Genomic DNA, 228,553 nt, shown 5'->3' with positions numbered 1-228,553 from the left:
ATCGACCACATCAACGCTGCTGATCCTATGTTGATCGGCCTGCTTGCCGAGGAGCGTGTGTTGGCTCATCCCTATGTGATTGGCGAGATTTCGCTGGGTAGTCTGCGTGACCGTGACGTCGTGCTTGGCGCGTTGCTCGATCTGCCGCGTGCGCCGGTTGCAACGCCCGAGGAGACGTTTTATCTGATCCAATGCGAGAGTTTGTTCAATCGTGGCATCGGATATGTCGACACGTCACTGTTGGCGTCGGCGCGCCTGCAACCCGGCGTCACCATCTGGACGCGCGACAAGCGATTGAAGAAAGTTGCCGATGAACTCGACTTGGGTGCGGTGCTCGCGCATTAGATAACGGAAAAGGACTTGTGTGGGAGACCGGCACATTAGAGCGACAGGATCGGTTCGGCGGCAACGCAGGCCGTTTGACTCAACGGAAAAACATGAAGGGTATCAGCCGTTGGCCGTTATAGTTCCGGATGCGCTCCAGAAAGTTCAAAGTTGAGCGAACCAAAGGCCAGATAGTTCAAACTTAAGTGAACCGCGGGTTCAAAGTTGGCTGAGCGGCACGCCCCGAAAGCCTTATCCAAGCGGCACGATCAGTTCAAAGTTAAGTGAATCTCGACACTCACCCTGAAACGTGATTCGCTCGGACTTGAACGCCGCCCCGTGCGGAACGTCTGCCGTTCGGCATTTTCTCTAAGAAAACAATAATTTACCGACATGTTGCGTTGAGATTCGGCCCTTCGTGAAGGAAGAGGCGAGCCATGACGAGGCAGCGACTTGTGAGCGGAGCGCCCGCTCGAAACGTCAAACCCAGGGAAATCCCCCATAAGCGCGGGCCGTTACGATAGTCAGCCTTCAGGCAAGTCGAGGGGCTCGTGAATGTGCTTCACGGCTGAGGCACCAGTCGGGTCCAGGTATATCTGGACCGTTGCAGCGGCCGTTGATAGTGGGACTGTGAAATTGATAGCAGCTGCAAGGACGATACTTGCAGAGCCGTAGCGCTATAACTGAGTTCGAAAGATTTGAGATCTTTCCACTCTGAAGATCAGCGACAAATATGTCCAACTGACCAGTCGGTAATTGCGCTCCTCCAGATAGCGAAATATGGCGGAATCTATTACTTCCCTTATCGAAGTCAGCGTAGACTCCACAATGATGATCTTTGGTTTATACCTGCTGATATCAATCGATCGCAAGACTTCGTAATCGTGACCTTCCACGTCGATGGAAAGCAGATCGATTTCCTGACCGGCGTACGGGGTGTGCTCGAGAACGTCGTTCAATGTGGTGGTTTCAACGGTCCGGACGGAGATAGGCTTCTGGACTTCGGCCGCAGCCACTATGGGATCTATGGCCGAAGTCAACCCATAATTTGAAAAATTATAGACTTCCTTGAGCTGTTTCTCGTTCGAGACGGCCGCACATACATTGACATCACCAGACCGCGCAAGAGAAAACGTTTCAATTTTCACTGGATCCATGTCTATGTTGATGCCGCGCCAACCACGCTTGTACAGCGCATGTGTGTTCGAGAACTTGACAGGGTGGTATGCACCAACGTCGACATAAACACCCTTATTGCACCGGGGACTGATTATCTCGCGCAACACCGCGTCCTCTCCAAACTGCGAGTAGTACAAACGCGGCCCGCGTGTTATCCACGTCTTGCGGACGAGCCAAAGGAAGTGTCCGAACGTCTTCGGGTTCAACATAATCGCTCCTCACTTCGAAACGATAACGGCAAAAGGTCAAACAGCGTTTGATCTGGAAACTTGCCCAGCAGAAGGTCGGTCCGGCATTACGTTAGCTAATATTCGCATAGCAGGCCTCATTACCGCCGCAAATGTGCCGCAGTACGGACAAAACGATATTCGCGAATTAGTTACATGCTCGAAAAGTCGTTGAGAGTTACATCTGCAGACTACTCGACGGTTAGCCGACCATTAATCGAAAGTCATAATAATGTGGATTTTTGGCCGAAACCGTCGAGTGATGCAAAAAGCTTCCGGTTCCAGTCGGTTCGCATGTCGCGGAATACAACCGCGCGAGATTCAGACCGGCGAAGCCTTCTGCATGAGGCCACGATCCGCCAGTTTCGGTCGCCCGACAGCGCGCTCGTTTCACTTCACTTCTGCGCAGGCCGGTGCAACGCATTACCCGCCATCCACTTGAGCCGTTCGCAATTGACCTTGATGCGCGCCGCGAATTCCTTCGGATCTCGCTCGCGCAGTGCGTTCATCTGGCTATTGGTGATGTCGGCGCGGTGCCAGCCCGTGTCCCAGTGCTGATCGAAATCGGTCGCACCGGTCAGGACCTTTCGGAGCCGCTCCTTATAGGCGCCGATCCGCTCGGGCGACACGTCGCAAAACGCCTGCGCGAAGCTTGCGCGCTCGCCCGCCGTCTCCGCGCTCATGTTGGCGTCGCTCGCACCGCTCGCGAGCGGCGCGGCGAGCGACAGCACCGACAGACAGAACGCTGCGCAAAGCGGCCGATAGCGATACGATAGGTTTTTCATCTTCGACTCCTGACGATCCTTCGTGGCGACCAGGGATTGTCCCGATCTTCAACGCCGCCGCGCCGATTGTGTCCTGATTGCACTGCACGATGGCGTTTTCGCGCGCTATCCGATGCATCGCGTGGCCAAACCGCGGTGCTACGCTCGTCAAAGCGGCATTCGCGACGTGCCCGTTCCGGGGAGCCGTGGCGCAAGCACCGCAACGCCACGGCCTATCGGCAGGCCGCGACAGAAGCACGAGCGCCAGGCATGAGAACGAGCTCGAACACGACGCGCAACGAGCACAGAACGAAAGCACGACACGAAATCAAACACAAAAAGGCGAGACATCGCTGCGGGAGTGACTGCGATGGCATTTAGAACATATACCGTACTGACGCTGTTGGTGACGAGCACTGCCGCGTTCGCGTGGCGGCCTGTCACCTATCCGATCCGAAGTCAGAGCCCTTACGAGCGCAGCATCGACAACGCGATGTGCTACGCCGAGGCGAACCGCGTGACCGGGGTCAACATGGCCCACGAGTCGCAGATTCCGCCGCGTCAGCCGCCCGCGGCCAAAGGTGCGTCGACCGGCGTACCGTCGAAGCCGCCGCTTCCGCCTAGTTCCTTCTCAGCCACGCCGCTGCCGTGGAGCGCGAGCGCGCCCGAAGCCGCGAGCGCGCCGTTGGCTGGCGCGCAAGCGCCTGGCGGCGCATCGTCGGCGAAACCGGTGAACGAAGCCGCGGCCGGTGCCAGCGCGCCAGGCGCACCGGCCACCGCGGCGGCGAATGCACCGCCGAACGCATCGGCGGCGGCACCGGGCGCGAGCGCGAACGCGGCACCCGGCGCGTCGGATGGCGCGGCCGCTTCGCTGCAGGCCAACGCGGCGTCGAACGTGAAGCTGCCGCCGCTGCCCGCGCCCGAGCCGCCGATGACCCGCTATTGGGCCGCCTACGGCGCGTGCATGCAGGCGCGCGGTTACGTCGTCCAGTAGTCCGGCCGACGCCGCTTGCGGGCGTCGTTGCATTCATTCTTTTTGATGGCGCCGCCCTTCGGCGCCAGTGGAGCAACACGGCCATGCCGCGCGACACGACCTCCGACCAGCCGTTTTTCCATCACTGCGCATACTGCGGCGTGCCGCTGCCGGGCCGCTTTTCGCCGTGTCCCGCATGCCATGCGCTGCCGATCGATTCGTTCGATACGGACGACAAGCCCGGCGAGCGCTCCGCGCGATCCCGGGCGCCGAGCGCATCGCGCACGCAACTCGAACCGCTGCCAGCGGCCGCGAGCTTGCCCGCGGACCGTTCGTCGCGACGCTCCGCGCAAACGAAGATGAGCCCCTACGATCTGATCGACGAAGCGACGTTCGAGCCGGGCGGGCGTCGACGGCGGCATCCGCTCGCGCTTGCCGCAGCCGCGCTCGCGACGCTCGGCGTCGTGTACGTCGGCTTCGTTCTACTCAACGACGACGATGCGAGCGTCGACACGCCGGTCACGGTCTTCGGCACGGTGCGCCCGGACAACCCTGGCCAAGCCCCTGCACAGAACGTTGCGCAGAATGCGGCGCCGTCGGTTGCCGCGGCGCCGAAGCCGGCGTCGATCGTCGCGCAACGGCCGCGTCCCGTTGTCGTCGCGCGGCAGCAACCGGCGAACGTGCACGCGGCCCCCGTCGCGCCACCGGCACCGCCCGTCGTGGCGACCGCGCCGACCGTCGCGCCATCGTCAACGCAGGTCGTTGCGACCGCGTCCACCGTAACGCGATCGAGCCCGCCCATCGTGGCGACCGCACCGACCGTTGCGCCATCGTCACCGCCGGTCGTTGCGACCGCGCCTGCCGTAGCGCGATCGGCTCGACCCGTCGTGGCGACCGCGCCCGTCCCAGCGCGACCGTCAACGCCCGTCGTTGCGACCACGCCGACCGCAGCGCGGCCGACACCGCCCGTCGTCACGACCGCGCGCGCCGTAGCGTCAACGAAGACATCGAGCGCGGCCGTCTCCGCGCCCACGCCGCGTGGCACGGCGGTCGCGTCGACCAGCACCAACACCAACACCGACACGATGGCCGCCCCGCTCACGCAAGCCGACAAACAGCGCGCCGACGCCGAGCGCAATCTGAAAGCCGCGCACGGCTATCTGCAACGAGGCAATCTGGCGGCGACCAGAGCACGCCTCGCCGCCGTAACCACCGCGCAGCCCGACAATCGCGACGCGCGCAGCATGCGCGCCCAGGTGAGCACGCTAGAGCAGCAACGCGACGCGTTGCTGAGCCTCGCGCGCGGCTGCAGCAACGTGGGACATTGGGAGTGCGCGTCGCACAACGCCAACGAAGCGTTGCGGATCGATTCGAGCAGCAAGGCCGCGCAACGGCTCGTCGCGCTCGCGTCGCACGAGTCGGCGTGGCAAACCATGCAGCCGACGGCGGAAGAGTCGCGCGCATTGCGCGATCTGCTGCGTCACCACTAAGGATTGCGAGGTATCTCGCGGGACGGCGGCACGGGCGTGCAGTCGATCACGCCCGCCCGCGCGGCGCCCCGAAAGACGCGCGCGCGGGCAGCAGTGTCAGCCGGCGATGCTGTCGTAGCCGTAATAGCCGCCCTGATACCCCGAGCCGAGAAACGCCGCTTCCTGCGGCACGTCGGTGAGCAGCACGCCGCGCAAACCGACGCCACCGTTACGCAGGCGTTTGGTGGTTTCGATGATCTCATGCAGCGGTTGACGCCCATGCCGCACGACGAGCAGCGTCGTCGCCGCGTATTTGCCGATCAGCGTCGAGTCGGTCACGGCGAGCACCGGCGGCGTGTCGATGATCACGACGTCGTATTGCGGCTTCAACACCTCGAGCATCGCTTCGAAGCGTTTGCTCATCAGCAGCTCGGCCGGGTGCGAGGGCAGCGTGCCTTTCGCGAGCACGTCGAGGTTGGGCAGCACGTCGCGCTGGATCATCGCGTTGAGATCGCCGCCGCACAGCACGTCGGACAGTCCCGGCCGATGGCTGACGCCGAAATGCGAATGCACGTCGCCGCGTCGCATGTCGCCGTCGATGATCAGCACGCGCTTGTTCGCCGACGCGACCAGCGTCGCCAGATTCACCGACAGGAACGACTTGCCCGCATCGGGCCGCGAGCCGGTGATCATCACGACGTTGTTGGCCGCATGATCGAGCGACAGCTGCAGCGAGGTGCGCAAATTGCGCACCCCTTCCACCGCGATATCTTCGGGCGCCTGTTGCGCCAGCACATGCTGCCCGCGCTGGCGCAGCGACACCTTTTCCTGCAGGCGCAACTGCGTCTGGCTGCGCGGCACCACCGCGAATACCGGCACGCCGAGCATCCCCTCGAGTTCGTCCGGGCGCTCCACGCCGCCGCGCATCGCGCGCCGCAAGAAGACCAGCAGCAAGCCGAGCGCGAGGCCGCCGCCGAGCGAGATCAGGATCACCAGCATGCGCTTCGGCCACACCGGATCGTCGGGCGTTTCGGCGAAGTCCACCACGCGCACGCCGCTCACCTGCCCCGCCTGCGCGACCCGCAGTCGCTGCACGCTGTTGAGCAGGTTCGTGTACAGATCGGTGTTCACGTGCACGTCGCGCTGCAGACGCAGCGCGGTCTGCTCGGTGTCGGGCATCGTCGAGACGCTGTGGTTCATCGTGCTCTGCGCGCCCTGCAACGCGGCGATCTGCGCATCGAGCGCGGCGACCATCGGATGATTCGGCGTAAAACGCTGCAACAGCTCCGCGCGCTGCTGCTGCAGATCGAGCAGCTTCGTCTTGTTGTCGACGATCTGCTGCAGCAGCAGCTTGCTTTCTTCACCGAGATCGACGGCGCCATGTGTATTGCGGAACTTGCCGTAGCGCTCTTCCGCGTCGTCGAGCGCCTTGCGCGCGTCGGGCAGTTGCTGTTCGAGATACGCGAGCGTGTGGTCGGATTCGGTCGAACGGCTCGCGAGATCCTGCCGCACGAACTGGCGCGCCACGTTGTTGACGATCGCCGCGGTCAGCGCCGGATCGGCGCCTTCGAGACTCACGCGGATCACGCCGGAGTCCTCCGCCGTTTCCTGCACGACCATCGTCTTCGCCAGACGCTCTACCGTGCCGAGCGTCGACGCGCGCGTCAGCTCGAAACGCGAGCCGGGCGCGCCGACCAGTGTGTCGACGTGCAGCGTGACCGGGCCGACCGCGGTATCGGTTTGCACGGTCTCGCCGACGCGCCCCGACAGGATCGCGCTGCCGTGAGGATCGCGCAGCATGAAGGTGTTGCCGGCGCCCGCGACTAGCGTGAAGGTCTCGCCATACAAGTCCTTCGACATGTCGAAGCGCGACACCGCGATGCTCTCGTTGCCCCACGCGAACCCGCGCAGGTTGAAGAACGACGGCAGCCGGAACCACCAGTGCCCGTTCACGAGTCCGGCGATCTTGCTGCCGATCACCGGCAGATAACGCGGCTTCGCCGTGATGTCGAGGTGCAGCGCGCGGACCGCCTCCTCGGTGACGAGACGCGACTTCAAAAGCTCGATCTGCGCCGCGGTCGACGGCTTCGAATCGTACGCGCCGGGAAGCGGCGCCGCCGCGTCCCGGCCGTTCGCATTGACGTTCACCGCGTTCGCCGTCCTGTCCTGGACGTGAAACAGCACGTCCGAACGATAGACCGGCGGCGTGAGGAACGCGTATGCGCAACCGAGCGCGAGCGCGATCAGCGTCACGGTGAGGATCGTGCGCCAACCGCGCACGATCGTGCGCACGTAGTCCGACAGATGCAACTGCCCCGGTTCATACACGCCGGCGTAACGGTTTTCGTAATTGATTGCCATGTTTTCACCCAACAAGGCCTGCCGGTTCAGATATCGCGTCACGCATGCGTCACTTCGACACGACGACTCCCGTCACCGCCGCGTTGATCGCAGGCAACAGCAGGTTCAACACACGGTTGAAGCGAACCAGACCGCCCTGACCGACGTACACGATGTCCTTCGGCTGCAGCTCGAACTGGTTCGCAAGCAGCATCGCCACCGGCGAGGTCGCATCGAGGTGATAGATCTGCGGCGAGTCGCTGGTCGAATTGCGGATCACGAACAGCTGCTGCCCCGAGGCCGTGTTCGAGTCGAAGCTGCCGCCGTCGGAGATCGCCTGCGACAGCGTCAGCGAGCCGTTGCGCAACGGCAGCACCGTGGCCGGCTTGTTGACTTCGCCCATCACGTAGACGCCGCTGTCTTCGCGCGCGTTCACGCGCACGGTATCGCCCGGCTGCAGATAGATATCCGACGGATTGAGGCCGCGCTTGATGAGGTCGTCGATGTTCAGCCGATAGGTCTTGCCGTCGCGGATCAGATCGACCCGGCTGCGATCCGCGGTCGTGTTGAAGCCGCCGCTCAGGCCGATCGCGTTCGTCAGCGACATCGGAATGTCGTTGATCGATTGCGTGCCCGGTGTGCGCACTTCGCCGTCGATATACACCGTCGCGTTACGGAACGACGCGACGCGCACCGTCACCTCGGGCTTCTGATAAACCTTGCTCAGCCGCGAATGCAGCTCGCGCTGGATCGTCGCGACGTCCTTGCCGGCGACGTGCAGGTTGCCCGCGTACGGAAACTGGATGTCGCCGTTCTCGTCGATCAGGAAGCCCGGACTTGCATCGGAAGGGCGCGAGGTCGTCGGCGGCTGTCCCAGCGCGGCCGCGAGTTCCGGGTGATCCCACACGACGATCTGCAGCACGTCGCCGGGGCCGACCCTGTACATGGCCGGCTTGCCGAACAGACCCGTCGTCGTCGGCGGCAACACCGAGGCACTCTGGTCGGCATTCAGCTTCTTCAGCAGTTCCAGATTGATATCGGTGATCGGAATCTGCTTCTGCTGCGAGGCTTCGGTACTGAATTCGCCACCCGTCTCCTGAATCGCGGCCGGCGTGACCATCCGTTGTCCCGGTACGACCTGACATCCGGAAAGCAATGCTGCGCTTGCGAAAACCACAAGACTTCCTGTGCGAAAACCAAGTGAGCTCATGATCTTTACTCCTTCGCCCCGAGGCGTTGTTATCGACTTTCTAGTAAGCGTTTCGATGCACCAGTCCGGCGACAATCGTCGCGCCGATGATCCGCATGTCGAGTGCGAACGACCAGTGTCCCAGGTAGTACAGGTCATGTTCGACGCGACGCTCCATCTTCTCGATGCGGTCGGTTTCGCCACGGAAGCCGTTGATTTGCGCCCAGCCCGTGATTCCCGGTTTGATCCGGTAGCGATTGATATAGCCCGCGACCACCTTCTGATAGAGGTCGTCGTGCTCGAGCGCATGGGGACGCGGCCCTACGACCGACATGTCGCCACGCAACACGTTGAAAAATTGCGGCAGCTCGTCGAGGCTCGTGCGGCGCAGAAACGCGCCCACTTTCGTCACGCGCTTGTCGTTGCGCGTCGCCTGGCTCAAAGTGCCCTTCGCTTCGGTATGCACGCGCATCGAGCGGAACTTGTAGATCGTGAACACTCGGCCGTCCGCGCCCTTGCGCTTCTGTCTGAACAGCACCGGTCCGCGCGAGGACAGCTTGACCGTGATCGCGATGCCAAGCAGCAGCGGCGCGAGGGCAACGATCGCCGCCGCGGCGAACAGCCGGTCGAAGATTTCCTTTTTCAGCATCGCGTTGGCCGACAGCGGCGAGGCGACCAGATTGATCGCCGGCACGCCGAGCAGATCGACCACGCCACTGCCTTCGAATAGCGCATGGCTGCGCACGTCCGGCATGAAGCGGATATTCACGAGGTCGTCGCGGAACTCGTCGATCAGCGCGCAGATCAGCGGCTCCTCGGACAGCGACAGCATCAGCCATAGCTCGTGCACGTCGTTGGTGCGGATGTAGTCGGCCAGCAGATCGACGCGATCGAACACCGGCACGCGCGGATTCGTTATGCCGGTGTCGTCCGGGCGCGTGTTGTAGACGGCGGTCGCGCGAAAGCCCGCGGTCGGCGCCGACTCGATGCGGCGCAGGAGCGCATCGCACTGCGAACCGCTGCCGACGATCGCCACCTGATGCAGGTTCATGCCCGCGCCGCGCGCACGCGCGAGCACCGCGTGCGCGATCACCCGATTCGCGATCAGCAGGCCACCCGTCGTCGCGGTCCAGTACGAGAACCACAGCCGCGACACGATATCGATGCGATGCAGCGAGTACATCAGCACGAGCGCGCAGGCCTGCACGATCAGCCACGCGAGCGACACCTGACCGGCGAGCCCGAGCTTCGAGCGGCCGCGCCATGATTCGTAGACGCCGAACGCGGGGAAGATCGCGAGCGCGAACGCAGCCGAAAACATCACCAGCGCCCAGTAGAAACCCGACTGGCCGAGATAATCAAAGCGGATCCGCGACGCCACGGTCGCACCCGCCAATACCAGAGCGACATCGAAAATCCGCGCGAGCAGATCCTGAAACTTGCGCATTTTACTTACCTCGTTCTGCCGTTCCTGTACGCAAAAAGGGGCGTGCATGGGCTGCCTACGGGCAGCGGCCGTAGTTGTCGTCAAACCTCACGATGTCGTCTTCGCCGAGATAGGTACCCGACTGGATTTCGATGATTTCGAGCGGCACCCTGCCGGGGTTTTCAAGCCGGTGACGCGTGCCGAGCGGAATGTAGGTCGATTCGTTTTCGCTGAGCAGGAACTGCTCTTCGCCGCGCGTGACGAGCGCGGTGCCGCGCACGACCACCCAATGCTCAGCGCGATGATGATGGAGTTGCAGCGACAGCTTTGCGCCGGGCGTCACGACGATGCGCTTGACCTGGAAGCGCTCGCCGCGATCGATCGAGTCGTAGAAGCCCCACGGGCGCCGCACCTTGCGATGCGCGTCGGCCTCCGGCGCGTGCTGCGCCTTGATGCGCGACACGAGCCCCTTGACGTCCTGCACATGCGAGCGATCCACCACGAGCACCGCGTCCGCGGTCTCGACCACGACGACGTTCGCGGTGCCGACGCACGCGACGAGCCGCCCTTCCGAATGCGCATAGCAGGACACCGCGCCTTCGAACGCCACGCGGCCGCGCCCGGCGTTGCCGTTCGGGTCCTTCTCCATCGCGGCCCATACCGCGTCCCATGAGCCGAGGTCGGACCAGCCGGCTTCGAGCGGGATCACGACGCCGGGCGGAATGACCGTGGCTCGACTTTGAGCTTGCATATCGTTCTGTGCCGCGCCTTGCGCTTCGACGTTGCTCGCGCTGTCGTCTTGCGCCGGCGGCGGTTCGGTCAAACGCTCCATCACCGCGTAGTCGATCGAATCGGCGGGCACGTCGAGGAACGCGTCGTGCGATGGCCGGAATACGTCGCCGTCCTGCTTGCCGCTCGCGAACGCGGTTGCGCACGGCGCATGCATGTCGGGCCGCAGCGCCGCGAGCGTGTCGAGCCACACGCGCGCACGCACGACGAAGATGCCGCTATTCCACCAGTAGGTGCCGGCCGCCAGGTATTGCCTCGCGATTTCCTCGGCGGGCTTCTCGACGAAACCGTCGATCGCGTGGCCGCCAGCGGCCAATGCCGCGCCGATCCGGATATAGCCGAAGCCGGTGTCGGGGCGCGTCGGCGGCACACCGAGCGTCGCAATCGCGCCCTCGCTCGCGTGGTGCGCCGCGCACGCTAGCGCGCGCTGCAGGGCAGGCAGGTCCGCGATCGCGTGGTCGGCCGGCATCACGATCAGGATCGCGTCGTCGCCGGCCGCGCACGCGAGCGATGCCGCGAGCGTCAGCGCGGGCGCCGTATCGCGGCGCGCGGGCTCGACGATCAGACGCGCGTCGACGCCGTTTTCATGCAACTGTTCGGCGATCACGAAGCGATGCTCCTCGCCGCACACGACGATCGGCGAAGCGTCGACGCTCCAGCCCGCCGGGAAGCCCTCGAGGCGCCGCGCGGTCGCCTGCAGCAGCGAGTCGGAGCCGACCACGTCGATCAGCTGCTTCGGAAAGTTTTCGCGCGACACCGGCCAAAGCCGCGTGCCCGAGCCGCCCGCGAGAATGACCGGGACGATGTGTGCGCAGCGCGCGCCAGCAACCCCGGCGCTTGCGCCGTTCGGCTCGACGGATCGGGCGCTCACACCTGCCTGCGTCAACATATCGGGAATCCTTTTCGATCTGCAAGGTACGACGAACAACGGACCGGTCCCCGCCTGTCACGCGCGGTTACCGGGCTGGCTCCGTCGGTGCTACTCGCCTGCCATGCGGCGGCTTTGAATCCTGAACTCGGTCGGCGAAATCCTCATCCGCTTGCGAAACACTTTCGCGAGCCGGTCGCCGTTGCCCATCCCGGTGCGCCGGGCGATCTTGTCGACCGGCAATTCCGATTCGGTCAACAGGCTGCACGTCACCGCGAGGCGCTCGTGCAACAGGAAACTCGACGGCGTGATACCCATTTCCATCTTGAAGCGGCGCAGAAAGTTGCGCTCGCTCATCGCCGCGAACTGCGCGGCATCCGCAATCGAAATTGACTGCTGGCAGTTTTCCTGCAGCCAGCGCGCCGCCGCGCGAACCTTGGCGCCGGGACTCATGCCGCCGTCCTCGCCGAGCAGCGGCGCGAGGTTCGTGCACGAGTCGGACAGCAGCCGCTCGGCAGCCGAGCGCGCGGTCGCGTTGCCCAGATCGCGCTTGATCATCGCGAGCGCGCTGCGCATCGATTCCAGCCGGTCGCTAAGGTCGACGACGCCCTGCTCCGCCGAGCCCGCGCCATTTCTGGCCAAGGCCGGCTGGTGCGGGTCGCTCTCTTCCTTGTCCTCGGGCAGGGCCGCCGCGTCGAGCACCGCGCGCCCTTCGGCGATCGGCCGGATCATCGCGGTGTTGCGACGCACGCGCCGCAGCCATCCAAGCAGACGCTCATCGCGCGCCGCCGCCGCCGCGCCCTTGCCGCCCGCCACATAGAGCGCGTCGAAGCCGCCGTAATGGCGCGCGTCGAGTCCGTCGGTCCAGACGCGCAAACCCGACGACGAAATCACCATGCCGCCGCCGGCGGACAAGAACGACACGTCGTACAGCCACGCGCCCGAACCGGAGGTGGCGAGTTCGTTGGCAGCCTGGAACACCTCGGCGATCACGCCCGCCCCTTGCAGCGAGCAGTCGTTGAACAACAGAATCGCGACACGACGCACGCCCTTGTTCGGAGCGTGCACCCAGCGCAGCATTGCAGACTCCAGACTCGCGCAGGTCATAGTCATCCTCTCGACAGAAAACGATCTACTACACCTTTTACGATCACGCACAATGCGAACTCCGCGCAGTGCATCATAGCGACGGCCTCCGGCGCTCTGCCGTCATGTCCGAAAGTGCAGACATATTGGCACTATGAATACGTGATCGGCCAGTGCAATTCGGCACAATACCGAAACGACCGTCTTTTCACTGAATTAATCGTCTAACCGCATATGGTTGAATATGCACTCGCAAATCTTAATGCAATTTGAAAAATGAATGCGTACGCCAGCGCACACTGCGCGGCTACTCGAAAAGCGGCGTGTCTCCGGCTTATGTACCCACCGAAGCGTATTTTAAAAGAGTTTTTTTGCCGAGATCGGCTATTGATGAGTGGAACACCCCCGCCCCTACCAAGCGGGCCCGGCTCCATCGACAACGTCCCCTGAGGATCCGCGCAAGCGCCGCGCAACCGACCCTTGCGCCGTCCAATGCAAGCACTCAACGCGCCAGAAAAGATTATTTAATTCATTTTTACTGATGGCGGGAATATAAACGTGGCGATTAACGTTTCAAACCTGAAACACGGATATCGGACGACTTTAGCGCCCCCGCAATAGGTGGGCCAATGGCGGAATAAGTCGGGTGCGAGCGGGTGCATTTCCGCCAACCGATTGCGGAAATGGACTACGAGGTTTCCGCAAGGGGGATCGAGGACAGCAAACGAAGTCCGCCATCCCTACGCAACGACTGTGACACCCGGGCAAAACGCGCCGCGTAATGGCACGACGCGACGATAGTTCGGCGTCGCCTGACAGGTTTACGGCGGGCAAGCGCACATAGAAGTGGTTCTGAACGGGTTACGATGCCCCCGACAAACGCGCTGGACCGCACACATGAACGGCATTTCATGGATCACGCTGATACTTGCCACGATGATCGGCGGGTTCCTGTTCGCAATGATCGGCGTGGTGCTGCTCGCGCTGCTGCTCGGCAACGTATCGGACCGGCTGTCGAGCAACGACGAGACTCGCCAGGACTCCTAGCTACTTCGAAAGATCCTCGAGCGCGACATCGCGCGTCTTCGGTCCCAGCGTACCGATCGCGACCATGACGATCGCCATTGCCCCCGAGATGAACACGAACACGCCGTTCACGCCGAAGCGGCCGAGGCAGGCGGCGATCACGAACGCCGAGAACATCGCCGAAATCCGGCTCCACGAGTAGACGAAGCCGACCGCGCGCGCGCGGATGCCGGTCGGAAACAGTTCGGCCTGGTACGCGTGATAGCTGTATGAAATGATGTTGCCCGCGAGCACGAGGCACACGCCGAGACTCACGAGCAGCACCGTCTCGCGCGCCTGGCTGAACGCGAGTCCGCACACGACGTTGACCGCCGCCATGCAGACGATGACGGTCTTGCGCTCGAAGCGATCGGCGATCAGCAGCCCCAGCAACGGCCCGAGCGGCGCCGCGATCGCGATGATGCTCGCGTACATCAGACTCGTCGTCACCGTGATGCCCTGCTTCATCAGCAGCGTCGGAATCCAGTTCGCGAAGCCGTAGTAGCCCATCGTCTGGAACACGTGAAAGATGATCAGCATCAGCGTGCGCCTGCGATACGGCGGCACCAGCAGATCACGAAACGCGGCCCGCGCGCGCACCGGTTCGGGCAGCGCGGGCTCGGGCAACGGCAGGCCGCATTGGCGCCGATACTCGCGCGCGACGCGTGCTTCGAGACGCGTCATCACCGCGTCGGCTTCGTCGAGGCGGCCTTTTTGCGCGAGCCAGCGCGGGCTCTCCGGCAAGCCGCGGCGAATCCACCACACCACGATCGCGCCAATCGCGCCGATCAGCACGACCACACGCCAGCCGTCGAGACCGAACAGGCGTTGCGGCACCAGCAGATACGACAGGAACGCGACGATCGGCACCGCGCAGAAGCCGACCGCCTGCGAGCACGCCGAAGCGCGCCCGCGAATGTGCTTCGGCACGAGTTCGGAAATATACGTGCCGATCGTGACGATCTCGACGCCGATGCCGATCCCCGCGATAAAGCGCCAGCAGTTCAATCCGAGCGCCGTATGCTGGAAAGCCATCACGACGTTGGCCGCCGTGTACCACAGCAGCGACCAGGTGAAGATCGCGCGCCGGCCGAAGCGGTCGGCGAGAAAGCCGCACGCCGCCGTGCCGATGAACAGGCCCGCGAACAGCGCGGCGATGAAACTCGCGACGCCGCTCGTGCCGAACAGGCCGCGCGTCGTGGCCGTCAGCAGGCCGCTGTGCACGAGTCCCGGCGCGATATAGCCGGAGTACATCAGGTCGTAGAGTTCGAAGAACATGCCGAAGCTCAGCAGCATCACGAGCTGCCAGATCGTGCGGGTCGCGGGTAGCCGGTCGAGCCGCGCGGAAATGCGCGCGCCGTCGAGCGCGATCGCGCCGGCGCGGTCCGAGCCTGCTGCATCTGCGCCCGCGTCCGTGGGTGAGCCGTCGAGCGCGCCGGCATCGCCGAGCGCCGTTGAGTACATCGCCTGATTCGACGATTTCATCGTCTGTCTCCAGAATTATTGGTCTATTGCCCGCTGCAGCGGGTCAAGCGCGGCACGACGCTCACGCAGCCGCGCGCGGCGCCCGCGATTGCACGCCACCGCCGAACTCCGCGATCCGCGCGTCGTCGAACCCGAGTTCGCGCAGCACCTCGACGGTGTGCTCGCCGATCTTCGCGATCGGCCGACGCGGCCCGAGACGCGCACCGTCGAGCGAAATCGGCAGCAACGGCATCGCGGTTTCGCTGCCGTCGTCGAGCGTCAGCGGCACCAGGCCGCCGCTCGCGTTCAGGTGCGGATCGTCGAACAACTCCTCGGGCTTCGTGATGGACGCGAACGGAATGTGATTGCGCTCGAACAGCGGCACGAGCGTCGCGCCGTCGAGACGGCTCAGGCTTTCGCCGAGCGTCTGCAGCAGCCAGCCGCGCGCGAGCACGCGGTCGTTGTTGGTCGCGAGGCGCGCATCGGCGAGCAGATCGTCGCGTTCGAGAATCGCGCACAGCGCGCGCCACTGCGCGTCGCCGGTCGCGGCGATGAACATCTGCTCGCCGTGCGCGAGCGTAAACACGTCGTAGACGGCCCAGGCGCTGATGCGCTCGGGCATCGGCGCGGCGGCCACGCCGGTCGCCGCGAACTGCTGCATGTGCTGCGCCGAGAGCAGCACGCAGTTCTCGAACAGCGCGCTCTGCACCTCCTTGCCGCAGCCGCTCGCGTGCCGTTCGTGCAGCGCCGCCAGCACGCCGATCGCGCCGAACATGCCGCCCATGATGTCGTTGACCGAGCTGCCCGCGCGTAGCGGACGGCCCACCGGACCGGTCATGTACGCGAGGCCCGCCATCATCTGCACGACTTCGTCGAGCGCCAGACGATGTTCGTACGGACCATTGAGAAAGCCCTTGTGGGACACGTAAATCAGCCGCGGATTGCGCTCGCGCAGCGTCGCGTAATCGAGGCCGAGACTCGCCATGCGGCCGGGTTTGAAGTTTTCGATGAAGACGTCGGCGCTATCGACGAGTTGCTTCAGCGCGGCGAGACCGGCTTCACTGTCGAGATCGAGCGCGACGCTCTTCTTGTTGCGATTGAAGGTGCGGAAAAAGCCCGCGCCGGTGCCGAGCAGCCGGCGCGTGCTGTCGCCGCGCGGCGGCTCGACCTTGATCACTTCGGCGCCGAGGTCGCCGAGAATCATGCCGCAGGTCGGACCCATCACCATATGCGACAACTCGATCACGCGGATGCCCGCGAGCGGCAAGGTACCCGGCTGCGGCGAGGACGTCGACGACGAAGCTGAAGTAGCGGAGGAAAGCGGAGTCATTGCGGCACCTGCGGAACGGAAGAATGGGGACAACGCAAAGATTCGGCGTAGCTGGCGGAGTCGCGCGCGACCGCTTGCGCGTGCGCGAACTGTTTCGGCAATCCCGCTCGCGCGAGATAGCCGTACAGCGGCTCGCCCGGCAGCGCTTGCGCCAGCACCGCGCGCGATGCGAGTAGCCGCGCGATGTCGATACCGGTGTCGTAGCCCATGCTGTGGAGCATGAACACGAGGTCTTCGGTATTGACGTTGCCGGTTGCGCCCGGCGCATGCGGACAGCCGCCGAGACCAGCCAGCGACGCATCGAACTCGCGGATCCCGTGCTGCAGCGCGACCAGCGTGTTGGCGAGCCCGAGGCCGCGCGTGTCGTGGAAATGCAGCGAGCGCAGCCTGTCGCCCGCGACGTCCCGCACCAGCTCGATGACCTCGCCGACCTGACGCGGCGTCGCTTCGCCGGTCGTATCGCCGAGCGCGATCACGTCGGCGCCGGCCTGCACCGCGGCGCGCGCGATCGCGGCGATATCCGCGTACGGCACGGCGCCCTGCAGCGTGCAGCCGAACACCGTCGACAAACCGGCGATCAACTCGGCGCGGCGCCCACCTGCCGGGGACGCGCCATCGATCAGCTCGCGCATCGCGGCGAACGCGTCGATCATCTCGGCGGGCGTCTTGCGCACGTTCGCGACGCTATGCGCGGCGCTCACCGAAATCGGCGCGACGATGCGCTCTACGCCAGCCTCGAGCGCGTGCTGCGCGCCCTTCAGGTTCGGCACGAGCGCGCTCACGCTGAGATCGTCGAAGCTACGGGCGTGGGCGACTACCTCGGCGGCGTCCGCCATTTGCGGCAGCAGCTTCGCCGGCACGAACGACACGACCTCCATGTGGCGCACGCCGGCCGCGTAGGCGGCGTCGATCCAGCGCCGCTTGTCGTCGGTGGACATGATGCGGGCAATGCTTTGCAGACCGTCGCGCAGACCGACCTCGGTCACGACGACGCGCTCGCGGGTTTCATTCATTGGTTGGAATCCTGGTCGTGGACGCGGGCTTCAGAGGCCCGTTGGATGGAAGTGATGCGCTGACTGGGTCACAGCGTGCCCGCGTGACGACGCGCGGCAAAGTCTGCTTTGACGAAGCACACCATCGCCGCTCGCGATGGCCGCTCAGGCCGATGGGGCGGGCTTTGGCGCTCGCCTGGGTGAAATGCCTAGGGGTTTGTCTGGGGAGGTGGCGAAGGCGTGGGTGACGAGGTGCGTCGCCCGTCTTATCTGGCGCTCAGCAGATGCTCGAGCAATCGCGCGGCCGCCAGCGTCAACGCCGCGCGATCGCGCATGCAGATCACGAAGCGCCGCGCGGCCCAAGCCTCGCGCAACGGCACGGCGACGATGCCGTACTCGTCGGCCGCATGGCGCGACAGCGCCTCGCGCGGCAGGATCGCGACCGCGAGACCCGCCTGGATGAAGCGATAGGCGGCGTCGAACGTCGATACATAGGTGCGGTAATTCAACTCGCTGCCCTTCTCCAGCGCGATGCGCTGCATCAGCGCATTGACCGACGCATTCGATGCGAGCCCCAGATGATCGAACCCGAGCGTCTGCTCGAAGCCGATCTGCGTCTCGCCCGCGAGCGGATGCGCGCGCGGCACGATCAGCGCGAGATGGTCGGCGCGATACGGCAGCGTGTCGAGACTGCCGAGCGGCACCGTGTCGCGGCAGATGCCCAGATCGGCGACGCCCTCTTCGAGTCCGCGCACGATGTCCGCGCTGACGCGCTCCTCGACGTCGACGCGAATCGCCGGATTCGCCTGCAGAAACGCCGACAACGCCTTGGGCAAAAACTCCACCATCGACGACACGTTCGCCAGCACGCGCACATGCCCACGCGCGCCGGCCGCGTACTCGCTGAGCTCGGCCTGCAGGCGTTCGTGGCCGCGCATGATGAGCCGCGCGTGGCGCAACAGCGCTTCGCCGGCGGCGGTGGCGCGCACGCCGCGCTGGCTGCGCGACAGCAACGCGACATCGACGAGCGCTTCGAGATCGGCGAGCCGCTTGCTGACCGCCGACGGCGCGATGAACTCACGCTCGGCCGCGCGCGCGATCGTGCCTTCCTCGCACACGGCGATGAACAAGCGCAGCGTCACCTGATCGATTTGCCACATCGGCGCAGCGGATTCGTGGATTGGGGGTGGGGGAATTATGGGTCATCGTTGAAAGCCGCGGAGGGGTTTCTGGCACTTGCGTAATCTGGCACCTGGATTCTGGGGAGTTGGGAGGAAATTGCTGGATCGTCCAACTGAAGGAGGTGCTCGCGGCCACGCATCAACGAAGCACACCTTCGGTGCGTTCACGCTTCCCACGCTTGACGCTCGAACGGAAAGCCCCGTAAAGCGAGGCGATTATTGCAGCCGTACCGTTCGGAAGCTATTGGGCTTCGGGTGGCTCGACTCCGATAGACTCCAGCGTTTCCGTAATTGAGGTGGTTTCGCGTAGATCGCTGCCGGTTATTTGCCGACGGTGGCTATCAAAAAACTCCGTCTTAGTATCGATTACAAGAGTAATAGGAGTGCCGCCATGCGGACTATGCCAGATAGCCTGGAACCTGTATGGCCCCATTCGCGCGCCGCCCATATGGGGCATTGTCGGACTATCTATTCGGACTCCCCATCCCGTATCTGCAACCGAAAACGATTGCAATATAAATTCCTTGAATTGCGGGCGATCCTTCAGCATTGGCACGATATTATCGTTGAAGCTAACCGCCCCTTCTGCGTAGGCAGTCGGCACAAGCAACGTACAGAACAACCAGGCGCTGAGTGCCTGTGCTAAACGTTGTTTATCCATAACCCTATTGCTCAATGGTGGCGCCGGTTTGCGTGACCCGACTGCGTGGAGCCACGCCTGAACGAGGCAGCATCGCGCGCTATCTGCCGCGTTGGCCATTCTTTTCCGAGCACGTCTGTGGCTCGATACTGTGCTTTAGTCCACCGGGGACAGATTCCGGCTGGTCTTTTTCCGGCGGCTCTATCGTCACACTCTCGATGTATTCTTGAATGCGAATCGCCTTTTTCAAATCGCCTCCCACCTTCTTCCCGCGCGCGTCGATAAAATCAGTGTGCGTATTTATAGTGAGAATCACTGGCTTTACACCGGAATTCCCGTGCCAATTTGCCCACATTGAGTAAGGCCCGATTCTATCCCCTCCTAGAGCCTTCGATTGAATGTCGCCGATTCGCGTCCCCATTGGATCGCCGACGATATCGAAGTTACAAAGCACGAGCTCTCTCAAAACGGAGTTTTTATTCAATAGCGGAATGATTGTCGAATCAAAATCGACCGATCCCGTCCCATCTAGCGCGAAAGAGACAAATGGAAAAAACAACAGGAGAGGAAAAGCTTTTTTCATTTAATAACCCAGGAATTTGACACGGGCGTTCTGGAGATCCCCTCCGGATGCTTGCCATGCGCGCGTCGCCGCGCTTCCGGGACCACTGAAGTGGTCGATATGTGCGCCGCGAATGCCACCGCCCGTATCATCGGCAGACCGCTCGCCGACTATTCGCCTACCGTCGCAAGAGGCAATATAAACCCGCGAACGCCCGGGAATAACGGTAGGATCAATAGCTATCGAACGATTCGCCACTACATCAGCAAACCGACCATGTGCGGCGTCAGTTTCACTCAGGCGCGCTTGTGCAGGCTTGTTAAGGATATCCGGATTTCCGGCTGCATTTTTATGCCATCCGTTGCCGCCACCATTCCACCGGACGAAACGATGATCCAACGTCTCGCCTGTTCCCTGCATTGGTACGCCGGTTGCACCATATAGGAAGTCTTGCCGATGGCTTCCAGACACGCCAAGCGCCTGAACCATTGGGCCGTGCGCATCACGTTCGTCTGCAATGATGTAATGCGTAACCTGAAAGCCAGCTTCGTACCATGCTTCTTTCAGCTTTATCCGCAGAGGAACCGCCGTTATATCCTCGTCGGCGACCGCAAGTGTCAAGTCTCCTGATTCGCGCGATTCGAGAATAACCGTCGCGCAACCGTCTAAATCGGTTGGGCCCGAGACCTGTACTGTGTCGTTCGGACGGCTACTGCTGATAGATATGGTGCGACCGAAAACAGAATTTCGTCGACGACTTTTCACTATGACTTTGATAGCCAGACGGTACAGAATCCTTCCGCGCATCACACGCGAGGATGAGGGAATGATAGGCAACTTGTCGCCGTAACTGTTGTCTGGAATATTCCACGACAACAGGTTCGCTGCAATCCGAACTTCAACGCACGAGTCCGGGTTTGTGTTCGTACACGCGGTGTCGTGAACCGTTAGCCAATCCGGACTTTCCGGCATTCCTATTTCTCCAATTGAAGTTTGAGGCTTGCTGTTCCGCGAGTAACTACGCGCACAGTGTGTCCGCTCTGGCTTGTGGTTCCCGCTATCACCCGTTTACCGTCAACAACAATTCTGTAACGCACGTTGGCGAGGGGTTGGCCATCGCTTTTTTTGAGCACGTAATACTCGTCGTGAGTGCGAATTTTCGACGTCAGCGCTGAGGCTGCCGTGCGACCGCGGCAATCGCACGCCCATGCATAACCCAGGGCGTCGGCCATTTCGTAACCGTTCGAATACGACCGAAGCCTATCCTGCGGAAACCATTCGCCAGTTTCGACGTTCATCGCCATTGCAGACGGCATTGGCGGGAAGTTTGAGTATATTGAATAGGTGACACGACAAACTTGACACTCTTCCTCGCCCGCGGCACCTGCCTGTTTCTGCTGTCCCATTTGACCTATTTTGATTTTCCAGAAAACACTCGGCGAATTAAGCATCTAAACGGGAGCACGGTCAATGATTTTAATTTGAGACAAAACTTCATTGACAGATATTAACGATTGCTCTGGCCATCTCATTTTTAGGCGATTTTTTCCCGATATCACGGCCAAACAAAAAAGCGGCATTGAGCGGCATTTTTGTTTTTCTGACAAAAAAGCCGTTGTAAGCGAGCGGGGCGATGTTAGCTTTCATCGCCATGCTGGCCGATCCGCTGAAGCGAGTCATCGCGCGTCGAGTCTCACCCATCCCCGCCCTTGCCCGCAATTTCCGGTCTGGCTATGCTGGCGGGTGCGCCGGCTGCCCGCAGGCGACCGCCCCAACCAGAACAACGCTCGAGAACCCGCCCATGTCCACCACCAGTCTGTTTTTCACGGCCGCCGGCGTCGGCCTCGCGATCGCCGCGCCGGTCGGCCCGATGGGCATGCTGTGCATCCGCCGAACGCTGAGCGGCGGTCCGCGCGCGGGACTCGCGATCGGCTTCGGCATCGCCAGCGGCGACGCGGCCTACGGGCTGATCGCGGCGCTCGGCCTCGTCGGCATTTCGCAGTTCATGCTCGCGTACGACCGCCCGCTGCATCTGCTCGCGGGCCTGTTCCTGCTGTATCTCGGCGTGCGCGCGCTGCTGCAGAAGCCGCCCGCTGAAACCGCCGACGGCAATGGCAATGGCAATGGCAACGGCAAGCTCGCGCAGATCGGCCGCGCCGGCGCGCTGCGTGCGTACGCGAGCGCGCTGCTGTTAACGCTGACCAATCCGCAGACCGTCATCATGTTCGCGGCGCTATTCACGACGCTCGCGCCACGCGGCGCGTTCTCGCCGGCCATCGCGCTGACGACGGTCGGCGGTGTGTTCGCCGGCTCGATCGCGTGGTGGTGCTGTCTGGTGACCATGGTGTCGCTCGCGCGTCATGCGATCGGCAGCAGGCTACGCATCGCGATCGATCGCGTGGTCGGCTTCACGCTCGCGGCGTTCGGCGTCGTCGAAATCCGCCGCGCGCTCTGAGCGGCACCTCACACGCCACGCGGCACATCAGCGCCGTACACGCCGAACGCAGCCCGCTGCCAGCCGCGACGCGCTCCCCCTGAACAAGTGGCGCACGCCGGCGCGGCAGTTTTGCGACAATAGCGCCTTTCGCCGCTGAGGCGCCGGCCGACGCGGCCGTGCAGCGCACCGCACGCCGCCGCACCCACCCGGCGCGTCCGCCGGCCTTGCCGCCCCAACCCTTCACCCGCGCTGCGTCAGCTGTCCGTTCAATGGCTCTACCCCACATCGATCTGCTGTACTCCGTCTCCGGCCTGTTCGTCGGCTTTCTGGTCGGGCTGACGGGCGTCGGCGGCGGCTCGCTGATGACGCCGATCCTCGTCCTGCTGTTCAAGGTGCACCCTGCCACCGCGGTCGGCACCGACCTGCTGTACGCGGCCGCCACCAAGGCGACCGGCACGCTGGTGCATGGGCTGAAGGGCTCGGTCGACTGGCAGGTCACGCTGCGCCTCGCGGCCGGCAGCGTGCCCGCGGCGACCGTCACGCTGATCCTGCTGCATCGCTATGGAATGGATACGCCTGGCGCGGGCCGGCTGATCCAGGTCGTGCTCGGCGCGGCGCTGCTGATTACCGCGATCGCGCTGGTGTTCCGTCCGCAGCTCGCGGCGCTCGGCGCGCGCAAGCAACGCGCGCCGAGCCAGGCACGCACGCTCGCGCTGACCATGCTGACCGGCGCGACCCTCGGCGTGCTGGTGTCGTTGACGTCGGTGGGCGCGGGTGCGATTGGCGTGACGGTGTTGATGCTGCTGTATCCGATGCTGCCGACGACGCGCATCGTCGGCTCCGACATCGCGCACGCGGTGCCGCTGACCTTGCTCGCGGGCGCCGGACATTGGCTGCTCGGCTCGATCGACTGGTCGATGCTGCTGTCGCTGCTGGTGGGATCGCTGCCCGGCATCGCGATCGGCAGCTATCTGGCCTCGCGCGCGCCGGACGCGCTGCTGCGCAATCTGCTCGCCGCGACGCTGACGCTGGTCGGCGTGCGGCTGGTGTTGTCGTGAGGCGCTGAAGACGCGTCAAGCGCGCACACCGCAACCCGTGTCTATTTGAAAAACCGGCAGGTCAGATCCGCCTCGAACTGCCTGACCCACTGACCGTGGCGGTCGTAATACGACTGTGACCAGCTGCCGCGCCGCACGGTGACGACCCGCTCGTGCGCCGGCTCACCGGGTGCCGCGCTCGCGCTGATGTCGAAATGCGCGGGCGCGAAACCGTGTCGCGCGCACACCAGTTCGAATGCCGCGCGATCGCCGATCGGCAGATCGATATAGCGAAACAGCGTGGTTTCCATGACCTTGGCTCCCCCTTCCCTCTTGGTCACAGTACGCCTCGCGATGCGTCGGTAATGTGTCGCAGCGCACGAATCCGCGACGGCCGCGCCTCCATCAGGACCTGTGCGTGCGGCAAGCCGCATTGCTGCGGTCCCGCAAATCTCGCGAGTGCCACGCCATAAAACCGGCGGCGAAAAAAAGCTCCGGCGAACATGCCGGAGCCTCCAGGTTGATAGACCTCGCGACGCGATGCAAGCGCGGCGTCAAACCGTCTACGCGACGCCGGTGACGGCGCCCATGCACCAAGCCGCTGCGCACCACCGCGCGACGCGGGCCTTGCGGCGCCGCGCGCACGCGTACCGCTTACTGCTGCACCACTTTGAGCTTGTTCGACACTGACGTTACGCCGTCGACACCCTTGGCGGCTTCGCCGGCCGCATCGATCTGTCCCTCGGTCGGCACCGAGCCGGTCAGCGTCACTGCGCCGCCGCGCGCGCGCACGGCGATGTGCGACACGTCGAGACCCTGGGTCTTCGTCAGCGCGTGGCGCACCTTACGGCCAAGTTCGTGATTCGCTGCCTTGCCGGCCTTGACGGCGGCTGCCGCCGACGCCGTATCGGTTGCCGGAGCGTTTTGGGCGTACACGTTGCACGCCACCACTATCGCCACAACCGGACCCAGTGCTTTCAGAAAACCGACCGTCTTCATAGCTCTCTTCTCCTTGGTTTCACATTGGACCGCATGAACAAGCGGCATCGTTACGACTACGGGCGGCCGTCATCGCGCGAACGCGCGCGTGAGCGACGGCCATCAACGGCTGTGACACGATGTGCAAGAGGCGAGAGAGGCTGAATACCAGCAACCGGCAAACCGCGACGTCCGCCGACGCACCCGGTTCTTGTCCGTCTTGCCGGGGTCGCGCCGCAAACGTTGGATCGCGGTAGCGATGCACAATTTAATCTAGCCGGCACAGAAGCGCAAAGGATTTAGCGCGCGGCGTGGCGCGCCGACAGCGGGTGCGTCATGCGTGCCGGATAGAAGCAGACACGCTCCGTGGTCACGCAAGAATTTGCACGGGCATCATGCCAGCGCTCATGCCGGCGTTCACCGCGGTGCTCACCATTTGTTACGCGTTTGTCGGCGTGACGGGCGGCTACGCGTTTCGCGGCCGCGCCAATCTCAGGTACCATCGGCGCGACGCGTGCTGGCGCGCGCCGCCCAAGCCGCCTTCGCGCATTCGAGCCCGATCGACCGCCGCTTTCAGATGATCCGATGAAGCCTGACACCGGCCGCACCCGCCCTACCCATCTCGTCGCCCGTTTTGTCGCGATCTCGTGGCGCGACCTGGCGGTCTCGTTCGGCCCGCTCGTGCTGCTCGTGATCGTCGCAATCTGGGCCGCCGTGCGGCTGATCCAACCCGCCCCGCCGAATACGCTGACGATTAGCGCCGGTCCCGTCGGCAGCACCTTCTGGATCGCCGCGCAGAAGTACAAGACGATCCTTGCGCGCAATCGCATTACGCTGAACGTGCTGGCCTCGCAGGGCTCGCAGGAAAATCTGAAGCGGCTGTTGGACCCGAACGCGGACGTCGACGTCGGCTTCGTGCAGAGCGGCATCGCGCCCGCCGGGCTCGACAAGGACAAAAGCCTGATGTCGCTCGGCAGCGTCGCTTACGTGCCGCTCGCGATCTTCTACCGCGGCGCCCCCGTCGACTGGCTGTCCGGGTTCAAGGGCGAACGCCTCGCGATCGGCCCCGAGGGCAGCGGCACGCGCGAGCTCGCGCTCGCGCTGCTGAAGGCCAACGGCATCGTGCCGGGCGGTCCGACCCAATTGCTGCCGCTAACGGGCGACGCCGCCGCCGACGCGCTGATCGACGGCACCATCGACGCGACCTTCCTCGCGGGCGACTCGGCGCAGCCGGCCGTGATGGGCAAGCTCTACCGCACGCAGAACGTGCGCTTCTACGATTTTTCGCAGGCCGACGCGTACACGCGCCGCTTTCCGTACCTGACGCAGCTGAAGGTGCCGATGGGCGCCTTCGACCTCGGCAAGAACCTGCCGGCGAACTCGATCAGCATCGTCGCGCCGACCGCCGAGCTGATCGCGCGCGATTCGCTGCATCCGGCGCTGTCCGATCTGCTGATCGAAGCCGCGCGCGAGGTGCATGGCGGCGCGACGACGATGCAGCGCGCCGGCGAATTCCCCGCCCCGCTCGCGCACGACTTCCCGCTTTCCGACGACGCCGCGCGCTACTACAAGTCGGGCAAGAGCTTCCTGTACCGAACGCTGCCGTTCTGGATCGCGAGTCTCGCGGACCGCCTGCTGGTGATCGTCGTGCCGCTGATCGTGCTGCTGGTGCCGGCGCTGCGCATCGTGCCCGGGTTGTACGCGTGGCGCGTCAAATCGCGCATCTATCGCTGGTACGGCGCGCTGATCGCGATCGAGCGCAGCGCGCTCGGCGAACATTCGTCGGCCGAACGCGCGTCGCTGATCGAGCAGCTCGACGCGATCGAAGACTCGGTCAACGGCATGAAGATGCCGCTCGCGTACGCGGACCAGTTCTACGTGCTGCGCGAGCACATCGGCTTCGTGCGGCGGCGGCTCACGGAAAGCCGCGACACGCGGGGCGAGCTGGACGAGGCCGACGAGCAGGCGGCCGAAAAAGTCAAAGGCTGAGCGCCCCTGACGACACCGCCGGAACCTACGCCCACCTGCCGCCACCAGGGGATATCGACCGGTGCAAGCCGGGACCGCACCGCGTAAGATCGCTACAATTTTGATCAGATAACGGACGCGCCCTCCGCGTCGTCCGACACCATGCAATCCGGGAGAAATTTATGACCGTTGGCATCGACGCCCAACAGCGGCAGTGGTTTTACGATTTCGTCTCGCCGTTCACCTACCTGCTGCTCGAGCAATACGACAAATGGCCCGGCTTCGACTTCGCGTTCACGCCGGTCGTGCTGAACGATCTGTATCGCCACTGGAGCCAGCGCTCCGCGTACAGCGTGCCCGCCAAGCGCACCTTCATGTACCGGCACGCGCTGTTTCGCGCGGAGCAGCTCGGTATCCCGTACAAAATGCCGCCCGCCCATCCGTTCGATTCGATGAAGCCGCTGCTGCTCGCGACCGCCGCGAACGGCGACGTGCAATTCGTGCGCGAGATTTTCCGCTTCATCTGGCGCGAGGGGCGCGATCCGTCGAGCGACGAAGCGTTCGCCGAGCTGTGCGAGCGCGTCGGCAAGCCGGACGGCCCGGAACTGATCCAGGACGAAGCCGTGAAGGCGCAATTGCAGCGCAATACCGCCGATGCGGTCGAACTCGGCGTCTATGGCGTGCCGACGTTTCGTCTGAACGATCAGCTGTTCTGGGGCGAGGACGCGCTGCCGATGGTGCTGTACTGCGCGCGCACGCCGAACTGGCTCGAATCGCGCGAGGTGAAGCGGATCAGTTCGCTGCCGTGGGGGCTGCCGGACAAACCAACACCGGCATGACACCGCGGTCGCTGCGGGCCGCGCCCTGGTTGCGGCTTCGGCCCGAACGAATCGATGCCGGCAGGCGTCGCGCTGATGCCGGCCATACCGTGCCCGCTATGCCGCCGAAGCGCAAACGCGCCTAAGGTTAAGCTTTCGCACCCCACGCGCGCGCCGCGCGGCGAGCTCATCGGCAGCGCCCGCGCCACCACGCTTCGATCATGGACGACACCGCCGCCTCACTCGATATCTGGCTCGTGCGCGTGCTGCGCACGCTGCTCGTCGAGCGCAGCGTCACGCAGACCGCGTTGCGGCTGAACCAGACCCAGCCCGCGATCAGCACCGCGCTGCGCAAGCTGCGCGAAACGCTCGGCGATCCGATTCTGGTGCGCGGCAAGTCGGGCATGGTGCCGACCGAATACGGCGAGTCGCTGCTCGCGGCCGCGCAGCGCGTGTTGCGCGATGTCGATTTCGTCGCGACGCCGCATGGCGATTTCGACCCGGGCCGCTCGCGCCGCACTTTTCGCGTCGCCGCGCCCGACTATCTGAACGACTTCTTCATGCCGACCGTGATCGCGCGGTTTCGCGAAGCGGCGCCGCATGCGCGGCTCGAAATCGAATCGCTGGGGCCGCGGCTCGATCATTCGGCCGCGCTCGACGCCGGCGAACTCGATCTGGTGATCGGCAACTGGCCGAAGCCCGATCCGCGCTTCGAGCGCAGCGACCTGTTCGCCGATACCGTCGTGTGCATGATGCGCGCGGACCATCCGCTGACACACGAGCCGCTCACCCGCGAAGCCTATCTGGCCGCGCCGCATCTCGCGCCGACACCCTACAGCGGCGCGCGCGGCGGCGCGATCGATACCGGCTTCGCGCGGGCGAAGGCGAGCCGGCGCATCGTCGCGACGCTGCCCTACTTCGGGCTCGTCGCGCAAACGCTACTGCAATCGGATCTGATCTTCACGACGACGCGGCGTTTCGCGATGCACTACGCGAGCATGTTGCCGCTCGCGGTCGTCGACGTGCCGATCGCATTTCCGCGCATCCGCTGCTATCAGTTGTGGCATCCGCAGCCGGATCGGCCGAGCGATATCGGCTGGCTGAGGACATTGATGTCCGAGGTGTCGGGTGAGCTGGTCGCGCGCAAGCCCCCGTTGCGCCGTATGGCCTAAACCGTGATCTGCTTCGTTGCGCGGACGTGGTTCGCGGCCTGCCCCAACGCATGAACCGTCGCGGCCTGCCGTGTCCTCAGTCGCAGCAGTTGCGCGCATACCGCAATCGCGATCGCGGCGGGCGCCTTGTCGACGATCCCTTCGACGCCGATCGGGCAGGTCATCTGCGCGAGCCGCTCCAACTCCACGCCTCGTTCGAGCAGTCGCCGCTCGAACTTCACGCGCTTCGTGTTCGAGCCGATCATGCCGAAGTAGCTGAAATCACGCCGTCGCATGATGCGCGAGGCCAGCGAAAAATCGAGCGCATGGTTGTGCGTCATCACCAGAAACCACGCGCCGGGCGGCGCCGCATCGACGATCGCCTCGGGCGTGTCGGTCGCTTCGACCTGCACGTTGGGCGGCGTTTCGTCGGGGAACAGCTCGTCGCGTTCGTCGACCCACTGGACCACGCACGGCAGGCTGCCAAGCAGATGCGCGAGCGCATGGCCGACGTGTCCCGCGCCGAACAGCACGATGTGCATCGGCGCCGGCCGCGGTGCAAGCTCGGACCCGGTCCCGCCCGGACAATAATTCAGGCGTGCTTGCATATTGCGCTCCCAACTCGTTTGCCAGTCGCCATCACGCCTGCCGCGCGGCCGCCGTCGCGGCCCGCACCGCGCCGACCGCTTTCAGGATTTCCTCGCTGGTCGCGGGCGCATTGAGCGGCGGATTGACCTGATGGCCGCCGACCGCCGACACCGCGTCGCGCACCGCGAAGAACACCGAGAACGGCAGCAGCAGCGGCGGCTCGCCGGTCGCCTTCGAACGATGGATGCTGTCTTCCGCGTTGCGGTTCCTGAACAGCCTGACATTAAAAACCGGCGGCACGTCGTTGACGGTCGGGATCTTGTACGTCGAAGGCGCGTGCGTCATCAGCTTGCCGCCGGCGTCCCACCACAGCTCCTCGGTGGTGAGCCAGCCCATGCCCTGAATGAACGCGCCTTCCACCTGGCCGACGTCGAGCGCCGGATTCAGCGAGGCGCCGACGTCGTGCAGCGCATCGGCGCGCAGCACGCGCATTTCGCCGGTCAGCGTGTCGATCACGACTTCCGATACCGCCGCGCCATACGAGTAGTAGTAGAACGGCCGTCCTTGCAGCTTCGACTGATCCCAGTAGAGCTTCGGTGTCGCATAGAAGCCGTCGGACCACAACTGGATGCGCGCGAGATAAGCCTTCGCGACCACTTCCTCGAACCGCACGGCGAGCTCGCCGACCATCACGCGATCATGCGCGAAGCGCACGTCTCGCGGATTCACGCTGCCCGCGCCGAAGCGCTCGGCCGCGAACGCGGCGAGCCGCTCGCGCAACTGGCGCGCGGCGTCCTGCGCGGCTTTGCCGTTCAGGTCGGACCCGGTCGACGCGGCCGTCGCAGACGTATTGGCGACCTTGCTGGTATCGGTCGCGGTCACCCGAATCCGGTTGAAGCCGACGCCGAGTTCATGCGCGACGACCTGCGCGACCTTCGTGTTCAGCCCCTGGCCCATTTCGGTGCCGCCGTGGTTCACGAGCACCGAGCCGTCGGTGTAGATATGCACGAGCGCGCCGGCCTGGTTGAAGTGCGTGACGTTGAACGCGATGCCGAACTTGACCGGCGTGAGTGCCAGGCCCTTCTTCAGGATCTCGCTGTTCGCGTTGAATGCGTCGATCTCCTTGCGGCGCGCGCGATAGTCGCTGGTCGCTTCGAGTTCGTCGATCAGCTCGTGAATCACGTTGTCTTCGACCACCTGGCCGTACGGCGTCTGGTTGCGCTCGGTCTTGCCGTAGAGATTGCGGCGGCGCACGTCGAGCGCATCGATGCCGCACGAGCGCGCGACGTTGTCGAGGATGTACTCGATCGCGAACGCGCCCTGCGGGCCGCCGAAGCCGCGAAACGCCGTGTTCGACTGCGTGTTGGTCTTGCCGCAGAAGCCGTCGATCGAGACGTCCGACAGCCAGTACGCGTTGTCGAAGTGGCACAGCGCGCGCGTCATCACCGGGCCCGACAGGTCGGCGGAAAAGCCGCAGCGCGAGGTCATGTCGACCGCGACGCCTTCGATCACGCCCTCTGCGTCGTAGCCGACTTCGTACGTGTAGTGGAAATCGTGGCGCTTGCCGGTCACCATCATGTCGTCGTCGCGATCCGGGCGCAGCTTGACCGGGCACAGCAGCTTCCACGCGGCGAGCGCGGCGCAGCACGCGAACAGCGCCGACTGCGATTCCTTGCCGCCGAAACCGCCACCCATGCGCCGGCATTCGATCAATACGTTATGCGATGCAACGCCCAACGTGTGCGCGACGAGGTGCTGCATTTCGGTCGGATGCTGGGTCGAGCAGTAGACGTGCATGCCGTCGTCGTCCTTCGGCACCGCGTACGAGATCTGCCCTTCCAGATAGAACTGCTCCTGGCCGCCGAGCCACATCTCACCGGCCTCGCGATGCGCGGCACGCGCGATCTTCGTGCCGGCGTCGCCGCGCGCGAGCTTCATCGGCGGCAGCACGAACTGGTTCGCGGCGCGCGCCTGCTGCGCGCTCAGCACCGCCGGCAGTTCCTCGTAGACCACCTCGGCGCGCCGTGCGCCGAGACGCGCCGCCTCGTGCGACGTCGCGACCACGATCAGCATCGGCTGGCCGACGTATTGCACGACGCCGTCGGCGAGGATCGGATCGTCGCCATGAATGATCGGGCCGACGTCGTTGACGCCGGGGATGTCGTCGGCGGTGAAGACCGCGACGACGCCGGGCGTCGCGCGCACCTTGTCGAGCGCGATCGAGACGATCTTCGCGTGCGCCTTCGACGACAGCCCCAGCGCCGCGTGCAGCGTGCCGGCCAGCTCGGGAATGTCGTCGGTGTAGGTCGCGCGGCCGCTTACGTGCAGATGCGCGGACTCGTGCGGACGCGACACGTGCACCTGGGTGAAGTCGTCGAGTTCCTGAACCTCTTTCAGGAACGGTTCGGCTTGCTGGTTCATGGTTGTGTTCTCCGTATCCTTGAACGCGCGGCGCTCAGGCGCTCGCGCCGGCCGGCGCGACCGCGCGCACGTCGAGCGCGCTCTTCGGCAGCGGCTGCCGCGCGCGCGTTTCGAGCCAGAAGCGGTACAGCGTGTTCTTCGCCGCTTCGAGGCGGTAGTCGCTGCTCGCGCGCATGTCGGTGAGCGGCGCGTAGTCAGTGCCGAGCGCGAGCATCGCGGCCTGCGCGGTCGCCTCGTGCCATTCGGCGTCGCGCAGCACGGCTTCGGCCTGGAGCGCACGCTTCGGCGTCGCCGCCATGCCGCCGAACGCGATGCGCGGCTCGCGGATCGCGTCGCCGTCGGCGATGAACGAGAACGCCGCGCAGACGGCCGAGATATCCGAATCGAAGCGCTTCGACAGCTTGTAGGTACGAAAGCGCAGGTTCGCGCGCGCACCGCCGCGCGCGGGCACCTTCAGGCCGACGACGAACTCGTGCCCGGCCATGTCCTTCTTCTGATACGCGAGGTACAGGTCTTCGAGCGGCATCTCGCGCTCGACGTCGCCGCCCCGCACGATCACGCGCGCGCCGAGCGCGATCAGCCCCGGCATCGAATCGCCGATCGGCGAGCCGTTCGCGATGTTGCCGCCGAGCGTGCCGGCGTTGCGGATCGGCAGCGACGCGAAGCGCTGCCACATTTCGGTCAGCTCCGGGTACTGCTTCGCGATCTCGGCATACGCTTTTTCGACGCTGACGCCGGCGCCGATCTCGATCCAGTCGTCATTGGTTTCGAGCTTTTGCAGCTCGGCGATCTGTCCGACGTAGACGAGGTCGCCGAGCTCGCGCATCTGCTTGGTGACCCACAGGCCGATGTCGGTGCTGCCCGCGAGCAGGCGCGCGGCCGGTTCCTGCTGTTTGATCCGCGCGAGCGCCGCGACCGTGCGCGGCGCGGCGAAGCGCTGGCCCGCGTGCTCGTACTGAAACGTGTCGCGGCGTTCGAGCGTCGCGAGCGTGTCGGCGAGCGCCTTTACGTCGACTGGCGCTTGCGGCGCGGGCGCGTCGAACATGCGCTCGGCCGCGTCGACGATCGGCCGGTAGCCGGTGCAGCGGCACAGGTTGCCGGTCAGCGCATTGCCGATCGCCTCGCGCGACGGCACCGTGCGGTTCGCGCAGCCATGCTCGTGGCCGTGCTTCTCGTAGAGCGCCCACATCGACATGATGAAGCCCGGCGTGCAGAAGCCGCACTGCGAGCCGTGGCAGTCCACCATCGCCTGCTGCGCCGGATGCAGCGAGCCGTCCGGCTGGCGCAGGTCTTCGACCGTGAAGAGCGCGCGGCCGTCGAGGGTCGGCACGAACTGGATGCAGGCGTTGACCGCCTTGAACTCGACGCCGCCCGCCGGATTGCGCTCGCCGATCACGACGGTGCAGGCGCCGCAGTCGCCTTCGGCGCAGCCCTCCTTGGTGCCGGTGCAATGCGCGTCCTCGCGCAGATACTGCAGCACCGTGCGGGTGACGGGCGCGTCCTCGATTTCGCGGATCGCGTTGCGGTGATAGAAACGAATCGGCTCGGTCATGTCTCGGTGCTCTCGTCTGTTCCGTGTTCGCGCGGACACGCCGCGTCAATGGTTTGAAAGCTATCACCGTCAATAAACCTAACCCATAGCCTGATTCGCATGGGGGACATATTGTTCGCGCGATATGACCCGCCATTGATTCGTCCCATTTTTTAAGCAAACTCTGCAAGGGAATCGGTTCCATGGGAGAATCACGCCTTCCCGCCGAATTCAAGTCTCGTTTTCCCGATGTCCACCGACTCCGCGTCCGCCCGCAGCGAATTTGCGACGACCCTGCAGATCATTCCGGTCGTCTTTTTCACCTTTCTTTGCTACCTCGCGATCGGTATTCCGCTCGCGGTGCTGCCCGGTTATGTGCACGGCGACCTCGGCTACAGCGCGGTGCTGGCCGGCGCGGCGATCAGCGTGCAGTACCTCGCGACGCTCGCGTCGCGGCCGCTCGCGGGCCGCTCGGCCGATACGCTCGGGCCGAAGCGCACGGTGTCGATCGGTCTGCTCGGCTGTGGCGCGAGCGGTGTGCTGCTGTTGCTCGCCGCGCTGACCGGTCGCTGGCCGGGACTGAGCCTCGCACTGCTCGTGTGCAGCCGGCTCGTGCTCGGTTTCGGCGAGAGCCTGTGCGGCACCGGCGCGATCCTGTGGGGAATCGGCCGGGTCGGCACCTCCAACAACGCCCGCGTGATTTCGTGGAACGGCATCGCGACCTACGGCGCACTCGCGATCGGCGCACCGCTCGGCGTGATGATCTCGCGCTCGATCGGCTTTACCGCGCTCGGCATTCTGGTGATCGCGCTCGCGGGGCTCGGCTATTACCTCGCGCGTCTGATCGCGCCGGTGCCGGTCGTGCACGGCGAGCGGATGTCGTATCGCAGCGTGTTGACGCGCGTGCTGCCGCACGGTATGGGTCTCGCGCTCGGCTCGGCCGGCTTCGGTTCGATCGCGACCTTCATCACGCTGTTCTATGCGGCGAAGCACTGGCCGAATGCGGCGCTGTCGCTGACGCTGTTCGGCACGCTGTTCATCGGCGCGCGCCTGCTGTTCGCGAACACGATCAAGACCTACGGCGGCTTTCGTGTCGCAATCGCGTCGTTCTCGTTCGAATGCGCGGGTCTGTTGATGCTGTGGCTCGCGCCCGAGCCGCATATCGCGCTCGCGGGCGCCGCGCTGACCGGCTTTGGCTTCGCGCTGGTGTTTCCGGCACTCGGCGTCGAGGCGGTCGGGCTCGTGCCGCCGGCGAGCCGCGGCGCAGCGCTGTCCGCGTACTCGGTGTTTCTCGATCTGTCGCTCGGCATTACCGGGCCGCTGGCGGGGTATATCGCCGGCGAGTTCGGTTACGGCTCGGTGTTCCTGTTTGCCGCGATCGCGGCTGCCGCGGCGGTCGTGCTGTCGACGGTGCTGTATCTGCGCAACGCGAAAGTAACCGGTCTGTCTACCGCGCAGTAAGCACTCGCAGTGAACGCGCGCAACGAACGCGCGGCGCTGACGCAAAGGCCGCGACGCGCAAAGTCTTCACGACGCGCGCCGCGGCCATTCGATCCCGCTGTCCATCCTCGCGGCTAATCTCTCTCCGCCGCCATCTCCTGCTTGATCGTCGTCTGCGCGCGCACCGCGATCTGGCCGTGATTGATTCGGCTCGACACGTTGTACACGCCGATCAGCATGAACAGCTCGGTGGCGGCCACCGAGCACGCGGTGCCGACACCGCCCCAGAAGTAGATGCTGATCGGTGCCTGCACCAGATGGAACAGCGCGCCGTAGATATAGATCCGCTTCAGCAACGACTGATTGCCCGACGCGATGATCGTCAGCATCACCTGGGTCGTCGTCATGCCGACGATCGCCGGCACGAACACGAGAATGCGCAAAATGCGGAACGTCTCGCCGAACGCCTCGCCGAGAAAACGTCTGACGAACCATTCGCCGAGCACCGTAAAGCCAACCAGAATCAGCACCGCCGACGCCGCGAACGCGACCATGAAGCCGCGGTTGACCTTGTGGATATAGGCGATGTCGTTGCGCTCGTAAGCGACGCAGATCTTCGGAAAGAACGCCTGGATGGCCGGCGCCGTGCACGCGCGTAGCGCGTTGGTGAGTCGCTCGGCCGCCACGTAATAGCCGACCGCGCCCGGGCCGCTGATCATGCGCAGCATGATCACGTTCGCGTACATGTACACGGACGTCAGCGCCGAACCGAGAAAGATGTGATACGCCTCTTTCGCCTCGGCCATCACGTCGGCCCAACTGACCCGCACGGTCAGCAGGATCTCGCGCTTCCAGATCAGCGCGCCCATCAGGATCACGCCGCACACGAAGGTCGGCGCATATTGCAGAGCGGCCGCGAGCATCACGTCGTCGCGAGTCCTCACGAACAGGAACAGCGGAATCAGCAGACCCACGCGCGTCGCGAGCAGCGTGCCCGCGAGCACCGGCAGGCGCTGTGTGCCTTCGTAGAAGCAGCCGGGCGTCAGCACGCCGCCCCAGATCACGAGCGAGCCCAGCAGCGTCGCACCGCGCTCCTGCGGCGACATGTGCGCGGCGAAGGCCCAGCCGACCAGCACCAGCGAGCACAGCAACGCGAGAATCGCGCGGCCGATCGTGGTCGACCAGTAGATGCGGTTCACGACCGCCGGGTTATCGATGTGCACCGCCACCTTGCGCGCGCTCGACAGGCCGAAGCCGAAGTCGACGATGACGAGAAGAATCTGCGAAATCGATTGCGCGTAACCGATCACGCCCAACCCGGCCGGCCCAAGTACGTGCGACAGATACGGCAACGTAACGAGCGGCAGCACGTAGTTCAGTGCGTACACCGAATACAGCGCGATGATGACGTTTCTCGTCGACACAATCGTCCTGTTTGCAGTAGGCGGTTAAAACTCAGGTCGAAAAAACGGAATACGACACGAAAGCAGGTTCACTTAGTGCGATATTGATCTTGTTGTAGCGATCGTCTTCGCCATTTGCGTTCAACACCGCGCTCTTCACCGCATTGCCGATCAGATTGCTTACCACGGTCTTGTAGTTGGCGTCGGTGGCGTCGGTTGCGAACAGGATTTCGGCGAGTAGAGCATGGCCGCGCGTGGCCGCGCGCAACACCACGCGGCCCGAGGTCGAGCGCAGCACGTTGATTGCGATGCGCGTCGTCTCCTGCGACACGGTCTGGTTTCCGCAATGCAGCGCCGCCGCGACGCCGCCGCGTTCGTAGCCGACGCCGAGATTCAGCGCATGCACGAGGCTCGCGTCCTTGCCGCCCGCGATCGCGCCGCCACCCGGATACGCCTTGGCGTAACCGACGATCGTGTCACCCGCGCGATCGCCGAAATTGCCCTGAATCGTGATGCCGTCGAGCGGTGTGCTGCCCGGCGCGGTCGAACTGCCGTACACGAACTGCGGGCCGTCGCAGCCGGCGTTCTCGTCGTCCTGGCCGGGACGGTAGCGATTGCCCACGATCGTCGCCCCCTGCTGGTAATCGATCTGGATGTGGCAACTCTGACCGGGCGGCACATCGAGGTACGACGGATGGCCGCGCGTCGAGAATTTCCAGCGGCCGATCTTGCCGTCGCCGCCGCAACCGTTGCGCGAGAAGTAATTGCCGTTCACCACCTTGCCCCAGTTGCCGCTCTTCATATAGATGCCGGCAAAGCCATTGCGATCGAACACCGCGCCGACGATCAGCGACTCCGCGCCGAGAATCACGCCGTGTCGCGCGTTCCATTCCCAGCGTCCGCCGATCACCTGCCAGAAGTTGTCGACGATATCGGCGCCGGCCGTATGGCAGAACATGCCGATGCAATTGATCAGCGAGCCGTCGGTGTGCTCGGTCGCGTAGAAGCCGCGCTCGCACATGTACGCATAGCAGCGCTCGAGCGTCGAGGTGACGCCGAGTTCGTAGCCCGCGCGCGAAAAACCGATCGCCGTGCAACGACTAGCCCCGGCCGACGTACCGAAGTGGATGCCGATCGCCGTGTTGCCGGTGTGCGCCGGATAGTTGGCGAGGTAGTAGATGACCTTGTCGTAATGCGCGGGCCGCACCTGCACATGCTCGACGAACGCCGAGTCGCCCAGCGTCAGCGCCGCCGACCTCGGGCCGCCCGAGTCCTGTCTCTCCAGCACGGTCGCCGCCATCGCGATGTCGGTGATCACCACGTATTCGCCGCCGCCGTCGCCGCGCAGTCTCGAGCCGTTCGCGGTGGCCAGGTCGCCGGTGTAACGCCAGATGCCGCGCGGTAGATACAACCCGCGCGCACCGCTCGCGAACGCTTCCCTGAGTTCAGCGCCGCAGTCGTAACCGGACGCGCCGCGCTGGATCGCCGCCAGCCGGTGCGGATCGACGAAGCGCGCGACGCTGACCTCGAGTCCCGCGACGATATCGCTGAGCGTCTTCAGATAGCTCGGCGCAACCGGTTCCGATGCGGCACGCTCGGGCACGGACGCGGCGACGCGCAGGATGCCGCCGGCGCCGTCGTCCGCGCCGTTACCCATACTCGCGAACGCGCCGCGCTCGCGCGGCGCGTGCCCCGTCGCGCGCGCGATGCCCAAATCGGCTGTGCTTGCACTGGCCCCGGCCAGGCCGCCGAGCAGGAACGTCTTGAGCGCCTGTCGCCGGGTTTTCATCTAGCCTTCCCCCATTGCGTTACTCCGTTCTTTTTTCACGTCGAGACATCGACAGGCATCAGTCCACCGTGATGCTTTGCCCCTGCTCGGCGGCCGCCGGACGCGCGCTCACGGTCATGGGGACCGGCACCGCACGCGCCTTCGCGCTGCGACTCAGGCCCTGCACGCCTGGCGGTCTGAACAGCGGCACACGATACTTGCGGCTGAAACGCCACAAGCTGTTCATATGCCGGCGCCCCGCCTTGCTCAGGAAGCCCGCTGCCGACGCACGCTGATGCTCGTGCGTGAGTCGCGCGCCCGGCACGCACAGCACGCGGTAGCCCGCCTGCCAGATGCGCGCGCAAAAATCGACGTCCTCCATATAGAGAAAGAAGTGCTCGTCCATGCCGCCGAGTTCGCCGAATAGCGCGCGCCGCACGATAAAGCCCGTGCCCAGCACCCAGTCGGCCTCGAACGGCGTGCCCGCGGCCCACGCTTCGCGCATCATGTGGTTGTCGATGCGGCGCTTGAACGCGCCGAGCCGCCCGAGCGGCGAACGCCGGCCGAGTATGTCGAGTACCGAATAAAAGCGCCGCGCGGAAAACTGCCGCTCGCCATCCGGATAGACCAGATCGAGACCGACGAGGCCGACATCCTTCTCCGTTCTGAACAACTGCACCGCGTTTTCGAGCGATGTATCGACGAAATAGGTGTCCGGGTTCAGCACGAGCACGAGTTCGCGCAGACAACCGACCATGCCGAAATTGACGCCGGCTCCGAAGCCGCGATTGATCGACGTTTTGACGAGCCTCACTCCCGTCGGAAGCGTCTCCCTCAGATAGGAAAACGAATTGTCGGGTGAAGCGTTGTCCACCACGACGATGTCCTCCTTATCCGCAATCGAAAGTTCTAGTACGGAGCGCACGCAATTTCCGACCAGTTTTGGCGTGTTGTAATTGACGATCACCACGCTAAACATTCCCTTCAGGTTCATCCCCACCTCCTGCTTTACATCTGGTGTTCGTGGAATTACCCCCAAACACGGCTTTCTGGTTCTTGCACCTTGCTTCGCGCTGTTCACGCGCACTACCGACTACCCACTGCTCGTCCGCGCGATGCAGACGATCTGGAGCGCACTGCCTTCTGGTTCGCTACGTGCTGTCTGGACGCGGTCCGCCCACGTAATCGAACACTGGCAATGTCATCAGGATGAAGACAAACGGAATCACTTCGATCGATTGATAGAAGAGCGTTTGAAATAAAGCGGCCCACATGCACAACGAAATCCGGCTCGCGCTGCTCGCGAGTTTCGTCACCGATATCAGCACGCCGTAATAGAAGATCGCGCCCATCAGGCCGATATTCAGAATCTGCTGCAGCACGCTCGATTCGACGACGCCGAACTCCTGTTTCACCGGCTCGGGTGCCGAGTTCGTGACGAGCCCAAAGTACGTGCCGGCGATCACGTTGACCGGCAATACGAGCGACTTGGCCTTTTCCCATGCTTCGGTGCGGCCGTCGTTGCCGTCCGATTGCAGATCGGTCGCGCCTATCATCCGTTCGGTGCCGACGTTGACGACACTATCGTTCTGACTGCTCACCGCGACGCCGAAGATCATGATCGCCATCGTCGCGAACACGGTGGCAACGATCAGTTTCGCGTTTCTCGTGATGAACTGGATCGGCGCCTGCAGGAACGCGAGCCCGAACGTGCCGAGAATGATCAGCATGCCGCTGCGCGACAGCGCCGAGAAAATCGCGAAGCTGAGCACCGCGCACGCGAGGCCCGACAGCACGTTCTTGCGCACCAGATAGTCGACGCCGCACAGCGACGCGGCAATCGCGACGAACAGCGGGTAGTGCAGATAGCTGCCCGTCAGCGACGGCGCGCGCAGATTGTCGAAGCCGTACGTCGCGCCGGGCAGATCGATCGGGAAGACGTTCTGCTGCTGCGCGAGCGCGACACCCGCCTCGATCAGCGCGATCAGCACGAGCCCCGCATAGGCGACGCGCGGCTGCACGAAGCGCCTCTGATAGTTCGAGATCGCGTAGAAGTAGATGAACAGCGTGAAGATGAAGACGAACAGATAGGACGGCCCGAACTCACCGGTGAGCGCGAGCGTCGCGACGATCGACAGCCCGGTCGAGAACAGCATGCCCACGAGGAAGCCGAACGACAGGCGCCCTTCGTCGCGGAAGTAAGCGGCGATCGCCGTCGGCGAGATGTACCACACGAGCAGCCCGACGATACCGCCGACCTGGATCAGATAGGCGGCGTCCTTGCCGATCAGATACTCGAGCACGCCGCGCGAGGCACACAGCACGACGGCCAGCAGATAGGCGATGGTTGCGATCATGGCGTCAGGCCTGATACGCCACGGAGGCGTTGACGTTGACCGGATCACCGCGGTAGATGCGCTCGATCACGTCCTGGAACTCATCGATTTCGCAGACGTTGAGCAAGGTGCCGTCGTGCTCGACGCCTTCCGCGCCGAGCGGCGTCGAGACGACCGGCAGTTTCGCCGCGAGCATTTCGAGCGTCTTCAGCTTGACGCCGGCGCCCGACAGCAGCGGCACCACGCCGATATCGGCGGACTCGAAGTACTTGCCCGGATTTTCGACGAAGCCGGTCACGCAAATATCGTCGCCGTTCAGGCGCTTTACGCGGTCGCTCGGATCGGAGCCGACCACGAACAGCTTCAGTTGCAGGCCGCGCCGGCGCAGCGGCAGAAAAATCGCGTCGATGAAATTGAGCAGCGCCTCTTCGTTCTCACGGCGTTGCATCGCCCCCCAGAACAGGATGTTGCCTTTCTCGACCGTGTCTTTCGAGCGCCGCACTTCCTTCAGAAACGCCGGCAGTGAGATCGGCACGACCTGCAACGTGCCGACCCCGGGGTACAGGCCGTTGATCAGCTGCGCGTCCTTGCTGGACAGCACGAGCACCTTGTCCGCCAGCTTCAGCAGACGCTGCTCGAGCATGAAGGTCTGCCGGGTGAACAGCCATCCTTCGATGGACTTGACGCGCAATATGACCTGGATCTGCAAGTCATGCGCGCACATCACGATCTTCACGCGGTCGTGGAAACGCTCGCGCAGATTCTGGGCATACGCAAAGCATTGCGAGAACTCGAGCCGCACGGTGTCGTATCGGTTCCTGTCGACGAGCTCGCAGAGGAACTTACCGATCGCGGGCTTATAGCGCGAGAACAGGCGCGGTGAAAAAGTCAGCGGATTCGCGAGGAACGACGGAATCAGCTCGAACCGGCTCACGTACTGGATGTACACGTTGCGCACGTTCGCGCGAAACTCGATGGCTTTTTCGTCGACCGGCACGCGCGACACGATCAGCACGTCGAGCTCAGATTCCGCGCTCAGTTTGATCAGGTAGTCGTAGGCCAAACGGTGGCCAGCTTGCGGCGCGTTTTTCTGAGGCAGAAAAGGCGTGACAAATAGCTGTTTCATCCGGGTAGTCCCTTGCCTGTACGGTATGCGCTCGGCAGGCGCGGCCGTAAGATCCCTTCGCATTGCCATGTTGCTGTTCTGATCGGTCCAGTCGGGCGCTACGCCCCGCACCGCGGGCGCGTCGCGAACCAGGCGCCCGGGCTTATCTGTCGTACGGTTTGTAGATGTAGGCCGCGTAGCGATAGCGTCCGTAGCCGTAGCTGTAGCGTCCCGGCCGCATCCGCAGTCCGTTCATGATCACGCCGCGCACCGGCAGGCCGACCTTCTGCATCTGGCGGACCGACTCACGCAGCTCGCCGATGCCCGTGACACCCTGACGCGCGACGAAGAACGTCGTACCTGCCACGCAGGCGAGCCGGACCGCATCCGCGGCGAGCAGCACCGGCGGTCCGTCGAGCAGCACGACGTCGTAGCCGGTCGCGACCTGGCGCAGCACCGCTTCGAGCCGTGTGTTCGACAGCACGTCGCTCGGGCTCGCAACCTGGCGGCCGCTCGCGATGAAGTCGACACCCTGGAAACGGGTCGCGCGAATCAGCTCTTCGGGACGGTACGCGCCCTGGATCAGATCGGTGAGGCCAGGACCGCGATCGCCGCCGAGATGCCGATGCAGGAAGCCGCGACGCAGGTCGCCGTCGATCAGCAGGACGCGCTTGCCGGTCGCACCGATTACCGCGGCGAGATTCAGCGACACGAACGACTTGCCGATGCCCGGCGTCGGGCCCGTGATCAGCACGATATGGTTGCGCGCCTTGGTCATCGTGAATTCGAGCGCGGTGCGAAAGCCACGCAGACTTTCGATGGCCGGATCGATCACCGCTTCGCCCGCAAGCACGAGCGCCTTCGATTCCGGACGGCGACGGCTGTGCGCGAACCGCTCTTCCTGACGGCTGAACGGCACGCTCGCGTAGACCGGCAAACCGGTGCGCAGCTCGACTTCGTACGGATCGTCGATCGCGTCGAACAGACGCTGACGCACGAGCGCGATCACCGCGCCGACGAACACGCCCAGCATCAGCGCGCCGATGATGATCAGCAGCGGCTTGGGCCGCACCGGCGTATCGGGCGCGACGGCGCCGTCGACGATGCGCACGTTGCCGGACTTACCCGCCTTGATCAGCTTCAGCTGTTCGAGCGTATTGCGCAGCGACGTATCGAGCTCGGTGCCGACCTGCACGTCGCGCTGCAGGCGCAGCACGTTCTGCTCGAGCGGCGGCAGCGATTGCGTCCGGCTCGCGAGATCTTTCGCTTCCTGTTGCGCCGCATGCAACTGCGCGTTGACCGACTGCACGGCCGGATGCTGGTCGGTGAAGCGCGTCAGCAGTTCATTGCGCTTCTGTTGAAGTTCCGCGAGCCGCGTCTGCGCCTGAACCGACAGCTGCAGCAGGTTGGTCGCTTCCTCGCCGAGATCGACGGTGCCATGCTTCGCGCGGAAGTCGTTGAAGCGCGTTTCCGAAGCGGAAAGCTGCTGGCGCATTTCCGGAAGCTGTATTTCAAGGAAACGGATCGAACGCTCCGCTTCCTCGGATTTGCGCTTCAGGTTCTGGCTCACGTATTCGCCAGCGATGGTCGCGAGAATCGCGCTGATCTTCTTCGGATCGCTGCCTTCGAGCGACACGCCGAGGATGTCCGATTCCTTGCCTTTTTCCGAGATCGTCAGTTCCTTGCGCAGCTTTTCGGTCGTCGTCAGCGCGGACTGGCGCCGCACTTCGAAGGTCGCGCCGGGATTCGCCTCGATCCGGTCGACGACGAGCGTGAGCGGCCCGTAGTTGGTCGTCGCGCTCAGCGGTTGGCCGACCGTGCCTTCGAGCTTCAGCTTGCCGTATTGCAGCTCGTAGCTCGATCCCTCACCCATCTTCAGCACGAACGGACGGTCGAATAGCTCTTCGGGGACGTCGAATTTCGACACCGTGATGCTCTCGTTGCCGTACACGTAGCCGTGCGGTCCCGGCGTCGAGAGGTGATCGGAATGACGGGCGAGCCAGCGGCCGAACAGCGGGAAGTAGCGCGGCGCCGCTTCGATGTCGAGATTGAGCTTATCGACCGCGCGGCCCACCACCATGCGCGAGCCGATCACCTGTGCCTCGCCTGACGTCGCGGTCTTCACGTCGAACATCGCGGACACGTCGCCGATCACGCTCCTGGACGAGGTACCCGCGTTCTCCTCGACCTGCACCAGAATGTCCGCGCGATACACGGGTTGGGAGAACACCGAATAAGCGATGCCGAGCGCGACCGCGATGGCCGTCGTGATGGCAATCAGCTTGCGATTGTCGTACAGCGCATCCAGATAATTCGCGAAGCCTGCCGGCGCATGTTCGCTGTTGTTGGTCCGGCTATCGAATGGTGCACTGCTTTGGTTCATGCGAGTTCTCCCAAAGTCTCGACGGTTTGCCACTTGTTCTTGGCGCCGGGACCGGCACGTCGCCGCATCCAGTCACGCCTGTGTCCAGCGAGCTGACCGCCTCGATCGGACGGGGGTAGCTGATTTACGCCACATCGGCTACCTTTGTGTGTAACAGCGCCTATGCGAGGTCGGCTCTTTTCCCTAACATCGCACCACATGCTTTCTTACGGATCCCGAAATGAAAAAACTTCTTGCCGCCGTAATGCCCGTATTGCTGAGCGCCCAGGTGGGTTACGCCCAGAGCATCGTGTCCGCCGCCTCTTCGTCTTATGCGCCGAGTTATGTCGCCAAACACTCGCAACTCGACGCGATGACGCCTCATGCGGCCAGTTCCACCACGCTCTACGGCTCCTCGTCGGATTTCGCGTACGCTAAAAGGAACCGCTATGTCGCGCCCAACGTGTACACCCAAACCAAAAACAGCCTTCCGAAGCAGAAACGTACAAGCGTTGCACAGCCTGTCCGCGGCAAGAACTCAGCGGACCCCTACGGCAGCGATTTGTGGAATTCAGACCAGACCTACGCGTCTCCCGAGACCGCCGATCCGTACAGCGTGCGCTGAGCTGTAGCGCATCACCGTCTGGACCCCCCGTATCGCCGATGTGGCCGCTTGCGGCCACATTCCTGTTTGGTTTGAACTGACTGCCGGGCCCGGTCGCGAAGATTCCCCGATTAGCCGCGTCTCGTCCGCCGTTTTTCCACGCAAACGCTCACGACATGCACATGCTTTTGTTCTGATGAGTCTGGCTTTTTCGCCGACCCATTGAGTCGGTCATCGCCAACTCCGCGCCGTCACCGCGGCTTCGTTTACTCTGTCGAGCCACGCGCTTCAGCGCTCGATAAAATGCCTTTCCTTGGCGATCATAATATTCAGAGAGCCCGTCCTTACAACGTTCGGCAGCGCACACAAAAGCCGATTGCTACAGGATTGCTTCAGACAAATCACGCGATAAAAAACACGTGTTTAAAGCGACGATAACGGCACGGATATACACGCCGTTTGCCACAATCAGCGCCGACTATTTTCAGGGCGCCGGACGCGGATTATCCGCATAGCGCGCGCGACGGCGCGACGGCGCGACGTGCGTCGAACTTTCGCCGATGTGCATGATTTCAGCCAGACGCCGCGCGTAATGCTCGGGCAGATATTCTTCGACGTCGTACTTTCTGTGCTCATCGGCCAGATGAATGGCGAGTTCGCCGAGCGCCTGTTTCAGACTGCCCGGATCGAACTTGAACTTGATCTTGTTGCCGACCGATTCCGCGGTCACCGCCATGCTGCCGCCATCGCGAACCAGCACCGGCAGACCGAGCATCGCCGCCTCGATCACGACAAGCGGCGCGTTCTCCGCGCCCACCGACGGCACGACCACCGCATCGGCGAACTCGCGCACGGCGGGAAACAACTGCTGCTGCGGCATCGTGCCGAACAGGATCAGCTTGCGCTGCGCGATCAGCGACGCGTAGCGCTGCTCGATCGCCGCGCGGTCCGGACCGTCGCCGTACACGCCGATGCAATTGATGCGCTCGAAGCCCGTCGCCTCGCAGAGCGTCAGAAATTGCAGCAGGCCTTTCTCCGGCGAGATCCGTCCGACGAACGCGATGTTGAAGCGCTCCTTGTCACGCACCGTGACGATTGGCATCGCGCTCGGCACCGCCGACGGATTGTGCACGATGACCGTGTTCTCGATGCCGACGCGATGCAGCGCCTGCTGCATGAACAGGCTCGGACACAAGATCCTGTCGAACACGCGCGCCGGCTGATAGGCCGCACGCACCGCGTGCCACCACGCCTTCGTCATCAGATCGTGCACGAGGCCCTTCGGCGTCGGCCGCAACGTGAAGACCGCGCGTGTGCGCAGCACGTCGAGCGGCAGAATGATCGGACGCTTATCCTTGTCGAAGTACTGCAGCGACGGGTTGTAGTAGACGAGGTGATAGTCGTGGCAGGTGTGATACGCGCGATAACCGAACTGACGCTCGTGCCGCGCGATCACGCTGAGAATCGAAGGCGACAGCACGTTGTGGTAGTTGTGCACCATCAGCCGATGCGGCCGGAAACGATGCAGCGCCTTTTCGAGCGCGCGCGCGGCGGTCGTGTTCCAGGAGCGCGACAGCATCGTCGAGCGCGCGGAAAACTGGCTATCGTCGAAACGCTCGACCTCGACGCCGGGCAGCGTGCCCAACAGCTCGGCCGATTGTTGATAGACCACTTCCGCGCCGCCCATGTGCGCGTAATCGTTGATCACCAGTACCCTGCAGCGCTGCATGTCCCCTCCTGTCGTATGCCCCTCGTGCCGTCTCGCGAAACAGCCGGACGGCGTTGTCCGGACGAATCGCTTCGTCCAGGCGCTCCCTCTGTTCAAAACTGCGGAAACTTGCCGCGCCAGCCTCCACCCTCGCGCAGATAGCGCAGAAACAGCGCAATGCCGCTCAATTGCGCCGCGAAGCGCAGCGTCGATGCCGCATCGTCGATGATGATCGTGCGCAGCCGGTACGGATCGGTGTGCTGATCGTTCCAGCCGATGTCGCAGGTGCGCGCGGTTTTGAAGCCGGCGGCCCGCACGAACTCCACTTCGCGTTCGCCGTAATTGCCGTTCGGATACGCGAAGTGCTCGCACGGTTGTTGCAGCAGCGCCGCGATCTCATGGCGGCTGTCGCGGATTTCGGCCTCGCTTTCAGCGTCGCTGCAATGCGTGAGGATCGGATGGAAGCGCGTATGCGCCTGGAAGTCGATGTGCTCGCGCATCGCCTGCATCGCTTCGATCGACAGGCCGGTCGGCCGGTCATCGCCGTCCTGCTGGTAGCCTTGGGCCGCCAGTGCGGCGAGGCGCTCGTCGTTCGTCATCCGCTTCAGACGTTCATGGCCGACGCGCAGCGAGCCCGGATGCAGCCACCAGTGACTGCGCGGCCGTCCGACGATGCGGCTGCACAGGAAGATCGTCGGGCGCACGTTGTGCTTGATGAACACCGGCAACAGCTTCGCGTTGCCCGCGTGGCCGTCGTCGAGCGTGATCGCCACGCGTGGCCGGCCGCGGCCGGGCGCGCTGACGTCGGTCAACGGCACGAACTCGCACAGCTTGCCGAGATAAGTCAGGTGACGGTCGAGCGTGTCCGGATCGGGATCGTGATAAAGCAGCACGGCCACGCGATCGCGCCACAGCACCTTGCGCGTGAACCACGCGAGACCCGAAATCAAGACGAAGCCCGCGAGCATCTCCTTCACGAGCATCTTGTAGCGCTTCATGCGGCGCCCGCGGTAGCTGTCGGACAGGTGCGAGCGCGCAGGCGCGCCCGTTGCTTGGGTTTTATTCACCTGAGCGCTCCGGCATGGGTGCATGGGCGACGGGCCACGTGCGTTGCCGCGCACCCGCTTTCAACGAACCGATAATGTGCCGCGCCACGGTCGGCGACGCGTGCTTGGTTCCATAGACGAAGCGCATCACGGGCCCGAAGCTGTGCGCGCACGCGGGTCCGATCACATAGAGGCCGCGCACGCGCGTTTCGTAGTGCGACGTCAGGTCGGGCATGCCGCCCTGATTCGAAATCGCGTCGGCCAGATCTTTGGACAGGAACGCGTGCTGCCGCATGTCGGTTTTGAAACCGGTCGCGGCGATCACGTGATCGGCGCTCACCCGCGCTTGCTTGCCATCGCTCAGCACGTTCAGTACGACGCGGTCGTTTTCGATCGCCGCGGAGCGCACCACGGTGCGATGCGAGATCTGCACCTTGCCGACCACGCGATCGTGCAGCCACCACGCGCCGGACGCGCCGTACGTGTGCTCCATGATCTGCTTGCGGCGTCGCGGGTCGAGCATGTGGAACACGCCGGGAAACTCGGACAGGAACAGCGAGCGCCAGCCGCGCCCCAGTCCCGCGTCGGGCCCCTTGATGCGCGACAGGATGTTGCGACCGCCCTGCGGCCGCTCATGCCACACCACGCTGCTCTCGCGCATCAGCACGTGCGCGCGCGCGCCGAGCTCGTTGAGCAGCGCGGACAGCCCGAGCGCCGACTGCCCGCCGCCGACGATCGCAATGTCCTTGCCGCGCGCCCACTCGAGGTTCCCATACAGCTCCGAATGCGACGCATATTGCGCCGGCAAGTCCCGCAGCGCCGGCGGGGTTTGCGCGAAGCCCTTCAGGCCGAGCGCGATCACGACCCTGCGCGCGGCGAGCGAGCGGCCGTCGCTGAGCGACAGCTGGAACTGATCGCCGACGCGGCGCAATGCGAGCACGTCGACCGGCTGGATTTCGCCGACCAGATTCGCCTGGAACCACAGCCCGTACTCGACGAAGGTTTCGAGCGTCAGCGCCATGCCGAGCGGTTGGTAAGGCAGCCCTGTCAGGCGGCAGTAGTCTTCGACGGTAAAGCCGCTGCGCGGCGCGTGCAGGCTCGACGCGAAAGCCTCGGAGCGCAGCAGCATGCCGGGCGGCATGTAGTTGCGCCACGCTCCCATCGGTTCCCCGAGGATCTGGTGATCCACGCCGGCGGCCTTCAGATGCGCGGCAAGAGATGACCCGTAGGGCCCCGCGCCAATGATGATGGTATCGGTCAAAGACATGCTGGTCTCCAGGGGAACGGCATTCGTTGCCAGCGTCAGGCTTTGGCCTGACGCGACTCGGGCGCCCTGATCGCTTTTTTCCAGCTGCGCTTCATGCGTCGCAGCGGATTCATCACGACATAGTGCTGCAACGCTGGGAGCGGATCGTTCCAGCGGAAATAGCCATCGAAAATTTTCGTGCGCTCGCTCAGCAATTCGGGCGGCGGCCGGTCGGAAAACGTCGCGCGCCACGCGACCGGTTGCCGGCTCAGGCGCTCGACGGGCAATGGCAGGCCGAGTTCATGGCGGTACGCGGCAAGCGGAATGTTGACGCCGCACAGCGTCGCGATCTCCTCCTGCCAGTCCGTGCGGCCGACCGTGGGCTCGACCATCACGAACTCGTTGTAGTTGTCGTCCCACTTGTACTCGATGCTGCCCATGCCGTCGAAACCGGCCAGTTCGGCGAAGCGCCGCGTCAGCGGTTCGAGCGTCCCGCGCGCTTCGGGCGCGGCCACGCAGATCGCGGTATTGCCGACACCCGGCGGCGAGCTCAACACCTTGCGGCCGGTGAACATGCTGACCATGTTGCCGTCGGCGCCGCGATAGAACAGCGTGAAGTGGATGTTGCTGTCAGGCCCCTCGATCCACTCCTGCGCGATGATGCCGCCCGGCGTCGCGAGCATCGCGATAGCGCGATCGCGTGCATGCTGCAGCATGTCGACGCGCACCGCGCGTTCTTTCTCGCCGCGCAGCACGTTGCGCTTGTCGTCCGGCTTCAGCACGCACGGGTAGCGCAATTCGGCCAGCCTTTCGATGTCGGCAAGCTTGTCGAGCACGACCGAGCGCGGCACCGGAAAGCCATGCCGCTGCGCGAATTCGTGAAAGCGCGCCTTGCTCGACAACATCTTGACGGTGTCGTCGGCCGGCAAGCGGAACCGATACCAGTGCGACAAAGCCGCCCGATTCTCCGACACCGCATGCACCGCGTCTTCGTCGGTCAGAATCAGAACTGGCAGACGATCGAACCGCTTGCCGAGTTCGATCATTTCATCAACGAATATTTTCCCGACAAAACTCTTTACCTGATGCGCATGAACGTGTCGGCACCACGTCGCCGCGCGGGTCCTCGTATCGACTGCGATAACCGGAACGCGGCCCTGCGCGAGCGACCGCGCCACCCCCAGTCCGTTCAACTCTGCTCCAACGATAACCCCTGCCGATTGACCTGAGTCGTATGCGCTCGACATAGTGTTGATATCCTTGCTTCGTACGTGCGCGGACCCTCGAAGACAGGCTTCGAGACTCCACGCGATCGAATTATCGAATCGGATAGAAATCCTTTTTTGTCGCCTCGCGGGGGCGCTTTGGCGTTAAAGCTTTGTTCCGGCGGCATGCATGCATGAGCGCGGCAGGCACGTCCTGGCACGCGCCGTGTGTCGAATCATGGTCTTGCGATTTACCGCAGCGTGAGCATTGCGCTGCTCTTGCCTTGACCTACTTTACGTTTCGGCCTGATCCCGATACGTGCGCCGGCGCACAGAGAACAATAGAAAGTAAGAAAGGAAGAAAACCCTTTAGAAAGGCGCAGAGCCTTATTCCGTAAGGGTTTCGGAGTTTTCGCCATTGTTATGTAAAAAGGTTGCGAAGCATTAATTTATTGCAACGCAATAATGGCGGGAAAAAACTTTCTAATGGGACTATAAAGTGCTGGATCGCACAAAAGATATGCGCTGCGAATGCTATTCGTAGCGCATCGGAAAAATGCTTATTTACCTTCGCTCAAGCCGCGCTCGAGCGCCGCGACACCCGCCGGCAGATCGACGTTGACGCCGAGATCGACCATCGTGCGGCCCAGCGCATGTACGGTGCGAAACAGGTTGTGCTCGCGGCACTGTTCGCCCATCTGGCCGATACGCACGATCGGCAGACCGAACGAGCCGGAGATTTCCACCTGATGCTGCCGCGAGATATGCGCGCAGACGTCGGCGGGACTGAGGCCGTCCGGCACTTCGATGCCGACCACCGAATTCAGGCGGCAATTCTCCGGCGCATACAGTTGCAGGCCCATCGCGGTGACGCCTTGTTGCAACGCGAGCGAGCATTTCAGATGGCGCGCGAAGCGCTTCTCCAGCGTCTCCGCGCAGACGAGCCGCAGCGCCTCGTGCAGCGCGAGCACGCCCGACACCGGCGCCGTGTAGTGATACCCGGCGTTGTGCCAGAAGTTTTCCGCCAGCGACGCATCGAGGCACCAGTGCGTATTGGGCGCCGTGCGGCCTTTGACACGCGCCCAGGCCGCGTCTGAAAACGCAATCAGCGACACGCCCGGAATCGATGACAAGCCCTTCTGGCCGCCGGTGATCACCGCGTCGATGCCCCAGGTATCCATTTCGAGCGGCATCGTGCTCAGCGTGCAGACGGCGTCGACGATCACGAGCGCGCCCGCTTCCTTCGCAAGCGCGGCGATGTCTTTCAGATGATGATTCCACACGGTGTTCGAGGTCTCGCCCTGCACGACCGTGACGACCTCGGGACGCTCGCGGCGCAGCGCGTCGGCGATCTGGTCGAGACTCGCGACCGTGCGGTCCGCGACTTCGAGCATGCTCACGCGCGCGCCGACGCGCCGGCCCATTTCGCCCATGCGGTCGCTGAAGAAGCCGTTCTTGATGCACAGCATGCGCGTGCCTTCCCACGCGAGATTGGAGATCGCCATCTCCATCGCGCCCGATCCCGGTCCCGCGACGCCGAGCACCCACTTCGACTGCGTCTGGAACACGTAGCGCGCCATCGTTTTCACCTGGTTCACCACCTTCGCCATCGTGCCGCCCAGATGGTTGATCACGATCGCATTGGCCTTCGCGACCGCGGCGGGAATCGGCACGGGGCCGGCGCCCATCATCAGCAGCGGTTCTTCGGGAAGGATGGCGTCGAGCGATTCGACAATCGGACAGGGGACGGACGAAGCAACGGTAGTGGAGGTTGAAGTCGGCATGATCGGTATATGAATGTGAAGCGCAAAGGAACGAACGGCCTCGCGGCAGGTACGCCGCTCGAGGCCGTTCGTCCGATCATTCACCGAACCGCGCGATCGCGCAAGTTTTTTGGCCAGCGTAGCCGGCCGCGAAGCGCGACCGGCGCCCGTGGCCGGTCGCGCGTGAGTCACTTCATCACCTTTGTCTTGTCGAGCTTGCTGCCGGTTGCCGCGTTGTAGCGCTCGACATAGTCCTCGATCAGCCTGCGCATCGCGCGACCGATCTTGCGATAGTCCGACTCGTTCAGGTTGGCGAGCGACACACGCCCCGACGGATGCTGCGTGCCGAAGCCGCGGCCCGGCAGCAGCACCACGCGCGCCTCGCGCGCGAGCCGGAACAGCAACTCGGACGGCTCGGTGTTCTTCAGCAGCCAGTCGACGAACTCGCGCCCGAAGGCTCTTTCACCGAGGAATTCGATGTCCACGATCGTGTAGTAGTCGACCTTGTTCGGATCGTCGTCCTCGAACGCGATGCCCACTTCCTCGTACAGAGCCTGCTTGCGCTTACGGATCAGGCGCTTCAGCGCGTTCTTGTACGCGTCGGGCGTGTCCATCAGCGAGAACAGCGAGAACAGCACCATCTGCACCTGCTGGGGTGTCGACAGCCCGGCCGTGTGATTGAGCGCGACTGTGCGGCTATCGGCCACGAGCCGGTCGATGAACTTCAGCTTGTCGGGCTCGGTCGTGATCGACTCGTAACGATGGTGCAACTCCTTTTTCACGTCCGCCGGCAGTTCGCCGATCAGCTTGTCGAGCACGTTGTCGCGATGCGTCGCGACCGCACCGAGACGCCAGCCGGTCGCGCCGAAATACTTCGAGTACGAGTAGACGAGGATCGTATTCTTTGGCGCGAGCGCGAACAGCGAAACGAAGTTGTCGGCGAACGTGCCGTATACGTCGTCGGTCAGCAGGATCAGATCGGGCCGATCCTTGACGATGCTGGCGATGTGCTCGAGGCTCGCATCGTCGATCTTCACCGACGGCGGGTTGCTCGGATTGACGAGGAAAAACGCCTTCACTTTCGGATCACGCAGCTTGTCGAGCTCCTTCTTCGAGTATTGCCAGCCGCTCGCGACGTCGGCTTCGAGATTGACCACGTTCAGCTGATAGTCGTTGAGCCGCGGAATCTCAATGTACGGCGTGAAGATCGGCATGCCGAGCGCGATCGTGTCGCCCGCCTTGATCAGGTGATTCTCGCGCATCGTGTTGAAGATGTAGGTCATCGCCGCGGTGCCGCCTTCGACCGCGAAGACGTCGAACTCGCCGATGAACGGATGCTTGCCGATCATCTCGCGGCGCAGATACTGGCCGACGATGATTTCCGACAGCTTCAGCATCCGGTCCGGCACCGGGTAATTCGACGCGAGAATGCCCTCGCACATCTCATACAGAAAGTCGGTCCCGGACAGCCCGAGCTGATCGCGCACGTACGACACCGCGCCGCGCAGAAAGTCGATGCCGGGGACGCCCCGGTTCTCGCGCAGAAACAGGTCGAAGCGCTCTGCGAGTCCGTCGCGGCGCGGAAAACCGCCGACGCCTTCCGGCATGTACGCGAACGAGCGCTCGGACTCGCGCATCGCGAACAGGCCGAGTTGCCAGAAGCCGTGGCGGGGGATCGTCGCGAGAAAGTTCGGGTTGCCGCGGCCCGCGTTCAGCATCGCGAGGTTGGCGGCCCGCTCGACCGCGCCGCCGCCGGCGGCCTTGATCAGTTCGTCCTTCAGTTCGAACGGGCTCAGCGCGGCAAGACCCGCGTCCACGCTCGAGCGTTTCTTGTCGCCCTTCTCTTTTGCCATGATGCGTTCTCCAGTGAAGAGGTGAAACACGCCGGCGTGGCGAGGGGTCCCGATTGCGGCCGGCTATAGAGATCGATACCGAACTGCGTTCGACAACAGTGCGGCAAACGCGCGCTAAACGTGCAATCAGCCGCTACACGAGCCCGACCACCAGCGGCCCGAGCAGCGTCAGCGCGACGTTCGCGATCGCATAGGTGATCGCGAACGGTACGGTCGGCACCGCGCTTTCGGCCTTGTCGAGCACGCCGCCGAACGCCGGGTTGGCGCTGCGCGAACCGGACAGCGCGCCGGCCAGAAGCGCCGCGTTGTTGTAGCGTAGTACGTAGCGGCCGAACAGCATCGTCAGCAGCAGCGGGAACAGCGTGACGAATACGCCGAGCAGGAAGATGGTCACGCCGCTCTGCTTGACCGTGACGACCGCCTGCAGACCCGAATTCAGACCGACCACCGCGACGAACGCGGCGAGCCCGAAGTCCTTCAGCAGTTGCGAGGCGGCCGACGGCATCACGCCGTACATCGGATGCTTGCCGCGCATCCAGCCGAACAGCAGGCCCGCCAGCAGACAACCGCCGCCCGAGCCGAGCGTGAGCGGCACGCCGCCCACCTTGACGACGATCAGCCCGATCAGCAGACCGATCACGAGGCCGACGCCCATGTAAATGAAGTCGGTCTTGTTGCTGTACGGCAGTTCGTAGCCGGCGGCTTCGACCGCGCGCCTGGTGTCTTTCGGCGAGCCGTAGAAGGTGATCACGTCGCCGTGCTGCAGTTCGGTTTCGGGCAGCACCGGCAGCGGCTGCCCGGCGCGCGAGATGCTCTGGACGTAGACGCCGTGCCGCGTGTCGCGATCGATCAGTTGGCGCGCGGCCGCGATCGTCGTGTGATTCATGCCCTTGCGCGTGAACACGCCCTCGCGCGTTTGCATCACCACGCCGATGTCCTCGGCTTCGCCGACCTCGTTGCCTTTCGCGCCGAACGCGACGACCGCCTCGCGTCGGCCCACGACGAGCACGATGTCGCCGGGTTGCAGCACGAAGTCGGGCTTCGGCTCGATCTGCTGGCCGCCGCGCTTGATGCGCTCGATCGTCAGGCCTTCCCCGTGCAGCGACTCGACCGCCTGCACGCTCTTGCCGGCGCTGAAGTCGATCCGGTACGCGCGCCCGATCAGTTCGGGCAGCGCGGACACCTGCCCCGGCCCGCGCGTCGGCGCACCCGACGACAGCTCGCGCTCCGCCTCGATCGACGCTTCGCGCAAGCCCTGTCCCATGAACTTCGGCAGGATGTTCACGCATACGATGATCGCGCCGAGCGAACCGAACACGTAGGTGACCGCGTACGCGATCGCGACGTCCGACTGCAGCGATTTGACCTGATCGGCGGGCAGGCCGAGCCGCGCGATCGCATCGCCCGCCGTGCCGATGATCGCCGACTGCGTGAGCGCGCCGCCCGCGAGCCCGGCCGCGAGCCCCTTGTTCAGATGGAACAGCTTCGCGCACACCACCACCGTGATCAGCGCGCTGACCGCGAGAAACACGGCCATCGCGATCTCACGCAGCGTCTTGCGGTTCAGCGAATTGAAGAAACCGGGCCCGGAGTCGTAGCCGACCGCGTAGATGAACACCGCGAACATCACCGCCTTCACACCGTTGTCGACCGTCACGCCCGCCTGGCTGATCACGACTGCCGCCAGCAGCGAGCCGCCCACGCCGCCCAGCTGGAACTTGCCGAATTTGATCTGCCCGATGAAATAGCCGACCGCGAGCGACAGGAACAGCGCCATCTCCGGTGACTTGTGAAAGATGTTGTGTAGCCAGTCCATCGTGCCCTCGCTGAGTAGTTGCCGGGTTCGTTGGCGAGACCCGGTACGAATACGGCGCGCGCCTGTGCCGCGCGAGCGCCTGATTTGCCGCGCGGTGCGAAGCGCTGCGCGGCATGCGGCTTCGGCAAGTCCGGCTAGCCGAGCTTGCCGGCCAGGCCCACCACCACGGGTCCCATCAAAGGCAACAGGATGTTGGAGAGCGCGTAGGTGATCGTGTAGCCGATCACCGGCGTCGAATTGCCGGTCACGCCAACGAGCGCGCTGATCGCCGGCGTACTGCACTGCTGGCCCGCGATCGCGCCAAGCAGCATCGGCGCTTCGAGCTTCAGCAGCGCATGCCCGATCCATAGCGACAGCAGGCCCGGCACGAGCACCATCAGGATGCCGGCGAGCGGCAGTGCGAGTCCGTATTCGCGCACGAGCTTGATCGCGTCGGGCCCGGCCGACAGCCCGACCGCTGCGATGAACGTCGCGAGTCCGAAATCCTTGATGATCTGCGCGGCCGCCGACGGCAGCGAGCCGACGAGCGGATGGCGCGAGCGCACCCAGCCGAACAGCAGCCCCGACAGCAGACAGCCGCCGCCCGTGCCGAGCGCGAGCGTCACGCCGCCGATCGTGCCGCCGAGCCGCCCGATCGCCATACCGACCAGCACGCCGAGGCCGAGATAGACGAAGTCGGTCTTCTGGGTCGGCGGCAATACGTAGCCGAGCCGCTTCGCACCGCGCTCGACGTCGGCTTTCGCGCCGACCAGCGTCAGCACGTCGCCGCGATGCAGCTCGGTGCCGGGCAGCGCGGGAATTGTCGATTCGAGCCGCGTGATCGCGGCGACATAAACGCCGCGCGCGTTTTCCGGCTTCGCCTGCGCGCGCAGCTGCGCGACCGTCATCCCGCTGACGTCGGGCCGCGTCAGCACCACGTTGAGCCGTTGCGCGAACACCTGGCCGAAATCGGCGCCAAGCACCTCTTCGCCGAGGCTCGCTGACGCCGCGACGACCGCGGCGCGCCGCCCAGCGACTAGCACGACATCGCCGGCCGCGAGCCGCGTCTCCATGGCGACCGGCAGGTCCGCGCCGTGGCGCTCGATCTGCTCGACGGTCAGGTTGTAGCCGTATTGCTCCTCGAGCCCCCGCACCGTCAGGCCAGCGGCGTCGCCGATGCGAAACGCCCGGCCGACGAGTGCCGGCGCGGCCGCCCTCTGCCCTTCGCTGAACGCGCCCTCGCCGCCGAGCTTGCGCCACACGCGCTCGGCTTCTTCGCGCAGATTGACGCGCAGCATCAGCGGTGCGAACTGGCTCGTAAACAGTACGATCGTGATCAGGCCGAACAGGTAGCTGACGCTGTAAGCGGTCACGATATTGGCCTGCAGACGCTGCGTGGCCGCGTCGCCGATACCGAGCCTCGCGATCGCCTCGGACGCGGTGCCGATCACCGCCGACTCGGTCGCCGCGCCGGCGAGCAGCCCGGCCGCGGTGCCGACATCGAGCCGCATCACGCGGACCGCGATCATGATCAGCACCAGCACCGAGACGATTTCGATCAGCGACAGCACCCCATAGCGCCAGCCGCGCCCGATGTTCGCGAAAAACTGCGGCCCGCCGGTAAAGCCGAGCGCGAAGATGAACAGCGCGAACGCGATGTTCTTCAGGTCGGGCGCGATGCGCGCGCCGCTCTGCCCGAGCACGAGCGCGACGATCAGCGTGCCGCACACGCCGCCGAGCTGAATCGGGCCGATATGAAACGAGCCAATGAAATAGCCAATGGCGAGACACGCGAAAAGCGCGATTTCGGGTTGCGATCTCAGCAATTCACCGATCATGTTGGCTCGCCGATTTACAGGTTGATTAAAGAAAAACAGAACACCAACCGCTCGAAAACCGAATCAAACCGTCCGACAGAAGGTGACGCGATGGTGACGTCGCGCGCGCAACAAGCGCGATGCACGGCACATCAAATGGCCGATAGCGGGAAGCAGAAAAACACAGCTATGAAAGGAGAACCACGCGATGGGTGCTGGAAGAGCCGCACAGCGGGGCATCAGGACGCACGGACGCACGCACCGCCTGGCGATACCGGCGGTGAAACGATTTCCCGAACGCTCGACAGTTACTCTTTCATCGCGAAGTCGCCTAACATCGTGAAAAGGATAATCTGCTGTTTGGCCAGTTTCTTGCAGCATGTTTGTACATGCTTTGTTCGGAATGCTCGTTATTTAATATTGCAGTTCGGCACCCTTGTCAATGTTATTTTTTGCGAGAAACCGACTTCCCGAAACACGTCTAAAGCACGCTTCTTCGGAGCCCGATATGCGCACGATCCTGTTCAGCAGTCGTCAATACGACGTCGATACATTCACCGAGGCCAATGCCGCGCATGGCTATGAACTGCATTTCCAGGAATCCCCTCTCGACAGCGAGACCGCGATCCTCGCGCATGGCTACGACGTGGTCTGCCCGTTCGTCAACGACAGCGTCGACGCCGCCACGCTCGAACGGCTTCATGCGGGCGGCACGCGCATGATCGCGCTGCGCTCGGCGGGCTTCAATCACGTCGACCTCGCGGCGGCCGAGCGGCTCGGCATGCCGGTCGCACGCGTGCCGGCGTACTCGCCGTACGCGGTCGCCGAACATGCGGCCGGGCTGATTCTCGCGCTGAACCGGCGCCTGCCGCGCGCGGTCGCGCGCACGCGCGAAGGCGACTTCTCGCTGCATGGGCTGCTCGGCTTCGACCTGCATGGCAAGACGGTCGGCGTGATCGGCGCGGGCATCATCGGCCGGGTGTTCGCGCGCATCATGGCGGGCTTCGGCATGCAGGTGCTCGCCTACGATCCGGGGCCGCCGGCCGACGAACTGCTCGCGCTCGGCGCGCGCTACGTGCCGCTCGATACCTTGCTCGCCGAATCGGACGTCGTCAGTCTGCATTGCCCGCTGTTGCCCGACACCTATCACCTGATCGACCGCGCCGCGCTGGCGAAGATGAAGCGCGGCGCGATGCTGATCAACACCGGGCGCGGCGGGCTCGTCGAGGCGAACGCACTGATCGGCGCGTTGAAGGACGGCCAGCTCGGCCATCTCGGGCTCGACGTGTACGAGGAAGAAGGCGGCATCTTCTTCGAGGATCATTCGAATCTGCCGCTACAGGACGACGTGCTCGCGCGTCTGTTGATGTTTCCGAACGTGATCGTCACCGCGCACCAGGCGTTCTTCACGCGCGAGGCGATGACCGAGATCGCTCAGACCACGCTCGCGAACATCGCGGCGTGGCAGGCGGGCACGCCGCGCAACGTCGTGCAGGCGGGGTAGCCGTGATAACCGTGGCGTACGCGAATTGCCGCGGACCGCGAAAGTTAGACGTCGCTGTCGCTGCCCGACTGGGTCGCGCGAATCGCGGTGCGGGCATCATCGGCCGCGCCGCACAGCTCACGCAGCAATCCCGCCTCGCGCTCGTGCACTTCGACCGGACACCAGCGCGCGCCCGCCTCGGCCAGATAGCGCGCGCGATGCTGGCCGTTGCGAAACGCCACCACCCCCTCGCGCTCGATGCCGACCCAGCCGAGCAATCCCGGCGCGCGACGCGTGGAGATCGTCACGTACGGCATCTGCGGAATACGCGGGCTGTCGGGATCGAGAAACTCGCGAATGCCGCGGACCTTGCCCGAGTGCCATTCGGCGACCGGCTTCAGCACGTAATCGGTGTTGTCGCGATCCGCGCACACGAGCAGCTTGCGCAGATCGACGAGCACGACCTGGTGACGTGTGCCGTCGGTGACGAAGACGCGCTTCAGGCGCACATGGTCGTACCACGAGTGGGCCTGCAACGGCACGACCCACACCGTTCCGGCGCAGGCTGGCGCGGCGGCCGGCGATGAATTGGGCAAAGGCAAGGACAAAGGTAGGCTCGGCAAGCTGGCGACAGGACGCCAGCGCATCAATAGAGCGCTAACGCTACGAGCCGGATGTGATGGAAACATGACAACTCACCGGATTAATTACGCTGCATGAGCGTGCTGTAACACTGCCGGATCAACAGGCCAGCAGCGACCTTCAGGTACCCTTAAGGTACATAACGATGATAGCCAACCAATATTGCAATAACCATGTGCGAATCGAGTCGAATGACGGCAACGGCGTCGCTACGATCGTGCTGGAGAGGCCCGCGCAGCGCAACGCGGTCGATCGCCAGGTGGCCGATGCGTTGAGCGCTGCGTTCAGCCGCTTCGAGGCGGAGCCCGCGTGGCGCGCGGCCGTGCTGTTCGGCGCGGGCGGCACGTTTTGCGCGGGCGCAGACCTCGGCGCGCTTGCCGACGACGCGCGCCGCAACGAGTTGCATGCGGACGGCAGCGGCCCCGGTCCAATGGGACCGACGCGCATGCATTTCAGCAAGCCGGTGATCGCCGCGATCGCCGGCTATGCAGTGGCGGGTGGGCTCGAGCTTGCCGCGATGTGCGACCTGCGCGTCGTCGAGGAAGATGCGGTGCTCGGCGTGTTCTGCCGGCGTGTCGGCATTCCGCTGATCGACGGCGGCACGATCCGGCTGCCGCGACTGATCGGTCTGTCGCGTGCGCTCGATCTGATCCTGACCGGCCGCGCGGTCGATGCGCGCGAGGCGCTTTCGTTCGGGCTCGCCAACCGCGTGGTGCCGAAGGGCGAAGCACGCGCAGCCGCCGAGCAACTGGCTGCGGAGCTCGCCGCGTTTCCGCAGGCGGCGCTGCTCGCCGATCGTCACTCCGCGCTCGAGAACAGCACGCTGGACGAACTCGCCGAGGCATTGCGGCGCGAAGGCGCGGGCGGCTACGCGGCGGTCTTCGCCGAGGGCGTGGCGGGCGCGGCGCGTTTTGCGTCCGGCGCGGGCCGTCATGGCGACACGTTCGACGCGGATCGCGGATAAGACGGCGCCGCGCGATCGGTGAGAGGTTTGCAATCGCCGGTCGCGACACCCCCGCGCGCACGAGACCTGGGTTACCCGAAACGAACAGGAGGAAGTGCGATGGCGACGATCTACCGGGAAATCGCCGTGGCAACCACCGCGGCCGATGCGTGGTCCGCGCTGCGCGATCCCGCCGGGGTCGCCCGCGTATTCGCGGGCGTGCTGATCGCGGCGCGCATGGAAGGCGACCTGCGCTGGGTCACCTTCGCCGACGGCACCGTGGTCGAGGAACGCGTGATTGCCGTCGACGATGCCCACATGCGGCTCGCCTACTCGGTGGGCGGCGGGCGCTTCGAGCATCATCATGCGACGCTGCAGGTCGTGGCCGACACGTCCGCACATTGCCGCGTGATCTGGATCGCCGACTTCAAGCCCGACGATCGCAGCAACGTGGTCGAAGCGCTGACGGATGCGGGCTGCGCGGCACTCGGGCGCAACCTCGCGCGGCGCTGAACGCCGCCCGGCGGCGCGGGCTCCCGCCGCGTTCCACAAAAAACAACAGCTTTCCGGACAGCCTGCAAGCCAGATTTGACTTAGGTAGAATCCCCTACTGTTTTTCCCTAGCTGGTGACAGCGTTTCCGCCTTCGGAATCGCCCGCCCGGCGCCCGTTGTTCGCGCCGCTTCACGCGTCACGCCCCATCATCGCCATGCCATTGCCTCTGCTTGCCCTTGCCGTTGCCGCGTTTGGAATCGGTACCACCGAGTTCGTCATCATGGGCCTGTTGCCCGATGTCGCGCGCGATTTGTCCGTGTCGATTCCGGCGGCTGGCATGCTGGTGTCCGCGTATGCGCTCGGCGTCACGATCGGCGCGCCGATCGTCGCGATCGCGGTTGCCAACATGCCGCGCAAGAAGGCGCTGATGAGCCTGATCGGCGTGTTCATCGTCGGCAATCTGCTGTGCGCGATCGCGCCGGGCTACGCGGTGCTGATGGCCGCGCGCATCGTCACCGCGTTCTGCCACGGCGCGTTTTTCGGCATCGGCTCGGTGGTCGCGGCCGGGCTCGTCGCGCCGAATCGCCGCGCGCAGGCAATCGCGCTGATGTTCACCGGCCTCACGCTCGCCAACGTGCTCGGCGTGCCGCTCGGCACCGCGCTCGGCCAGGCGGTCGGCTGGCGCGCTACTTTCTGGGCCGTTACCGGCATCGGCGTGCTGGCGGCGGCCGCGCTCGCGGTGTGCCTGCCCGCGAAGATCGAGATGCACAAGGCGAGCCTCGTGCGCGAATTCAGCGTGCTGAAGAACCCGCAGGTGCTGATGGTGCTCGGTATCAGCGTGTTCGCGTCGGCGAGCCTGTTTTCGACCTTCACCTACATCACGCCGATTCTCGAAGACGTGACCGGCTTCACGCCGCACGCGGTCACCCTGGTGCTGCTCTTGTTCGGCCTCGGCCTGACGGTCGGCAGCACGCTCGGCGGCAAGCTCGCGGACTGGCGGCTGATGCCCTCGCTGGTCGCGTTCCTGATGGCGATCGTCGTGATCCTGTGCGTGTTCGCGGGCACGATGCACGCGCGCACTCCGGCGATGCTGACCGTGTTCGTGTGGGGGGTGCTCGCATTCGCGATCGTGCCGCCGCTGCAGATGCTGATCGTCGATCGGGCGAGCCACGCGCCGAATCTGGCGTCGACGCTGAATCAGGGGGCGTTCAACCTCGGCAACGCGACCGGCGCATGGCTCGGCGGCATGGCGATCGGCGCCGGCGCACCGCTGACGACGCTGCCGTGGGTCGGCGTCGCGACCGCGCTCGGCGCGCTGTTGTTGACGTTGTGGTCGGTGTCGATCGAGCGGCGGGTGGCCGTGGCGGGGTGAGCTGGCCGGCTCGAAGTCATGGTTCGAGAGAGCGATTACACCGTTCTGCACTTTGCCTATAAACCTCTTCGATGAAGCATCCCACCGTCTGCACGACTCCCCCTGCCACCGGCGTTTCGGCCATCGTGCGGTGGGATGAACAAAGCTCCACGCTGACCTGTGAGGTCAAATATCCACCTTTGGCTTCGCTGCCGGAACCGCAAAACAATCTCAGCGACTTGCTGGATGCGCGCTTCCGCATTGGCGCGCCCTCTTATGTCCTCACGGCGGGCACCTTGTCGATGCTTGTCGATCAGCATCGCCGGTTGATCGGATTGGACTTTTACACGAATCCCGGGCGATGGACCGTCCGCACGTCCGAACTCGCAGACCCAACCGACGAAACTCCGCACATCGAGTCAGAATTCGACGCGCACGGACATGCGCACGACATGGGAGCGCCAGAGGTCTTTTACGAGCCTCGCGACGGCACCCTTTATCTGTCGTGGGGTACCGTGTCTCACTGGTGCGGTATTGCGTCAGCGCTCGCGATCGGCGTCGATGAGGACAAGCGCCTCACGCAGATCCGGCTGCGCGGCCTGACGATACCGCCGCGACGCGGCAAGGATGTGCGCGACCCACACGCGTAGTAGCATCCCCGCCGATGAAAGTCATCTTCACCCGCGATTTCCTCGCGCTGATCCTGAGCGTCGCTGTCGTCGGACTCGGCAGCGGCGCCACCCTTCCCCTCACCGCTCTCGCGCTCGCTCAAGCCGGTTACGGCACCGACGTGGTCGGTCTGTTGACCGCCGCGCAGGCGGGCGGCGGTCTCGCCGTGGTGCCGCTCGCCGGCTGGATTGCGGCGCGCTTCGGTGGCCGTCAGGTGATCGCCGGCGCGTTGATGAAAACGGTCGGCCACGAAGCGGCGGTCGGCGTGCTGTTGTGCGCGGCGCTCGCGTTTCTGGCGGCGGCGTAATGGGAGCGTCGGCGGATCGCGCTGCGGGCGCCGAGTTGACGAATAGACGCTAATTGCTGGCTTTTACGATCTATACGCACGGTGATAATCTCAACCCACGTTGCGCGGACACTCGACAAACGGCCCATATTTCGTGGCGCCGCCGCAAGCAACGGGGAGTCCGCCATGGTCTCGATGCGCCTGTTGCTCCGTGCCAGCCTGTTGGGCACGGCGATCGCGGTAGCCGCGATCGCCGCGGCGAACTGTGGAGGCGGCGGAGGCGGAAACAGCAGTGCCCCGACGGGCGCGAGCGTCGGCGCCGGCGGTAGCGGCGCTTCCGGCGCATCGGCCCCGGCCGCAGCGAGCGGCGGCAGCACCACGAGCGGCGGCACCACCGGTAGCACCGGCGGCTCGGGCAGCGGCGCGGGCACCCCGATGGGCGGCACATCGGCGACAGCCGTGCACGACGTGCTCACCTATCACGACGACATCGCGCGCACCGGCCAGAACCTCGGCGAAACCACGCTGACGCCCGCCAACGTGGCGGCGTCGACGTTCGGCAAGGTCGGATTCTTTAGCGTCGACGGCAAGGTCGACGCGCAGCCGCTATTCGTCGCTGCGCTGGCGATCGCGGGCGGCACGCACAACGTGCTGTATGTCGCGACCGAGAACGACAGCGTGTACGCATTCGATGCCGACACCGGCGCGACCCTGTGGCAGGTGCGCACACTCGGCACCGGCGAAACCCCGAGCGACGATCTCGGCTGCAGCCAGATCGTGAACACCATCGGCATCACCTCGACACCGGTGATCGACCGTTCGCGCGGCACGCACGGCACGATCTACGTCGTCGCGATGTCGAAGGACGCGGCCGGCGGCTACCATCATCGCATTCACGCGCTCGACCTCGCGACCGGCGCCGAGCTGCTGAACGGTCCCACCGAAGTCGCCGCCTCTTACCCGGGCAGCGGCGCGGGTAACACGAACGGCGTCGTGCCATTCACCAAATCGTTGTACGCGGAGCGCGCGGGGCTGCTATTGCTCGGCAACACGGTCTACACGACGTGGACCTCGCACTGCGACGACGGCGGCTATACGGGCTGGATCATGGGCTACGGCGCCGACACGTTGCAGCAGACCACCGTGCTCAACCTGACGCCTAACGGCATCGGCGGCGCGATCTGGATGAGCGGCGCGGGACCGGCGTCGGACGGCTCGTCGATCTATCTGCTCGATGCCAACGGCACGTTCGACACGACGATGACGTCGAGCGGCTTCCCCGCCAGCAAGGATTTCGGCAATACGTTCCTGAAGCTCGGCACGGCGGGAGGCCTGTCGGTGGCGGACTACTTCGCGATGACGAACGTCGTGCAGGAGGCCCACGACGACATCGACCTCGGCTCCGGCGGCGCACTGGTGCTGCCGGACCTGACCGACGCGAACGGCACCGTACAGCATCTGACGCTCGGCGCGGGCAAGGACAGCACCATCTACGTGTTGAATCGCGACTCGATGGGCAAGTTCAACCCGGCGGCCGACAACATCTATCAGGAGATTCCCGCGCAGCTGGCCGGCGGCGAGTTCGGCATGCCCGCCTATTTCAACGGGCGCGTGTATTTCGGCTCGGTCGGCGATCATCTGAAGGCGTTCACCGTGACCAACGCGAAGCTGTCGATCACACCGACCGCGCAAAGCGCGATGACGTTCGCCTATCCCGGGACGACGCCGAGCATCTCGGCGAACGGCACCACGAACGGCATCGTGTGGGCCGCCGAAAACGGCACCGTCGCGGCCTTGCATGCGTTCGACCCGAGCACGCTCAACGAGCTGTACAACAGCAACCAGATGGGCACGCGCGATCAGTTCGGCACGGGCAACAAGTTCATCACACCATTGATCGCAAACGGCAAGGTGTATGTCGGCACGACGAATGGGGTGGCCGTATTCGGGTTGCTGGGTGGGTGAAGCGGACGACGCGCCGATTCATTTAGACCCGGTACGCCCAGGGTCTCGCACAAACGACGAGGGCCGGCATACCGCGCCGGCCCTCGCTCATCGTGACTGCCGCGCGCTCACGCTCGCGCCGGCAGAATCTGTCCGGCACACGCGCCGAACCCCACGCGATACCCGTCGCCCTGGCACCAGCCGACGAGCGTCAACTCATCGCCGTCCTCGATGAACGTGCGCGTGCCGCCCTCCTTCAACGCCAGCGGCTTCTTGCCGTTCCACGTCAGCTCCAGCAGGCTGCCGTACGAATCCTCGGTCGGCCCGCTGATCGTCCCCGAGCCCATCAGGTCGCCCACCCGCGTATTGCAGCCCGCCACCGTGTGATGCGCGAGCTGCTGCGCCATCGTCCAGTACATGTATTTGAAGTTGGTCCGCGCGATCGTGCTCGCTTGCCGCGCGGGTTGCGCGCGCAATGTCACTTCGAGGTGAATGTCGAACGCATGCTTTCCTCGATGCCGCAGATAGGCGAGCGGCTCTGGCTCCTGCACCGGCTGCGCGACGCGGAAGGGTTCGAGCACATCGAGCGTGACGACCCACGGTGAGATCGTCGTCGCGAAGGTCTTCGCATTGAATGGGCCGAGCGGCACGTATTCCCATTGCTGGATGTCGCGCGCGCTCCAGTCGTTCAGCAGCACCATGCCGAAAATGTGCGCCTCCGCGTCCTCGCACGCGATCGGCTCGCCCAGCGCATTGCCGCCGCCGATGATGAAACCCGTCTCCAGTTCGATATCGAGCTTGCGGCTCGCGCCGAACACCGGACGCTCCTGGTCGGGTAACTTCAGCTGACCATTCGGACGACGCACCGGCGTCCCGCTCACGACCACCGACGACGCCCGTCCGTTGTAGCCGATCGGCATCTCCGACCAGTTCGGCAGCAGCGCATTCTTCGGATCGCGGAACATCGCGCCGACATTGGTCGCGTGTTCCTTCGATGAATAGAAATCCGTGTAGCCCGGAATCTGCACCGGCAGATGCAGACGCGCATCGGCCGCGCGCACGAGGACCTTCGCGCGCAACGCGGCATCGTCGCGCAGCGTCGCAGCGTCGCGCGCGAGCAGTTGGCTCAGCTGGATACGCACGCTGCGCCACACGTCGCGGCCAAGTGCGATGAAATCGTTCAGCGCATCGCGCGCGAACACGTTGTGCGCCGGCACGTTCAGCAGACCCGCGGCCTGCAATCCGGCGAGATCGACGATCTGATCGCCGATCGCGACGCCCACGCGACGCGCGTCGTTGCCACGGTCGCTGAAAATGCCGAACGGCAGGTTCTGGATCGGGAAGTCGCCAGCCGGGTCGTTGGCCGACTCGATCCAGCTCTTGCGCGACGCATCGAGCGTCGCCTGGAGATCGTTCACCGCGTTCATCGTTGCTCCGGATTGAAGTGTTTCTTGAGGCCTTGCCAGCACTCGTAGTAACGCGCCTGCAGTTGCGCGGTTTCGAGCGCGAAGCGCGTCGGCTTGATCAGCGTGCGGGTCTCGAACATGAAGGCCATCGTGTCGTCGACCTTCTTCGGCACCGAGGTATCGAGATGCGACGCCTTCTCGAACGTGTCCGCGTCCGGGCCGTGGCCCGTCATGCAGTTGTGCAGGCTCGCGCCGCCGGGCACGAAGCCCTCGGCCTTCGCGTCATAGACGCCATGCACGAGGCCCATGAACTCGCTCGCGACGTTGCGATGGAACCAGGGCGGCCGGAACGTATCTTCGGCGGCGAGCCAGCGCGGCGGGAAGATCACGAAGTCGATCGTATCGACGCCCGGCGTGTCGCTTTGCGATTGCAGCACGAGGAAGATCGACGGATCCGGATGGTCGAAGCTGATCGAGCCGATCGTGTTGAAGCGGCGCAGGTCGTATTTGTACGGCGCATAGTTGCCGTGCCATGCGACCACGTCGAGCGGCGAATGGCCGATGTCCGCGCGCCACAGATTGCCGTTCATCTTCGCGACGAGTTCGAATGCGCCTTCGCGGTCTTCGTATGCGGCGTGCGGCGTCAGGAAATCGCGCGGATTCGCGAGACCGTTGGAGCCGATCGGCCCCAGTTCCGGCAGACGCAGCAGCGCGCCGAAGTTCTCGCAGATATACCCGCGCGCGCTGCCGTCCGGCAGGCTGACCGCGAAGCGCACGCCGCGCGGAATCACCGCGATCTCGAACGGCTCGACATCGACTCGGCCCATTTCGGTCGCGATATGCAGGCGCCCCTGTTGCGGCACGATCAGCAGTTCGCCGTCGGCGCTGTAGAAGAAGCGATCGTGCATCGAGCGGTTCGCCGCGTACAGATGGATCGCGCAACCGCTCATCGCTTCGGCCGAGCCGTTGCCCGCCATCGTGACCCAGCCGTCGATGAAATCGGTCGGTTCGCTCGGCATCGGCAGGGGGTCCCAGCGCAGCTGGTTCGGCGGCGTCGGCGGCACCTCGGCGAAGTTCGCGACGAGCCGCTCCGACGGCATCGAAGTGAACGGCTTGTGCATGGCCGCCGGACGAATCCGGTACAGCCACGAGCGACGGTTGTGACCGCGTGGCGCTGTAAACGCCGTGCCCGAAATCTGTTCGGCATACAAACCATAGGCCGCGCGTTGCGGCGAATTGCGGCCGGTCGGCAGCGCGCCCGGCAATGCCTCGGTCGCGAATTCATTCGCGAAACCCGACTGGTAGCCGGGCTCGATTTCAGGCCGCAGGCGTTCGTCGGCCGGCGTACGTATTGAGGTATCCATACAAGGTTCTCCGCGAGTTGCCCGATTCTTTCCCGGTTGATACGTGATCTTTGCTGTCAGGCTCAGGCCGGCTCCGCTTCGGACGCGCGGCTGGGTGGCCGCGTCGCACCGGCGAGTACGACCACCAGCAGCGCCGAGCACAGCACCGGCAGCGCCGCCGCATGAAACAGCGCGACATTCGACCAGTTCAACGCGATCAGCATTGAGTCGTCCCCTCCGGCTGGCCAAAATTGCGTTTTACGAATAGTAAAACGAATTACGAATAGTGAAACTAACGTATACCCTTGGAAACACGCCCGCGAACCTCGTCATTCCGCGCTCAGCCCCGGCCGATAAGCGTGAGGCCAATAACGATATGAGCATTTTGTTAATCTGCGCAGGGCGCGTACTGCTACCATCAATGAATGCGGCCATCGCGTCGCGCTGCCACGCGCCCGGTGCGCGTTCATCGTCGCCTTTCATTTGCCTTCATGATTTCGCCGACCATCCCCGATCTGATCGCCCGCGCCGCTCATCACCCGTTTCTCGGCGAGCATCTGGCAATGGGACAAGGCGGGCGCGCCGGCATCGCGCTCGCACATTTCGACGGCATCGAGCTCACGAGTGCCTACGAGCCGATCTTCGACATCAGCGTCCACGGGCTTGCGCAGTCGCTATCATGCGGCGCGGAAGGGGTCGACCGCTTCGGTGATGAACTCGGCTTTCAGGCGGTCACGCACCGGCTCGACGCGCCGCCATTCGAGGTGTTCGATCCGTTCGACAACATCGCCGACGATCAACAGCTGGTCGCGCTAGACCGCATGTCGCGCGCGCTGCACGCAATCAACTTCTTCGGCCCGCAGCGGCATGGATTGCTGTTTCTGCGGGTGCACGAGAGGCTGTTGAAGAGCGTGAAGTACGACCACGGCCGGCATTTTTCGAGCGTGCTGACCTCGTTCAATTTGAGTCCGGCGCGCATCGTGATCGAGTTGCCGGCGGCGGCGGTCGCACACAAGACGTTCCTGGGCTATCTGACGCGCAGCTATCAGCACTACGGGTTCAAGGTGGCGGGCAATCTGTCGAACGCGGGGCAGATCCTGTCGGTATCCGAAACCGCGCGGCTCGACTTCATCAAGATGGATGCGGCGGCCGCATTGCGCGACGCGACCGTGAAGCCGCTCGTCGGCTACGCGGGCCGGCTGCGGGTGCCGCTGATTTTCAATCGCGTGACGGATGAGGCGCAATTCTCCGCGCTACAGCAGTACGACGTGCGGTTCGTGCAAGGGCCATTATTCAACGCGCATTATCACGACCGGGCGGCGTGACACGGTGTGGGCCCGGTTAGCCGGGGCGCCCCGGCATTACCTCAGCCCGGCTCCCCCAGCCGCGCCGCGAGCGCCTTCAGGCGCGGCGCGACATTCTCGCGAAACACTTCCTCCCCCATCGACGACGCCGGCCCGCTGCAGCTGAGCACGAGCCAGCGGTTTTCGCGCGGCTCGCGAAACGGCACCGCGACTGCGTTCACGTCGTCATGCCACGCACGAAACGAGTAGCAGCATCGCTCGGTCGCGAACGCGGCGATCTCCTGTTCGGCTTCGGCGACGAGCATCGCCCCCACTCTGCCAGCCGCTTTTTTCAGTTCCGCGAGTAACGCGGTACGCGCGTCGGGCGGCTGCACGGCGAGATAGGCGCGGCCCATCGAGCTCGTCAGCATCGACAGTTTCGAGCCGGATGCCAGGCCGAGCGTCAATGCGGTTTCGCTGCGAATCGTCTCCAGATACACCATGTCGAGCCCGTCCCGGCACCCGAGCGAGACCGCCGCGCCGACCTCGCGCGCCAGGCTGCGCAGGTGCGGGCGTGCCAGTTCGAGCATGTCGGTGCCCGACAGCAGCGCGAAACCGAGCGACAGCACGCCCGCGTCGAGCGCATATTTGCCGTGTCTCTCGTCCAGCCGCAGATAGCCGAGCACGGTCAGCGTGTAGGCGAGCCGGTTCACGGTTGCCTTCGGCAAACCCGTGCGTTCGACGAAATCTCGATTGCCGAGCATCGTCTCGCCTGGCCGGAACGCGCGCAACAGGTCCAGCCCGCGAGCAAGGGCGACGACGAATTTGCGTTCGTCGAGCGAAGCGGAGAAAGTGGATGGCGGCGTCATAGGGTGATACACTCGGGCGTCATTTGCAAAACATTGTTTCGCAAAGCGGAACTCTAGTCAAGCTGGTTCTGAGCGAGAAATCAGGAGATACGTCATGGCCGTAGCCGCGCAGTTTCACTGGGAAGACCCGTTGCTGCTGGATCAGCAGCTCACCGAAGACGAACGTATGGTGCGCGATGCCGCTGCGGCTTACTCGCAGGACAAGCTGCTGCCGCGCGTGCTGGAGGCGTTCCGCCATGAAAAGACCGATATCGGGATCTTTCGCGAAATGGGCGAGCTTGGCCTGCTCGGTCCGACGATTCCCGAACAGTATGGGGGCCCCGGTCTGAACTATGTCGCGTACGGGCTGATCGCGCGTGAAGTGGAACGCGTCGACTCCGGCTATCGCTCGATGATGTCGGTGCAGTCGTCACTGGTGATGGTGCCGATCTACGAATTCGGCTCGGACGCGCAGAAGGAAAAATATCTGCCGAAGCTCGCGCGCGGCGAGTGGATCGGCTGCTTCGGCCTGACCGAGCCGAACCACGGCTCCGATCCGGGCAGCATGGTCACGCGCGCGAAGAAGGTCGATGGCGGCTACTCGTTGTCGGGCTCGAAGATGTGGATCACCAATTCGCCGATCGCCGACGTCTTCGTCGTATGGGCGAAGCTCGAGGAAGACGGCAAGGACAACATCCGCGGCTTCATTCTCGAGAAGGGCTGGAAGGGTCTGTCGGCACCGGCGATCCACGGCAAGGTGGGTCTGCGAGCGTCGATCACCGGCGAAATCGTGCTCGACGAAGCGTTCGTGCCGGAAGAGAACATCATACCGGGTGTCAGCGGCCTGCGCGGTCCGTTCACGTGTCTGAACTCGGCGCGCTACGGCATCGCCTGGGGCGCGCTCGGCGCGGCCGAAGCGTGCTGGCACATCGCGCGTCAGTACGTGCTCGATCGCAAGCAATTTGGCCGGCCGCTCGCCGCGAACCAGCTGATCCAGAAGAAGCTCGCCGACATGCAGACCGAAATCACGCTCGGGCTGCAAGGCGTACTGCGCCTCGGCCGCATGAAGGACGAAGGCACGGCCGCGGTCGAAATCACCTCGATCATGAAGCGCAATTCGTGCGGCAAAGCGCTCGACATCGCCCGCCTCGCGCGCGACATGCTCGGCGGCAACGGCATTTCGGACGAGTTCGGCGTCGCGCGTCATCTGGTGAACCTCGAGGTCGTCAACACCTACGAAGGCACCCACGACGTTCACGCGCTGATCCTCGGCCGTGCGCAAACCGGTATTCAGGCGTTCTTCTGATTCCGATGCTGGTGTATCGATAATGCCAAAAAGCCGGTTCCTTCGAACCGGCTTTTTGGTTCATGCCGCGCCGCTTACCGGTTCGGCTGCGGCGTCAGGCGCAGGTACGGACGCAACGCCTTGTAGCCCTTCGGGAATTTCTGCTTGATGACTTCCTCGTCCTTCAGCGACGGCACGATCACGACGTCATCGCCCTGCTTCCAGTTGCCCGGCGTCGCGACCGAGTGACTGTCGGTCAGTTGCAGCGAATCGATCACGCGCAGCACTTCGTCGAAGTTGCGGCCGGTGCTCGCCGGGTACGTGATGATCAGACGCACCTTCCGGTTCGGATCGATGACGAACAGCGAGCGCACCGTGAACGTTTCGTTCGCGTTCGGGTGAATCATGTCGTACAGCCCGGAGACCTTGCGATCGCCGTCCGCGAGAATCGGAAAACCGACGTTGGCGGCCTGCGTCTCGTTGATGTCCTTGATCCACTCCTTGTGCGACTCCGCGCTGTCGACCGACAACGCGATCGTCTTCACGTTGCGCTTTTCGAACTCGCCCGCGAGCTTCGCGCTCAGGCCCAGCTCGGTCGTGCAGACCGGCGTGAAGTCGGCCGGATGCGAGAACAGCACGCCCCAGCTATTGCCGAGCCACTCGTGAAACCTGATGCGGCCAATGCTCGACTCCTGTTCGAAATCCGGCGCAATGTCGCCAAGACGTAGACTCATAGTGCATCTCCTGTAGGTCTTCGGAAGGTATCGGGATAAGGTCGCGGGCGTGTGCCCGCGGCGGCCAGTCACGATAAAGCATAAGGCCGCGGTGGTACATGGCGAACCAACATCGCGTCAGTACTTTATGTGTTTTTGTAATTTTCTCCCGTTTGACGGAAACTTTGCGGGACAGATCAACTCAATCCAGATACCGGTCTGGAGCAGAGTGCCCTCAAACGGGTGTCTTGACGCCACGCGCTGGCGGGAACGAATCGTGCAGCGGCGGCATGCAACCGGCACTATGCTCGCCAGCGACCGTTTCTTTGGTTACGATTTACGCGTAGCGTGAGACAAAGGGAGCTGTCAATGTCGGAAGTCAACAAGGAGAGATTGATGTCGGATATCAAAACCGTCCTCGCGGACGCTGAAGACCTGCTGAAACAGGCCGCGAGCGCTACCGGCGAACGCGCGTCGGAACTGCGCGAAACCGCGCTGACGCGCCTGAAGCAGGCGAAAGAAAAGGCAGCCGACGTTCAGGTCGTGGTCGTCGAAAAAGGCAAGAAGGCCGCCCGCGCCACCGACGACTACGTGCACGAGCATCCGTGGGCGTCGATCGGCATCGCCGCGGGCATCGGCGTGGTGGTCGGTCTGCTGATCAATCGCAAGTAAAGGCCGGTGAGGCCGCCGGAGCAGGCAGGTCCGGCGCACCGGCGACACGGGCGGACCGGCGCAAGCCTCGCCGGTCCGCTTCTGCTGGCGCGCGCGCGCCGGCCAGGCCCTCACGCGCAACGCCCACAGCCATGACGACCGAAACACACTCGCAGCGCGCAGAACGCAGCCCGTTGCGCCGTATTCTCAGTTCCGTGTTTGCGATCCTGCAGACGCGGCTCGAACTGGTGGGCATCGAACTCGCCGAGGAAAAAGACCGCCTGCTCGGCGTGCTGTTTCTCGGTCTTGCCGCGATGATGCTCGCCACGATGGCCTTGATCGCGTTGACCGCACTCGTCGCCATTGCCTTCTGGGACACCTACCGATGGCAGGCGCTTGCCGGCATCACCGCGGTCTACGCGATTGCCGGGCTCGCCTGTGCGCTGAAGGCGCGCAGCGGTTTGCGCAACGCGCCGATGGTATTCGAAGCGACCATCGCGGAGTTCGAAAAGGATCGCGAAGCGTTTCGCAGCCGCGACTGATGGGAAAGTTCGTCTGCATCCGATCCATCGCCTCACCCTCACTGCCGCCGACACGCCATGAGCCCTTCCCGTCCTGATACCGCCTTTCGTAACAAGCGCCATCCGTCGAAGGATCTGAGCGCGCCGCATCTGCGGGCGCTGCGCAAGGAATTGCTGCTCGTGCGCGCGGACGTCGAGCGCGTCGAGCTTGCACAGGCCACCTTCGAACTGCGCCAGGCCGTCACGCATTTCAGCTGGCTCAGGTTCGTGATCCCCGGCTTCGGCGGCGTGCGCGTCGGTAAAGGGCCAAAGGCGAGCGTGCTCAACGCAGGCACGATCGGCGCGTTGCTCAAGCAGTACCCGTTCATCAGCTCGATCGCTTCGCTGTTGCTCGCCAAACCGCTGCGCGCGAGGGTCGTCGCGAGCGCGAAGCCCGTGCTCAAGTGGGGCAGCCTTGCGCTCGGCGCGTGGGAAGCGTTCCGGATCTGGCAACAGATGAAGAACGAGTCGGCGGCGGCGCGGGCGGCCGCGGCGGCTTCCGCTACGGCGCAGTCGCCGGCTGCGCAGGACGATTCGTTGCGAAGCGGCTATTGAGGTCGTGGCCGCTGCGAGTGGCAGCAATCTATCGGACCTCCCGCTCGCATGGTTGCGTGTGTCGGACTTCAATCACCGCTAACTGGTATTCCAGCATTCGCTGCTCGTGGGCGTCGCGCCGCTCGCATCGTTTCTATTGCCTCGCTGACCCGTCGCATCCAGCGTGAACGTGCCGCACGGGTCGTCGCGCATCGGGCCCGCTTCCGCGGGCGCCGCTTCGATCGAATAGCCGCCGTTCGTGTCGTCCGCGGGCAGCACGCGCACTCGATACACCGGGGCGCCGAACTGCGGCGCCTGATCGATACCCGCTGGCAAGGCCGGCACGCCATCGCTCGCCGCGGCCTCGACGAATTGCGCAGCCCGATATAACGCCGACGCCGCATCGATGCGATGCGTGCGCGCAATGTGGCTGCGATACGAAGGGATCGCAAACGCGGCGAGCGTGGCGGCAATCGCGAGCGCGATCACGAGTTCGAGCAGCGTGAATGCGGATGTGTTCGGCCGTTTCATACGTGTCCAGTCAGTGCGTTCCTCAGAATGGTCTTGCTGCAACGCGCCGCCAATGACGTTCGATCGCGCCATCTTCTGTCACGACCTCCATCTGCAACCAGATCTGCGACTCGCTGCTCCGCCCGAAGCCGCGCGCGGTCAGCAGATAAGCGCTGGCGTTGGGTCGACTCGCGAGACGCCAAGGCTCGATCAGGCATTGCGGCGCGCGCGATGATCCCGGCCATTGCGCCACCGGCGTGATGGCGCCTGCGTCGAACGCGGTTTCAAGCCTCCATTGAGTCGGCTCGCCGGATGTGAGCGGTGCATCGCGCGGGTCGCCACTTGCCGATAGCACGTTGCGCTCGCACAAGCTCAGCGCCGAATCCGCCGCGTGGAAAGCCTGCAGATAGTCACGCACATTGGTCGCCGCGCGAGCGGCCGCTAGCGATGTTTCGAACCATATCGCGGACGTGGCGAGCATCATGGCCGAGATCAACAGCACGATGGCTAGCACGACGCCGCGTTGATGTGCCCGTCGGGCACCGCCCTGACAATTTCGCCTACCTAAGTGTTTCGCTGTTCCGCCTGGCCCGCCGCATATGTCGTACGCGCGGCCGCGTTGCGTTGCTGTGCCGCGATCCATCACGACGACACCTCCGCGCGATTCCGCAGCGCAACGCGGCGGGAAAACACCTGTCGAGGCCGCAGGTCGGTACCGAGTGTACTCACGCCATCGCAGTCGATGTACTTCGAACGCTGTCCTTGCGGCGCGCCGCGCACCAGCACGCAGACATCGACCGCAACGACGTTCGCCCATTGATCCGCCGCCACGGCCGACGCATTCACCGCATCCGCCGCGCCGTCCAGCCAGTAGCGCAACCGCACGCGCTCGACGCCTTCGATCAGCGGCTGCGCGGACCCCGCATTGCCGCTGCCCACGCAGTAAAGCTCCGGCTCGCCGGTCGAGCCGCTGACGTTGGCGAAGTAGCGATTCACCACCGGCGCGCCCTCATCGCCAAGGACCGCGTCGCTGCTTTTGACGGCCTGTCCGACACAGTCGGTGACCTGACCGCTCGACGATGGCCATGTCGATACGACGTCTGCGACGTAACGGATCGCGACGCCATCCGAGCCGGTGCTCAAGGTGGTGCAAGCGAGGCTGTCGTCGGCGCCGGTCGGACGACCGCCCGAGCAGCCGAATAACGCAGGCGCCGCGTTGTAGCCAATGACATTGGCAGGGACGAAGCCGGCCATCTGCAATTGCTGGCCGATCAGCATCAGCGCGGTCAAGCCCGCTTCGCGAATCCGGGTCGCGTTGCTCGCCTGCACGAACGCGTTGCGCTGCGCCGTGTAAAGGGACACGGCGCCCGCGATCACGAGCAACCCGAGCGCCATCGCGATCAGGAATTCGATTAGCGTATGACCGAGTGGGCAATGCGGCCGCTTCATTTCGCGAACGCCAACGCGACACACGACGATCCAGCCGGTGCATCGACGTCGCCGCAAGGCTCCGCCGGCTGGGCGCTCGCATCGCCCAAAGCGGGGCGGTCCCGCACGGACGCCCACGTCACGCGCGCCGCCGCGACCGCGCCGCTCTCGCCAATCGATGCGTTGCCGTGCGGCAGCAGAACGCTCGCCCAGGTGCGCCATTGATTGAGCGCGACATCGCCCGTGGAAGGCGTGCGCGTCGCTTCGGCAATCGAGTCGGCTATCCACGCGGCGCTCTCGCGCAGCGTCATCGCGCGCGCTTCGCGTGCGGTCCACACCTGAACCGCGATCAAACCCAGCGCGCTCACCGCGACCAACGCGACCGCCAGCATCACCTCGATCAACGAGCTGCCATTACATGTCGATGGGTGCACACGCAAACCGGTGTTGAATGCGGGCTGTCTCATGACGTCGCTCCGCACGCGCCCTCCGAGATCCGCGCGCGACCTCCTGCCGCGACACTGATGCAGCGCCGCCACGAGTTCCCCTGCATCGATTTCGATGGGCTTCGCGGCGCGATATCAAAACTTCGAAACGCGCCGATCAGTTGCCCAGCCGGCGGCGTGAACGTCATATCCGTCTGCACGCCGGCGATGCTCACCGCCGCGAGCGCCGGCTGCGCGCGCAACAACGACGGCTTGCCGCCACGTTCGGCGAATACGGCCCAGCCGCAGGCCCAGTCGGCGATGCCGCCGGCGCAGGCTTGGCCCGACGCGAGACAGTCGCGCGCTGCATCGACGCGGCACACCGTGATGCGCGCACCGCGCCGCAGCGCCTCGCTGCGCGCGTAGGCGAACGTGGACAGCAGCGCCTTCGAGCGCGCGTCGACCTGATCGCGCATATGCCATGCGGCGAACGACGGCACCGCCATCACGGCCATCAGCATCACGAGCGCTATCACCGCCAGCGTTTCGACGAGTGTGAAACCGGCGCGCGATGGCCGGTAAATCCCCTTGAATTTCATCTGCATCCCTGAGCGTTACGAACGGATGCAGCCAATCTAGCGATTTGCGAGCGCGCCGACCATCGTCCGAATGGCCAGGTGGCATTCAGACGTTAGCGCGCGCAACAATGCACGTGACGATCGATCACGGAGGCGGGAGAAGCGATGCGTAAAAAAAAGCGCGAAATGCGCGAGGCGATGGACGTGAATGACCGCAGCTCAGCTGCGACACGCGTGCGCTCAGCGCTTGCGGGAAGGCTTGGGCGGGGAAGAGGCGCGGCGGAATTCCTCGATCACGTCCTCGAATTCGGAGACGTCTTCGAAGCGCCGGTACACGGAAGCGAAACGGACGTAAGCGATCGTGTCGAGCGCGCGCAACTCGTTCATCACGAGTTCGCCGAGGCGCTCGCTACGCACCTCGCGCTCGCCGCTGCCGAGCAGCTGATACTCGATACGGGCGACAGCCGCTTCGATCGCGTCCACCGCAACCGGGCGCTTGCGCAGCGCCAGTTGCATGCTCGCGACGATCTTGCGGCGATCGAATTCCGTGCGCGTACCGTCCTTCTTGACGACCGACGGCAACGCCAGCTCGACCCGCTCATACGTCGTGAAACGCTTGTCGCAGGCCGGGCAGCGGCGGCGCCGGCGGATCGTCGCGCCGTCTTCGGATACGCGCGAGTCGACGACTTGCGTATCGGCATGGCGGCAGAAGGGGCAATGCATGGTTTAGCCGTAAACCGGAAAGCGCTTGGTCAGATCGGCGACCTGAACCTTCACGCGCTCGATCGTCGCGGCATCTTCCGGGTTGTCCAGCACGTCGGCGATCAGGTTGCCGACCTGCTCGGCTTCCTTCACGCCGAAGCCGCGCGTGGTCATGGCCGGAGAACCGAGGCGGATACCCGAGGTCACGAACGGCTTTTCCGGATCGTTCGGGATCGCGTTCTTGTTGACCGTGATGTGTGCCGCGCCGAGTGCCGCTTCCGCAGCCTTGCCGGTGATCTTCTTCGCGCGCAGGTCGACCAGCATCACGTGGCTTTCGGTGCGACCCGACACGATGCGCAGACCGCGCTTGACCAGCGTTTCAGCAAGCACACGCGCGTTCTCGACGACCTGCTGCTGATACGCCTTGAATTCCGGCGAAAGCGCTTCCTTGAACGCGACGGCCTTCGCGGCGATCACGTGCATCAACGGACCGCCCTGGATGCCCGGGAAAATCGCCGAGTTGATCGGCTTCTCGAACTCGGCCTTCATCAGGATCACGCCGCCGCGCGGGCCGCGCAGGCTCTTGTGCGTGGTGGTGGTGACGAAATCGGCGTGCGGCACCGGGTTCGGATAAACGCCCGCGGCGACGAGACCGGCGTAGTGCGCCATGTCGACCATGAAGTACGCGCCGACCGACTTCGCGATCTTCGACATGCGTTCGAAATCGATGCGCAGCGCGAACGCGGACGCGCCCGCTACGATCAGCTTCGGCTTGTGTTCTTGCGCGAGCTTCTCGGCGGCGTCGTAGTCGATGTCTTCGGCTTCGTTCAAGCCGTAGCTGACCACGTTGAACCACTTGCCCGACATGTTGACCGGCGAGCCGTGCGTGAGGTGGCCGCCGTGCGCGAGGCTCATGCCCATGATCGTGTCGCCCGGCTTGAGCATCGCGAAGAACACGCCCTGGTTCGCCTGCGAGCCCGAGTTCGGCTGCACGTTCGCGGCTTCGGCGCCGAACAGCTGCTTCACGCGGTCGATCGCCAGCTGCTCGGCAACGTCGACGTATTCACAGCCGCCGTAATAGCGCTTGCCCGGATACCCTTCGGCGTACTTGTTCGTGAGTTGCGAGCCTTGCGCGGCCATCACGGCCGGGCTCGTGTAGTTTTCCGACGCGATCAGTTCGATGTGCTCTTCCTGACGGCGGTTTTCCTGCTCGATGACCTTCCAGAGTTCAGGATCGACGTTGGCGATGGTGCTTTGGGCTCTGTCAAACATACGGGTTCCGTTGAGTGTTTTCAGGTTGACCGGATCGTGCGCCGAATCCTGCGTAGAGGGTACACAGCGGGGTACGCAGCGCTTTGGGCGGCGAGGCTTGCCCTGACGTGGCGAGTGGAGAGTCGCCGCACACGCGAGGCGAGCCAGCCACCGTCAGCGCAGATTAATGCGCGCGGTTCACGGCTGCCCAGGCGAACGGCAAAACGGCACCCTGCGCTTCACGGTGGGTTGTTCCACCTTGAACCCGATTGGTTGAATCGGCTGAGTCGGACGACTCGGTTCTATCGCCAGTCACGCAGGGTCGAGCGCGTTAGTGTATTGGAAGAGGCCCGAATAGGCAACCGACTTGCGGGTGCTCCGGCGGCCGCTGGCGGGGCCTCCGGACGGTTTGGCGGCCCCGCTGCGCAACCATCTGAGGAAAGCGCGCCGGTCGCGCCGCGCACCCGTTGCGCGCCGCCGCGGCAGCCGCCGATCCGGCTCGTGCATCCTTGCCGCAGCGTGCCATTGGAAGTAGGCTTTGGGCCTTTGTCTCTTACCGACCAGGGAACTGCAATGATCGTGTTTGTCACAGGAGCGTCGGCCGGATTCGGCGCCGCCATCGCCCGCTCGTTCGTCAAGGGCGGCCATCGTGTCGTCGCCACTGCACGCCGCAAGGACCGTCTGCAAGCACTCGCCGACGAGCTCGGCGACGCGCTGCTGCCGTACGAGCTCGACGTGCGCGATCGCGCCGCCGTCGAAGCCGTGCCCGCCTCGCTGCCGGCGGACTTCGCCGCGATCGACGTGCTCGTCAACAACGCCGGCCTCGCGCTCGGCACCGAGCCGGCTCACAAGGCAAGTCTCGATGAATGGAACACCATGATCGAGACCAATTGCACGGGCCTCGCGCAGGTCACGCATGCGCTGTTGCCCGGCATGGTCGAGCGCAACCGCGGGCATATCTTCAATCTGGGTTCGGTGGCGGGCCGCTGGCCGTACGCGGGCGGCAACGTGTACGGCGCGACCAAGGCGTTCGTGCGCCAGTTCAGCCTGAACCTGCGCGCCGACCTCGCCGGCACCGCGCTGCGCGTGACCGACATCGAACCGGGTCTGTGCGGCGGCACCGAATTCTCGAACGTGCGATATCGCGGCGACGACGACAAGGCCGCCAAGGTCTACGAAAACGTGCAGCCGCTGACGGCCGAAGACATCGCCGATTCCATCTACTGGATCGCCACGCGCCCAGCCCACGTCAACATCAACACGATCGAGCTGATGCCGGTCGCGCAGTCGTTCGCCGGTCTGTCAGTGCATCGCGGCTGAGTTTGAAGGCGGGCGGCCGCGGCCGCCGCTACCGTTGGTCGCGCCGCCGCCCCTCATCGTGCTGGCTTTCTCCTGCGGCACGTCGATAGCCCGCTCCGCCAGTCCCGGCCCGGCCCGGCCGGCAAAGCCGGCTCCCATCGCCGCCGACGCCCGCCACAAGCAACTCACATTTCGAAACAGACCCCGGGTTGTGCGTTCCGGTAGAATGCGCCGCATGAATATGTCGACCAGCCAGCCAGGCACGGAAATCGGCTATACGTGGCCGATCCGCGTGTACTACGAAGATACCGACGCCGGCGGCATCGTGTTTTACGCCAATTACCTGAAGTTTTTCGAACGCGCTCGCACCGAATGGCTGCGCGCGTGCGGCGTCGACCAGCACCGGCTTGCGGAAGAAAACGACGCGATTTTCATCGTGCGCAGTACCGCGGTCGATTACCGGGCTCCGGCCCGACTCGACGACATCGTGAAAATTATCAGCCGGATCGAGCGTCTTGGCCGAGCTTCGGTAGACTTCGTGCAGGAAGCATGGCGCGAAGGCACGCTGCTTGCCACCGGTTCGGTCCGGATTGGCTGTGTGGACCGCGCGACGCTGCGGCCAGCCGCGATCCCGCCGTCGGTTCTCGCCGCGCTGCGGCACGGGCCGGGCACTAGCGAGAGCGCTGACTGAACGACGGCGGCATGTCAACGGACGATCCCTGAGCCTCGTTGTTACGGGGCCAGTGAACTCATACCGGTCAGGTAACACAAAGCATGGTTCGGCTTCGATATCGCCGAAGCTTCCGTTTTGCCCACGGCAAGCTTGAAGCGGCCTTGCAGCCGGACGCCCCCTTTCCGGGACGTTAAAACGAACCTTTATGAACACTACACAAGATCTGTCGATCGTTTCACTCGTACTCAACGCGAGCCTGCTGGCCCAGGCCGTCATGGCTCTGCTGCTGTTGCTGTCGCTACTCTCCTGGACTTTCATCTTCCGCAAGTGGTTTGCGATTCGCCGGGCGCGCGCGCAAACTGAACGCTTCGAGCGTGATTTCTGGTCGGGCGGCGACCTGCAGGCGCTGTATCAGAGCGCCGCGAACAACCGTCACAGGATCGGCGCGCTCGAGCGGATTTTCGAGTCCGGCATGCGGGAATTCCTGAAGGGCAAAGAGAAGCGCCTGAACGATTCGGGCGCGATTCTCGACGGCGCCCGGCGCGCGATGCGCGCGGCGTTCCAACGCGAAATGGACGTTCTCGAAGCGAATCTGGCGTTCCTCGCGTCGGTCGGTTCGGTCAGCCCGTATATCGGTCTGTTCGGCACGGTGTGGGGGATCATGAATGCGTTCCGCGGCCTCGCCAACGTGCAGCAGGCCACGCTCGCGAACGTCGCGCCGGGCATCGCCGAGGCCCTGACCGCCACCGCGATCGGCCTGTTCGCCGCAATTCCGGCCGTGGTCGCCTACAACCGCTACGCGCACGACATCGACCGTCTGGCGATCCGTTTCGAAACCTTCATCGAAGAGTTCTCGAACATCCTGCAGCGCCAGGCACACTGAGGAGGCCATGATGGCAGGCTCCCGTTCCTCCAGCATGCGCGGCTCGCGCTCGCGTCGCGCAATGGCCGACATCAACGTCGTGCCGTACATCGACGTGATGCTCGTGCTGCTAGTGATCTTCATGGTCACGGCGCCGCTCGTCGCGCCGTCGATCGTCAATCTGCCGACCGTCGGCGGCGCGGCGCCCCAACAGCAGACACCGCCCGTCATCGTCAACATCCGCGCGGACGGCAATATGAGCGTCAAGTACAAGGACGACTCCGGCACGCAGCAGCAGGAAGACATGACGAAGGCTGGCCTCAACGGTTTCATCGCCGATCGGGCACAATCGCACCCCGATCAGCCCGTCGTGATCGCCGCCGACAAAACCGTGAAATACGAAGTCGTGATGAACGTGATGTCCGATCTGAAGGCTCGGGGCGTCAAGCGCGTCGGATTGCTCGTCAAATCGCAATGATCCGCAAGAACTCCGAATACCCGCTTCAGCCGCCGCGTGAACGCGGCACCGGGCGAGCTTTTCTGTTCGCGCTGGTGATGCATGCGCTGCTCGGATTCTTCCTGTATCGCGGCATCCAATGGCAGAACAGCACGCCCGAGGGCGAGCAGGCGGAACTGTGGACAGAGGTGCCGGATTCGGCGATTCCGCGTCCCGTCGTCACGCCGCCGCCCACGCCGGTCGCCCCTGCTCCGCCCGTGCGCGACGAACAGGCCGACATCGCGCTGCAGGAAAAGAAGCGCCAGCAGCAGGAAGCGGCTCGCGCGGCCCAACTGGCCGAACAGCAGCGCCAGTTGAAGCTGAAAGAGCAACAGGAAGCGGAAGCGAAGCGGCAGCAACAGCTGGCGGCCGAACAGGCGGCCCAGCTCGCGGCGCAGAAGGCCGCGAAGCTCAAGCAGCAGCAGGCGCAACAGCAGCAACAGCAGCAACAGCAGCAGGCCGAGAAGCTCAAGCAACAGCAGCTCGCCGAGCAGCAGAAGCAACAGCAACTGAAAGAACAGCAGGAGCAGCAGCAAAAGCAGGCTCAGGCAGAAGCGCAGAAGAAGGCTGAGGCGGAGAAAGCGGCGAAGGCCAAGGCGCAAGCCGATGCGGCCGCGCAGGCGAAAAAGCAGCTCGACAACGAACGTCGCGCGCGGCTTGCGCAGATGCAGGGTCTGGCTGGCGGCGTGGGCGGCAGCAGTTCGAGCAGCAACGGCCTGGGCAAGAGCGGAACGGGTAGCGGCTCGGGCGGCACGGCGGCATCGCCGGGTTACGCGGACAAGGTACGACGGCTGGTGCTTCAGCATGTGAACTGGGGCGGCGAAACGGAAGGTCTCGAGACCGTGATCGCCGTGCGTTGTTCGCCGGACGGCAATCAGCTGAGCGCAAACATTACCCGCAGCAGCGGCAACGCCGCGTGGGACGCCGCCGCATTGCGGGCGGTGAAAGCCTCCGATCCGATGCCTCGGGACGTCAATGGCAAGACGCCGGACTACTTCACTATCACGCTGCGTCCGGCGGCTTGATGTGCAGGCTGACAGCCGACCGGCGGCCAACGCCGCGCCCCACCCGGCGCGGCGTTGCGCGGGAACGAAATAGCCGTTTTCCGGTCTGTCTGCTGTCTTCGAGTATTAAGTAAAACCGTTTTTGAGGAACCCATACAGCATGAGTTTGATGACCAAGCTAGGCCTGCGAACCCTCGTGGCAACGTGCCTGATCGCCGTCGGCGGCGCCGCCAACGCACAACTCAACGTCCTCGTGACGGGCGTCGGATCCACTCAGTTTCCGATCGCAACGGCGAATTTCGCCAATGAAGCGAACTCCCCGCAGCAGGTCAGCACGATCGTGCGTCAGGATCTGCAACGCAGCGGCAAATTCACGAATATCGACGCAGGCTCGACGCCGGTGTCCGAGACCGATTCCGTCGACCTCGGCGCATGGAAGGCGAAGGGCGCCAACGCGTTCGTCGCGGGCAGCGTGAACCGCCTGCCGAACGGCCAGTACGAAGTGCGCTTCAAGCTGTACGACACGGTCAAGGGCGAAAGCCTCGGCGGCCTCGTGCTGGTGAGCCCGGAAAGCGGTCTGCGCATGAGCGCGCACAAGGTCGCGGACTACATTTACGCCAAGCTGATGGGCAATCGCGGCGTGTTCGCCACGCGCCTGTCGTATGTGATCAAGTCGGGCAACCGCTACCAGCTGCAGATCTCGGATTCGGACGGTCAGGACGCGCACATCGCGCTGTCGAGCCCCGAGCCGATCATCTCGCCGGCCTGGTCGCCCGACGGCACCAAGGTCGCTTACGTGTCGTTCGAGAAGAAGAAGCCGATCGTCTATATCCACGACCTGCCCACGGGCCGGCGCATCGTCGTATCGGACCAGAAGGGCAACAACAGTGCGCCGGCGTGGTCGCCGGATGGCCGCACGCTCGCCGTCGCGCTGTCGCGTACCGGCAATACGCAGATTTTCGCGGTCAACGCGGACGGCAGCGGTCTGCGTCGTCTGACGCAAGGCAGCTCGATCGACACCGAGCCGACCTACTCTCCTGACGGTCAGTGGATCTATTTCACGAGCGACCGCGGCGGCGCACCGCAGATCTACAAGATGCCGGCGCAAGGTGAAAGCGCGGGCGGCGCGGAACGCGTCACGTTTACGGGCAGCTACAACACCAGCCCGCGTGTGAGTCCTGACGGCAAGGAGCTTGCCTACATCTCGCGCGTCGGCGGTGCATTCAAGCTGTACATCCAGGACCTGCAAGGCGGATCCGCCACGGGCCTGACGGACACGACACATGACGAATCGCCGAGCTTCGCGGCGAACGGTCAGTACATTCTTTACGCCACTCAGGTGAACGGCCGTGGCGTGTTGGCCGCAGTATCGACCGACGGTCGCACTCGGCAGGTCCTGTCCGTTCAGGGGGGCAGCGTACGCGAGCCGTCCTGGGGCCCGTTTATGCAATAACGTTGATGCAATAACACAAGGAGAGTAATCAAATGATGTCCAAACTTCGTTTCGCATTCGCCGTCGTGATGGTCGGTGCACTGGCCGCATGTCACTCGGGCGTCAAGCTCGACGAAAACGCCAACAAGGGCGCAGGCTCGGCCCAACCGAACCCGACCGACGTCGCGACGGTCAACGTCGACCCGCTGAACGATCCGAACAGCCCGCTCGCGAAGCGCAGCATCTACTTCGACTTCGACAGCTACTCGGTGAAGGATGACTATCAACCGCTGCTGCAACAACACGCGCAATATCTGAAGAGCCACCCGCAGCGTCACGTGCTGATCCAGGGCAACACCGACGAGCGCGGCACCAGCGAATACAACCTCGCACTCGGCCAGAAGCGTGCTGAAGCCGTGCGTCGTTCGCTGTCGCTGATGGGCGTGTCGGATTCGCAAATGGAGGCCGTGAGCCTCGGCAAGGAAAAGCCGCTGGCAACGGGTCATGACGAAGCGTCGTGGGCACAGAACCGCCGCGCCGACCTCGCGTATCAACAGTAAGTCAACGGGTGGTGAACCGAATGACGCATCGTTTCTCCTGGCTGCGGTTTGCCGCAGCGGCCTGCGTCGCAGGCACGGCCCTCACGGCCGTGCCCGCCCATGCGGGCATGTTCGACGACGATCAGGCCCGCCAGGCCATTCTCGATCTGCGCTCGAAGACCGATAGTCTGTCGAGCCAGCTATCGGCGGCGCAACGCACGATCCTCGATCAGTCCAACCGTCTCGACCAGCTCAACCAGCAGGTCGCGACACTGCGCGGACAGAACGAGGACATGGCGAACCAGCTCACGACGCTGCAAAAGCAGCAGAAGGACTACTACACCGATCTCGACACGCGCCTGAAGAAATTCGAGCCGCAGCAACAGACGGTGGACGGCGTCCAGGGCGAGGTGCAGCCGGGTGAAACCGATGCGTTCAACGCGGCTTCACAGCAATTCCGCAGCGGCGACTTCAAGAACGCGGCGGCATCGTTCCGCAGCTTCATCTCCAAATATCCGAACAGCCCGTATCAGCCGATCGCGCAATACTGGCTCGGCAACGCGCTGTATGCACTGCGCGACTACAAGGGTTCGACGACTGTCTGGCAAGGTGTCGTGAAGAACTATCCACAGCATCCGCGTGCACCGGAAGCGCTGCTCGCGATCGCGAACAATCAGCTCGAACAAGGCCAGAAGGCCGCGGCGAAAAAGACGCTCGAGCAGATCGTCGCGCAATACGCCGGCTCGGACGTCGCGCAGTCGGCGCAGAACAAGCTGTCGCAGATCAAGTAGATCGTGGTGTTGGATTGATCACGTTTTGATGTAGTTGGCAGTAACGCGCAGTGTCCGAAGTGATAGCCACGCGCGCCTCTCGCTGGAAAGCCCGGGTAGTGATGCCCGGGCTTTTCATTTTGGGCGACGGTCTTGCCGAGTTGACAGGGCATTGGTGCGCCGATATAATTTCGCTTCTCTTTTGGGTCGTTAGCTCAGCTGGTAGAGCAGCGGACTTTTAATCCGTTGGTCACAGGTTCGAATCCCGTACGGCCTACCAAAAGATTCGAGGGCTGACATGCGAAAGCATGTCGGCCCTTTTCTTTTTCCTTTGCCCGCGTGTGCAAACAGGTACGCGCGCGGCAAACGAGCCGCCTCTTCCCGCCCGCCTCAACGTAGCCTTCCGTTCAGGCACTGCCCTCCGCCCTCCAACGCCGCCCAAAAAAACCAGGCATCCCGCAACGACATCGCGCCAACGCGCCAGCGCATTCTTATCTTTTTAGTAATTTTCGATTCATGTTTGTGCCACGGGTGGTTTGTAGCCTCGCGACTTGCAATACCGGCTGCAACTTTCAAAAAATTTCACCCACCCTACTCAAACACACAGAATGCAAACCACCCTGAAGGCGCTTCCGATCGCGGTTCTGATCTCCGCCATCTACGGCTGCGGCGGCAGCACCCAAAACACGAGCACCACGAGCAGCACCCCGGCCACGACGACGACGCCCTCGACTTCCGCCAGCAACTACACGGCTGGCAACCTGCTGGTCTCGCGCACAGCCTATGACCCGGCGTTCGCTCTGAGCGGCACACTGCCTTATAACGCGACGCCCACGACCACCAATGCAGCCCCCGTGACCGCAGTCACGCCGGGCACCTTTCCGAATGTGTTCACCAACGACGCGAACGACGCCAACTTCGGCGTGACGTCGGAAGCGTATCTGGATCAGTGGGCACCGAACGCGACGAGCCCGTCGCAAACGCTGGACATCACCGCGCAGGCCGCGAAAAGCAACGTGAATTTCGCCACCAGCTTCGCCTCGAAGTCGGAGCTCGCGCTGAACGTGTCGGTGGATCAGAAATCGCTGACCTTCACCGGCTACAACACGTCGATCGACCAGGCCGATATCTCGAACACGAATACGCCGGGCGTGGTCGACACGACCAACACCGACATCGCAACGCCTACCTACCGTACCGTCGCGCAGCTGAATTTCGCCGATAACAGCCTGTCGTTCACGAACACCAACGCGTACGCCGGCAACAACAGCCGCGCGGCCGTGCTCGCCAACGGCATGTACTACATCGTCGGCAATGCCGGCAATTCGGGCAAGAATCCGAAGCCGACGACGGCCCAGCTCGACATGCTGACGATGAACACCGGCGTGCAAAGCATCGCTCCGGGCAGCCAATGCGCGTTCACGCAAGTGATCGGCGCATTCCAGTCCGGCACGGGCACCGGCACGTACGCGGTCGCACCGGCGGGAACGGCGTGCTCGCTGGCATCGATGGGTTCGATCACGGGCGGCAGCTCGACCGGCGACCAGTTCGGCTTCTCGATCGCGAGCCTGCCGACGACGCCCGCGACCGCCGCCGACAAAACCGGCAAGGACGTCAACCTGCGCGGCCTGTTCGTCGGCCCGGACGGCACGATGTACGTCTCGAAGGGCAGCGGCGGCAATGGCGTGAACACCGTGTACCAGGTGGGCGCGACCGGCGCGCTCGCCAATGGCGGCAAGTTGCCGCAAAACGCCGCGACGACGATCGTGCCTGGTTTCCCGACGACCCTCGCGACCAACCTGACGGCGCTCACGTCGCCTAGCCAGGTGACCGGCACGGTCTATCCGTTCGGGATGTGGATCCCCGCGTCGAATCCGTCGATCATGTTCGTCGCCGACGAAGGCGACGGCACGCCGGGCGACCAGGTGAGCGGCAGCGGCGGCCTGTGGGTCTATCAGAACCAGAACGGCACGTGGATGCCGCTCGCCAACCTGACGACCGGCCTGAACCTCGGCACGGCCTACACGGTGACGGACACGACCGGCGCGTACGGTACGAAGGGCGCGAGCTATACGACGACGCCTGACGGCTTGCGCAACATCACGGGCCAGGTCAACAGCGACGGTTCGTTCACGATCTACGCGGTGACCTCGACGATCGGCAACAGCCTCGGCGCCGCGTTCGATGCGGGCGCCGACTCGAACCAGCTCGTCAAGATCACCGTGAGCATCAACGGTTCGACGGCGACCTCGACGCAGGGTTTCACCGTGATGCAGACCGCGCCGTATGGCCAGGCGCTGCGCGGCGTCGCACTCGTGCCAAAGTCCTGAGCGGGTTAGTAGATTCAAAAGAAACGACCTGCCATCCGGCAGGTCGTTTTTTCTTGCACGCTCCAACGTAAAATCCGTCACGAGCAATCGCCGTCTCGCCTCAACGCGCCGGCAGTCCCGCATTGAACCGCAACACGATCCTGCAGCCTGGCGTGTTGTCGTGAATCTCCACGACGGCCTCGTGCACCCGCGCGATCGCGGCCACGAGACTCAAGCCGACGCCATGCCCCGAAGTCGCCGCCTCCTGCCCGTTTCTGCTGCGATAGAACGGACGCAGGACAGCATCGCGCTCACCTGCCTCGATACCGGGTCCAGTATCCGCGACCTGCACGACGGGCCTTCCCGCTTCAAGCGTTGCTTGCAGCGTCACCGCGCCGCCACCGGGCGTAAACTTCAGCGCGTTATCGAGCAGATTCTCGATAGCGCCGAACAGCAGATCCACGTCGCCGCGCGCGAAAACTGGTTCGGACGCAAGCACCGCGACCGACAAACGACGGTTCTCCGCGACCGGCTCGTACAACTCCGCGACGTCGCGCAGGATGGTGTCCAGCGACACGTCGCAGAAGCTCGCGCGTCTGACATCCGCTTCGACCTCCGCGATCCTCAATAGCGCGGTGAAACGGTTCAGCACGACGTCCGATTGCGCGATCGCGGTGTCGACGGCGCTCGTGTAGTCGTCGACGGTATGCGAGCGCCGCCGCGTGCGTTCGAGGCCCGCGCGCAGATGCGTCATCGGCGTGCGCAGATCGTGCGCGATGCCCGCGCACACGCCGCGCACTTCGGCCACCAGCCGCTCGATTTCATCGAGCATCAGGTTGACGATTTCCGCCAGACGATCGAGATCGTGATGCGTGCCGCGATTCGACAGACGCCGACTCAACTGGCCCGCCATGATCTCGCGCGCCGTCAGACTCATCGAGCGGATACGTCGGTTCGACATCGCGTGAAGCGCGGCGCCGCAGCCCACGGCAAGCAGAATCGTCAGCATGAGCCCGAGGCACAGGATCTTCACGAGCGTATGGTCGAAATGAATGATCTCGTCGATCGAGTGACCGACGACCACCCGCAGACCGCTACGCGTCGGCACGATGATGCCGCGAAAATGACTGGCCAGCGACGGCGGCCCGTCGTTCATTGCTTGCGTGTAGTAGAACGGCCGGCGCTCGCGCTCGGCCGGCAACGCATGGATATTGCCGGCGAGCCAGCGGCCTTCTTCGTCGAACACGCCATAGGGCCGGCTGCTCGCGATGTCGCGCCGGCTCAGCGCCGCGATATTGGCGATCGCCTCGGCGCGGCCGATCGAGCTGAACTCGGCCACTTCTCCGCGCAGCCGTTCATCGACCTCGTGCAGCAAATACGTGTGCATCATCCAGTAGAGCATCGCGAACAGCACGACCGCGCAACTGACGAATACCATCAGCAGCCAGGTGACGTTGTTGGCCGGCAGGCGCGGCCAGCGCCTATTCGCCGGCACGGAGGACATAGCCGACATTTCGAACCGTGTGGATCATGAGTGAAAACCGTCCGTTCATACTGATCTTGCGGCGCAGGTGACCGATATGCATGTCGATCACGTTGGTCTGCGCATTGAAGTGGTAATTCCAGACTGACTCGAACAGCATCGCGCGCGTCACCGGCTGCTCCGTATGCAGCATCAGGTATTTGAGCAACTGGTACTCGCGGGGCTTCAACTCGATCGACTCGCCCGCGCGCCGGACCTGATGCGTGCCCATATCGAGCACGAGATCGCCGACGCTCAGCACCAGCGGCTGCTCCGAAGAAGAGCGGCGGCGCAGCAGCGCATTGAGGCGCGCGGTCAGTTCGAGACTGTCGAATGGTTTGGTCAGGTAATCATCGCCGCCGGCGCGCAGGCCGCGTACGCGTTCGTCGACCGCCGAAAGCGCGCTCAGTATCAGCACCGGGGTCTCTTTGCCGACGTTGCGCAACGTGGAGAGGATCGACAGACCATCCACGTCGGGCAGCATCCGGTCGAGCACGACGGCGTCGAAATCGCCGTTGAGCGCGCGCAACAGGCCGGCATGGCCGCTCGGCACGCTTTCCACCGCGAAGTCGTAGTCCTCGAGCGCGGTGGACACTTCGAGCCTCACACGCTCGTCATCTTCGACGACGAGAATGCGGGGTCTGCGCCCCGCGGGGTAGTTGATCGCTGCTCTGCTTTCCAAGAGGACGTCGTTTCCTGTGGTCGTGCGTCGCCGCATGAACGGCGACGTCAATAGCGGGGGCCGCCTATGCGGGCGCGGAGTATGACATGGCCATGTTGCTGCTTCATGACGCGTCCCGGGCGGAGCCGAAAACCGTTCACACGTGCAACTAGTCGAGCTTCAGTGCCGCGCGCACCTCCGCCTTCGCATCGGCAAAGTCGCGCTGAAAATCCGGATTGGCCATCAGCGCCGCCGCGACGAGCGTTCCGTCGATGCGACCCGCTTCGACATCGCTCGGATAGTGGACGCCGTCGACGACGCGGTTCATGCCGAATTCGCGCCCACGCGCGAATAGCGCATCGCGCTTCTCGGGGACCATCTGCGCGAGCAGGATCGCGCACAGATAGCCGAAGGTCGCATGACCGCTCGGGTACGAGTTGTAGTCGTCGCCGGGCCGCTTCGGCACGATCGGTTGCACGTCGCGGCTCGCGATGAAGGGCCGCGCGCGGCTAAAGAAATGCTTGCCGCCTTTTGCGACCCGCTCGGCATCGTGATCGACGGCTTCGAACAGCGCAGCGGTTTTCGGCAGACCGGCTTCGTTGAAGTCCGGTCCGAGCACATCCGCGAAACGGAACACGGACTTGGTGGCGTCCGCCTTCGCGCGCGCCACCTGCTCCGGCGTGCGGCTGCGCTGCGCGTTCAGCACGGCATCGAGATCGGCTTGCTGACGCTCGGAACCATCGGCGGCAGGTGGCGCGAGCAGCACGCCAAGCGGAATTTGACGGGCGTCGAGATAGCTCGCCTGCGCGGACGGTGCGGCGTAACTCGCCGCACTTGCAGCGACGAAGAGGGAAGCCGCGAGCGGCAAGTAGGTCAAGCGTTTCATCGTGTACGAGAAATGAAGAGAGATTGCAGCGAAGTGGCACGGCGCTATCGCCGCCAGGAGAAAAGGCGTGATTCACCGCCTGAACGGTGCTGCCGATGCTAGTGCGCACGTATGAATGCGCGGTGTCCACAAACTTACAAACCTGAGCGCGTCGCGTAGCGTCAGTGCGGATCGCGCCGTTGTGGGGCATCCGTAATAGCAACTTTAGATTCGTAAGATACCGATCACTTCGCATTAACGGACGGTTGATAGCATCCCGCCTCGTTCGACTCCCAGTTCATCGCCCCACTCGCGAAAGGATGCTGCACCATGCAACGGGTTAGTTTTCCCCTTAGAAAGAAGCCGCTGACGCAATTCGTTCTTGCCACACTGTGCGCGACCGGCGCACAGATCTCGCATGCCCAGACCTCGGGCGATCTCGGCTCCGTGCAAAGCACGGCCGTCTCATCATCGAACAGCGGCACGGCCACCAGCACCAACGTGCAGTCGGCACCGGCACAGGCGCCGTCGCAAGGCTCGCTCACCGCAACCCAACCGCAGTCGGTGATCAGCCGGCACTACATCGAAAACAGTACCGCTCCGACCGCGAACTACAGCGAGATCGTGCAGATCGCGCCGAGCGTGTCGAATGTTTCTCCGAACGGCTCCGGCCTGATGGAATCGCAGAGCCTGTCCATTCGCGGCTTTCAGGACGGTCAGTACAACGTGACATTCGACGGCATCCCGTTTGGCGATACCAACGACTTCACCCATCATTCGACGTCGTTTTTCTCGAACCGGGTGCTCGGCAATATCGTCGTCGACCGCGGTCCCGGCGACGCTTCGCAGATCGGCTTCGCCACCTTCGGCGGAACGATCAGCCTGCAGTCGAGGGATCCGTCGGCATCGCCGGCATTCTCGGTGCTCGGCTCGTACGGCAGCTTCGACACATGGCAGGCCGGCGCCGAGTTCAATACCGGCTATCTGCAGCAATGGGGCGATGCGCGCGCAATGGTCGGCTATGCGCAGAGCAGCAGCGACGGTTATCTGACCAACGCGGACCAGCGCCGTCAGAACGTCTACTTCAAGCTCGACAAGCCGATCGGCGACAACACGCTGCTCACGCTGTTCGCGACTTACAACAACATCCACCAGAACGTGCCGCTCGGCGCGACGGCCGCGCAGATCCAGCAGTTCGGTCCCAACTTCGGTCTTAGCGCCGACCCGACGAGTCAGGCCTATGCCGGCTACAACTTCGACAAGATCAACACGGACTTCGAATACATCGGCGTGAAAACGAAGGTCGCCGAGTGGGTGATCGACAACAAGCTCTATACGTACGGTTACTACCACAACGGCTTCAACGGACTCGACCCGAACGGTGAAACGCCAAACGGCACGATCTTCGGCCCGAACAACGTGCCGGGCCAGGAAATGAACAACAACTACCGCGCGTTTGGCGACGTCCTCGCGCTCGAGCGGCAGCTCGGTCCCGGCAAGCTGCAGACCGGCATGTGGATCGCACACCAGTCCAACTTCCGCGACAACTTCAATGTCGATTCGTCGCTGAACTTCGCGTTCATCTCGCAGAACTTCACGATGAACGACACGATGCTGACGTTTCAGCCGTATCTGCAATACGCCTGGCAACTGCAGAACGGTTTGACGATTACGCCGGGACTCAAGTACGTGTCGTTCAACCGCAGCATCGATACGCCGATGAACCAGAAGACCGGTGAGCCGCTCGATTTCAGCCACACGTGGGACAAGGTGCTGCCGTCGTTGACGCTGCACCAGCAGATCACACCGCAATGGAGCGCGTATGCGCAGTACGCGCAGGGCTTTCTCGCGCCGAACCTGAACGTGTTCTATGTCAACGATCCGACCGTCTCGGGACAACCCGATCCGGAACAGACCGACAACTACCAGATCGGCACGACGTACAAAACGGGGCGTCTGACCGTCGCCGCCGATCTGTACTACATCAACTTCCGCAACGCGGTGACGAGCCGCACGGTCGGCAACAACGTGATCTTCTCGAATGCGGGTGGTGCGACCTACAAGGGCGTCGAAACCGAAGCGACCTTGTCGGTCGGCGACGGCTTCAGCCTGTACGGCAATCTGACCTTCAATTCGGCCAAACAGAAGAGCACCAATACGTGGATGCCCAACGCGCCGCAATCGACGGCCGCCGCCGGCGTGCTCTACGAACGCGGGCCGCTCAACGGTTCGTTGCTGATGAAGTTCGTCGGCCATCAGTATGGCGATACCGGCAACACCCAGCCGATCGGCGGCTATGCGATCACCAACTTCGCCAGCTCGTACACGTTTGCCCGACTCGCACCGTGGACGCATGACACGCGCCTCGGCTTCCAGATCGACAACCTTTTCAACCGCACCAGCATCAATGCGCTGGCCGGCTACACCGTCGCGGACAACACACCGCTTTACTGGACCATCCCGGGCCGCGCGTTCGTCGCGACGCTGTCCACCGATTTCTGAACGGAGCTTCTTTCATGACTGTCGATAACCTGCTGCACCTCGCGAACAATTCCGGTGGCGTGTTGTATGTGATTGCCGCCATGCTGTTCGTTGCCCTGACGATCATCATCGAGCGCTCGTGGTTCCTGCAGCGCGCATCGAGCGGCAGCCGCGCGGTGCTCGACCAGGTCGACCGCCTCGAACAACTGAACGCCGCCTCGCTGACGGCATGCGCCGAACAGTTTCAGGCGCTGCCGATGGCGAGCCTGCTGAAGGTCGCCGGCCGGCTTGCCGGTCAGACGTCGCGCGATGAGCTCGATGCGTGTCTCGACGAAGCGATCATGCGCGAAGCACCGAACATCGACCGCTTCCTGTGGGTGCTCGACACGATCGTCACGCTCGCGCCGTTGCTCGGTCTGTTCGGCACGATCGTCGGTATGTTCAACGCGTTCCAGGTGCTGTCGAATCCGGGCAACGCACCGACCCAGGTCACGGGCGGCGTGGCCGAGGCACTGATCGCTACGGCGTCGGGTCTGTTCGTCGCGATTATCGGCCTCGTGTTCTTCAACGGTCTGCACAACCGCGTAAGAGGCGTCGTCCATCAGCTCGAAACCCTGAAGGCGGCGCTCGTGAACCGGCTTGCGGCCAGAACGCATGAGTCGGTCAAGCCGGTGCATGAAGTGCCGCGCCCGGTGGTCGGCAAATTCGCCTCGCAGGGAGTCTGACGATGAAGTATTTCGAGGCGCGAAAGGCGCGCATCGAGATCATCCCGATGATCGACATCATGTTCTTCCTACTGGTGTTCTTCATCATGATCACGCTGCACATGATCCCGAACGCGGGGCTGCGCTCGCAGCTGCCGTCGAGCGCCACGGCGCAAGCGCTGCCGCCGCCGCAGGTCACGGTAACGCTCGCGACCGACGGCAGTCTGTCGGTCGACGGCCGCACGCTGAGCCTTGCGCAATTGACCACCCTGCTCGCCGCCCGCACGGACGTCGCGCATACGGTCGTGACGATTGCCGGCTCGAAGCAGGCGCAGATCCAGCACCTCGTCTCGGTGATGGACGCGTGCCGCGCCGCGGGTGTATCGCAAATCGCGCTCGCCGCGCAGCCCGCGGCGAACTGATATGGCAACCGTACCCCCCTCCGGGATCGTGCAGGAACGAACGCGCCTATTGCCGGCCGCCGCCATCGCGCTCGTCGCGGAAGCGCTGGTGCTCGGCGCGACGATTGCGCTGCTCACGCATACGACCCGGGTGTCTTCCGTATCGCATGAAGCGCCGCCAACGCTGCTGACGCTGGCGGCACCGGCTCCCGCGCCGCAACCGCCGCAACCGCCTGCGAAGCCCGTGCCGCCTCCCGCGCGGCCGGTCGTACCCGTGCGCCATGCTGCGCACACGCCCGCGAAGCCCGTGACGGCCGCGGTGCCGAAGCGCGTGCCGACTCCGGTGCCGGTGCAGCCCGCGGCGACACCGACCGAGCCGCCATCCGTGCCCGCGCCGCAACCGCCAGCCGAGCCCGCGCGGCAACCGCCCGCACCCGCTACGGCGCCGGTTGCAGCCGCGCCTACGCCAAGCTCCGAGGGTGCGCTGCGCACGGCGATTCAGGCCGCGCTGCGCTATTCCGAATCGGCCCGCATGGCTGGCATGACGGGCCGCACACGCGTCGCGTTCCGGTATCGCGACGGCGTCGTGTCCGACCTCAGCGTCGTGGTGTCGAGCGGTATCGGACTGCTGGACCGCGCAGCGCTCGCAGCCGTGCGCGACGCCGCTTATCCGAAACCCGAGTCCGCATTCGTGGGCAAAACGCTCTCGGAGCAAGTGTGGGTCGACTTCAAACTCGACGACCACGAATGATGATCCGCTAACGCCCAACCGCACGAGGGACGTCATCCGCCCACCGGAATGGCGTCCCTCTTCCCAATCCATCCGCAGTACCAATAAGAATCTACTCAACGTGAAACTGAAAAATATCCTGTCCGCCTTGATCGCCGGCGGCGTCGCTTCCCTGCTCGCGCTGTCGAACGTCCATGCGGCGACGGGCGCCAACGCCGATCAATTCGAAATCGCGAAACGCTATGGCCTCGAAGGGGGCGAGCGTTGGGATTACGTGGCGTACGACGCTGTTCGCCAGCACCTCTTCATCAGCCGCGACACGCACGTGCAGGTGATCGATACGCGCACCGGCAAACCGGTCGGCGAGATCGCCAACACCGACGGCGTGCACGGCTTCGCGTTCGTGGAGGACCTCAAGCTCGGCTTCGTCACCAACGGCCGCGCCAATACGGTGAGCGTCGTCGATCTCGACACACTCAAGGTCGTCGACAGCATCAAGGCCGCGGGCCCCGACCCGGACGGCATCCTCTACGTGCCGGCCTTGCGGCGCATCTTCGTGAGCAATGGCCACGACGGCAGCGTCAGCGCAATCGACGTCGCGACGCGCAAGGTGGTCGCCACGATGAGCGTGGGCGGCAAGCCGGAGGCGCTCGCGGCGGACAGCCACGGGCACGTGTTCGTCAATGTGGAAGATCGCGCCGAGATCGTCGAGATGGACGGTCGGTCCGCGACGGTGCTGGCGCATTGGCCACTCGCACGGTGCGAGTCGCCGACCGGGCTCGCGATCGATCCGGCGAGCGAGCGCCTGTTTTCGGTTTGCGCCAATCACCGCATGATGATCGTCGATACGACGTCGGGCCGTCGCGTGGCCGAGGTGCTGATAGGGGGTCACCCCGACGCGGCGGCTTTCGATCCGGCCTTGAAGCTCGCGTTCAGTTCGAACGGCGCGGACGGCACGCTGACGATCGTGCATGAAGACGATGCAGACCATTACACGGTCGCGCAGAACATGCCAACGCTGGAAGGCGCGAAAACGATGGCGCTCGATGAACAGCAGCACCGGATCTATCTGGTGTCGTCGAAGTTCGGCGCGGCCGACCCGGCCACGGCTGCCAGTTCTCATCCGCGCGCGACGGTCATCCCCGGTACGTTCGAAGTGCTCGAGGCGCAGCTCAAGGCACGCTGACGCGTGGCATCGACGCACGGCCGCCCGTTGATCGCGGCGGCGCGTCAAACATCGGTTCGCCTAGATGAGGCCGTGCGCGACGCCGCTCGGCGTCGCCCAGCGCTCGCTGTCGTTCGACACGCCGAAATCGGCGGCCCGTAGTGAAACGGTGGCCGAGCAGGCCGTCGCACGCTTTGCGCTGGCGCGCGCGAGGATGCGCTGCTCGTGCACATAGAAGAATTCGAGTTGGCGCGCGTCGGACGCTTTTCGTTCGAGTTCGAACACATCCTCGAGCACGCGCCGCGACACGTGAAAACGCTGAAGTCCGCGGCCAAGCCGGATCTGAAAGACAACACCGTCGCTGTTGTGCGGCACCGCTGCCCAGATAAGCGGAATGCTACTCATGGAGCCCCCGTAACTGGATCTTCATGTCAGAAACATTGACGATTTCATCCTCGCACGGATAAACGCACGGCGCGACTTGTCAAAATTAAACAAGGTTGATTTGTCGTTTTCACCACAGTGGCAGGTGTTGCGACGCGACGCCCCAGCGAATCCTTACTCGACAGCAGTCCGTCGCTTGCGCCGCGCGGTCGTTCGTCGGGTACGATGCAATGCGGCCCGATTTAATTTGCCACGCTTCTCGCTGACTTTTCGGTGGCCGGCATGCAGAAGAATCATTCGCTTTTGCGGCGGGAATCCACACGCAAGGAATATGCGTTGGCTCGTTTGCGTCTTGCCACGAACCGCCTTATGCGCGCTGAGACAGAAGCTGAAAAGACACTCGCCACCTGCTGGATGAAGGCGTGGGCAAGCGTCATCGGCGATGCGCAGTTCCCTAAGCTTCCTTACCGACCGGCCACACCCAAAGCGAGGCGGCGCTCCTCGCCAAGGTCCCGCGATTGACATCTGCCGTCGCTCGAACTGGATGGCGACGCGGCGACATCGTCGCGCACTCCGACCCCATTCATTTGACCGTATGGTTCGCCACCTCACAGACCGTCTACGCCCTCTGCTCGCATGATCGCTTCACGACGCCTTAGAGCGTTCGCGACAAAGAGAGCAGCAAAGAAGAAACGACAAAACGGCGAGCGCGTCCCGCAACGATCGGGCTGCCCGCCGCTCAGGGGTACCCATGAAAGCTGGAAACGTAATCTGGGTAGTGACCTTGCCGTGTCTGATCGAAACGTCGCATGCGCAGGAGGTCTATCTGCAAGGCGGCACGCTGGGCATCGGGGTTGGCGCGGCGTGGAGCGTCACGTCGTGGTTCGGCGTGCACGCGGACTTCAACGCGATCAATTTGTCGCACACCTTCGAGGTTGGCGGCAATCGCTACGAAGACGGCATACGGCTGCGTCAGGGCGGTCTCTACGGCGATTTCTTTCCGTGGGCCGGCACCGGCTTTCGCGTGACAGCGGGCCTTCGTCTGACCGACAACGAAGTCAGCGGCAACTCGGTTCCGACCAACGGCATGTACGTATTCGAGGGCAAAGCCTCGCCGGCCATTCCTGGCGAGTACGCGACGGCGACCGCCCTATACCCGACCGCGATGCCCTACCTTGGCATCGGCTATGGCTTGCACCCGGGAGCCAAAGGCTGGGGGCTCGTGGTGGATCTCGGTGTCGCCTACGGCATTCCGAAGACCTCGTACACACTGTCGCCGGCGCTGTCGCAGGCCGCGGGACCGGAGATGAGTCAGCAGATCATCGACACCGGATTGCAGCAACTGCGCGATAAGGTCTCGCCTTATCGATGGTATCCGACGTTGCAGGTCGGCATTTCTTATCGCTTCTGAGGCGCAGCGCACGGAAACCGTCGCAGTACTATAAATTTGCGAAGGACTTTTCACATTCCGATTGCATAAAAAAACAAACGAAAGAAAGCGCGATACGACCTTCGCTTTTTCTGGTTATTTATCGAGATGAAAAGATATGCAATGATCGCCGCCGAATCAGCGGAGCATGTCTGAACCTTGCGCGAGCATACGTTCCGGCAACCCCACGGCCCATTGCTTTTTCATTGAACCGATAATGACCACCTTTCTGTTCGATCTGCTGTCGAACCTCGCCTTGTTCGCCATCGTATCGATGGCCTGTCGACTGTATAACCGGTTCGGGTCGGGTGCCGCGCTGAGCGGCCCTGCGATTTTCATCGTGATCGCGCTGGCCGCATGCGTGCTCGACGGCTTGTTGACGTTTGTCGTGTTCGCCGACGCGCAGAACCGCTATGGACAATTCGCCCTGCCGACGTCGTTTCTTCAGCGTGCTGGCGCGTATGCGCTCGCGATCGTGATCGCGTTCACGTGGCATCGGATATCGAGGCGCCGGCGCGGCGTGAAAAGCGACCCGGACAACGCGGTTGTCATCCAGACGTCACCGTACTCCGAATCGCAGCTGCGCATGTGAGCCCGGCACGCCCCGACCGGCTTTTCACGTACGCCCCGCCATGTTTCATCGCTATATTGCCGCCGCGAGCAGGGCAGGAACGGTCCTTGCGCATGCGGGCGCCGTCGGCTATAACTCCCGAAGACCGCGCGTTGTGGGTCATGGCACCACCGTCGTTCAATCCGTTGATGGCAACCTATAACGAGGAAACATCTTGGATATCGAAACCGTACGTGCATTCATCATGACCCGTGGCATTGACATCGGCACCAAGGTCATCGGCGCAATCGTGCTGTGGCTCGTCGGCCGCTGGATCATCGGGCTGATCTCCAACCTGTCGCGCAAGCTGCTCGCACGCAACGGCCGGGTCGACCCGACACTCGCCCACTACCTCGCGTCGATTCTCGCCGGGTTGCTGAACCTGCTGCTCGTCCTCGCGATCCTGGAAATCTTCGGTGTGCAGACGACGTCGTTCGCCGCGTTGCTCGCCGGCCTCGGCCTCGCGATCGGTACTGCGTGGGGCGGCCTGCTCGCGCATTTCGCGGCCGGCGTGTTCATGCAGGTGCTGCGGCCGTTCAAGGTCGGCGATTTCGTCATGGCCGCGGGCGTCACCGGCACCGTCACGGAGTTGGGCCTGTTCGGCACCACGATCGTGACGCCGGACAACGTGACGACCATCATCGGCAACAACAAGATCTTCTCCGACACGATCTCGAACTACAGCGTGCTGCCGTTCCGGCGCGTCGAGCTGACCGCGAAGATCGCCAATGGCGTCGATCCGACCGATGCGATCGCGCGCTTGAAAGCCGCCGTCGCGAAGATTCCGAACGTGGCCGAAAACCCCGCGCCGGATATCGAGGTCTTGAGCTTCACGCCAGAAGGACCGCTGCTGTGCGTGCGCCCTTACTCGTCCAACCAGAACTACTGGCAGGTCTACTTCGACACCAATCGCGCGATCGTTCAGACCTTCAAGGAAGCCGGCTATCCGACGCCGGAAACGCCACTCGCACCGCGAGCGATCACGCGCGATTGATCTGATCGAACCTCCGCGCGCACCCGACACGGGTCGTCGGCATGGCGGCATGAAAAAAGGCGTCGCGAAATTCGCGACGCCTTTCGTGTTTTCAAGGCCCGAAATACCGCAAACAACTCGTCATCAACGCGTACTCGCGTTCGCGCCATTCTTGCGCAGCATCTTCCACAGCGCGCCGAGCACGATCGGTACGATCGCCGCGCCGATACCGACCAGCACGATCACGTTCAGATACTGACGGATGAACGGGATGTTGCCGAAGAAATAACCGAGCAGTGTCAGCAGCAGCACCCACAACAGCGCGCCGACGACGTTGAACATCTGGAAGCGGCTCCACGTCATCGACGACGCGCCCGCGACGAATGGCGCAAACGTCCGCACGACAGGGATGAAACGCGCGAGCACGATCGTCTTGCCGCCGTGTTTCTCATAGAAGTTGTGCGTCTTCTGCAGCGCGGCGCGATCGAGAAAACGCTCGAGCACCGGAATGTGCGTATTGAACACGCGCGGTCCGATCGCGCGGCCGATCAGATAATTGGTCGTATTGCCCGAGACCGCCGCCACCAGCAGCAACAGGATCAGCAGTCCGAGATGCATCTGCCCGCTCGCGCAGAACGCGCCGCCGATGAACAGCAGCGAATCGCCCGGCAGAAACGGCAGCACCACGAGCCCCGTTTCAGCGAACACGATCGCGAACAGCACCGCGTAGACCCAGGCACCGTACACCTGAATGAAGTCTCCGAGAAACTTGTCGATGTGCAGGACAAGATTGGCGAAATGTAGCAGCGTATCCAAGGAACGTCCTTTTAAGCCAGTGTATGCGTAGAGGGAAAACGGCCGCCGCGCGACCCTGCAACAGGCGCAGCGAGCGGCGGGCCGACCGCTGCGAATTGACCGCGACATGATACCGAAAGTGCCTCGGGTCGAATGAAAATCTGCTGGTTGGGCGTCTGCGCGGGCGGCGTGCGCCGAGTCGCTATAATTTCGCCATGTCCGAATTCTCCGAAACGCCTGCGGGCACCGCGGCCGCGGCCGCACCATCCGACGCCTCCCGCGCAGCGCCCGTGCCGCGTCCGTTGCGCGCCATCCAGCCGCTCCCCGATCAATTGATCAGCCAGATCGCCGCCGGCGAAGTGGTCGAGCGGCCGGCGTCGGTAGTCAAGGAGCTGCTCGAGAATGCGCTCGACGCGGGCGCGCAGACGCTGCGCATCCTGCTCGACGAAGGCGGCGTCAAACGCATCTCGATCACCGACGACGGCTGCGGCATCCCCGAGAACGAACTCGTGCTCGCCCTGACGCGCCATGCGACCAGCAAGATCCGCTCGCTTGCCGAGCTCGAAGCGGTCGCGACGCTCGGGTTCCGCGGCGAAGCGCTGGCGTCGATTGCGTCGGTCGCGCAGATGAGCATCACGAGCCGCACCGCAGATGTGCCGCACGCGGTGCGCATCGACGCGGAAACCGGCGTGCTGAGTCCCGCCGCCGGCACCCAGGGCACGACGATCGAAGTCCGCGAGCTGTACTTCAACACCCCGGCACGCCGCAAATTCCTGAAAAGCGAACAGACCGAACTCGGCCACTGTTTTGAACAGATCCGCCGCGCCGCGCTCGCGCGGCCGGACGTCGCGATCTCGGTGCTGCACAACGGCAAGGCCGTCGAGCACTGGAACGCGAGCGAGCCGCCCGCGCGGGTTGCGAAGATTCTCGGCGAGACGTTCGCGACCGCCCATCTGCCGCTCGGCGAATCCGCCGGTCCGCTTGCGATCTACGGCTGCGCCGGTCTGCCGACCGCGAGCCGCGGTCGCGCCGATCAACAGTATTTCTTCGTCAACGGCCGCTTCGTGCGTGACAAGCTGCTCACGCACGCGGTGCGCGCCGCGTATGAAGACGTGCTGCACGGTGAGCGTTATCCGTCGTACGTGCTGTTCCTCGATTTGCCGCCAGAAGGCGTCGACGTGAACGTACATCCGTCGAAAATCGAGGTGCGTTTCCGCGATTCGCGCTCGATCCACCAGTTCGTGTTCCATGCGGTGCAGCGCGCGCTCGCCCGGCACGCGGGCGCGTCGCCTGAAACGACGGCGGGCGGGCATGCGGCGCACCTGGAACCGTCGGCCGGTGGACCGGCTTCATCTGGTTCGACGCCGCCGGGTGTCACGAGCGGCGTAGCCGACGGCATTGGCGCGGGCGCCGGTCTTTCGAGCGGCGCGGGCTTCGGCGCGGGAAGCCGCGGCGGCCTTGGCGGCGGCAGCGGCTTCAGCAGCTTCGGCGCCCCGGGCGCCTCGCAGCCTGGCAATACGTGGATGCGCCAGGCACGCATGACGCAAGGCACGCTGCCGGTCGCGCAACCGCTCGCCGGTTACGACGCGCTGTTCGGCCGCAAGGATCCGCTTGCCGGCCGGGTCGAAGGCGCGTCGCTGTTCGAAGCGCGCGACTCCGCAACCGACGCGACGTCGCCATACGACGCAGCGCCGTTCGCGCCGCGCCCGGCTTCCCCCGCATTCGACGCCACCGACGACCAGCCGCTCGGCTTCGCGCTAGGCCAGATCCACGGCATCTACGTGCTCGCGCAGAACCGCCAAGGGCTCGTAATCGTCGACATGCATGCGGCACACGAGCGCATCCTGTACGAGCAGTTCAAGAGCGCGCTCGCCGACCGCGCGATCGCCGTGCAGCCGCTGCTGATCCCGCAGACGATGCAGGCCGATCCGGTCGAAATCGGCACGGTCGAGGAAGAGCGCGATACGCTCGATGCGCTCGGCTTCGACCTCGCGGTGCTGTCGCCGACCACGCTCGCGATCCGCGCGGTCCCCGCGTTGCTGAAGGACGCCGACCTGCAAGCGCTGGCGCGCGCGGTGCTGTCCGACCTGCATGCATTCGGCGGCTCGCGCGTGCTGACCGAGCGTCAGCACGAACTGCTCGGCACGCTCGCGTGCCATCACGCGGTGCGCGCGAACCGGCGTCTGACGCTCGACGAAATGAACGCGCTGTTGCGCCAGATGGAAGCGACCGAGCGCGCCGATCAGTGCAACCACGGGCGTCCGACCTGGTATCAGCTGACGCTGGCCGATCTCGATCGGCTGTTCATGCGCGGGCAGTAACGACGCTGCGTTTCGATCACACCGTTGCGCCGCGCGCCCGCTTGCCCATGACGTCACACCCTACCCCCATCCCGTGCCTGCTCGGCCCGACCGCGTCCGGCAAGACCGCCGCCGCGCTCGCGCTCGCCGCGCGGCGGCCGGTCGAAATCATCAGCGTCGACTCGGCGCTCGTCTATCGCGAGATGGACATCGGCACCGCGAAGCCGACCGCGGAAGAACGCGCGGTCGCGCCGCATCATCTGATCGATATCGTCGATCCGGCCGACTCGTACTCGGCCGCGCAGTTTCGCGCCGATACGCTGCGGCTCGTCGGAGAAATTCATGCGCGCGGGCGGCTGCCGCTGCTGGTCGGCGGCACGATGCTTTACTACAAGGCGCTCACGCAGGGCCTCAACGACCTGCCCGCCGCCGATGCCGAAGTACGCGCGAGGCTCGACGCCGACGCCGCCCGCGACGGCTGGCCGGCGCTTCACGCGCGGCTCGCCGCGCTCGATCCGGTCACGGCCGCGCGTCTCGCGCCGAACGATTCGCAGCGCATCCAGCGCGCGCTGGAAGTGTTCATGCTGACCGGCCAGCCGATGTCGACGCTGCTCGCCGCGCCCGCGCGCACCGACGACGCCGCATCGGCACGCTTCGTGCCGGTCGCGCTGGAGCCGTCCGAGCGTGGCGTGCTGCACGCGCGCATCGAGCAGCGCTTCGATTCGATGCTCGCGCACGGTTTCGTCGATGAAGTGGTGAAGCTGCGCGCGCGCGGCGACCTGCTGCCCGAGATGCCGTCGATGCGCTGCGTCGGGTATCGGCAGGTGTGGGAATACCTCGATGGCGCGGTCGACTATCGGACCATGCGCGACAAGGGCGTCTTCGCGACGCGGCAACTCTGCAAGCGGCAGCTCACGTGGCTGCGCAGCATGCCGGAAAGACAGGTGGTGGATTGCTGCGATCCGCACGCGACGGCGCGGGTGGTGGAGTTGATCGAAACGCTGGTTTGAGGCGCCGATCAGCGTTGGGGGAATCGGAGGGACGTAAAGCGGGAATTTGAAGCGGGAATTTGAAGCGGAAAATGTGAAGAAGGATTCGAAGCCCGCGCGGCGCACCATTGCGGCACGCCACGCGAGCCCGCGTCAATCTTTAGACCACGACCGTCTGCGCTTCACCCGCTGCGCTTTCACGGACCGTGCCGATCTTCCAGACCTGCTCGCCCGCCGCGGACAGCAGACCGATCGCCGCTTCGGCATCCGCGGCCGACACGATCACCGCCATACCGATACCGCAGTTGAACACGCGGTGCATTTCCGCATCGGCGACGCCGCCGTGCTTCTGCAGCCACGAGAACAGCGGCGGCAGCGGCCACGCGCGATGGTCGAGCTCGGCCGTCAGGCCTTCGCGCAGCACGCGCGGAATGTTCTCGACGAGGCCGCCGCCCGTGATGTGCGCCATACCCTTGACCTCGATCTGCTGCATCAGCGCGAGCAGCGGCTTCACGTAGATGCGCGTCGGCGCCATCAGCGCGTCGGCGAGCGTGCGGCCGTCGAAGTCCGCGTTCAGATCGGGATTGGCACGCTCGATGATCTTGCGCACGAGCGAAAAGCCGTTCGAATGGATGCCGCTCGACGCGAGCCCGAGCACCACGTCGCCCGACGCGATCTTGCTGCCGTCGATGATCCTGCTCTTTTCCACCGCGCCGACCGCGAAACCAGCCAGATCGTATTCGCCGTCCGGGTACATGCCCGGCATTTCCGCGGTTTCGCCGCCGATCAACGCGCAGCCCGACAGCTCGCAGCCGTGCGCAATGCCCTTCACGACGGTCGCCGCCGTGCCGACGTCGAGCTTGCCGCAGGCGAAATAGTCGAGGAAGAACAGCGGCTCGGCGCCCTGCACGAGGATGTCGTTGACGCTCATCGCGACCAGATCCTGGCCGACCGTGTCGTGCTTGTTCAGCTGGAACGCGAGACGCAGCTTGGTGCCGACGCCGTCGGTGCCGGACACGAGCACCGGTTCCTTGTACTTCTTCGGCACTTCGAACAACGCGCCGAATCCACCGATGCCGCCCAGCACGCCCTCGCGCAGGGTCTTCTTGGCAAAGGGCTTGATGGCGTCGACGAGGGCGTCACCCGCATCGATGTCCACGCCGGCGTCGCGATACGACAAACCTTGGGCCGAATCGGTTGAATGCTCGGCGGATTTCGGTTGATTCATGGGGAAAAGCTCGAAGGTCGGTAAAATGCGATTTTACCCGATGCTGGTCGCCTGGCTGGAATTCACGCGTTCCGACGATATCCTGGAAACGACATTGCAACACGACACCCCGATTCCGGCGCCGCCGACCCGCGCAATTGCGCCAGCCGTGCTTCGCGACGCGCGGCCTCACGACCCGGCGAGCACGCTTCACGACAACTGAGCGCCTGGCAACCTTCCAGGCCCCGAGGTCCGGGCCACTCGCGGCCTGAGCCTCATTTTCGGCATTAACCTACTGTGCTTCGTCAACTGACGCTCGATCTCGGCACCCCGCCGCCATCGACATTCGACAATTTCTTCGCCGGCGCGAACGCCGAGCTGGTCACGCGCCTGCGTGAGCTCGACGACGCGCTCGCCTCCGGACCGGTCGCCGATCGCACCTTCTACATCTGGGGCGAAGCCGGCAGCGGCCGCACGCACCTGCTGCAGGCGCTCGTGCACGAAGCGCCGGCGGGGCATGCGCGCTTCGCCGGGCCGCAAAGCAGCCTCGCCGCCTTCGGCTTCGATCCGCGCGTCGCGCTCTATGCGATCGACGACTGCGACGCGCTGTCGGCCGCGCAGCAGATCGCCGTGTTCAACCTGTTCAACGAAGTGCGCGCGCATCCGACCAGCGCGCTCGTCGCCGCGGGCAACGCGGCGCCGATCGGCATGACGGTGCGCGAAGATTTGCGCACGCGCCTCGGCTGGGGACTGGTGTTTCACCTTGCGCCGTTGCCCGACGACGCGAAGGCCGCGGTGTTGAAACGCGCGGCGCGCGAGCGCGGCATCATGCTCGCCGACGACGTGCCGGCCTACCTGCTCACGCACTTTCGCCGCGACATGCCGAGCCTGATGGCGCTGCTCGACGCGCTCGACCGCTTCTCGCTCGAACAGAAACGCGCGGTCACGCTGCCGCTGTTGCGCACGATGCTCGCGTCGCCCGACCCCGCCGCCGCGCCCGGTTCACACGCCGCTCTTCCCGCTTCAAGTAAAATAGGCGCCCATGGCTAACCTTGCACTCTTCGATCTCGACCACACGCTCATTCCCACCGACAGCGACCACGAATGGGGCCGCTTCATGGTGAAAAAAGGCATGGTCGACGCCGAAAATTTCGCCCGTGAAAACGATCGCTTTTACGCCGATTACAAGGCCGGCAAGCTCGACATTCACGCTTATCTGATCGCCATGCTGACGCCGCTCGCGAAGTACACACGCGCGCAGCTCGCGGACTTTCACGCGCAGTACATGCACGAGGTCATCACGCCGGCCATCCAGCCGGTGGCGCTCGAACTCGTGAAACAGCATCGTGAAGCGGGCGACCTGTGCTGCGTCGTCACCGCGACCAACGAGTTCATCACGCGGCCGATCGCGCAGGCGTTCGGCGTCGACACGCTGATCGCGTGCGAGGCCGAGACCGTCGGCGGGGAGCCGCACGGCGCCTACACCGGTCGCCCCACCGGCACGCCGAGCTACAAGGAAGGCAAGATCGTGCGCACCGAAATGTGGCTCGCGTCGCTCGGCAAGAGCTGGAGCGACTTCGAGCACAGCTATTTCTATAGCGATTCGCACAACGACATCCCGCTGCTCGAAAAAGTCACCGATCCCATCGCGACCAATCCGGACGACACGTTGCGCGCCCATGCGCAGGCCAAAGGCTGGCGCATCCTCGAACTCTTCCAACCCTCGTGATCAAGAAACTCATCCGCAAGCTATTCGGCCAGGACACGGCGACCGCTGACGACACGCTCTCCGCCGCCGCCAGCGTCGACGGCAATGCCAATGGCAAGCCGCCGGCGCGCGGCAAGTCCGTATCCGGCACGACCGTATCCGGCACGACCGTATCCGGCACGACCGCTTCCGGCACGGCCGCGCGGCCGCGCCGCAAGTCCGCAGGTGCCGCTGCTGCCGCGCAAGCGCCGCGCGAGCCGGACGTACCCGTCATCATTCCGCACGACGTGCACGGCATCGACCCCACGCTGATCTCGCGCAATGCGATCCGCGTGACCGAGGGCCTGCAACAGGCGGGCTTCCGTGCGTTCATCGTCGGCGGCGCGGTGCGCGATCTGCTGCTCGGCGTCAAGCCGAAAGACTTCGACGTCGCGACCGACGCGACTCCCGAACAGGTGCAGAAGCTGTTCCGCCGCGCGCGCATCATCGGCCGGCGCTTCCAGATCGTGCACGTGCAGTTCGGCCAGGAAATCATCGAAACCTCGACGTTCCGCGCGCTGGTCGATCCGCCCGCGGCCGACGCGCCGCCGCCGAAGCGTCTGAAGCGCGACGAGCTCGACCGCCGCACCCACGCGGTCGATGCGAGCGGCCGCGTGCTGCGCGACAACGTGTGGGGCGAGCAGCACGAGGACGCCACGCGCCGCGACTTCACGATCAACGCGATGTACTACGATCCGGCCACACAAACGGTGCTGGACTACCACAACGGCATGGCCGACATGCGCGCGCGCCTGTTGCGCATGATCGGCGACCCGGCCACGCGCTATCGCGAGGATCCGGTGCGCCTGCTGCGCGTCGTGCGCTTCGCCGCCAAGCTCGACTTCGACATCGACGACGCCACGCGCGCGCCGATCGAGAAGATGGCCGATCTGATCAACAACGTGCCCGCCGCGCGTCTGTTCGACGAAATGCTGAAGCTGATGCTGTCGGGTCACGCGCTCGCGTGCCTGACGCGGCTGCGCCAGGAAGGCCTGCATCACGGGCTGTTGCCGCTGCTCGACGTCGTGCTCGAGCAGCCGACCGGCGAAAAATTCATTTCTCTGGCACTCTCTAACACAGATGCACGCGTGCTCGCCGGCAAGCCGGTGTCGCCGGGCTTCCTGTTCGCGACGCTGTTGTGGCACGACGTGCAGCAGCGCTGGCAGAAGTTCGAGGCCGAAGGCGAGTATCCGGTGCCCGCGCTGCATCGCGCGATGGACGAAGTGCTCGACATGCAGACCGAAAAGCTCGCGATCCACAAGCGCTTCTCGGCCGACATGCGCGAGATCTGGGGCCTGCAGCTGCGCCTCGAAAAACGCTCGGGGCGCAGCGCGCTGAAGCTGCTCGAACACCAAAGATTTAGAGCGGGGTATGATTTCCTCCTGTTGCGCTGCGCATCGGGCGAACTCGACGAGTCGGTCGGCGCGTGGTGGACGGAGTTCATCGAAGGAGACGTCGCCGCGCGCGAGACATTGCTCACGCAAGGCGGGAAGGACCGGAGCCCAAGAAAACGACGGCGGCGCGGTGGCGCCAGAAGCCGCAAATCAGGTGACGGAGTGGAGGGCGGCTCGTCCGCCGAACGCACGGACAACGACGCGGGCCTCGAAGGCTCGCACGAAGACTGACGCGGCGTTCGCGGAGAAGCCGTCAAAACGATAGCTGCAGGAAGTTATGCCATGACGGTTGCTTATCTCGGCCTCGGCGCGAATCTCGGGGACGCGCGCCAGACCCTGAAAGACGCGGTGGTGTGCCTCGCACAACAGCACACCATCACCGTGCTCGCCAAATCGAGCCTGTATCGTACTGCCCCGATCGACGCGGGCGGCGACGACTATTTCAACTGCGTCGTGAAGCTGGAAACGACGCTCCCCGTGCGGCATCTGCTCGCGCTGTGCCACAAGATCGAGCATCAGTTCGGCCGTGAGCGGCCGTTCCGCAATGCGCCGCGCACGCTCGATCTCGACATCCTGCTGTATGGCGATCAATCGATCGACGAAGCCGATCTGATCGTGCCGCACCCACGCCTCGTCGAGCGCGCGTTTGCGCTGGTGCCGCTCGTCGAGATCGACGCGGCGATCGTCATTCCGCTGCATGGCCGGGCCGCCGCGCTGCTCGACAGCGTGAGCGATCAGCGCATCGAGAAAGTAAAGTCGCCCTGCCAGTGCCCGATGCTCAATGCGCTGACCGGCAATTCCGCCGAAAAAGGCCGTTGCGAATGAGTTCGCCGCCGCTCACGGTCACCGCGCCGCAGCTGCGCCCGCCGTTCGGCTATATCGCGATCGAGGGGCCGATCGGCGTCGGCAAAACCTCACTCGCGCGGCGCCTCGCGCAACGCTGGTCGATGCACGAACTGTTCGAACGCTCGCAAGACAATCCGTTTCTTGAACGCTTCTATCGCGACACCACGCGCTATGCGCTACCGGTGCAGTTGCACTTCGCACTGCAACGCGCGCAGCAGGCGCAGGAAGTCAGCGCCGCGCAGGCGAGCGGCACGCCGCTGATCGCCGACTTCATCACGCAGCGAAACGACATCTTCGCGCGTCTGACCTTGCAGGAAGACGAGTGGCAGTTGTACCGCGCGCTTGCCGTGCGGCTCGACGTCAGCGCGCCGGAGCCGGACTTCGTCGTTTATCTGCAGGCGAGCCCAGAGGTGCTGTTCGCGCGCATCCAGAAGCGCGCGGTGCCGATGGAGCTGCAGATTTCCGATGCCTATCTGCGCGCGCTGTGCGACGCGTACAACGAATTCTTCTACCACTACGACCGCACGCCCGTGCTGACGGTCAACGCCGAACACCTGAATCCGCTCGACTCCGACGCGGACCTTGCGCTGCTCGCCGAACGCATCGAGACGATGCGCGGCCGCAAGGAATTCTTTGTCAAAGCCACGTCGCTGTAAGCGGCGCGGCTAGTTCATTTTTTTCACTGGATTGACCATGACTTATTTGCAGGAAGCGAGCCGGAGCGCGATCACCGTGCCGAAACTGCAGGCAATGCGCGACGCTGGCGAAAAGATCGCCATGCTCACCTGTTACGACGCGAGCTTCGCCGCGCTGCTCGATCGCGCGGGCGTCGACGTGCTGCTGATCGGCGACTCGCTCGGCAACGTCCTGCAAGGCCAGGCGACCACGCTGCCGGTGTCGCTTGCCGACATCGCGTATCACACGGCGAGCGTCGCGCGCGCGCGGCCGTCGGCGCTGATCGTCGCGGACCTGCCGTTCGGCACCTACGGCACGCGCGAAGACGCATTCAGGAGCTCGGTCGAACTGATGCGCGCGGGCGCGCAGATGGTCAAGCTCGAAGGCGGCGAATGGCTCGCCGACACGGTGCGGTTTCTGGTCGAGCGCTCGATTCCGGTGTGCGCGCATGTGGGTCTCACGCCGCAGTCGGTGCATGCGTTCGGCGGCTTCAAGGTGCAGGCCAAGACCGAAGCGGGCGCGAGCCAGCTGCTGCGCGATTCGCTCGCCGTGCAGGAAGCCGGCGCGCAATTGATCGTGATGGAAGCGATCCCGTCGCAACTCGCGGGCGAGGTCACGCAGCAGCTGCGCATTCCGACGATTGGTATCGGCGCGGGCCTCGGCTGCTCGGGTCAGGTGCTGGTGCTGCACGACATGCTCGGGATTTTTCCTGGCAAGCGACCGCGCTTCGTGAAGGATTTCATGCAGGGACAGCCGAATATTCAGGCGGCCGTCGAGGCGTATGTGCGGGCGGTAAAGGACGGCACGTTTCCCGGCGCCGAGCACACGTTCTGATGCTTCATTGCCGCGCGAGCGCGCGGCATTCCCGTATTTTTCAGTGCTCTAACCAACAAGCCGTGCCGGCACCGCGCCGCGCAACGCGTTGCACACGAGCAGCGCTTCGGCGTTCAGCACATCCGCCCGCGTCAGCACTTTTTCACCTGCCCGCAAGCCCGACGCCTCGTCGAGCAACACGCTTCGCATTACACCCGGCAGCACGCCTGACGCGAGCGGCGGCGTCCACCATTGTCCCGCGAGCTTCACGAACACGTTCGACCTGCCGCCTTCGGTCAGTTCGCCCCGTTCGTTGAAAAACAGCGTATCGAAGGCGCCCTTCGCTTCGGCTTCGCGCCAGCCGCGGTCGTAGTCTGCCCGGCGCGTGGTCTTGTGGCGCAGCAGCGGATCGGCGGCGTGGGTCGGCGCGAACTGCGCTTCGGGGCCGAGCAGAACACCAACGACCGCATCCGCCAACGGCGCAAGTATCGCGGCCGAGATCTGGGTCACCCCGCTCTTGCTCAAAGCAAGCCGCATTCGATGCGGCATCTGCGCCGGGAGCGTGGCGCACCGCGCTGAAATCTCCCCACGAATGCGCGCTTCGTCGAACCCGAAGCCAAGCGTCGCGGCGCTCGACGACAAGCGCCGCAGATGCCGCTCGACGTGCCGCACGCCGTCTTCCCGCGTCGCGTACATCGTTTCGAACAGTTCGAAACCCGGCTCGGCGCCCATCAGAAAACGTGCTTTCAATCGACACTCCTCGTGCTCGTCGGCGGCCACGCTGTCGAGCACGATGCCCGCGCCGATGCCCATGCTGCCGCGCAGACCGTTCGTGCCACCGTCTGACGCCGATGACGCAGTCAACGTCAACGTGCGAATCGCGACCGACATGCAAAAGTCGCCGCAATCGTGATCATCGCCCGGCGCATCGAGCCAGCCGATCGCGCCGGTATAGAGCCCGCGCGGCGTGCTTTCCAGTTCGTCGATCAACTGCATCGTGCGATGCTTCGGCGCACCGGTAATCGAGCCGCAGGGAAACAGCGCGCGCAGGATCGTCGCGAACGAGGTGCCGTCGAGCAACGTCGCCTCGACAGTCGACGTCATCTGCCACACCGACGCATACGGCTCGACCGAAAACAACGCCGGCACGCTGACCGAGCCGATCCGCGCGACTCGCGACAGATCGTTGCGCAACAGATCGACGATCATGACGTTCTCGGCGCGGTTCTTCGGATCGGTCGCAAGGAACTCGGCGTTACCCCGGTCGACGGCAGGATCTTGCGAGCGCGGCGCCGTGCCCTTCATCGGCCGCGCGCGCAACGTCGGGCCGTGCTTTTCGACGAATAGTTCGGGCGAACACGACAGCACCCACGCATCGTCCGGCAACGCGATCAGCGCGCCGAACGACACGGGCTGGCGCGCGCGCAACCGCCGATAGAACGCGAGCGGCGAGCCGAACACGTCGAAGCCGAGGCGGTACGTGTAGTTGACCTGATAGGAATCGCCCGCGCGCAGGGCGGCGTGAATCGCGTCGATCGCCGCGTCGAACTCGGCGCGATCGACGCTCTCGCGCACGTTCGCGGTGCCCGCGACCGACGGCTCGAAAGCGCCGTTGTCCCGCGCCGTCAGCCACGCGTCGACCTCGTCGCGCGAAAGCTTCGCACAACGTTCGAACAATAAAAAACGCAGCGTGGCATTGCCACGCTGCGTTTCAGAAGACCGGCGCGCATCGAAACCCATCAGCGCGCGGCCAAATTCATAATCGGCGAGCACAACAGCGTGCAAACCGCTCCGGGTATCCGCCGCGACGCTGTCGCACACGGCTTCGAGTTGCGCCGCCTCCGTGCAGACCCGCTCGCGCACGAAACCCGCGTACAAGCGGCTCGACGGAAGCGCCGCCGTTGCACCGCAATCGTCGAGCAGCGCGAACGCCGCGCCGCGACTGTCCACCGTCATACTGACCGCCGAATCAAATCAATCGAAAAAGCTCTTTACGCGATCGAACCAGCTCTTGCTTTGCGGACTATGCCGCGAACCGCCTTCCACGAGCGCCTTTTCGAACTGCTTGAGCAGATCGCGCTGCGCTTCGGTCAGCTTGACCGGCGTTTCAACCTGCACGTGTACGTACAGATCGCCGGCGATGCTCGAACGCAGCCCCTTGATGCCCTTGCCGCGCAAACGGAACGTCTTGCCGGACTGCGTGCCTTCCGGCACCGTGAAGCTGGCGCGACCGGCGAGCGTCGGCACCTCGATATCGCCGCCGAGCGCCGCGGTAGTGAACGGGATCGGCATCTGGCAATGCAGATCGTCGCCGTCACGCTCGAACACCGAGTGCTGCTTGATATGAATCTCGACGTACAGATCGCCCGCCGGACCGCCGTTGATGCCCGGTTCGCCGTTGCCGGCCGAGCGGATGCGCATGCCGTCGTCGATACCGGCCGGGATCTTCACTTCGAGCGTCTTGGTTTCCTTCACCTTACCCGCGCCGTGGCAGTGATTGCACGGCTCGGGGATGTAGGTACCGGTGCCGTGGCACTTCGGGCAAGTCTGCTGGATGCTGAAGAAGCCCTGCGACATGCGCACCGAACCCGAGCCGCTACAGGTCGGGCAGGTTTCCGGCTTGGTGCCCGGCTTCGCGCCCGAGCCATGGCAGACTTCGCACGAAACCCAGCTCGGCACGCGAATCTGCGTGTCGTAGCCGTGTGCGGCCTGCTCGAGCGTGATTTCCATGCTGTAGCGCAGATCGGCGCCGCGATACACCTGCGGGCCCGCGCGGCCGCCTCCGCGTGCGCCGCCGCCGGCCGCCTGGCCGAAGATGTCGCCGAAGATGTCGCCGAATGCATCGGCAAAGCCGCCGAAACCTTGCGCGCCGGCCCCACCCATGTTCGGATCGACGCCCGCGTGACCGTACTGATCGTACGCGGCGCGCTTTTGCGAATCCGACAGCATTTCATAGGCTTCCTTCACTTCCTTGAAATGCTCTTCCGCATCCTTGTGACCCGGATTGCGGTCGGGGTGGTGCTTCATCGCGAGCTTGCGATAAGCCTTCTTGATTTCGTCGTCGCTCGCGTTCTTTGCGACGCCCAGAACCTCGTAGTAATCCCGTTTCGCCATATCGGTTCAACGCCGCCGCGCAAAGCGACGCGGTAGCTCCTTGTGAATGCTGTGGAGTCTCACGACTCGTCCGGCCGCTGTCTGCGCCGCGCCAGGGCACGGTTCAAAACAACGCCCTCCATAAAACAAACGTGCCCGGAGAGCCCCAAAAAGGCTCGCCAGGCGCGAAAACCGCTCTTGCACTTTGGGCGCCCCGGGGGCGCCGTTCTCGTGCAGCCGGGCCGCGCACATTGCTGTGCACGGCTTTACGGTCGGATGCCGACCTGGCTTTAGTCTTTCTTCACTTCCTTGAAGTCAGCGTCGACCACATCGTCGGCCTGCTGGCTCGCACCCGCCGATGCACCGGCTCCGCCCGCCGCGCCCGCCGCCGCTTCGGCACCTTGCGCAGCCTGCATGTCGGCGTACATCTTCTCGCCCATCTTCTGCGAGGCCGTGGCCACCGCTTCGATCTTCGCTTCGATCGCGGCTTTGTCGCTCGAGTTGCTCTTCAGCGCGTCTTCGAGGTCCTTCAACGCGGCTTCGATCTTGTCCTTCTCGCCAGCTTCGAGCTTGTCGCCGTACTCGGTCAGCGCCTTCTTCGTGCTGTGGACGAGGGCGTCACCCTGGTTGCGGGCGTCGGCCAGCTCACGCAGCTTGTGATCTTCTTCCGCGTTCGCTTCGGCGTCCTTCACCATCTTCTCGATTTCGGCTTCGGACAGACCCGAGTTCGCCTTGATCGTGATGCGGTTCTCCTTGCCGGTCGCCTTGTCCTTCGCGCCGACGTGCAGAATGCCGTTCGCGTCGATGTCGAAGCTCACTTCGATCTGCGGCACGCCGCGCGGTGCCGGCGGAATGCCTTCGAGGTTGAACTCGCCGAGCAGCTTGTTGCCCGCTGCCATTTCGCGTTCGCCCTGGAACACCTTGATCGTCACGGCGCCTTGATTATCATCAGCCGTCGAGTAGACCTGCGCGTGCTTGGTCGGGATCGTCGTGTTCTTGTTGATCATCTTCGTCATCACGCCGCCGAGCGTTTCGATGCCGAGCGACAACGGGGTCACGTCGAGCAGCAGCACGTCCTTGCGGTCGCCCGACAGAACCTGGCCCTGGATCGCGGCACCAACGGCCACGGCTTCGTCCGGGTTCACGTCACGGCGCGGATCCTTGCCGAAGAACTCCTTCACCTTTTCCTGCACCTTCGGCATACGGGTCATACCGCCGACCAGGATCACGTCGTCGACTTCGCCGACCTTCACGCCCGCATCCTTGATCGCGACGCGGCACGGCTCGATGGTGCGTTCGATCAGGTCTTCAACCAGCGCTTCCAGCTTGGCGCGCGTGATCTTCAGGTTCAGGTGCTTCGGACCCGATGCGTCCGCCGTGATGTACGGCAGGTTGATTTCGGTCTGCTGGCTCGACGACAGCTCGATCTTGGCCTTTTCAGCCGATTCCTTCAGGCGCTGCAGCGCGAGCACGTCTTTCGACAGATCGACGCCCTGCTCCTTCTTGAACTCGCCGATGATGTAGTCGATGATGCGCTGGTCGAAGTCTTCGCCGCCGAGGAACGTATCGCCGTTCGTGGACAGCACTTCGAACTGCATTTCACCGTCGACGTCCGCGATTTCGATGATCGACACGTCGAACGTACCGCCGCCCAGGTCGTACACCGCGATCTTGCGATCGCCCTTTTCAGCTTTGTCCAGACCGAACGCGAGAGCCGCGGCGGTCGGTTCGTTGATGATCCGCTTGACTTCCAGACCGGCGATGCGGCCGGCGTCCTTGGTTGCCTGACGCTGGCTGTCGTTGAAGTACGCCGGCACCGTGATCACGGCTTCCGTGACGGTCTCGCCAAGGTAGTCCTCAGCGGTCTTCTTCATCTTGCGCAGGACTTCGGCGGAGATTTGCGGCGGCGCGAGCTTCTGGTCGCGCACTTCGACCCACGCGTCACCGTTGTCGGCCTTGATGATCTTGTAGGGCATCAGGCCGATGTCCTTCTGCACTTCCTTCTCTTCGAAGCGGCGGCCGATCAGGCGCTTGACCGCGAACAGCGTGTTCTTCGGGTTCGTGACCGACTGACGCTTGGCCGGCGCGCCGACCAGGATCTCGCTGTCATCCATGTAAGCGATGATCGACGGCGTGGTGCGCGCGCCTTCCGAGTTCTCGATGACCTTGACCGAGTTGCCTTCCATGATCGCCACGCACGAGTTGGTCGTGCCGAGGTCGATACCGATGATTTTGCCCATTTTTACAAATCTCCTGACTTTGATCGCTGCGGAAAGCGCCCGGTTGGCCCATCTGGCGGCGGGACGATCCGCTCTCAATTCATACCTGCACTCAAAATGAGTGCGGCCACATCGTTTTCAAGACCTCTTTTGCGATGCGGTCTTTAATTTTTTTCAATCACGGGGCGAGGCGCCTGAATCTTCGCTGCGAGCCCGCTCCGTCAGTCTGCGCGGCGCGCCCGGCGTGGTTCGCCGGAGGTGCCTGAATCGATCGGACCTTTGCGGCACGTAGCGATGCGAAGCGACGCAGCAGACGCCACCGGCGCAAACGCCCGGAGCGAGTGTCGACGTGATTACTTCGGCGCCGCGACGGTCACGAGCGCGGGACGCAGTACGCGATCCGCGATCACAAAGCCCTTTTGCAGCACCGCGACGACGGTGTTCGGCTCCTGGTCGGCCGGCACCATCGAAATGGCCTGATGACGATGCGGATCGAACTTTTCGCCGACCGGATTGATCGCCACGACTCGACCCTTCTCGAGCGCGCCGCTCAACTGCCGCAGCGTGAGCTCGACGCCTTCGCGGACCTTCTGCAAGTCGTCGGACGAATGGGCGACGGCCGCCTCGAGACTGTCGACCACCGGCAGCAGATGCTCGGCGAAGCTCTCGATCGCAAACTTGTGCGCCTTGGCGACGTCTTCCTGAGCGCGCCGGCGTACATTTTCGGTTTCGGCCTTCGCGCGCAGGAAGCTTTCCTGCAACTCGGCGATCTTCGCCTGAGCGTCGGCCAGCGCCTGCTCGGCGGCACCCTGGGCGGGTTCCGCGGCGGCGCCGGTGTCCGGCTGTTGAGCAGCGGCCCCGGCCGCCTCGGCGGCCTGGCGCGCGGCTTCGTCGGCGGGCGTGGGATTCTGGCTCGTCGGGTTCTCTTGCGTGTTTTCCATGTCGCTGAAAGTCGTTAAAAAGTAAAAGCCAAAGGCGGTGCAAGCCGTTCCGACACAGTACGATTCATGCTTTGCAAAATCGCGACACGCGTCTTCGCGCCGATCCGCCAGACCGGACCCCAGATGGGGCCTGAAAAAGCCGTTTCAAGCGGGTCGAGGGTTTTTTCGCACCACCGACGTGCAGGCGAAATGCGCCGTAACAAGCCTCAACGTGGCGCAATCAGATAGAGATTGAGTGCAGCCCGCAACTGACCTATTCTCCAGTCATGGAGCGGCAACGCCACGTTAACCCTAATCTGACGTAAGCGTTACCGACACCTGACAGTCGTTCCGATAGCCTGTTTCAGCCCATCAAGGGGAGTACCGTGAAACTGACCTTTGCAATCGGGGTGGTCGCACTGGTACTGATCGCGGGCACCACGACCATCTGCATGTCCGGTGCGGTCAACGACCACACCACCGAGTACGGCGGCGCACACGCCACCGTGGAGCAGTTTCTCAATCCCCACCTGAAAATCTGTCGATAGTGCGCCGGTCGCGTTTGGTCGGTCGGCCGTGCAGCGCGGCGGCCGGCTCGTGGTAGACCTTGCGCCGTTCCTGCTCGACCTGCCGCTTCTCCTTGCTCTGCGCGGTTTCCACATAAAGCGTCTGCGCGACGCTCGCCGGACCGCGTACGTCGCATACGCCCAGCACCTCCACCTGCCACACGTAGCGCTCGATCTCGATTTCGACCAGATCGCCGACACGCACGTCCTTCGCCGGCTTCACGGCGACGCCGCCGATACGCACCCGCCCCTTGTCGACCGCCTCCGCGGCCAGCGAACGCGTCTTGAAGAAGCGCGCGGCCCACAGCCATTTGTCGATGCGCAGTTTCGCGCCCGGTTCGGTTGAAATGCGGTAGTTCATCTGCGTATTCAAGCTCCTGTCGTGTGCGGCACCGGCACCGCCTGCACGGGCCAGCCCTGCAGATGCTGCGCAACGATTTCGCCAAGCGCGGCAACCCACGGCTGCGACGCGTTCAGACAGGCGATCCGGTGAAACTCCTTGCCACCCGCCTGCAGAAATTCGCCGCGCACTTCCATGCCGATTTCCTCGATCGTTTCGAGGCAGTCGGCGGTGAAACCCGGGCAAAACACGTCAGCACGCCGCACGCCTGCCGCGCCGAGTTCCTTCAACGTCGGCGCCGTGTAGGGCTGCAGCCATTCGGCATTGCCGAAGCGCGACTGGAACGTGATGCGGCATTCGACCGACGTCAAATCGAGCGCCTGCATCAGCAGCGCGCCGGTCTGCTGGCATTGCTCGTGGTACGGGTCGCCGAGGTCGAGCGTGCGCTTGGGCACGCCGTGGAAACTGAGCACGAGCTTGTCGCCCGCCGCGAAATCGGGGCGGCCGTGCAGATGCCAGTAGTGGTGCACCTGTGCGGCGAGCGCCGCGATGTACGCCGGGTGATCGGCGTACTGGCGCACGGTGCGGACTTCCGGCTGGTTGCGCATGCGCTTGAGCGCGGAAAAGGCTTCGTCGAACGCGGTCGCAGTGGTCGACGCCGAATACTGCGGATACATCGGCATCAGCAACACGCGCTCGGCGCCCGCGAGCTTCAGCTGGTTCAGCATTGCCGGAATGCCGGGCGTGCCGTAGCGCATCGCGTAGTCGACCAGCACCGTGTAGTCGTTCAGTTGCAGCAGATGGCGCAGGCCCTCGACCTGCTTTTCGGTGTGGACGCGCAGCGGTGAGCCCTCGGGCATCCACACCGCCGCATACTTCTTCGCAGAGCTGCGGCCGCGAAACGGCAGAATCAGCAGACGCAGAATGAGCTGCCACAGCAGCGCCGGAATTTCGACCACGCGAGGATCGGACAGGAACTGCGCGAGGTAGCGGCGCACCGCGCGCGGCGTCGGCGCGTCGGGCGTGCCGAGATTGATCAGCAACACGGCGACGCGATGCGACGTGGCGTTCTGTGAAGGCCGCTCGAGGTCGAAGCGCATAGGTAGCAGAAATCACCGCATTTTGCGGCGAGTCGATTCAATGGAGATTCATTATAGCGGCGCGGGTTCTGCCCGGCGCCGCCAGAGACCCCTGGCCATTCGGACGATTGGCAGACACCGCGCGTTCGCGCATCATGATCGCCACGGACTGCGATGACGACAGTTCCGCGGAGCCCGAGGACTACTGCTGGCTGAGCGTCATGGACAACAGCCGCGCGGTGATGTCCACGATCGGAATCACGCGGTTGTAGGCCATGCGGGTCGGTCCGATCACACCGAGCGTGCCGACGATCTTGCCGTTCACCTCGTACGGCGCGGTGACGACGCTCATTTCCTCGATCGGTACCAGATTCGATTCGCCGCCAATGAATATTTGCACGCCCGCCGCGTGACTCGACACGTCGAGCAACTGAAGGAGGCTGGTCTTCTGGTCGAACACATCGAACAGCTTGCGCAGGCGCGCCATGTCCGACGAAAGATCGGCAACTTCGAGCAGATTGCGCTCGCCCGAGATCAACACGGTCTCGCCGGTGTCGGATTCGTCGGTGCTGGCGGTGACGGCCGCGTGCATCAGCGAGGTCATGTCGCCACGCAGCTCGTCGATTTCCTCGCGCAGGCGGCGGCGCACCTCGTCGAACGAGAGACCCGCGAAGTGCGCGTTGATGTAATTGGAGGCTTCCACCAGCTGCGAAGGCGAAAAGTCGCGCTGGGTGGCGAGGATGCGGTTTTGCACGTCGCCTTCGGGCGTCACGATGATCAGCAGAATGCGCTGGTCGGACAGGCGCATGAATTCGATCTGCTTGAACACGTGGCTGCGACGCGGCGTGAGCACGACGCCGGCGAACTGCGACAGATTTGACAGCACGCTCGCCGCCGCGGCGACGATCTTCTGCGGCTCGCCCACCTGCAGCGTGGTCTTGACGGTGCGCGTCACGGCCTCCTCGTCGGCGGCGGATTCGACGGTCAGCATCGTGTCGACGAACAGGCGGTAGCCGCGTGGCGTCGGAATGCGCCCTGCCGACGTATGCGGACTGATCACGAGCCCCAGATCCTCGAGGTCCGACATCACGTTGCGGATCGTGGCCGGACTCAGTTCGAGGCCCGAATAACGTGACAGCGTGCGCGAGCCGACCGGCTGACCTTCGGCGATGTAGCGCTCAATCAGCGTTTTGAGGAGGGTTTGTGCGCGAGGATCTAGCATGACGAAAAATTTTAGCTCATTGGCATCGCAGCCGAGAGCGCCCGCGGCGCCCGCTCCCGGCGAATGCACCGCCGTCGGCGGGCTCGCATGTCATCGGGTCTTCACCATTCTAACGATAATCGCGACATACGCAGACGCCCTGCGTGCGCCGCCCCACAACCGGGTTGGTCTGCGGTTCTTTTCAGGCCCTACCTATGGTGTAATGCCGGCATGCAAGTGACCAGCCAGTTCAAGACCGTCGCGCTCGTCGGGCGCAGCAATACGCCAGGCATCGGCGAGCCGCTGACCGCGCTCGCCGCCTGCATCGCGAAGCTCGGCCTCGAAGTCGTGTTCGAAGCAGACACCGCCGCCGAAATCGGCGTGACCGACTATCCGGCGCTGCGTCTCGCCGAGATCGGCGCGCGCGCCGACGTCGCCGTGGTGCTCGGCGGCGACGGCACGATGCTCGGCATCGGCCGCCAGCTCGCGCCGTATCGCACGCCCTTGATCGGCATCAACCACGGGCGGCTCGGCTTCATCACGGACATTCCGATCTCCGACATGCGCGAGATCGTGCCGCAGATGCTGTCCGGCAATTTCGAGCGCGAGGAGCGCTTGCTGCTCGAAGCGCGCATCGTGCGCGACGGCACGCCGATCTACCACGCGCTCGCGTTCAACGACGTGGTGGTCAACCGCAGCGGCTTCTCGGGCATGGCGGAGTTGCGCGTGTCGGTCGATGGCCGCTTCATGTACAACCAGCGCTCGGACGGCCTGATCGTCGCGACGCCGACCGGCTCGACCGCGTATTCGCTGTCCTCGCAGGGGCCGATCCTGCATCCGCAACTACAGGGCATCGTGCTCGTGCCGATCGCGCCGCACGCGCTGTCGAACCGGCCGATCGTGCTGCCGGACGAATCGAAGGTCAGCATCCAGATCGTTTCCGGGCGCGAGGTGAACGTCAATTTCGACATGCAGTCGTTCACGTCGCTGGAGCTCGGTGACACGATCGAGGTGCGCCGTTCGCGTCACACGGTGCCGATGCTGCATCCGGTCGGCTACAGCTACTATGCGACGCTACGCAAGAAGCTGCACTGGCACGAGTACCCGTCGCACGAAGAAGACCCGAGGCCGTAAGCGGCACTTTGATTTCGCACGCCGCCGCGGCCGCCACCCGAATCCCAAGCTCACCCGACGACCTCCATGCTTCGCCACCTCTCGATACGCGACTTCGTCATCGTCGCCGCGCTCGACCTCGAATTCGACAGCGGCTTTACCGTTTTCTCGGGCGAAACCGGCGCCGGCAAATCGATCCTGATCGACGCGCTCGCGCTGGCACTAGGCGCGCGCGCCGAGGCGAGCGTCGTGCGCACCGGCGAGAGCCGCGCCGACATCACCGCGGAGTTCGAGACGCACGCACAGGTCGATCAATGGCTCGACACGCAGGCGCTCGGCGCGGCCGACAACGGCCAGCACGGCGGCACCGTGATGCTGCGGCGGGTGGTCGACGCGAACGGCCGCTCGCGCGCGTTCATCAACGGTACGGCGGCCACGCTCGCGCAGCTGCGCGAGGTCGGCGAGATGCTCGTCGATATTCACGGCCAGCACGCGCACCAGTTGCTGATGCGCCCCGACGCGCAGCGCGAGCTGTTCGACACGCACGCGGGCCTGTCCGACCTGGCCGCCGCCGTCACGCGCGCGTGGCGCACGTGGCGCGACAAGGCGCAGGTCGTCGAGCACGCGCAAACGCGCGATCGCGAGCTGCAACTCGAACGCGAGCGACTCGCGTGGCAACTCACCGAACTCGACAAGCTCGCGCCACAGCCGGGCGAATGGGAAGAAGTCAACACCGAGCATCGGCGGCTGTCGCATTCCGCGAATCTGATCGACGGCGTGCAGGGAGCGCTCGGCGCGCTGTCCGAATCGGACGACGCGATGATCACGCATCTCGGCTCGATCGTGTCGAAGGTGCGCGACCTCGCGGAGATCGACCCCGCGCTGAACGACGTGCTCGCCGCGCTCGAACCGGCCGAAATCCAGTTGCAGGAAGCCGCGTATTCGCTGAGCCACTACGCGCAGAAGCTCGAGCTCGATCCGGAGCGGCTCGCGCAGGTCGAAAAACGCCTCGACGCGCTGCACTCGGCCGCGCGCAAGTTCCGCCTGCGGCCTGAGACGCTGCCGGAAGAACACGCCGAGCGGCGCAAGCAACTGGCCGCGCTCGACGCCGCCGCCGACCTCGACGGCCTGCGCGCCGCCGAAGCGCAAGCGAAGGAAGTGTTCGTCGCCGAGGCGAAAAAGCTGTCGAAGGCACGCGCGAAAGCAGGCAAGGCGCTCGGCGAGGCGGTCACGACCGGCATGCAGGAACTGTCGATGAAAGGCGGCAGCTTCGACGTCGCGCTGGTGCCGCTGCCCGAAGGTGGCGCGCACGGGCTCGAGCAGATCGAGTTCCGCGTCGCCGGTCATGCCGGCGTGCCGCTGCGGCCGCTCGCGAAGGTTGCCTCAGGCGGCGAACTCGCGCGTATCAGTCTCGCGCTCGCAGTGATCGCGAGCGCGGCCAGCCCGACACCGACCCTGATCTTCGACGAAGTGGATACGGGCATCGGCGGCGGCGTGGCCGAAGTGGTCGGACGGCTATTGCATCAGCTCGGCGAGGCGCGCCAGGTGCTGTGCGTGACCCATCTGCCGCAGGTCGCCGCGCGCGGCGATCATCATTTCCAGGTCGCAAAGATGAGCAACGGCACCGGCGGCACGCTCAGCAGCGTGAGCGCGCTCGACAAGGCGAGCCGCATCGAGGAAGTCGCGCGCATGCTCGGCGGCCTCGAAATCACGGCGACCACGCGCAAGCACGCGAAGGAAATGCTGGCCGCCTGAAATTGCGCCGCGCATAGGCGGCCGCACATGGCTGAGCCGGCCTGGCCGGGACGTCACACCGATCCCGGCCGCGCATGATGCGCTACGCGAAGTGCATGAGCGCCCTTACCCAAACACCCTCTTCCACAACGCCAGCACCGCCTCGCGCTCGGCCGCGACCAGCGCCGGATCGACCCGCGCCTTCTCCATCCCATCGAGCCGCAGCGTGTGCTGCAGCTTGCGATAGCGCCGATAGGCGGCGCCGACCGTCTCGGCTTCCGCTTCGCTCATCAGCCCGAAACGCGACACCTCACGCAGCAGCGCGATATTGCCGGTATTGCGGATCAGCTCGGGATCGCGCGCCGCATGCAGCAGCACCCAGTACTGCACGGTGAACTCGATATCGACCATGCCGCCGCGGTCGTGCTTCAGGTCGAACAGCGCCGGCGTATGGTTCGGGTGTCCCGCCTCGACACGCGCGCGCATCTCGACGATCTCTTTCGCGAGCGGCGCCGCTTCGCGCGGCGTCGTCAGCACCTGTTCGCGGATCGCCTCGAACTTCGCGCCGATCTCCGGATCGCCCGCGCAGTAGCGCGCACGCGTCAGCGCCTGATGCTCCCACACCCACGCGGTATTCGCCGCGTCGCCCTCGCGCAGCTGGTAGCGACGGAACGCATCGAGGTCGGTGATGAGCAGGCCCGACTCGCCGTTGGGTCGCAGCCGCAGGTCGATGTCGAACAATGTGCCGGCGCCGGTCGCGGTGGTCAGCCATGTGATCAGACGCCGTGTGTAGGTTGCGTAGACGTCGGCGGCGGCATCGCCGGGATCGTCGTACAGAAAGATCACGTCGAGGTCCGACGCGTAGCCGAGCTCCTTGCCACCGAGCTTGCCGTAGGCGATCACCGCGAAGCGCGGCACGTCGCGATGACGTTTGGCCAACTGCTTCCACACGGCTTCGATCGTCACGTCGAGCACTGCGTCGGCGAGCTCGGACAGCCGGTCGCTAACGTGCTCGACGGACAGCTTGCCGGCAAGCTCGATCAGCAGAATGCGGAACACCTCGGCCTGATGCGCGTGACGCAGCAGATCCATCTGCTGCTCGACGCCATCGGCGGCGGCGAGCCGCAAACGCAACGTACGCTTGAATTCAGCCCAGTCGAACGGACTGTTGATCGCCTCGACGTCGAGCAGCTCGTCGAGCAGCTGCGGATGGCGGATCAGATAACCGGCCGCCCAGCGCGAGCCGCCCAGCACCGACAGCACCTGGTGCAGCGCCTGCGGATACTCGGTCAGAAGCGCCAGATACGCGCCGCGCCGGCTCACCGCTTCGAGCAGATCGAACAGGCGCGCGACCGTATCGCCGCGCCGCCCGGCCGGCTCCAGCGTGCGCGCGGCTTCGAGCGCGCGCTGCGCGACGATGTCGAAACGCTGCCGGCTGCGCTCGTTCAGGCCCGTGTAGCGCGACGAGCGCCACACCGCCTGCAGCCGGGCGAGCAGCTCACCGGGCTCGGCCACCCCCAGTTCGACGAGGCGCGCGCGCAGTGCGTCGTCGGCGCTATCGTCGGCGAGCGCGCTGCTCCACACCCACGCGGCCGCGCCGTCCTCGGGCGCGCCGCAACCGTCGCGGCCGCCCACCTTGTCGGCGAAAATCTGGTCGAACTGCTGTTCGACGAACTCGCGATGTGCGTCGAGCTTCGTCATCAATTGCGGGTAGTCGTCGCAGCCCATTACGCGCGCGAGCGCCATGCGGTCTTCGGCATCGACGGGCATCGCGTGGGTCTGCGCGTCGTTGCGATATTGCAAACGATGCTCGAGCTCCCGCAGAAAGCGATACGCCTGCGACAGCTTCACGCACACCGACGGATCCATCAACCCATTCGTGGCCGCGTGGCGCAGCACGGCGAGCGTCGGCCGCACGCGAAAGCCGGCGTCCTGGCCGCCGCGGATCAGCTGGAACACCTGCGCGCTGAATTCGATTTCACGGATGCCGCCACGGCCGAGCTTGATGTCGTCGGCCTTGTCGGGGCGCATCGACGCGCGGCGCTGCGCCTCCTGGCGGATCTGCAGATGCAGCGCGCGAATCGCGCTGATCACGCCGAAATCCAGATAGCGTCGATAGACGAACGGCGTGACGATCGCCCCGAGCTGCTTCTGCAGCCGCTGCGCCGAGGCGCTCGCGCCCTCGGACACGAGCCGGCCCTTGATCCACGCGTAGCGCTCCCACTCGCGGCCCTGCACATAGAAATACTCTTCGAGCATGCCGAGGCTGCATACGAGCGGCCCCGAATCGCCGTTCGGCCGCAGACGCATATCGACGCGAAACACGTAGCCGTCGGCGGTGACTTCGGCGAGCGCGCCGATCAGCCGCTTGCCGAGCCGCGTGAAGAACTCCTGGGTCGCGAGCGGCGAGCGCTGGCCGCCGGCGGTCTCGCCGTCGTCCTCATAGACGAAGATCAGGTCGATATCCGACGACACGTTCAGCTCGCGCCCGCCGAGCTTGCCCATACCGACTACGCCGAGCGTGAGCCGTTCGCCCTGCTGGTCGCGCGGCTCGCCATACAGCGCTTCGAGCTCGCCGCTCAGCACCGTCAGCGCGCGCTGGATCGTCGTTTCCGCGAGATCGGTCATCGCGCCGGTGACTTCGGCGATATCGGCCTCGCCGGCCAGGTCGCGCTCCATCACCGCGCAGAATACTTCGGTGCGCAGCTGGCGCAGCGCGCGCTTCAGCGCATCTTCGTTGACCGGCGCACCGGCTGGGCCCGCCGCCTCGGCGCACAGTTCGTCGAGACGCGCGTCGATGCGCTCGCGCGTCAGCGGTTCGTCGGCCAGCGCGCCGACATGCGCGACCAGTTGCGGGCGGGCCGCGGCGGCGCGCGCGGCATAGTGCGAATAGCTGGAACTCAGGAGGGTGGCGTCAGTCATCAAAAATCTGGCTCGCTCGTTGCTTGATCGAATTTGTCCGGCGGTGTTCTGACGTTGTACGGTGTCGTTCCGGGGTCGTTGTCGTGTCGTTCCGTCGTGCCATCGGCATGCGGCGACAAGCGTGCCGGCCCCCGTGCCGGACGGCCTCGCCAATCGCCGTCACGGGCCGTCGGACAGGGTTTGCAGGAGGTCCGCCGACGCTTTCCCGTGTGATACATTTCGTCGTTAACACGCAAAACTACCATACGCCCAGCCGCCGCAGCATGTCCGAGCGAAACGAATCCGCCGACCCGCAAACCCCACCGCAGGTCCGGCATGTGAGCGGAAGCGACCACATCGTGCTGCGTCGGACGTTGCGCGTGCTCGCCGCGCTCGCGCTCGTCCTCTATTTCATCGCGGGCGGACTGTTTCTGGGTTTGCGCTACGTGGTGCTGCCGCGCGCCGACCTGTTCCGGCCGCGCATCGAAGCCGCGGTCTCCGACAAGCTGCGCACCCAATTCACGATCGGCCGGCTCGCGCCGCACTGGAGCGGCTTCCAGCCAGGGCTCGATGTCACGAATCTCGTCATCCGCGATCACGACGGCCAACCCGCGCTGACGATTCCGCACGCCACCGCGTCGGTGTCCTGGCGCTCGCTGTGGGAGTTTCATCTGGCGCTGTCGAGCCTGATCGTCGATCAGCCGGACGTGCTGGTGTCGCGCAGCGAGGACGGCGTGCTGTCGGTCGCGGGCGTGCCGGTGCCGACGCGCCACAGCGGCAACGACGCGCTGTCCACCTGGTTGTTGCGTCAGCAGGCGATCGTCGTGCGCGGCGGCGTGCTGCGCTGGCGCGACGCGACGCGCAACGAACCCGAACTGGCGCTGCGCGACATCCGCATCGCGATCCTCAATGACGGCCGCGACCACCGCATGGCGCTGCAGGCGCCACCCGACGGCCAGGTGCTGAAAGGCCCGCTCGACTTCCGCACGCACTTCCGCCACGCGCCGCTCTCGGCGCTCGGCAAGCCGATCAACTGGAGCGGGCAGGTGTACATGTCGACGGGCCCGGTCGATCTGCCGACGCTCGCGCGCTACGTCCAGTTCCCGATCGAGACGTTCGCCGGCCGCATCGACAATGCAATCTGGATCGACTTCAGCGAAGGCCGCATGACCCAGGCGACCGGCCAGTTGAGCGGTTACGACGTCGCGATGCGCGTGCGCCCGACCCAGCCAAAGCTGCTCGTGCCGATCGCCCACTTTCTGTGGCGCGTCGAGGCAAACGAAGGCGAGTACCGGCTGCAGCTGTCGGACCTGCGTGCCGAGCTCGGCCAGCCGCCGCTCGAAGACGGCACGCCGCTCACGCGCATCCTGCGCTTCCGGACCCTCGACAGCCGCTACCGGATGGCGTCGCAGCAGCATGGGCAGCTTTTGAGCGTCAGCGGCGATCGCGTCGATCTCGGCATCCTCGCCGAATTCAGCCGCGCGCTGCCGCTGCCGCGGCACTTTCTCAATGAACTCGTACGCATCAATCCGCGCGGGCGCGTCGCGAACTACGTGATCGAGCTCGAGCGCGGCAAGCCGGAATCCGGAGAAGTGGGCAGCGACCATCGGCCGACGGGTGCTGAACCGATCGAGCGTTATCGCTTCAAGGGCGATTTGCAGGGCATCAGCTTTGCCGCCCAGGAGCCGGGGCCGGGCCTGACGCCGCGCGGCCACCCGCGCGCCGGCGTTCCCGGCATCGAAAACCTGTGGGGCAACGTCGACGCCGATGAAAAAGGCGGCCACGCGAACTTCGATACGACCAACGTGGCGATCACGCTGCCGGGCGTGTTCGACGATCCGCGTCTCACGCTTGCGCGTCTGCACGGCCGCGCCGACTGGACGATGGGCACGAAGGCACCGGGCGACACGCGTCCCGCGTTCGCGCTCAAGCTCAACGATTTCAGCGTATCGAACCCTGACGTCGAGGCGAGCGCGACTGCGAGCTACAGCAATCCCGGCCACGGCCGCGGCTCGCTCGACCTGAAAGCCGACTTCCAGCGCGCGCAGGTGACGCACATCGCCCGCTATCTGCCGACCGCGGTCAGCGAAAAGCTGCGCATTTACCTCGGCCACGGCTTGCAGGCTGGCGTGTCGCATGGCGGCACGATCGAAGTGCACGGCGACCTGACCAAGTTCCCCTACGCGCGCGACCCCGACGCCGGCATCTTCCACATCGTCGCGCCGTTCACGGGCGGCAAGTTCGATCCGACGCCGTTCCCGCCGCGCAACATGCGCAACGGCACGCCAAACGTTTGGCCGCCGCTCGACCGCATCGACGGCGTGTTCGAGCTCAAGCAGAACGTGCTGCGCTTCGACATCGACCGCGGCCGTTACAAGCGCGTCGCGCTGACCGGCGTGAGCGGCCGCGTCGACGACCTCGGCACCAAAGGCTCGAACCTCACCATAGAGGGCAACGGCCGCGGCCCGCTCGCCGATATGCTCGACTACGTGAACGGCAGCTCGCTCGGCATCATGGCGCGGCACCAGACCGAAAAGATTCGCGCGGAAGGGCCCGCGTCGCTCGCGCTGAAGCTGACGATCCCGCGTACGCCGAAGCCGCATATCGGCGTGGAAGGTGCACTCGGCTTCCGGAACAATCGCCTGAGCGTGAGCAATGCGCCGTCGCTGTCGCAGCTGAACGGCCGGGTGCGCTTCACCGAACGCACGGCCGAGGTCGAGCGGCTCTCCGGCCAGTTCCTCGGCGGTGACGTGCATGCGAACGGCGGCTTGCGGCAAGACGGCACGTACGCGCTCGCGCTCAACGGCCACATCGCCGTCGATGCCGCGCGCGAACTGCATCTGCATGGCCCGGCCGCACAGGTGCTCACGCATATGAGCGGCAGCGCGCCTTATGCATTGCGCGTCACCGGCGCGAAGGGCCGCCTGCCGGAGGTCAGCGCCAACTCTGATCTGAGCGGCCTCGGGCTCGATTTTCCAGCGCCGTTCAAAAAGACTGCCGGCACGCCGATGCCGCTGCACTTCTCGGTCAATCCGTCGACGTTGCCGGGCGAAGCCGGCCTCGAACGCGCCGACCTGACGTTGGGGCCGGTCGCCGCCGCGTATCTGCTGCGCTATCGGCCGAACGCGCAGCCGCGTACGTCACCGACCGTCGTGCGCGGCGCGATCGGCGTGAACCGGCCGGTCGACCTGCCGTCCGAGGGCGTGGTCGCCGCGGCGGACATCAAGGAGATCGATGCCGACGCCTGGCGCGCGCTCGCCGCGCAGCTGCGCGCGGGCGTGAGCGCGGGCGGGGCGAATGGCGTGAACGGCGGTGCGAACGGCGGCAATACCGCCAGCAGCGCGGCCACACCCGCGGCCGCGCCTACGGCCGTGCCGAATCCCATGCTCACGCAGTTCCTGCCGAACCGCTTCGCGCTGCACATCGACATGCTTACGCTGCTCAAGCGTCACTGGGACAACGTGATCGTCGGCGCGTCGCACACGGACCGCACGTGGCAGGCGAACATCGCGTCGAATCAGGTGTCAGGCCACGTGTCGTGGCTGCCGGGAGCGACCCGCGAATCGCCGGGCGAACTGCAGGCGCGCTTCGCGCGCGTCGTGATTCCGTCGGTCGCGGACAAGGACCTGCTCGGTCCGGCGATGTCGGCGCCCGCGCTGAACATGCCGTCGATCGATCTGGTCGTCGACGAGCTGATCGTGCACGATCGCAACGTCGGCCGGCTCGAGGTCGACGCGCACAACTTCGAAGAAAACGGCGTGCCGGTCTGGCAGCTCGACAAGCTCGACGTGACGAACCCCACCGCGACGCTGACCGCGACCGCGAACTGGCGCACCTCGACCGAACTGCCCATCTCGGCCGACGAAGCCATGCCGCGCCGCACCGTGTTCGATTTCAAGCTCGACATCAAGGATGCCGGCGCGATGCTCGAGCGCTTCGGTCTGCCGAGGACGCTCAGGGGCGGCACCGGCTCGATTCAGGGCAAGGCCGTGTGGCAGGGCGGCCCGACCACGATCGACTATTCGACGCTGAACGGCAACCTCGCGCTGGATCTACGCCACGGTCAGATCCTGAAGGTCGATCCGGGCGTCGCGACGCTGCTCGGCGTGCTGAGCCTGCAAAGCCTCGCGCGCATCGCCACACTCAATTTCCGCGATGTGATCGGCGAGGGCCTGCCGTTCTCGAGCGTGACGGGTACCGCGCAGATTCATGACGGCATCGCCCGCACCGACAACTTCAGGATGGTGACCGCGCCGGCCCGCGCCGAGATGGTGGGCTCGGTCGACATCGCGCAGAAGAGCCAGGACCTGCACCTGCACGTAGTGCCGACCGTCAGCGCCGGCTCCGCGGTGATCGCCGCGACGGTCATCAATCCGCTGATCGGCCTCGGCGCACTGATCGCCGATATCGCGTTCACACATGGGGTGTCGCACGTATTCGCGCGCGACTACGCGATCACCGGCTCGTGGTCGAAACCGCACGTCGAGCGGGTGACGGGCGAAGGGGGTAAGATTGACGCTCCGGCTTCGACCGTGGAAGCGCACTGAGCTCCGGTTTCCCTGGCGCCGCCGTCTCGAACCACGCGGCCGCTCGTGCCGCTCTATCGACTCAATGCGCCAACGGGGCCGAGCCAGCCCAGAACCATGCATGCGGCGCCCGCGCTTCACACCGCCGCCCGCCGGGAGTCTTTCGACACGCTCATGAGCGAAACACACGTCACTTCATCCGCATCCGCCGCAACGTCCAGCGGCCATGTAGCCAGCCCCTTCCGGGTCGCCGCGCTGCAGATGGTCAGCTCGCCGGATCGCGATCGCAATCTCGCCGACGCAGAGCGCCTGATCGCCGAAGCCGCCGCCGACGGCGCGCAACTCGTGCTGCTCCCCGAGTATTTCTGTTTCATGGGTTTCAAGGACACCGACAAGCTCGCCGTGCGCGAGCCACATCAGGACGGCCCGATCCAACGCTTTCTCGCCGACGCCGCGCGCCGCCACCAGATCTGGGTGATCGGCGGCACCCTGCCGCTGAACGCACCGGAGCCGTCGCGCGTACTGAACACGACGCTGGTGTTCGACCCGAACGGCAACGAGGCCGCGCGCTACGACAAGATCCACCTGTTCAACTTCGAAAAGGGCGAAGAATCGTTCGACGAAGCGCGCACGATTCGACCCGGCACCTCGGTGCAAAGCTTCGAGGCGCCATTCGGCCGGGTCGGCCTGTCGGTCTGCTACGATCTGCGCTTTCCCGAGCTGTACCGGCGCATGGGCGACTGCGCGCTGATCGTGGTGCCGTCGGCGTTTACCTACACGACCGGCCGCGCGCATTGGGAGCTGCTGCTGCGCACTCGCGCGATCGAAAACCAATGCTATGTGCTCGCCGCGGCGCAAGGCGGCAAACATGAAAACGGCCGCCGCACCTGGGGCCACAGCATGCTGATCGACCCGTGGGGCGAGATCGTCGCGGTGCGCGACGAGGGCGCCGGCGTGGTCGCGGGCAACCTCGAACGCGCGCGCATCGACGAAGTGCGGCAGAGCCTGCCGGCATGGCGTCATCGCGTGCTGACCTGAAACCGACATTGAAACTGCGGCGCCTGCCACGCATATAGCGACGCAGGCGCTCCCCGACCCCTTCGTATCGAGCAGAACATACTTCGCATGAACATCATCGAACCCGGTATCCGTAATCTCGCCGCCGCCAAGGACATCCTCCTCACGCCCTACGGTCTCGACGAATCGCTGCTCACGCGCACGCTCGCCGAAATCTTCACGCACCGCGTCGACTACGCGGACCTGTACTTCCAGACCACCCGCAGCGAAGCGTGGAGTCTCGAGGAAGGCATCGTAAAGTCGGGCAGCTTCAGCATCGATCAGGGTGTCGGCGTGCGCGCCGTGTCGGGCGAGCGCACCGCGTTCGCCTACTCGGACGACCTGTCGCCCGAAGCGATCCGCCAGGCGGCCATCGCCACGCGCGCGATCGCCCAGGCAGGCGGCGGCAAGCAGAAGATCAAGGTGGCGTCGTCGCTGACCGGCATCGCCGGGCGCGATCTGTACCTGCCGTCCGACCCGCTGCATTCGCTCGACGCCACCGCCAAGGTCAAGCTGCTCGAGCGCATCGAGCAGATGGCGCGCAGCCGCGACCCGCGCATCCAGCAGGTGATGGCGGGCCTCGCCGGCGAATACGACGTGGTGCTGGTCGCGCGCAGCGACGGCGGCTTCGCGGCCGACATCCGGCCGCTCGTGCGTGTCTCGGTGACGGTGATCGCCGAGCAGAACGGCCGCCGCGAAATCGGCAGCGGCGGCGGCGGCGGGCGTTTCGACTACGGCTATTTCACCGATGAAGTGCTGTCGCGCTATGTCGACGACGCGGTGCACGCCGCTCTCGTCAATCTCGACGCGCGTCCGGCGCCGGCCGGCGCGATGACCGTCGTGCTCGGGCCGGGCTGGCCCGGCGTGCTGCTGCACGAGGCGATCGGCCACGGGCTCGAGGGCGACTTCAACCGCAAAGGGTCGTCGGCATTCGCGGGACGCATCGGCGAGCAGGTCGCCGCGAAGGGCGTCACCGTGGTCGACGACGGCACGCTGCCGAATCGTCGCGGCTCGCTCAATATCGACGACGAAGGTAATCCGACCCAGTGCACGACGCTGATCGAGGACGGCATCCTGAAGGGCTACATCCAGGACACCCTGAACGCGCGTCTGATGAAGATGCCGGTCACCGGCAACGCACGGCGCGAATCGTACGCGGCGCTGCCGATGCCGCGCATGACCAACACGTACATGCTGAACGGCGACAAGGACCCGCAAGAAATCCTCGCATCCGTGAAGAACGGCCTGTATGCGGTGAACTTCGGCGGCGGTCAGGTCGACATCACGAACGGCAAATTCGTGTTCTCGGCCTCCGAGGCGTACATGATCGAGAACGGCAAGATCACGTATCCGGTCAAGGGCGCGACGCTGATCGGCAGCGGACCGGAATCGCTGAAGTACGTCACGATGATCGGCAACGACATGAAGCTCGATTCGGGCGTGGGCGTGTGCGGCAAGGAAGGCCAGAGCGTGCCGGTGGGCGTCGGTCAACCGACGCTGCGCATCGAGCGGATGACGGTCGGCGGCACGGCCTGATTTCGTCACGGATGCACGCTTCGCGCACGCAAGGCGCGAAGTGTGCGGGTTTTCCGCATTTTTCGACGCCCCAGCTTGTCAGCCGAGCCTGTACCGGGTTATAACCTCACTCACCCTTTTTGACCAGCGACGCATTCACTTCGCCATGTCCGCCAAGTTTTATTTTTACTTTTTTTGGTATCTCAGACCGCTGGCGGATCGAGAGGGGTGTTAGTGCACGCAGGACACCGAGAATTCCCGAAAAACCGCCAGCTAGCCTGGCGGTTTTTTTTCGTTTCACGCTTTTCGATACCTGACTGACATTTTGTCGTTGACCATTTTTTGATCGTCGTCCGCTCTGGCCTCGCTGTTTGATCACTGACTGATCGCCCCTGTTGCCCGCGCGAACACGCTACGAACCGATTCAGGAGAACAACATGCCCCCGCACAATACCGATGATGTCCGCATTCGCGAATTGAAGGAACTCACGCCGCCCGCTCACCTGATCCGCGAATTTGCCTGCGACGAGACGGTTTCCAACGTGATCTACGACTCGCGCACCGCGATGCATCGCATTCTGCACGGCATGGACGATCGTCTGATCGTCGTGATCGGCCCGTGCTCGATTCACGATCCGAAGGCCGCGATCGAATACGCGGGGCGTCTGATCGAGCAGCGCAAGCGCTTTGCCGGCGAACTCGAAGTCGTGATGCGCGTGTACTTCGAAAAGCCGCGTACGACGGTGGGGTGGAAGGGTCTCATCAACGACCCGCATATGGACAACAGCTTCAAGATCAACGAAGGTCTGCGCACCGCGCGCGAGCTGCTTCTGCGCATCAACGAACTCGGCCTGCCGGCCGGCACCGAGTACCTCGACATGATTAGCCCGCAGTACATCGCGGATCTGATCTCCTGGGGTGCCATCGGCGCGCGCACGACCGAATCGCAGGTGCACCGGGAGCTGGCTTCGGGACTGTCGTGCCCGGTCGGCTTCAAGAACGGCACGGACGGCAACGTGAAGATCGCCGTCGACGCGATCAAGGCCGCCTCGCAGCCGCACCATTTCCTGTCGGTCACGAAGGGCGGCCACTCGGCGATCGTATCGACCGCGGGCAACGAGGACTGCCACGTGATTCTGCGCGGCGGCAAAACGCCGAACTACGACGCCGACAACGTCAACGCGGCCTGCGCGGACATCGGCAAGGCGGGTCTCGCCGCACGTCTGATGATCGACGCGAGCCATGCGAATAGTTCGAAGAAGCACGAAAACCAGATTCCGGTGTGCGCGGACATCGGCCGTCAGATCGCCGCGGGTGACGAGCGGATCGTCGGCGTGATGGTGGAGTCGCACCTCGTCGCGGGTCGCCAGGATCTGCAGGAAGGCTGCGAGCTCACGTACGGGCAGAGCATTACCGATGCGTGTATCGGCTGGGACGAAAGCGTCGCGGTGCTCGAAGGCCTTGCCGAAGCGGTCAGGCAGCGCCGCGTCGCGCGCGGCAGCGGCAACTGAACGCCTGCCCCGCCACCAGGGCGGGGGCTTGTCAGCCGTCCGTAGAAAAAACCCCGGTTCAATTTCGAACCGGGGTTTTTTATTGGCCATTCGGACGAATGGTACTCAGCCTGCCGCCTCGATATCGTCATAGCTCGTTGCCTGGTCGCTTACACGCTTGACCGGGCTGGAGAATGCGTATAAGATTTTATACATGAGGTGGCGATGGAGCAGGAAAAAGAAATTCGCTGGTTAGGCTCCAGCTACCGTGATTTGCTCGCTTTTCCCAACGAAGCGCGTCGTCTCGCAGGGTTTCAGCTTCACAAGATTCAGTCAGGACTCGACCCTGACGACTGGAAACCGTTCGAGTCTATCGGCGCGGGAACGCGCGAAATTCGCATCAGAGACGAGGACGGCATTTTTCGCGTGATGTACGTCACCAAATACGCCGAAGCGCTGTACGTGCTGCATTGCTTTCAGAAGAAAACGCAGAGGCTCGGACCGCACGACAGAAGAATTGCCGAAACGCGCTACCGCGCCATCACCCATTACAGGACCACCCAGCCATGACGATCGACACCAACATTCGTCACGTAACGCGAGCCGGCGCGAACGTGTTCCTCGAACTCGGTTTTTCCGCCGATGAAGCGAAGCGCCTTCACGCGGCGTCGCAAAAGCAGATCAACGACACGCGGCTGCTCAAGGAACAGCTGATGACCGAGCTGTCCACGTGGATCGAACAGCATCATCTGAAGCAGGCCGAGGCGGCCGAAATCCTGATGGTGTCGCGCCCGCGCGTGTCCGACGTCGTCAACAAGAAAACCACCAAGTTCACGATCGACACGCTCGTGGAAATGCTGAGCCGCATCGGCAAGCCGGTCACGCTCGCCGTCGGTTGAGCCTCGGCTCGTGCGAAGCACCGTGCGTGTCCATGCGCACATGTGCGTCGCCATTCACGGCGCGCCGCGATCGTGCTGCCACAGCACGTCGGTGCCGCCGTCCGCGCGATTGAGCACGCGCGCCAGCACGAACAGCAGATCGGACAGCCGGTTCACGTACTGACGTGGCGCCGTGTTCAGCGCCTCGTGTTCGCCAAGCGCGACGATCGCCCGCTCCGCGCGGCGGCAAACGGTACGGCACACATGCGCGAGCGCGGCCGCGCGCGAACCGCCCGGCAGAATGAATTCCTTCAGCGGCGGCAGCGTGGCGTTGTAGTCGGCGAGCCAGCCGTCGAGCTGCGCGAGATGCTGTTCGGTAATCATCGTGTGACCGGGAATGCACAGCTCGCCGCCCAGATCGAACAGGTCGTGCTGGATTGCGACCAGCGCCGCGCGTACGTTCTCGGGCAGGTTCTCGCACAACAGCACGCCGAGATTCGAATTGAGTTCGTCGACGTCGCCAATCGCGGCGATACGCGCGCTGTCCTTGCGCACGCGGCGGCCGTCGCCGAGACCGGTGGTGCCGTCGTCGCCGGTGCGAGTGGCGATCTTGCTGAGGCGATTGCCCATGACGTCTCCCATACATTAGTGACGATGCTGCCAGCTGGTTTGTCCATATTGCACGCATCGCGAAATCGCCGCCATTATATGAGCGGAAGCCGGCCCAGCGCTGCCTGGCGGGCGAACGGCGTAAAATGAAACACGTGCTGCAAACAGACCGTTATCTAAAGAAACTTTCATGGGACCGGAGTAAGCGCTGTAGCGCTAACTCCGGTCGACACAGGAGACATGCGTGAACCATCCCGTGCCGCCGGCGCCGCTACGCCGGCCGTTTCCCGCCGAATTGCTGAACCAGCTCAAAGCCGCTTTCGGCGATGGGGTTTCCGTTGCCGAAGCCGTGCGTGCGCACCACGGCCGCGACGAATCACCGTTCGATCCGCAACTGCCTGACGCCGTCGTGTTCGCGCGTACAAGCGAAGACGTGCAAACCGCCGTCAAGCTGTGCGGCCAGTACGACGTGCCGATCATTCCGTACGGCCATGGCTCGTCGCTCGAAGGACATCTGCTTGCCGTGCAAGGCGGCGTGTCGATCGATCTGTCGGAAATGAACCGGGTGTTGTCGATCAACGCCGAAGACCTGACCGTCACCGTCGAGCCCGGCATCTCGCGCAAGCAACTGAACGAAGCGCTGCGCGACACCGGCCTGTTCTTCCCGATCGACCCCGGCGCGGACGCGAGCATCGGCGGGATGTCGGCAACCCGCGCGTCGGGTACCAACGCCGTGCGCTACGGCACGATGCGCGAGAACGTGCTCGGCCTGACGGTCGTGCTCGCCGATGGCCGCGTGATCAAGACCGGCTCGCGCGCACGCAAATCGTCGGCGGGGTACGACCTCACGCGCCTGTTCGTCGGCTCGGAAGGCACGCTCGGCGTGATAACGGAAATCACGCTGCGCCTCTATCCGCAGCCGGAGGCGGTGTCGGCCGCGGTGTGCACGTTCCCGTCGATGGGCGATGCGGTGCGCGCGGTCATCGAGACGATCCAGATCGGCGTGCCGATCGCGCGTGTCGAGTTCGTCGATTCACTTGCGATCCGCTCGATCAATCGCCATTCGAATCTGACACTGCGCGAAGCGCCCACATTGTTCTTCGAATTTCACGGCACCGAGGCCGGCGTCAAGGAACAGGCCGAACTCGTGCAGGAAATCGCCGCACAGAATGCCGGTGAAGGCTTCGAATGGGCGACGCGCCCCGAAGACCGCAGCCGTCTGTGGACCGCGCGTCACAACGCCTATTTCGCGATGCTGCAACTGAAGCCCGGCTCGCGCGCGGTCACCACCGACGTCTGCGTGCCGATCTCGCGTCTCGCGGAGTGTGTGGTCGAAACGGAGCAGGATCTGTTGGCGTCGCCGCTGCCCTGCCCGATCGTCGGCCATGTCGGCGACGGAAACTTCCACGTCGCGATCCTGATCGATCCGGACAAGCCCGAAGAGCTCGAGGAGGCCGAGCGCCTGAACCATCGCATCGTGCAGCGCGCGCTGCGGATGGACGGCACCTGCACCGGCGAGCATGGCATCGGCCTGCACAAGATGGGCTTTCTGCTCGAGGAGCACGGCGACGTCGCGGTCGACACGATGCGCTCCATCAAGCACGCGCTAGACCCTCGCAATCTGATGAACCCGGGCAAGATTTTCGCCTGGGCGGCGGCCTGATCGACACTGCGCATGCCGGCCGCGGCAAACCGCTGACGCGCCCGGCGGCAACCGCGCCAAGCTGAACACGCAAGTGATGCGAAGCAGGCAGCACGAAACAGCCGGCTCGAACCAGCAAGCCGGACCGGCGCAAGCCACGAGGAGACAACTCACATGAACGCACCCGCTGAACTGTCGGCCGAAGTCCTCGCGCAGCGTCAGCGCGAAGTCGTGCAGGCGTTGATGGCCGTGTTGCCGACCCACTGTCTGCTGTATCGCGAAGAAGACACCGTCGCGTACGAATGCGACGGACTCGCCGCGTACCGGCGTTTGCCGCTCGCGGTCGTGTTGCCGGAAACCGAATCGCAGGTGCAGCGCATCGTGCAGATCTGCCATCGCCTCGAGGTGCCCATCGTGCCGCGCGGCGCGGGCACCGGGCTGTCCGGCGGCGCGATGCCGATTCGGCACGGCGTGGTGGTATCGCTCGCGCGCTTTCGCAAGATCGTCGAAGTCGACTCGTACGCGCGCATCGCGACCGTGCAGCCGGGCGTGCGCAATCTGGCGATCTCCGAAGCCGCGGCGCCGTATGGTCTTTACTATGCGCCGGATCCGTCGTCGCAGATTGCCTGCACGATCGGTGGCAACGTGTCGGAGAATTCGGGCGGCGTGCATTGCCTGAAGTACGGCCTCACCGTGCACAACGTGCTGCGCGTGCGCGCGGTCACGATGGAAGGCGAGATCGTCGAATTCGGCTCGCTCGCGCCTGACGCGCCGGGGCTCGATCTGCTCGCGGTGCTGATTGGCAGCGAAGGCATGTTCGCGATCGTCACCGAGGTCACCGTCAAGCTGATCCCGAAGCCGCAAACCGCGCAGGTCATCATGGCCAGCTTCGACGACGTCGTCAAAGGCGGCGACGCCGTTGCGGGCATCATCGCGGCGGGCATCATTCCGGCCGGCCTCGAGATGATGGACAAGCCCGCCACGCGCGCGGTCGAGGAGTTCGTCAACGCCGGCTACGACCTCGACGCGGCGGCGATCCTGCTGTGCGAATCGGACGGCACGCCCGAGGAAGTCGCGGCCGAGATCGTGCGCATGACCGCGGTGCTGCGCGAGCACGGCGCGACCCGTATCCAGATTTCACGCACGGAAGCCGAGCGCCTGCGCTTCTGGTCCGGGCGCAAGAACGCGTTTCCGGCCGCCGGCCGCATTTCGCCGGACTACTACTGCATGGACGGTACCGTGCCGCGCCGCAGTATCGGGCCACTGCTCGCGCGCATCGAGGAGATGGAGAAGACCTACCAGTTGCGCTGCATCAACGTATTCCATGCCGGCGACGGCAACATGCACCCGCTGATCCTGTTCAACGGCAACGACCAGGACGAGTGGCATCGCGCCGAGTTGTTCGGTTGCGACATCCTCGAAGCTTGCGTCGAGCTGGGCGGCACGGTGACGGGCGAGCATGGGGTCGGCATCGAGAAGATCAATTCGATGTGCGTGCAGTTCTCGCCCGAAGAGCGCGACACGTTCCACGCGGTCAAGCGAGCATTCGACGCGCCCGGCCTGTTGAACCCCGACAAGGGCATCCCGACGCGGGCGCGCTGTGCCGAATACGGCAAGATGCACGTGCGCGGCGGCCTGCTGCCTCATCCCGAGCTGCCGCGCTTCTAGCGGCTGGCGTTTGCAGCGCGCATCCACCGTTCGCCGCGCCCGCGCTGATGCTGGCGCGGCCTGCGCGGCGCTTTGCGCCCTCTCCTCCAGACCGATGCCGCGCCCCGTCATGCGGGTGCGCTCCGGCTTGCCAGCGAGCCGCCGCCCGGTACAATCAAACGAAACACAACGAGCAGGACACCATGGAAGAGGACGACATCGTCGCCGTATGGTCCGAACGCGTGCGTTCGGCCAGCGCCGAGGGACGCGCGGTGCGCATCCGCGGCGGCGGCACCAAAGACTGGTATGGCCAGACGCTGGAAGGTGAGATCCTCGACACGCGCGCTTATCGCGGCATCATCGCGTACGATCCGGCCGAGCTCGTGATCACCGCGCGCGCGGGAACACCGCTGCTGGAAATCGAAGCCGCGCTCGCCGAGCACAACCAGATGCTGCCGTTCGAGCCGCCGCACTTCGGGCCGCAGGCCACCTTCGGCGGCTGCATCGCCGCTGGGATTTCGGGGCCGCGCAGGCCGGCCGTCGGCGCCGCGCGCGACTTCGTGCTCGGCGCCGTCGTGATGAACGGCCGGGGGCAGGTGCTGCACTTCGGCGGCCAGGTCGTCAAGAACGTCGCGGGTTACGACGTGTCGCGGCTGCTCGCGGGCTCGCTCGGCACGCTCGGGCTGATCCTCGAACTGTCGGTCAAAGTGCTGCCGCGGCCGCAGGTCGAAGCCACGCTGAAGTTCGACATGAACGGCACCGACGCGGTACGCAAGCTCAACGAATGGGGCGGCCGGCCCCTGCCGATCACCGCGAGCGCATGGCGCAACGGCACGCTCGCGGTGCGCCTGGGCGGCGCGGAAGCCGCGGTCAAAGCAGCGCGCACCGGGCTCGGCGGCGAAGTCGTCGATGCGGTTGAAGCTGAACGCTTCTGGGCCGGCCTGCGCGAACAGACCGATTCGTTTTTCGCGGGCATTCCACCGAAGGCCGCGCTGTGGCGTCTCGCGCTACCGTCGATCACCGAGCCGCTGCAGCTGCCCGGCGCGCAACTGATGGAATGGGGCGGCGGCCAGCGCTGGTGGATCACCGACACCGACGCGCAAACCGTGCGCATCAGCGCGAAACAGGCCGGCGGCCACGCGACCATCTTCCGCAGCGGCCACGGCTACGACCGCAGCGCCGGCGTATTCACACCGCTGCCCGCGCCGCTGATGAAAATCCATCGCGGCCTCAAACATGCATTCGACCCGGCCCGCATCTTCAACCGCGGCCGTCTCTACTCCGACTTCTGAGCGACGCGATGCAAACCAACCTCGCGGACTTCATTCGTAATACGCCCGATGGCAACGAAGCGGACGCCATCCTGCGCAAATGCGTGCATTGCGGTTTCTGCACCGCCACCTGCCCAACCTACCAACTGCTTGGCGACGAGCTCGACGGCCCGCGCGGGCGCATCTATCTGATCAAGCAGATGGTCGAAGGCGCGCCGGTCACGCGCAGCACGCAGGTTCACCTCGACCGCTGCCTGACCTGCCGCAATTGCGAATCGACCTGCCCGTCGGGCGTGCAATATGGGCGGCTCGTCGAAATCGGCCGCAAGCTCACCGAAGAGAAAGTCACGCGTCCGCTCAATCAGCGGCTGATGCGGCGCCTGCTCGCGAGCGTGCTGCCGAACAGCGCGATCTTCACGCCGGCGATGCGGCTGGGTCAGCACGTGCGCGGCCTGCTGCCGAAGAAGCTGCGCGACAAGGTGCCCGCGCGCCAGCACCCGCTCGAATGGCCGAGCGCAAAACACGAACGCAAGGTGCTGATGCTGGCGGGCTGCGTGCAACCGTCAATGATGCCGAACGTCAACATCGCGACCGCGCGCGTGTTCGATGCGCTCGGCATCGAAACGCTGATCGCACCCGACGCCGGCTGCTGCGGCGCGATCCGCCTGCACCTCGGCTACCACGAAGAAGCGCTCGACGACCTGCGCGCGAACATCGACGCATGGTGGCCCTACGTCGAACAGGGCGTTGAAGCGATCGTGATGAACGCGTCGGGCTGCGGCGCGACGGTCAAGGAATACGCGCACCTGCTGCGCCTCGATCCGAACTATGCCGAGAAGGCGCGCCGCATCGTCGAATTGACGCGCGACGTCTCCGAGATCCTGCCCGAGTTCGAAGAACAGCTCGTCGCCATCACGCGCCGCCGCTCGGTACACACGGTCGCGTTTCATCCACCCTGCACGCTGCAGCATGGCCAGCAGATCCGCGGCAAGGTCGAGCAACTGCTCAGCGCGCTCGGCGTCGAAGTGCGCCTGCCCGTCGACAGCCATCTGTGCTGCGGCTCGGCCGGCGCCTACTCGCTGCTGCAGCCGCGCCTGTCGTATGCGCTGCGCGACCAGAAGCTCGAGCGTTTGCAGGCGCAGGAGCCGCAGGTGATCGTGTCGGCGAACGTCGGTTGCATCGCGCATCTGCAAAGCGGTACGTCGACGCCCGTCGCGCACTGGATCGAACTGGTCGAGCACATGCTGTCCGTATAATCGGGGCATCGTCTTCGCTGAACACCGGTTCGTTCCATGTTTGATCTGCCTCACAATCTCGCCGACGTGCACGAGCGCATCGCCAGGGCCGCGCAAGCGGCCCACCGCGACGCGCAGTCCGTGACGCTGCTCGCGGTCTCCAAGACGTTTCCCGCCGATGCCGTGCGCGCCGCTCATGCGGCCGGTCAGCGCGCATTCGGCGAGAACTACGTGCAGGAAGCGCTCGACAAGATCCAGACACTTGCCGATCTGCGCGCGTCGCTCGAATGGCATTTCATCGGGCCGCTGCAATCGAACAAGACGCGGCCCGTCGCCGAGCATTTCGACTGGGTACATTCGGTCGATCGGCTGAAGATCGCGCAGCGGCTGTCGGAGCAGCGCCCGGACAACCTGCCGCCGCTCAACGTGTGCCTGCAGGTCAACGTCAGCGGTGAAGCGTCGAAGAGTGGCGTCGCCATCGCCGAGACGGCCGCTATCGCGCAGCAGATCGCCGCGCTGCCGAAGCTGAAGCTGCGCGGACTGATGTCGATTCCCGAACCGGGCGGCGATCTCGCAGAACAACGCGCGCCGCATCGCCAATTGCGCGAGCTGTTCGAGCGCTTGCGTAACGACGGGCTCGCGCTCGATACGCTGTCGATGGGCATGTCGGCCGACCTTGAAGCAGCCGTGCTCGAAGGCGCGACGATCGTGCGCGTCGGCACCGCGATCTTCGGCGCACGCGATTATTCGCGCTGAGCATTTCCACGGGCCTTGCGCGAACCTGGCTGCGCGAAGCCCTCACCGCATCTCATCTGAACCTACCCGGACCATCATGAAAATTGCGTTTATCGGCGGCGGCAACATGGCCGCGGCGTTGATCGGCGGCCTCATCAAGCGGGGCGTCGCGCCCGCGGACCTGTACGCGGTCGATCCGAACGAAGACGCGCGCCAGCGCAACGAGCAGCAATTCGGCATCCGCACCGGCGCGGCCGCCGACGTCACGCTCGCCGACTACGACGCGGTCGTGCTCGCGGTGAAGCCGCAGATCCTGAAGAGCGTCGCCGGGACGCTGGCGCCGCATCTGCGCGCGTCGCAACTCGTCGTCAGCATCGTCGCGGGCATTCGGATCGGCGACATGTCGCGCTGGCTCGCTGGCCACAACCGCGTCGTGCGCGTGATGCCGAATACGCCGGCGCTGATCGGCATGGGCGTCACGGGTCTCGTCGCCAGCAGCAGCGTCGACGAAGCGGGCCGCGCGCTCGCATCGCAGGTGCTCGGCGCGGTCGGCGAAACCGTCTGGTTCGACGACGAAGCGAAGATCGACGCGGTCACCGCGATCTCGGGCAGCGGGCCGGCCTACGTGTTCTATTTCATTGAAGCGCTGCAGGAAGCCGCGCGCCAGCTCGGTATGGACGAAGCGCAGGGCCGCGCGCTGGCGGTCGCGACCTTCACGGGCGCCGCGCAACTCGCGGCCAATTCCGACGAGCCGCCGAGCGTGCTGCGCGAGCGCGTGACATCTAAAGGCGGCACGACTGCGGCAGCACTCGCCTCGTTCGAAGCGAGCGGCATCAAGGACGCGATCGTGCGCGGCGCACTGGCCGCCGACGCGCGGGCGCGCGAAATGGGCGACGAGTTCGGCAAGCAGTAACGCGAACCGGCGTCGAAAAGAAACAGCGGAAACAGACACGCCGTAGCGCGACTGTCCTTCTTCTCATCAGGGCAGGCGCCTACGGCGTGTAGAAACGCAGCGGTCTGAAGCCAGAAAAGCGCTGACGCGAATTAAAACGAAGCCACCACGTAATGCGCGGCGATCCCCGCGAACAACGCGCCGCCGAGCCAGTTGTTGTGACGGAACGCGGCAAAGCACGGCATGCGCTCGCGATGGCGGATCAGCGTGTAGTGATAGATCGCGCAACCCACCGCGACCGCCCAGCCAAGCCAGTACAGCGGACCAAACCCGAGCGTCACGCCGATGCCGACGTAAATCCCGAGCGTCACCGCATAGCACAGCATGACCGCGGCCACGTCGAAACGGCCGAACGTCAGCGCGGACGTCCGGATGCCGATCTTGATGTCGTCGTCGCGATCGACCATCGCGTATTCGGTGTCGTACGCAACGGCCCAGAAGATGTTCGCGACCAGCATCACCCACGCGAGCAGCGGCACGTGATCCTGCACAGCGGCGAACGCCATCGGAATACCGAAGCCGAACGCGATGCCCAGATACGCCTGCGGAATCGCGAAGAAGCGCTTCATGAACGGATACGTGCCGGCGACGAACAGCGCGACCACCGACAACTCCTTGGTCAATGCATTGAGCGGCTGAATCAGTAGAAACGCGACCAGCGACAGCACGGTTGCCAACCCGACCGCTTCCCACGCATTGATCTTGCCGGACGTGATCGGCCGGTTCTCGGTGCGCTTCACGTGACGGTCGAAATCGCGGTCCGCGTAGTCGTTGATCGCGCAGCCGGCCGAGCGCATCAGCACCGTGCCGAGCGTGAAGATCACCAGCAATTGCCACGACGGATGACCGCCGGACGCGATCCACAGTGCGTTGAGCGTCGGCCACAGCAGCAGCAGGCTGCCGATCGGCTTGTCCATGCGCACGAGGCGCAGATACAGGGGAAGTCGGGCGAACATGGGACGAATTCGGTGAAGTGCGAACACGGTGCGCCTATTTTACGGGAAGCACACGGCGGCCCAGGATTCGCGCGGCCGCGTATCGAAGTGCCACGCGCTCGAATCTGTGCGTCGTGCGGCAGCGGCGCAAAAAACAAAGCCTCCCGTGCAGGGAGGCTTGTGCGCTTTTTACACGGCGCGCGCGATTCCGGCGCCGGCATCGGACTTGACTCGACCGGCTCAGCTGCGCCAAATCAGGCGAGCAGCGAGCGCAGCATCCATGCGGTCTTTTCGTGTGTCTGCATGCGTTGCGTGAGCAGGTCGGCGGTCGGCTCGTCGTTGGCGGCTTCCGTCGACGGGAAAATCGCGCGCGCGGTGCGCACCACCGCTTCCTGACCTTCGACCAGCTGACGGATCATGTCTTCCGCGGCCGGCACGCCGTCCGCTTCGGGGATCGACGACAGCTTCGCGAAATCCTTGTAGCTGCCCGGCGCATGCACACCCAATGCGCGGATGCGTTCGGCGATCGAGTCGACCGCGAGCGCGAGTTCGTTGTACTGCGTTTCGAACATCAGGTGCAGCGTATTGAACATCGGACCCGTGACGTTCCAGTGGAAGTTGTGGGTCTTCAGGTACAGCGTGTAGGTGTCGGCGAGCAGACGCGACAGCCCTTCGGCGATCTTCTTGCGATCCTTGTCGCTGATCCCGATGTTGACGTGCTGTACTGCTGCGGCGGCTTCTTTCTTTGCCATGATGACTCCTTTGAAGAGTGATGCGAACCGGTCGGCAGATAACGGTCAGCGAAAACACGAATAAAACGTTCGCCAGTGTAGCGTGAATGCCGCAAGGTTTGCGCAACGCGTGCCCGAGAGCCTTGCTGCGCAGCCATTCTGGCGGTACGGCGCTCAGCTGCCCAGCGCGTGTTGCAACGCCTGCGCGGCGATTACCGCAAAGCCGCTCGCGACGATCGCAAAGCCCAGCGCCTTGCGAAACATCAACGCCTGCCATTGCGCCTGCATGCTCGGCGCGGCGGCCCGACCGCCAATGCTCGCCATCATCATCCGAATCATGATCGTACTCCGGGTTCGTCTCGTGACGGAGCGCAGCAATGCGCCGCGCCGTCGATTGCTTTGCCACTGCTTTGCCATCCGCCGCGTATATGACGCCTAGCGGTTCCTGCCTTCCCGCAACGCGGCGAGCGCCGCGATCACACCTTCCGCGTAAGCCGGATCGGCGCGGCGGAAATGCTCGATCTGACGCGCGACGATCTCCTGCGGCACGCCGTCGATATGTCGCGCGATATTGCCGAACAGACGCTCACGTTGCGCGTCGTCGAACAGCGCGAACAACATGCGCGGCTGCGTGTAGTAGTCGTCGTCCTCGCGATGCTCGTAACGCGCGACCGCGCCCGCCGCGAGCGGCGGCTCGGACGCGTTCGCGTCCTGCATGAAGTCGCCGAAGCGATTCGGCTCGTAATTCACGTTGCCGCCGCGATTGCCGTCGGTGCGCAGCGCGCCATCGCGATGAAACGAATGCGGGTTCGGCACGCGCGGCGCATTCACCGGAATCTGGTGATGATTGATGCCGAGCCGGTAACGCTGCGTATCGCCGTACGAGAACAGCCGCCCCTGCAACAGACGGTCCGGCGAAAATCCGATGCCCGGCACCACGTTCGCCGGCGTGAACGCCGCCTGCTCGACGTCCGCGAAATAGTTCGCCGCGTTGCGATTCAGTTCGAGCGTGCCGACGTCGATCAACGGATAGTCCTTCTGCGACCACACCTTCGTGATGTCGAACGGATTGAAGCGGTAGTTCGCCGCATCCGCTTCCGGCATCACCTGAATTGCGAAGCGCCACTTCGGAAAGTTGCCCGCGTCGATGCTGTTCACCAGGTCGCGCTGCGCGCTTTCGCGGTCATTGGCGACTACCTGCGCGGCATCGGCGTCGGTGAAGTTCTCGATGCCTTGCAGCGACTTGAAGTGGAACTTGACCCAGAAACGCTCGTTGCTCGCGTTGATGAACGAGTACGTGTGCGAGCCGAAGCCGTGCATCTGCCGGTAGTTCTTCGGAATGCCGCGATCGCTCATCAGAATCGTCACCTGATGCAGCGACTCCGGATGACTCGACCAGAAGTCCCACGCGGCGACGTTGCTGCGCAGATTCGTGTACGGATCACGCTTCTGCGTATGAATGAAGTCCGGAAACTTGAGCGGATCGCGAATGAAGAACACCGGCGTGTTGTTGCCGACCACGTCCCAGTTGCCTTCCCCGGTGTAGAACTTGATCGAGAAGCCGCGCACGTCGCGCTCGGCGTCGGCCGCGCCACGCTCGCCGGCCACCGTCGAAAAGCGCATGAAAAGCGGCGTTTCCTGGCCGACCTGCGCGAATACCTTCGCCTTCGTGTAGCGCGAAATGTCGTGCGTCACCGTCAGCGTGCCGAACGCGCCCGAACCCTTCGCGTGAACGCGCCGCTCGGGAATCACTTCGCGATCGAAGTGCGCGAGCTTTTCGAGCAGCCAGACGTCCTGCAGCACCACGGGGCCACGCGGGCCGGCGGTCATCGAGTTCTGGTTATCGGCGACGGGCGCGCCGGCGGCATTGGTGAGCTTACGTTCGGACATGGGCACTCCTGCGTGGTTTCTATCGAATCGGGGAAAAGCATGCGGCATCCATGCGCGACGGACGCCGTCACGGGTAGGCGCGTCAGGCGGCCAGCACCCGGTCGGCCAGCAACGACACGGCGACCGTACGGATACTCGGCGCGGCAGCCGTCGTGGCCGGTTGCGCGGGAAAAGCGTGGATGGGCTGTGAAACCGCTTGCATGGTGTTTTCCTCCTGAGTTGTCTCGCGCCCCGACTCGGAGTCTGGGCGCTGAGCCTTATCGAATAAGGGGATCGGGCGATCCCTTGAGGAAACTATAGCAACATCTATCGAATATTCTTATTTGATTAATTTAATCTATTCGATAGGGCTTGCGCCCTTTTTGCGGCAGGCCGCACCGGTGTCCGGCGCGGCTGCGGATGATGGCGAGTCAGTTGACGGCGGCGGGCAGATCGAGCTTTTTGACGCCCGGCAGGTCGCACGCGGCGATTGCGTCGCAGATCGCGTCGATCGCGGGCATGCGCGTGAAGCTCTTGCGCCATGCCAGCACGACGCGGCGATCGGGCACCGGCTCGTCGAACGCGACATAGCTGAGCAGGCCCGCGTCGATACCGCCCGCATGTGGCTTGACCTCGTGCACCGACATGCGCGGCAGCACGGTAATGCCGACGCCGCTTGCGACCATATGACGAATCGTTTCGAGCGACGAGCCCTCGAAGGTCTTCTGGATGCCGTCGGCGTTCTGCGAAAAGCGCATCAGCTCGGGACACACGCCGAGCACGTGATCGCGGAAGCAGTGGCCGCTGCCGAGCAGCAGCATGGTTTCCTGCTTCAGGTCGTCGGGGTCGATCTTCGGGCGGCTTTCCCATGCGTGGCCGGACGGCAGCGCGACGACGAACGGCTCGTCGTACAGCGGACGCAGCATCAGCCCGGTTTCGGGAAACGGCAGCGCCATGATCGCCACGTCGATTTCGCCCTGCTTGAGCAGCTCGATCAGCTTCAGCGTGTAGTTTTCCTGCAGCATCAGCGGCATTTGCGGCACGCGCTGGATCATCTGCTTGACGAGCGTCGGCAGCAGGTACGGCCCGATGGTGTAAATCACGCCGAGGCGCAGCGGACCGAGCAGCGGGTCCTTGCCCTGCTTGGCGATTTCCTTGATCGCGAGCGTCTGCTCGAGCACGCGTTGCGCCTGCGTAACGATCTGTTCGCCAATCGGCGTCACGCTGACCTCGCTGGTGCCGCGCTCGAAAATCTGCACGTTCAGCTCGTCTTCGAGCTTCTTGATGGCGACGGACAGCGTGGGCTGGCTGACGAAACACGCTTCGGCGGCACGGCCGAAGTGCCGCTCGCGGGCCACCGCCACGATGTATTTCAATTCGGTGAGCGTCATTCGGGGATCAATCAGTCTGATGGATTCGATAGGTTCTAGTTATACACCTATAGGGTCGGTTCGCCAACTTTTTAGCCGTTGTGCTTGCGGCGGGGACGGCGCTCAGGCCTTCAGATACTGCTCGCGCGCGCCGAGCCAGCGCGCCAGATGCTGAATGACCACGTCCGGATATTGGTCGAGCAGCGTCGCGGCGGCTTCGCGCGCCGGCTCGATGAGGTGCTGATCGTTCTGCAGGTCGGCGAAACGCAGCATCGCGGCGCCTGACTGCCGCGCGCCGAGGAACTCGCCAGGCCCGCGGATTTCGAGGTCGCGGCGGGCAATTTCGAAGCCGTCGGTGGTTTCGCGCATCGTTTGCAGGCGCGCGCGGGCGGTCATCGACAGCGGTCCGGTGTAGAGCAGCACGCAGACCGACGCGGCGCTGCCGCGCCCCACGCGTCCGCGCAACTGATGCAGCTGCGCGAGACCGAAGCGCTCCGCATGCTCGATCACCATCAACGATGCGTTCGGCACGTCGACGCCGACTTCGATCACCGTGGTCGCGACCAGCAGCTGGATCTCGTTGCGCGAGAACGCGTCCATCACCGTGGCCTTTTCGGCGGGCGCGAGGCGCCCGTGCACCAGCCCGACCTTCAGCTCGGGCAGCGCGGCCACCAGCGTCTCGTAGGTCTCGACCGCGGTTTGCAACTGCAGGGTCTCGCTTTCCTCGATCAGCGGACACACCCAGTACACCTGGCGCCCCGTCAACGCCGCCTCGCGCACGCGGCCGATCACCTCTTCGCGGCGCGCGTCGGACACGAGCTTCGTGAGGATCGGGGTGCGGCCGGGCGGCAGTTCGTCGATCGTGGAGACGTCGAGGTCCGCGTAGTAGGTCATGGCGAGCGTGCGCGGAATCGGCGTCGCGGACATCATGAGTTGATGCGGCTGGAAGTCGGCCGCGCCGTCGGCGGCGCCCTGCGCCTTCGCGCGCAACGCGAGCCGTTGCGCGACGCCGAAGCGATGCTGCTCGTCCACGATCACGAGTCCGAGGCGCGCGAACTCGACCGCGTCCTGGATGATCGCGTGCGTGCCGATCACGAGCTGCGCGGTGCCGAGCGCGGCCGCTTCGATCGCGGCGCGCTTCTCCTTCGTCTTCAGACTGCCCGCGAGCCACGCGACATTCACGCCGAGCGGCTCGAGCCAGCCGCGCAATTTGCGCGCGTGCTGCTCGGCGAGAATTTCGGTCGGCGCCATCAGCGCGGCTTGGTAGCCGGCGTCGATCGCCTGCGCGGCGGCGAGCGCCGCGACGATCGTCTTGCCGCTGCCGACGTCCCCCTGCAACAGCCGCTGCATCGGATGCGGCTGCGTCAGGTCGAGTGCGATCTCGCCGCCGACGCGCTGCTGCGCGGCCGTCAGCGAAAACGGCAGCGCCTTCAGCAGCCGCGCGACCAGCGCCGACTCGTCGCCGAGCTTGCGGCGCGGCATGGCCGGCGCGGCGCGCGTGCGCCGCTCGTCGTGCGCGCGCTTCAGCGACATCTGCTGCGCGAGCAGCTCCTCGAACTTGATGCGCACCCAGGCCGGATGCGTGCCGTCGATCAGCGCCGTTTCGTCCGACTGCGGGCCCGGATGATGCAGCGTGCGCACCGCGTCCATCAGCGCCGGCACGCCGAGCGGTTCGAGAAACGCGCGCGCGACCGGCGCGGGCAGCAGCTCCGGCAGCGACGTGCGCGCGAGCGCGTTGTCGATCGCCTTGCGCAGATACGCCTGCGACACGCCCGCGGTGCTCGGATAGACCGGCGTCAGCACCTGCGGCAGCGGCGTGTCTTCGTCGACGACGCGCACGGTCGGATGCACCATCTCCATGCCGAAGAAGCCGCCCCGCACGTCGCCGCGCACGCGCAGGCGCGCGCCGGGCGCCATCTGCTTGACCTGCGAGCCGTAGAAATTCAGAAAGCGCAGCACGAGTTCGTCGCCGTCGGCGTCGCGCAGCTTCACGAGCAGCTGCCGGCGCGGGCGATAGGCGATCTCGTTGTCGAACACCACGCCTTCGGCTTGCGCTATGCCGCCGGGCAGCAAGTGACCGATCGGCGTCAGCGAGGTTTCGTCTTCGTAGCGCATCGGCAGATGCAGCACGAGGTCGATGTCGCGTGTGAGGCCGAGTTTGGCGAGCTTGTCGGCGGTTTTGACCGGGGCTTTGGCGGCGGCTTTTGCCGCGCCTTTGGTTTTGGCGGCGGGTTTGTCGTCGCTCGCGCGGTCGGCGGCGAATTGATCCGGCGGGCCGCCCGCGTGGCCGCCGGGCTTGTCGCCGTCGCGCCCGAGATCGTGGCCGGCGGACATCATGCCGCCTTGCGCGCCATCTTCCGCCGCATCCCGCTCCCCCGCCTCCGCCCGCGCACCGCGGCGCCGCGGTTCGGCGCCCGCTTCGAGGGTGGCAACGGACGATCGGCGGTCGGACAAAGGCATAGGCTGCTTCGCAAGTACAATATCGGGTGCTGTCGAAAAGAAGTCGTGCCGCCCTTCGCGCGTCCAGCGTAGGCAGGATGCGGCACAAAGCGCGCGGGCCGCTTCGGCGTCCCGCCATCATAGCCGCCCGGCTCCGGCTTCGGCTCAATTCAGTCCCAAATCAGTCCCAACCCGCTTCCAGTCGTTCGCATGTTTACGCTTTCCGATTTCGATTTCGATCTGCCGCCCGAGCTGATCGCGCAAGTCGCGCTGCCCGAGCGCAGCGCAAGCCGTCTGCTCGATGTGGACGCCGCAGGCGCCGCCGACGGCGCCGCGCGCCTGATCGACCGCCGCTTCACCGAACTGCCCGAGTGCCTCGCGCCGGGCGATCTGCTCGTCTTCAACGATACCAAAGTGCTGAAGGCGCGCTTCTTCGGCCAGAAGTCGAGCGGCGGCAAGATCGAAGTGCTGGTCGAGCGCCTGACTGGCGAGCGCAGCGCGCTCGCGCAGATCCGGGCGAGCAAGAGCCCGCAGGCGGGCACGACGATCCGTCTCGCGGATGCGTTCGACGTCACCGTCGGCGAGCGCGTCGATCAGTTCTACACGCTGCATTTCCCCGACGACTGTCTGACGCTGATCGAGCAGTACGGCCGTCTGCCGCTGCCGCCGTACATCGAGCACGACCCCGACGCGACCGACGAAACCCGCTATCAGACCGTATTCGCGCAGAACCCGGGCGCGGTCGCCGCGCCGACCGCCGGCCTGCACTTCGACGACACGCTGCTCGCCCGGCTCGACGCCCTCGGCATCGACCGCGCGACGCTGACGCTGCACGTCGGCGCGGGCACGTTTCAGCCGGTGCGCGTCGAAAACATCGCCGAGCACAAGATGCACAGCGAGTGGTATCACCTGCCGCAAGCGCTCGCGGACAAGATCGCCGCGACCAAAGCGCGCGGCAACCGCGTGATCGCGGTCGGCACGACGTCGATGCGCGCGCTCGAAGCCGCCGCGCGCGACGCCGAAGCCGCCGGCCATCCGCTCGGCGCGGCGAGCGCGGAAACCGACATCTTCATCACGCCGGGCTACCGGTTCCGCGTGGTCGACCGGCTGGTCACGAACTTCCATTTGCCGAAATCTACGCTGCTGATGCTGGTGTCGGCGTTCGCGGGCGTCGAGACGATTCGCGCCGCGTACCGTCATGCGATCGACGAGCGCTATCGTTTTTTCAGCTACGGTGACGCGATGCTGCTCACGCGGCGCGATGCATGAGCCGGTTCGCGCACTGCTTCAGCGTATTGGCAGTTTTCCTAGTCGCCGCGATCCCTCGTGGCGGTTTTCATTGATTGCGCCGGACTGTTTTCCGGTAGCCCAGGAGTGATCCCCATGACCCTTGGTCATCCCTCGCAACAGTCTGCCCACGAGCGCCCCGAGAACGGCCTCAAATTCGAACTGCTCGGCACCGACGGCCTCGCGCGCCGCGGCCGCGTCACGCTCAATCACGGCGTGGTGGAGACGCCGATCTTCATGCCGGTCGGCACCTACGGCACCGTGAAGGCGGTCCAGCCGCGCGAGCTCGACGAAATGCACGCGCAGATCATCCTCGGCAATACGTTTCACCTGTGGCTGCGACCCGGCCTCGAAACCATCGAGGCGCACGGCGGCCTGCACGGCTTCATGGGCTGGAAGAAGCCGATCCTGACCGACTCGGGCGGCTTCCAGGTGTTCTCGCTCGGCGACCTGCGCAAGATCACCGAGGACGGCGTCACGTTCGCGTCGCCGATCAACGGCGACCGGCTGTTCCTGTCGCCGGAAGTGTCGATGCAGATCCAGAAGCTGCTGAACTCGGACATCGTGATGCAGTTCGACGAATGCACGCCGTACGCGACCGACAACATCCCGACCTCGCACACGGAAGCCGCCGAATCGATGCGCATGTCGATGCGCTGGGCGCAACGCTCGATCGACGAATTCGAGCGCCTCGGCAATCCGAATGCACTGTTCGGCATCGTGCAGGGCGGCATGTTCGAGGATCTGCGCGACGAGTCGCTCGCCGGCCTCGCGGAGAAGAACTTCCACGGCCTCGCGATCGGCGGTCTGTCGGTCGGCGAGCCGAAGGAAGACATGATGCGGATCCTGAACCACATCGGCCCCAAGCTGCCGGCCGACAAGCCGCACTACCTGATGGGCGTCGGCACGCCGGAAGACCTGGTGGCCGGCGTCGCGGCCGGCGTCGACATGTTCGACTGCGTGATGCCCACGCGCAACGCGCGCAACGGCTGGCTCTTCACGCGTTTCGGCGACATCAAGATCCGCAACGCGACGCACAGGAACTCGCTGCGCCCGCTCGACGAGCAATGCGGCTGCTACACCTGCCGCAACTTCACGCGCGGCTATCTGCACCACCTGCATCGCGTCGGCGAAATTCTCGGCGCGCAGCTGAACACGATCCACAACCTGCATTACTACCTGGAACTGATGCAGGAAATGCGCGATGCGATCGAGGCGAAACTGTTCGAGACATTCCGCAAGCGTTTCCACGAAGACCGCGCGCGCGGCGTCGAACCGTCGTCCTGACGGCCCGCCACATGGATTGCGCATGCCGCACGCGGACAACTTACAATTTACTTTCGCCGGCCGCTGAATTTGCCCCGAATCGGACCTTTAAACGGTTGATCCCAAAGCCGATTCGCCGCGCCGGCGCGCGTGTGGCCGGTGGTAGAATAATCGGCTGATTTTTTTGATCGTTTGACTGATAACGGAGAGACCAACGTGTCGTTCATTTCCAATGCCTTCGCGCAAGGCGCAGCAGCAGGTGGTATCGAATCGAACCTGATGAGCTTCCTGCCGCTGATCCTGATGTTCGGCGTGCTGTACTTCATCATGATTCGCCCGCAAATGAAGCGTCAGAAGGAACATCGCAACATGCTCGCAGCGATGGCCAGGGGCGATGAAGTCGTGACGAACGGCGGTATCGTCGGCAAGGTGACGAAGGTGGGCGAAGCCTACGTCGGCATCGAAATCTCGGAAGGCACGGAAGTCACCGTGCAAAAGGCGTCGGTCACGACAATTCTCCCGAAGGGCACGATCAAGTCGCTGTAAGGCCTGCACTCCCCGCGTCCGGTGCGGCCTCGCCGGCGGTTCAGGCACTTCGCTGAACGGCCCGCGCTCATCGCCGGACGCATCGCATCCAAGCCAACCTTCCCGTTGGACCACTCATGAATCGCTACCCCCTCTGGAAATACGCCGTGATGCTGGTGGCTCTGGTCATCGGCCTCGTGTACACGCTGCCCAATCTGTACGGCGAAGCGCCGGCGGTGCAGGTGTCGAGCGGCAAGGCCACGGTCAGACTCGACGCCGCCACGCTAGCGTCGATCGAAGCCGCGCTCGCGGCCAATCACATCAAGCCGACCGCAATCACGTTCGACAACTCGCAGAACAACGCGAACATCCGCGTGCGCCTGACGGACACGGACACGCAGCTGCGCGTGAAAGACCTGCTGCAGAAGTCGCTCAATAGCGACCCGAACGATCCGCAGTACGTCGTCGCACTGAACCTGCAAAGCGCGTCGCCGACCTGGATGACCGCGCTGCGCGCGCTGCCGATGTACCTCGGTCTCGACCTGCGCGGCGGTGTGCACTTCCTGCTGCAGGTCGACATGGCCGGCGCGCTGAACAAGAAGCTCGACTCGGACGCCTCGGACGTGCGCACGCTGCTGCGCGACAACAACGTGCGCGACGGCGGCGTGAATCGCGTGAACCAGTCGGTGGTGGTGAATCTGGCCGACCAGGCCACGGCGGACGCGGCACTCAAGCTGCTCGGCCGCAGCGTCAGCGAACTTCAGTGGGCGTCGCAGCCGAACACCGGCGCGGACGGCGGCGTGCAGCTCGTCGGCACCTTTACGCCGGCCGTGCAGCGCGAGGTGCAGGACGCCGCGCTCAAGCAGAACATCACGACGCTGCATAACCGCGTGAACGAACTCGGCGTGGCCGAGCCGGTGATCCAGCAACAGGGCACGGACCGCATCGTCGTCGAGCTGCCGGGCGTGCAGGACACCGCGAAGGCGAAGGACATCATCGGCCGTACGGCGACGCTCGAAGCGCGCCTCGCCGATCCGGTCAACACGCATCCGAACCCGAACGAGCCGGTGCCGCCGGGCGATGAACTCTTCACGCAAGGCAACCAGACGCCGGTGCTGCTGCGCAAGCAGGTGATCTTCACCGGCGACCGCATCATCGACGCGTCGGCGGGCTTCGACGAGCATCAGCGTCCGTCGGTCAATATCCGTCTCGACTCGGCCGGCGGCCGCGCGGTGCGCGCGGTATCGCGTGACAACATCGGCAAGCCAATGGCGATGGTGCTGTTCGAGCGCGGCAAGGGCGAAGTGCTGACCGTCGCGACGATTCAGTCGGAACTGGGCGACCGCTTCCAGATCACCGGCCAGCCGACCCCGCAAGCGGCCGCCGACCTCGCGCTGCTGCTGCGCGCCGGTTCGCTCGCCGCGCCGATGGAAATCATCGAGGAACGCACGATCGGCCCGAGCCTCGGCGCCGACAATATCAAGAAGGGCTTCCACTCGGTCGTGTGGGGCTTCGCGGCGATCGCCGTGTTCATGATCGCGTACTACATGCTGTTCGGCGTGATCTCGATGATCGGCCTGTCCGTGAACCTGCTGCTGCTGGTCGCGGTGCTGTCGATGCTGCAGGCCACGCTCACGCTGCCGGGTATCGCCGCTATCGCGCTCGCGCTCGGTATGGCGATCGACGCGAACGTGCTGATCAACGAGCGCGTGCGCGAGGAACTGCGCCACGGCGCGCCACCGCAACTGGCCATCCAGAACGGCTACGCGCATGCATGGGCGACGATTCTCGACTCGAACGTGACCACGCTGATCGCCGGCCTCGCGCTGCTCGCGTTCGGCTCCGGTCCGGTGCGCGGCTTCGCGATCGTCCACTGTATCGGCATTCTGACGTCGATGTTCTCGGCGGTGTTCTTCTCGCGCGGCCTGGTCAACTTCTGGTACGGCGGCAAGAAGAAGCTGAAGTCGCTGTCCATCGGCCAGGTGTGGCGTCCGCAAACGGCAGCGGCAGGCTCGGCCGCGTATGCCGGCAACACCCTCGGCGGCAGCGACGCCGCGACCGACACCGCGCAGGCCATCGCCACGGCGAAGGCGAGCGCGAAGGCAAGCTCGAAGGCACCGGCCGCGGCCGGCGCGAAGGGTCGCGCGAAGCCGACCGTGCGCCGCCGCAATGCGCCGGGCACGCCGACGTCGAATGACTCGACGCGGCATAAACCGGGTTCATCCCGCTGAGTCCCGGAGAACAAGACCATGGAATTTTTCCGTTTCCGTAAAGACATTCCGTTCATGCAGCGCGCGTTGATCTTCAACGCGATCTCCCTGATCACCTTCCTCGCCGCCGTGTTCTTCCTCGTGCATCGCGGGCTGCATCTGTCGGTGGAATTCACCGGCGGTACCGTGATCGAGGTGCAGTATCCGGGCGCGGTTCCGCTCGACCCGGTGCGTAACACGCTCGGCAAGCTCGGCTATGCCGACGCGCAGGTGCAGAACTTCGGCTCCTCGCGCGACGTACTGATCCGTCTGCCGCTGAAGACGGGCTACACGTCCGCGCAGCAGAGCGACCAGGTGATGGGCGCGCTGAAGGCCGACACGCCGGAAGTGCAGTTGCAGCGCGTCGAGTTCGTCGGTCCACAGGTCGGCAAGGAGCTCGCCACCGACGGTCTGCTCGCGCTCGCCTGCGTGGTGGCCGGCATCGTGATCTACCTGTCGTTCCGCTTCGAATGGAAGTACGCGATCGCCGGCGTGATCGCCAACCTGCACGACGTCGTCATCATTCTCGGCTTCTTCGCGTTCTTCCAGTGGGAGTTCTCGCTGTCGGTGCTGGCCGCGGTGCTCGCGGTGCTCGGCTATTCGGTCAACGAGTCGGTCGTTATCTTCGACCGGATTCGCGAAACCTTCCGCCGCGAACGCAAGATGACCGTGATCGAAGTGATCAACCACGCAATCACCAGCACGATGTCGCGAACCGTCATCACGCACGGCTGTACGCAGATGATGGTGCTGTCGATGTTCCTGTTCGGCGGCCCGACGCTGCACTACTTCGCGCTCGCGCTGACGGTCGGTATTCTGTTCGGTATCTACTCGTCGGTGTTCGTCGCCGCGGCTCTTGCCATGTGGTTCGGCGTCAAGCGCGAAGACCTGATCAAGGACAAGAAGGAACGCGTCGATCCGGACGATCCGAACGCGGGCGCCCAGGTTTGATGCGCGCGTAACCGCTGAGGATGCGCACAATAAAAAAGGCCGGTTCTGTCGAACCGGCCTTTTGCGTTTACGTACGCCGTCGTTACCGCCTCGTTCCCAGGGCCTGTTCAGGCCCTAGCGGAACCCCAGCTTGCGCCGTGCGCCGATCAGCGCCGCGATGCTCAGCAGCGCGGCAAACATCACGTAGTAGCTCGGCGCTGCCTTCGAACCGGTCGCGCTGATCAGCCACGCGATGATGAACGGCCCGAAGCCGCCGAAGATCGTCACCGCGATGTTATACGCGAGCGACATGCCGGTCGTGCGCGTCTGCACCGGGAATATCTCCGACAGCAGTCCCGGCGTCGCGCCGAAGTAGCCGCTGACGAGAAAACCGAACACGATCTGCCACACGATCAGCGTGCCGAAGCTCGGATGCGCGATCAGGAACGCGAACGCCGGATAGACGAGCACGAACAGCAGCACGGCCGCGCCCAGCATGATGCGTGTGCGTCCATGCAGGTCCGACCAATGCCCGGCCACCGGCGAGAACACCATCTGGATCAGACCCGTCACCGCGATCGCCGAGAACGCGACCGACGGCGCGAGCCCCAGTTGCCGCACGCCATAGGTCGGCATGAACAGCATCAGATACGCGGACACGGTCCCGAGGATCACCACGCCCATCGCGATCACGAGCCGCAGCTTCTGCGTCGCGAACGTATCGCGCAGCGGCGTCCGCGTCGTTTCGGCGGCGAGGAATTCGGGCGTCTCGTCGAGCCTGGTGCGGATGTAGAACGCAACGGGCCCGATCAGCAGACCGAAGAAGAACGGCACGCGCCAGCCCCACGATGCCATCTGTTCCGGCGACAGCTGGCCGGTCAGCAACGCGCCGAAACCGGCCGCGAGCAGCGTCGTCAGACCCTGGCTCGCCATCTGCCAGCTCGCGTAGAAGCCGCGCCGGCCCGGCACGTGCTCGGCGAGAAACGCAGTCGCGCTGCCGAATTCGCCGCCGGCCGAGAAGCCTTGCATCAGCCGCGCGAGCACGAGGATCAGCGGCGCGGCGAGACCGATGCTCTGGTAGGTCGGCAAAATCGCGATGATCAGCGTGCCGCTCATCATCAGCAGGATGGAAAGCGTGAGCGCCCCCTTGCGCCCGGCGCGGTCCGAGTACGCGCCGATCACGATCGCGCCGAGCGGCCGCATGAAGAATGACACGCCGAACGTGCCGAGCGTGAGCAGCAGCGATACGGTCTCGTTGCCGGCCGGAAAAAACAGCTTGGAGATGGTCACGGCGAAAAAGCCGTACACCACGAGATCGAACCATTCGAGCGCGTTGCCGATCGAGGCGGCCACCACCGCGCGCCACGAATTCTGCCGGCTTCCCGCGACGCTTGCTGCTGTCGTAGCATTCATCCAGATCTCCTGTACTGCGCGAAATATTTATCGACACGAACGCATAACGTCCGCCCAGGCCATCCCGGCAACGCGCAGCACCGGCATGACTGCTTGCGCTCTATTTAACTGAAAAAATAAAAGCGATGCGAGCGACAAATGGCCGAGGCGCGCCACCATGGCCGAGGCGTTCGCAACGGGCGACAAAAAACCGCTTCGTCGGTGAACGACCGAAGCGGTTTTCGTATTGCGGCGCAGCGCGGATCGAATCGCAACAGCGGCCGGCGCGCCTACTGCTGCTTGATACCTTCCGACTGGATATGCAGGCGCGTCTGCATGCTGAAGCCGTACTTCGCGCCGAACTCCATGCCGTAATCGGCGCGATTGAATTCGGTGCTCGCCTCGACGCCGCAGACTTCGCGCTTGAGGACCGGGTGCTGCATGCACTTGAACGAATCGATCTTCAGATTCACCGGCTTCGTGATGCCGCGAATCGTCAGCGTGCCGATCACCTCGACGGGCTTGTCGCCGTCGAACTTGATCTCGGTGCCCTTGTAGGTGACGGTCGGATACTTCTCGACGTCGAAGAACTCGGCGGCCCTCAGGTGATCGTCGAGCTTCGGGTTGCCGGTCTGCACCGAAGCGGGATCGACGGTGACGTCGACGGTGCCGGTTTTGGCCGCGCGATCGAGCGTCACCGTTCCCGTGGTCTTCGTGAATTTGCCGCGCCAGATCGACAGACCGCCAAAGTGGTCGGCCTCGAAGCTCGGAAACGTATGCATCGGATCAAGCAGATAGGTATCGGCGGCGAAGGCGCCGAGCGACAGCGACGAAGCCAGCGCGCCAACAGCGATCAATATGGACGTTTTCAATTCGTGCTCCTCTTTTGCGTTGAAAATCGCGGTGCAACCTGCGGTGGGAAAGCGGCCGCGCCCCACGTGGCGCGGCGGACCTCGCGCACGCCGTGCGCGTTACTTGCGCGCGGCGACGATATGAAACTTGATCACGACCTCGTCGGCGACGACCGATGTGTCCTTCCATTCGCCGGTGCCGATGTCGAATTGCGAGCGCTTGATCGGCAGCGCGCCGTCGAAAGTCTGCATCGCGCCCTGCTGGCCGACCGTGACCGGCACCACGACCGTCTCCGACTTGCCCTTGATGGTCAGCTTACCGGTCACCTTGAACTGGCTGCCGCCGGCCGGCGCGATCGCGCTCGACACGAACGTCGCGCTCGGAAAGGTCTTCGCGTCGAACCATTCCTTGCCGCGCACCTGCTCGTTGTAGCTCTCGTCGCCGAGATCGTAGCTGGCGACGTCGATGTTGAGCTGCGCGCTGCCGGCCGTCGGTTTGGCCGGATCGAAGCTGACCTGCGCCGTGAACTTGTTGAACTTGCCTTCGACCGGCACGTTCATCTGCTTCGAGGTAGCCGTCACCGAACTCTTCGCGACGTCGACCTGCGCGAGCGCCGCGCCCGCGGCGCTCAGCGACGCCGCCGCGAACGCGGCCAGCATGTAGCGATAAAACGAAACCTTCATGGATGTCCTTATTTGAGGAAAGGGAGCATGCGAGACAGCAGGCCGTCGCGATCGAGCCACTGATGCTTGAGCGCCGCCGCGGTGTGTAGCGCGACCAGCACGAGCAACGTGTAATTCAACGCGATGTGCAGGTTCTTCAGCACTTCCTTCAGGTGCGGATCGGGCGCGATGATTCGCGGCAGCGGAATCAGCCCGAGGTAGACGACCGGTACGTTCGCCGCCGAGCTATACAGATAGCCGGACACGGGAATCACGATCATCAGCACGTACAGCAACAGATGTGTGACATGCGCGGCGCCACGCTGCCAGGTGGGCATGCGGCGCGGCATCGGCGGCGAGGCGTGGGTCGCGCGCCACAGGATGCGCACGATCGCGAGCGCGAACACGGTCACGCCGATCCATTTGTGCCACGAGAAATAGCGCAGCTTGGTGGGCGTGAAGCCCGGGATGTCGGTCATCACCCAGCCGAGCGCAAAGCCGCAGACGATCAGCAGTGCGATCAGCCAGTGAAACGCGATGGCGGTCCGCGTGTACGACTCCCGGGTACCGAACGATGGATTGAGTGTCATGACAGATCAACGCAGGCTGTTAGAAGTTAACGGCGCGCCGCGGCCAGCTATTCCGCGATCACCGCCGCATCGGCGCGGCGTGCGCGGCCGATGCGGCGGACATCATCGCCACAAAAGGCCGCCGGGCATGCCACGGGCGCCATGCTACCCCAAGCGCGAAAAGCTGGCTGGAGCGTGTCGGCGGAACGGGCCCGAATTTTGCGCTGAAATGGCCCCAAGGCGCCGCGTCACCGCCCTTGCGTTGAACGATTCGGGGACCGAAAGCCCCGAAGCGACGCCATCTCAGGCCCGGACCAGCGCGCGCGGGGGACGGCGCCACGCCCCGCGCCGCGCGCGGCTCGCGTCGGTCGCGAGGCCGCGTTTGGTACTATTGCTGCTCACCGCCGTCCGACCCCTCGAAACGAGCAGGCCTTGCACGCCGCCACTACGTCGTTAGCCCATCTGCCGCATGGAACATGACAACCTGATCGCGTGCCATGAATGCGATACGCTGTTCCGCAAGCCACGGCTTGTCGGGCGCGTCGCGGCGCGTTGTCCGCGCTGCGGCGCGACGCTCTATCGCGGCGTCTCGCGCAAGCTCGACGCGATCTGCGCACTGACGCTCGCCGCGCTGATCACGTTCGTGATCGCGCAGGGCTTTCCGATCGTCGAACTCGAAACCAACGGCATCACGTCACAGACTACGCTGTTCGGCGCGCTCGTCGCGCTGTGGGGCGAGAACATGCAGATCGTCGCCGTGATGGTGTTCTGCTCGACGATCCTCTTTCCGTTCACCGAACTCGTCGCGCTGCTGTACGTGCTGGTGCCGCTACGCGCCGGCTACGTGCCCGCGCACTTCAATCGCGTGCTGCGCGCGATCCAGTTCGTGCGGCCGTGGGGCATGATCGAAGTGTTCATGCTCGGCGTGCTGATCACGATCGTGAAGATGGTGAGCCTCGCGCGCGTGATTCCCGAGGCGGCGCTGTTCGCGTTCGGCGCGCTGACGCTGATGTTCGCGGTCGTCGTCACATTCGATCCGCGCGTGCTGTGGGATGTCGCCGACGAGATCGACGCGAGCGGCGATCGGCCGTTGCCGCGCACGTCGGCCGACAGCGCGGCGGTCGCGGTCGGCTCGCTCGCCGGTCCGCCGGCGCCGTCCGCGCTCGCGGGCTCGACCAGCGGCAGCGCTGGTGGCACAACCAACAGCACGGCGGACGGCACCCCGCCCGGCTTGCCGCCCACGCCGCGCGAAGGATGAGCCCACGATGAAATACGTCACCGCGAAACGCGCGGGCCTGCTGTCCTGCCATTCGTGCGGGCGCGTCGAACCGCGCATCCGCTCGGTCACGCCGCAGCACTGCGGCCGCTGCGGCGCGCATCTGCACTCGCGCAACCCCGACAGCCTGATGCGCACATGGGCACTGCTGATCGCCGCGGCGCTGCTGTATATCCCGGCGAACCTACTGCCGGTGATGCACACGTCGTCGCTGCTCGGCTCCGAGGACGACACCATCATGAGCGGCGTCGTCTATTTCTGGACTTCCGGCGACTGGCCGCTCGCGATGATCGTGTTCATCGCCAGCATCCTGGTGCCGATGCTGAAGCTCTCGGTGCTCGTGCTGCTCACCGTCACCGCTCAGCGCCGCTCGCGCTGGCGTCCGCAACAGCGCACGACGCTGTACCGGATGGTCGAGCGGATCGGCCGCTGGTCGATGCTCGACGTGTTCGTCGTCACGCTCACCGTGGCGCTCGTGCGTTTCAAATCGCTGGCCGTGATCACGGCCGGGCCGGGCGCGATCGCGTTCGGCTCGGTCGTGATCCTGACGATGCTGGCCTCCATGCAATTCGATCCACGCCTCATCTGGGACCCCGTGGAAAGCCGTACCCCAACACCTCAGGATCTCGACCATGACTAGCCCGCAAGGACCGACGCCCGCCTCCGATGATGCGCCGCGCAACGATTCGAACGGACCCAGACTGCCGCCCCAACTGCCCGACCCCGAGATCGAGCCACGCAGCCGCTGGCTGCCGTCGCTCGTCTGGGTGATTCCGCTGATCGCCGCGCTGATCGGCATCGCGCTCGTGATCAGGTCGGTGACCGAGCGCGGGCCCGTGATCACGATCAGCTTCATCAGCGCGGAAGGCCTCGAGCCGGGCAAGACCAAGGTCAAGTACAAGGACGTCGACGTGGGCGCGGTGAAGACGATCACGCTGTCGCCGGATCTGTCGCACGTGCTCGTGCAGGTGCAGTTGACCAAGGAAGGCGGAAAGTTCGCGGTCAAGGACTCGCGCTTCTGGGTGGTGCGACCGCGTGTCGGCGCGAGCGGCGTGTCGGGTCTGACGACGCTGCTGTCGGGTTCGTACATCGGCGCCGACGCGGGCCGCTCGACCGAAAGCGAGAGCAACTTCGTCGGCCTCGAAACGCCGCCGCCCATCACCGGCGACCAGAAAGGCCACCAGTACACGCTGCACGGCGATTCGCTCGGCTCGATCGACATCGGCTCGCCGATCTTCTACCGGCGCGTGCAGGTCGGTCAGGTGGTCGGCTTCTCGCTCGACAGGGACGGCACCGGCGTGACGATGCGGGTGTTCGTGTCGGCGCCGTTCGACCAGTACGTCGGCACCAACACGCGCTGGTGGCATGCGAGCGGCGTCGATCTGCGGCTCGATTCGAGCGGCTTCAAGCTGAATACGCAGTCGCTCGCGACAGTGATCGTCGGCGGTCTGTCTTTCCAGTCGCCGCCCGGCCAGAACATGGGCCCGCAGGCGCCGAACAACCAGACCTTCCGCCTCGGCTCGGACGAAGCGGACGCGATGCGCGAACCAGACGGCGTGCCCTTGCGCGTCGTGATGAACTTCAACCAGTCGCTGCGCGGGCTGTCGATCGGCGCGCCGGTCGATTTCCGCGGCATCGTGCTCGGCCAGGTGACCAATATCGGCATCGACTACGATCCGAAGACGCAGAGCTTCACGATGCCGGTCACGATGAACCTGTACCCGGACCGCCTCGGCAAGCGCTTCCGCGAGAGCTCGCCGCAGCCGGGCACGCTCGCCGGCGAGAACCTGCTGCAGGAACTCGTCAGGCACGGCCTGCGCGGCCAGTTGCGCACCGGCAACCTGATCACGAGCCAGCTGTACGTGGCGCTCGATATCTTCCCGAAAGCGCCGCCGGCCAAGGTCGACGTGACGACCGATCCGTTCGAGCTGCCGACCATTCCGAACACGCTCGACGAATTGCAGCTGCAGGTCGCCGACATCGCGAAGAAGCTCGACAAGGTGCCGTTCGACCAGATCGGCGCGAATCTGAACACCGCGCTGAAGAACGCCGACCAGCTGTTCTCGCGTCTCGACAACGAAGTCGTGCCGCAGGCGCGCGACACGCTGACGGCCGCGAAGCAGACCTTCAGTTCGGCCCAGGCAACCTTGCAGCAGGATTCGCCGATGCAGTCCGACGTTCATCAGGCGTTGCAGGAACTGACGCGCACGTTGCAGTCGCTGAACGCGCTGTCGGACTACCTCGAGCGTCATCCCGAATCGCTGTTGCGCGGTAAATCAGGAGATAAACCATGATGTTTGCCCGGCTCCCCCGTCCGCCGCGCGCGCTCGTGCGCGGTGCCGTACGCGGCGTCGCGTACGGCACCGCACTGGCTGCGGCTCTCGCCATCGCGGCGTGCTCGTCGCCGTCGAGCCGTTTCTATACGCTGGGTGGCGCGGATAGCGCAAGCACCGCCGCGCATGGCACCGCGCCGGCCGTCGCGCGCACGAGCGCCGCGCCTGCCTGGCTGATCGAAGTCGCGCCGGTCAACGTGCCGCCGCAGGTGGCGAGAAATCAGCTGGTCGTGCAGACCGGGCCGACTCAGGTGCAGTTGCTCGAACAGGAGCGTTGGGCGTCGCTGCCCGGCGATGAAATCCGCCGCGCGCTGTCGACGAATCTGACGCAGCAGCTCGGCACCATCGATACGTTCGGCACCGCGCACCCCGACGACGCGGCCGTGTACCGGATCGCCATGAACGTGCAGCGCTTCGAGTCGTGGCCCGGCTCGCATGCGTTGATCGATGCGGTGTGGAGCGTGCGGGCCGTGCGCAGCAATGCGGTGATGACCTGTCGCAGCGTGGTCAGCGAGACGGTTGGCGGCGGGTACGACGCGCTCGTCGATGGACATCGGCGCGCGCTCGCGGAAGTGTCGACACAGATCGCGATGGGCGTGCGCGCGATGGCGGCAACGGCCGTCGCTTCCACGAACACGACGGGCCGGCCTTCGTCTTCGGCCAGACCGGCTGCGGCGCCGGCCGTGCCGCCCTGTCCTTCGGCGGGAACGGCCGCGGGAGCCGGCGCCTGACAGGCCCGGCTGGCGCGAGCCCGGTGCCCGCGTGCACACGCGTGTTGATCCGGGCCGCAGCCACTTCAGCGCACACCTTCAGCAGACGCGCATCCGCAATACCTGCTTGCCCCTCCGATTCCGCGCGTCTCTGCACGAAAACACCATGTTCGACTCCATCACACGGTTGATAAAAAAATGGCGCGCGTCGCGCGACGGCGGCCATCAACTCGATGTCCTGCTCGCGATCGCCGACAAGAGCGCACCGTATGCGGAACGCAGCGAGTGGCTGATCGAACTCGCGCACTGGATTCGCCGCGACCGTACGATGCGGCCCGTCACGACGGATACCGACGACACCGCCGCCCCACAGTCCAACCCCGCCCATACGCGCATCCGCTACCTGCTGCACGTGCTCGATCGCAACCCCGCGTGGAAGGCGAACGTCGCCGGCATCCTGCGCGCGCTGCTGCGCGAAAGCGATGGCCTCTCGCTGCTGTGCGACGCCGGCATGCCGGTGCATTCGGGCTTCTTCGGCGCGGTGTTCGAACGCCTCGAGGCGTCGCTGATTCCGCCCGCGCCGAACCGCCGCGACCTCACCGCGATCGTCACGCTGATGTTCGGCTCCGAGCCCGACGCCGAATGGATCGACACGCTGCCCACCGATCTGCTGGTGCGTATCCACGCGCTATTCGACTACGCGCCCGACGACGACGAAGACGGACGCGACAGCACGCCCTTCTCGCTCGACCTGCTGGCCGCGCTGCACAACCTGACCTGCCAGATCAGCTCGACCGGACTGTCGCAAACGGTGCGCAGCCGGCTGGGCGGTGTGGCGCCACCTGGCGATCGCATCGACGACCGCGTCGACCGCGTAATCGACGCACGAACCACCGACGTCAACGGCGTGCGCGTCGCCATGGAAAGCCAACCGTTCTACCGCCTCACCCGCGCGATGCTCGCGGTCGAAGCCGCTCACGACGCGTACGCGGCGGGCGGCCCGCAGGAGCCGCTGCTACGCGAGGTCAACTATCTGCGGCTGCTGCTCGACGAATGCCGCGGCGCAACCGACAACGTGTTCGCGCATCTGTACCGCAACGGCGTGAGTGTCGACATCGTGTTCCAGGTCGAGCGGATGCGCATGCGCATCGAGCGCGCCGAGCATCTGCTCGATGCCTGGATGGCGCAGGACGATCTGCACGCGGCCGCGCGCCTGACCGCCGAACTCGTGCGCGCCAATCACGCGAGCCAGAGCGTCGCGCATCTCGCGCGCAGCAATTCATCGCTGCTCGCGCGCAAGATCGTCGAGTACAGCGCGGACACCGGCGAACACTACATCACGCGCGATCGCGCCGAGTATCTGAAGATGATGCGCATGGCGGCCGGCGGCGGACTCGTGACCGTCGTCACCGTGTGCGTGAAGTTCGCGATCACCGGCGCCCATCTGCACGCGATGCTCGAAGGCGTGCTCGCCGGCATCAACTACGCGGCGAGCTTTCTGCTGATCCACTTCCTGCACTTCTCGCTCGCGACCAAACAGCCCGCGATGACCGCGCCGACGCTCGCGCGCGAACTCGACGGCGTCGGCACGCCGGCCGGCGTCGACAGTTTCGTGAGTTCGGTGACCGCACTGATGCGCACGCAGGCCGCGGCGGTGCTCGGCAACGTGCTGCTGGTGTTTCCCGTCAGTCTGTGCGTGGATCTGCTGTACCACGCGCTGTTCAACACCGACCTCATTTCGGCCGACAAGGCGATCGCGACGCTGCAGTCGTTCTCGCTGATCGGGCCGACGCCGTTCTATGCGGCGTTGACGGGCGTGCTGCTGTGGTCGTCCAGCCTGCTCGCGGGCTGGGCGGACAACTGGTTCATCCTGCATCGCGTCGCCGACGCGCTCGCCTACAACCGGCGCCTGCGCATGACGCTCGGCGTGGCCGGCGCCGACCGTCTCGCGCGCTTGTGCCGCGCGAACGTCGCGGGCGTGGTCGGCAATATCACGCTCGGCCTGATGCTCGGGCTCGTGCCGGCGATCCTCACCGCCTTCACGTTCAAGTTCGACGTGCGTCACGTGACGCTGTCTGCCGGCTCGATCGGCGTGGCGCTCGGCGTGCTCGGCGAAAGCGCGCTGAAGCTGCCGGCTCTGTGGTGGGCGGTGGCGGGCGTCGGCAGCATGGCGATTCTCAATGTCGCGGTGAGTTTTGCGCTGGCGTTCTACATGGCGGTGAAATCGCGCGATTTGCGGCGCAATGCGGTGCGCTCGCTGCGCGGGGCGATCTGGCAGCGGGTCAGGCGGCATCCGCTGGAACTCGTGTGGCCGGCCAAAGCGGGACCCGAGGCGAGATAGCGCGAGGACAGACGACGGGCCGGCGCGCCAATCGCGCCGGCCCGCCGACCCCGACCGCGTACAATAGCGCCTTATCCAACGCCTTGCGGCAACCTCAATGTCCTTCGATTTCTTCCTTCCTTGCCCGCGCGGGCTCGAAGCTCCGCTCGCGGCCGAACTCGCCGAAATTGCCGCCAAACATCTGAACGGCGCCCCCTTCACGGCCGGCGCCCAGGTACCGGGCGGCGTGCATTTTCGCGGCGGCTGGGCCGCCGGTATGGCCGCCAATCTGCACTCGCGTCTCGCGAGCCGCGTGCTGCTGAAAATCGCGGAGCGGCCCTACCGCAGCGAGCAGGACATCTACGCGCTCGCGCTCGAGCAGCGCTGGGAGCAGTGGTTCTCCGCGCACGAGACGCTGCGCGTCGACGTCACCGCGATCAAGTCGCCGCTGCGCAGTCTCGAGTTCACGACGCTGCGCGTGAAGGACGCGATCTGCGATCGTCTGCGCGAAAAAAGCGGCGTGCGGCCGAGCATCGACACCGCGATGCCCGACGTGCGCGTGTTCGCGTTCCTGAGCGCGACCGACTGCACGCTGTACCTCGACACGTCCGGCGATCCGCTATTCAAGCGCGGCTGGCGTCTCGACAAGGGCGCGGCGCCGCTGCGCGAAAACCTCGCGGCTGGCATTTTGCGTCTGACTGGCTGGCAGGCCGGCACGCCGCTCTACGATCCGATGTGCGGCAGCGGCACGTTCCTCGCGGAGGCGGCGCAGCTCGCGTTGAACATCGCGCCGGGCGTCGAGCGGCGCTTCGGCTTCGAGAAGCTCAAACAGTTCGACGCGCGGAGCTGGCAAGCGCTGAAGGGCGCCGCGCTCGAAGCGAAAAATGCGGCGCGCGGCTCGCGCGGCGCGGATCTGGAGATTTTCGGCAGCGACATCTCCGGTGACATGCTCGAAAAAGCACGCGCGAACTTCGAGCGCGCCGGCTTGCCGGCCATTTCGCTCAAGCAGCTCGATGCGCGCGACATGACCCCGCCTGGCTCGGCGCCGGGCATCCTCGTCGCGAATCCGCCGTATGGCGAGCGGATCGAAGTGCGCGGCCGCAATGCGCGCGGCGAGCTTCGCGAAGGCCGCGGCAATCGCGACGACGACGGCTTCCGCCGCATTCAGGAAGAAGCGCCGGACAGCGAGTTTTTCCAGTTGCTCGGCAATGCGTTGAAGCAGCGCTTTGCCGGATGGCATGCGTTCATCCTGACGTCAGATCGCAAGCTTCCGGGGCAACTGCGGCTGCGCGAATCGACGAAGACGCCGCTGTTCAACGGTGCGCTCGAATGCCGGCTGTTCCGCTTCGATCTGATCGCGGGCAGCGTGCGGCAGCGTCCGCAGAGCGATACGCCGGCGGCTTGAGGCTGTTTCTAGCGGGGCGACGCGCTGTCGTCGCCCTGTCGTCATCGCGTCGCTCGAAAAGCAGGCCACGCGCATGAGCGATGTGGTCGGCGTGTTTCAGTTGCTGGTGGGGTGAAGCGGTCGCGTCTTCGCACCCTACTGCCACCACGCTGTCAGCAGCACCCCCGCACACTCCTTCTCACGCCATCCGGCGCTTGAACGGCCTACTGCCAACCGAAGGAGAGTGTCATGTCCGCATTGCCCAAACTCGTTGCCTGGTTCGAAATCCCGTCCGTCGATTTCGATCGCGCGGTGCGCTTCTACGAAGCCGCGCTCGACGCCCCGCTGAATCGCCAGGAGATCGGCGGCCAGCCGATCGCCGTGTTCAGCTACGAGGAGCCCGCGACCGGCGGCGCGATCGTCCACAATCCGTCGATGACACCCGGCGTCGACGGCGTCACCGTCTACCTGAACGCGCTGCCCACCGTCGACGCGGCGCTTGCGCGCATCGAACGGGCGGGCGGCAAGACCGACGGCCCGGTGATCAAGCTGCCGCAGGACATCGGCTATATCGCGTTCTTCACCGATACCGAAGGCAACCGCCTCGGCCTGCATTCGCGCACCAACGGCTAAGCGCGCACCTGAAGTCGCCGCGCCCCGACCGAAGGCCGCCATGCGGCGCTATCATCGCGGGACCGTCGCCTTCCTCCTCTACCCGACGCCCACGATGACGCGCCGCGCCGACCGCCTGTTCCAGATCGCCGAGCTGCTGCGCGGCCGGCGCCTGACCACCGCGCAGCAACTAGCCGACTGGCTGAACATCTCGCCGCGCACGGTCTATCGCGACGTGCGCGATCTGCAATTGTCGGGGGTGCCGATCGAAGGCGAAGCGGGCATCGGTTATCGGCTGTCGCGCTCGGCAAGTCTGCCGCCGCTGACCTTCACCGCCGACGAACTCGCCGCGCTCGCCGCCGGCGCGCGCATGCTCGAATCATGGGGCGGCGCGGGCTTCGCGAGCGGCGCGCGGGGCGCGCTGGCCAAAATCGCATCGGCGATGCCCGCCGACAAGCGCGCGACGCTCGAACGGCTCGCGATCTTCGCGCCGTCGTTTCACATCAAGGGCGATTTTTCGACGCAGCTCGACTCGCTGCATCGCGCGATCGATGCGCGCCAGGTGGTGCGCTTCGCGTACACCGACGCCAACGGCGCCGACACCGAGCGCCGCGTCTGGCCGCTCGCACTCGCGTACTGGGGCGCGCGCTGGACGCTCGGCGCATGGTGCGAGCTGCGTGCTGATTTCCGCAACTTCGGACTGGAGAAGATGCGCGATCTCGAAGTGCTCGAGACGTATCCCGATCAGGAAGGCAGGCGGCTCGCGGATCTGCTGCGGCACGTAAACGCGAGGCCGAAAATATGAAAAGGATCGCGGCGCGACGCACCGCGATCTCCGGGTCTGTTTACCGCTAACGAGCTACTCGACCGCCTTCACCATATCCTCGATCACCTTCTTCGCGTCGCCGAACACCATCATCGTCTTGTCCATGTAGATGCGTTGATGGTCATTGGGTCAAGCTCCCTATGAAAGCCCGCCGCGTCAGGCTTACGGCCGGGGTGCCCGGCGATCCAGGCGGTTATCGCAGGTAAAACGCATTCCGGTAGGTCCAGTTACCGGCATTGACCCGACGCGAAATTTTTCGCGTCCGCGAAAAATCACGCGGCCTGCCAAGGGTTCACAAGGGAGACGCCCGTTGCTACGAAATCAGCGACATTTCGCGTCACCACGGTCATACCATGAACGATCGCCGTAGCGGCGATAAGCGCATCACGCTCCGAGCGCCGATCCGGTACATGCAAGCGCGCGCAGCGTAAGGCAACGCCCGTATCGACAGGCAGCACGCGATCCGCAAATTCAGTTAAGACGTGCTCATCGAGCCATGCACGCAGCAACGCGCCTTGGCTCGGGTCGCTGCGCTCCTTCAGCAAAACGCCCGTTGCCAGCTCCATGATCGTGATTGCAGAAACAAAGAGCGCCGAAGCATCGACGCTCTTTGCCCAGGCGACGAGGTTGGCATCTGCCCTGCGCCCCTTACGGAGTTCGGAAACGACATTCGTATCGATAACAAACATCAGAGTTCAGCCGGCCGGATAGATATATCCACGCGCGGCGGATCGAATTCAATGTCAGCAACCTCGGGCATGGCCAAGGCGTCCACGATGTTGCGACGTTGTCCGGCGAGAAGCCAGTATTCCTCGATGCTCAGCAAAACATGGGCGGGCCTGCCGCGATCGGTGATGAATACAGGGCCGTCCTTGGTCGCCTTTTTCGCCCGGGTCACGTCCTGATTGAGTTCCCTGCTGGATAAGGTCGTAATCGTCATATTCCCTCCCGCTATCGAACGTAGTAACGTTACTACATGTCAGGAACGTAGACAAGTCACTACGTTGTGAGTTCCGAAAGAGAAACTTTCGCGTCCGCGAAAAATCCGCCGACGGCGGCTCACTTATGCTCGCTCTCCTTATCGAGAGCGAGCAACGCAAGGTGGTCCTCCAGCTCGCGTCGCAAGAGCTGGAGCGTATCCAATTTCTTCACTTGCTCAGGCTGATCGCGAACGGTGGCAGCTTCTTCGATGGACTCCTCGCCAAGCTCCGGGCTCTCCGTTTTCTTAACGTGTGACAAAAAGCGCGGCACCGTATAAATCTGGAAGTCCTGTCCGGTCTCCGTCATCAATTCTTGCCGCAGTGCCGGCAATACGCCGATTTTCTTTCCTTCGACTTCAAGGACCCGATCCTCCTTCTGGTCGTCGCTCACAAAGACGATGGGGGATTTCTCGGCACTCGCGGAGTGCCCCCAAATTTCCTGACTAGCCGTTGAACGCTTCGCGCAAGCTGATCCGCTGCCCCTTCAGGCTGCAGACAATTCGCCACGCGTACACCGACGCGAACGGCGCCGACACCGAACGCCGCGTCCGGCCGCTCGCGCTCGCGTACTGGGGCGCGCGCTGGACGCTCGGCGCATGGTGCGAGCTGCGTGCTGATTTCCGCAACTTCGGACTGGAGAAGATGCGCGATCTCGAAGTGCTCGAGACGTATCCGGATCAGGAAGGCAGGCGGCTCGCGGATCTGCTGCGGCATCTGAACGCGAAGCCGAACAGATGAGAAGGATCGCGGTGACCCACCGCGATCCTGACGCCGATTCACCGCCAGCGATCTAGTCGACCGCCTTCACCATATCCTCGATCACCTTCTTCGCGTCGCCGAACACCATCATCGTCTTGTCCATGTAGAACAGGTCGTTGTCGAGCCCGGCGTAGCCCGCCGCCATCGAGCGCTTGTTGACGATCACGGTGCGCGCCTTGTACGCCTCGATGATCGGCATGCCCGCGATCGGCGACTTCGGATCGTTCTTCGCGGCCGGATTCACCACGTCGTTCGCGCCGAGCACGAGCACCACGTCGACCTGGCCGAACTCGCCGTTGATGTCCTCCATCTCGTACACCATGTCGTACGGCACTTCGGCCTCGGCGAGCAGCACGTTCATGTGACCCGGCATGCGGCCGGCCACCGGGTGAATGGCGTACTTCACCTCGATGCCCTTCTCGACCAGCTTGTCGGTCAGCTCCTTCAACGCATGCTGCGCGCGCGCCACGGCCAGCCCGTAGCCCGGCACGATCACGACCGTTTCCGCGTTGCCCATCATGAACGACGCGTCATCGGCCGAACCCGATTTCACCGGACGCTGCTCCGCCGCGCCGCCCGCGGCCGCGCCCGGCTCGTTGCCGAAGCCACCGAGGATCACGTTGAAGAACGAGCGGTTCATCGCGCGGCACATGATGTACGACAGGATCGCACCCGACGACCCCACCAGCGAGCCGGCGATGATCAGCATCGGATTGTTCAGCGAGAAGCCGATGCCCGCCGCCGCCCAGCCCGAGTACGAGTTCAGCATCGACACGACGACCGGCATGTCCGCTCCGCCGATCGGAATGATGATCAGCACGCCGAGCACGAACGCGATGATCGTCATGATGATGAACGGCAGCCACGACTGCGTGAGGAAGAAGAGGACGCCAAAGCCGAGCATCGCGAGCGCGAGCATCAGGTTGATCAGATGCTGGCCGCCGTAGACGACCGGCGCACCCTGAAACAACCGGAACCTGTACTTGCCCGACAGCTTGCCGAACGCGATCACCGAGCCGCTAAAAGTAATCGCGCCGACGAACGTGCCGATGAACAGTTCGATGCGGTTGCCGTACGGCAGGAAGCCCTCGATCGGCACGTCGGGATCGACGAGGCCGAACGCGGCCGGCTCCGACACCACCCCATACGCGATGCACACGGCCGCGAGACCGATCAGCGAGTGCATCGCCGCGACCAGTTCAGGCATCTTGGTCATCTCGACGCGCGCGGCGACGAACGCGCCGATCGCACCGCCGATCACGAGCCCGAACAGCAGCAGGCCGAGACCGAGACCGAGATTGGAGCCAAGTGCTTCGGCCTGCCGCGAGATCAGCGCGATGGTCGTCAGAATCGCGATCGCCATGCCGACCATGCCGAAGGTATTGCCGACGCGCGCGGTCTTCGGATTGGACAGCCCCTTGAGCGCCTGGATGAAGCAGACCGACGCGACCAGATACAGCAGCGTGACGACGTTCAGGCTCATTTACGTACCCTCCTTGCCGCCAGCCGGTAGTTTCCTGGGTTCTTTCTTCTTGAACATCTCGAGCATTCGCCGCGTGACGAGGAATCCGCCGAACACGTTGACGGCCGCGAGCGCGACCGCGATCGTGCCGAAGAACTTCCCGGCGCTGCCGACGGTGAGACCCGCCGCGAGCATCGCGCCGACGATCACGATCGCCGAGATCGCATTGGTCACGGCCATCAGCGGCGTATGCAGCGCGGGCGTGACGTTCCAGACCACGTGATAGCCGACGTAGATCGCCAGCACGAAGATGATCAGGTTGATCACCGTGTGATTGATGACTTCCATCTTCGGCTTCCCCCTATGCGTTGCGCGTGACCTGGCCGTCGCGAGCCAGCAGCGTGGCCGCGACGATGTCGTCCGCGAGATCGATGTTCAGCGTACCTTCCTTGGCGATAATCAGCTTCAGGAAGTCGAGCACGTTGCGCGCGTACAGCGACGACGCGTCAGCGGGCACCATCGCGGCGAGATTCGTATAGCCGACGATCTGCACGCCATAGCGCACCACCACCTGGTCCGCCTCGGTCAGCGGACAATTGCCGCCGCGCCGGCCGTCGACTTCGGGGCCGCGGCCGGCCGCGAGGTCGACGAGCACCGAGCCCGGTTTCATCGCCTGCACGGTTTCGACCGACAGCAGCGTCGGCGCGGGGCGGCCTGGAATCAATGCGGTCGAGATCACCACGTCGGCCTGCTTCGCGCGCTCGTGCACGAGCGCCGACTGGCGCGCGAGCCACGACGGCGGCATCGGCCGTGCATAGCCGCCCACGCCTTGCGCGGCCTCGCGCTCCTCGTCGGTCTCGTAGGGCACGTCGAGAAACTTCGCGCCGAGCGACTCGATCTGCTCCTTGACGGCCGGGCGCACGTCGGACGCCTCCAGCACGGCGCCGAGGCGCTTCGCGGTGGCGATCGCCTGCAGGCCAGCCACGCCCGCGCCGAGAATCAGCACGCGCGCGGCCTTCACGGTGCCGGCCGCGGTCATCAGCATCGGCATGAAGCGCGGATAGAGCGTCGCCGCGAGCAGCACCGCCTTGTAGCCGGCGATGTTCGCCTGCGACGACAGCACGTCGAGGCTTTGCGCGCGCGTGGTGCGAGGCGCGGCTTCGAGCGCGAACGCGGTGACGCCGGCCGCGGCGAGCTTGCCCGCGTTGTCGGCGTTGAACGGATCGAGCATGCCGACGAGCGTCGCGCCGAGCTTGAGCAGCGGCAGTTCGGAATCGGTGGGGGATTGGACTTTGAGGACGAGATCTGCGCCGAATGCAGTGGCGGCATCGACGATTTCCGCGCCCACGGCCGTATAGGCGTCATCGGGAAAGCTCGCGCCGGCGCCGGCGCCGCTCTGGAGCGTGACCCGGTGGCCTTGCGCCACGTACTTCCTGACCGTCTCGGGCGTCGCGGCAACGCGGGTTTCATGCGCGCGCGTCTCGGCTGGCACTCCGATGTGCATCGTTGTTCCTCCTCGACTTCCTGTTTGACGACAGATCTGCCGACGAGGCTCGCCGGCTTGCACATGCAACGGCTAACGCAGGCCCCACTTTAACCGGAAACCGCCACATCACAAATATCGGGGTCGATGCGAATGCGCGGCAGACCGCCAAACTGTTACGGATCGGTCGCGATTCCACCTCGAACATGCTGCAAACCGGCTGCCAGCGGTCACCAGGCAGCCGGCGCGCATAACCGGTAAAATGCGCACCCATGAAACCGGAAACCTGGCGGCCGCACGTGACCGTCGCGGCGATCGTCGAGCGTGACGGGCGCTTCCTGCTAGTCGAGGAACACACTGCCGCCGGCCTGCGCCTGAACCAGCCCGCCGGCCACCTCGAGGCGGGCGAAACGCTGCTGGAAGCGGTGGTCCGCGAAACGTTCGAGGAAACCGCGCATCCGTTCGCGCCCGAGGCGCTCGTCGGCATGTACATGACCCACTTCGAGCAGCCGGACCGCGCGGGCACCACGTACCTGCGCTTCACCTATTGCGGCGCGGGCGGCGAACCGGACCCGGCGAGTTCGCTCGATCCCGACATCGTCCGCACGCTGTGGATGAGCGCCGATGAGTTGCGCGCCTGCCCCGAGCGGCATCGCACGCCGCTCGTGATGCAGTGCATCGACGATTACCTGGCCGGCCGGCGTTTCCCGCTCGACGTCGTCCATACGCATTCGGTTGCGCCGAAGCAATAAGGCCGTCACGAGCGGCCCCATAGATCCATGCAGTCATGCAGCACCCAGTGAGTACCTTATGAGCAAGCGCAAAGTCGTAGTAGGCATGTCGGGCGGCGTCGATTCGTCGGTCACCGCGTGGCTGCTAAAGGAACAGGGCTACGACGTGGTCGGCCTGTTCATGAAGAACTGGGAAGACGACGACGACAGCGAATACTGCTCGACGCGCCAGGACTGGATCGACGTGGTGTCGGTGGCGGACCTGATCGGCATCGACGTCGAGGCGGTCAACTTCGCGGCCGAGTACAAGGACCGCGTGTTCGCCGAATTCCTGCGCGAATATTCGGCCGGCCGCACGCCGAATCCGGACGTGCTGTGCAACGCCGAGATCAAGTTCAAGGCCTTCCTCGATCACGCGATGTCGCTCGGCGCGGAAACGATCGCGACCGGCCACTACGCGCGCGTGCGCGAGAACGATGACCGCTTCGAGCTGCTGAAGGCGCTCGACCATACCAAGGACCAGTCGTACTTCCTGCACCGGCTGAACCAGGCGCAGCTGTCGAAAACACTGTTCCCGCTCGGCGAAATTCCCAAGACGAAAGTGCGCGAGATCGCCGCGCAGATCGGCCTGCCGAACGCGAAGAAGAAGGATTCGACCGGCATCTGCTTCATCGGCGAGCGGCCTTTCCGCGACTTCCTGAACCGCTATCTGCCGACCAGGCCGGGCCCGATGAAGACCACCGACGGCAAGATCGTCGGCGAGCACATCGGCCTCGCGTTCTACACGTTCGGCCAGCGCAAGGGCATCGGTCTCGGCGGCAGCAAGGACGGCAGCGGCGAGCCCTGGTTCGCCGCCGGCAAGGATATTCCGACGAATACGCTGTACGTCGCGCAGGGACACGACCATCCGTGGCTGCTGTGCCATACGCTGTCGGCGGGCAACACGAGCTGGGTCGCGGGCGAGCCGCCGGCCGACGGCTTCGCGTGCGGCGCGAAGACGCGCTACCGGCAGGCCGACGCGGCGTGCACGTTCAACGCCTCGGCGGGAGGCGGTTCGGGCCAAGGCCTCTTCGAACTGAGCTTCGGCGCCGCGCAATGGGCCGTCACGCCGGGCCAATCGGCGGTGCTGTATGACGGCGACGTGTGCCTCGGCGGCGGCGTCATCGAACGCGCGATGACCGGGCAACCGGCCGAGCTGCCGCAGGATCAGGCGCCGAAGCAAACCCGCGCGCAGCGTCGCAAGCAGGCGCACAAGCCAAAGCAGCCGCAAGGCCAGGCGCAGGACGAGCCGCAAACCCCGCGGCAACAAGCGGCTCTGCTCGGCGCGCGTTGAGCGATGCATAACGGCGGGCGCGGCGTGTCGTACCATTCCGGCAGGTTCGCGCCGTTCACCATGTTTCCCCCGCCTGGCGCATTCACACACACTTCACCTTCGCGTGCGACGCTTGGCTTCCATTCGCAGGCCTTATCTTCGGGCTTCGCCGGTCCGCGTCGCACCGTGACCCGCAACCGCCAGTTTTCCCTCGCGACCGATACCGCCCGCACCCCCGTGCGGACGATGCCGCCGCAATGATCTTCACTGCACTGGAGTCCCCATGTTTTCTCAACGCTATCTGGCCATGTGGTGCGCAATCGCCCTCACCGCGGTATGTGCCGCGCTCGCCGCGACGCATCACCTGTCATGGTTCTGGATCCTCGTGCCGGCCGCGCTCGTCGCGCTCGGCGTGTTCGACCTGAGCCAACAGCGCCATGCAATCCTGCGCAATTACCCGCTGTGGGGCCACCTGCGTTTCATTTTCGAATCCATCCGCCCGGAGATCCGTCAGTATTTCGTCGAAGACGATACCGACGAGAAGCCGTTCTCGCGCGCGCAACGCAGCATCGTCTATCAGCGCGCGAAGAACGACGTGGACAGCCGCCCGTACGGCACGCGGATCGACGTGAAGGCACTCGCGCACGAGTGGATCAGCCACTCGCTCGTGCCGACCACGCTCGATGGCCACGACTTTCGCGTCGTCGTCGGACCCGATCGCGCGCAGCCATATTCGATGTCGATCTTCAACGTATCGGCGATGAGCTTCGGCTCGCTGTCGGCCAACGCGATCATGGCGCTGAATCTCGGCGCGAAGAAAGGCAACTTCGCGCACGACACCGGCGAAGGCTCGATGTCGAAGTATCACCGCGAACATGGCGGCGACATCATCTGGGAAATCGGGTCCGGTTATTTTGGATGCCGTAACGACGACGGCACCTTCAACGCCGGGAAGTTCGCGAAGCAGGCCGCCGAACCGCAGGTGAAGATGATCGAGGTGAAGCTGTCGCAAGGCGCGAAGCCGGGTCACGGCGGCGTGCTGCCGGCCGCGAAGATCACACCCGAAATCGCCGAAACGCGTGGCGTGCCGATGGGCCGCGACTGCATCTCGCCGGCGACGCACTCCGAGTTCTCGACGCCGCGCGAGCTGCTCGAATTCGTCGAGCAGCTGCGCACGCTGTCGGGCGGCAAGCCGACCGGCTTCAAGCTGTGCATCGGGCATCCGTGGGAATTCTTCGGTATCGCGAAGGCGATGCTGGAAACGGGCATTCTGCCGGACTTCATCGTCGTGGACGGCGCGGAAGGCGGCACCGGCGCGGCACCGCTCGAATTCACCGATCACGTCGGCGTGCCGTTGCAGGAGGGGCTGCTGCTCGTGCACAACACGCTGGTCGGCATCGGTCTGCGGCAACGCATCCGCATCGGCGCGAGCGGCAAGATGATCACCGCGTTCGATATCGCGAAGACGCTCGCGATCGGCGCGGACTGGGTCAACGCGGCGCGCGGCTTCATGTTCGCGGTCGGCTGCATCCAGGCGCAGACCTGCCATACCGGCCGCTGCCCGACCGGCGTCGCGACCCAGGACCCGGTGCGCCAGCGCGCGCTGGTGGTGCCGGACAAGGCCGATCGCGTGTTCAACTTCCACCACAACACGCTGCACGCGTTGCAGGAAATCATCCAGGCCGCCGGGCTCCGGCATCCGGCTGAGTTGCGCGCGCATCACATCGTGCGGCGCGTGTCCTCGCATGAGGTGCGGCTGATGTCGGATCTGCTCAAATATCTCGAACCGAACGACCTGCTCAACGGCAACTATCGCTATACCCTGTTCGAGACGTACTGGCCGATCGCGCAAAGCGATTCGTTCTCGCCGAAGGCGGAGCTGGCGGCGAGCTGAACGTGCGCGCGGCCCTTGCCGCGTCGCCTGTCGCCCAAAAACCGCATCGCGGCCCGTCCGACCCCGCAAAACGGGCCGCCCCCCTTCCTTTCCGTTAAAATCTCCGGTTTAGCACTTCGCTCCACGGCCCCCTCGCGCGCTTAGGCGCACGCGGCATGGCCCCATGCCCGAAAGGCACTTCATGCTCACGTTTCAGCAAATCATCCTGACCTTGCAGTCCTACTGGGACAAGCAGGGCTGCGCGTTGCTCCAGCCGATCGACATGGAGGTCGGCGCGGGCACGTCCCACGTCCATACGTTCCTGCGCGCGATCGGCCCCGAGCCGTGGCGCGCCGCCTACGTGCAGCCGTCGCGCCGCCCGAAAGATGGCCGCTACGGCGAGAACCCGAACCGTCTGCAGCACTACTACCAGTATCAGGTGGTGCTCAAGCCCGCGCCGGAAAACATTCTCGACCTGTACCTCGGCTCGCTCGAAGCGCTCGGCTTCGACCTGAAGCAGAACGACGTGCGTTTCGTCGAGGACGACTGGGAAAACCCGACGCTCGGCGCATGGGGGCTGGGCTGGGAAGTGTGGCTGAACGGCATGGAAGTGACGCAGTTCACGTACTTCCAGCAGGTCGGCGGTCTCGACTGCAAGCCGGTGCTCGGCGAAATCACCTACGGTCTCGAGCGCCTCGCGATGTATCTGCAGAAGGTAGAGAACGTCTACGACCTCGTCTGGACCGAGTGGGAAGAACAAGGCCCGAACGGCCCCGAACTGCGCCGCCTGACCTACGGCGACGTGTATCACCAGAACGAGGTCGAGCAGTCCACCTACAACTTCGAGCACGCGAACGTCGATCTGCTGTTCACGTTCTTCAACAGCTACGAAGCGGAAGCGAAGCGCATGATCGATGCACAGATCGCGCTGCCCGCCTATGAGCTCGTGCTGAAGGCCGGCCACACGTTCAACCTGCTCGACGCGCGCGGCGCGATTTCGGTCACGGAACGCGCGGCATACATCGGCCGGATTCGCGCGCTGTCGCGTCTGGTCGCGCAGGCCTACTACGACTCGCGCGAAAAGCTCGGCTTCCCGATGCTCGGCAATCCGGTGCACGGTGTGCCCGGCCTCACCACCGACGAGCAGGAAGCCGCGATGCCCGCGTGGGCGCCGCCGCTGAAAGTCGAACGCAAGATCGACCAGGACTGACGAGAACTTCAACCAATGACTCAATCTCAACACGCTACCCTGCTCGTCGAGCTGCTGACCGAAGAACTGCCGCCGAAGGCGCTCGCCCGTCTCGGCGACGCCTTCGCCGAAGGTATTGCGCAGCGCCTCGCGGCGCGCGACCTGATCGAAGGCGAGCCGTCGTTCGAACGCTTTGCTACGCCGCGTCGTCTCGCGGTGACGATTCACAACGTGCGCGCGCTCGCGCCGGAAAAACACGTGCGCGAAAAAGTGCTGCCGGTTTCCGTCGCGCTCGATAAAGACGGCCGGCCCACCGCGCCGCTCGCGAAGAAACTCGCCGCGCTCGGCTTCCCCGACTTCACGGTGAACGACCTCGAACGCGCCCAGGACGGTAAAGCCGAAGCGTTCTTCCTGCGCTACGCGGCGCCGGGCGCGACGCTCGCCGACGGCCTGCAAGGCGCGCTCGACGAAACGCTCGCGAAGCTGCCGATCGCAAAGCCGATGACGTATCAGCGCCCGGACGGTTCGAGCGTGCAGTTCGTGCGCCCGGTGCATCGACTGACCACGCTGCACGGCGAAGAGGTCGTGCCGGTCAGCGTGCTCGGCATCGACGCCGACGACACCACGCTCGGCCACCGCTTCCTGTCCGAAGGCTTCGTGCAGATCCAGCATGCGCAGTCGTATGCCGAAACGCTCGAACACAGAGGCCGCGTGATCGCGAGCTTCGCGAAGCGCAAGGAAGCGATCCGCTCGCAACTGCTCGCGCAAGCCGGTGACGACAAGGTCGTGATGCCCGAAGCGCTGCTCGACGAAGTGACGTCGCTGGTCGAATGGCCGGTTGTCTATGAGTGCCGCTTCGAGGACGAATTCCTGCAAGTGCCGCAGGAATGCCTGATCCTGACGATGCAGACGAACCAGAAGTACTTCGCGCTGACCGATGCGAACGGCAAGCTGCGCTCGCGCTTCCTGATCGTGTCGAACATCGAGACGGCGACGCCGGTCGAGATCGTCGAAGGCAATGAGCGCGTGGTGCGACCGCGTCTCGCCGATGCGAAGTTCTTCTTCACGCAAGACAAGAAGAAGCCGCTCGCGGATCGCGTGCCACTGCTCGCGAACGTCGTTTATCACAACAAGCTCGGCTCGGCGCTGCAACGGGTGGAGCGGCTCGAAGGGCTGGCCGGCGCGATCGCCGCACTGACCGGCGCCAACGTCGCGCTCGCGACGCGCGCCGCGCGCCTCGCGAAAGCCGACCTGATCACCGACATGGTCGGCGAATTCCCCGAGCTGCAAGGCACGATGGGCACGTACTACGCGCGCCACGACGGCGAGCCGGAAGAAGTCGCGCTCGCATGCTCGGAACACTACCAGCCGCGCTTCTCGGGCGACGCACTGCCCACCACTGCGACCGGCACCGTCGTCGCGCTCGCCGACAAGCTCGAAACGCTGGTCGGCATCTGGGGCATCGGCCTGCAGCCCACCGGCGAGAAAGACCCGTTCGCGCTGCGCCGTCATGCGCTCGGCGTGCTGCGCATTCTGGTCGAGAAACAGTTGAACGTCGACTTCGTCGAGCTGCTGCGCATCGCTTATGCGCAATTCGCCGGCGTGCCGAACGTCGCCGATTCGACCGACGCGATCTACGAATTCAGCATGGACCGCCTGCGCGGCCTGCTGCGCGAACGCGGCTACGCGGCCGGCGAAATCGACGCGGTGCTCGCGCTGAACCCGACGCGGCTCGACGACCTCGTCGCGCGCCTCGACGCGGTGCGCGAGTTCGCGTCGCTCGCCGAAGCGGCGTCGCTCGCGGCGGCCAACAAGCGTATCTCGAACATCCTGAAGAAGTCGGAAGGCGTGACGAATGGCGGCGTGCAGCCCAGCTTGCTCACCGAGGCAGCGGAGAAGGCGCTCAACGCGCAGCTCGAACAGGTCACGCCGCGTGTGCAATCGCAACTGGCCGTGCGCGACTACACCGGCGCGCTGACGGCGCTGGCCGCGCTGCGCGAGCCGGTGGACACGTTCTTCAACGACGTGATGGTCAACGCCGAAGACCCCGCGTTGCGCGCGAACCGTCTGGCTCTGCTCGGCGCGCTGCATCAGCAGATGAACTGCGTCGCCGACATTTCCCGACTCGCCGCCTGAGCACCGCGCCATGCCGATCAAGAAAGTGGTGATCCTCGACCGCGACGGTGTGATCAACGTCGACTCCGACGCGTTCATCAAGTCGCCGGACGAATGGGTCCCGCTGCCCGGCTCGCTGGAAGCGATCGCACGCCTGAACCAGGCCGGCTATCGCGTCGCAATCGCGACGAACCAGTCGGGCATCGGCCGCGGTCTGTTCGACATGGATGCGTTGAACGCGATGCATCTGAAGATGCACCGGATGGCGGCAGCGGTCGGCGCGCGCATCGAAGCGGTGTTCTTCTGTCCGCACACGGCGGAAGATCAATGCGAATGCCGCAAGCCGAAGCCCGGCATGCTGAAGATGATCACCGAGCGATTCGAGGTCGATCCGGCGCATACGCCGACGGTCGGCGATTCTCTGCGCGATCTGCAGGCGGGCGCTGCGCTCGGTCACCCGGTGCATCTGGTGCTGACCGGCAAGGGCCGCAAGACCCTCGCCGCGGGCGGCTTGCCCGAAGGCACGATCGTGCACGACGACCTGCGCGCGTTCGCGCTCGACTTTCTCGCCGACGCTCAGGAATAAACGCGCGCACCGCGCTCCCACCCCCCACCGACCACGCCGATGCGCTTTATCCGTTCCCTGCTGCTGCTGATTTATTTCGTTGTGTTCACGGTGCCGTACGCGACCGCGTGCTTCATCGCGTTTCCGTTCCTGCGCGCGGAAAACCGCTACTGGATGGCGGCCGGCTGGTGTCGTCTGACGCTGTGGACGGTGCGCTACCTGAACGGCATCCGCTACCGCATCGAAGGTTTCGAGAATCTGCCCAACGGCCCGGCCGTGCTGCTGTCGAAGCATCAGTCGGCGTGGGAAACGCTCGCGTTTCCGGCGCTCATGCCGCGCCCGCTGTGCTACGTGTTCAAGCGCGAGCTCTTGTATGTGCCGTTCTTCGGCTGGGCGCTCGGCATGCTGAAGATGGTTCACATCAACCGCAAGGAAGGCAAATACGCGTTCAAATCGGTCACGAACCAGGGCAAGGCCCGCATGGCCGAAGGCGCATGGGTCATCATGTTTCCGGAAGGCACGCGCACGCCGACCGGCAAGCAGGGCAAGTACAAGACCGGCGGCGCGCGCTTCGCGATCGCGAGCGGTGCCCCCGTCGTGCCGATCGCGCACAACGCGGGCCGCGTGTGGCCGCGCAACTCGTTTCTTAAATATCCGGGTATAGTCACGGTGTCGATTGGCAAGCCGATCGACACGACGGGGCTCACGCCCGACGAAGTGAACACGCGCGTCGAACAGTGGATCGAAGCCGAAATGCGCCGCATCGATCCGACTGCCTACAGCGCGGCGGCTAACGATTCCGCCGCCGCGCCCATCTGACGCGCCACGCCCTCGAACTCCGAAGGCGTATTGCGCGAAGCGAAGCCGATGCAGAAGTCTCCTACGCCGCAGCCCGCCGCGGCGCTCGAAAACCGGCAGCTCGATCTCCCGCTCTTCGCCGAGCCGGGGTCGACGTCGTCGTCTCCTTCACCTTCCGCGCCGGGTTCATCTGGCTCAGCGCCGGCCCGGCCGCCCGTCGCGCCGCTCGCGCCGGACGGCAGCAAGCTGCGCAGTCTCGCCATCGGTTCACGCACGCTGCATTACGCGCTCAAGCGTTCCGCGCGCCGCTCGATCGGCTTTGCGATCGACAGCACCGGCCTCACGATCACCGCGCCGCGCTGGGTCACGCTCGCCGATATCGAAACCGCGATCACCGAAAAACAGCGTTGGATTTTTACGAAGCTGATCGAATGGCAAACGCGCGTCGAGCAGCGTGCATTACCGAAGATCGACTGGCAAGACGGCGCCGAAGTACCCTACCTCGGTCAGCCGGTGCGCGTGACGCTCGGCGCGCCGCAAGGCATGCTCGCGTTCAGCGCCGAGCACGGCGCGCTGCAATTGCCGCTGCCGTTGCAAGCCGACCCGCAGCAGATCAAGGATCGCGTGCAGGGCTGGCTGCAAGGAGAAGCGAAGCGGCTGTTCGGCGAGCGTCTGGCGATCTACGCGCAGAAGCTGGGCGTCAACTATCGCGCGTATGCCTTGTCTTCGGCGGCGACGCGCTGGGGCAGTTGTTCGAGCGACGGCAAAATCCGCCTGAACTGGCGGCTCATCCACTTTCCGCTGTCGATCATCGACTACGTCGTCGCGCACGAGCTGTCGCATCTGCGCGAGATGAATCACAGTCCGCGCTTCTGGCAGACGGTCGAATCGATTTTTCCGGAATTTCGCGAGGCGCGGCAGACACTGAAGTCTCATCCGCCGGAGCTGTTGCCGACGCTTTGAGGCCGGGTGCTATCTATGCGAGAGCGCTTTCGCGGACTGCAACAGATCGTCGAGCATCACGCCGCGCCTGTCCGGGCTCGTGTCGCGGCCGGTCATGAAACACAGCGCCGCAATCGGCAGTCCCGCACGGTCGCGAATCGGCGCTGCCATACAAAGCCTGAACGCATTCGAGAGTCCTTCGGTGCAGCAGTAGCCTCGTTCTTTTGCGGCCTGCACGTCGTTCAGGAATTCGTCGAATTCGATATTCACCCCGTTGTCGAGGATGAAATCTTCGGCCGGAATGAGCGCGCGAATCTCGTCGGCATTCAGGTGACCTAGCAGCAGACGTCCCGTGGCGGTCCACGGAATCGGCACTCTCACGCCGATGTCCGAACTGATGTTGAATGGCCGGGCACTGTTCTCGGATAACACGACCGTGTACTTGTTGCCTTCCAGCATGCACAGCTGCGTGGTCTCGTCGTACTTCCGTACCAATGCCAGAATGGATTGATGCGCGCGGCTAATCAGATCGTTGTGCGTTGCATAGTCGGACCCGTAGTAGTGCATCTCGCGCCCGAAGAACACGCTCCCGTCCGCGGCCGTCTCGAGCCAGCCCACTTCCGCGAGAATCGCGACCAGCTCGTAAATGCTCGAACGCGGCGCGCCGGTCGCCTCGATTAATTCGCGCATGGTCAGCGGGCGTTGGGCGACGTGCAATTGCCGGAACATCGCGATGACGCGATCCACGCCTCTCGCCCGAGACGATTCGGTTACAGCCATGCGTTCACTCCGTAAAGCGTTCATCCGACCGGTTGTCTTTCAAGCGACGTGAGTTTATCGTGCGGCAGACCCGCGAAAGCGACTTTCAGGCCACGACAGATCAATGGTCGAGGACTCTGTGCAGAAATTGCCGCGTGCGTTCGTTCGCGGGATTGACGAAGATCTGTTCCGGATCGCCCTGCTCGGCGATAACGCCCTTGTCCATGAAGACGACGCGGTCGGCGGTCTTGCGGGCAAAGCCCATTTCATGCGTGACGACGACCATCGTCATGCCGTCGCGCGCGAGCCCACGCATCACCTCGGTGACCTCGCCGACCAGCTCCGGATCCAGCGCGGACGTCGCCTCGTCGAAGAACATGATGCCGGGCTCGACCGCGAGCGCTCGCGCAATCGCCACGCGTTGCTGCTGACCGCCCGACAACTGGCTTGGATAGTGTGCCGCGCGGTCCGCGAGCCCGACGCGGTCGAGTGTCTCCATGGCGCGCTTGCGCGCGTCGTCCGGACTCATGCGGCGTGCCTTGATAAGCGCGAGCGTGACATTGCCGAGCGCGGTCTTGTGAGGAAACAGATTGAACTGCTGGAAGACCATGCCGACATGGCCACGAATCTCTCGCGCCCGGCGCGGATCATGCATGGGCACATCGTTGACCCAGACCTCGCCGGAATCGGTGGTCTCCAATCCCGCCATGATTCGCAAGACGGTGCTCTTACCCGAGCCGGACGCGCCAATGAGCACCAGCACCTCGCCCGAGCGAACCTCGAGATTGATTTCGTTCAACACCCGAGTCGAACCGAATGCTTTGCTGACGCCCGTCAGTGAAATGATGGGTCTGATTTGGCTTTGGTTACTCACGACAATCTCCTGCGGTCATGGTGGCGCACCCATTGCGAGAGCGGGAAGCACACGGCGAAGTAAATGAGGGCGACGAGTCCGTAGATTTCCACGGGCTTTCCGACCCGGTCGACGATGGCCTGGCCACCATGCATCAACTCGGACATTCCGATCATGCTGACGATCGACGTGTCCTTGATGAGCGACAGATACTGACCGACGAGAGGCGGCAACACGATCTTTCCCGTCTGAGGCAGCACGACGAACGAGAACGACTGAGCCCGCGTGAGGCCGAGGATCTGAGATACCTCCCATTGACCTTTGGGTACCGCCTCGATCCCTGAGCGGAAGATTTCGGCGATGTAGGCGCCCTGATAGACGCTCAAGCCGATGACGCCGGCTGCGAAGACGTCGATCGCGTAACCGAAGTACGACACGCCGAAATAGATGAACATCAGGGTGATGAGTACCGGCGTGCCGCGAAACAGCTCCGTATAGAGTCTGGCAATGCGGGCTGTGCCCCACGGTCCGAACGACCGCAAGACCGCGGCGAACAGGCCGATCAGCGTGCTGCCCACGATGGACGCAATGGAAAGCAACAGCGTCGTCACCAGACCCTGCAGCAGGATGGAGAAACTGGTTTTCAGCAATTCGACTGACATGATCCAACTCCAATCCGGGAATCAGGCCCGTTTCGTCCGGCGCATAAAGCCGGTCCGGAAACCGGTGCGCGCCGGCATGACGAGGGGAGGATGAAAGATCCGCGCTCCGAGCTGGCCCGCAAGCCAGGACAGTACGTTACTGAGCACGAGATACGCGACGAGCGTCACGCTGAACGTCTGAAGGTAGAGAAGCGTCCGCGAGTTGATCACGGTCGCAGTGCCGGTCAACTCCGGCAACGCAATGGCGGACAGCAGCGACGTACCGAGCAGCAACTGGATCAGATAGTTGACGATGGCCGGATAGACCGCGCGCGTCGCCTGCGGTAGCACGACCTCGACGAAGATCTGCGCGCGTTCGAGACCGAGAATGCCGGCGGCTTCGAGTTGGCCGCGCGGCACCGACTGTATGCCGGCGCGGAACACTTCCGATAGATAAGCACCGACGTTGACGCCGAGCGCAATGACGCCCGCCCAGTATGCGTCGAGCGAAATACCCGCCGACGGCAGACCGAAGAAAACGATGAAAATCTGCAGGAGAACAGGCGTGTTGCGGATGATTTCAACGTAGCCGCGAGCAATCAACCGAAATGGCGCGAGCGGAGAAACGCTGGCAAGCGCGGTCAACAAGCCGAGGACTAGCGCCAGTACGAATGCCAGCACGGTCACTTGCAACGTCAGCCAGCTCGCGCTCAAAAACTCGGGCACGTAGCCCCACAGAGTGAGCCACTCGTAACTCATCTCACCCTCCGCATCGTTCGGGTTTCAATAGATATCGGCATCTCCCGCTCCTCAAAACTGCGGATTGAGCGGGTAGCGCGGATCGGTGCCGAACCACTTGTTGTAGAGCTGCGCGTTGAGCTTCGACGCATTGACGTTGAAGAGGAACAGATTCAGGTAGTTGAGCCATTCCTGATCGCCGGCCTTCACACCGAACGCGTTGTATTCGAGCGGGACCAGCGCTTCGTTCGTGACGGCAAGTTCAGGATCGAGCTTGGCCTGATACGCGAGAAAGTTGTTGTCCTCGATCATCGCGTCGGCCTGCCCCTGCTTGACGGCAAGAATCGCGGCCTGCGAGCTGTCGTATTCCTGGATCTTGATCGGGATATTCAGCGAGCGCACTTCGTCGCCATTGGTCGAGCCCTTGACCGTCGCAATCGTGCGACCGCCCATGTCCTTGATCGACTGAACGCCACTATTTTTTCTGACCAGCAGTGCTTCGCTGGCAACCACGTAGGGGGTCGTGAATTCGATTACCTTCGCGCGCTCGAGATTACGCGTGAAGTTGCAGAACACGACATCCACTTTGCTGGTCTGCAGATTGGGAATCCGGTTCGCGCTCGTCGTATTCACGACCTCGAGCTTCACGCCCATCTGCTTCGCGAGTTCCTTCGCGAGGTCCACATCATAGCCGTCTGGTTGGCCATCCTTGTTATAGAACCCGAACGGCGCGAACGTCAGGCAGTCGCCGACGCGCAGCGTGCCTCGCTGCAGCACGGCCTGAAGCGTCGAGGGGGATGCCGCTGCGCTCTGCCCTGGCGTGGCAACCTTGGTGCAGCCGGTGATGGCGAGCAATCCAGCAATAGCGAACAGAAAGGCGGCTTGGGCGCCTCGTTTGGCAAGCTTCATGGCAGGGTCCTAAGCGGAGAAGAGTGGTCCGGAGCGGACGAATCGGCTTCAGCGCCTGTCTGCACGCTCAACGAATTGCCGGGTCACGCATCGATTGTCCGATATATCAGACTGCTATCTGACGAACCGGATTGATGCTGAGTGTTGGACACTAATATCAAACCGGCAACCGCACACAAACCCTTATTGCCCATACTTTTTTGTTCAAATAGATCCGATCGAATTCCACGATGCGCATCGAGTCCGCAGTGGGCCGGGCGGGCGGCGCGGCTTCGGGCTCAAGCTATACGGCAATCATTTACAATTGCCGCAGGTCGACGCATTTATCGACAAACTATCAAAGGAGTCCTCATGCGAATCTTGCATACCATGCTTCGAGTCGGTGATCTGGACGCATCGATCCGGTTCTACACCGAAGTTCTAGGAATGCGCCTGCTTCGAAAGAACGACTACCCGGACGGGAAGTTCACCCTCGCATTCGTCGGTTACGAGGACGAATCCGAAGGCGCGGCGATCGAACTGACGTACAACTGGGACACGAGCAAGTACGACCTCGGAACCGGCTACGGTCACATCGCCCTCGAAGTCGACGACGCCTATGCGGCATGCGAAGAAGTGAAGAAACGCGGCGGTGTCGTTACACGCGAAGCTGGGCCCATGAAACACGGCACGACTGTCATCGCCTTCGTCGCCGATCCGGACGGGTACAAGATCGAGCTGATACAGAAGAAGGGGCGAGTCGACTGAACGTCCGGTGGCGAGCACGAGTCGCGCTGTCAGCCAGAACGATGAAAACACAGCCCGGCTTCACGTTGCACCCGGCGAATTGACGCCGGGCGAATTCGCCCGGCAATCTTGCCTCGTGCCGACGCCATCAAAAAACGCCGACGACTGACGCTCGGCGTTGCCCGCAAGAAAATCAGGCAACTCAGACGCATCAACGACCGGCATCCGAGCGCGCCCGCCGAAATCCCTACGGCTCGGCGCACGCTCGCAGAAGACAGGGCGTCGGCTCGCGCAGGCAGGTTTGCTATCGTATGGCCTTCGCCGCGCACCGGACCGACCGGCTCGCCGTGCACTCTCCCCCTCTTCACCACACCGCCATGAGCACGACCACCGCCTTGCCCGCGCGCCGCGCCCCGGATAGCTTCGCGATCCTGTTGATGATCGGCCTGTGCGCAATCTGGGGGCTGCAGCAAGTCGCGATCAAGACCACCAATGCGGCGGTGCCGCCGGTCTTTCAGGCGGGGCTGCGCTCGACGATCGCGGCGCTGCTCGTGTGGGCATGGGCACGCTCGCGCGGCACGCCGCTCTTTCGCGATGACGGCACGCTCGGCGCGGGCCTGCTCGCGGGCGTGCTGTTCGCGGCCGAGTTCGTCTGCATCTTTCTCGGCCTGACGCTGACGAGCGCGTCGCGCATGGCGGTCTTTCTGTACACGGCGCCGTGTTTCACGGCACTCGGCCTGCACTGGTTCGTCGATGGCGAACGCATGCGGCGCATCCAGTGGCTCGGCATTGTCGTCGCGTTCGCGGGGATGGCGCTCGCGTTCGCGGACGGCTTCCTGCACACGGACGCGGGCACGGCTGCAAGCGCGGCCCACGGCTCGACGCTCGCGGGCGCGGCCGGCGATGCGCTCGGCGTGCTCGGCGGCGTCGCGTGGACCGCGACCACGGTGATCGTGCGCGGCTCGCGGCTCGCGCGGACGAGCGCGAGCAAGACGCTGTTCTATCAGCTGACTGTGTCGGCGGTGGTGCTGCTCGCGCTGGCGCTGGGGCTCGGCGAGGTGCGCGTGGAAAGCGTGACGCCGCTCGCGCTCGCGAGCCTCGCGTATCAAGCCGTGATCGTCGCGTTCGTCAGCTATCTGTTGTGGTTCTGGCTGTTGACGCGTTACATCGCGTCGAGGCTGTCGGTGTTTTCGTTTCTGACGCCGCTGTTCGGCGTCACCTTCGGCGTGCTGCTGCTCGGCGAGTCGTTCAGCGCGCGCTTTCTGATCGCCGCGCTGCTGGTGCTGACCGGCATCGCGCTCGTCAACGCGCCGGCGAAACGGTAAGCGGGCTCGACGGCGGCGCCCTGCCGCCGTCGAGCGTCGAGTCTATTCCGGCGCAGCGGCCGAGCGCACCGCCACCGCCTGCGCCACACTCACGTATTCGGCGACCGGCACGTCCTCCGCGCGGCGTTGCAGATCGAAGCCGAGCGCGTCGAAATCGACGGTGCCGCGCAGCGCGGCAAGCGTGTTGCGCAACATCTTGCGACGCTGCGAGAACGCCGCCGTCACCACCCGGCCGAGCACGCTTTCGTCGACCACCGGCAGTTCGTGCCGCTCGTACGGAATCATCCGCACGATCGCCGAATCCACCTTCGGTGGCGGCTGGAACGACTCGGGCGGCACGTCGAGCTGCTTGTCGATCACGTAGCGGTACTGCAGCATCACCGACAGGCGACTGAACGCCTTCGTGCCCGGCTCCGCCACCATCCGCTCGACCACCTCGTTCTGCAGCATGAAGTGCTGGTCGATCACGCGCTCCGCGAACGTCGCCAGATGAAACAGCAGCGGGCTCGAAATGTTGTACGGCAGATTGCCGACGATGCGCAGCGACGCCTTGTCGCCCGGCGCCGCGAGCGAGCCGAAGTCGAATTCGAGCGCGTCGCCCGCGTGCAGTTCGAGCAGGTTGCCGAACTTCGTCTTCAGACGGCCGATCAGATCGCGGTCGAGTTCGACCGCGTGCAGCGGCGTCTCGGGCGTCGCGAGCCGCTCGATCAGCGGCTCGGTCAGGGCGCCGAGGCCCGGCCCGATCTCGACCATGCGCTCGCCGCGCTGCGGCCGGATCACGTCGACGATCGAATCGATCACGCCCATGTCGACCAGGAAGTTCTGACCGAAACGCTTGCGCGCGAGATGGCCCTGGTGCCGGCCTTGCTGTCTGCTGGTGGACATCGGAGAAACGCTAGAAAGAAAACTGCTTGAGAATGAAAGACGTCACGCTGGAAACACGACGCCACGCGGCGCGTCACGAGCACCGCGACCGCCCACGCTACCCGCGCCTCAGCCCGCGCGACGATGCTGCGCCATCGACACCGCCGTGTCGATCGCGGCCATCAGGCTACCCGCGTCGGCGCGGCCGGTGCCGGCCAGATCGAGCGCGGTGCCGTGATCGACCGACGTGCGGATGATCGGCAGGCCGAGCGTCACGTTGATCCCTTCGCCGAACGTCGCGAATTTCAGCACCGGCAGGCCCTGGTCGTGGAACATCGCGAGCACGCAGTCGGCTTCGTCGAGATAACGCGGCTGGAACAGCGTGTCGGCCGGATACGGACCGCGCGCGTCGACGCCCTCGCCGTTCACCTGCTGCAACGCCGGCGTGATCACGTCGATTTCCTCGCGGCCCAGATAGCCGTTTTCGCCAGCGTGCGGATTGAGCCCCGTCACGAGGATGCGCGGCGCGGGCAAGCCGAAGTGGTGACGCAGGTCGTGATCGATGATGCGCAGCGTCGCGACGAGGCTGTCGATCGTCAAACCCGCCGACACGTCCTTCAACGGCAGATGCGTGGTCGCAAGCGCGACGCGCAGCGGCCGCTTGCCGGTGCCCGCGAGCATCATCACGACGCGCGGCGTATGGGTGCGCTCGGCCAGATATTCGGTGTGGCCGGTAAACGGCACACCGGCGTCGTTGATCGTGCTTTTTTGCAGCGGCGCGGTGACGATCGCGTCGAACCTGCCGGCCACCGCGCCGTCGATCGCCGCATCGAGCAGATCGAGCACGTAGCGGCCGTTCGCGGCGTCGAGCTTGCCTGCCTGCGCTGGTGCGCCAAGCGAGTGATGTTCGAGCCGCACGCGCGGGCCTGGCGCGAGCAGCGCCGCCCAATCGACGCCGACCGCGCGCGCGCGCTCAGCGAGCAGTTGCGCATCACCGAGCACGGTGAACTGCGCGTGAGGCCAGTGCGCCGCCGCGCCGGCCAGCGCCTGCGCGGTCAGCTCGGGACCGACGCCGGCGGGCTCGCCGGTCGTGATCGCGATCTGCAGCGGGCGGTGGGTGGGCTGGGCAGCGCTCGTCATCGCATTGGCTCTGTTATTGCACGTTCGCCGTGGCCGGTTTCACTTCGACGTACGCGGTATCGCGCAGCTCGCGCAGCCAGTCGGCATACGCCTGTTCGGCCTTGCGCTGGCCGATGGCCTGACGCGCGAGATCCATCTGCTGCGCAATCGAGCCTTGCGCATCGCGGCGGCCGAGCACCTGAATCAGGTGGTAGCCGTATTCGCTGCGCACCGGCTCGCTGATCTGACCGTCCTGCAGCGAGTTCATTGCGCGCTCGAACTCGGGCACCGTCTCGCCCGGGCTGACCCAGCCGAGGTCACCGCCTTGCGACGACGAGCCGTCCTGCGAGTAGGTGCGCGCGAACTTCGCGAAGTCGCCGCCGGCGGCGATCTGGTTGCGGATGTCGAGCAGCTTCTGGCGTGCCTGCGGTTCGGACAGACCGTCGCCGACGCGCAGCAGAATATGGCGCACGTGCGTCTGTACGAGCTTCGGCGCGTCCGCGCTGGTGCCCTGGCCGGCACGGCGCTCGACCAGACGCACGATCTCGAAGCCGTCGTTGGTGCGGATCAGATCCGGATTGATCTCACCCGGACGCAGTGCCGACGCGGCCTTCACGAACTCGGGCGGCAGCTTCGACGGCGCGAGGAAGCCGAGATCGCCGCCGTTCTTCGACGCGTCCGGCGCCTGCGAATTGGCTTTCGCGAGCTTTTCGAAATCCGCGCCGCCCTTCGCTTCGGCGAGCAAACCCTCGGCCTTCTTCTGCGCCGCCTCGATGTCGGTCTCGGACGCGTTCAGCGGCGCCTTCACGAAAATGTGCTGGACGTGCAGGTCGTTCGTCTGGCCGGCGCCCGGGCCGCGCTGGCTGGCGATATAGTTCGCGACCTCGGCGTCCGTCACCGTGATCTTGCTGTCCACTTCCTTCTCGCGCAGACGCGACAGCGTCAGCTCCGTGCGCGCGTCGCTCGAGAAGGTGGTCCAGGGCACGCCTTGCGCCTCGATGCGCGCGCGGTACATGGCGAGCGACATGTTGTTCGCCTGCGCGAGACGCTCGAGCGTGCGCTGCACGGCCGCGTCGTCGATGGTGATGCCGTCTTCCTTGGCCTTCTGCAGCTGGATGCGCTCGAGCACCATCTGCGTGAGCACCTGCTGGCGCAACTGGTCCGTCGGCGGCACCGGAGCGTTCTGCTGGTTCAGCCGGTGCGCGATCAGACCGACCCGCTCGTCGAGCTCGCGCTGCGTGATGACACCGTTGTTGACCACTGCGGCGATGGTGTCCACCGTCTGGCCGCTATTGCCGCCCAATGCCTGCGCCTGTACCGACGCGACTGGAACGAAGGACGCCGCGGCGACGAGACCCGCCGCGAGTATTGCCAAGCGAAGCTGTTTCATGATTGCCACAGATACTCCAATGATGTCGGGCGCTCCGCCCGTCTTTTCGCAAGCCGTGAATGACCGGGCGAGCGTCATTCGTAGTTGGTGAACCGCGACTCCGGCGGTGGCGGTGGCGGCAACGGCATGTAGCCGGCCACACTGCTGCGGAACGCGGTCATCAGCCCGTTGTCGACGCTCGACAAGCCCTTGAACGTCAACTGCGCCAGAAACCGTGTGCTCGACTGATTCTGTCCCGACGAGTTCAGGCCGTTCGCGTAGCGCTGGATGCCGGCGCCGAGCGTCCAGCAGTCCGCGTCGTACTGCAGGCCGACCAGGCCGTCGACGATACGGTGGCCACCCAGGTCGTAGTTGAACCGGCCGACACCGTACATCCGGTGCGTCAGCGGCCATTGGCCCGAAATCAGCACCTGATTGATCGGCTGGTTGTCGAGCGTGGTATTGGCGCGGGTGTAGCGGTACGCGACGTTGATGACCTTGCCGCTCGCCGGACTGAACCCGAAGCCGACACTCGTCTTCGTGAGCTGGTTATTGTCCGCATTATATTGGAACGCCGTTTCCGAAGCGAAACCGGCGCCCAGCTTGATCGACGCGCCCGCGATCAGGTCCGAGTGCGTGGCCTGGGTACTGGTCTGGGTCGGCGTCAGCGTAACGCGCTGATCCCGGAAGTAATACTGCTGCGCGATCACGAAGCGCGCGCGCTCGTCGCCGGTGGACGGGTTGATGAAGCGCGTGGTGAGTCCGGCGGTCAGGCGGTTCGCGTCGGCGATCCGGTCGTTACCGACGAACGTATTCGGCGTGAAGATTTCCGCGAGACCGAAGTCGGATTCGGCGGTGTCGAACAGCGGCGCGTTGTTCTGGTTGCGGTACGGCGTGTACACGTAGTACAGGCGCGGCTCCAGCGTCTGGATATAGTCCGCGCCGAAAATGCGCACCGAGCGCTCGAACGTCAGTCCCGTGTCGAACGTGAAGGTCGGAATCGACTCGGTGAAATTCTTCTGCGCCCCCGGCACGTTCGCCAGATCGGTGCCGATGTTGTTCAGGTTGTACGACGCAAAGTGCCACTGCACCTTCGGCGTGACGAAGTAGCCCGGCCCCACCACCGAATACGACAGGTACGGGTTGAACACTACCCGCTGGCCTTCGCTCAGATCCGCGGTGGTGATGCGGAAGTTCGTGTAGTCGGCTTCGGCGCCGAAATCGAAGCCGCCGATGTTGTACTTCGCGTACTTGACGTTCAACTGCGGCTGGCGGCCGTACGGCGCGACCGACGGCTCCAGCGTCTGCCAGTGCTGCTCGCGCGCGAGCACGGACCACGGTCCGTTGTTGTAGGTCAACCCGGCTTCCTGCTGATACAGGAGCTGGGTGCCGTTCATGAACTGGTTGACCGACGACGACAGGTCTTCCGGATACGTGTTGTCCGAAACCTTGTTGTAATAGATGTAGCCGCCGAAGCCGTTACCGAAATTCTGGTTGTGCTGGATGTACAGCGCGTAGCGGTTGGTCTTCGTCAGGCGATCGTCGGGCAGAAATTCACCGGTGATCGACCCGGAATACGTCGGCGACAGATAGCGGAACGTGCTCTGCAACTGCACACCGCGCTTCGAGATCAGACGCGGCGTGACCGTCAGATCGCGATTCGGCGCGATGTTGAAGTAATACGGCACCGACAGCTCGAAACCGTTCGTCGAGCTCAGCGAGAACGTGGGCGGCAACAGGCCGCTGCGCCGATCGCCCGACAGCGGGAACGACAGCCACGGCGACGCGAACACCGGCACGCCCTGGAAGAACAGCACGCTGTTGTAGGCGACGCCTTCGTCCGCGCCGGTGTCGAAATCGAACTCGCTGCCCTTGATGTACCAGGCCGGATTGTCCGTGCACGCGCAGGCCGTGTAGGTGCCCTTCGTGAACACGGAGCGCTCCGCGTCGAGCAGGTCGACGCGCTGCGCGCTGCCCGAGCCGCCCGTCAGCGTGAAGTGGTACTTCGGCGCGGTCATGAAGCCTTCGGTCGAATCGACGCGCAGATGCGCTTCGGGTCCGATGAAGGTATTGCCGGTATTGATCACGTGGACATTGCCGTACGCATCGGCCATGTCCGTGTCCTGATCGTAGTGCAGGGCGTCGGCCTTGATCACGGACGTGTTGTGCCGCACTTCCGCCGAGCCCTTGGCGGCCAGATCCTGGTCGATCGTGCCGCTCGCGTGGTCGCCGAGCACGAAGGTGGCCGGCCGCTGGCCCGTTTGCAACGGATGATCCTCGAGCTGCGGCGCAAGCTGCATGCCCCACGGCGGGTAGACCGCCTGCGGTTGCGCAGCTTCCCCCACCAGCTGGGCGTGCGCAAGCGCGGGCATCAGACCCGGAACGGCGATCAGCGCCGCGACGAGCCGCCTTTTGCGCGGCACTGCTGCACAGGAAGGAGTGGTATCGGAAAGCTGTCTGGGCGGCATGTATCGTTTGGCGAGTCGACCCCTGCGCAAGCTTTCGTCGTCACGATCCACCGCCTGCACACCGCGACCGTTAGAGTCGGCTGCACGTCTGGATTCCAAATTTGCCGAGTGATAAGGCGGGCGGTGAAACGGAGCACGCGAAAGCTGGCGTGTGAGTCGCGTCAAAAAAGTCGTGGGGTATTATATGGCAAGACGTTGTCCCCAAGAATTTGCCGCCGCTTTTCATGACGCTGCCTTCCACCCAAGATTTCACCGACACCCGTCTCTCCCTGCTCAAGGCCTGGCTGCAAGGCCACGCGGCGCGCCATGCGCTCGAGCCCGACACCCTCGTTCCGGCCTCGTCCGACGCCAGTTTCCGCCGTTATTTCCGGCTCGCCGGTAAGGCGGCGCAAGGCAACGGCGCGGCCACGCTGATCGCCGTCGACGCGCCGCCGCCCGAAAAATGCCGCGAATTCGCACAGATCGCGCAATTGCTCGCCGCCGCCGGCGTGCACGTGCCGCGCGTGCTCGAGGTCGACTTCGACGCGGGCTTCATGCTCGTCACCGATCTCGGCACCGCGTCGTATCTGGGTGCGCTGACCGACGCGCAGGCCGCGGGCGACACGCGCGCGGCTCGCGCGCTGATGCGCGACGCGCTCGACGCGCTGATCCGCTGGCAGCTCAGCTCGCGCGAAGACGTGCTGCCGCCGTTCGACGAAGCGTTCCTGCACCGCGAGATGGAGCTGATGCCCGAGTGGTTCATCGGCCGGCACCTTGGCCGCGAGGTCGATGCCGCCACGCGCGCGCTGCTCGATCGCATGTTCGCGCTGCTGATCGCGAGCGCGCGCGCGCAGCCGCAAAGCTTCATGCTGCGCGATTTCATGCCGCGCAATCTGATGATCGCCGAGCCGAACCCAGGCGTGCTCGACTTCCAGGACGCGGTGTACGGGCCGATCACGTACGACGTCGTGTCGCTGCTGCGCGACGCGTTCCTCAGCTGGGACGAGGAGTTCGAGCTCGACTGCTTCGCGTACTACTGGGAGCGCGCCAAAAAAGCCGGCCTGCCGGTCGATGCCGATTTCGGCGAGTTCTACCGCCAGCTCGAATGGATGGGGCTGCAGCGGCACATCAAGGTGCTCGGCCTGTTCTGCCGCATCAACTACCGCGACGGCAAGGCGCATTACATGAACGACCTGCCGCGCTTCATCGGCTATGCACGCAAGGTGGCGGAGCGTTACGCGCCGCTGCGCGGGTTCGCGAAACTGCTCGACGACCTCGACGGCCGCGCGCAGGAAATCGGCTACACCTTCTGACCGATGACGATGTCCGTAAAGAAAGCGATGATTTTCGCCGCGGGCCGCGGCGAGCGCATGCGTCCGTTGACCGACGCGTGCCCGAAGCCCTTGCTCGAAGTGGGCGGCAAGCCGCTGATCGTATGGCAGATCGAACGGCTCGCGCGGGCCGGCATCCGTAGCATCGTGATCAATCATGCGTGGCTCGGCGCGCAGCTCGAAGCCGCGCTCGGCGACGGTTCGCGCTGGCAGGTCGAGCTGCGCTACTCGCCCGAGCACGAGGCGCTGGAGACCGCGGGCGGCATCGCGCAGGCGCTGCCGCTACTGACCGACGACGGCGCGGATCAGTTGTTCGTCGCGGTGGCCGGCGACGTGTACACCGAGTACGACTACGCCGCGCTGCACGCGCACGCCGGCCGGCTGAAGGCGCTGCCCGAGCCCGGCATGCATCTGGTGATGGTGCCGAATCCGGGATTTCACCCAAACGGCGACTTTGGTCTCGTCGATGGCGTGCTGTCGCTCGACGCGCAGCCGCGCCTCACGTTCGGCAGTTTCGGTCTGTACGACACGCGCATGTTCCGCGATCTGCCGCGCGGCACGCGGCGCGCGCTGAGCCCGTATTACCGCGCGACCATCGCGCGTGGGCTCGCGAGCGGCGAGCTGTACGAAGGCTCGTGGGAGAACATCGGCACCCAGGCGCAGCTGGAAGCGCTCGATCGGCTGCTGCGCGCGCGCTGAGCTTTACTTCGCCGGGCTCTCACCTGCCCCGACTGCTTCCGCTCTTTCCACCGCATCCGTGGTGTGCGCGGCGCGCTGCTGCAGCGCCCACATCTGCGCGAACAAACCGTTCGCGCGCAACAGCTCCGCGTGCGTGCCGCGCTCGACGATGCGCCCTTTGTCCATCACGATGATCTGCTGTGCGTGCACGACCGTCGACAGCCGGTGCGCGATGATCAGCGTCGTGCGTTCGCGCGCGATCAGGTCGAGCTCATGCTGGATCGCGCGCTCGGAGCGTGAATCGAGCGCGGACGTCGCTTCGTCGAACAACAGGATCGGCGGATTCTTGAGTATGGTCCGCGCGATCGCGACGCGCTGCTTTTCGCCGCCGGACAGCTTGAGCCCGCGCTCGCCGACCGGCGTGCCGTAGCCCTTCGGCAGACTCTCGATGAACTCGTGGATATGCGCGGCGCGCGCCGCCGCGATCACTTCGTCGCGCGTCGCCGACGGCCGACCGTACGCGATGTTGTAGTAGATCGAGTCGTTGAACAGCACCGTGTCCTGCGGCACGATGCCGATCGACGCGCGCAGCGAATCCTGCGTGACGTCGCGAATATCCTGCCCGTCGATGCGGATCGCGCCGCCCGTCGTGCGGTCGAGATCGTAGAAGCGGAACAGCAGCCGCGCGAGCGTCGACTTGCCCGAGCCGCTGTGGCCGACCACCGCCGTCGTCGTGCCGGCCGCGATCGTGAAGCTCACGCCGTGCAGAATCTGCCGCGAAGGCTCGTACGCGAAGCTCACGTCGTCGAAGCGCACCTGCGCGCCGCTCACTTGCAAAGCCACCGCATTGGGCGCGTCGGGCACTTCCCGCGGTGCGCCGAGCAGCGAGAACATGCGGTCCATGTCGGTCAGGCTCTGCTTCAGCTCGCGATAGACCACGCCGAGAAAATTCAACGGAATATACAGCTGCAGCATGAACGTGTTGATCAGCACCAGGTCGCCGAGCGTCAGACGCCCGGCCATCACGCCCTGGGTCGCGCGCCACAGGATGAACACGAGCCCCGTGCCGATGATCGCCTGCTGCCCGAAGTTCAGCGCCGACAGCGAACGCTGCGACTTGATCGCCGCCGCGCGATAGCGCTTCAGGTTCTCGTCGTAGCGGCTCGCTTCCCACTCCTCGTTGCCGAAGTACTTGACGGTCTCGTAGTTGAGCAGCGAGTCGATCGCGCGCGAATTCGCCTTCGAATCGAGCTCGTTCATCGTGCGGCGAAAGTGCGTGCGCCACTCGGTGACCTTCACCGTGAACGCGATGTACACCGCGAGCGCGACGAACGTGACGATCGCGTAATAGGCCTCGTATTTGACGACGAAAAAGCCGAGCACGAGACCGACTTCGACGAGCGTCGGCAGGATGCTGTACAGCGAATAGGAAATCAGCTGCGTGATGCCGCGCGTGCCGCGTTCGATATCGCGCGACATGCCGCCCGTCTGCCGCTCCAGATGAAAGCGCAGCGACAGTCCGTGCAGATGGCGGAATACTTTCAGCGCGAGTTGGCGCACCGCGCTTTCCGTGACTTTCGAAAACAGGATTTCGCGCAGCTCGGTGAAAAACGACGTGGACAGCCGCGCCACCGCATACGCGACCACCAGCAGGCCGACGCCGCCGAGCAGCACGATGCCGGGCGCGTCCTGCGCGCGGCCGAGCGCGGTCAGATGCCGGACCGACGCGAGACTGTCGACGATGCGCTTCATCACGATCGGCACGCCGAGGTTCGCGACCTTCGCGCCGATCAGGCAACTGAGCGCGAAGCTGACTCGCCATTTGTAGGTGGCAAGGTATGGCAGCAGCGACAGGATCGTTTGCCAGTCGTTGCGGGGTGCGGTGGAAATCGGCGAGGGTTCGGACGAAGGAGCGCGGCGCATAAATCGTGGGGAGAGTGTGGAGCTGCCGGAGTTCGCAGCGGCGCGCGGCTCGCGCGCTTCGCTGGGTGCTTTCCCGTACAATTCCTGATCTTTCCATTGTCGCAGAAGCCGACTGGCGGCGCTTTGCATGGCCTAGGTCGAACTGGCCCAGCCATTGCGTCAATGCGCGTCAATACACTCGAACACGTTTCCCAAGGATGTCCCGATGACCGATCTTCTTCAGCTTCCGTCCAAGCCGTGCGCGCTGCGCGTCATGCCGCAGCCATCGGACGCGAACATTCACGGCGACGTGTTCGGCGGCTGGATCATGGCGCAGGTCGACATCGCCGGCTCGATTCCGGCAAGCCGTCGCGCGAATGGGCGGGTCGCGACGATCGCGGTTAATTCTTTCCTGTTCAAGCAACCGGTGTTCGTCGGCGATCTGCTGAGCTTTTACGCGGATATCGTGAAGACCGGCAATACGTCGGTGACAGTGTCGGTCGAGGTCTACGCGCAGCGGTTGAGGCTCTCGCAGGAAGTCGTCAAGGTCACGGAAGCGATCCTCACCTACGTCGCCACCGACAGCGACCGCCGTCCGCGCGCGCTGCCCGCGCTGGACTGAGCCGGCGAGGATGCTTAAGCTAGCGATTCCACGCGTCACGCGCCGCGCCACCCGCTAGCCGTTCCAGCCGATCAGCGCACGAGGCCCGGGGCGCCCCCATAGTCGCTCTTCTCATGGAAACGAGATGAAACTGATCGGAATGCTCGACTCGCCCTACGTGCGGCGCGTCGCCATCTGCATGAAGCTGCTCGCGCTCGACTTCGAACACGAGTCGATTTCGGTATTCCGCACCTACGACCAGTTCGCGAAGATCAACCCGGTCGTCAAGGCGCCGACGCTCGTCGCCGACAACGGCGCGATCCTGATGGACTCGACGGTGATCCTGCAGTATCTGGCAACGCTCGCCGGCCCCACCCCGCTGTTCCCGACGCAGGCCGACGCGGCGTTGCGCGCCGCGCGTCTGACGGGTCTCGCGCTCGCCGCGTGCGAAAAGAGCGTGCAGATCGTCTACGAGCGCAATCTGCGGCCTCAGGAGAAGCAGCATGAACCGTGGGTCGAGCGCGTGCGCGCGCAACTGCTCGCCGCCTATGCCGAACTCGAACGCGAGTTGGGCGAAGGGCCGCTGCCCGACACGCAGCGGCAGTTCAGCGCGGCGGACGTGGCCGTCGCCGTAGCCTGGCAGTTCACGCACATGATGCTGCCGGAGGCGGTCAGCAAGGCCGATCATCCGCGGCTCGAGAAGTTTTCCGCGGTCGCGGAAAGCCTGCCGGTGTTCAAGGACACGCCGGCTCAGTGACCGGCGTTGGACGCGGCACGCGGCGACACGCGGCGACACCCGTCGCCGCGTCACGCTCCCCTCACGCCGGCTCCAGCTCCGGCACCAACCCGCCGTGCAGCAGTTCGGAAATCGCTTCCGTCGATAGCGGCTTCGCGAAATAGAAGCCCTGCATTTCGTCGCACGCGCGTTCCTTCAGGAAGGCGAGTTGCGCTGACGTTTCCACGCCCTCGGCGATCACCTGCAACTTCAGCGAATGGGCGAGCGCGATGATCGCCGACGTGATCGTCTCATCGTCGCCCGATACGCCGATATCCGACACGAACGAGCGGTCGATCTTCAAGCGGTCCACCGGGAAGCGCTTCAGATAGCTGAGGCTCGAATAGCCGGTGCCGAAGTCGTCGATCGCGAGACCGATGCCGAGCGCGTGCAGTTCGTTGAGCATCGACACTGCTTCTTCCGCGTTGCGCATGATCGTGCTTTCGGTCAGCTCGAGTTCGAGGTACTTCGGTTCGAGTCCGGTCTCGTCGAGCACCTGCATCACGAGCTTCGCGATGTCACGCTGCTGGAACACCCGCGCCGACAGATTCACCGACACGCGCGCCGGCGGCAAGCCCTGATCCTGCCACGCCTTGTTCTGCCGGCACGCCTCGCGCAGCACCCACTCCGACAGCGGCCCGATCAGCCCGCTTTCCTCGGCGAGCGGAATGAACGACGACGGCAGCACGAGCCCGACCTCGGGATCGTGCCAGCGCACCAGCGCCTCGATGCCGACGATCTGTCCGCTGCCGATATCGACCTGCGGCTGATAGTGCAGCAGGAACTCGTTGTCGCGCAGCGCGCGGCGCAGGCGTCGTTCGAGATTCAGGCGCGCGCCCGCGCTCGCGTTCATCTCCGGCTGATAGAACTGGAACGTGTTGCGCCCCATGTCCTTCGCGCGATACATCGCGACGTCGGCCTTCTTCATCAGCGTTTCGGCATCCTCGCCGTCCTGCGGGAACAGGCTCGCGCCCATGCTGCAGCCGACGTACAGCTCGGTGCCGTCGAGCCACACCGGCTCGGCGATCGACGCGCGCACGCGCTCCATCCACGTGATCAGCGATTGCTCGTCGACGGTGTCGGTCATCACGATCACGAACTCGTCGCCGCCGTGGCGCGCAACCGTGTCGCTGGTGCGCGAGCAGCGCGCGAGCCGTTCGGCGACCACCCCGAGCAGCCGGTCGCCGACGCTATGGCCGAGGCTGTCGTTGACGTTCTTGAAGCCGTCGAGATCGAGGAACACGACCGCGACGCCCGAATGATGCCGCTGCGCGACGACGAGCGCATGTTCGAGCCGGTCGCGCAGCAGGTTGCGGTTCGGCAGCCGCGTAAGGCCGTCGTAGTTGGCCTGGTATTCGAGCTGCTCCTGATAGCGGATCAGCTCGGTCACGTCGTTGATGACGCCGATATGATGGGTGATCACGCCTTCCGCGTTCGGCACCGGCGCGATGAACAGCTGATTCCAGAACAGCGCGCCGTCCTTGCGATAGTTGCGCACCACCGCGCTGACCTCGCGATTCGCCGCGAGCGCCGCGCGGATCAACCCGACGCCTTCCTGGTCACGGTCGTCGCGTTGCAGCACGCGGCAGTCGTGGCCGATCACCTCGGCGGGATCGTAGCCGGTGATGCGCATGAACGCCGGATTCACGTATTCGATCAGATTGCCCGACGGCGACGGCGCGGTGATCAGGATCGCGTTGACGCTCGCGTCGAGCGCCCGGCTTTGCAGACGCAGCGCGAGATCGGCGCGCTTGCGCTCGGTGATGTCGGTGTACGAGCCGAGCACGCCGATCACCTGACCGCCGCCGTCGGTGAAGGGCAGCTTGCTCGTGACCGTCGTGCGGTGCACGCCGTCGATCACGAAGTCGACCTCGAAGTTCATCTTGGGCACGCCGGTGCTCACGACTTCGCGATCGTGCTCGCTCAACAGGTCGGCGAACGCGCGCCACGCCAGGTCGGCGTCGCTCTTGCCGACCACCTGCTCGGGATACGCGAGCCCCGCGTCGCGCGCGAACGCCATGTTGCAGCCGAGATAGCGCGAGTTCAGGTCCTTCCAGAAGATGCGCTGCGGAATGTTGTCGATCACCGCTTCGAGCATCTGATTCGAGCGCTGCGCTTCGGCTTCGGCGTTGATCTGGTCGGTCACGTCGTCCGCCAGCACGAACGAGGCGTCGCGGCCCATGAAGTTCAGTGCGTGATAGGACACGTTGACGCTGAGGATCGAGCCGTCCTTGCGCCGATGCCGCCAGATGCCCGCCATCGTGTGGCTCTGGCGGAGGTCGGCGCTACGCTGCAGGTGCGTCTCCAGGCGGCCGATTTCCGAGTTCGGGCGGATCGCGCGGATCGTCATGCCGAGAAACTCGTCTTCCGTGTAGCCGTATTGCTGGATCGCGGCCTTGTTGACGGCGAGAAAGCACAGCGTGTCGCGATCGAAGATGTACATCGGCACGGTGTGATCGTCGAACAGGCTGCGAAAACGCTCGTCGTTGCGCACCAGCGCGCGGGCGCTGCGCAGTTTTTCGCGAGCGCTGTTCTCGCGCACGCCGAACGTGAGGAACAGCAGCACGCTGCCGGTGAGCATCGTCACGAGCAGCACGAACATCGCGCGCTCGCTGTCGCTCGCCGATGCCGCGAGCGAGGTCTGCAACGAGCGGTTTTCCTCGCTGCGCAACGTGGCGAGCGCGGCTTCGACACGCTCTGGCGCGGGGGCAAGATGCGAGTTCGACGGCGCAGGGTCGAGGGATGCCTCGAATGGCGCGTCGAGGGGGGCCGCGCCTGGCGCTTCGGTCGATGCCGCGTGCGCCGCCCCCGACGCCGCGCTTGCCGCTCCGGGCAGGTCACTCGCCTGGTTGCGCAGCGTGTCCTCGAGATCGTGCTGCAACGCGTGCCGCGCCGCGCTCAGGCTGGCGAGCGCCCCCAACATGTACGGCTCGCTCGCGAGCTCGTCGCGCAGTGATTGCTCGCGGCTCGCGAGTGTGTTCGTCATCGAAGCGGCCGCGGCGGGCGGCACCGGCTTGCCCGATTCTTTCAGGCGGTGCAGAGCGGCGAGCGCGTTATCGAGCGCGGCGTGATACGCATCGAGGTTCTGGCGCACGCTGGTCGAGCGCGCGAGGCGCGCATCGGCGTCGCGCTGCCCGCGAATCTGCGTGTACGCGACGAACGCGTTTGCACCGACCGCGACGACCACGACCGCAATATTGATCAGCAGTCGCTTCGATAGAAAAGGATTCATGGGTTCCGAACGTCAATCGTTCCGAGGGCGGGAGAGCGCGCTCGCTGCCGGTGCGTCGGGCCGCACCGATGCAAGTCTTTTACGCGCCATCCTTTGGATATCGGCAGCGATCGGAAGCGGGTTGAGGGTCGGCGTGAAAAAAATCTGATGATTGGGGGGAACGCTGCGAGTTGGTGGGGGCGCCTGGCTGGGAGCGGCTGGCTGGGAGCGGCTGGCCGGCCGCGCCTAGCCGGCCGCACCTAGCCGGCCGCTCCAAATTCCTTCATCGCCGGGACGAAATCGTGGCTCGCCTCGGGCTTGCGCGACAGCTTCGCGAGCACATAGCGCTTGAAAGGTTCGAGCTCGGCCCAGCGCGCGACGCTCGGCGCGGCGAGACCGGCCAGCCCCGCCTGATGCGCGACACCGTCGGGCACGCTGTCGGTTTGACGCCAGGCCGGCGACTCCTCCGGCGTAAACCACTCCGGTTCGACGTTCGCGTGCGTGCGCAGCATCTCGAACAGCGCGTGATCGAAATTCGGTTCGATCTGCGTGTCGTCTTCGACCGGGAAACGCGCGAGCAGCTTGCGATCTTCGAGCGGCAATTGCTGCCACTGCGCGAGCGTGATGCGCAGCCCGAAACGGTCGAGATTGAAGCGCACCGACATCGGGATATAAGTGAAATTCTCCGAAGACGCGACTTCGAAGTCGAACAGAAGCGGTGCTTCGTTGAGTCCCATGTCAGTGCTCCTTGTCGGTGGCGGACAGCGTGCGGGCGTCGCTTGAGGTATTTTAGAACCTTATTCGCGCGACGGCGCCCCGCGCGGCGGCCGCCGCGAAGCATACGGCGAGGCCGGCGCACCCTTTGACGCGCGGCATGATACAGGAGTGAAGCAGCTTGAACGGACAGCAAAACGGGCGCCAAACCGGACGGGCGAACGGCCAGCCCCACGCCCTCGACAGCGACGAACAACCCGGCGCGGTGCAACTCGAAGTGCGCCGCCATCGCGGCGCGGCGGTTGAAACCGCCACCGATCACGTCGGCCAGGAGTGGCCGGTCGCGCTCGTGTTCAACGGCATCTCGCACGCGGTGATGATGTGCACGCCGCGCGATCTCGAAGCGTTCGCGGTCGGCTTCGCGATTTCGGAGGGGATCGTCGAGCGCGGCAGCGACATTCAGGACATCGAGGTCGAATTGCACGGGCACGGCGAGCTGCCGCATGCCGAGGTGCAATTGCAGGTCGTGCAGCAGGCGTTCACCGGTTTGAAGGAAAAGCGCCGCGCGCTCGCCGGGCGCACCGGCTGCGGCGTGTGCGGCATCGAAAGCATCGATCTGCTGGATCTGAAACCGCAGCGTGTACCCGACACTGGCTTCTTGCAGCGGCTCGCGCCCGATGCGATCGCACGCGCCGCGCGCGCGCTGCCCGAGCACCAGGCGCTCACTCGTTTGACGGGCGGCCTCCACGCGGCCGCCTGGTGTGATGCGCAAGGCGCGATCCACTATGCGTTCGAGGACGTCGGCCGCCACAACGCGCTCGACAAGCTGATCGGCCAGCTCGTGCTCGACCGCGCCGATACGCGCGACGGTTTCGTGTTTCTGTCGAGCCGCGCGAGCTACGAGCTGGTGCGCAAGGCCGCGCGCGTCGACGTGCCGATGGTCGCGACGATCTCGGCGCCGTCGTCGCTCGCGATTGCGATCGCGCGTGAGGCGGGCGTGCGGCTCGTGAGCTTCTGCCGCGAAGGCAGCTACGTCGATTACGACACGTGGCAGCAGCAAGCTTGAGCGATTGAAGCGGCGCAGCGACGATTCACGGCTAACCCACCCGAAGCCCACCTGCGTCGCCCCCCTCAGTCGAACCGCCGGAAATCCGGCTTGCGCTTCTCGAAGAACGCCTTGAACGCCTCGCGCGCTTCGGGCGCAAGCAGCATCTTGCCGAAATGCACGGCTTCCTCGGTCATCTGCGTCTGCAGTTCCTGCTGGCTCGCGCGCTTCATCAGGCTCTTCGTCACGCGCAACGACGACGCCGGCAGCGCCGCCAGCTTCGCGGCCTGCGCCGCCGCGAATGCGTCGACTTCGCCCGCCGGCAGCACGCGATTCACGAAGCCCATGCGGTGCGCTTCGGCCGCGTCGAACGCCTCGCCGAGCAGCAGTTTTTCCGCCGCCGCCTGGTAGCCGGCCACGCGCTGCAGCAACAGGCTCGACGCTGCTTCCGGGCACAGCCCGAGCTGCGTGAACGGCAGCGAAAAGCTCGCGGTGTCGGCCGCGTAGACCAGATCGCAATGCAGCAGCAGCGTCGTGCCGACGCCGACCGCCGGCCCCGCGACCGCCGCCACCACCGGTTTTTCCGCCGAACATAGCGCGCGCAGGAACTGGAACACCGGCGGGGTTTCGCCAACCGGCGGCGACTTCATGAAGTCCTCGAGATCGTTGCCCGCGCTGAATATGCCCGCGCTGCCGCGAATCAGGATCGCGCGCACCGACGCGTCGCCCTGCGCTTCTACGAGCGCGTCGGCCATCGTCTGATACATCGCGGCCGTGAACGCATTTTTCCTGCCGGGCCGGTTGAAGCTGATGGTCAGCACCGCATCGGCGCGCTCGACCAGAATATCCGTCGTCATCCCGTTCATCTCCTTGTGCTCCTGCTGAATGTAGAAACGGTTCGCAAGCCGGGCGGCCTGCGAACCGTTGCGCGGTCCCTGGTGGATCACAGAAGGATCCCCCGTTCGATCAGCGGCTCACAGACGCTCGATGATGCCCGCCGCGCCCATGCCGGTACCGACGCACATCGTCACCATGCCGTACTTGTAGTTGCGGCGGCGCAGGCCGTGCACCACGGTCGCCGCACGAATCGCGCCGGTCGCGCCGAGCGGATGGCCCAGTGCGATCGCGCCGCCGAGCGGGTTGATCTTCGACGTATCGAGGCCGAGGTCCTGGATCACCGCGAGCGACTGCGCGGCGAACGCCTCGTTCAGCTCGATCCAGTCGAGGTCGTCCTGCTTCAGGCCGGCGGCTTTCAGCGCGGCCGGAATCGCTTCCTTCGGGCCGATGCCCATGATTTCCGGCGGCACGCCGCGCACCGCGAAGCTGACGAAGCGCGCGAGCGGCGTCAGGTTGAACTGCTTGAGGATTTTTTCCGACACGACGATCAACGCACCCGCGCCGTCCGACGTCTGCGAGCTGTTGCCGGCCGTGACCGAGCCCTTGTTCGCGAACAGCGCGCGCAGCTTCGCGAGGCCTTCCATCGACGTGTCCGCGCGCGGACCTTCGTCGAGCGACACGTCGCGCGTTTTCACGTTGATCTCGCCGGTCGCGAGATCGGGCACGCGATCGACGATCGTGTACGCGGCGATTTCGTCGTTGAATTCGCCGGCTTGCTGCGCGGCCATCGCGCGGCGGTGCGATTCGACCGAGAACGCGTCCTGCGCTTCGCGGCTGATCTTCCAGCGCTCGGCGACTTTCTCCGCGGTCAGGCCCATGCCGTACGCGATGCCGACGTCTTCGTTGCGATCGAAGATATGCGGCGACAGCGACGGCTTATTGCCCATCATCGGCACCATGCTCATCGATTCGCAGCCGCCCGCGATCATCGCGTCCGCTTCGCCGACGCGGATGCGGTCAGCGGCCATCGCGAGCGCGGTCAGACCCGACGCGCAGAAGCGGTTCACCGTGACACCGCCGACCGTGTTCGGCAGACCGGCGAGCAGCGCGCCGATTCGCGCGACGTTCAGGCCCTGCTCCGCTTCCGGAATCGCGCAACCGACGATCGCGTCTTCGATCACGCCGGTGTCGAGGCCGGGCACCTGAGCGACGGCCGACCTGATCGCGTGAACCAGTAGCTCATCCGGACGTGTGTTCCTGAACATGCCGCGCGGCGCCTTGCCGATCGGCGTACGGCTCGCGGCGACGATGTATGCGTCTTGCAATTGCTTTGCCATTTGGGAATCTCCTTTGTCGACCAGAGTTGGCCAAAGCTCTTACTCTGGTCCCATGCACATTGTGCGGTCGCCGCTTAGTTGCGCACCGGCTTGCCGGTCTGCAGCATGCCCATGATCCGTTCCTGCGTCTTCTGCGTGCCGAGCAGCTCGACGAACGCGCGACGCTCGAGTTGCAGCAGCCATTCTTCGTCGACGAGGCTGCCCGCTTCGACGTCGCCGCCGCACACCGCTTCCGCGATGCGGCTCGCGATCAGGAAATCGTGCTCGCTGATGAAGCGGCCGTCGCGCATGTTGACGAGCGACGCCTTGATCGTCGAGATCGCAGAGCGGCCCGCGACCGGCACCTGGGTCGCGCGCAGCGGCGCACGGTAGCCCGCCGCGGCGAGCGCGCGCGCTTCCTTCTTCGCGACGTCGAGCAGTTCGAACACATTGAAGACGATCGTGTCGGAAGGCTTCAGGTAGCCCATCGCGCGGGCATCGAGCGCGGAGGCCGACACCTTCGCCATCGCCGCGTTCTCGAACGACTTCTGCAGGAACTTCAGCAGATCGTTCGTCGCGCCGACCTGGCTTGCGGCTTCGGCCGCGCGCAGCGCCGCTTCCTTCAGGCCGCCGCCCGCCGGCACGAGACCCACGCCGACTTCGACGAGACCCAGATAGCTCTCGATGTGCGCGACGCGCTTCGCGCTGTGCAGTGCGAGCTCGCAGCCGCCGCCGAGCGCGATGCCAGAGATCGCCGAGATCACCGGCACGTTCGCATACTTGACGCGCAGCATGCCCTGCTGGAAATTCTTCACGAACGGCTCGATGCCCTTCGCGCCGCCCATCATGAACGCGGGCATCGCTTCTTCGAGGTTCGCGCCCGCCGAGAACGGACCGCCCGGCGTGCCGAGCTTCAGCGATGTGGGCTGCCACACGACGAGGCCCTTGTAGTCCTTCTCGGCCAGTTCGATCGCCTGCGTGAGCCCTTCGATCACCGCCGGTCCGATCGTGTTCATCTTGCTCTTGAACGACACGATCAGCACGTCGTCCTCGCCCGCGCGATCGTCGACCCATGCGCGCACCGCATCGGTCTCGAACAGCGTCTTGCCGTAGGTCTTCGGATCGGCGCCGGTTTCGCCGACGAGCGGCGCGCGGAACACCTGCTTGCGGTACACGTCGAGCGACGAGCGCGGCACGAAGGTCTGCGTGGCCGGTGACCACGAGCCATCGGCCGTGTGCACGCCGCCCTTCTCGTCAACCGCGCCTTCGAGCACCCACGACGGCAGCGGCACGTTGGCGAGCGCCTTGCCCGCCGCGATGTCTTCCTGCACCCATTCAGCGACCTGCTTCCAGCCGGCCGTCTGCCAGCCTTCGAACGGACCTTCGTTCCAGCCGAAGCCCCAGCGGATCGCGAGATCGACGTCGCGCGCATTGTCGGCGATCGATTCCAGATGCACGGCGATGTAGTGATAGACGTCGCGGAAGATCGACCACAGGAACTGCGCCTGCGGGTGCTGCGTTTCGCGCAACAGCTTCAGACGCTCGGCAGCCGGACGCTTCAGAATGCGGCCGACGAGTTCGTCTGCCTTCCCGCCGCCGTCGATATATGCACCCGTGTTCGGATCGAGCACCTTGATCGCCTTGCCTTCCTTCCTGTAGAAGCCGGCGCCGGTCTTCTGGCCGAGCGCGCCCTTCTGCACCAGTTCGGCGAGCACGGCCGGCATTTCGTAGACCGGCAGAAACGGATCGTCCGGCAGCGTGTCCTGCATCGTCTTGATCACGTGCGCCATCGTGTCGAGACCGACCACGTCGGCGGTGCGGAACGTCGCCGACTTCGCGCGGCCGAGGCGCGCGCCGGTCAGGTCGTCCACTTCGTCGAAACGCAGGCCGAACTTCGCGGCTTCGGCAATAACCGCAAGGATCGAGAACACGCCGACGCGGTTCGCAATGAAGTTCGGCGTATCTTTCGCGCGCACGACGCCCTTGCCGACCACGCTGGTCAGGAAGGTTTCGAGCTGATCGAGAATTTCCGGACGCGTCGTCGCGGTCGGGATCAGTTCGACCAGATGCATGTAGCGCGGCGGATTGAAGAAGTGCACGCCGCAGAAGCGCGCCTTCAGTTCGTCCGCGAAACCTTCGGACAGTGCGGTGATCGACAGCCCCGACGTGTTGGTCGCGAAAATCGCGTTCGGGCCGATGTGCGGCGCGACCTTCTTGTACAGGTCGTGCTTCCAGTCCATGCGTTCGGCGATCGCTTCGATCACGACGTCGCACCCGGCGAGCTTGTCGATGTCGTCGTCGTAGTTCGCGGGCTGGATGTATTGCGCGTCGTCCTTCACGCCGAACGGCGCCGGCGACAGCTTCTTCAGATTTTCGATCGCCTTCAGCGCGATCCCGTTCTTCGGGCCTTCCCTGGCGGGCAGGTCGAACAGCAGCACGGGCACCTTGGCGTTGATCAGGTGCGCGGCGATCTGCGCGCCCATCACGCCGGCGCCGAGCACGGCTACCTTGCGAATGATCAGATTGCTCACGTCGTTTCTCCGGAGAGTTGTGCGATGGCGCGAAGCGTCAGCCATGCTTCGCGCGATGTGTGTGGCCTCGCTCGATGTGCGAGCGTCAGAACAACGCTTCTTCGACGTCCATCATCGGCTTCGAACCGGCGCGCGCCTGGCGGATCGTCATCGCCGTTTCGGGCAGCAGCTTCGCGAAGTAGAAGCGCGCGGTCGCGAGCTTCGCCTTGTAGAACGGATCGCCCGATGCCTCCTTGTCCAGCGCGATACGAGCCATGCGCGCCCAGAAGTACGAGAACACCAGATGGCCGACCGTGCGCAGATACGGCACGGCCGCGGCGCCGACTTCGTCCGGGTTCTGCATCGCCTTCATGCCGATTTCCATCGTCAGTTTCTGCACCTTTTCGCCGATCTCGGCGAGCGGGTTCACGAACTCCTGCATCTCCGGCTTGATGCCTTCGGCTTCGACGAATTCGGCGACGAGCTTGCCGAACTTCTTCATCTTCGCGCCCATGTCGCCGAGCACCTTGCGGCCGAGCAGGTCGAGCGACTGGATGCCGTTGGTGCCTTCGTAGATCATGTTGATGCGCGCGTCACGCACGTACTGCTCCATGCCCCATTCGGCGATGAAGCCGTGGCCGCCGTAGATCTGCATCGCGTGATTGGTGCCTTCGAACGCGTTGTCCGACAGGAACGCCTTCAGGATCGGCGTGAGCAGCGCGACGAGGTCGGCGGCTTCCTTGCGCTCGGCTTCGTCGGCGTGCGACAGCTCCTTGTCGATCTGCAGCGCCGACCAGTACGAGAATGCGCGGCCGGCTTCGGCGTAGGCCTTCTGCGTGAGCAGCATGCGGCGCACGTCCGGATGCACGATGATCGGATCGGCGGCCTTTTCCGGCGCCTTCGGGCCGGTCAGCGAACGCATCTGCAGCCGCTCTTTCGCGTACGTGAGCGAGTTCTGATATGCGACTTCGGTGAGACCGAGGCTCTGCATGCCGACGCCGAGACGCGCGGCGTTCATCATGACGAACATCGCGTTCAGGCCCTTGTTCGGCTCGCCGACCATCCAGCCCTTCGCGTTGTCGAGATTGATCACACAGGTCGCGTTGCCGTGGATGCCCATCTTGTGCTCGATCGAACCGCACTTCACGCCGTTGCGCTCACCGGGCTCACCCGCTTCGTTCGGCACGAACTTCGGCACGATGAACAGCGAAATCCCCTTGGTGCCCTTCGGCGCATCCGGCAGACGCGCGAGCACGAGGTGAACGATGTTCTCCGCCATGTCATGCTCGCCGCTCGAAATGAAAATCTTCGTGCCGCTGATCGAGTACGAGCCGTCGCCGTTCGGCTCGGCCTTCGTGCGCAGAATGCCGAGGTCGGTGCCGCAATGCGGCTCGGTCAGACACATCGTGCCGGTCCAGACGCCTGCGACGAGCTTCGGCAGATAGCGCTGCTGCAGTTCCGGCGTGCCGTGCGCGTGCAGGCATTCGTACGCGCCGTGCGACAGGCCCGGATACATCGTCCACGCCTGATTCGCCGAGTTCAGCATTTCATAGAGCGCGTTGTTGACGAACGCGGGCAGTCCCTGGCCGCCGAATTCCGGGTCGCAACCGAGCGCCGGCCAGCCGGCTTCGACGTATTGCCGATAGGCTTCCTTGAAGCCCTTCGGCGTGGTCACGACGCCGTCGCCGGCATACGTGCAGCCTTCCTGGTCGCCGCTGTGGTTGAGCGGGAACAGCACTTCGGAGCAGAACTTGCCGGCTTCCTCGAGCACCGCGTTGATCGTGTCGGCGTCGAGTTCGGCGTGCTTCGGCATTTGCCGAAGTTCGGCCTCGACGTTGAGCAGCTCGTGCAACACGAATTGCATGTCGCGCAGCGGCGCGGCGTACTGTCCCATGACTTTCTCTCCGTGGTTTGACAAAAAGCCAGGCCGTTGGCCGGGCCCGTGGTCGGACCTTCTGCGCCGCGCGTTTCCGGTAGATTCCGGCGACGCCGCTAACGGCTTTCGCTTTGATACGAATTAATCAGTTTTTCCAGCGCGGCCCACGTGAGACGCACCGCATCCGGCAGATGCAGAAAGCGCGCGTCGTGATGCAGGCCGAGCGTGACGCTATACAGTTCGAACAGCATCAGCTGCGGGTCGGTATCGGCGCGCAGATGCCCTTCTTCCATCGCTTGCGAGATCGCGCGCGTGAGCGCCGCACGCCACGTCGTCACGCTCGACACCAACTGCTCGCGCACCTGGCTGTCCGCGCGGTCGTCGTATTCGACGGCGCCGCTGATGTAGATGCAGCCGGTCGTGACTTCCTGAATGCGTTTCTCGATCCAGCGGGAAATCATCGCGCGCAAGCGCGGCAGACCACGCGGCTCGCGCAGGCTCGGGAAAAACACCTCGTCTTCGAAACGGCGGTGGTATTCGCGCACGACTTCGATCTGCAGATCCTCGCGCGACCCGAAATGCGCGAACACACCGCTCTTGCTCATCTGCATGCGCTCGGCCAGCAGACCAATCGTCAGACCTTCCAGTCCGTCTCGGCCTGCCAGATCGAGTGCTGCGTCGAGAATCGCGGCTCGGGTTTGTTCGCCTTTTCGCATAGCTGTTTTACCGTTCTAATGTGACCGAATTGAAAATCGAACGGCCGTACTATTATTGAGCGCTTGCCGTCCGCGAAACAAGGACTTTATTAGAAACCGGTTTCTAACCGGCTTCTAATTTTGCGGCTTTCGACCATCAGATCAATCAGATTTTTAGAGGCGTTTGCCTTGAATCGATGGTTGCCGATCGGCGCGCGCGTGTTCTCGCGCGTGTTCTATTTCTTTGCCCCGCTTCGCTGGCGCCGATTGATGGCCGACGTGATGCGGCAAGCGCGGGCTCTCGTGCGAGCGGTATTAGTCGTAGCCGCCCACCGTCAGCAGCTTCATCGCGACGCGGTAGCTCGTGTACGCGATCCAGCTCAGCGCGCGCACGCGCGCCGGTCGCGATTCGTAGTGCGCTTCATCGATTGGGCGCGCGTCCGTGAACGCGTCGAGAATCGCGTCGCGCAGTTTGGGGATCGACGGATCGTTCACGAGCACGACGTTCGCTTCGTTGTTCAGCATCAGGCTGAGCGCATCGAGATTCGACGAACCGACCGTGCCCCAGTTCGAATCGACCACCGCGACCTTGCCGTGCAGCAGCGTCTTCTCGTATTCGGCGATCTGCACGCCTGCGCGCAACAGCGCGTGGTACAGGAACGGCACGGCGTAATCGAGCGCCTTGAACTCCTTGCGCCCGATGATCAGCTTCACGACCACGCCGCGCCGCGCCGCGAACATCAGCGCGCGACGCAGCTTGCGTCCCGGCATGAAGTACGGATTCGCGAGCAGGATTTCATGGCGCGCCTGGCCGATCGCGGCCAGATAAGCTTTTTCGATCGCGCGGCGGTTGATCAGGTTATCGCGCGCGACGAATGCGACGCACGGCTCGCCGCCGGCCCACAGTGCCTCGTTGCGGCGTCGCCGGCGTCTGCGCAGACTGCCAAGCGAGTTGGCGTCCTGCGACGACAGGTCGGGCTTCATCGAATCGAGCGGCCGATGGCCGACGCGAATCCGCCGCCACTGCACGTCGATTGCATCGCGCACGTCGGCGACCACCGGCCCGCGCAGCTCGACCGCGAAGTCCCAGCGCCGGTACGGCAGCTTCTCGCCGTTGTTCTCGTAATCGTCGACGATATTGATGCCGCCGCAATACGCGATCTGATCGTCGATCACGGCGAGCTTGCGGTGCGTGCGCGAAAAGCCGAAGCGGCCGAACAGATGCGGGTTGTAGATGCGATGCTCGATGCCGCCGGCCGGCCATTGCTCGAACATCTTCAGGCGTGCGGTGCCGACGCCATCGGTGATCACGCGCACTCTGACGCCGCGCGCGGCAGCGCGAAGCAGCGCCTCGCTGACCGCGTGGCCGGCTTCGTCGTCGCAGAAGATATAGGTTTCGAGCGCGACGTTGTGCTCGGCCGCGTCGATGCGCTCGATCAGCGCGTCGAAGAAATCGTCGCCGGAGCGCAGCAGCTCGACCTCGTTGTTACTGGTGAAGCGGTAGCGCTGCCAGTAACGACGGCCGAGCAACGTGTGGCGCAGACGCGCGAAACGGCCCGAGCCGCCTGCGCTCACCGGCCACGCTCCCCGGCCAGCGGGCCGGATTGCGGGTCGACCGGGCGTGCGGCGAGCCGGCGCGGCAACTGCAGGATCGCATCGGCATTCGACGACGAAAAGCAGCGCGATGCGGCCTCTTCATATGGCAGCCACATATACGCGGTGTGTTCGCGCGGCGCGAGCGTCACGTCGATGCACTCGGGGACCTGCAGGCTGAACCAGTGCTCGGTGTTGTAGAGCACGCCCGCTTCGTAGCGGTAACGAAATTCCGGGTAGATCTCGTAGTCGATCGAGTAGTGCCAGTCGAACAACCCGCTGCGCGGCACCAGTGCGCCGCCGATCATGATGCCGGTTTCCTCGCCGACTTCGCGCACCGCCGTGTCGGCGAGCGGTTCGTCGACCCGGTCTTTCGAACCCGTCACCGACTGCCAGAACGCCGCATGATCGGCGCGCTCGAGCAGCAGCACGTCGAACGCAGGCGTATGAATGATGACGAGGACGGACTGCGGAATTTTCGGCGGTTTCGGCATGGCTCAAACTGGGCGCGACGATACGCGCGGTACATGTCGGATGACGGTCGAAAGGGTCTGGAAAGCGGTGGCTTCACTGTAACGCAAAAAATGAAAAAGGCGCTGAGGTGGAGATCACCTCAGCGCCTTTTCGTTTCGCTCGTGTGGTTTTTTTGCGGCCGCCGGCCGCGCGCAGCGGCCGCGGTTTTATGCCTTCGGTTCCGGCGTACGCAGACGGATGTGCAGCTCGCGCAGCTGACGCTCGTCGACTTCGCTCGGCGCCTGCGTGAGCAGATCCTGCGCGCGTTGCGTCTTCGGGAACGCGATCACGTCGCGGATCGAGTCGGCGCCGGCCATCATCGTGACGATGCGGTCCAGACCGAACGCGATACCGCCGTGCGGGGGCGCGCCGTATTGCAGCGCGTCGAGCAGGAAGCCGAACTTCGCCTGCGCTTCTTCCGCGTTGATCTTCAGCGCGCGGAACACCTTGCTCTGCACTTCCTCACGGTAGATACGCACCGAGCCGCCGCCGATTTCCCAGCCGTTCAGCACCATGTCGTAGGCCTTCGCGAGGCAGCGCGCGGGGTCCGTTTCGAGGTACTCGAGGTGCTCGTCCTTCGGGCTCGTGAACGGGTGATGCGCGGCGACGTAGCGGTTGTCTTCCTCGTCGTATTCGAACATCGGAAAGTCGACGACCCACAGCGGCTTCCAGCCGGACTCGACGAGGCCGTTGGCCTTGCCGAATTCCGAATGACCGATCTTCAGACGCAGCGCGCCGAGGCTGTCGTTGACGACCTTCGCGCGATCCGCCGCGAAGAAGATGATGTCGCCGTCTTGTGCGCCGGTGCGCTCGATGATCGCCTTCAGCGCTTCGTCGTGCAGGTTCTTCACGATCGGGCTTTGCAGACCGTCACGGCCCTTCGCCGCTTCATTGACCTTGATCCACGCGAGACCCTTCGCCCCATAGATGCGCACGAATTCCGTGTAGCTGTCGATGTCGCCGCGCGACAGCTCGCCGCCCTTCGGCACGCGCAGCGCCGCGACACGGCCGTCCTTCGTGTTGGCCGGGGTGCTGAACACCTTGAAGTCGACGTCGCGCATCGCATCGGTCAACTCGGTGAACTCGAGCTTCACGCGCAGGTCCGGCTTGTCCGAACCGAAGCGGCGCATCGCTTCCGCGTATTCCATGACCGGGAATTTCTGGTCGAGCTCGACGCCGATCGTCGTCCTGAACACGTGGCGGATCATCGCCTCGAACAGATCGCGGATTTCCTGTTCCGACAAGAACGAGGTTTCGCAGTCGATCTGCGTGAATTCCGGCTGACGGTCGGCGCGCAGGTCTTCGTCGCGGAAGCACTTGGTGATCTGGTAGTAACGGTCGAAGTTCGCGACCATCAGCAGCTGCTTGAACAGCTGCGGCGACTGCGGCAGCGCGAAGAACTGGCCCGGGTTCGTGCGCGACGGCACGAGGTAGTCGCGCGCGCCTTCCGGCGTGCTCTTCGTGAGCATCGGCGTTTCGATGTCGATGAAGCCCTGCTCGTCGAGGTACTTGCGCACTTCGATCGCGACGCGGTAGCGCAGACGCAGGTTGTGCTGCATCTGCGGACGGCGCAGGTCGAGCACGCGATGCGTGAGGCGCGTGGTTTCCGACAGGTTGTCATCGTCGAGCTGGAACGGCGGCGTGACCGACGCGTTCAGCACGATCAGCTCGTGGCACAGCACTTCGATCTTGCCGCTCTTCAGCGATGCATTGGTCGTGCCTTCCGGACGGCCGCGCACAATGCCCTTGACCTGCACGCAGAACTCATTGCGCACGCCTTCGGCGACCTTGAACATGTCAGCGCGATCCGGATCGCAGACGACCTGAACGAGCCCTTCGCGATCGCGCAGGTCGATGAAGATGACGCCGCCATGGTCGCGGCGGCGGCTTACCCAGCCGCACAGCGAGACGGATTGGCCCAGCAGTTCTTCGGTCACCAGACCGCAGTATTCAGATCTCATCGACATGATGTTTGTCTTTCGTTTTGCATTGGTTGAACGGCGCGCCACAGACGATCCTGCATGAAGCGTTGCGCGCCGGCATTAGAGCGGGGGCTCGACGGTGGCGCGGCGCACCGGCGCCGGCTGCGGCGCGGACGGCGCCACGACGCCCATCGAGACAATGTACTTGAGCGCAGCGTCGACCGTCATGTCGAGCTCGATCACTTCGCTTTTTGGCACCATCAGGAAAAAGCCGGACGTCGGGTTCGGCGTGGTCGGCACGTATACGCTGACGTAATCTTCCTTCAGATGGTTGGCCACGTCGCCGCCCGGGATGCCGGTCAGAAACGCGATCGTATAGGACCCGCGGCGCGGGTACTCGATCAGCAGCGCCTTGCGGAATGCATTGCCACTGCTCGACAGCAGCGTGTCGGACACCTGCTTCACGCTGGTGTAGAGCGGGCCGACCACCGGAATGTGCGCGACCAGCAGTTCCCACCACTTCACGAGCTTCTGCCCAATGAAGTTCTGCGTCAACAGCCCGACGACGAAGATGAACGCGAGCGTGAGCACCGCGCCGAGGCCCGGCAAGCGATAGCCGATCGTGCGTTCCGGCTGCCACGAGGTAGGCAGCAGCAACAGCGTCTGGTCCATCGTGCCGATGACCAGGCCGAGCACCCACAGTGTGATGGCCAGAGGCACCAGCACCAGCAGGCCGGTCAGAAACACCGATTTGAGCGTGAATTTTTTCGTCGTCATGTGTACCGCCAGAAAGCTGCGCGGGCCGAAGCCCATGCGCGGTAGATACGCCGCCCGCGCGGGGCGGCAGTCCCACTAGGCGCTGCCGGAACCGCTCGGGCTCGTGGCGGCGGGCGCTGCGGCGGGCGCCGCGGGCGCGGCAGCCGATGCAGCCGGGGCAGCGGCTGCGGCCGGCTCGGACTTCGCTTCCGACGCGGCCGGCGCGCTCGTGCTGCCGCGGAAATCGGTCACGTACCAGCCGGAGCCTTTCAACTGGAAGCCGGCGGCCGTGAGTTGTTTGCTAAAGGTGTCTTTTCCGCACTCGGGACACTGCGTCAACTGGGGGTCGCTCATCTTCTGGAGCACGTCCTTCCCGAAACCGCATGACCCGCAACGATAAGCGTAGATCGGCATGATCCTTTCTTACTCCAAATCCCTACTGAAATCTTGTAAACGCTTGCAAAGCCTTGAATTATAGCCGCAAACGATGTCCGTTCCCCGGATTTCGGGAAGCGGACGCACGATGCGCCCGCCACCGCGCCAGATGGGGACGACCCCCGGACCTCTCAAGAGCGGCGCGCGTGGCGTTAGCCGCGACGCCGCCAGGTGAGCCAGCGCTCGCGTCCGGCGAATACAGCGATCGAGTCGTCGACCGCTTCGTCTTCGACCAGCTCGAAGTGTGGCGTGAGCAGCGCATCGAGCTCGCCGCGTTCGATGCCGAACGGCGGTCCTTTCGGCGTCGCGCCGATGAAAAAGATGCCCGCCAGCAACCCGCCGGCCGGCAGCAGTTCGCCCATGCGCTGCGCGTAGTCGGCGCGGCGCGCCGGTGGCAGCGCGCAGAAGAATGCGCGCTCATAGATCCATGCCGGTGCGAACGGTGGCGCATAGGTGAAGAAATCCGCCTGTTCGACCAGCGATGCATGCGCGCCGAGCTGCTCGCGTGCCGCCGCCACGGCGGCTGCCGAAAAGTCGATCGCGCGTACCGGGTTGCCCTGGCGCGCGAGCCATACCGCTTCGTGCGCGGTGCCGCAGCCTGGAATCAGCACGGCCACGTCGCGGTGCCGTTCAGCGAACGCGCGAAACGCGGACGGCACGCCCGCCTGATCCCACGGCGTGAAATGGCGCTCGAAGCGTTCGTCCCAGAACTCGGGCGAGTTGGGATCGCGGGTTGCGAAATCGGGCGCTGAGGGTTGGGTCGGATCGCTCATCGGAATCTATCCACCATAAGCCAGTACCAGGAACGCACGCGCCAGCATCGCGCCGACGCCGACCGCCACGCCGAACAGCAGCAGGCCTTGCAGCAGACGGTTGGTGCGCTTTTGCTCGAGCAGGATCTGGCGGATCACGTCGTCGTTCGCGCCGCCCACCGGATGATGGCGCTCGGCCAGCATGTTATGGACGAGGCGCGGCAACTGCGGCAGCGTCTTGCTCCACTGCGGCGCCTCGATCTTCAGACGCTCGTACCAGCCGCGCAAGCCGATCTGCTCGTTCATCCAGCGCTCGAGATAGGGCTTCGCGGTCTTCCACAGATCCAGTTCGGGATCGAGCGAACGGCCTAGGCCTTCCACGTTCAGCATCGTCTTTTGCAGCAACACGAGCTGCGGCTGGATCTCGACGTTGAAGCGCCGCGACGTCGAGAACAGACGCATCAGCACCTGGCCGAGAGAAATGTCCTTCAGCGCGCGATCGAAATACGGTTCGCAGACCGCGCGGATCGCGCTTTCGAGCTCCTCGACACGGGTGGTCGGCGGCACCCAGCCCGACTCCAGATGCAACGTCGCGACGCGATGGTAGTCGCGCTTGAAGAACGCGAGGAAGTTCTGCGCGAGGTAGTTTTTGTCGAAGTCCGACAGCGCGCCGATGATGCCGAAGTCGAGCGCGATATAGCGGCCGAAGTGCGCGGGATCGAGGCTCACCTGGATGTTGCCGGGGTGCATGTCGGCGTGGAAAAAGCCGTCGCGGAACACCTGCGTGAAGAAAATTTCGACGCCCTCGCGCGCGAGCTTCGGGATGTCGACACCCGCCGCGCGCAACGTATCGACCTGGCTGATCGGCACGCCGACCATGCGCTCCATCACGAGCACCGTGGGCGTGCAGAACTCCCAGTACATCTCGGGCACGAGCAGCAGGTCGAGCCCAAGGAAGTTGCGCCGCAACTGGCTGCCGTTGGCGGCCTCGCGCATCAGGTCGAGTTCGTCGTGCAGGTATTTGTCGAATTCGGCGACCACCTCGCGCGGCTTCAGGCGCTTGCCGTCGGCCCACAGACGCTCGGCCCACACGGCGATGTCGCGCAACAGCGCGAGGTCGGAATCGATCACCGGCAGCATCTTGGGGCGCAGCACCTTCACCGCGACCGCCTTGCCCGCATGCTGGCCGGCCTTCACCTTCGCGAAGTGGACCTGTGCGATCGACGCGCTCGCGACCGGCACCCGCTCGAAATCGTCGAACAGCACGTCGACCGGCGCGCCGAGCGACTTCTCGACGAGCGCGATCGCGACCGCCGAATCGAACGGCGGCACCTGGTCCTGCAGCTTGGCAAGTTCGTTGGCGATATCGACCGGCAGCAGATCGCGACGGGTCGACAGCACCTGGCCGAACTTGACGAAGATCGGCCCGAGGCTTTCGAGCGCGAGCCGCAGACGCACGCCCGGCGGCGCATCGAACTTGCGACCAAGCGTCGTGATGCGCAGCAGCAGACGCACGCGCCGGTCGTTGATGCGGCTCAACATCATTTCGTCGAGGCCGAAGCGGATGACCGTGAAAAATATCTTGAGAAAACGCAGAAAACGCATGGCTGGGCCCGGTGACTAGCGCGTGCTGCGCGACGTGGCGGCGCCGCCCGGCGTTTGCGCGCCGCGGACTTCGACCTTCTGTTCGATGCGCTCGATGCGCTTTTCGACGCGCGCGAGCGAATCGCGCGCGCGCGCCAGCTCGACGTTGAAGTCAGCGAGCGCGGTGCGCCGCACCAGTTGCGGATTTTCGTCGAGCAGGTACTCGGCGGCGGTGTCGAGCAGATTGCGACCGGTGCGCTGCACATGCTCGCCGACTGAGCGGACTAGCGACGTGATGCGCCACGCGGGTCCATCACCGATCAGCTTCGCGAGATCTTCCTCTGGCTCCCAGCGCAGATGCTCGGCGAGCTTCGCGATCACGGTCGCGAACTCGGCGTCGCCCTCGATCTTCACGTGCTTCATCACCGCGGCCTGGCCACCTTGCAGGAAGGCCGGCAGTGCGTCGGACGGCACCGAGATCGTCACGTCGAACTGATGCGCATCGGCTTCGTCGAGCGTACCGAGATAGCCGTCGGGCTGCACGAGCAGCGCGAGCACAACCGGCGGACATGACAGGCGAGCGGTCTTGCCCGCGTACGGGGCGAGGCGCTCGCGGGCCCACGATTCGCGGGCGAGCAGATGATTGACAGCAGCAGCGAAGGGCTTGGCGGCGAGGGTCATCGAAGGTGGCAAGAAAAAACCCGCGCGAGCGAGGTGCTTGCGCGGGCTCCCATTGTAACGTCCGTTCGCTTCGCAGCCTGCTATGCCGAACGGCCTAAGCCATGCGCGAGGTCAGGAATCGCTATGCGGTGGCCGGCTCTTTTCGAGGCAAACGCGACTCGATGCTTCGGCATGTCAGTGTTGCTCGACCTGCTGGATGCCGGCAAGCAGCCAGCCTTCGCCAGTGCGGTTCGCCTTCGTCAGATTCCAGACTTCGACGAACGGCTCGGCCGCCGCGCCCGGCTCCTCGCGGATCAAACCGGAGAAGCGCACGCTCGCGAAGGATTCGTTCGCGCGCTCCTCGACGCCGAGCAGTTCGGCGTTCAACTGCACGACGTCGGTCTGGCTCGGCTGCGTGCCGCGCGACGCGAGATCGACGCGCACTTCGGCGAACATTTCAGGCGTCGTGAATTCGCGGATGTCCTCGACGTTGCCGACGTCCCACGCGGCCTGCAGGCGCACGAAGTACACCTTCGCGTTACGCAGAAACGCTTCCGAATCGAAGCCGGCCGGCACCGACGGCGTCGCGCCGAGCGATGGCGTGGTCAACGGGTTGCCCTGCGGTTCGAGATACGAGCCGGTGGGCGGCGCCGTGTAACGCGGCTCCTGAATATAGTCGGTGCCTTTCGTGTTCAGCGACGGCGCCGTGCCCGCGTAGGCAGGCTGCGCCGCATCGCGCTTACGACCGGTGAAGCGGCGGATGAGCCAGATCACCACAATCGCAATCAACGCGATCACGATCACGTTCGCGAGCATGCCGGCGAACGCCTCGCCGAGCCCGAAATGCGACAGCAATGCGGCGATGCCGAGACCGGCCGCGAGACCGGCGATCGGCCCGAGCCAGCGATTGCGGTTCGGCGCGGCGGGCGGCGTGGGCTTAGTCGCAGGCGCCGCCTGCGCGCTCTGCTGCGTGGCCTGATTGTTCTGCGCCGGCTGGGACGGCGGCGGCGTCTGGCGCTGCTGCAGACTATTCGATTGACGGCCGAAGCTGCGGCCTCCGCCCAGGCGGCGTGCTTCGGCGTCGAGAGAGGCAAGCGTGCCGGCCATCAGCAGACCGACCATCGCGATCAGTCCGATTCTTCTCGCCAGCGCCCCCTTAACCTTACGAGCAGATAACAAATTCGAATCGGACATTTCGCACTTTCCTTTAAAAATCGATGGGTTAGGGACTCTAGTATTTGGTCCCCACATGCAAAGCTACCACGCCAGCTGACAAATTGTAATATTTGACGCCGTCGAGACCAGCTTGTTCCATCATAGTTTTCAAAGTTTCCTGGTCCGGATGCATGCGGATCGATTCCGCCAGGTACTGGTAGCTTTCCGCGTCCTTGGCGAAGCGCTCGCCGAGCCACGGCAACACCTTGAACGAATACAGATCGTAGACCTTCTTCAGCGGATCCCATACCTTCGAGAACTCGAGCACGAGCAGCCGCCCGGCCGGTTTCAGCACACGACGCATCTCGGCGAGCGCGATGTCCTTATGTGTCATGTTGCGCAAGCCGAACGCGACCGTCACGATGTCGAAGTAGTTGTCCGGAAACGGGATTTTCTCGGCATCGCACAGCAGCGCCGGCGTGATGATGCCCTTGTCGAGCAGCCGGTCGCGGCCCACGCGTAACATCGATTCATTGATGTCGGTATGCCAGACCTCGCCCGTTTCGCCCGCCTGTTTTGCGAACGCTTTCGACAGGTCGCCCGTGCCGCCCGCGATGTCGAGCACCTTGTAGCCCGGCCGCACGTTCGCCTGGGCGATCGTGAATACCTTCCACGCCCGGTGCAATCCGCCCGACATCAGGTCGTTCATCAGGTCGTAGTTGGCGGCCACCGAGTGGAACACCCCCGCCACCTTCTGCGCCTTGTCCTGTTCGTCGACCGATTGAAAGCCGAAGTGGGTTTTGCTCATCGCGCTCGTCCTTTCGCGTGTTCTTGAATGTTGCGCCGCTCGAGCGGCGTTCGGGGGCGAATCGTATCAGTGACAGTGCCCGTGCGCAGCCGCGGCGGGCACCATCGGCGTGTCGCGGTCGATGCCGGCCGCTGCCAGTTTGGCGAGATACGCGCGCCAGAGTTCATCCTGACGCACGGCCATGTCATACAGCAGGTCCCACGAGTAGATACCGGTGGCGTGTCCATCGGAGAAGGTCGGCTGCAGCGCGTAATTGCCGACGCCTTCGATAATCGTGATCGTCACGTCGCGCTTGCCGGTCTGCAGGGTTTCCTGACCGGGCCCGTGGCCCATCACTTCCGCCGACGGCGAATACACGCGCAGCAGTTCGAACGGTAGCCGATACGCTTCGCCGTTCGCGTACTGCAGTTCGAGCACGCGCGACTTCGAATGCAAGATCACGCCTGTCGGCACCGGCGTCTCGGGAGTCAATCCGCTCATGTTGGCCTCATCAGATAACGGCGGGTGATAACGTCGGATCGGCCGCCTCGCACGCCGACGGCAGTCCGGCGATGCGCGGCGACGGGTTCAGCGACGCTCAGCCCAGCGCCTGTTCAATTTCCTGCCGCACGGCTTCGCGCAGCAGCGTGGCGTGCGCGCGGCGCGACGACAACATCGCTTCGGACACCGTGCGCTGGCGCGGCGCCCAGATCGGCAGGGGGAAATGCGCGTCGTTCGAGAAACGCGGAATCACGTGCCAGTGCACGTGCGGCACCTGGTTGCCGAGGCTCGCGAGATTGACCTTCGCGGGCTGCATCACGCGCCGCTGCGCACGCTCGACCGCGTACACGGCCTTCATCACGTGATCGCGCTCGTCGGCAGAAAGATCCGAAAACTCGGCGACGTGAGCGTTCCAGATGACCCGGCAAAAGCCCGGGTAGTCGTGTTCGTCGGCGAGGACGACTCGCAGCGCGTCGTCCTGCCACAGCACATCGCCGCCGTCTTCACGGCAAAAAACGCAGTCCATCGTCGTCCTCGGCAAAAATCGTTGGTCGTGCCATTAAACCAGCACGCGCTCGATTCCGCCATTGTTCGCCCGTTGAACGTAGTCCGCCATCCAGTTTTCGCCGAGCACGTGACGTGCCATCTCGACCACGATGTAGTCCGCCTCGGTACCCGCGTCTTCGTTGTAGCGCGACAGCCCTTGCAGGCACGACGGGCAGCTCGTGAGGATCTTGACGTCGGTCGAACCCGCGTTTCCGTGATTGGGCTGCGGACCGTCGCCGGCCTTCAGCACCGAACCGTTCGGCGCGCCCGCGGCGCCGGCCGATGCATTGGCCGGATTGATCGCGTTCGCGCCCGCTTCGGCGACGAGAGGGATGCCGCGCAGCTTCGCCGCGCCCTTGCGGATCTCTTCTTCCTTGCGGAAGCGCACCTGGGTCGAGATGTCGGGACGCGTGACCGCGAGCGTGCCCGATTCGCCGCAGCAGCGGTCGTTCTTCTCGATCTTGTAGCCGTCCTGCTCCGAACCCATCAGCTGATTGACGAGCTTGACCGGGTCCATCGTCTTGATCGGCGAATGGCACGGGTCGTGGTACATGTAGCGCACGCCGTTCACGCCATCGAGCTTGATGCCTTTTTCCAGCAGATACTCGTGGATGTCGATGATCCGGCAGCCCGGGAAGATCTTTTCGAATTCGTAACCGGCGAGCTGGTCGTAGCACGTGCCGCACGACACCACCACCGTCTTGATGTCGAGGTAGTTCAGCGTATTGGCGACGCGGTGGAACAGCACGCGGTTGTCGGTGACGATCTGCTCGGCTTTGTCGTACTGGCCCGAGCCGCGCTGCGGATAGCCACAGCACAGATAACCCGGCGGCAGCACGGTCTGCACGCCCGCCTCCCACAGCATTGCCTGGGTCGCGAGACCAACCTGCGAGAACAGCCGCTCGGAGCCGCAGCCCGGGAAGTAGAACACCGCTTCGGTGTCGGCGGTGGTCGTCTTCGGATTGCGGATGATCGGGACGATCTTGTTGTCCTCGATATCGAGCAAGGCGCGCGCGGTCTTCTTCGGCAGGTTGCCCGGCATCTTCTTGTTCATGAAGTGGATCACCTGCTGCGTGATCACCGGCTTGCCGACCGTGGCGGGCGGATGCGCGGTCTGCTTCTTCGCGAACTTCTTCAGCACTTCATTGCCGAGGCGCTGCGCCTTGTAGCCGACGCCCATCATCGCGGTGCGCGCGAGGTTGATGGTCTGCGGGTTGGTCGCGTTCAGGAAAAACATGCCCGCGGCGTTGCCCGGGTTGAACTTCTTCTTGCCCATCTTGCGCAACAGGTTGCGCATGTTCATCGTCACGTCGCCGAAGTCGATCTTCACCGGGCACGGCGTCACGCACTTGTGGCAGACAGTGCAGTGATCGGCGACGTCGTTGAACTCGTCCCAGTGCTTGATCGACACGCCGCGGCGCGTCTGCTCTTCGTACAGGAATGCCTCGACCAGCAAGGACGTGGCGAGAATCTTGTTGCGCGGGCTGTACAGCAGGTTCGCGCGCGGCACGTGCGTCGCGCAGACGGGCTTGCACTTGCCGCAGCGCAGGCAGTCCTTGATCGACTCGGAAATCGCGCCGATATCGGACTGCTGCATGATCAGCGATTCGTAGCCCATCAGGCCGAAGCTCGGCGTGTACGCGTTGCGCAGGTCCGCGCCTTCGAGCAGCTTGCCCGCGTTGAAGCGGCCATGCGGATCGACGCGCTGCTTGTACTTGCGGAATTCGCCGATCTCGTCGTCGGTCAGGAATTCGAGCTTCGTGATGCCGATGCCGTGCTCGCCGGAGATCACACCGTCGAGCGAACGCGCGAGCTTCATGATGCGCGCGACCGCCGTGTGCGCGTCCTGCAGCATCTCGTAGTTATCGGAGTTGACCGGCAGGTTCGTGTGGACGTTGCCGTCGCCCGCGTGCATGTGCAGCGCGACGAACACGCGCCCGCGCAGCACCTGCTTGTGGATCGCCTGGGCTTCGTCGAGGATCGGCTTGAACTCGCCGCCGTTGAAAATCTGCCGCAATTCGGCGCGGATTTCCTGCTTCCACGACACGCGAATCGTGCGGTCCTGCGCGAGATGGAATACGTTTGCGTCGGGTTGCGCGTCGACGCGGTCGGCGAACTTTTCGGCGAGCGACTCGTAGCCGAGGCCGACCAGGTAGTGCTGCGCCTCGCGCAGCGACAGGTCGAGCTTGCCGCGCACGAATTCCCAGCGCGTGCGCACACGCGCGAGTAGATCGAGCGCCTGCTGCACGCGGTCTTCGAGCAGCTCGGCGCTCGGGATTTCGTTCGCGTCGTCGCTCTTGCCGAGCGGCAGCTTGCCGCCCTTGAAGAACGCTTCGAGCGCGTCGACCAGTTGCAGCTTGTTCTTCAGCGACAGCTCGATGTTGATGCGTTCGATGCCGTCCGTGTATTCGCCCATGCGGTCGAGCGGAATCACGACGTCTTCGTTGATCTTGAACGCGTTGGTGTGCTTTGCGATCGCGGCCGTACGGCTGCGGTCGAGCCAGAAGCGCTTGCGGGCCTCGGCGCTGACGGCGACGAAACCTTCGCCGCTCTTGCCGTTGGCCATGCGCACGACTTCCGAGGTGGCCTGCGCGACCGCGTCCGCGTCGTTACCGACGATATCGCCGATCAGCACCATCTTCGGAAACGCGTTGCGTTTGCTCTTGGTCGCATAGCCGACCGCGCGCAGATAGCGCTCGTCAAGATGCTCGAGACCCGCGAGAATCGCGCCGCCCTGGCGCGAGGTCTCGAACAGGTAGTCCTTGATTTCGACGATGCTCGGAATCGCCTCGCGCGCCTGGCCGAAGAACTCGAGACAGACGGTGCGCGTATGCGCAGGCATCTTGTGCAGCACCCAGCGCGCGGACGTGATGAGGCCGTCGCAGCCCTCCTTCTGCACGCCCGGCAGACCGGCGAGGAATTTGTCGGTGACGTCCTTGCCGAGGCCTTCCTTGCGGAACACGCGGCCCTTGATGTCCAGCGCTTCGGTGCGCAGCAGCTTCTCGCCCGGCGCGTAGTCGCCGTCGAACCATTTGAGCTCGAAACGCGCGACTTCGATGTCGTGGATCTTGCCCATGTTGTGCTCGAGACGCGTGACTTCGAGCCAGTTCCCTTCCGGGTCGACCATGCGCCACCACGCGAGGTTGTCGAGCGCCGTGCCCCACAGCACCGCCTTCTTGCCACCCGCGTTCATCGCGACGTTGCCGCCGACGCAGGACGCGTCGAGCGAGGTCGGGTCGACCGCGAACACGAAGCCGGCCTGCTCGGCCGCTTCGGTCACGCGGCGCGTGACGACGCCCGCGCCCGAGAAAATCGTCGCGACCTTGCGATCGACGCCCGGCAGCTGGGTCATTTCGACCGGGCCGAGCTGTTCGAGCTTTTCGGTGTTGATGACGGCCGAGAACGGCGTGAGCGGCACCGCGCCGCCCGTGTAGCCGGTGCCGCCGCCGCGCGGAATCACCGTCAGGCCGAGTTCGAAGCAGGCCTTGATCATGCCGGCGATTTCGGCCTCGGAGTCCGGCGTCAGCACGACGAACGGGTATTCGACGCGCCAGTCGGTCGCGTCGGTCACGTGCGAGACGCGCGACAGGCCGTCGAACTTGATGTTGTCTTTCTGCGTGACCTTGCCGAGCACGCGCGTAGAACGGCGGCGCAGGTCGTAGGTCTGCTGGAATTCGCTGGCGAACTGGTCGATCGCGCGGCGCGCGGCCTGCACCAGCTTTTCGACGCGCGCGGCGCGCTCGACGCCGGCTTCGTCGCCGTGTTCGCGCAGATCGGCGCGGCGGCGCTTCTCGATTTCGGCGAGACGGTGATTGAGCGCCTCGATCAGAAGCGCGCGGCGCTTCGGGTTGTCGAGCAGGTCGTCCTGCAGATACGGATTGCGACGCACGACCCAGATATCGCCGAGCACTTCGTACAGCATGCGCGCCGAGCGGCCGGTACGGCGTTCAGCGCGCAGTTCGGCGAGCGCGTCCCAGGCGTCGTTGCCGAGCAGGCGGATGACGATTTCGCGGTCGGAGAACGACGTGTAGTTGTAGGGAATTTCGCGCAGACGCGCTTCGGGATCGGCGGCCACCGCGCCGGCGGCGCCGTGCGGATCGAAAACTTGAGGTGCGTTCATGGTTGGACGACTCGGTAGGTCAGCCTGGCGCACTCGTCACGAGGCGTCGGCGGACAATGCGCGTGGGGCGCAATGCTTGAAATCTTCTAGGGCTTCAAGGGGAGCGAGCACGACCGGCGGCCAACTCACGGCGGTCGCTTCGCGGCACTCAGAGACAGCTACACGATCGCGCGTGGCGGACATGCCGTTCCGCCGCGGGGAAGGATTCGCGCGGGACGGGCATTAAATGGGCGATCCGAGGCTGCCAGTGCATCTTCCGATCCTTATTCCAAAACGAAATTCTACCGCATCATTCCGCCACGCGTTGACGGTGGGAATCGGGCGGCGGCGGGGGTTCGGAGGTTTTGGCGATGGATCCGGCGGCGTTTTCGCATACCGTCCATTGACCGGCCGGACGGTTGGGCGAGCTTCGATCGCGCGATTCCGATACGGCCCGGTTAAGTGCACGGCACCCGTCCGCGGAGCGCGCCGAACGGCCAGAGCGGGCACCGTTGGCGCTATCATTGACGTCTTCCCGTTTTACACAGCGCACCGCGCCACCCGCATGGCCTCCCACGACTACCTGAAAAAGACCCTGACCGCGCGCGTCTACGACGTGGCGCGCGAGACCGAACTCGAACGCGCCCCGAACCTGTCGGCGCGGCTGTGCAACCCGGTCTATCTGAAGCGCGAGGACAACCAGCCGGTGTTCTCGTTCAAGCTGCGCGGCGCATACAACAAGATGGCGCATATTCCGGCCGAGGCGCTCAGTCGCGGCGTGATCACCGCGTCGGCGGGCAATCATGCGCAGGGCGTGGCGTTATCGGCGGCACGCATGGGCGTGAAGGCGATCATCGTCGTGCCGGTGACGACGCCGCAGCTCAAGGTC

202 protein-coding genes, 1 tRNA gene, 2 pseudogenes and 1 riboswitch (1 of these 206 cut by a window edge) are annotated in these 228,553 nt (G+C 64.7%); of the genes and pseudogenes, 95 read left to right on the top strand and 110 right to left on the bottom strand.

Translation table 11 applies throughout. The annotated features are described in order from the left end of the window. Positions 1 to 345: the 3' portion of a type II toxin-antitoxin system VapC family toxin gene (locus F6X40_RS08065; RefSeq protein WP_187627380.1), read on the top strand. Its footprint begins 27 nt before the window's first position; only the last 345 of its 372 coding nucleotides appear in the window; its start codon lies beyond the left edge, outside the window; the stop codon is at positions 343 to 345. Between the two features lie 656 nt (positions 346 to 1,001). Here F6X40_RS08065 and F6X40_RS08060 read toward each other — a convergent pair. After that, positions 1,002 to 1,712 carry an FkbM family methyltransferase gene (locus F6X40_RS08060; RefSeq protein ID WP_262421402.1) on the bottom strand — a complete coding sequence of 237 codons (711 nt, stop codon included), beginning with the start codon at positions 1,710 to 1,712 and terminating at the stop codon, positions 1,002 to 1,004. A gap of 413 nt (positions 1,713 to 2,125) precedes the next feature. Further along, on the bottom strand, positions 2,126 to 2,515 hold the full coding sequence (locus F6X40_RS08055) for a hypothetical protein (protein ID WP_187627379.1): 390 nt from the start codon (positions 2,513 to 2,515) through the stop codon (positions 2,126 to 2,128). A gap of 349 nt (positions 2,516 to 2,864) precedes the next feature. Here F6X40_RS08055 and F6X40_RS08050 point away from each other — a divergent pair, with 349 nt between their 5' ends. Beyond that, positions 2,865 to 3,488 (top strand): hypothetical protein, encoded by a 624-nt coding sequence (locus F6X40_RS08050; RefSeq protein WP_184065073.1) that lies wholly within the window; start codon positions 2,865 to 2,867, stop codon positions 3,486 to 3,488. 83 nt (positions 3,489 to 3,571) lie between these two features. Then, positions 3,572 to 4,957 carry a hypothetical protein gene (locus F6X40_RS08045; RefSeq protein ID WP_187627378.1) on the top strand — a complete coding sequence of 462 codons (1,386 nt, stop codon included), beginning with the start codon at positions 3,572 to 3,574 and terminating at the stop codon, positions 4,955 to 4,957. Between the two features lie 96 nt (positions 4,958 to 5,053). On the opposite strand, the gene F6X40_RS08040 is transcribed toward F6X40_RS08045, so the two are convergent. From F6X40_RS08040 to F6X40_RS08020, 5 genes are all read right to left on the bottom strand, one after another. Beyond that, positions 5,054 to 7,297, bottom strand: coding sequence for a polysaccharide biosynthesis tyrosine autokinase (locus F6X40_RS08040; RefSeq protein WP_187627377.1), 2,244 nt, complete (start codon positions 7,295 to 7,297; stop codon positions 5,054 to 5,056). A gap of 49 nt (positions 7,298 to 7,346) precedes the next feature. Further along, positions 7,347 to 8,486, bottom strand: a complete 1,140-nt coding sequence (locus F6X40_RS08035; protein ID WP_187627376.1) for a polysaccharide biosynthesis/export family protein — start codon at positions 8,484 to 8,486, stop codon at positions 7,347 to 7,349. A 40-nt stretch (positions 8,487 to 8,526) separates the two neighbouring features. Next, positions 8,527 to 9,912, bottom strand: a complete 1,386-nt coding sequence (locus F6X40_RS08030; protein ID WP_187627375.1) for an undecaprenyl-phosphate glucose phosphotransferase — start codon at positions 9,910 to 9,912, stop codon at positions 8,527 to 8,529. A 55-nt stretch (positions 9,913 to 9,967) separates the two neighbouring features. Then, positions 9,968 to 11,569 carry a sugar phosphate nucleotidyltransferase gene (locus F6X40_RS08025; RefSeq protein ID WP_187627374.1) on the bottom strand — a complete coding sequence of 534 codons (1,602 nt, stop codon included), beginning with the start codon at positions 11,567 to 11,569 and terminating at the stop codon, positions 9,968 to 9,970. 90 nt (positions 11,570 to 11,659) lie between these two features. Continuing rightward, positions 11,660 to 12,655, bottom strand: coding sequence for a helix-turn-helix domain-containing protein (locus F6X40_RS08020; RefSeq protein WP_187627388.1), 996 nt, complete (start codon positions 12,653 to 12,655; stop codon positions 11,660 to 11,662). An 876-nt stretch (positions 12,656 to 13,531) separates the two neighbouring features. Between F6X40_RS08020 and F6X40_RS08015 the strand changes: the two genes are divergently transcribed. Continuing rightward, entirely contained in the window at positions 13,532 to 13,681 is a 150-nt protein-coding gene (locus F6X40_RS08015; protein WP_176109418.1) for a hypothetical protein, read from the top strand. Here F6X40_RS08015 and F6X40_RS08010 read toward each other — a convergent pair whose 3' ends face one another. The 9 genes from F6X40_RS08010 to F6X40_RS07970 form a co-directional block, all read right to left on the bottom strand. Next, positions 13,682 to 15,184, bottom strand: a complete 1,503-nt coding sequence (locus tag F6X40_RS08010) for an MFS transporter (protein ID WP_184065059.1) — start codon at positions 15,182 to 15,184, stop codon at positions 13,682 to 13,684. Positions 15,185 to 15,245: 61 nt separating this feature from the next. Continuing rightward, on the bottom strand, positions 15,246 to 16,493 hold the full coding sequence (locus tag F6X40_RS08005) for a CaiB/BaiF CoA transferase family protein (protein ID WP_187627373.1): 1,248 nt from the start codon (positions 16,491 to 16,493) through the stop codon (positions 15,246 to 15,248). Further along, the gene (locus F6X40_RS08000) at positions 16,490 to 17,506 is read right to left on the bottom strand and encodes a hydroxymethylglutaryl-CoA lyase (protein ID WP_187627372.1); all 1,017 of its coding nucleotides are present in this window, start codon (positions 17,504 to 17,506) and stop codon (positions 16,490 to 16,492) included. Before F6X40_RS08000 ends, F6X40_RS08005 begins: the two co-directional genes overlap by 4 nt. Positions 17,507 to 17,751: 245 nt before the next feature. Beyond that, entirely contained in the window at positions 17,752 to 18,645 is an 894-nt protein-coding gene (locus F6X40_RS07995; protein WP_187627371.1) for a LysR family transcriptional regulator, read from the bottom strand. 262 nt (positions 18,646 to 18,907) lie between these two features. After that, positions 18,908 to 19,327, bottom strand: a complete 420-nt coding sequence (locus tag F6X40_RS07990) for a hypothetical protein (protein WP_187627370.1) — start codon at positions 19,325 to 19,327, stop codon at positions 18,908 to 18,910. 79 nt (positions 19,328 to 19,406) lie between these two features. Further along, positions 19,407 to 19,889 carry a hypothetical protein gene (locus F6X40_RS07985; protein ID WP_187627369.1) on the bottom strand — a complete coding sequence of 161 codons (483 nt, stop codon included), beginning with the start codon at positions 19,887 to 19,889 and terminating at the stop codon, positions 19,407 to 19,409. Beyond that, positions 19,890 to 20,840, bottom strand: coding sequence for a 3D domain-containing protein (locus F6X40_RS41825; RefSeq protein WP_221307963.1), 951 nt, complete (start codon positions 20,838 to 20,840; stop codon positions 19,890 to 19,892). It lies immediately after the preceding gene. A gap of 2 nt (positions 20,841 to 20,842) precedes the next feature. After that, entirely contained in the window at positions 20,843 to 21,319 is a 477-nt protein-coding gene (locus F6X40_RS07975; RefSeq protein ID WP_187627368.1) for a hypothetical protein, read from the bottom strand. Positions 21,320 to 21,362: 43 nt separating this feature from the next. Continuing rightward, positions 21,363 to 21,548, bottom strand: a complete 186-nt coding sequence (locus tag F6X40_RS07970) for a hypothetical protein (RefSeq protein WP_187627367.1) — start codon at positions 21,546 to 21,548, stop codon at positions 21,363 to 21,365. 121 nt (positions 21,549 to 21,669) lie between these two features. Between F6X40_RS07970 and F6X40_RS07965 the strand changes: the two genes are divergently transcribed. Beyond that, positions 21,670 to 22,323 (top strand): LysE family translocator, encoded by a 654-nt coding sequence (locus F6X40_RS07965; RefSeq protein ID WP_187627366.1) that lies wholly within the window; start codon positions 21,670 to 21,672, stop codon positions 22,321 to 22,323. A 251-nt stretch (positions 22,324 to 22,574) separates the two neighbouring features. Further along, a complete protein-coding gene (locus F6X40_RS07960; protein WP_090803240.1) occupies positions 22,575 to 23,363 on the top strand; it encodes a sulfite exporter TauE/SafE family protein in 789 nt (262 codons plus the stop codon). Between the two features lie 41 nt (positions 23,364 to 23,404). Here the strand turns inward: F6X40_RS07960 and F6X40_RS07955 are convergent, their stop codons facing one another. Both F6X40_RS07955 and F6X40_RS07950 read right to left on the bottom strand, forming a co-directional pair. Beyond that, entirely contained in the window at positions 23,405 to 23,653 is a 249-nt protein-coding gene (locus F6X40_RS07955) for a hypothetical protein (protein WP_184041125.1), read from the bottom strand. A 343-nt stretch (positions 23,654 to 23,996) separates the two neighbouring features. Next, on the bottom strand, positions 23,997 to 24,341 hold the full coding sequence (locus F6X40_RS07950) for a BON domain-containing protein (protein ID WP_187627365.1): 345 nt from the start codon (positions 24,339 to 24,341) through the stop codon (positions 23,997 to 23,999). A gap of 564 nt (positions 24,342 to 24,905) precedes the next feature. On the opposite strand from F6X40_RS07950, the gene F6X40_RS07945 reads away from it, so the two are divergent. The 3 genes from F6X40_RS07945 (at position 24,906) to F6X40_RS07935 (ending at position 28,278) form a co-directional block, all read left to right on the top strand. Continuing rightward, the gene (locus F6X40_RS07945) at positions 24,906 to 26,309 is read left to right on the top strand and encodes a TAXI family TRAP transporter solute-binding subunit (protein ID WP_187627364.1); all 1,404 of its coding nucleotides are present in this window, start codon (positions 24,906 to 24,908) and stop codon (positions 26,307 to 26,309) included. 161 nt (positions 26,310 to 26,470) lie between these two features. Continuing rightward, complete coding sequence (locus F6X40_RS07940) at positions 26,471 to 27,127, top strand: 2-hydroxychromene-2-carboxylate isomerase (RefSeq protein WP_184074231.1); 657 nt, start codon at positions 26,471 to 26,473, stop codon at positions 27,125 to 27,127. A 200-nt stretch (positions 27,128 to 27,327) separates the two neighbouring features. Continuing rightward, entirely contained in the window at positions 27,328 to 28,278 is a 951-nt protein-coding gene (locus F6X40_RS07935; protein ID WP_187627363.1) for a LysR family transcriptional regulator, read from the top strand. Here the strand turns inward: F6X40_RS07935 and xdhC are convergent. From xdhC to xdhA, 3 genes are read right to left on the bottom strand one after another with little or no spacing between them, the layout of a single operon-like run. Further along, positions 28,275 to 28,865 carry a xanthine dehydrogenase accessory protein XdhC gene (xdhC, locus tag F6X40_RS07930; RefSeq protein WP_187627362.1) on the bottom strand — a complete coding sequence of 197 codons (591 nt, stop codon included), beginning with the start codon at positions 28,863 to 28,865 and terminating at the stop codon, positions 28,275 to 28,277. The two genes, F6X40_RS07935 and xdhC, sit on opposite strands and share 4 nt — an antisense overlap. Positions 28,866 to 28,896: 31 nt before the next feature. Then, entirely contained in the window at positions 28,897 to 31,266 is a 2,370-nt protein-coding gene (gene xdhB / locus F6X40_RS07925; protein WP_187627361.1) for a xanthine dehydrogenase molybdopterin binding subunit, read from the bottom strand. A 34-nt stretch (positions 31,267 to 31,300) separates the two neighbouring features. Further along, a complete protein-coding gene (gene xdhA / locus F6X40_RS07920; protein WP_187627360.1) occupies positions 31,301 to 32,818 on the bottom strand; it encodes a xanthine dehydrogenase small subunit in 1,518 nt (505 codons plus the stop codon). Positions 32,819 to 33,046: 228 nt separating this feature from the next. Between xdhA and F6X40_RS07915 the strand changes: the two genes are divergently transcribed. Continuing rightward, positions 33,047 to 34,258, top strand: a complete 1,212-nt coding sequence (locus tag F6X40_RS07915) for an MFS transporter (RefSeq protein WP_184034274.1) — start codon at positions 33,047 to 33,049, stop codon at positions 34,256 to 34,258. A 113-nt stretch (positions 34,259 to 34,371) separates the two neighbouring features. Here the strand turns inward: F6X40_RS07915 and F6X40_RS07910 are convergent, their stop codons facing one another. The 6 genes from F6X40_RS07910 to F6X40_RS07885 all read right to left on the bottom strand — a co-directional run bounded on the left by F6X40_RS07910 (position 34,372) and on the right by F6X40_RS07885 (position 43,232). Continuing rightward, positions 34,372 to 35,661, bottom strand: coding sequence for an oligosaccharide flippase family protein (locus F6X40_RS07910; protein ID WP_187627359.1), 1,290 nt, complete (start codon positions 35,659 to 35,661; stop codon positions 34,372 to 34,374). 31 nt (positions 35,662 to 35,692) lie between these two features. Next, a complete protein-coding gene (locus tag F6X40_RS07905) occupies positions 35,693 to 37,429 on the bottom strand; it encodes a hypothetical protein (protein WP_187627358.1) in 1,737 nt (578 codons plus the stop codon). Positions 37,430 to 37,487: 58 nt separating this feature from the next. Then, positions 37,488 to 38,402, bottom strand: coding sequence for a glycosyltransferase family 2 protein (locus F6X40_RS07900; protein ID WP_090803220.1), 915 nt, complete (start codon positions 38,400 to 38,402; stop codon positions 37,488 to 37,490). Between the two features lie 157 nt (positions 38,403 to 38,559). Further along, positions 38,560 to 39,765 (bottom strand): hypothetical protein, encoded by a 1,206-nt coding sequence (locus F6X40_RS07895; protein ID WP_187627357.1) that lies wholly within the window; start codon positions 39,763 to 39,765, stop codon positions 38,560 to 38,562. Positions 39,766 to 39,769: 4 nt separating this feature from the next. Next, on the bottom strand, positions 39,770 to 40,870 hold the full coding sequence (locus tag F6X40_RS07890) for a glycosyltransferase (protein ID WP_187627356.1): 1,101 nt from the start codon (positions 40,868 to 40,870) through the stop codon (positions 39,770 to 39,772). 142 nt (positions 40,871 to 41,012) lie between these two features. Further along, entirely contained in the window at positions 41,013 to 43,232 is a 2,220-nt protein-coding gene (locus F6X40_RS07885; protein WP_187627355.1) for a GNVR domain-containing protein, read from the bottom strand. A gap of 220 nt (positions 43,233 to 43,452) precedes the next feature. On the opposite strand from F6X40_RS07885, the gene F6X40_RS07880 reads away from it, so the two are divergent. After that, the gene (locus F6X40_RS07880) at positions 43,453 to 43,836 is read left to right on the top strand and encodes a hypothetical protein (protein WP_184074245.1); all 384 of its coding nucleotides are present in this window, start codon (positions 43,453 to 43,455) and stop codon (positions 43,834 to 43,836) included. 463 nt (positions 43,837 to 44,299) lie between these two features. Here F6X40_RS07880 and F6X40_RS07875 read toward each other — a convergent pair whose 3' ends face one another. The 8 genes from F6X40_RS07875 to aspT (F6X40_RS07840) all read right to left on the bottom strand — a co-directional run bounded on the left by F6X40_RS07875 (position 44,300) and on the right by aspT (F6X40_RS07840) (position 56,269). Then, positions 44,300 to 45,544, bottom strand: coding sequence for a glycosyltransferase (locus F6X40_RS07875; RefSeq protein ID WP_187627354.1), 1,245 nt, complete (start codon positions 45,542 to 45,544; stop codon positions 44,300 to 44,302). Between the two features lie 92 nt (positions 45,545 to 45,636). Then, a complete protein-coding gene (locus tag F6X40_RS07870) occupies positions 45,637 to 46,521 on the bottom strand; it encodes a polysaccharide deacetylase family protein (RefSeq protein ID WP_018419534.1) in 885 nt (294 codons plus the stop codon). Between the two features lie 61 nt (positions 46,522 to 46,582). Next, the gene (locus tag F6X40_RS07865; protein WP_187627353.1) at positions 46,583 to 47,836 is read right to left on the bottom strand and encodes an NAD(P)-binding domain-containing protein; all 1,254 of its coding nucleotides are present in this window, start codon (positions 47,834 to 47,836) and stop codon (positions 46,583 to 46,585) included. Between the two features lie 35 nt (positions 47,837 to 47,871). Further along, positions 47,872 to 48,861: a carboxylate--amine ligase gene (locus F6X40_RS07860; protein WP_090803209.1), complete on the bottom strand. Its 990-nt coding sequence runs from the start codon at positions 48,859 to 48,861 to the stop codon at positions 47,872 to 47,874. 719 nt (positions 48,862 to 49,580) lie between these two features. Continuing rightward, positions 49,581 to 50,804: a pyridoxal-phosphate-dependent aminotransferase family protein gene (locus F6X40_RS07855; protein ID WP_187627351.1), complete on the bottom strand. Its 1,224-nt coding sequence runs from the start codon at positions 50,802 to 50,804 to the stop codon at positions 49,581 to 49,583. 167 nt (positions 50,805 to 50,971) lie between these two features. Beyond that, positions 50,972 to 52,636: a bifunctional aspartate transaminase/aspartate 4-decarboxylase gene (locus F6X40_RS07850; protein ID WP_187627350.1), complete on the bottom strand. Its 1,665-nt coding sequence runs from the start codon at positions 52,634 to 52,636 to the stop codon at positions 50,972 to 50,974. A 133-nt stretch (positions 52,637 to 52,769) separates the two neighbouring features. Continuing rightward, complete coding sequence (gene aspT / locus F6X40_RS07845; protein WP_187627349.1) at positions 52,770 to 54,452, bottom strand: aspartate-alanine antiporter; 1,683 nt, start codon at positions 54,450 to 54,452, stop codon at positions 52,770 to 52,772. A 134-nt stretch (positions 54,453 to 54,586) separates the two neighbouring features. Next, positions 54,587 to 56,269, bottom strand: coding sequence for an aspartate-alanine antiporter (aspT, locus tag F6X40_RS07840; RefSeq protein WP_187627348.1), 1,683 nt, complete (start codon positions 56,267 to 56,269; stop codon positions 54,587 to 54,589). Positions 56,270 to 56,756: 487 nt separating this feature from the next. On the opposite strand from aspT (F6X40_RS07840), the gene F6X40_RS07835 reads away from it, so the two are divergent. Continuing rightward, positions 56,757 to 57,752 carry a 2-hydroxyacid dehydrogenase gene (locus F6X40_RS07835; RefSeq protein WP_018419530.1) on the top strand — a complete coding sequence of 332 codons (996 nt, stop codon included), beginning with the start codon at positions 56,757 to 56,759 and terminating at the stop codon, positions 57,750 to 57,752. A gap of 44 nt (positions 57,753 to 57,796) precedes the next feature. Here the strand turns inward: F6X40_RS07835 and F6X40_RS07830 are convergent, their stop codons facing one another. Then, entirely contained in the window at positions 57,797 to 58,378 is a 582-nt protein-coding gene (locus tag F6X40_RS07830) for a plasmid fertility inhibition factor family protein (protein ID WP_187627347.1), read from the bottom strand. A gap of 140 nt (positions 58,379 to 58,518) precedes the next feature. Between F6X40_RS07830 and F6X40_RS07825 the strand changes: the two genes are divergently transcribed. From F6X40_RS07825 to F6X40_RS07800, 6 genes and pseudogenes are all read left to right on the top strand, one after another. Then, positions 58,519 to 59,337: a crotonase/enoyl-CoA hydratase family protein gene (locus F6X40_RS07825; protein WP_187627346.1), complete on the top strand. Its 819-nt coding sequence runs from the start codon at positions 58,519 to 58,521 to the stop codon at positions 59,335 to 59,337. A gap of 99 nt (positions 59,338 to 59,436) precedes the next feature. After that, positions 59,437 to 59,829: an SRPBCC family protein gene (locus F6X40_RS07820; RefSeq protein WP_187627345.1), complete on the top strand. Its 393-nt coding sequence runs from the start codon at positions 59,437 to 59,439 to the stop codon at positions 59,827 to 59,829. A gap of 195 nt (positions 59,830 to 60,024) precedes the next feature. After that, on the top strand, positions 60,025 to 61,182 hold the full coding sequence (locus tag F6X40_RS07815; RefSeq protein ID WP_090805596.1) for an MFS transporter: 1,158 nt from the start codon (positions 60,025 to 60,027) through the stop codon (positions 61,180 to 61,182). A gap of 71 nt (positions 61,183 to 61,253) precedes the next feature. Beyond that, positions 61,254 to 61,811: a hypothetical protein gene (locus F6X40_RS07810; protein WP_187627344.1), complete on the top strand. Its 558-nt coding sequence runs from the start codon at positions 61,254 to 61,256 to the stop codon at positions 61,809 to 61,811. 14 nt (positions 61,812 to 61,825) lie between these two features. Further along, positions 61,826 to 62,125 (top strand): annotated as a pseudogene (locus tag F6X40_RS43460) (MFS transporter); the annotation flags it as partial. 177 nt (positions 62,126 to 62,302) lie between these two features. Continuing rightward, positions 62,303 to 64,081 (top strand): PQQ-binding-like beta-propeller repeat protein, encoded by a 1,779-nt coding sequence (locus F6X40_RS07800; protein WP_187627343.1) that lies wholly within the window; start codon positions 62,303 to 62,305, stop codon positions 64,079 to 64,081. 107 nt (positions 64,082 to 64,188) lie between these two features. Here the strand turns inward: F6X40_RS07800 and fahA are convergent, their stop codons facing one another. The 3 genes from fahA to F6X40_RS07785 form a co-directional block, all read right to left on the bottom strand. Continuing rightward, positions 64,189 to 65,487 (bottom strand): fumarylacetoacetase, encoded by a 1,299-nt coding sequence (fahA, locus tag F6X40_RS07795; RefSeq protein WP_187627342.1) that lies wholly within the window; start codon positions 65,485 to 65,487, stop codon positions 64,189 to 64,191. Continuing rightward, the gene (hmgA, locus tag F6X40_RS07790; RefSeq protein ID WP_187627341.1) at positions 65,484 to 66,830 is read right to left on the bottom strand and encodes a homogentisate 1,2-dioxygenase; all 1,347 of its coding nucleotides are present in this window, start codon (positions 66,828 to 66,830) and stop codon (positions 65,484 to 65,486) included. The genes fahA and hmgA overlap by 4 nt, the downstream gene beginning before the upstream one ends. A 62-nt stretch (positions 66,831 to 66,892) precedes the next feature. Then, positions 66,893 to 67,033 (bottom strand): hypothetical protein, encoded by a 141-nt coding sequence (locus F6X40_RS07785; protein WP_187627391.1) that lies wholly within the window; start codon positions 67,031 to 67,033, stop codon positions 66,893 to 66,895. A 267-nt stretch (positions 67,034 to 67,300) separates the two neighbouring features. Between F6X40_RS07785 and F6X40_RS07780 the strand changes: the two genes are divergently transcribed. Then, a complete protein-coding gene (locus tag F6X40_RS07780; protein WP_184067403.1) occupies positions 67,301 to 68,134 on the top strand; it encodes an EAL domain-containing protein in 834 nt (277 codons plus the stop codon). A 41-nt stretch (positions 68,135 to 68,175) separates the two neighbouring features. On the opposite strand, the gene F6X40_RS07775 is transcribed toward F6X40_RS07780, so the two are convergent. Further along, positions 68,176 to 68,961, bottom strand: coding sequence for an IclR family transcriptional regulator (locus F6X40_RS07775; RefSeq protein ID WP_184062238.1), 786 nt, complete (start codon positions 68,959 to 68,961; stop codon positions 68,176 to 68,178). A 94-nt stretch (positions 68,962 to 69,055) separates the two neighbouring features. Here F6X40_RS07775 and F6X40_RS07770 point away from each other — a divergent pair, with 94 nt between their 5' ends. Further along, positions 69,056 to 70,246 (top strand): acyl-CoA dehydrogenase, encoded by a 1,191-nt coding sequence (locus tag F6X40_RS07770; protein ID WP_187627340.1) that lies wholly within the window; start codon positions 69,056 to 69,058, stop codon positions 70,244 to 70,246. 74 nt (positions 70,247 to 70,320) lie between these two features. On the opposite strand, the gene F6X40_RS07765 is transcribed toward F6X40_RS07770, so the two are convergent. Beyond that, positions 70,321 to 70,959 (bottom strand): peroxiredoxin, encoded by a 639-nt coding sequence (locus tag F6X40_RS07765; RefSeq protein WP_187627339.1) that lies wholly within the window; start codon positions 70,957 to 70,959, stop codon positions 70,321 to 70,323. 348 nt (positions 70,960 to 71,307) lie between these two features. On the opposite strand from F6X40_RS07765, the gene F6X40_RS07760 reads away from it, so the two are divergent. The 3 genes from F6X40_RS07760 (at position 71,308) to F6X40_RS07750 (ending at position 72,704) form a co-directional block, all read left to right on the top strand. Further along, positions 71,308 to 71,610 carry a YqjD family protein gene (locus tag F6X40_RS07760; protein ID WP_026225611.1) on the top strand — a complete coding sequence of 101 codons (303 nt, stop codon included), beginning with the start codon at positions 71,308 to 71,310 and terminating at the stop codon, positions 71,608 to 71,610. Between the two features lie 131 nt (positions 71,611 to 71,741). After that, positions 71,742 to 72,131, top strand: a complete 390-nt coding sequence (locus F6X40_RS07755; RefSeq protein ID WP_018419515.1) for a phage holin family protein — start codon at positions 71,742 to 71,744, stop codon at positions 72,129 to 72,131. Between the two features lie 57 nt (positions 72,132 to 72,188). After that, on the top strand, positions 72,189 to 72,704 hold the full coding sequence (locus F6X40_RS07750) for a DUF3318 domain-containing protein (RefSeq protein WP_184067397.1): 516 nt from the start codon (positions 72,189 to 72,191) through the stop codon (positions 72,702 to 72,704). 78 nt (positions 72,705 to 72,782) lie between these two features. On the opposite strand, the gene F6X40_RS07745 is transcribed toward F6X40_RS07750, so the two are convergent. The 7 genes from F6X40_RS07745 to glyA form a co-directional block, all read right to left on the bottom strand. After that, on the bottom strand, positions 72,783 to 73,214 hold the full coding sequence (locus F6X40_RS07745; RefSeq protein WP_184034346.1) for a type IV pilin protein: 432 nt from the start codon (positions 73,212 to 73,214) through the stop codon (positions 72,783 to 72,785). Between the two features lie 22 nt (positions 73,215 to 73,236). Further along, a complete protein-coding gene (locus F6X40_RS07740; protein WP_187627338.1) occupies positions 73,237 to 73,707 on the bottom strand; it encodes a pilus assembly protein in 471 nt (156 codons plus the stop codon). A 128-nt stretch (positions 73,708 to 73,835) separates the two neighbouring features. Continuing rightward, positions 73,836 to 74,642, bottom strand: coding sequence for a PilW family protein (locus F6X40_RS07735; RefSeq protein WP_184067391.1), 807 nt, complete (start codon positions 74,640 to 74,642; stop codon positions 73,836 to 73,838). Then, on the bottom strand, positions 74,639 to 75,088 hold the full coding sequence (locus F6X40_RS07730; protein ID WP_187627337.1) for a hypothetical protein: 450 nt from the start codon (positions 75,086 to 75,088) through the stop codon (positions 74,639 to 74,641). Before F6X40_RS07730 ends, F6X40_RS07735 begins: the two co-directional genes overlap by 4 nt. Then, positions 75,085 to 75,651 carry a GspH/FimT family pseudopilin gene (locus tag F6X40_RS07725; RefSeq protein WP_187627336.1) on the bottom strand — a complete coding sequence of 189 codons (567 nt, stop codon included), beginning with the start codon at positions 75,649 to 75,651 and terminating at the stop codon, positions 75,085 to 75,087. The genes F6X40_RS07730 and F6X40_RS07725 overlap by 4 nt, the downstream gene beginning before the upstream one ends. 213 nt (positions 75,652 to 75,864) lie before the next feature. Next, positions 75,865 to 76,347 carry a transcriptional regulator NrdR gene (gene nrdR, locus F6X40_RS07720; RefSeq protein ID WP_008919734.1) on the bottom strand — a complete coding sequence of 161 codons (483 nt, stop codon included), beginning with the start codon at positions 76,345 to 76,347 and terminating at the stop codon, positions 75,865 to 75,867. Positions 76,348 to 76,350: 3 nt separating this feature from the next. Beyond that, on the bottom strand, positions 76,351 to 77,598 hold the full coding sequence (gene glyA, locus F6X40_RS07715; RefSeq protein ID WP_090803175.1) for a serine hydroxymethyltransferase: 1,248 nt from the start codon (positions 77,596 to 77,598) through the stop codon (positions 76,351 to 76,353). 178 nt (positions 77,599 to 77,776) lie between these two features. After that, a riboswitch (ZMP/ZTP riboswitch) is annotated at positions 77,777 to 77,903 on the bottom strand. A gap of 247 nt (positions 77,904 to 78,150) precedes the next feature. Between glyA and ydfG the strand changes: the two genes are divergently transcribed. The 10 genes from ydfG to F6X40_RS07665 all read left to right on the top strand — a co-directional run bounded on the left by ydfG (position 78,151) and on the right by F6X40_RS07665 (position 86,982). Beyond that, positions 78,151 to 78,897: a bifunctional NADP-dependent 3-hydroxy acid dehydrogenase/3-hydroxypropionate dehydrogenase YdfG gene (gene ydfG, locus F6X40_RS07710; RefSeq protein ID WP_090803174.1), complete on the top strand. Its 747-nt coding sequence runs from the start codon at positions 78,151 to 78,153 to the stop codon at positions 78,895 to 78,897. A gap of 205 nt (positions 78,898 to 79,102) precedes the next feature. Next, positions 79,103 to 79,567 carry a tol-pal system-associated acyl-CoA thioesterase gene (gene ybgC / locus F6X40_RS07705; RefSeq protein WP_184055415.1) on the top strand — a complete coding sequence of 155 codons (465 nt, stop codon included), beginning with the start codon at positions 79,103 to 79,105 and terminating at the stop codon, positions 79,565 to 79,567. 187 nt (positions 79,568 to 79,754) lie between these two features. Continuing rightward, positions 79,755 to 80,432 (top strand): protein TolQ, encoded by a 678-nt coding sequence (tolQ, locus tag F6X40_RS07700; RefSeq protein ID WP_090803171.1) that lies wholly within the window; start codon positions 79,755 to 79,757, stop codon positions 80,430 to 80,432. Between the two features lie 10 nt (positions 80,433 to 80,442). After that, positions 80,443 to 80,889: a protein TolR gene (gene tolR / locus F6X40_RS07695; RefSeq protein WP_184034364.1), complete on the top strand. Its 447-nt coding sequence runs from the start codon at positions 80,443 to 80,445 to the stop codon at positions 80,887 to 80,889. Continuing rightward, complete coding sequence (tolA, locus tag F6X40_RS07690; RefSeq protein WP_184067379.1) at positions 80,886 to 81,932, top strand: cell envelope integrity protein TolA; 1,047 nt, start codon at positions 80,886 to 80,888, stop codon at positions 81,930 to 81,932. The genes tolR and tolA overlap by 4 nt, the downstream gene beginning before the upstream one ends. A gap of 139 nt (positions 81,933 to 82,071) precedes the next feature. Beyond that, positions 82,072 to 83,364 (top strand): Tol-Pal system beta propeller repeat protein TolB, encoded by a 1,293-nt coding sequence (tolB, locus tag F6X40_RS07685; protein WP_187627335.1) that lies wholly within the window; start codon positions 82,072 to 82,074, stop codon positions 83,362 to 83,364. Positions 83,365 to 83,396: 32 nt separating this feature from the next. Then, complete coding sequence (pal, locus tag F6X40_RS07680) at positions 83,397 to 83,903, top strand: peptidoglycan-associated lipoprotein Pal (RefSeq protein ID WP_184067373.1); 507 nt, start codon at positions 83,397 to 83,399, stop codon at positions 83,901 to 83,903. Between the two features lie 20 nt (positions 83,904 to 83,923). Continuing rightward, the gene (ybgF, locus tag F6X40_RS07675) at positions 83,924 to 84,673 is read left to right on the top strand and encodes a tol-pal system protein YbgF (RefSeq protein ID WP_187627334.1); all 750 of its coding nucleotides are present in this window, start codon (positions 83,924 to 83,926) and stop codon (positions 84,671 to 84,673) included. A gap of 183 nt (positions 84,674 to 84,856) precedes the next feature. Then, positions 84,857 to 84,932 (top strand) — tRNA-Lys (locus F6X40_RS07670). 328 nt (positions 84,933 to 85,260) lie between these two features. After that, on the top strand, positions 85,261 to 86,982 hold the full coding sequence (locus tag F6X40_RS07665; RefSeq protein ID WP_187627333.1) for a hypothetical protein: 1,722 nt from the start codon (positions 85,261 to 85,263) through the stop codon (positions 86,980 to 86,982). 100 nt (positions 86,983 to 87,082) lie between these two features. On the opposite strand, the gene F6X40_RS07660 is transcribed toward F6X40_RS07665, so the two are convergent. From F6X40_RS07660 to F6X40_RS07650, 3 genes are all read right to left on the bottom strand, one after another. After that, entirely contained in the window at positions 87,083 to 88,465 is a 1,383-nt protein-coding gene (locus F6X40_RS07660) for a sensor histidine kinase (RefSeq protein WP_187627332.1), read from the bottom strand. Beyond that, positions 88,443 to 89,165: a response regulator transcription factor gene (locus F6X40_RS07655; RefSeq protein WP_187627331.1), complete on the bottom strand. Its 723-nt coding sequence runs from the start codon at positions 89,163 to 89,165 to the stop codon at positions 88,443 to 88,445. Before F6X40_RS07655 ends, F6X40_RS07660 begins: the two co-directional genes overlap by 23 nt. A 148-nt stretch (positions 89,166 to 89,313) precedes the next feature. Next, entirely contained in the window at positions 89,314 to 90,021 is a 708-nt protein-coding gene (locus F6X40_RS07650; protein WP_187627330.1) for an acid phosphatase, read from the bottom strand. A 318-nt stretch (positions 90,022 to 90,339) separates the two neighbouring features. On the opposite strand from F6X40_RS07650, the gene F6X40_RS07645 reads away from it, so the two are divergent. The 5 genes from F6X40_RS07645 (at position 90,340) to F6X40_RS07625 (ending at position 95,511) form a co-directional block, all read left to right on the top strand. After that, entirely contained in the window at positions 90,340 to 92,511 is a 2,172-nt protein-coding gene (locus tag F6X40_RS07645; protein ID WP_187627329.1) for a TonB-dependent receptor, read from the top strand. Between the two features lie 14 nt (positions 92,512 to 92,525). Continuing rightward, positions 92,526 to 93,215 (top strand): MotA/TolQ/ExbB proton channel family protein, encoded by a 690-nt coding sequence (locus F6X40_RS07640; protein ID WP_187627328.1) that lies wholly within the window; start codon positions 92,526 to 92,528, stop codon positions 93,213 to 93,215. 2 nt (positions 93,216 to 93,217) lie between these two features. Beyond that, on the top strand, positions 93,218 to 93,616 hold the full coding sequence (locus F6X40_RS07635) for an ExbD/TolR family protein (protein ID WP_187627327.1): 399 nt from the start codon (positions 93,218 to 93,220) through the stop codon (positions 93,614 to 93,616). Position 93,617: 1 nt separating this feature from the next. Beyond that, the gene (locus F6X40_RS07630) at positions 93,618 to 94,346 is read left to right on the top strand and encodes a TonB family protein (protein WP_187627326.1); all 729 of its coding nucleotides are present in this window, start codon (positions 93,618 to 93,620) and stop codon (positions 94,344 to 94,346) included. Between the two features lie 100 nt (positions 94,347 to 94,446). Continuing rightward, positions 94,447 to 95,511 carry a YncE family protein gene (locus F6X40_RS07625; protein WP_187627325.1) on the top strand — a complete coding sequence of 355 codons (1,065 nt, stop codon included), beginning with the start codon at positions 94,447 to 94,449 and terminating at the stop codon, positions 95,509 to 95,511. Positions 95,512 to 95,571: 60 nt separating this feature from the next. Here the strand turns inward: F6X40_RS07625 and F6X40_RS07620 are convergent, their stop codons facing one another. Next, positions 95,572 to 95,895, bottom strand: a complete 324-nt coding sequence (locus F6X40_RS07620) for a hypothetical protein (protein WP_187627324.1) — start codon at positions 95,893 to 95,895, stop codon at positions 95,572 to 95,574. A 730-nt stretch (positions 95,896 to 96,625) separates the two neighbouring features. On the opposite strand from F6X40_RS07620, the gene F6X40_RS07615 reads away from it, so the two are divergent. From F6X40_RS07615 to F6X40_RS07605, 3 genes are all read left to right on the top strand, one after another. After that, positions 96,626 to 97,285 (top strand): hypothetical protein, encoded by a 660-nt coding sequence (locus F6X40_RS07615; RefSeq protein ID WP_262421400.1) that lies wholly within the window; start codon positions 96,626 to 96,628, stop codon positions 97,283 to 97,285. A gap of 235 nt (positions 97,286 to 97,520) precedes the next feature. Further along, on the top strand, positions 97,521 to 97,895 hold the full coding sequence (locus F6X40_RS07610; RefSeq protein ID WP_187627323.1) for a hypothetical protein: 375 nt from the start codon (positions 97,521 to 97,523) through the stop codon (positions 97,893 to 97,895). A 193-nt stretch (positions 97,896 to 98,088) separates the two neighbouring features. Continuing rightward, positions 98,089 to 98,907 carry a mechanosensitive ion channel family protein gene (locus F6X40_RS07605; RefSeq protein ID WP_184067338.1) on the top strand — a complete coding sequence of 273 codons (819 nt, stop codon included), beginning with the start codon at positions 98,089 to 98,091 and terminating at the stop codon, positions 98,905 to 98,907. Positions 98,908 to 99,030: 123 nt separating this feature from the next. On the opposite strand, the gene F6X40_RS07600 is transcribed toward F6X40_RS07605, so the two are convergent. Beyond that, positions 99,031 to 99,702, bottom strand: a complete 672-nt coding sequence (locus tag F6X40_RS07600; RefSeq protein WP_184067335.1) for a VTT domain-containing protein — start codon at positions 99,700 to 99,702, stop codon at positions 99,031 to 99,033. 194 nt (positions 99,703 to 99,896) lie between these two features. On the opposite strand from F6X40_RS07600, the gene mutL reads away from it, so the two are divergent. Together mutL and miaA are read left to right on the top strand one after the other, a co-directional pair. Next, positions 99,897 to 102,002, top strand: coding sequence for a DNA mismatch repair endonuclease MutL (mutL, locus tag F6X40_RS07595; RefSeq protein ID WP_187627322.1), 2,106 nt, complete (start codon positions 99,897 to 99,899; stop codon positions 102,000 to 102,002). Between the two features lie 47 nt (positions 102,003 to 102,049). Then, positions 102,050 to 102,991 carry a tRNA (adenosine(37)-N6)-dimethylallyltransferase MiaA gene (gene miaA / locus F6X40_RS07590; protein ID WP_184067329.1) on the top strand — a complete coding sequence of 314 codons (942 nt, stop codon included), beginning with the start codon at positions 102,050 to 102,052 and terminating at the stop codon, positions 102,989 to 102,991. Positions 102,992 to 103,130: 139 nt separating this feature from the next. On the opposite strand, the gene purM is transcribed toward miaA, so the two are convergent. After that, on the bottom strand, positions 103,131 to 104,198 hold the full coding sequence (gene purM / locus F6X40_RS07585) for a phosphoribosylformylglycinamidine cyclo-ligase (protein ID WP_187627321.1): 1,068 nt from the start codon (positions 104,196 to 104,198) through the stop codon (positions 103,131 to 103,133). On the opposite strand from purM, the gene F6X40_RS07580 reads away from it, so the two are divergent. From F6X40_RS07580 to panB, 7 genes are all read left to right on the top strand, one after another. After that, entirely contained in the window at positions 104,197 to 104,400 is a 204-nt protein-coding gene (locus F6X40_RS07580) for a hypothetical protein (RefSeq protein WP_184067323.1), read from the top strand. The genes purM and F6X40_RS07580 overlap by 2 nt on opposite strands. 74 nt (positions 104,401 to 104,474) lie before the next feature. Beyond that, positions 104,475 to 105,227 (top strand): DnaA regulatory inactivator Hda, encoded by a 753-nt coding sequence (gene hda, locus F6X40_RS07575; protein WP_187627319.1) that lies wholly within the window; start codon positions 104,475 to 104,477, stop codon positions 105,225 to 105,227. Further along, positions 105,220 to 105,906, top strand: coding sequence for an HAD family hydrolase (locus tag F6X40_RS07570; protein WP_018419490.1), 687 nt, complete (start codon positions 105,220 to 105,222; stop codon positions 105,904 to 105,906). Before hda ends, F6X40_RS07570 begins: the two co-directional genes overlap by 8 nt. Beyond that, complete coding sequence (gene pcnB, locus F6X40_RS07565; RefSeq protein WP_187627318.1) at positions 105,903 to 107,549, top strand: polynucleotide adenylyltransferase PcnB; 1,647 nt, start codon at positions 105,903 to 105,905, stop codon at positions 107,547 to 107,549. Before F6X40_RS07570 ends, pcnB begins: the two co-directional genes overlap by 4 nt. Positions 107,550 to 107,600: 51 nt before the next feature. Further along, positions 107,601 to 108,143, top strand: coding sequence for a 2-amino-4-hydroxy-6-hydroxymethyldihydropteridine diphosphokinase (gene folK / locus F6X40_RS07560; RefSeq protein ID WP_090803125.1), 543 nt, complete (start codon positions 107,601 to 107,603; stop codon positions 108,141 to 108,143). Further along, positions 108,140 to 108,820, top strand: coding sequence for a deoxynucleoside kinase (locus F6X40_RS07555; RefSeq protein ID WP_090803123.1), 681 nt, complete (start codon positions 108,140 to 108,142; stop codon positions 108,818 to 108,820). Before folK ends, F6X40_RS07555 begins: the two co-directional genes overlap by 4 nt. A gap of 37 nt (positions 108,821 to 108,857) precedes the next feature. Next, on the top strand, positions 108,858 to 109,673 hold the full coding sequence (panB, locus tag F6X40_RS07550; protein ID WP_184034424.1) for a 3-methyl-2-oxobutanoate hydroxymethyltransferase: 816 nt from the start codon (positions 108,858 to 108,860) through the stop codon (positions 109,671 to 109,673). 48 nt (positions 109,674 to 109,721) lie between these two features. On the opposite strand, the gene pabB is transcribed toward panB, so the two are convergent. The 4 genes from pabB to grpE form a co-directional block, all read right to left on the bottom strand. Beyond that, positions 109,722 to 111,608: an aminodeoxychorismate synthase component I gene (gene pabB / locus F6X40_RS07545; RefSeq protein ID WP_187627317.1), complete on the bottom strand. Its 1,887-nt coding sequence runs from the start codon at positions 111,606 to 111,608 to the stop codon at positions 109,722 to 109,724. Positions 111,609 to 111,626: 18 nt separating this feature from the next. Then, a complete protein-coding gene (gene dnaJ / locus F6X40_RS07540) occupies positions 111,627 to 112,766 on the bottom strand; it encodes a molecular chaperone DnaJ (protein ID WP_184067310.1) in 1,140 nt (379 codons plus the stop codon). Between the two features lie 269 nt (positions 112,767 to 113,035). Next, positions 113,036 to 114,985: a molecular chaperone DnaK gene (gene dnaK, locus F6X40_RS07535; RefSeq protein ID WP_184067307.1), complete on the bottom strand. Its 1,950-nt coding sequence runs from the start codon at positions 114,983 to 114,985 to the stop codon at positions 113,036 to 113,038. A gap of 332 nt (positions 114,986 to 115,317) precedes the next feature. Beyond that, positions 115,318 to 115,905: a nucleotide exchange factor GrpE gene (grpE, locus tag F6X40_RS07530; RefSeq protein WP_187627316.1), complete on the bottom strand. Its 588-nt coding sequence runs from the start codon at positions 115,903 to 115,905 to the stop codon at positions 115,318 to 115,320. 365 nt (positions 115,906 to 116,270) lie between these two features. Between grpE and F6X40_RS07525 the strand changes: the two genes are divergently transcribed. Further along, entirely contained in the window at positions 116,271 to 116,432 is a 162-nt protein-coding gene (locus F6X40_RS07525) for a hypothetical protein (RefSeq protein ID WP_167368620.1), read from the top strand. Here F6X40_RS07525 and F6X40_RS07520 read toward each other — a convergent pair. From F6X40_RS07520 to hrcA, 3 genes are all read right to left on the bottom strand, one after another. Beyond that, positions 116,404 to 116,811 carry an RNA-binding S4 domain-containing protein gene (locus F6X40_RS07520; protein ID WP_187627315.1) on the bottom strand — a complete coding sequence of 136 codons (408 nt, stop codon included), beginning with the start codon at positions 116,809 to 116,811 and terminating at the stop codon, positions 116,404 to 116,406. The genes F6X40_RS07525 and F6X40_RS07520 overlap by 29 nt on opposite strands. Positions 116,812 to 116,819: 8 nt before the next feature. Further along, positions 116,820 to 117,890: a ferrochelatase gene (gene hemH / locus F6X40_RS07515; RefSeq protein WP_187627314.1), complete on the bottom strand. Its 1,071-nt coding sequence runs from the start codon at positions 117,888 to 117,890 to the stop codon at positions 116,820 to 116,822. A 181-nt stretch (positions 117,891 to 118,071) separates the two neighbouring features. Continuing rightward, positions 118,072 to 119,091 carry a heat-inducible transcriptional repressor HrcA gene (gene hrcA / locus F6X40_RS07510; protein ID WP_090803113.1) on the bottom strand — a complete coding sequence of 340 codons (1,020 nt, stop codon included), beginning with the start codon at positions 119,089 to 119,091 and terminating at the stop codon, positions 118,072 to 118,074. A 210-nt stretch (positions 119,092 to 119,301) separates the two neighbouring features. Between hrcA and F6X40_RS07505 the strand changes: the two genes are divergently transcribed. Beyond that, entirely contained in the window at positions 119,302 to 120,204 is a 903-nt protein-coding gene (locus F6X40_RS07505; protein WP_184067299.1) for an NAD kinase, read from the top strand. Between the two features lie 66 nt (positions 120,205 to 120,270). Then, on the top strand, positions 120,271 to 121,938 hold the full coding sequence (gene recN, locus F6X40_RS07500; protein WP_184067296.1) for a DNA repair protein RecN: 1,668 nt from the start codon (positions 120,271 to 120,273) through the stop codon (positions 121,936 to 121,938). A gap of 105 nt (positions 121,939 to 122,043) precedes the next feature. Here the strand turns inward: recN and glnE are convergent, their stop codons facing one another. Next, the gene (gene glnE / locus F6X40_RS07495; RefSeq protein WP_410452389.1) at positions 122,044 to 124,839 is read right to left on the bottom strand and encodes a bifunctional [glutamate--ammonia ligase]-adenylyl-L-tyrosine phosphorylase/[glutamate--ammonia-ligase] adenylyltransferase; all 2,796 of its coding nucleotides are present in this window, start codon (positions 124,837 to 124,839) and stop codon (positions 122,044 to 122,046) included. Positions 124,840 to 125,102: 263 nt separating this feature from the next. Between glnE and F6X40_RS07490 the strand changes: the two genes are divergently transcribed. The 3 genes from F6X40_RS07490 to tldD all read left to right on the top strand — a co-directional run bounded on the left by F6X40_RS07490 (position 125,103) and on the right by tldD (position 131,936). Continuing rightward, complete coding sequence (locus F6X40_RS07490) at positions 125,103 to 129,365, top strand: YhdP family protein (protein WP_187627312.1); 4,263 nt, start codon at positions 125,103 to 125,105, stop codon at positions 129,363 to 129,365. A 153-nt stretch (positions 129,366 to 129,518) separates the two neighbouring features. Next, a complete protein-coding gene (locus F6X40_RS07485) occupies positions 129,519 to 130,382 on the top strand; it encodes a carbon-nitrogen hydrolase family protein (protein WP_187627311.1) in 864 nt (287 codons plus the stop codon). 87 nt (positions 130,383 to 130,469) lie between these two features. Beyond that, positions 130,470 to 131,936, top strand: coding sequence for a metalloprotease TldD (tldD, locus tag F6X40_RS07480; RefSeq protein ID WP_187627310.1), 1,467 nt, complete (start codon positions 130,470 to 130,472; stop codon positions 131,934 to 131,936). A gap of 106 nt (positions 131,937 to 132,042) precedes the next feature. Here tldD and F6X40_RS07475 read toward each other — a convergent pair whose 3' ends face one another. Further along, positions 132,043 to 132,216: a hypothetical protein gene (locus F6X40_RS07475; protein WP_187627390.1), complete on the bottom strand. Its 174-nt coding sequence runs from the start codon at positions 132,214 to 132,216 to the stop codon at positions 132,043 to 132,045. A 136-nt stretch (positions 132,217 to 132,352) separates the two neighbouring features. On the opposite strand from F6X40_RS07475, the gene aroG reads away from it, so the two are divergent. The 3 genes from aroG to F6X40_RS07460 all read left to right on the top strand — a co-directional run bounded on the left by aroG (position 132,353) and on the right by F6X40_RS07460 (position 134,304). Beyond that, complete coding sequence (gene aroG, locus F6X40_RS07470; protein WP_090805593.1) at positions 132,353 to 133,426, top strand: 3-deoxy-7-phosphoheptulonate synthase AroG; 1,074 nt, start codon at positions 132,353 to 132,355, stop codon at positions 133,424 to 133,426. A 204-nt stretch (positions 133,427 to 133,630) separates the two neighbouring features. Beyond that, positions 133,631 to 133,975: a type II toxin-antitoxin system RelE/ParE family toxin gene (locus tag F6X40_RS07465; RefSeq protein WP_184055553.1), complete on the top strand. Its 345-nt coding sequence runs from the start codon at positions 133,631 to 133,633 to the stop codon at positions 133,973 to 133,975. After that, on the top strand, positions 133,972 to 134,304 hold the full coding sequence (locus F6X40_RS07460) for a helix-turn-helix domain-containing protein (RefSeq protein ID WP_090803102.1): 333 nt from the start codon (positions 133,972 to 133,974) through the stop codon (positions 134,302 to 134,304). The genes F6X40_RS07465 and F6X40_RS07460 overlap by 4 nt, the downstream gene beginning before the upstream one ends. A 54-nt stretch (positions 134,305 to 134,358) precedes the next feature. Here F6X40_RS07460 and F6X40_RS07455 read toward each other — a convergent pair whose 3' ends face one another. Next, a complete protein-coding gene (locus tag F6X40_RS07455; RefSeq protein ID WP_184067278.1) occupies positions 134,359 to 134,913 on the bottom strand; it encodes a cob(I)yrinic acid a,c-diamide adenosyltransferase in 555 nt (184 codons plus the stop codon). 223 nt (positions 134,914 to 135,136) lie between these two features. Between F6X40_RS07455 and F6X40_RS07450 the strand changes: the two genes are divergently transcribed. From F6X40_RS07450 to proC, 6 genes are all read left to right on the top strand, one after another. Further along, entirely contained in the window at positions 135,137 to 136,555 is a 1,419-nt protein-coding gene (locus tag F6X40_RS07450) for an FAD-linked oxidase C-terminal domain-containing protein (RefSeq protein WP_187627309.1), read from the top strand. Between the two features lie 153 nt (positions 136,556 to 136,708). Continuing rightward, on the top strand, positions 136,709 to 138,202 hold the full coding sequence (locus F6X40_RS07445; protein WP_090803097.1) for an FAD-linked oxidase C-terminal domain-containing protein: 1,494 nt from the start codon (positions 136,709 to 136,711) through the stop codon (positions 138,200 to 138,202). Positions 138,203 to 138,384: 182 nt separating this feature from the next. Next, the gene (gene glcE / locus F6X40_RS07440; RefSeq protein WP_187627308.1) at positions 138,385 to 139,473 is read left to right on the top strand and encodes a glycolate oxidase subunit GlcE; all 1,089 of its coding nucleotides are present in this window, start codon (positions 138,385 to 138,387) and stop codon (positions 139,471 to 139,473) included. Positions 139,474 to 139,481: 8 nt separating this feature from the next. Beyond that, on the top strand, positions 139,482 to 140,708 hold the full coding sequence (glcF, locus tag F6X40_RS07435; protein WP_187627307.1) for a glycolate oxidase subunit GlcF: 1,227 nt from the start codon (positions 139,482 to 139,484) through the stop codon (positions 140,706 to 140,708). Between the two features lie 36 nt (positions 140,709 to 140,744). Further along, on the top strand, positions 140,745 to 141,443 hold the full coding sequence (locus tag F6X40_RS07430; protein WP_187627306.1) for a YggS family pyridoxal phosphate-dependent enzyme: 699 nt from the start codon (positions 140,745 to 140,747) through the stop codon (positions 141,441 to 141,443). 76 nt (positions 141,444 to 141,519) lie between these two features. Next, positions 141,520 to 142,335 (top strand): pyrroline-5-carboxylate reductase, encoded by an 816-nt coding sequence (gene proC / locus F6X40_RS07425; protein ID WP_187627305.1) that lies wholly within the window; start codon positions 141,520 to 141,522, stop codon positions 142,333 to 142,335. Positions 142,336 to 142,466: 131 nt separating this feature from the next. Here the strand turns inward: proC and ubiA are convergent, their stop codons facing one another. The 6 genes from ubiA to recG all read right to left on the bottom strand — a co-directional run bounded on the left by ubiA (position 142,467) and on the right by recG (position 149,739). Beyond that, a complete protein-coding gene (gene ubiA / locus F6X40_RS07420; RefSeq protein ID WP_187627304.1) occupies positions 142,467 to 143,330 on the bottom strand; it encodes a 4-hydroxybenzoate octaprenyltransferase in 864 nt (287 codons plus the stop codon). A gap of 233 nt (positions 143,331 to 143,563) precedes the next feature. Continuing rightward, positions 143,564 to 144,061, bottom strand: coding sequence for a Dps family protein (locus F6X40_RS07415; RefSeq protein ID WP_184034504.1), 498 nt, complete (start codon positions 144,059 to 144,061; stop codon positions 143,564 to 143,566). 153 nt (positions 144,062 to 144,214) lie between these two features. Further along, on the bottom strand, positions 144,215 to 144,379 hold the full coding sequence (locus tag F6X40_RS07410) for a hypothetical protein (RefSeq protein WP_187627303.1): 165 nt from the start codon (positions 144,377 to 144,379) through the stop codon (positions 144,215 to 144,217). Between the two features lie 96 nt (positions 144,380 to 144,475). Then, a complete protein-coding gene (locus F6X40_RS07405; RefSeq protein ID WP_187627302.1) occupies positions 144,476 to 145,930 on the bottom strand; it encodes a catalase in 1,455 nt (484 codons plus the stop codon). Between the two features lie 410 nt (positions 145,931 to 146,340). Continuing rightward, positions 146,341 to 147,300: a LysR substrate-binding domain-containing protein gene (locus tag F6X40_RS07400; protein WP_187627301.1), complete on the bottom strand. Its 960-nt coding sequence runs from the start codon at positions 147,298 to 147,300 to the stop codon at positions 146,341 to 146,343. 102 nt (positions 147,301 to 147,402) lie between these two features. Beyond that, positions 147,403 to 149,739 (bottom strand): ATP-dependent DNA helicase RecG, encoded by a 2,337-nt coding sequence (gene recG / locus F6X40_RS07395; protein ID WP_187627300.1) that lies wholly within the window; start codon positions 149,737 to 149,739, stop codon positions 147,403 to 147,405. Positions 149,740 to 149,928: 189 nt separating this feature from the next. On the opposite strand from recG, the gene queA reads away from it, so the two are divergent. The 5 genes from queA (at position 149,929) to secF (ending at position 155,996) form a co-directional block, all read left to right on the top strand. Further along, positions 149,929 to 150,987, top strand: a complete 1,059-nt coding sequence (gene queA / locus F6X40_RS07390; protein ID WP_184034518.1) for a tRNA preQ1(34) S-adenosylmethionine ribosyltransferase-isomerase QueA — start codon at positions 149,929 to 149,931, stop codon at positions 150,985 to 150,987. A gap of 114 nt (positions 150,988 to 151,101) precedes the next feature. Further along, on the top strand, positions 151,102 to 152,292 hold the full coding sequence (tgt, locus tag F6X40_RS07385; protein ID WP_187627299.1) for a tRNA guanosine(34) transglycosylase Tgt: 1,191 nt from the start codon (positions 151,102 to 151,104) through the stop codon (positions 152,290 to 152,292). Positions 152,293 to 152,487: 195 nt separating this feature from the next. Beyond that, complete coding sequence (yajC, locus tag F6X40_RS07380; RefSeq protein WP_184034524.1) at positions 152,488 to 152,817, top strand: preprotein translocase subunit YajC; 330 nt, start codon at positions 152,488 to 152,490, stop codon at positions 152,815 to 152,817. Between the two features lie 116 nt (positions 152,818 to 152,933). Continuing rightward, positions 152,934 to 155,027: a protein translocase subunit SecD gene (secD, locus tag F6X40_RS07375; protein WP_187627298.1), complete on the top strand. Its 2,094-nt coding sequence runs from the start codon at positions 152,934 to 152,936 to the stop codon at positions 155,025 to 155,027. Positions 155,028 to 155,045: 18 nt separating this feature from the next. Further along, positions 155,046 to 155,996, top strand: coding sequence for a protein translocase subunit SecF (gene secF / locus F6X40_RS07370; protein ID WP_184034530.1), 951 nt, complete (start codon positions 155,046 to 155,048; stop codon positions 155,994 to 155,996). A 114-nt stretch (positions 155,997 to 156,110) separates the two neighbouring features. On the opposite strand, the gene F6X40_RS07365 is transcribed toward secF, so the two are convergent. The 4 genes from F6X40_RS07365 to F6X40_RS07350 all read right to left on the bottom strand — a co-directional run bounded on the left by F6X40_RS07365 (position 156,111) and on the right by F6X40_RS07350 (position 159,471). Next, complete coding sequence (locus F6X40_RS07365; protein WP_187627297.1) at positions 156,111 to 157,388, bottom strand: MFS transporter; 1,278 nt, start codon at positions 157,386 to 157,388, stop codon at positions 156,111 to 156,113. 269 nt (positions 157,389 to 157,657) lie between these two features. Then, positions 157,658 to 158,227: a YceI family protein gene (locus F6X40_RS07360; protein ID WP_184034536.1), complete on the bottom strand. Its 570-nt coding sequence runs from the start codon at positions 158,225 to 158,227 to the stop codon at positions 157,658 to 157,660. Positions 158,228 to 158,338: 111 nt separating this feature from the next. Beyond that, positions 158,339 to 158,902: a YceI family protein gene (locus tag F6X40_RS07355; protein WP_187627296.1), complete on the bottom strand. Its 564-nt coding sequence runs from the start codon at positions 158,900 to 158,902 to the stop codon at positions 158,339 to 158,341. An 8-nt stretch (positions 158,903 to 158,910) separates the two neighbouring features. Continuing rightward, positions 158,911 to 159,471, bottom strand: coding sequence for a cytochrome b (locus F6X40_RS07350; RefSeq protein ID WP_184067228.1), 561 nt, complete (start codon positions 159,469 to 159,471; stop codon positions 158,911 to 158,913). 448 nt (positions 159,472 to 159,919) lie between these two features. Between F6X40_RS07350 and F6X40_RS07345 the strand changes: the two genes are divergently transcribed. The 8 genes from F6X40_RS07345 (at position 159,920) to F6X40_RS07310 (ending at position 168,890) form a co-directional block, all read left to right on the top strand. Continuing rightward, entirely contained in the window at positions 159,920 to 160,708 is a 789-nt protein-coding gene (locus tag F6X40_RS07345; RefSeq protein WP_187627295.1) for a paraquat-inducible protein A, read from the top strand. 7 nt (positions 160,709 to 160,715) lie between these two features. Further along, on the top strand, positions 160,716 to 161,366 hold the full coding sequence (locus F6X40_RS07340) for a paraquat-inducible protein A (protein ID WP_184034548.1): 651 nt from the start codon (positions 160,716 to 160,718) through the stop codon (positions 161,364 to 161,366). Then, entirely contained in the window at positions 161,359 to 163,020 is a 1,662-nt protein-coding gene (locus F6X40_RS07335) for an intermembrane transport protein PqiB (RefSeq protein ID WP_187627294.1), read from the top strand. Before F6X40_RS07340 ends, F6X40_RS07335 begins: the two co-directional genes overlap by 8 nt. Further along, positions 163,017 to 163,790 (top strand): PqiC family protein, encoded by a 774-nt coding sequence (locus F6X40_RS07330; RefSeq protein ID WP_187627293.1) that lies wholly within the window; start codon positions 163,017 to 163,019, stop codon positions 163,788 to 163,790. Before F6X40_RS07335 ends, F6X40_RS07330 begins: the two co-directional genes overlap by 4 nt. Before the next feature lie 145 nt (positions 163,791 to 163,935). Next, a complete protein-coding gene (locus F6X40_RS07325) occupies positions 163,936 to 166,110 on the top strand; it encodes a site-specific recombinase (RefSeq protein WP_187627292.1) in 2,175 nt (724 codons plus the stop codon). A gap of 97 nt (positions 166,111 to 166,207) precedes the next feature. After that, positions 166,208 to 167,494 carry a class I SAM-dependent RNA methyltransferase gene (locus tag F6X40_RS07320; protein ID WP_187627291.1) on the top strand — a complete coding sequence of 429 codons (1,287 nt, stop codon included), beginning with the start codon at positions 166,208 to 166,210 and terminating at the stop codon, positions 167,492 to 167,494. Positions 167,495 to 167,722: 228 nt separating this feature from the next. Then, entirely contained in the window at positions 167,723 to 168,106 is a 384-nt protein-coding gene (locus F6X40_RS07315; protein WP_184034560.1) for a VOC family protein, read from the top strand. A 40-nt stretch (positions 168,107 to 168,146) separates the two neighbouring features. Beyond that, positions 168,147 to 168,890 (top strand): helix-turn-helix transcriptional regulator, encoded by a 744-nt coding sequence (locus tag F6X40_RS07310; protein WP_184067209.1) that lies wholly within the window; start codon positions 168,147 to 168,149, stop codon positions 168,888 to 168,890. A 293-nt stretch (positions 168,891 to 169,183) separates the two neighbouring features. Here F6X40_RS07310 and F6X40_RS07305 read toward each other — a convergent pair whose 3' ends face one another. The 3 genes from F6X40_RS07305 to F6X40_RS07295 form a co-directional block, all read right to left on the bottom strand. Next, the gene (locus F6X40_RS07305; protein WP_184003177.1) at positions 169,184 to 169,603 is read right to left on the bottom strand and encodes a type II toxin-antitoxin system VapC family toxin; all 420 of its coding nucleotides are present in this window, start codon (positions 169,601 to 169,603) and stop codon (positions 169,184 to 169,186) included. Next, complete coding sequence (locus tag F6X40_RS07300; protein ID WP_184067206.1) at positions 169,600 to 169,851, bottom strand: type II toxin-antitoxin system prevent-host-death family antitoxin; 252 nt, start codon at positions 169,849 to 169,851, stop codon at positions 169,600 to 169,602. Before F6X40_RS07300 ends, F6X40_RS07305 begins: the two co-directional genes overlap by 4 nt. Before the next feature lie 119 nt (positions 169,852 to 169,970). Further along, positions 169,971 to 170,282 carry a hypothetical protein gene (locus F6X40_RS07295; protein WP_187627290.1) on the bottom strand — a complete coding sequence of 104 codons (312 nt, stop codon included), beginning with the start codon at positions 170,280 to 170,282 and terminating at the stop codon, positions 169,971 to 169,973. 101 nt (positions 170,283 to 170,383) lie between these two features. On the opposite strand from F6X40_RS07295, the pseudogene F6X40_RS07290 reads away from it, so the two are divergent. Further along, a pseudogene (locus F6X40_RS07290) lies at positions 170,384 to 170,629 on the top strand (helix-turn-helix transcriptional regulator); the annotation flags it as partial. Positions 170,630 to 170,681: 52 nt separating this feature from the next. Here F6X40_RS07290 and F6X40_RS07285 read toward each other — a convergent pair. The 3 genes from F6X40_RS07285 to F6X40_RS07275 are packed head-to-tail and all read right to left on the bottom strand — an operon-like array spanning position 170,682 to position 173,616. Next, positions 170,682 to 172,133 carry an NAD(P)(+) transhydrogenase (Re/Si-specific) subunit beta gene (locus tag F6X40_RS07285; protein WP_184067203.1) on the bottom strand — a complete coding sequence of 484 codons (1,452 nt, stop codon included), beginning with the start codon at positions 172,131 to 172,133 and terminating at the stop codon, positions 170,682 to 170,684. Beyond that, positions 172,134 to 172,460 carry an NAD(P) transhydrogenase subunit alpha gene (locus tag F6X40_RS07280; protein WP_018419437.1) on the bottom strand — a complete coding sequence of 109 codons (327 nt, stop codon included), beginning with the start codon at positions 172,458 to 172,460 and terminating at the stop codon, positions 172,134 to 172,136. 13 nt (positions 172,461 to 172,473) lie between these two features. Beyond that, positions 172,474 to 173,616 carry a Re/Si-specific NAD(P)(+) transhydrogenase subunit alpha gene (locus F6X40_RS07275; protein WP_187627289.1) on the bottom strand — a complete coding sequence of 381 codons (1,143 nt, stop codon included), beginning with the start codon at positions 173,614 to 173,616 and terminating at the stop codon, positions 172,474 to 172,476. 251 nt (positions 173,617 to 173,867) lie between these two features. Between F6X40_RS07275 and F6X40_RS07270 the strand changes: the two genes are divergently transcribed. The 8 genes from F6X40_RS07270 to F6X40_RS07235 all read left to right on the top strand — a co-directional run bounded on the left by F6X40_RS07270 (position 173,868) and on the right by F6X40_RS07235 (position 183,141). After that, a complete protein-coding gene (locus F6X40_RS07270; RefSeq protein ID WP_187627288.1) occupies positions 173,868 to 174,347 on the top strand; it encodes an NUDIX hydrolase in 480 nt (159 codons plus the stop codon). Positions 174,348 to 174,405: 58 nt separating this feature from the next. Further along, positions 174,406 to 175,659, top strand: a complete 1,254-nt coding sequence (gene mnmA / locus F6X40_RS07265; protein ID WP_187627287.1) for a tRNA 2-thiouridine(34) synthase MnmA — start codon at positions 174,406 to 174,408, stop codon at positions 175,657 to 175,659. 262 nt (positions 175,660 to 175,921) lie between these two features. Beyond that, entirely contained in the window at positions 175,922 to 177,532 is a 1,611-nt protein-coding gene (locus tag F6X40_RS07260; RefSeq protein ID WP_187627286.1) for an FMN-binding glutamate synthase family protein, read from the top strand. Positions 177,533 to 177,713: 181 nt separating this feature from the next. Beyond that, complete coding sequence (glyQ, locus tag F6X40_RS07255; protein WP_008921090.1) at positions 177,714 to 178,721, top strand: glycine--tRNA ligase subunit alpha; 1,008 nt, start codon at positions 177,714 to 177,716, stop codon at positions 178,719 to 178,721. Between the two features lie 15 nt (positions 178,722 to 178,736). Then, a complete protein-coding gene (gene glyS, locus F6X40_RS07250; protein ID WP_187627285.1) occupies positions 178,737 to 180,836 on the top strand; it encodes a glycine--tRNA ligase subunit beta in 2,100 nt (699 codons plus the stop codon). 10 nt (positions 180,837 to 180,846) lie between these two features. Beyond that, positions 180,847 to 181,401, top strand: a complete 555-nt coding sequence (gmhB, locus tag F6X40_RS07245; RefSeq protein WP_184034583.1) for a D-glycero-beta-D-manno-heptose 1,7-bisphosphate 7-phosphatase — start codon at positions 180,847 to 180,849, stop codon at positions 181,399 to 181,401. 39 nt (positions 181,402 to 181,440) lie between these two features. Further along, positions 181,441 to 182,199, top strand: coding sequence for a lysophospholipid acyltransferase family protein (locus F6X40_RS07240; protein ID WP_184067186.1), 759 nt, complete (start codon positions 181,441 to 181,443; stop codon positions 182,197 to 182,199). 48 nt (positions 182,200 to 182,247) lie between these two features. After that, entirely contained in the window at positions 182,248 to 183,141 is an 894-nt protein-coding gene (locus tag F6X40_RS07235) for a M48 family metallopeptidase (RefSeq protein WP_184034589.1), read from the top strand. 9 nt (positions 183,142 to 183,150) lie between these two features. Here F6X40_RS07235 and F6X40_RS07230 read toward each other — a convergent pair whose 3' ends face one another. The 5 genes from F6X40_RS07230 to F6X40_RS07210 form a co-directional block, all read right to left on the bottom strand. Then, complete coding sequence (locus tag F6X40_RS07230) at positions 183,151 to 183,900, bottom strand: IclR family transcriptional regulator (RefSeq protein WP_184067183.1); 750 nt, start codon at positions 183,898 to 183,900, stop codon at positions 183,151 to 183,153. A gap of 100 nt (positions 183,901 to 184,000) precedes the next feature. Further along, positions 184,001 to 184,753, bottom strand: a complete 753-nt coding sequence (locus tag F6X40_RS07225) for an amino acid ABC transporter ATP-binding protein (protein ID WP_090803041.1) — start codon at positions 184,751 to 184,753, stop codon at positions 184,001 to 184,003. Continuing rightward, positions 184,750 to 185,394: an amino acid ABC transporter permease gene (locus tag F6X40_RS07220; RefSeq protein ID WP_187618948.1), complete on the bottom strand. Its 645-nt coding sequence runs from the start codon at positions 185,392 to 185,394 to the stop codon at positions 184,750 to 184,752. The genes F6X40_RS07225 and F6X40_RS07220 overlap by 4 nt, the downstream gene beginning before the upstream one ends. A 21-nt stretch (positions 185,395 to 185,415) precedes the next feature. Next, positions 185,416 to 186,132, bottom strand: coding sequence for an amino acid ABC transporter permease (locus F6X40_RS07215; RefSeq protein ID WP_184067180.1), 717 nt, complete (start codon positions 186,130 to 186,132; stop codon positions 185,416 to 185,418). Between the two features lie 51 nt (positions 186,133 to 186,183). Beyond that, positions 186,184 to 187,020, bottom strand: coding sequence for a transporter substrate-binding domain-containing protein (locus F6X40_RS07210; protein WP_187627284.1), 837 nt, complete (start codon positions 187,018 to 187,020; stop codon positions 186,184 to 186,186). A 351-nt stretch (positions 187,021 to 187,371) separates the two neighbouring features. On the opposite strand from F6X40_RS07210, the gene gloA reads away from it, so the two are divergent. Both gloA and F6X40_RS07200 read left to right on the top strand, forming a co-directional pair. Next, positions 187,372 to 187,767, top strand: coding sequence for a lactoylglutathione lyase (gloA, locus tag F6X40_RS07205; RefSeq protein ID WP_018419422.1), 396 nt, complete (start codon positions 187,372 to 187,374; stop codon positions 187,765 to 187,767). 356 nt (positions 187,768 to 188,123) lie between these two features. Further along, entirely contained in the window at positions 188,124 to 189,071 is a 948-nt protein-coding gene (locus tag F6X40_RS07200; RefSeq protein WP_187627283.1) for a DMT family transporter, read from the top strand. 42 nt (positions 189,072 to 189,113) lie between these two features. Here the strand turns inward: F6X40_RS07200 and rsmA are convergent, their stop codons facing one another. The 4 genes from rsmA to F6X40_RS07180 all read right to left on the bottom strand — a co-directional run bounded on the left by rsmA (position 189,114) and on the right by F6X40_RS07180 (position 194,891). Beyond that, positions 189,114 to 189,956 (bottom strand): 16S rRNA (adenine(1518)-N(6)/adenine(1519)-N(6))-dimethyltransferase RsmA, encoded by an 843-nt coding sequence (gene rsmA, locus F6X40_RS07195; RefSeq protein ID WP_184067172.1) that lies wholly within the window; start codon positions 189,954 to 189,956, stop codon positions 189,114 to 189,116. A 108-nt stretch (positions 189,957 to 190,064) separates the two neighbouring features. Then, positions 190,065 to 191,075: a 4-hydroxythreonine-4-phosphate dehydrogenase PdxA gene (gene pdxA / locus F6X40_RS07190; protein ID WP_187627282.1), complete on the bottom strand. Its 1,011-nt coding sequence runs from the start codon at positions 191,073 to 191,075 to the stop codon at positions 190,065 to 190,067. A 13-nt stretch (positions 191,076 to 191,088) separates the two neighbouring features. After that, entirely contained in the window at positions 191,089 to 192,453 is a 1,365-nt protein-coding gene (locus F6X40_RS07185; protein WP_184067166.1) for a peptidylprolyl isomerase, read from the bottom strand. Between the two features lie 65 nt (positions 192,454 to 192,518). Beyond that, positions 192,519 to 194,891, bottom strand: coding sequence for an LPS-assembly protein LptD (locus F6X40_RS07180; protein WP_184067163.1), 2,373 nt, complete (start codon positions 194,889 to 194,891; stop codon positions 192,519 to 192,521). Positions 194,892 to 195,115: 224 nt separating this feature from the next. Here F6X40_RS07180 and F6X40_RS07175 point away from each other — a divergent pair, with 224 nt between their 5' ends. Both F6X40_RS07175 and murU read left to right on the top strand, forming a co-directional pair. Further along, on the top strand, positions 195,116 to 196,183 hold the full coding sequence (locus F6X40_RS07175; RefSeq protein WP_187627281.1) for an aminoglycoside phosphotransferase family protein: 1,068 nt from the start codon (positions 195,116 to 195,118) through the stop codon (positions 196,181 to 196,183). 3 nt (positions 196,184 to 196,186) lie between these two features. Continuing rightward, positions 196,187 to 196,900: an N-acetylmuramate alpha-1-phosphate uridylyltransferase MurU gene (gene murU / locus F6X40_RS07170; protein WP_187627280.1), complete on the top strand. Its 714-nt coding sequence runs from the start codon at positions 196,187 to 196,189 to the stop codon at positions 196,898 to 196,900. A 3-nt stretch (positions 196,901 to 196,903) separates the two neighbouring features. Here the strand turns inward: murU and F6X40_RS07165 are convergent, their stop codons facing one another. Next, positions 196,904 to 198,802, bottom strand: coding sequence for an ABCB family ABC transporter ATP-binding protein/permease (locus F6X40_RS07165; protein WP_184067156.1), 1,899 nt, complete (start codon positions 198,800 to 198,802; stop codon positions 196,904 to 196,906). A gap of 205 nt (positions 198,803 to 199,007) precedes the next feature. Between F6X40_RS07165 and F6X40_RS07160 the strand changes: the two genes are divergently transcribed. Further along, positions 199,008 to 199,403, top strand: a complete 396-nt coding sequence (locus tag F6X40_RS07160) for an acyl-CoA thioesterase (RefSeq protein ID WP_090803024.1) — start codon at positions 199,008 to 199,010, stop codon at positions 199,401 to 199,403. 124 nt (positions 199,404 to 199,527) lie between these two features. After that, a complete protein-coding gene (locus tag F6X40_RS07155; protein ID WP_187627279.1) occupies positions 199,528 to 200,139 on the top strand; it encodes a glutathione S-transferase family protein in 612 nt (203 codons plus the stop codon). Positions 200,140 to 200,200: 61 nt separating this feature from the next. Here F6X40_RS07155 and F6X40_RS07150 read toward each other — a convergent pair whose 3' ends face one another. Next, complete coding sequence (locus F6X40_RS07150; RefSeq protein ID WP_187627278.1) at positions 200,201 to 203,389, bottom strand: EAL domain-containing protein; 3,189 nt, start codon at positions 203,387 to 203,389, stop codon at positions 200,201 to 200,203. 239 nt (positions 203,390 to 203,628) lie between these two features. Continuing rightward, entirely contained in the window at positions 203,629 to 204,105 is a 477-nt protein-coding gene (locus F6X40_RS07145) for a nitrate reductase associated protein (protein WP_184067147.1), read from the bottom strand. Between the two features lie 158 nt (positions 204,106 to 204,263). On the opposite strand from F6X40_RS07145, the gene fdhD reads away from it, so the two are divergent. Next, positions 204,264 to 205,148, top strand: coding sequence for a formate dehydrogenase accessory sulfurtransferase FdhD (fdhD, locus tag F6X40_RS07140; RefSeq protein WP_187627277.1), 885 nt, complete (start codon positions 204,264 to 204,266; stop codon positions 205,146 to 205,148). A 65-nt stretch (positions 205,149 to 205,213) separates the two neighbouring features. On the opposite strand, the gene F6X40_RS07135 is transcribed toward fdhD, so the two are convergent. From F6X40_RS07135 to F6X40_RS07050, 18 genes are all read right to left on the bottom strand, one after another. Beyond that, positions 205,214 to 205,984, bottom strand: a complete 771-nt coding sequence (locus F6X40_RS07135; protein WP_187627386.1) for an enoyl-CoA hydratase — start codon at positions 205,982 to 205,984, stop codon at positions 205,214 to 205,216. Between the two features lie 117 nt (positions 205,985 to 206,101). Beyond that, positions 206,102 to 207,301, bottom strand: coding sequence for an acetyl-CoA C-acyltransferase (locus tag F6X40_RS07130; protein ID WP_187627276.1), 1,200 nt, complete (start codon positions 207,299 to 207,301; stop codon positions 206,102 to 206,104). A 74-nt stretch (positions 207,302 to 207,375) separates the two neighbouring features. Continuing rightward, positions 207,376 to 209,811: a 3-hydroxyacyl-CoA dehydrogenase/enoyl-CoA hydratase family protein gene (locus F6X40_RS07125; protein WP_184067138.1), complete on the bottom strand. Its 2,436-nt coding sequence runs from the start codon at positions 209,809 to 209,811 to the stop codon at positions 207,376 to 207,378. Positions 209,812 to 209,896: 85 nt separating this feature from the next. Further along, positions 209,897 to 211,684 carry an acyl-CoA dehydrogenase C-terminal domain-containing protein gene (locus tag F6X40_RS07120; protein WP_187627275.1) on the bottom strand — a complete coding sequence of 596 codons (1,788 nt, stop codon included), beginning with the start codon at positions 211,682 to 211,684 and terminating at the stop codon, positions 209,897 to 209,899. Between the two features lie 98 nt (positions 211,685 to 211,782). Then, complete coding sequence (locus F6X40_RS07115; protein ID WP_184027146.1) at positions 211,783 to 212,382, bottom strand: TetR/AcrR family transcriptional regulator; 600 nt, start codon at positions 212,380 to 212,382, stop codon at positions 211,783 to 211,785. A gap of 294 nt (positions 212,383 to 212,676) precedes the next feature. Beyond that, positions 212,677 to 213,936: a cardiolipin synthase ClsB gene (gene clsB / locus F6X40_RS07110; protein ID WP_187627274.1), complete on the bottom strand. Its 1,260-nt coding sequence runs from the start codon at positions 213,934 to 213,936 to the stop codon at positions 212,677 to 212,679. Then, positions 213,933 to 214,448, bottom strand: a complete 516-nt coding sequence (nudB, locus tag F6X40_RS07105) for a dihydroneopterin triphosphate diphosphatase (RefSeq protein WP_187627273.1) — start codon at positions 214,446 to 214,448, stop codon at positions 213,933 to 213,935. Before nudB ends, clsB begins: the two co-directional genes overlap by 4 nt. Before the next feature lie 186 nt (positions 214,449 to 214,634). Continuing rightward, positions 214,635 to 216,434, bottom strand: coding sequence for an aspartate--tRNA ligase (aspS, locus tag F6X40_RS07100; protein ID WP_184067126.1), 1,800 nt, complete (start codon positions 216,432 to 216,434; stop codon positions 214,635 to 214,637). A gap of 75 nt (positions 216,435 to 216,509) precedes the next feature. Continuing rightward, the gene (locus tag F6X40_RS07095; protein ID WP_184027136.1) at positions 216,510 to 217,166 is read right to left on the bottom strand and encodes a DUF502 domain-containing protein; all 657 of its coding nucleotides are present in this window, start codon (positions 217,164 to 217,166) and stop codon (positions 216,510 to 216,512) included. Positions 217,167 to 217,241: 75 nt separating this feature from the next. Further along, positions 217,242 to 217,559, bottom strand: coding sequence for an FmdB family zinc ribbon protein (locus tag F6X40_RS07090; RefSeq protein ID WP_018419399.1), 318 nt, complete (start codon positions 217,557 to 217,559; stop codon positions 217,242 to 217,244). Between the two features lie 173 nt (positions 217,560 to 217,732). Further along, positions 217,733 to 218,353 carry a methyltransferase domain-containing protein gene (locus tag F6X40_RS07085; protein ID WP_187627272.1) on the bottom strand — a complete coding sequence of 207 codons (621 nt, stop codon included), beginning with the start codon at positions 218,351 to 218,353 and terminating at the stop codon, positions 217,733 to 217,735. Positions 218,354 to 218,359: 6 nt separating this feature from the next. Beyond that, entirely contained in the window at positions 218,360 to 219,937 is a 1,578-nt protein-coding gene (gene ubiB / locus F6X40_RS07080) for a ubiquinone biosynthesis regulatory protein kinase UbiB (protein ID WP_187627271.1), read from the bottom strand. A 15-nt stretch (positions 219,938 to 219,952) separates the two neighbouring features. Next, positions 219,953 to 220,597 carry an SCP2 domain-containing protein gene (locus tag F6X40_RS07075; RefSeq protein ID WP_184067113.1) on the bottom strand — a complete coding sequence of 215 codons (645 nt, stop codon included), beginning with the start codon at positions 220,595 to 220,597 and terminating at the stop codon, positions 219,953 to 219,955. 174 nt (positions 220,598 to 220,771) lie between these two features. Then, complete coding sequence (locus tag F6X40_RS07070) at positions 220,772 to 221,770, bottom strand: Tim44 domain-containing protein (protein ID WP_187627270.1); 999 nt, start codon at positions 221,768 to 221,770, stop codon at positions 220,772 to 220,774. Between the two features lie 37 nt (positions 221,771 to 221,807). Further along, complete coding sequence (gene ubiE, locus F6X40_RS07065; RefSeq protein WP_187611165.1) at positions 221,808 to 222,539, bottom strand: bifunctional demethylmenaquinone methyltransferase/2-methoxy-6-polyprenyl-1,4-benzoquinol methylase UbiE; 732 nt, start codon at positions 222,537 to 222,539, stop codon at positions 221,808 to 221,810. A gap of 66 nt (positions 222,540 to 222,605) precedes the next feature. Beyond that, positions 222,606 to 223,019, bottom strand: a complete 414-nt coding sequence (locus tag F6X40_RS07060) for a gamma-butyrobetaine hydroxylase-like domain-containing protein (RefSeq protein WP_187627269.1) — start codon at positions 223,017 to 223,019, stop codon at positions 222,606 to 222,608. A gap of 97 nt (positions 223,020 to 223,116) precedes the next feature. Then, positions 223,117 to 223,545: an HIT family protein gene (locus F6X40_RS07055; protein WP_013088371.1), complete on the bottom strand. Its 429-nt coding sequence runs from the start codon at positions 223,543 to 223,545 to the stop codon at positions 223,117 to 223,119. A gap of 33 nt (positions 223,546 to 223,578) precedes the next feature. Further along, positions 223,579 to 227,685 (bottom strand): DUF3683 domain-containing protein, encoded by a 4,107-nt coding sequence (locus tag F6X40_RS07050; protein WP_187627268.1) that lies wholly within the window; start codon positions 227,683 to 227,685, stop codon positions 223,579 to 223,581. A gap of 544 nt (positions 227,686 to 228,229) precedes the next feature. On the opposite strand from F6X40_RS07050, the gene F6X40_RS43455 reads away from it, so the two are divergent. Then, positions 228,230 to 228,553: pyridoxal-phosphate dependent enzyme (locus F6X40_RS43455; RefSeq protein ID WP_187627267.1), on the top strand; the 324-nt coding region annotated here is incomplete at its 3' end.

It is taken from the genome of Paraburkholderia sp. UCT31 (assembly GCF_014397655.1).
In the GTDB taxonomy this organism is placed as follows: domain Bacteria; phylum Pseudomonadota; class Gammaproteobacteria; order Burkholderiales; family Burkholderiaceae; genus Paraburkholderia; species Paraburkholderia tuberum.
Note: the sequence above shows the minus strand (reverse complement) of the source record. Positions and strands in the feature narration are given on the sequence as shown.

Excerpts from the sequence above, each read along its gene's own strand:
- F6X40_RS08060 (WP_262421402.1), bottom strand. The coding sequence starts at position 1,712 with ATGTTGAACCCGAAGACGTTCGGACACTTCCTTTGGCTCGTCCGCAAG.
- F6X40_RS08055 (WP_187627379.1), bottom strand. The coding sequence starts at position 2,515 with ATGAAAAACCTATCGTATCGCTATCGGCCGCTTTGCGCAGCGTTCTGT.
- F6X40_RS08050 (WP_184065073.1), top strand. The coding sequence starts at position 2,865 with ATGGCATTTAGAACATATACCGTACTGACGCTGTTGGTGACGAGCACT.
- F6X40_RS08045 (WP_187627378.1), top strand. The coding sequence starts at position 3,572 with ATGCCGCGCGACACGACCTCCGACCAGCCGTTTTTCCATCACTGCGCA.
- F6X40_RS08040 (WP_187627377.1), bottom strand. The coding sequence starts at position 7,297 with ATGGCAATCAATTACGAAAACCGTTACGCCGGCGTGTATGAACCGGGG.
- F6X40_RS08035 (WP_187627376.1), bottom strand. The coding sequence starts at position 8,486 with ATGAGCTCACTTGGTTTTCGCACAGGAAGTCTTGTGGTTTTCGCAAGC.
- F6X40_RS08030 (WP_187627375.1), bottom strand. The coding sequence starts at position 9,912 with ATGCGCAAGTTTCAGGATCTGCTCGCGCGGATTTTCGATGTCGCTCTG.
- F6X40_RS08025 (WP_187627374.1), bottom strand. The coding sequence starts at position 11,569 with ATGTTGACGCAGGCAGGTGTGAGCGCCCGATCCGTCGAGCCGAACGGC.
- F6X40_RS08020 (WP_187627388.1), bottom strand. The coding sequence starts at position 12,655 with ATGACCTGCGCGAGTCTGGAGTCTGCAATGCTGCGCTGGGTGCACGCT.
- F6X40_RS08015 (WP_176109418.1), top strand. The coding sequence starts at position 13,532 with ATGAACGGCATTTCATGGATCACGCTGATACTTGCCACGATGATCGGC.
- F6X40_RS08010 (WP_184065059.1), bottom strand. The coding sequence starts at position 15,184 with ATGAAATCGTCGAATCAGGCGATGTACTCAACGGCGCTCGGCGATGCC.
- F6X40_RS08005 (WP_187627373.1), bottom strand. The coding sequence starts at position 16,493 with ATGACTCCGCTTTCCTCCGCTACTTCAGCTTCGTCGTCGACGTCCTCG.
- F6X40_RS08000 (WP_187627372.1), bottom strand. The coding sequence starts at position 17,506 with ATGAATGAAACCCGCGAGCGCGTCGTCGTGACCGAGGTCGGTCTGCGC.
- F6X40_RS07995 (WP_187627371.1), bottom strand. The coding sequence starts at position 18,645 with ATGTGGCAAATCGATCAGGTGACGCTGCGCTTGTTCATCGCCGTGTGC.
- F6X40_RS07990 (WP_187627370.1), bottom strand. The coding sequence starts at position 19,327 with ATGGATAAACAACGTTTAGCACAGGCACTCAGCGCCTGGTTGTTCTGT.
- F6X40_RS07985 (WP_187627369.1), bottom strand. The coding sequence starts at position 19,889 with ATGAAAAAAGCTTTTCCTCTCCTGTTGTTTTTTCCATTTGTCTCTTTC.
- F6X40_RS41825 (WP_221307963.1), bottom strand. The coding sequence starts at position 20,840 with ATGCCGGAAAGTCCGGATTGGCTAACGGTTCACGACACCGCGTGTACG.
- F6X40_RS07975 (WP_187627368.1), bottom strand. The coding sequence starts at position 21,319 with ATGCTTAATTCGCCGAGTGTTTTCTGGAAAATCAAAATAGGTCAAATG.
- F6X40_RS07970 (WP_187627367.1), bottom strand. The coding sequence starts at position 21,548 with ATGACTCGCTTCAGCGGATCGGCCAGCATGGCGATGAAAGCTAACATC.
- F6X40_RS07965 (WP_187627366.1), top strand. The coding sequence starts at position 21,670 with ATGTCCACCACCAGTCTGTTTTTCACGGCCGCCGGCGTCGGCCTCGCG.
- F6X40_RS07960 (WP_090803240.1), top strand. The coding sequence starts at position 22,575 with ATGGCTCTACCCCACATCGATCTGCTGTACTCCGTCTCCGGCCTGTTC.
- F6X40_RS07955 (WP_184041125.1), bottom strand. The coding sequence starts at position 23,653 with ATGGAAACCACGCTGTTTCGCTATATCGATCTGCCGATCGGCGATCGC.
- F6X40_RS07950 (WP_187627365.1), bottom strand. The coding sequence starts at position 24,341 with ATGAAGACGGTCGGTTTTCTGAAAGCACTGGGTCCGGTTGTGGCGATA.
- F6X40_RS07945 (WP_187627364.1), top strand. The coding sequence starts at position 24,906 with ATGAAGCCTGACACCGGCCGCACCCGCCCTACCCATCTCGTCGCCCGT.
- F6X40_RS07940 (WP_184074231.1), top strand. The coding sequence starts at position 26,471 with ATGACCGTTGGCATCGACGCCCAACAGCGGCAGTGGTTTTACGATTTC.
- F6X40_RS07935 (WP_187627363.1), top strand. The coding sequence starts at position 27,328 with ATGGACGACACCGCCGCCTCACTCGATATCTGGCTCGTGCGCGTGCTG.
- xdhC (WP_187627362.1), bottom strand. The coding sequence starts at position 28,865 with ATGCAAGCACGCCTGAATTATTGTCCGGGCGGGACCGGGTCCGAGCTT.
- xdhB (WP_187627361.1), bottom strand. The coding sequence starts at position 31,266 with ATGAACCAGCAAGCCGAACCGTTCCTGAAAGAGGTTCAGGAACTCGAC.
- xdhA (WP_187627360.1), bottom strand. The coding sequence starts at position 32,818 with ATGACCGAGCCGATTCGTTTCTATCACCGCAACGCGATCCGCGAAATC.
- F6X40_RS07915 (WP_184034274.1), top strand. The coding sequence starts at position 33,047 with ATGTCCACCGACTCCGCGTCCGCCCGCAGCGAATTTGCGACGACCCTG.
- F6X40_RS07905 (WP_187627358.1), bottom strand. The coding sequence starts at position 37,429 with ATGAAAACCCGGCGACAGGCGCTCAAGACGTTCCTGCTCGGCGGCCTG.
- F6X40_RS07900 (WP_090803220.1), bottom strand. The coding sequence starts at position 38,402 with ATGAACCTGAAGGGAATGTTTAGCGTGGTGATCGTCAATTACAACACG.
- F6X40_RS07895 (WP_187627357.1), bottom strand. The coding sequence starts at position 39,765 with ATGATCGCAACCATCGCCTATCTGCTGGCCGTCGTGCTGTGTGCCTCG.
- F6X40_RS07890 (WP_187627356.1), bottom strand. The coding sequence starts at position 40,870 with ATGAAACAGCTATTTGTCACGCCTTTTCTGCCTCAGAAAAACGCGCCG.
- F6X40_RS07885 (WP_187627355.1), bottom strand. The coding sequence starts at position 43,232 with ATGAACCAAAGCAGTGCACCATTCGATAGCCGGACCAACAACAGCGAA.
- F6X40_RS07880 (WP_184074245.1), top strand. The coding sequence starts at position 43,453 with ATGAAAAAACTTCTTGCCGCCGTAATGCCCGTATTGCTGAGCGCCCAG.
- F6X40_RS07875 (WP_187627354.1), bottom strand. The coding sequence starts at position 45,544 with ATGCAGCGCTGCAGGGTACTGGTGATCAACGATTACGCGCACATGGGC.
- F6X40_RS07870 (WP_018419534.1), bottom strand. The coding sequence starts at position 46,521 with ATGAAGCGCTACAAGATGCTCGTGAAGGAGATGCTCGCGGGCTTCGTC.
- F6X40_RS07865 (WP_187627353.1), bottom strand. The coding sequence starts at position 47,836 with ATGTCTTTGACCGATACCATCATCATTGGCGCGGGGCCCTACGGGTCA.
- F6X40_RS07860 (WP_090803209.1), bottom strand. The coding sequence starts at position 48,861 with ATGATCGAACTCGGCAAGCGGTTCGATCGTCTGCCAGTTCTGATTCTG.
- F6X40_RS07855 (WP_187627351.1), bottom strand. The coding sequence starts at position 50,804 with ATGCCGACTTCAACCTCCACTACCGTTGCTTCGTCCGTCCCCTGTCCG.
- F6X40_RS07850 (WP_187627350.1), bottom strand. The coding sequence starts at position 52,636 with ATGGCAAAAGAGAAGGGCGACAAGAAACGCTCGAGCGTGGACGCGGGT.
- aspT (WP_187627349.1), bottom strand. The coding sequence starts at position 54,452 with ATGGACTGGCTACACAACATCTTTCACAAGTCACCGGAGATGGCGCTG.
- aspT (WP_187627348.1), bottom strand. The coding sequence starts at position 56,269 with ATGATCGGTGAATTGCTGAGATCGCAACCCGAAATCGCGCTTTTCGCG.
- F6X40_RS07835 (WP_018419530.1), top strand. The coding sequence starts at position 56,757 with ATGCGCACGATCCTGTTCAGCAGTCGTCAATACGACGTCGATACATTC.
- F6X40_RS07830 (WP_187627347.1), bottom strand. The coding sequence starts at position 58,378 with ATGCGCTGGCGTCCTGTCGCCAGCTTGCCGAGCCTACCTTTGTCCTTG.
- F6X40_RS07825 (WP_187627346.1), top strand. The coding sequence starts at position 58,519 with ATGATAGCCAACCAATATTGCAATAACCATGTGCGAATCGAGTCGAAT.
- F6X40_RS07820 (WP_187627345.1), top strand. The coding sequence starts at position 59,437 with ATGGCGACGATCTACCGGGAAATCGCCGTGGCAACCACCGCGGCCGAT.
- F6X40_RS07815 (WP_090805596.1), top strand. The coding sequence starts at position 60,025 with ATGCCATTGCCTCTGCTTGCCCTTGCCGTTGCCGCGTTTGGAATCGGT.
- F6X40_RS07810 (WP_187627344.1), top strand. The coding sequence starts at position 61,254 with ATGAAGCATCCCACCGTCTGCACGACTCCCCCTGCCACCGGCGTTTCG.
- F6X40_RS07800 (WP_187627343.1), top strand. The coding sequence starts at position 62,303 with ATGGTCTCGATGCGCCTGTTGCTCCGTGCCAGCCTGTTGGGCACGGCG.
- fahA (WP_187627342.1), bottom strand. The coding sequence starts at position 65,487 with ATGAACGCGGTGAACGATCTCCAGGCGACGCTCGATGCGTCGCGCAAG.
- hmgA (WP_187627341.1), bottom strand. The coding sequence starts at position 66,830 with ATGGATACCTCAATACGTACGCCGGCCGACGAACGCCTGCGGCCTGAA.
- F6X40_RS07785 (WP_187627391.1), bottom strand. The coding sequence starts at position 67,033 with ATGCTGATCGCGTTGAACTGGTCGAATGTCGCGCTGTTTCATGCGGCG.
- F6X40_RS07780 (WP_184067403.1), top strand. The coding sequence starts at position 67,301 with ATGATTTCGCCGACCATCCCCGATCTGATCGCCCGCGCCGCTCATCAC.
- F6X40_RS07775 (WP_184062238.1), bottom strand. The coding sequence starts at position 68,961 with ATGACGCCGCCATCCACTTTCTCCGCTTCGCTCGACGAACGCAAATTC.
- F6X40_RS07770 (WP_187627340.1), top strand. The coding sequence starts at position 69,056 with ATGGCCGTAGCCGCGCAGTTTCACTGGGAAGACCCGTTGCTGCTGGAT.
- F6X40_RS07765 (WP_187627339.1), bottom strand. The coding sequence starts at position 70,959 with ATGAGTCTACGTCTTGGCGACATTGCGCCGGATTTCGAACAGGAGTCG.
- F6X40_RS07760 (WP_026225611.1), top strand. The coding sequence starts at position 71,308 with ATGTCGGAAGTCAACAAGGAGAGATTGATGTCGGATATCAAAACCGTC.
- F6X40_RS07755 (WP_018419515.1), top strand. The coding sequence starts at position 71,742 with ATGACGACCGAAACACACTCGCAGCGCGCAGAACGCAGCCCGTTGCGC.
- F6X40_RS07750 (WP_184067397.1), top strand. The coding sequence starts at position 72,189 with ATGAGCCCTTCCCGTCCTGATACCGCCTTTCGTAACAAGCGCCATCCG.
- F6X40_RS07745 (WP_184034346.1), bottom strand. The coding sequence starts at position 73,214 with ATGAAACGGCCGAACACATCCGCATTCACGCTGCTCGAACTCGTGATC.
- F6X40_RS07735 (WP_184067391.1), bottom strand. The coding sequence starts at position 74,642 with ATGAAGCGGCCGCATTGCCCACTCGGTCATACGCTAATCGAATTCCTG.
- F6X40_RS07730 (WP_187627337.1), bottom strand. The coding sequence starts at position 75,088 with ATGAGACAGCCCGCATTCAACACCGGTTTGCGTGTGCACCCATCGACA.
- F6X40_RS07725 (WP_187627336.1), bottom strand. The coding sequence starts at position 75,651 with ATGCAGATGAAATTCAAGGGGATTTACCGGCCATCGCGCGCCGGTTTC.
- nrdR (WP_008919734.1), bottom strand. The coding sequence starts at position 76,347 with ATGCATTGCCCCTTCTGCCGCCATGCCGATACGCAAGTCGTCGACTCG.
- glyA (WP_090803175.1), bottom strand. The coding sequence starts at position 77,598 with ATGTTTGACAGAGCCCAAAGCACCATCGCCAACGTCGATCCTGAACTC.
- ydfG (WP_090803174.1), top strand. The coding sequence starts at position 78,151 with ATGATCGTGTTTGTCACAGGAGCGTCGGCCGGATTCGGCGCCGCCATC.
- ybgC (WP_184055415.1), top strand. The coding sequence starts at position 79,103 with ATGCGCCGCATGAATATGTCGACCAGCCAGCCAGGCACGGAAATCGGC.
- tolQ (WP_090803171.1), top strand. The coding sequence starts at position 79,755 with ATGAACACTACACAAGATCTGTCGATCGTTTCACTCGTACTCAACGCG.
- tolR (WP_184034364.1), top strand. The coding sequence starts at position 80,443 with ATGGCAGGCTCCCGTTCCTCCAGCATGCGCGGCTCGCGCTCGCGTCGC.
- tolA (WP_184067379.1), top strand. The coding sequence starts at position 80,886 with ATGATCCGCAAGAACTCCGAATACCCGCTTCAGCCGCCGCGTGAACGC.
- tolB (WP_187627335.1), top strand. The coding sequence starts at position 82,072 with ATGAGTTTGATGACCAAGCTAGGCCTGCGAACCCTCGTGGCAACGTGC.
- pal (WP_184067373.1), top strand. The coding sequence starts at position 83,397 with ATGATGTCCAAACTTCGTTTCGCATTCGCCGTCGTGATGGTCGGTGCA.
- ybgF (WP_187627334.1), top strand. The coding sequence starts at position 83,924 with ATGACGCATCGTTTCTCCTGGCTGCGGTTTGCCGCAGCGGCCTGCGTC.
- F6X40_RS07665 (WP_187627333.1), top strand. The coding sequence starts at position 85,261 with ATGCAAACCACCCTGAAGGCGCTTCCGATCGCGGTTCTGATCTCCGCC.
- F6X40_RS07660 (WP_187627332.1), bottom strand. The coding sequence starts at position 88,465 with ATGTCCTCCGTGCCGGCGAATAGGCGCTGGCCGCGCCTGCCGGCCAAC.
- F6X40_RS07645 (WP_187627329.1), top strand. The coding sequence starts at position 90,340 with ATGCAACGGGTTAGTTTTCCCCTTAGAAAGAAGCCGCTGACGCAATTC.
- F6X40_RS07640 (WP_187627328.1), top strand. The coding sequence starts at position 92,526 with ATGACTGTCGATAACCTGCTGCACCTCGCGAACAATTCCGGTGGCGTG.
- F6X40_RS07635 (WP_187627327.1), top strand. The coding sequence starts at position 93,218 with ATGAAGTATTTCGAGGCGCGAAAGGCGCGCATCGAGATCATCCCGATG.
- F6X40_RS07630 (WP_187627326.1), top strand. The coding sequence starts at position 93,618 with ATGGCAACCGTACCCCCCTCCGGGATCGTGCAGGAACGAACGCGCCTA.
- F6X40_RS07620 (WP_187627324.1), bottom strand. The coding sequence starts at position 95,895 with ATGAGTAGCATTCCGCTTATCTGGGCAGCGGTGCCGCACAACAGCGAC.
- F6X40_RS07615 (WP_262421400.1), top strand. The coding sequence starts at position 96,626 with ATGAAAGCTGGAAACGTAATCTGGGTAGTGACCTTGCCGTGTCTGATC.
- F6X40_RS07610 (WP_187627323.1), top strand. The coding sequence starts at position 97,521 with ATGACCACCTTTCTGTTCGATCTGCTGTCGAACCTCGCCTTGTTCGCC.
- mutL (WP_187627322.1), top strand. The coding sequence starts at position 99,897 with ATGTCCGAATTCTCCGAAACGCCTGCGGGCACCGCGGCCGCGGCCGCA.
- miaA (WP_184067329.1), top strand. The coding sequence starts at position 102,050 with ATGACGTCACACCCTACCCCCATCCCGTGCCTGCTCGGCCCGACCGCG.
- F6X40_RS07580 (WP_184067323.1), top strand. The coding sequence starts at position 104,197 with ATGGGGAAAAGCTCGAAGGTCGGTAAAATGCGATTTTACCCGATGCTG.
- purM (WP_187627321.1), bottom strand. The coding sequence starts at position 104,198 with ATGAATCAACCGAAATCCGCCGAGCATTCAACCGATTCGGCCCAAGGT.
- F6X40_RS07570 (WP_018419490.1), top strand. The coding sequence starts at position 105,220 with ATGGCTAACCTTGCACTCTTCGATCTCGACCACACGCTCATTCCCACC.
- folK (WP_090803125.1), top strand. The coding sequence starts at position 107,601 with ATGACGGTTGCTTATCTCGGCCTCGGCGCGAATCTCGGGGACGCGCGC.
- F6X40_RS07555 (WP_090803123.1), top strand. The coding sequence starts at position 108,140 with ATGAGTTCGCCGCCGCTCACGGTCACCGCGCCGCAGCTGCGCCCGCCG.
- panB (WP_184034424.1), top strand. The coding sequence starts at position 108,858 with ATGACTTATTTGCAGGAAGCGAGCCGGAGCGCGATCACCGTGCCGAAA.
- pabB (WP_187627317.1), bottom strand. The coding sequence starts at position 111,608 with ATGACGGTGGACAGTCGCGGCGCGGCGTTCGCGCTGCTCGACGATTGC.
- dnaJ (WP_184067310.1), bottom strand. The coding sequence starts at position 112,766 with ATGGCGAAACGGGATTACTACGAGGTTCTGGGCGTCGCAAAGAACGCG.
- dnaK (WP_184067307.1), bottom strand. The coding sequence starts at position 114,985 with ATGGGCAAAATCATCGGTATCGACCTCGGCACGACCAACTCGTGCGTG.
- grpE (WP_187627316.1), bottom strand. The coding sequence starts at position 115,905 with ATGGAAAACACGCAAGAGAACCCGACGAGCCAGAATCCCACGCCCGCC.
- F6X40_RS07520 (WP_187627315.1), bottom strand. The coding sequence starts at position 116,811 with ATGAACTACCGCATTTCAACCGAACCGGGCGCGAAACTGCGCATCGAC.
- hemH (WP_187627314.1), bottom strand. The coding sequence starts at position 117,890 with ATGCGCTTCGACCTCGAGCGGCCTTCACAGAACGCCACGTCGCATCGC.
- hrcA (WP_090803113.1), bottom strand. The coding sequence starts at position 119,091 with ATGCTAGATCCTCGCGCACAAACCCTCCTCAAAACGCTGATTGAGCGC.
- F6X40_RS07505 (WP_184067299.1), top strand. The coding sequence starts at position 119,302 with ATGCAAGTGACCAGCCAGTTCAAGACCGTCGCGCTCGTCGGGCGCAGC.
- recN (WP_184067296.1), top strand. The coding sequence starts at position 120,271 with ATGCTTCGCCACCTCTCGATACGCGACTTCGTCATCGTCGCCGCGCTC.
- glnE (WP_410452389.1), bottom strand. The coding sequence starts at position 124,839 with ATGACTGACGCCACCCTCCTGAGTTCCAGCTATTCGCACTATGCCGCG.
- F6X40_RS07490 (WP_187627312.1), top strand. The coding sequence starts at position 125,103 with ATGTCCGAGCGAAACGAATCCGCCGACCCGCAAACCCCACCGCAGGTC.
- F6X40_RS07485 (WP_187627311.1), top strand. The coding sequence starts at position 129,519 with ATGAGCGAAACACACGTCACTTCATCCGCATCCGCCGCAACGTCCAGC.
- tldD (WP_187627310.1), top strand. The coding sequence starts at position 130,470 with ATGAACATCATCGAACCCGGTATCCGTAATCTCGCCGCCGCCAAGGAC.
- aroG (WP_090805593.1), top strand. The coding sequence starts at position 132,353 with ATGCCCCCGCACAATACCGATGATGTCCGCATTCGCGAATTGAAGGAA.
- F6X40_RS07465 (WP_184055553.1), top strand. The coding sequence starts at position 133,631 with ATGGAGCAGGAAAAAGAAATTCGCTGGTTAGGCTCCAGCTACCGTGAT.
- F6X40_RS07460 (WP_090803102.1), top strand. The coding sequence starts at position 133,972 with ATGACGATCGACACCAACATTCGTCACGTAACGCGAGCCGGCGCGAAC.
- F6X40_RS07455 (WP_184067278.1), bottom strand. The coding sequence starts at position 134,913 with ATGGGCAATCGCCTCAGCAAGATCGCCACTCGCACCGGCGACGACGGC.
- F6X40_RS07445 (WP_090803097.1), top strand. The coding sequence starts at position 136,709 with ATGAACGCACCCGCTGAACTGTCGGCCGAAGTCCTCGCGCAGCGTCAG.
- glcE (WP_187627308.1), top strand. The coding sequence starts at position 138,385 with ATGGAAGAGGACGACATCGTCGCCGTATGGTCCGAACGCGTGCGTTCG.
- glcF (WP_187627307.1), top strand. The coding sequence starts at position 139,482 with ATGCAAACCAACCTCGCGGACTTCATTCGTAATACGCCCGATGGCAAC.
- F6X40_RS07430 (WP_187627306.1), top strand. The coding sequence starts at position 140,745 with ATGTTTGATCTGCCTCACAATCTCGCCGACGTGCACGAGCGCATCGCC.
- proC (WP_187627305.1), top strand. The coding sequence starts at position 141,520 with ATGAAAATTGCGTTTATCGGCGGCGGCAACATGGCCGCGGCGTTGATC.
- ubiA (WP_187627304.1), bottom strand. The coding sequence starts at position 143,330 with ATGTTCGCCCGACTTCCCCTGTATCTGCGCCTCGTGCGCATGGACAAG.
- F6X40_RS07415 (WP_184034504.1), bottom strand. The coding sequence starts at position 144,061 with ATGGCAAAGAAAGAAGCCGCCGCAGCAGTACAGCACGTCAACATCGGG.
- F6X40_RS07410 (WP_187627303.1), bottom strand. The coding sequence starts at position 144,379 with ATGATTCGGATGATGATGGCGAGCATTGGCGGTCGGGCCGCCGCGCCG.
- F6X40_RS07405 (WP_187627302.1), bottom strand. The coding sequence starts at position 145,930 with ATGTCCGAACGTAAGCTCACCAATGCCGCCGGCGCGCCCGTCGCCGAT.
- F6X40_RS07400 (WP_187627301.1), bottom strand. The coding sequence starts at position 147,300 with ATGACGCTCACCGAATTGAAATACATCGTGGCGGTGGCCCGCGAGCGG.
- recG (WP_187627300.1), bottom strand. The coding sequence starts at position 149,739 with ATGCCTTTGTCCGACCGCCGATCGTCCGTTGCCACCCTCGAAGCGGGC.
- queA (WP_184034518.1), top strand. The coding sequence starts at position 149,929 with ATGTTTACGCTTTCCGATTTCGATTTCGATCTGCCGCCCGAGCTGATC.
- tgt (WP_187627299.1), top strand. The coding sequence starts at position 151,102 with ATGACCCTTGGTCATCCCTCGCAACAGTCTGCCCACGAGCGCCCCGAG.
- secD (WP_187627298.1), top strand. The coding sequence starts at position 152,934 with ATGAATCGCTACCCCCTCTGGAAATACGCCGTGATGCTGGTGGCTCTG.
- secF (WP_184034530.1), top strand. The coding sequence starts at position 155,046 with ATGGAATTTTTCCGTTTCCGTAAAGACATTCCGTTCATGCAGCGCGCG.
- F6X40_RS07365 (WP_187627297.1), bottom strand. The coding sequence starts at position 157,388 with ATGAATGCTACGACAGCAGCAAGCGTCGCGGGAAGCCGGCAGAATTCG.
- F6X40_RS07355 (WP_187627296.1), bottom strand. The coding sequence starts at position 158,902 with ATGAAGGTTTCGTTTTATCGCTACATGCTGGCCGCGTTCGCGGCGGCG.
- F6X40_RS07350 (WP_184067228.1), bottom strand. The coding sequence starts at position 159,471 with ATGACACTCAATCCATCGTTCGGTACCCGGGAGTCGTACACGCGGACC.
- F6X40_RS07345 (WP_187627295.1), top strand. The coding sequence starts at position 159,920 with ATGGAACATGACAACCTGATCGCGTGCCATGAATGCGATACGCTGTTC.
- F6X40_RS07340 (WP_184034548.1), top strand. The coding sequence starts at position 160,716 with ATGAAATACGTCACCGCGAAACGCGCGGGCCTGCTGTCCTGCCATTCG.
- F6X40_RS07335 (WP_187627294.1), top strand. The coding sequence starts at position 161,359 with ATGACTAGCCCGCAAGGACCGACGCCCGCCTCCGATGATGCGCCGCGC.
- F6X40_RS07330 (WP_187627293.1), top strand. The coding sequence starts at position 163,017 with ATGATGTTTGCCCGGCTCCCCCGTCCGCCGCGCGCGCTCGTGCGCGGT.
- F6X40_RS07325 (WP_187627292.1), top strand. The coding sequence starts at position 163,936 with ATGTTCGACTCCATCACACGGTTGATAAAAAAATGGCGCGCGTCGCGC.
- F6X40_RS07320 (WP_187627291.1), top strand. The coding sequence starts at position 166,208 with ATGTCCTTCGATTTCTTCCTTCCTTGCCCGCGCGGGCTCGAAGCTCCG.
- F6X40_RS07315 (WP_184034560.1), top strand. The coding sequence starts at position 167,723 with ATGTCCGCATTGCCCAAACTCGTTGCCTGGTTCGAAATCCCGTCCGTC.
- F6X40_RS07310 (WP_184067209.1), top strand. The coding sequence starts at position 168,147 with ATGCGGCGCTATCATCGCGGGACCGTCGCCTTCCTCCTCTACCCGACG.
- F6X40_RS07300 (WP_184067206.1), bottom strand. The coding sequence starts at position 169,851 with ATGACGATTACGACCTTATCCAGCAGGGAACTCAATCAGGACGTGACC.
- F6X40_RS07285 (WP_184067203.1), bottom strand. The coding sequence starts at position 172,133 with ATGAGCCTGAACGTCGTCACGCTGCTGTATCTGGTCGCGTCGGTCTGC.
- F6X40_RS07280 (WP_018419437.1), bottom strand. The coding sequence starts at position 172,460 with ATGGAAGTCATCAATCACACGGTGATCAACCTGATCATCTTCGTGCTG.
- F6X40_RS07275 (WP_187627289.1), bottom strand. The coding sequence starts at position 173,616 with ATGCACATCGGAGTGCCAGCCGAGACGCGCGCGCATGAAACCCGCGTT.
- F6X40_RS07270 (WP_187627288.1), top strand. The coding sequence starts at position 173,868 with ATGAAACCGGAAACCTGGCGGCCGCACGTGACCGTCGCGGCGATCGTC.
- mnmA (WP_187627287.1), top strand. The coding sequence starts at position 174,406 with ATGAGCAAGCGCAAAGTCGTAGTAGGCATGTCGGGCGGCGTCGATTCG.
- F6X40_RS07260 (WP_187627286.1), top strand. The coding sequence starts at position 175,922 with ATGTTTTCTCAACGCTATCTGGCCATGTGGTGCGCAATCGCCCTCACC.
- glyQ (WP_008921090.1), top strand. The coding sequence starts at position 177,714 with ATGCTCACGTTTCAGCAAATCATCCTGACCTTGCAGTCCTACTGGGAC.
- glyS (WP_187627285.1), top strand. The coding sequence starts at position 178,737 with ATGACTCAATCTCAACACGCTACCCTGCTCGTCGAGCTGCTGACCGAA.
- gmhB (WP_184034583.1), top strand. The coding sequence starts at position 180,847 with ATGCCGATCAAGAAAGTGGTGATCCTCGACCGCGACGGTGTGATCAAC.
- F6X40_RS07240 (WP_184067186.1), top strand. The coding sequence starts at position 181,441 with ATGCGCTTTATCCGTTCCCTGCTGCTGCTGATTTATTTCGTTGTGTTC.
- F6X40_RS07235 (WP_184034589.1), top strand. The coding sequence starts at position 182,248 with ATGCAGAAGTCTCCTACGCCGCAGCCCGCCGCGGCGCTCGAAAACCGG.
- F6X40_RS07230 (WP_184067183.1), bottom strand. The coding sequence starts at position 183,900 with ATGGCTGTAACCGAATCGTCTCGGGCGAGAGGCGTGGATCGCGTCATC.
- F6X40_RS07220 (WP_187618948.1), bottom strand. The coding sequence starts at position 185,394 with ATGTCAGTCGAATTGCTGAAAACCAGTTTCTCCATCCTGCTGCAGGGT.
- F6X40_RS07215 (WP_184067180.1), bottom strand. The coding sequence starts at position 186,132 with ATGAGTTACGAGTGGCTCACTCTGTGGGGCTACGTGCCCGAGTTTTTG.
- F6X40_RS07210 (WP_187627284.1), bottom strand. The coding sequence starts at position 187,020 with ATGAAGCTTGCCAAACGAGGCGCCCAAGCCGCCTTTCTGTTCGCTATT.
- gloA (WP_018419422.1), top strand. The coding sequence starts at position 187,372 with ATGCGAATCTTGCATACCATGCTTCGAGTCGGTGATCTGGACGCATCG.
- F6X40_RS07200 (WP_187627283.1), top strand. The coding sequence starts at position 188,124 with ATGAGCACGACCACCGCCTTGCCCGCGCGCCGCGCCCCGGATAGCTTC.
- rsmA (WP_184067172.1), bottom strand. The coding sequence starts at position 189,956 with ATGTCCACCAGCAGACAGCAAGGCCGGCACCAGGGCCATCTCGCGCGC.
- pdxA (WP_187627282.1), bottom strand. The coding sequence starts at position 191,075 with ATGACGAGCGCTGCCCAGCCCACCCACCGCCCGCTGCAGATCGCGATC.
- F6X40_RS07180 (WP_184067163.1), bottom strand. The coding sequence starts at position 194,891 with ATGCCGCCCAGACAGCTTTCCGATACCACTCCTTCCTGTGCAGCAGTG.
- F6X40_RS07175 (WP_187627281.1), top strand. The coding sequence starts at position 195,116 with ATGACGCTGCCTTCCACCCAAGATTTCACCGACACCCGTCTCTCCCTG.
- murU (WP_187627280.1), top strand. The coding sequence starts at position 196,187 with ATGACGATGTCCGTAAAGAAAGCGATGATTTTCGCCGCGGGCCGCGGC.
- F6X40_RS07165 (WP_184067156.1), bottom strand. The coding sequence starts at position 198,802 with ATGCGCCGCGCTCCTTCGTCCGAACCCTCGCCGATTTCCACCGCACCC.
- F6X40_RS07160 (WP_090803024.1), top strand. The coding sequence starts at position 199,008 with ATGACCGATCTTCTTCAGCTTCCGTCCAAGCCGTGCGCGCTGCGCGTC.
- F6X40_RS07155 (WP_187627279.1), top strand. The coding sequence starts at position 199,528 with ATGAAACTGATCGGAATGCTCGACTCGCCCTACGTGCGGCGCGTCGCC.
- F6X40_RS07150 (WP_187627278.1), bottom strand. The coding sequence starts at position 203,389 with ATGAATCCTTTTCTATCGAAGCGACTGCTGATCAATATTGCGGTCGTG.
- F6X40_RS07145 (WP_184067147.1), bottom strand. The coding sequence starts at position 204,105 with ATGGGACTCAACGAAGCACCGCTTCTGTTCGACTTCGAAGTCGCGTCT.
- F6X40_RS07135 (WP_187627386.1), bottom strand. The coding sequence starts at position 205,984 with ATGACGACGGATATTCTGGTCGAGCGCGCCGATGCGGTGCTGACCATC.
- F6X40_RS07130 (WP_187627276.1), bottom strand. The coding sequence starts at position 207,301 with ATGGCAAAGCAATTGCAAGACGCATACATCGTCGCCGCGAGCCGTACG.
- F6X40_RS07120 (WP_187627275.1), bottom strand. The coding sequence starts at position 211,684 with ATGGGACAGTACGCCGCGCCGCTGCGCGACATGCAATTCGTGTTGCAC.
- F6X40_RS07115 (WP_184027146.1), bottom strand. The coding sequence starts at position 212,382 with ATGCGAAAAGGCGAACAAACCCGAGCCGCGATTCTCGACGCAGCACTC.
- nudB (WP_187627273.1), bottom strand. The coding sequence starts at position 214,448 with ATGCCGAAACCGCCGAAAATTCCGCAGTCCGTCCTCGTCATCATTCAT.
- aspS (WP_184067126.1), bottom strand. The coding sequence starts at position 216,434 with ATGTCGATGAGATCTGAATACTGCGGTCTGGTGACCGAAGAACTGCTG.
- F6X40_RS07095 (WP_184027136.1), bottom strand. The coding sequence starts at position 217,166 with ATGACGACGAAAAAATTCACGCTCAAATCGGTGTTTCTGACCGGCCTG.
- F6X40_RS07090 (WP_018419399.1), bottom strand. The coding sequence starts at position 217,559 with ATGCCGATCTACGCTTATCGTTGCGGGTCATGCGGTTTCGGGAAGGAC.
- F6X40_RS07085 (WP_187627272.1), bottom strand. The coding sequence starts at position 218,353 with ATGAGCGATCCGACCCAACCCTCAGCGCCCGATTTCGCAACCCGCGAT.
- ubiB (WP_187627271.1), bottom strand. The coding sequence starts at position 219,937 with ATGCGTTTTCTGCGTTTTCTCAAGATATTTTTCACGGTCATCCGCTTC.
- F6X40_RS07075 (WP_184067113.1), bottom strand. The coding sequence starts at position 220,597 with ATGACCCTCGCCGCCAAGCCCTTCGCTGCTGCTGTCAATCATCTGCTC.
- F6X40_RS07070 (WP_187627270.1), bottom strand. The coding sequence starts at position 221,770 with ATGTCCGATTCGAATTTGTTATCTGCTCGTAAGGTTAAGGGGGCGCTG.
- ubiE (WP_187611165.1), bottom strand. The coding sequence starts at position 222,539 with ATGAGCAAAACCCACTTCGGCTTTCAATCGGTCGACGAACAGGACAAG.
- F6X40_RS07060 (WP_187627269.1), bottom strand. The coding sequence starts at position 223,019 with ATGAGCGGATTGACTCCCGAGACGCCGGTGCCGACAGGCGTGATCTTG.
- F6X40_RS07055 (WP_013088371.1), bottom strand. The coding sequence starts at position 223,545 with ATGGACTGCGTTTTTTGCCGTGAAGACGGCGGCGATGTGCTGTGGCAG.
- F6X40_RS07050 (WP_187627268.1), bottom strand. The coding sequence starts at position 227,685 with ATGAACGCACCTCAAGTTTTCGATCCGCACGGCGCCGCCGGCGCGGTG.